Consider the following 162,017-nt stretch of genomic DNA (forward strand, 5'->3'; position numbering starts at 1 on the left):
TCGGGACAGGAGTTCTGCTGTGATTTCCTCGGTAAGCTCCTTTTTGGTTTTTCCTTCAGCATGAAGTTTCCCTAAATAGGGAAAGTTGATAAAACCGTCTTTGTCTATTAAATAGCCGGCAGCATTGGCTGTTAAACCAGTTGCTGTTGAGGAATATGCTCCTGATACATTAGAGGCGTTGAAAATCTCGGTGGCCATTGGGTTGAGGCTGGATACGGAAATGCTTAGCAAATCACTTTTTTGAAGAACTGGCTCCAATTCATCGACAGGGATATGGTAAACCCCAGACTCCAAATCATTGAAGTATGTGGCCTTCCTTGTGTTGACGCAAGAGCTGAGTAATGAAAAGATAATCAGAAAGTGAAATATAATTTTTAAATTTTTCATAAATAGAAAATGTTAAGGCAAGTACACAGCTTCGCCTGGTCAGTCCCAGGACTTTAAAATGAAAACATGACTGAACTAATTGACTCATTATAAATATGATAAGAAGAACATGTATTAGTTATTCTTTTCGGTGAACTGGTAATATGAATAGTTGAAATCAGTATTTATAAGGATGAATTTTGAGGGAGCATTTACTAGAGGTCAAGCTGCTTCTTTAATATAGGATGCAATGAATTTTTGGTGTGGGGGATAGAAGGATAACCATACGGTTAGTAGTATAATTTTTATATCCAAAGCCATGGTCCAGTTTTCGATATACCATAAGTCCGCTATTAACCTGTTTTCGATGTCTTCCAAGGCTTTGGTTTCACCTCTGAAACCACTGACTTGTGCTAATCCGGTAATTCCTGGCTTTACACTATGACGATCCATATAGTTGAGTGTTTTTTGCGAAAAATCACGGGTATGTTTAATCATATGAGGCCTAGGGCCAACTATTGACATGTCTCCCAAAAGCACATTTATAAATTGAGGTAGCTCGTCTAGGTTGGTTTTACGCATGAAAGCACCCATTCTTGTGACTCTGGGATCTCCCAGAGAAGCTTGCAAAGAATCGGCTTGCTCATTGATAACCATACTTCTAAATTTCCAGCAATAAAATGGCATGTTATTTTTACCAGTCCTTAGTTGTTTAAAAAAGACGGGACCTTTGGATTCGAGTTTGATCAATACTGCTATGATGGGAATAAGCCAACTTAAGAGGAGAAAGACCACCATTGTGGCAAAAACCACATCAAACAAATATTTGGCTCCAGCATTCAGTCTTTTCACTAATCTTCCTGAGTTTAATGTTCTGGTTTTCATGTTCTTAAAAAGTTTTAGGTCCCGATAATAATTATTGAAATTAAATTTATCGGAGTTTACTTTTTGTCAAATTCGGCCAAATCAAGAGGGGCGTCGTTAAGCGGGAGGATTTTACCGATGAATTTGGAGCAGCATTAGAAAACCGATGGACTTATATTTAAATACAAATAGAAAAAGTAGATCTCCCGATCCAGTTTTATATGATCAAACCCAACTTATTTAATTTCAAGTGAAGTGTCATCATTATTATTAATCAAAAAAATACAAAAATTGGGGAGTAATATAGGAAGCAATTGCCTGACTTTATTTTCAAGTTCAAACCAATCTTGGAAAGCACTGCCGAGGGTGGATTTTATTTGTATTTGGCGGTTCTGTTTATTGATGGAAGGCTATACTTTCCATGAAATTGCTATAGGCAGGTGGGTTTAGGCTGCCAAGTGGATAACAAGTTAAGACGGGTATATGGCTAACCTTTTAAGTCTGATAATTATTCGTTTTTCGGTTTTTGTCAATCCAAACATACACTACGAATCCGACAAAACTGATAGCCCCAATCCATATTAAGCCAGTCTGCAAACTTTCAGATTCTTCAAAGTAAGCAATGAGGAGTGTAAGGGGTAGGATTCCCAGCATGGTAGCTGCTATAAATTTCCAGAATCCCATCTTCATTATTCCAGCCACAAGGCTTATCGCGTCATTGGATAGAAATGGGGAAAAGCGAACTATTATCACAGCCCAAAAACCATAGTTTTTCAAGAATCCCTTCATTTTGTTTTTAGACTTATGCCCAAGTAGTTTTTCGACCACGGGATTACCTAATGCAGAACCTAAAACATAGGCTATTGACGAAGCGATGAATATACCAATAAGAATAATTCCCGAGCCAATTAACGGTCCATAAGCCAACACAGCTATAACCATTAGCAGAGGGGTTGGGACAACTAGAACCACCATTTGTGCTGTCATGGCTAAAATCAAAACAAGGGGGCCGGCCCATCCAAATTGGTCTACCCAGTCCGATATCTTTTTCTCATCGCCACTGCTAAGCACTTCGTAAGCTTCCGCGACGAAATTCTCCACAGCCGGAACAGTGAGATAAAGCAGAATTATACCGATTAACAAAATCAAAGACAGGTATATAGGCGATTTGGATTTGCTCCGATTTTCCTTTTCTACCATTTTTAAAAGTTAAATTAAAAACTTATTGATTCAATTTTTATGCTAAAAGCGGAGGAATTATTCATCTTTGCCCTATGCCTGGAAAAATAGAAAGAAAACAGTCTCTTCAGGAGGAGTTTGCGAATAGCATCACCCACGGCCTGGGTATACTTTTTAGCATAGTTGCTATTTCTCTTTTGATCACTTTTTCGGTGCTTAATGGCTCGGCAGTTCATGTTTTCGCTTGCAGTATGTTCGGGGCTTCCATTTTGCTTCTTTATACCTTTTCCACCCTTTACCATTCTGTACAGTCTCCCAGGGTAAAACCATTGCTGAGGACTTTTGACCATATCAGTATTTATTTCTTGATAGCGGGGACATACACTCCCTTTTTATTAATAAGTTTAGGAGGTGTGGCCGGTTGGGTTTACTTTGGAGTGATTTGGGGCCTGACAGTTCTGGGAGTGGTTTACAAGGCTTTTTTCACCCACAGGTTTGAAAAGCTATCGCTGATTCTCTATCTGAGCATGGGTTGGCTGGTTATTTTCTTTATTAAACCTTTGGTCTCTAACCTAAGCCTAACCGAATTGAGCCTTGTTGCAGCGGGAGGGATGGCTTACACTTCGGGAGTTATTTTTTATACGAACAAAACCCTCCGCTTTTCACATTCGATTTGGCATTTATTTGTACTTGCAGGGACTGTGCTGCATTTTATAGCCATTATGTTTTTGATAACTTGAAAAAATAGAAATATCAAAGAGCCTCAGACTTCGAAGATTTTCAAAGACTGAGGGTTATTGATGATAAATGATGAATGATGAATGGGTTAACGTTTGAATACCATCATTTTTATCCTTGTCATTTCGTGCATGGAGTAGGGGATGCCGCCCAGGCCTTCTCCTGATGCGTCCCTTCCCCCGAAAGGCATCCAATCCACGCGGAAGGCGGTATGGTCATTGACCATGACGGCAGTGGCGTTGAGCTTGTCCACGCATTCTAAGGCCTTATCTAGGTCTTTGGTGAATACTGCGGCCTGGAAGTGGTATTCCATGTCATTTGAAAGGCGGATAGCTTCCTGAAGATCGGTGTAGGGATAAATGCAGACTACCGGTCCAAAAACCTCCTCCTGGCTTAATTTTGCACCCTGGGGCGGGTCAAACATGACAGTGGGAGCATAGCAAGTATCAGATATCATTTGGCCACCGACCAGTATTTTTCCACCTTTACCTTCCGAATCTTTTACCCATTCATGGACGCGGTCTACCTCATCAGTGGAAATCAGGGGACCCACTTCAGTGTCTGGATCCAAGGGATCGCCCACCACCAATTCTGCGGCTAAATCAGCCAATCTATTGGATACCTTATCGGCAATTTCCTCATGGACAAATATCCGCTGAACGGATACACATACCTGGCCGGCATGGTAAAATCCACCCTTTGCCAGCAAGGGAAGTGCCTTATCAAGATCGGCATCCTTCTCTACTATAACAGGTGCCACTCCTCCGTGCTCCAGGGCAACCCTAGTACCGGGCGCAACTTTGGATTTGAGGTACCAGCCCACTTTTGCCGACCCGATGAAGGATAGGTAATTTACACGTTTATCCTTTACCATGAATTCCGCCACCTCGTTGTCGCAAATAATACTTTGGACCCACCCGGTTGGTAATCCAGCTTCTTTCAGAATATCCATAAATGCCAAGCAGGAGAGGGGGGTAGTTCCTGCAGGTTTGATGATCACCGGGCAACCAGCAGCAAATGCAGTAATAGTCTGGTGCACTATAAGATTTAGGGGATGGTTGAAAGCTGAAATGGAAAGGACAACTCCAATAGGTTCCCGAATGGTAAAGGCTAACCGGTCTACCGATGCCTCTGTCAACCCCATAGGCACTTGCTCTCCTTTGAGCTGCGAAATTTCCTCGCTGGCGATTTTGACGCCATTTATGGCCCGCAGCACTTCCACCTTGGAGTCTTTATAGGGTTTACCTCCTTCCTGTGCGGCAGTTTCGGTTAGTTCTTTTAGGCGGTCCTGCATGAGGGTAGCCACTTTTTCCAGAATTGTTTTTCTTTTATAGGCAGGGATCCACTTGTCGCGGGACAAAAATAAATCGTGGGCTATTTGAAGGGCTTTGTCAGCTTCCTCATTTCCCACCATGGGAATTTCTTTGATTAAAGTTTGATCGAAAGGGGCGTAAACTTTCAGCTTTTGGCTCATAGTTCTTTAGATTTTTCTTTGAGTTTGACATTTAAGATGGGGTGATTCAGGGAGTAATCTACCGGAAGGTCTATAATTTTCACCCCTTCAGTCGTTAGACATTCCTCAAGAACATCTCTAAATTCCTGATCACTGCTTGGGCGAAACCCTTTTGCTCCATAGCTCTCGGCATATTTGATGAAGTCAGGATTTTTGTAATCCAGCCCAAAATCGGCAAACCCCATATCCTCCTGTTTCCATTTGATCATTCCGTATGCCTCGTCATTGAGTATGATGGTGGTAAGGTTTAACCCAAGCCTGACTGCCGTCTCTATTTCCTGCGAATTCATCATAAATCCGCCATCCCCACATACCGCCACTACTTTCCGATCGGGGTACACCATTTTGACAGCCATAGCTGATGGTAGTCCGGCGCCCATGGATGCCAGGGCATTGTCCAAAAGAAGAGTATTAGGCTTGTGACAGGTATAATTACGGGCAAACCAGATTTTGTATATACCATTGTCCAAGGTAATCACATCTTCTGGTGCCAATTTGTTTCTTAGAATATGGATCAGTCGTTGGGGAAGCATAGGGAAGCGTTCATCATTCACATATTTACTCAAGTGCTCATCTACTTCCTTTTTGACTTTCTTAAAAAAAGAAAAATCCCAGCCTTTCTGTTTTTTTATCTCTTTAGTCAATTTACGGACGGCATTGGTAATATCTCCGACCACATTGAGTTGGGGGAAATAAACCGGGTCCACTTCGGCTGGGTCAAAATTGACATGAATCACTTTCTTACCCCCTTTTTTCATAAAGAATGGCGGCTTTTCGATTACATCATGGCCTACATTGATAATCAGGTCGGCATCCTCGATCCCAGCATGAAGAAAATCGTTACTGGATAAGGCAGCCGTTCCCAAGTATTGTTCATGTCTTTCGTCGATCACTCCTTTTCCCATTTGCGTGGTGAAAAAGTATATGCCCGTATAATCCACAAATTCCCTCAGCGCCTCGCAGGTGACCTTTCTGTTTGCCCCGGCTCCGATGAGCAATAAAGGTTTTTTGGCTGCTTGGATCATTTCTACGGCTTTTGCAATGGCTTGATCATCCGGTTTTGGTATGATGTGGCCCACCACTTCGAAAATATTCTCCTCACACTCTTCCTGGGCTATATCCTCGGGAAATTCCAAGTGGACGACACCGGGCTTTTCCTCAATTGCCAAGCGGAATGCCTCCCTGATGTTGGATGTGATGACATTGGAGTCAACGATCTGCTTGGTGTATTTGGTGACAGGCTTCATCATTTCGACCACATCAATGATCTGAAAACGGGCCTGCTTGCTTTTTTTGATGGGTTTTTGACCTGTGATCATTACTATGGGCATACCGCCAAGCTGGGCGTATGCGGCAGGTGTCATCAGGTTGGTGGCTCCAGGGCCGAGAGTGGACATGCATACTCCGGGCTTCCCTGTCAGCCGCCCGTAAGTGGCGGCCATAAACCCGGCCCCTTGTTCGTGGCGGGTTAGTATAAGTTTGATGCTGGAGTCTTTGAGGGATTCGAGAAAATCGAGATTTTCTTCCCCGGGGACGCTAAAAATATATTCTACGCCTTCGTTTTCTAGGGCTTTTACAAAGAGATCGGATGCTTTCATGGGAGGAGGGTTAGTTAAAAGTTTATTAATAGAAGACCGAAGACGGAATTCGAAAACGGGAGACGGAAGACCGAATTACGATTCAGGTATATAAGAGATTTATAGGGGGAAATGATTTGAAAAAGTGGGGAAATTTTGATCAAACCTGGATTTAATTTATTAAACCTTTCAGGTTTTATTAGCTAATCAACCCCACAGCCAGTTCTGCCCAAACTAGTAAAAAGGCTAGAAAGATAAGGCCACAGATGGTTAGACGCTGGGTGGTGTTTTGAATTTTTCTGAGGGTCCCCTCAATACCAAACCCTGTGATTGCCAACAAGGCCGCCGCAGCCACAAAGTCTGAAATAGTCCATACAACCTCCTCAGTAAATTGCATGGCAAAAAGTGGGATGGCTAAAATTATAATCGCAACCGCGAAAATAATCTTGATTCTAAGGTTATGCCTTTTCATAAAACAGAAAGTAAAACAACTATAAAAGTTACCACTTTTTAATCGATTTATTCAAGAATTTCAAACAATTATTTTTTACCGATCATAAAAATGATTTTGGTTTAATGACATATAATAAGTTATCTTCGACAAAAATTTATTAATATTTACTTATGAGTTCTATTCAGACTTTTCAAATTGTAGAATATAAAGATGCCTCAGAAGAAGTAAAAGCCATCTATGATGACACCATGGCCACTCTTGGGATCCCATTTGTATTGAATTGGTTTAAATGCCAGGGAAGCAATGCCACATTGCTTAGAGGGAATTGGGGTAAATTGAAGTCCACTTTATGTGAAGGAACAGTTCCCAACATCATCAAGCAATTGATAATTTACAGTGTGTCAGCTGAAAGAAAATGTGCTTACTGTGCTGAAGCTCATAAGATTTTTGCCAACATGATAGGCAAATCGCTTTACCCTAATGAAGATGTTTTGATTTCTGACAACCTCAGAAGTGATATAATTCCCCATAGCTACAAGGTGGCCGTATCGATTGTAAGCAATGCCGCCATCCACAACGGGCAAATCAACCAAGAGCATTTCGATATATTGGTAAATGCTGGCTACAACAGTAATGAAATCCAGGAGCTCTTTGCACAAGCTGATTTGGTAAACATGCTGAATACAATTGCCAATATTTCCGGAATCAAGGTGGATAATGAATTGGTAGAACTTAGCCAGTCATTTGCATGAAAATAGATGAGTTCATCTATTACAAAGTCCAGTTTGAGGCCATCAACCGCCTTTCAGTGCAGTTGGCAGCAATAAATGAGAAAATAAAAATTGTAGAGGTTTTAGGTCAACAGCTCAAGTATCTGTTCAATTTTTACAGTTTTGAATATTTGTTTATTCATGGCAATGAGTACAACTTATACTCAATTTCAAATCAAGAAAACAACTATACCACTGGGCCAATATCTGAAGATTTATTGGCCATGATGGGGGACGGAGTATATGAAGTCCCCAGCCTAAATTCAGTTTTAGATGAAAATGGAAACATTGTTGAGGAAAGAAAATGGTTATTCAACACCGGGTCCAATAAAAGCCTGATCACCCTTAAATCAGTAGAAACCAACCCATTTTCCATCAAATCCATCCCTCTAGTCAAGCTTGTCCATGAGCTGATCTCTGCCAAACTTTTAAATCTGGGTCTGTTAGCAGAGCTGGGAAAAAAGAATGGAGAAATCACCAAATTAAACAGGGAGCAGGAAGAGGTGATTCGGCAGAGGACCAGTTCCTTGAAACAGTCCAATCAAAAACTGAAAGAGCTGATTCAGTTTAACAGCCATGAGATTCGGGAGCCTCTTTCTCGCATACTAAGTTTGACAGTTGTGAAAGGCGATGTGGATTCAGGAACCTTTGATGAAGTATTTTGGCCGGAGCTGATGACGGCCGTCCGTGATTTGGACTACTCCTTAAAAGCCGTGCTGGAGAAGGTAGACGAGCAAGTATAAAGTAGCGTATGAAGAAAGTTTTCTTAGTGGATGATCAGCGGGTCATGAACCTCGTGCATCATAAATTTATCAATATGGTGGATCCTGAACTCAAAGTTGATTCATTTCTCAATGGTAGTGAGGCTTTGGAAGCCTTGGAAAAGGATTTGCCAGAACTGATATTTTTGGATTTGAACATGCCTGTGATGAATGGCTGGCAGTTTTTGGATGAGGTAAAAATGAGACAATTGGATTTGAATGTTGTGATTTTGACTTCTTCTAACAGTTTGCAGGATCAAGAAAAAAGTCTGGAATATCAGCAGGTAAAAAAGTTTGTTCAAAAACCCTTAGATAGGAGTGGATTTGAGGAAATATTGGAGGCTTTGTAAAGTTTAAAGGTTTAAGACTTACTTTTTCATGGTTTTTGCGGTAACATGGCTTTGAAGAAAATAAAGCCATTTTTATCATGAAGACTATAATACAGTTGACCCCCAGAATTTATAAACTTATCATGCTAATTTTCGCCTTAGGGAGTTTTAGCGCTGGGTTTTGGCTACTTTCCAGGGAGCGCGTTTCCGATCTCAAGGCCGTGGCGGGCACGGGTATGATAGTTACAGGTATACTCGTTGCTCTTATCCTATTGTTACTTTCCCGCCCCAATAATTTTTTGACACCAAAGATTCGTTTTGGCCGACAGGGGATACTGATTAAAAGAAACATGTTTTTTGCTAAAAACTATATACCATGGGATGAGGTGAAGGCGATCCACTTAAATGAATTTGAGCTTCAGATCATGGCCTCAGAGGAACAGAAAAACTTTCAAATCCAAATACCTAGGGACTTGTATGTGTGGGATGATCTTTACCGTGTTTTGAGTCTGACGGCCAACGGGAGAAAGGTACCCTTGAAAGTGGAGAAAGCAGGTTGAAACGAAGTACGAAGTGTGAAACCACAGAAACTCAGAGGACCAGAGAAAAAAATACTGCCCCGAAGGGCGCTGGGGGGCGCATATTTACAAAATCCAATACCACATCGTAAGAGTTACCGCCGAAATGAGGATGCCGAGGCTGACCATGAGGGAGGCGAGGCGCGGGTTGAGGTTATAGGAAATGGCTACGATGGAGGCGGTGATCATGGAGGGCATGGCGGCTTCCATGACCATGACCGGGTAGATCAAGCCATCGAAATCCAAAAGAGGCCCAATAATACCCATTACAGCCAGTGGGGCCACTAATAAGGAGAATGCAAGTCCCGCCCATAGCTTTTTCTCCTTTAATTCCTCAACATTCAAATTGACCTGCATTCCCACTGCCAAAAGAGCTACAGGACTCAGCGTCCAGCCTAGAAGCTGAAGAAACTCCTGTGCATGGCCAGTAAAGGTTATTTCCGCCAAACTCATGGAAAGTCCAATGAAGAAGAATATGAATGGGGGAAACATGAGGATCTTGCGTCCGATGTCTCTTTTTCTCAGTTGCCTGTCCCCATATATCCCTGCCACCACCACAGCCAAGCTGCTCACAATTAGGAAAGAGCCAGGTTGGTCAATCAAGAATGCTATTTTCAAACCCTCACTGCCATATAGGGCCTCAATAATGGGGAACCCCAAAAATGACGTGTTGGATAAGCCTGCGGTAATGATCAGACAACCGGTGGTTGATTTTTGCCAATGAAAACTTTTTCCCAGTATAGAAAACAAAGCCCAACTGATAAGAAACACCAACCAGGCTGAAAAAGCAGGTAGAATTAATTCTGCTTTCCATTCTATTCCCGGAAGGTAAAGCAGAGCCACAGCTGGCAGCACGATATAGATTATATACCCATTTAAATATTTAGGCGTCTTCTCCGGAAGAAAAGCTGCCCGTTTAAGCAGCATCCCTGTAGCCAAATATAAAAAGACAAGAAAAATCTGGGACACTTAAAAGGTTAATTTATGCTGTACGGCATCCCATAATTTTAACCTCATTTGCAAGGCTTTTTCAACTGCATCAGCGGCCTCAATCCAATTGGACTCCTCAACTCCGCAAAGTGCCGCAGTCATTTCTAAGGAAAGATTGCCATGGTGGTCGCCATCCACTTCTATATGTCTTTCTAGATAATATTTTAAAATTGAAACTTGATCGGGAAACCTTGCATGTATATCCCTGACGATTGAAATAAACATATCCGGAATAAGATCTTCCCTACCAAAAGTAAATACCGCAGCCTGTGTGTGGAGTGGGTGGTTTTGGATGATGTCAAACGTGAAATTAATAAACTCTTGAGTGGCCATGTTGACCTTTCCAGCCTCGTAAGCTGCGGTAAAATCAGGATTGGCCTGAAGTGAGGCGGCAAATTTTTCCATTGAAGCTGTATTCGCTCCACACTGCTGCATGGCTTCCAGGTACAATACGTAGTGGCTTTTCCGCTCCCCATGCTGGTCAATATCGGACTCTTCACCCAATACTATTTCATTTATCAGTTGGGTGGTGTTGGCATCAGCTTTTGGAAACCAAGGAATGGAAGTACAGGTTAAGTTGATTTGAAGTGACTTGAGCAGGGACATGAAGTCCCAAACTGCAAACACGTGGTGCTCCATAAAGACCTTTAAGTCCTCAAGATCAGTTATTTTGGCGTAAACAGGGTGATTGATGATTTGTTCCCTTAAGGGAGCTATTCTATTATTTATCAGATCAAAATGAGAATTCATAGCAATTAAATTTGTCTGCAAAGTTAATTTTTTAATTGTAAGTGAATGCTTAAATTCAGAGAGCAAAAGGAAATTTGATGAAAAAGAGCAAGGAAGAATTTACCCCACTGGCCCATCCGGATGAAAGGGCCTTTTTGGCTGGACCGCAAACCCGCTTCAAGGATTTTAAATTTGCCGTGAAGGTGATGCGGGAGTTTATTAAAGGATTTAGAACTCTCCACTTCGTAGGCCCCTGTATTACGGTTTTTGGATCTGCGAGGTTTGAGGAAAAAGACGAATATTACCAGCTAGGAGTGAAAGTCGGTAAAAGACTTAGCAAATTAGGCTTCACAGTGATGACAGGCGGTGGCCCGGGAATCATGGAGGCAGCTAACAGGGGTGCCAAAGAGTTTGGAGGCAGATCGGTAGGCTGCAACATTGTGCTTCCCCACGAACAACATCCAAATCCTTATCTAGATCGATACATGAATTTTAATTTCTTCTTTGTAAGGAAGGTTCTCTTATCAAAGTACAGCTACGGCTTTGTGGTGTTACCCGGCGGTTTTGGTACTCTTGATGAATTTTTTGAAGCCTTGACTTTGATTCAGACGCGAGTCATGAGGTCCTTCCCCGTAGTGCTAATGTGCAGTGATTTTCACAGGGAAATTTATGAGCATATCAAGTATATGGCTGATTATGGGACCATAGACAAAGAAGATTTAAAGCTGTTCTTGCTGACTGATAGTGTTGATGATATGGAGGATCATATTCATCATTATGCGGTAAAGGGATATAACCTCAAGCCTAGGTCGGCAACGAAGCCATTTGCTTGGTTAGGGGAAAGGTGAAAGGAAGTACGAAATACAAGGTTAGAATTACAAAGCAGATGTAAATGGGCCACAAAGGCCACCAAGTTTTCACGAAGTTTCACAAAGGCCACTTCGCGGAGAAAAATTTAAAAGTTTGAGAAAAAAGTGTCAAGTAAATTTAGGACGTGACAAAAGTAACCACAGAGCCTCAGAGAGCTCAGAGAAAATCTGTCAAGTAAAATTAGGATGTGACAAAATGGGCCACAAAGGCCACCAAGTTTTCACGAAGTTTCACACAGGCCACTTCGCGGAGAAAAATTTAAAAGTTTGAGAAATAAGCGTCAAGTAAATTTAGGACGTGACATAAGTAACCTCAGAGCCTCAGAGAGCTCAGAGAATACCTGTCAAGTAAAATTAGGACGTGACACAATTAACCACAGAGCCTCAGAGTGCTCAGAGAAATCCTGTCAATTTAAATTAGGATGTGACAACATGGGCCACAAAGGCCACCAAGTTTACACGAATATTAATAAAGTCCACTTCGCAGAGAAAAATTTAAAAGTTTGAGAAATAAGCGTCAAGTAAATTTAGGACGTGACAAAATGGGCCACAAAGGCCACCAAGTTTTCACGAAGTTTCATAAAGGCCACTTCGCAGAGAAAAATATAAAAGTTTGAGAAAAAAGTGTCAAGTAAATTTAGGACGTGACAAAAGTAACCACAGAGCCTCAGAGAGCTCAGAGAAAACCTGTCAAGTAAAATTAGGATGTGACAAAATGGGCCACAAAGGCCACCAAGTTTTCACGAAGTTTCATAAAGGCCACTTCGCAGAGAAAAATATAAAAGTTTGAGAAAAAAGTGTCAAGTAAATTTAGGACGTGACAAAAGTAACCACAGAGCCTCAGAGAGCTCAGAGAAAACCTGTCAAGTAAAATTAGGACGTGACAAAATGGGCCCCTAAGGACACCAAGTTTCCACGAAGTTTCACAACTTTTTCCGAGTAGCGAAGCGGATCGGGAAATGCCACTTTGTGGAGAAAATTTAAAAGCGTGAGAAAAAAGTGCCAAGTAAAATCAGGATATGACAAAAGGTCGTTTCAGCCACGTTTTCTAAAATGTCGAATGATGAATGATGAATGATGAAGTTTTTTATTCGCACAAAGGAGACCCCATCCGAAGAGCGAAGCTTTGAGGGAGGGCGACGAAAATAAAGGCAACGGATTACCACAGCTGGGCAAAATGACTGAAAGTCTACCACTGATGATAGGAGTACTTGGTACTTGGTACCTAGTACTTTGTACCAAAACATACATACGAGGTTATAAATGCGAGTATGATTTAAAAGTCAAGTTAAAAGTAAAAAGGAGACCATAAATAGATTCATTTTTTGCATATGGAATTTATAGATTATTACAAGGTATTGGAGCTGGAAAGAGGGGCTAGTGAGGGTGAAATCAAGAAAGCCTATAGGAGGCTAGCACGAAAATATCATCCCGACCTCAACCCCAATGACAAGATGGCAGAGGAAAAATTTAAGCAGGTAAATGAGGCCAATGAAGTTCTGAGTGACCCTGTAAAAAGAAAGAAATATGACCAGTATGGGAAGGACTGGCGTCATGCCGAAGAATTTGAACGGGCTGGAGGAGGAAGGCGCCAAGCTCAATCCTCACAGGATGGCAGAAGAGCCTATTCCGGACATTTCACCGAGGAGGACTTTTCTGATTTTTTCAGTTCCATGTTTGGAGGGGAGCAAAGATTCTACCAGCAAGGCCAAAAGAGCGGTGGTGTAAAGTATAAAGGACCAGATTATAAAGCGGAGCTGCACCTTAGACTCTCAGATGTGTATACTACACAAAAGCATACTTTGACAGTAAATGAAAAACAAATTAGGATTACCGTTCCTGCTGGTATAGCTGATGGGCAGACCATCAAGATCAGGGGTTACGGAGGGGAAGGAATGAACGGTGGACCAAAAGGCGATCTGTATATAACCTTTCATATTATTAATGACACCACCTTTCAGAGAGAAGGGGATGACCTGCATAGCAAAGTGCAGTTGGATCTGTATACCGCTGTGTTAGGCGGTGAGGTGGTCGTACCTACCTTTGATGGAAAGGTGAAAATCAAAATTAAAGCTGGTACTCAGTCGGGCAGCACCATCCGCCTAAAAGGCAAGGGCTTCCCTGTTTATAAGCAGGATGGTCAATTCGGGGACCTATATGTTAATATTAATGTAAAGCTACCGGAAAACTTGACTGCAAAGGAAAAGGAATTGTTTACCCAACTTCGAGATTTACAAAGCCATGGAAAATAGGAATTTAATTACGGTTTCTAGCTTTTGTACCTACCACGGATTGGAGATATCTTTTATCAGCAAAGTTCAGGAGGAAGGGCTGTTGGAAATCTCCTATATCGAGGGAGATACGTACCTTCCGGAGGACATTCTACACAAGCTGGAACAGATAGTTCGACTTTACAAGGAATTGAACATCAACCCTGAGGGTATTGGTGCCATTTTTCATTTGCTTGAAAAAATTGAACATCTTCAGGAAGAAAATGAAAAATTGAAAACCAGATTAAGGAAATATGAGATTTGAAAGGGGAAAATCTTATTCCCCAATGTCTTCATTCCAGAGCTCCGGTTTATCCTGAATAAATTTGGCCATCATGTCGATGGTTTCTTGATCTTGGATGACTTCCACTTCCACGCCGTTGTTTCTGAGATGGTCCTCCGCGCCAAGGAAGTTTTTGTTTTCGCCCACGATCACTTTAGGGATGCCGTAAAGTAAGATCGCACCCGTGCACATGGGGCAGGGGGATAGGGTGGTGTAAATGACGGAGTTTTGGTAGACGCTGGCTGGTTGCCTGCCGGCATTTTCCAAGGCATCCATTTCACCATGGAGCACACAGCTGCCGCTTTGCACCCGCTTGTTGTGACCACGGCCAATAATTTTCCCGCCGTGCACAAGGACGCTCCCTATTGGGATGCCACCTTCATGAAGTCCTTTTTTAGCCTCATCCAAGGCCGCTTTGTAAAAATGATCCATAGTCAAAGATAGGGAAAAATTAAGTAAGAAGTTAGAAGTAGAAAGTAGGGGTAAAATGTAACTGGGCCACAAAGGCCACCAAGTTTTCACGAAGTTTCACAAAGGCCACTTTGCGCGGCTGTGATTCTTGAGGCGCTTTCCATGGTTGCGACAGCGGGCAGGGGACAAGTTATCCGGTGGGCATTTTATCTCTGAGCCTCTGGTTCTCTGCGGTTTGTTTCAAATGTCATTAGAGGTAAGGGATTAAAGGAAGGGAATGCCCTGCGGTGTACTTAGTACATAGTACATCGTACTTAGTACAGCATATCACTTCCTCATCAATTTCTTCCTAGGCTTGGAGGAAATGTCCTTGATGTAGCCAATAACTACCATGGTGGCAAAGATGGGGTGGATTGCCATGAAAGACTTTTGGGTGGACGGGATATCATAGAATGCCAATAAAAAAAGCTGCATACATAAGGTAACTCCAATTCCAAAAAATCCTATGATAATTAAAGGGTTAATCTTACTCATTAAATAACAATATTAAGTGCTTTTATAAAGGTATGATGTAAATATAGCAAATTATTACAAGATTTTAATCTAAACGTTATAAATTATTTTTATTTTAATTAAATAATCATTATTTACGTTCAAATTATTATTTGTGTTTAAATGGTCTATAACAGCTGTTGAACGTTTCGATTTTGTATATAAACCGTCTAAAAACGCAAGACCAGCACTGAGGGTGCCGGTCTTGTAATCATTTCATTGACAGTGATTTACATTTCTTTTGTCTTGGTGTTGATTTCACGTACAATTTTGTCAAGTTCCTCTGCTGAATCCATGATATGCGTAAGCAATTCTTTATGGTCTTTATCAGTGGCTTTTTCCAAATCAATCAAATTTACCAAGCCCATCAGCCGAGCTATGGGGGCTCTTACTACATGGGATTGGATCCAGGCAATTTCCCTCATCTGCTGGTTTTGCTTTTCTATGGTTTTGATGTATTTTAATCTTTCCGTGATATCAGAAGATAGTACCAATATTGCATCTTGATCTTTAAATTTTATAAAATTGGTTTTGACTTCAACATGAATTATATCACCATTTTTTTTACGGTGCTTGGCCATTCCATGAAATGGCTTTTGGGTAAGCCTTGAGCTTTGGATAAGATTTTCCAGCTTGACTACTTCTTCCGCTGGTCGAATTTCTTTGATAGTCATGGACAAAAATTCCTCCCTCGAAAAACCATAGTGGCCAATGGTCGCCTGGTTAACGTCCAGGAATTTGAGACTTTCCAGATCAAAGACATACATCGGCTGGGGGCTCAGGTGAAAAAGGTGGCTGTAGCGGCTTTTTGACTCTTCCAAATCATGAAGTATCCTTTTCCGCTCTATGTTGTAAACCAGGCTCTTATAAAGAACAGAAGGGGACAAGTCATCCTTAATCAAATAATCCGAAACCCCCAAAGAAAGTGATCTTACACTGAATTCAAAATCAGAGTATCCTGAAAGAATTATGACAGGGCAGCCGGGTTCCAATGCGTTGAGGTCAAAAATAAGTTGCTCACCACTACCATCAGGAAGGGATAAATCCAACAGCACCACATCATAGGGGCAATCATCTGTTTGGCATAGGAAATATTCAGCCTCTTTAAAGCTTTTGGCCTGAATGGTTTCAGGATTGGCTATGTATTCCTGCAGGTAATCCTCAATCAATGCAAAATCGCCTGGGTTATCTTCTATTACCAGGACCTTGTATTTTTTGTGGTCTTTATACACAGTTTAACTGTTGGTTGGTAGTTGTACGATATTAATCCAAAAATCTTCTATTTTTCCCACAGCCTCTATGAAATCACTTACTTCAACTGGCTTGGTAATATAGCAATTAGCATAATTCTTATAGGCGCTGTCGATATCCACTTGTGAGGAAGAAGTCGTGAGCATAATGACAGGAATACTTTTTAAGTGTTCAGTTTGTTTGATATATTTTAAAACCTCGTGGCCGTTTTTTTTGGGAAGATTTACATCCAATAGAATCAAATCGGGACGGGAGGCTCTGACAAAGTCATTTCTTTTTTCCAGATAATCTATGGCTGACTCCCCATCCCGGATCACTTGGATGGTATTAAAAATCTTTCCTTCTTCAAAAGCCTCCAGAGTCAAAAGGATATCTCCTTCATTATCTTCTATTAATAGAATTTTTATGGGATTCATATGCTACAAGTTAAAAAATAATGTGATAATGAGCAATTATAACTGGATTCACCACGGGTTTATTTTAGAGTTATGATTTAGGGGCTTTTTTGGGAATCGTAAAGTAAAAAGTACTCCCGATACCTTCTTTTGAATCCACCCATATTTTCCCTTTCAGGTTTTCAATTATTTTTCTGGTGACTGCAAGCCCCATTCCGGTGCCGCTATACTCCTCGCGCTGGTGCAGTCTTTGGAAAATGACAAATACCTTTTCCCTGTATTCAGGATTGAAACCTATTCCATTGTCTTCAATAGAAAATTCAAAATGATCCGCCAACTCTTTCCATTGGATCTTTATTACAGGCCTATTGCCAGGTGCCTGGTATTTCAGGCCATTGTTGATCAGGTTATGGAAAACCTGCCTGATGGGTGCCTTTGGTATAGTAAGGGTGGGCAATGTATCCGCGAGGATCTTTGCGCTTGTTTCAGCAATCTGCTGTCTGTGGAGCGATCGGATTTCTTCCAGAATGCCATTCATATCTACCTTTTCGAACTTGTCTTCCATCCGGCCCACACGACTGTATTCCAATAGATCCAAGATAATCTGCCGCATCCTTTTGGCGCCATCCACTGCGAAATAAATGTATTTCCTTCCCTTATCGTCTAATTGCTCCTTGTATTTTTTCTCCAGCAAATTAAGGAAACTAGTAACCATTCTCAAGGGTTCCTGTAGATCATGGGAGGCCACATAGGCAAACTGCTCCAATTCGGCGTTTGATCGTGCAAGTTCCTTGGCGTGGGTTTCCAATTTGCGGTTAAGTTCCTTTAATCTGTTTTCATTCTTGATCCGTTCGCTAATATCGGCATGGATTCCATAAATGGCGACAAGCTTTCCATTATCATCATAAATCGGCCCTGCACTAAGGGAGTAATGGAGGATTTCGCCCGCTTGGTTTAACAGATCAACCTCTTCTTTGACAAACTCCCCGTCGAAAAGCTTTTCAAATATCGCTGCCCCCTTCTGTTTGTTTTCATACAGGTTTATTTCCCCAAAACCCTCAAGCTCCTTTGAGTTTAGCTGAAGGTTTTTCTCAAAGGTAGGATTGAGGTAAATGCTTTTTGGCTGGATATTAATAATACTGATGGCTTCCTGGCTGTTCTCGATTACTTTCTTAAACTTCAACAATTCCAGCTCAGCTAGCTTTTCTTTGGTAATATCCTTAAAATAGACAGTTAGCCCTTCCTCCGCTGGAAATACACTTACGCCAAACCAAGCTTGAAGGGGAGGGAAGTGCTCCTCAAATCTAATTGGCTTTTTGGTCCTTTTGACCTCTTCATAGGATTTGTAGAATGCCAACTCCAAGGCCTCAGGAAAATGATCCCAAAGCAAGGTGCCTATCACTTTTTCTTTATTCCTTCGAAGTAATTTTTCTGCTTCAGAATTCCAGAAGGTCACAATATAATCATCATTAAGGGCAAAAAAACCATCCTGAATACTTTCCAGGGTATCGGTCACTTGCTTTTTGGAGGCTTCCAGCTCGAGCTCATACTTCTTCCTCTCAGTCACATCTCTTGCGATGGCAAAAACATGCTCCTCACCCACCAGAGGCGTGGCAGTCCAACTAAGCCAAATGACCGTCTTATCTTTTTTGATATAGCGGTTTTCGAAATTGTAGATGGTTTCTCCGATGTCCAGGTTACCCAAAGCCGATTTGGTTTTTTCCACATCCTCGGGGTGGATGATGTCCAAAAAGTTAACATCTTGAATCTCTTCAAAATCGTAACCTAGCAACTTTGTAAAAGAAGCGTTGACCCTTTTGAAATAACCCTGAAGATTGGCAATACACAAAAGATCTGGAGAGAGGTCAAAGAATAGGTTCAAATCCAGTTCAGCCTTTTTGCGCTTAAAATCCAAGGCTAAAAGCTGAAGGCTGCTTTCCGATATCTTGGGATGGTTGTTAAGAGGGTCATTGCTTTCATGTCGGAATAAGCAGATAACCCCAATAATTTCCTTTTCAAATTTTATGGGATAACCAATGACACAGCTGAATTTGTTTTGTTGAATGAACTCGTGTCGAACAAATGAATTCTGTTTTTCCAGGTTACCTAACAAAACTACTTCTGCCGAACCATACACCATCCCCGGAAAGCCCTCATCGCGCTTGAAGGACATTTTGTACTTGGTAGGGGAGGTATTCAAGTCCCCTTTATAGGTGACCATGTTAAGTCTGGTATTATCCAGGTTGGCAATCCATATTTCGCCATAATCGAGTTCAGTAAACTCTAGCAGCTTGCCCAAAGAGTCATGGAATATTTGCTCCACAGATGCATTTTGGGCAAAGACTTGACTTAGGGAGAGCTTTAGTTTATCCTCTTTTTCTTTGATTTTATGGGCAGTGATATTCTGAATCGCTCCAACCAGTCGGATGGCCTTACCCTTCTCATCCCTGACAGCAATGGCTCTGTCCCTTACGTACAAAATCTCATCCTTGACATTGTAAAAACGGTATTCTGTAATCCAATTTTGGTCTTTGGAATGGTGGATAAAATTGTAAATGGATTCATTTAGCCAATGAAAATCTTTGGGGTGAACCTTACTTTGCCAGAAATCATGGCCTAGTTGAATTTGTTCTTCGGAAAACCCGAACATCTCACTAAAGCCGGCTGACCTGAAGATCGAGTTTTGTTCAATATCCCAATCCCACACAGCATCAGAGGTAGCTTTAGTTACTAGTTCATACCGCTGGTTACTTGTCCTTAGCTCCATTTCCGCTTTTTTACGGTCGGTAATATCAATACCTACACACTGGATTTCCGTTATATTGCCGCCATAATCCGATAGGGCCATGAATTCCCATATGGTGGTCATAGGATTTCCATCTGGTGTTCTCTTGTCAATTTCTACTCTAAATGCTTCATTGGAGAATGTAAGGCATTTTTCAATTGTCTCTTCCATTTTTTCCAAATGATAAGGCATAATAGAGTCCACGGCTTTTTTGCCTAGGATTTTTCCATCGGAATAAATCCAGGCAAAGGTTTCCTCATACTTTTCATTACAAAAGGTGTATTGGCCCTCCAGGTCCGTTCTGATCACAAAGCTGGTGTGTGATTCAATAATAGCCCGATAGCGGGATTCGCTTTCAATGAGGAGTTCTTTGGCCAAGCGATCTTTGGTGATGTCCTGCACAGTGCCCGAAAGCACCCAATCGCCATCGAGATTCGGCCGATAATAGCCAAATTCCTTAATCCATTTTACTGATCCATCCGGAAGGACTATGCTATGTTCAAATTCGTAACTGTCTTTGTTTGCAATGCAATTCTGAATGACTTTGTGGAAGGTCGTTCTTTCCTCCTCCGGAATCGGCGCCCAGTGGTGTTGTTCAGTAATGACAGTCCCAAGAGGAACCCCAAACATTTCATACACCTCATCTGACCAATCGATTTGTTGCTTTTCTAGATTATTCTGCCAATATCCTATTTTGGCCAGTTTTTGGGCGGCTACGAGTTTGTTTTCCCTATCATAAAGCCTGGACAAGGCTTCTTCTCGCTCTGTAACGTCCAAGGCAATGATCATTTTGGCGGGAAGGTCTTGATAGGTAAGAGCATAACCATAGATCTCCATCTTTGCCAGTTCACCGTTACATTTTTGGTGGGTAAAGATGCCGAATTTGTGTGTAGATTTTTCTCCCAGATTTTCCTGGTGGGCGATCATCATTTTGTCAATTTCTTCCGCAGGTCGGATATCCGCAAGGGTCATTCTCAAAAATTCCTCCTGGTCATACCCATAAAATTCTACCGTGGCATGGTTGACATCTAGGAAGCGTAAAGTTTCCAGATCATAGATCCATTGGGGTAGGGGGCTGGAGTTGAACAGCGTCCAATATTTTTCGGCTGTCTGTTGAAGTTCAATTTCAGCCTTGATTCTTTCAGTAATATCCCTGGAATTGGCCACAATTCCTTTGATGGTAGAATCTTCCAAAAGGTTGGTTATTTGGGTTTCCATCCAGCGCCATTGGCCGTGCTTGTTTTGAAACCTAAATGGAGGAAGGCTAATCCGTCTCTCCCTTTCCAGTCTGCCAAAATGCTCATATACATTATCCACATCTTCCGGATGGATGTAATCAAATGCGCTTTTGCCCAAAAGCTCCTCTGGGCTAATCTCAAGTATGGAGTAGGAGGTGGGGCTCACATAGGCGTAATTTCCTTCTTCATCCAAAATGGCGATCAAGTCGCTACCGTCTTGGACAAGTTTTCTGAACCTTTCTTCATTCTTTCTCAAGATGATTTCCGCCTCTATCTTTTCCCTTCCGTCTCTAGCAACGCAAAACATGAGCTGGTCTTCAGGGTCATAATGAGCTGACCAGATAATGGGGACAACCTTGCCGTCTTTTCGAAGGTATCGGTTTTGGAAGGCGGTGACATCCTGGCCTTGCATGATGGCCTGGGCTGCAGCAAGGGTAATGTCCCGATCATCAGGATGGACCAAGTCAATGTACAACCTCCCGGTAAGCTCTTCAGGTGAAAAGCCCCAAATTTTATGACTGGCCTGGCTCACTTCCTGGAAGTTGCCTTCCCGATCTATGGTGCAGATTACGTCCAGTGACCTGCTATAGACCTTTTCAAGCCGGTCCCTGGATTCTTTTAATTCAGTCTTGGCTTGTTCTGAGGCCGTAATATCTTTTGCAATGCCATAAACGCCCGTTATTTCCTCACCTTGATAAATGGGGAGGTTGGTGATATTAAGGCGCAGTTTTGTGTTTTTGAAAGAGGTGAAATCTATATTGTAATTGAGCTGTTCACCATTTTTGGCCCTTTGGAAATAGTCGGATACACGCTGTTTTTCCCCATCAGGAAGAAATACCAAAAAGTTTGAGTCTAAAAGTTTTGATAAACTTCCCTCCGCTATTGCCACAGCATTTTGATTGGCTTCAATAAATTTGCCGTTCAGATCAAAGGCAAAAACGGCGTCTGGGTGGTGTTGAAAAAGTGATTCGTATCGGTTTTCGCTTACCAATAAAGCTTTTTCGTTTTCTTTTTTATCTGTGATGTCCAGCACATGGGAAATGAAATGATAGGGTTTGCCATTACCTTTTCTGACCAAGGTCACACTGAGCCAAGCCCATATCACATGACCATCTTTATGAAGGTATCTTTTTTCGAGTTTATAGTGTTTGATTTTATCCTCAAGTAGCATTTGGACATGCTCAAGGTCATTTTTCAGATCATCCGGGTGGGTGAGGTCCTGAAAAGTCATTTCAAACAGTTCCTTTCTGCTGTAGCCCGTGATCTCGCATATTTTGGGGTTAACTTCTATCCACCTGCCGTCTAGATCAAGCATAGCAATACCTGCAGAACTGAAGTTGAATACCGATTCAAATTTAAGCTTAGTCTCTTCTAGTTGTGATTTCTCCGAATTGTTTTTAATTTGAAGCAATACATAATCCGTTACCTCCTTGACTTGATGGATAATACATTCTACCTCCCCCTGCTCATTTAAAATGGGTGTATTAATGGGTTCCCAATAGTGTTCCTCGATTTTGCCGGTTCGATGGTTAAAGACATCGTACTTTACGATCGGCATTTCATGGGCCTTTTTTTCCCGGATTATTTTGTTCAAACTGTTTTCCAGGTTTTTGGGTCCATTGTCGTCACCCAGACTCGGAAAGGCCTCAAAAATCCCCTTGCCAATCAAATCCTCTTTTTCCCTATTTGTGTCCCTGAGATAGGACTTATTCACATCTAGAATGGTGAAAATCGGTTTGTTTGCCTCCACAATCAGGTAGGAAGTGGGAGCACCATCAAAGATGCCTTGTAAAAGACTTTGATCCATATTGAAGATCGGGTGTAAGGTTAGGAAGAATTACAGTCTTACTAAGTTTGCAAAAAAGGGGCAGAATAAAAAATTCCCCATGATTTTGGTTCATGGGGAATTTTTTCTATTGAAGTACCTGGTCTTCTTTTTTGATCTCAGAATGGATACCAAAGACAGCGATTACCTTATCCTTCTCATCAAATATTGGGCCTGCGCTCAGGTGAAAGTCCTCATGTTCCCCACTCTGGGTTGTCAGGGTAATGATGCCATCATAATACTTTCCGTTCGTTAAAGTGTCAAATACCTCCTTGGCCTTCTTTGGATCGGTAAAATACTGGGCAGGCCTTTCTACCCCTTTGAATCTGTCATCTGGCTGTCCAAGTTTAGCCAGTAGTGCGGGGTTGCGGTAATGGGTATTCTGTTCAAAGTTTAGAATTCCGATGCCTTCCTTGGAGTTTTCAATCACATTTTTAAACTGCATCAGCTCGAGCTCAAGTTGCTTGCGTTCGTTGATGTTTTTAAAATAAACGGTGATACCATCCTCAGAAGGGTAAGCGGTAACTTCAAACCAGGTATTTACCGGAGGGAAAAATTCCTCAAAATTAAGAGATACTTTTTCCGTCATAACTTTGTTGTATTTGTCAAAGAAAGCCAATGATACTGCCTCCGGGAAAGAATCCCAAAGAACTTTACCCAGAACTTCTTCTCTTTTTACTCCTAAGAGCCTTTCTGCCTCCCGATTCCAGTAAGTAACCTTAAAACTCTTATCTAAGGCAAAAAACGCATCTTGTATGCTTTCCAGCGTTTTGGTTACTTCATCTTTGCTTGCTTTCAGTTTTTCTTCATAGTCTTTACGCTCCGTGATGTCCCGGCCTACGGAAATAAATACCCCTTCATCTACTAGGGAGGTAGATGTCCAGGCGATCCACCTATACTTTCCAGACTTGGTTCTAAGGCGGTTTTCATTCTTCATCACATGACCGGGCTCCTCCATTCTAGAAAAAACCTGTACAGTTTCCTCTTTATCCTCATCATGAACCCAGTCAACAAAGTAAGCGTTAAACATCTCTGATTCTGAGTATCCCAATGTCTGCTGGGCGGCTTTATTCACTTTTTTGAAGGCACCATCCATTCCCACTATAAAAAGCATATCACCTGAAATGTCAAAAAAGGCATTAAGGTCATTTTCTGATTTCTTACATACGTAATCGGTGGCCAATTGCTCACAGATACTGAGGCTGATCTGAGAAGTAGATCTGATGATGGTGTTTTTGTCTTGAGCATACAAGGCAAAAACCGCAATAGTTTCTCCATTGCAGCAAATCGGAAAGACTACCGCACTTTCAAGCTTATTGGCTATGGCGAAGTCCTTGCGGACAAACTCTTCACAATTCTGAAGATCGGTGAAAAACAGCTTTTCGCCGGTCTCCCAAGCTTTTCCGTGAATTCCCTCTCCTTTTGAGAAATTTAATGGAAAATCCCGAGGGGACTGAATCACATTTCCCCCAAAAGAGGAGAGAACTAACCCTTCTTTATCTGAAGGCTTGAACCACACTTCTCCATAGGTCAATTCAGTAAATTCCAGAATGATATCAAGGGATTTACGAAGACCTTTGCCGGGACTGTTTTCTTTTCTAAAGACAGCGCCGAGATCAATCCTAAGTTTGTCTTCTTTTTCCAAAAATTTCTCTTGTGTGATATCCGACAGTGCCCCCACTATTCTTATGGCTTTGCCAGAATTGTCCCTTACGGCTATTGCCCTATCCTGCACATAGGCATAATCTCCATCTGCTTTTCTATACCGATATTCATCCTCCCAGTGTAATTCTTGGCTATCTATGAATCTCTTAATACTTTCAGCTATCCTTTCCCGGTCCTTGGGATGGTTAAGGTTATCCCAGGCCTTGACATCTTGGGGCAGGAGAGAGGGATTGTGGCCGAATATCTTGAGAAACCCACTTCCCCTAAAAACCTGTCCGGTCTCTATATTCCAATCCCAAACGGCGTCTGAAGTGGCTTGTGTGACAAGTTCGTAACGCTGGTTACTCTGATTAATAGCCGCTTCGTACTTTTTCCTTTCAGTAATATCCTTGGCCACACAAAACATGATTTTTTCGGCAAAATCAAAATGTACCGACCAAGCCGTGTCTACCAAATGTCCATCTTTATGGATATACCGATTTTCAAAATTAGTGAGGTCAACTCCTGAAAGGATTTCACTAGCTGCTACGGAGGTTTTTAATTGGTCCTCCCCATACACATAATCAGCGTATGGGGTGCCGCACAATTCTTCCGGCTTATAGCCCCAAACCTTCAAACTGGCTTCACTGACGTCAATAAAATTGCCTTCAGGGCTTATGGTACAGATGACATCAAGAGATTGGTTAAGTATCTTTTTTAACTTGGCTTCGTTGGCCTCCAAAGCATGTTGTGCATCTTTGGCTTTGGTGATGTCAGTCATTACCCCACGCAAAACGGTGGCCCGGCCTTTCCGTTTGATGATAGACACGTTGTTCCGTAACCATACTGTCCGGCCATCGGCAGCAATCATCCTTGATTCAAAAGTAAAATTCTTCCCCGTTTCCATACCTTCCAGGAAAGCCACCCAAAGGGCATTTCGGTCTTCTTGGAGCACGTGTTCAAACCAAAAATTCTCATGATTATACCACTCATCGGGTGAAAAGCCCAAGATTTCCTTTGTTTGTGGGCTGACGTAAAGCGTTTTCAGGTTTTCATCTGATTCCCACACCATTCCATCAATGGTAGAAATAAGCTGTTCATATTGATCTTTGGCTTTAAGCAGGGTGATTTCCGCATTCAGTTTATCGGTGATATCTTTAGCAATACCATATACACCAACAATCTTCCCGTGGGAGATGATCGGCATGTTGGTAATGTTAAGTGTCTTAAGTTCTCCTTTACTGGAAAGAAACCCAGTATTGTAGCTCAAAGACTTTCCCTCAGAGGCCTTTAGAAAATTATCAAAAACCCTCCTTTTATCATCTAAGGGGATAAAAGGCAAAAACAAGTTACCCAAAAGTTGATCCCAGGTCAGCTGGGTAAGTCTGCATGTGGCATCATTGGCACTGATGAATTTGCCGTCCAGGCTAAAGGCAAACACGGGGTCTGGGTTGTGGTGGAAGAGAGACTGGTATCTTTGCTCACTTTCCAGCAAGGCCAACTCTACCTCTTTTCGATCGGTAATGTCTATAAAATGGACCACATAATGCAATGGCCGATCTTTTTTATCTTTGATAAGGGTCACGCTGGCGTAAAACCAAACAGTTTTGCCATTGCGATGATAGAATCTAATCTCAGTGTTGAATACCGATTTTCTATCGATATTCAGTTGGCCCAAACCATATCCAAAACTGTCTATATCTGCGGGGTGGATAAATTTCTCATACTTTTGATTTAAGTATTCGTAGCGTCCGTAACCCAGATAATCGGTCATTTTGGGATTTACCTCCACCCAGACTCCGTCAAGATTTATTAAGGCAATAGCCACTGAGGAAAGTTCAAAAATATTCTTGAATTTAAAATCCATTTCTGCCGATAGGGCAGTTTGGAATTTTGGGGCCAGCAAATCTGAAATGGATTCTGTGATGTCATAGGTTTTTACCAAAATATACAGGACCTCACCATTCCTGTCCAATATTGGTTGACTGGTGATTTCCCAGTATTTCTCCTCCTTTTCTCCCGTGTAATGATTTTTGACATCATACTTTAAAACCGTAAGCTTAAAAGGCTCTTTCTTATGCAAAGAATGCCGAAGGGCTACCAGCATGTCTTCAGCTCCCTGTTCCTGATCTTCCATGGCAGGAAAAGCTTCAAACAGCGTTTTGCCCACGATCAATTCTTTTGGTGCAAGGGCAATTTTGAGGAAAGCTTCATTTGCATTCTTAATGGTGAATTCGGGTTCATCTATACCAAACACTATAGAGGGGGTGTCGGTATAATTGAATATTTGTTGAAAAATTGGATCCATAGTGGGTGCATTAAAACTTATGACCGAAAAAACTGAATATTGGGCGGAGATTCAATTTTAGGGCAATTTAGTTATTTTTATTCTATTAATTGCTTCTTACAATAGGTAAACTGTTTAAAAAATTCCAAAATGAAAAAATAAAATTTTGACAGTTAAACAGAAGTATGTTTTGGTTTTGACGTTAATGTGCTAGAAAATATGCATTAAGAAAAGGATAACAATTGTTATTATTGCTGTAATTCAATTCCCAGAATAAAATTCTTGAAGTTTAATTAAAATTAATTAAAAATTATTTGCATTAATAAATCAATAATATAAAATTTCATATAGGTGTCATTGGAATATACATGTCAAACAAGGTGTTTAGCTTGATAATATGTAATTTTATTGGGATTGTTAAATTTACATTAATTTACATTATTTAACCGTTTATAACCATATGAATTTTGTTTATAAAATTACTTTAAGGGTTCTTTCTTCGCATCCATTGACATTCTAGGTGATCACTCTAGCCACTGAAAACATCAATTTTTCTTCTACCCAGGGACTGGTAGTCCAAGAGAGGCGGAGTATTTGACCGGATTTGGTTTGGATCCGATTTTCAAATTGGTGTATAGATTTCCCTTTGATGGAATCCTGCATTTTAGCTAGAGATACCTCCAAATCGTCAGGGTGAATGGCCTCTTTAATCATGATGTTATTGACCTCATTTGCGGAGTAACCAAGGATGGTTTCTGCTGCTGAATTCATTTTTTTAACCTTACCATCGAAATCTGATATGATGAGAATGTCCTCGGAGAGGTCAAAGAACAGGTTGAGGGTATGCTCTGCATTTTTCCTTACGTAATCCCTAGCCATTTGGTCCAAAATATTTTGCTGTATTGGAGCCACTTTTTCGACCACACATTCCTTTCGCTTGGAAAAAAGTAACATGACTCCAAATACTTCCCCATTGAAAATTATGGGGTACCCCACGGCGCATTCCAGCCTATTGGCTTTGGCAAAGTCTTTCCTGATAAATAAGGGTGTGGATTGGATATTTTTAAAATACCCTATTTCCTTTTGATTGAAAATTTTTCCTGGTAAAGATCCGTTTTGTGCAGTATCCAAGATGTAATAAGAGGTTTCCTCTGCTATAGAGCCGGACCAGCCTACTAATTTCAGTTTGGTACTTCCAGGTGATTCAGGAAACCAGATCTCACCGTAGTCTAGTTCTGTATAAGCTAAAATCTCTTCCAAAGAACGTTTTAGGGATTTCCGCGGGGAATCTTTTTCAGAAAAGATATCAGCCAGTGTCAGTCTTAATTTATCTATATCCTCATGAGTGCTCTGCTGGGTAATGTCTTCCATAGCACCCACCAACCTGATGGCTTCCTGGTTTTGGTTTCGGATGGCCATGGCTTTATCAAGAATCATCACATATTCTCCATCAGCACGTTGAAACCTATACCTGCATTCCCAATGTATTTCCTTGCTACTTATGAATCTAGCGATACTCTGCAAGGCTTCTTTGCGGTCATTTGGATGTACTTTACTTTCCCATTCTGACATGTTGGAAAAGGGTTGGTCTTCGAAACCAAAAATCTTGTAAAAACCATCGCCAAACAAAATGGTTTCCTTCTCCAAGTTCCAATCATAGATGGCATCCGAGGTTGCGGAAATTACCAATTCGTAACGTTTGTTACTCTCCGCCAATTCTGCTTCCACATTTTTTCTTCCGGTAATATCCTGAACTGTTCCTTCAAAAATGGCAAGATTACCTTTGCTATCTTTCACTGCTTTCCCCAGAGATTGCACCCATTTGGTTCTAAATTGCGAAAGCTGGATTCTATACTCAATATCAAGTGGTTCTCCACTTTCCATTGACTTACCCACCTGCTCCCTGACATAATTTAAGTCTGCTGGATGCACTGTAGAAAAGAAGTATTCCAGATCAACTGACATATCTGGGTTAATTTCCCAAATCTCATAAACTCCTTCACTCCAATAAAGCCTTTCTTCATTCACCCGGACTTCCCAATAGCCCATGTGAGCCATTTTTTGGGCTGTCAGTAACTGTTGCTGGTGTTGTTGGATCTGCTTAAGGGCATTTTCACGTTCGGTTACATCTACAGACACGATCATTACCCCTTTTTTATCCCTAAAATGAAAATCATAGCCAGAAATTTCCACTTTTATAGGAGTGCCGTCTTTTTTGAGATGGGTGTGTACTCCATAGTTGTGCACCCCATTACTGGGGTCATATTTTTTTAAGGATTTTTTGAGCTTAGGAATATTCTCTTTCGGCCTGATGTCCTTGATGGTCATAGACAGAAATTCTTCTCTTGTGTAGCCGTATTTATTGATAGCCGTCTGGTTTACATCCAAAAACTTGAGTGATGCTTCATCAAAAATCCATTGGGGAAGGGGGCTGGAGTGGAAGAGAAGTCTATATTTTTCTTCCGAAATCCTCAGCGCACTTTCGGCTTCAATTTTATGTGTAATGTCCCTCGAATTAAAAACCAATCCCTCAACAGCTGGATCATCCAACAGGTTTGTTACGATGGTATCCACCCAAATAAAGGTGCCATCCTTCTTTTTAAACCGGTGCGGGGGCATGGTAAGCTGCTTTTGGATGTGAATATTTTGGAGGGCTTCAATTAAAATATGCTCGTCCTCTGGGTGTATCAGAGTTTCGCTGGCTTTTCCGGTTAATTCCTCCGAGGTGTAGCCGGTCACTCCATAAATGTTATCACTAACATACACAAAAACACCTTCTGAATTGGCAATACCCACCACATCCACCCCGTTTTGCACTAAAGCGCGGTACCGGCGTTCATTCAGTTGCATGGTTATTTCGGCAGCTTTTCTATTGGTAATGTCACTGGCTACAGAGTATATCAATTTGGTTTCAGGATCGTAATGGGCTGACCAGATCATAGGGACTTCATGGCCATTTTTGTGTATATACCTATTCTCATGAGAGCGGATATCCTTGCCAGTCAAGATTTCTCCCATGGCATTTACGGTGCCATCATAATCATCTGGATGCACGAAATTATAAAAAGAAACTCCTGTCAACTCTTCTTTGGTATACCCCCAAACGCGTTCACAGGCATCGCTGAGGTCTACGAAATGTCCATCTTCATTAATGGTGCAAATCACATCCAAGGATCTTTCCATGATCTTGGAAAGTTTGGCCTGTTGGATTTCAAGTTCTTGTGCAGTGATTTTGGAAGCGGTGATATCGCTCATTACACCTCTCAAAACCGTGGCCCGCCCGGGGCGTTTGATTACGGTAACCTGGTTTCGGATCCAAACGATCTGTTGAAGGGATCCTACCATACGGTATTCCATGGTAAAATTGCCGCCTTGGTCCATACCTTCGAGAAAGCTTTTCCAAAACTTTTGATGGTCTTCGGCATGAATTTTTTCCATCCAAAAATTATCATTGGCATACCATTTTTTAGGCTTATAGCCGAGGATTTTTTCGGATTGGGGAGAAATAAATGCCGTTTTAAGGTTTTCATTTGCCTCCCATACTATACCATCAATAGTGGAGATGAGCTGCTCGTACTGATCCCTGGATTTTTGGATGGCCTGGTCTGCCTTTACCTTTTCGGTTACGTCTTTGGCAATACCAAAGACACCAATGATTTTACCACCTGTTTTAATAGGCATATTGGTTACTGAAAGGGTACGCTCCGTCCCCTTGGCTGATATCAGTCCTGTCTCATAGGTGATGGCCGTACCCATGGATGCTTGGAGGAAATTCTCATATACCCTTCTTTTGTCTTCAAAGGGGATAAGAGGGAGAAAATATGAGCCAATAAGGGCTTCCATGGTAGACTCACTGAGTTTCAAAGTAGCTTCATTGGCCGATGCAAAGCGCCCATCCATGTCAAAAGCGAAAACGGCATCGGGATTCTGCAAAAACAGGGATTGATATCGTTGCTCACTCTCCTGCAGGGCGATTTCAATTTCTTTTTTTTCTGTGATATCTAGCAGATGGGCCACATAATGATAGGGACTGCGATCCTTCTTCCTCACCAGATTCATGCTCAGGAAGGTCCAAACGATGCCCCCCTGCTTGCTATAAAACCTTATTTCACCTTTGAAGCTTTCCGGTAGATTTTTCAGTCCGAGCTCAAGGGTGTCCAAGTCAGCTGGATGAGTCATTTGCTTGAAGTTTTTCTTCAATAATTCCCAGCGGCTAAACCCTAATATTTCACAGGTTTTAGGATTGACCTCCTTCCAGTTGTATTCTAAATCCACCAAAGCGATGCCTTCGGAGGCAAGATCAAATATATTTTTGAATTTTAAATCTACCTCATCTAGCAAAGAAACACCAGGGTTGGGATTGACCATGGTTTTAACATGGTCGGTTACATTTTCAATTTTGGCTAATATTCTGGTTACGGTATTATTCTCACCAAAAAGCGGTATATAATGACTTTCCCAGAAAGTTTCGATTATCTCACCAGATGTGGAGTCTTGGATGTCATATCTAAAAACTGGGAGTTTGACCTCTTTGCCGGTTTCCACCACTTTCTTCAAAGAGGCATAAAGTTCCTTGGAACCTCCCCCGGCATTGCGGTCTTCGCCAAGATCGGGAAATGCCTTAAAAACACTTTTCCCAATAATGTCTTCACTTTTGGCTTGTACCGCCGCAAGATAGGCTGGGTTGGCATCAAGAAGGGTAAATTGGGGGGCGTCAGCTAAACAAATGGCCGCAGGTGAGGAAATATGCTGAAAGATCTGCGAGTAAGTTTTATCCATAGCTCTAAGGCCTTGATGTAGTTAGGTTATAAGGGTTTAATTCAGGCAAAATACAGAAAAATCTCCAAATTATCCCGATTTGCCATAAAACAAAAGCCTGGACAATAGCCCAGGCTTTTGATGAGATAATATTTTAATTTCAAACCAGAGGCTAATAACTGCTTTAAAGTTGAAATCTACCAAAGATTAAACCATTAATTATTGTTAACATCCACTACAGCAAAATCTTCGGGATTTCCCTGGTAGGCCTTCCTGAATTTTTCCAATTCCACTTCCATTTTTTTCTTTTCCGTATAATCTTTAAAATAAATGGAAAGTCCGGATTCGGCAGGGTAGGCCGTCACTTCAAACCACTTATCAGAAGGAGGATAATAATCTATGACTGTTACCACCTTTCTATCCTGCAAGGCCTCTTTATATTTGGGGTAAAACTGACGCTTTGTAGCTTCAGGAAACACCTCCCACAGATTTCTACCTTCCACATTTTCCCTGCCTATACCCAATAATCTTTCAGCCTCCTTGTTCCAATAGGTGACTGTCCAGTCTTCTTCTATGGCAAAAAAGGCATCTTGAATACTTTCTAAAATCTTATTCACCCGGCTATTGGCCTTCTCAATTTCTTCATCTTTAAGGATTTTGTCGGTAACATTTTTAAAATATACCGATACCCCCTCTTCTGAAGGATAGGCAGTGATGTCAAACCAGCCTTCTAATGGTTCGAAATATTCCATGAAAGTAATTGGCTCTTGAGTGTCCATCACCTTTTTATAATTGGTGTAAAATTTCAGTTCTGGACTTTCGGCTTCGGGAAACTCCTTCCAAAGGGATTGTCCTATGACATCTTCTTTCTTTCTTTGCAGAAGCCTTTCTGCTTCATCATTAAAATAGGTGACCTTGAAATTTCGGTCCAAAGCATAAAACCCATCCTTTATACTGTCCAGAATATTGAATATTCGCTCGGAACTTTCCCGCAGCTCCTGTTCCTTCAATTTATTTTCTGTGATATCCCGAGCTACACAAAATAGGACATTTTCTTGGACGTAAGGACTCACCGTCCATGCCATCCACACCTCATGTCCATTCTTATGTATATACCTATTTTCAAAGTGGGCTAAGGATTGATTTTTCCGCGTCTCTTCAATGAAATTCTTGGTCCTATCTACGTCCTCTTGATGAATAAGGGTCTCGAATGGAATACTCAATAACTCCTGAGGGGTATATCCAAGAATGGATTGAATAGCATTATTTACTTTTTTAACATATCCGTCATAACCTGTAATAGCCAAAATATCCTTGGACAAATCAAAAAAGAGGTTAAGCTCATTTTCAACCGTTTTACGCCGGAAGTCGCTTGCTATTTGTTCCAGGGTGGCCGAGCTTATATAATTAAGGTTATTCAGGTCTGTTATCTTTTCTTTAGAGTACAGGATGACCATGGCAAGGCTTTGGCCAACTGAATTTAAAGGGAATGCAACAGCAGTTTCGAGCTTGTTGAGCTTGGCAAATTCCTTCCTATAATATACATCGTTATTCGAAAGTTCATTTAGAAGGGAAACTTGGTCTTGATTCCAGACTGCCCCCTGCATTCCTTGGTCCAAATCCATTAGGGTAGGATATCGATTAGGGTCTACCTTTAATTTACCTTTATGAGTAAGTAAAGTCAATTGGTTTTGGCCAGCGATTGCAGGTACCCATACTTCACCATAGATCATTTCGGTATACCGAAGAAGTGAATCCAAACAACCTGCCATGGAAAGTTGTGGGGAATCGTTTAGGGCAAATGACCTTCCTAACTCAAACTTCAACTGTTTTTCTTTTTCCTGTTGCTCATTTAAGGTAATATCATGGATGGTGCCCACCAAACGCAAAGGGATTCCTTCTTCACTTCTGACAACAATTGCATAGAGATTTACATAGTACTTAACCCCTTGGGCATTTATAAGCCGGCAGTTATGCTCCCAAGTTTGAGCAGTGCCTTCCAGGAATTCATCCAAACTGGAGTCTAGGTCATTTTTGTCGTTTGGGTGAATGAACTTGATCCATTCTTTTCGGGATTGTCCGAGCTCATTGATATCATACCCAAACATTTTTTCAAAGCCTTGTCCATAATAAATGTCTCCATTGACCATGTCCCAGTCGAAAATAGCCTCAGATGTAGCTTGGGTCAGCAATTCATACCGTTGGTTGCTTTCCTCCAACTTGGCCTGAACGAGTTTTCTTTCGGTAATATCCTGGACGGTCCCTTCAAAATAAACTTGTTTACCCTGTTCATCCAGCACCATTTTACCCAATTCATGGATCCATTTTATACGGCCATCTTTGAGTTGAATCCTGAATTCAATATCCAGTTCAGACCCCGTTTCCAATGAATGGGTAAAAGAATTCTGGATAATATGGACATCCTGTGGGTAAATTGTCGTGTAAAACCAATCCACATTCGACACATTTTCCGCTTCTTGCTCCCAGATTTTATAGGTTTCTTCGCTCCAATACAGGGAGTTGTCCTTTAAATCAATTTGCCAATATCCCATCTTAGCCATTTCCTGGGCCTTGATAAGTTTGGCTTTTTGGTTTTTGATTTCATCCAGGGCTTTTTCTCTTTCGGTTACATCCACAGCCACAGTCATTACACTACTGTTTCCATGGAAGTCCATTTCATAGCCTGAGATTTCCATTTTCACCAAGGTGCCATCCTTCTTTTGATGCGTGAATATTCCAAAATCCTTGAACTGCTTGCCTTTCATTTTTTCCAATGAGGCCTGGAGTTTTGGCAAATCGCTCTTTGGTCTGATGTCTTTGATAGTCAATGTAGTGAATTCCTCATAGGAATATCCGTAAAAATCAACTGCCTTTTGGTTAACATCCAAAATCTCCAAAGATTCACTATCATATACAAATTGAGGGACCGGACTCAACTGAAATAAAAGCTTGTGCCTTTCCTCAGATTTTTTCAGTTCCTGATCGGCCTCGATTTTGAAAGAAATATCTCGGCTATTGAATACCAACCCATTGATAGCGGGGTCAGAAAGATGGTTGGTAATCACGCTATCTATCCATATAAAGGATCCATCTTTACACCTAAACCTATGGGGGGGCAAAGCTACTTTATTGGTATTGGCCAATTCCTCCTCCTTATTGGATATCTTCTCCAAATCATCAGGATGGACAAATTCAAATCCATTTTTACCCACTATTTCTTCGCTTTTAAATCCGGTGATGGATTCAGTATTGGGGCTGACATATTTAAATACCCCTTCTTCATCCATGATACCAACGATATCGGCGCCATTTTGTACTAGGTTTTTGAAGCGCTGCTCACTTTGCTGCAATTGATATTCTACGGCTTTCTTTTCCGATATATCCCTGGCCACACAATACATCAGCCCAGTCTGGCGATCAAAACTTGCAGACCATATATTATTGACCAAGTGGCCATTTTTATGGTGGTAGCGGTTTTCAAATGTCTTGATATTTTTCCCGTTTACAATTGCCTCGGCTTCATGGTAGGTTTTGGGAAGATCTTCTTCCAATATGAATTCATAGATTTTTCTGCCTTTCATTTCTTCCGGCTTATAACCCCACATCTGCTCTGCAGCTGGGTTTAAATCCACGAAAGTACCCTCGGCATCAATTGTGCAAATTACATCCACTGCACTATCCATGATCTTGGACAGCTTGGCTTCGTTGGCCTGTAGGGCGATGATGGCTTCTCTTGCTTCAGAAATATCGGACAATACACCCCTGAGCAGGGTGCGTTTGCGCTGCCGGATTACGGCTACATTAGTCCTCAGCCACACGGTGTTGCCATCCGCATTGATCATTCTGAACTCAAAACTGAAGTTGGACCCTTTTTCCATACCGACTAGAAACTCTTTCCAAATCCGCATTTTATCCTCCGGATGGAGGTGGTCCATTAAAAAGTTTTCATTGGCGTACCAGTCATTTGGATCATATCCGAGAATGTGGCTGGTTTGGGGGCTTACAAAATGAAATTTCAGGTTATCATCTGACTCCCACACAATCCCATCCACGGTGGAGATCAATTGTTCGTATTGATCCTTGGAAGCCAGAAGTTGCTTTTCTGCCAATACTTTGTCTGTGATGTCTTTTGCAATACCATGGACCCCTACAATCTTATCTTGTGAAATAATGGGCATATTGGTCACCTGGATAAATTTTTCCTTACCAGTTGAGGTCATGACCCCACAAGAATAAGTGATAGAATCACCTGCTGAAGCTTTTAAAAAATTTTCATAAACCCTTCTTTTATCATCAAATTGAATAAAAGGTAAAAACAGCGAACCTATTAACTCCTCGGCTGTTTTTTCCACCAGCTTATAGGTACTTACATTGGCACTTATAAATCTTCCTTCTAGGTCAAAAGAATAAACTGCATCGGGATTATGAGTCACTAAGGACTGATGCCTTTGTTCGCTTTCTTGGAGAGCAAGTTCTATTTGTTTTTTCTCTGTGATATCTAAGAAATGAGCTACGAAATAATTGGGTTCACCATTGGGTTTTCTCACTATGGTCAGACTGGACACTACCCAAATCACCTTGCCATTGCGGTGATAGTATCTTTTTTCGGTTTCGAAAGAATCTTTCTTCCCTTCAACCAAATCATCGAGTAATTCTAGGCAATGGTCGAGATCCCCAGGGTGGGTCATTTTTTGAAAGTTCATTTTCAAGAGTTCCCAACGGCTATACCCGAACATTTTAGGAATCTTGGGATTGACTTCCATCCAGTGGCCCTCTAAATCCAACAGGGCAATGCCTGCTGAAGAAAAATCAAAAATATTCTTAAATTTAAAATCAATTTCCTCAAACAGGGAAGTTGATTTTTTACCCATACCGATATTCCCGCCTCCCATAAGAGTGCGCAGGTGAGGAGTAATATCATTTATTTGGATCAGTAAGCTCTCTACCTTTCCAGAAGAATCAAGCATAGGAGAGGAACTCAGCTCCCAATATTTTTCCTCGCGCTTTCCAGTCTGCTGGTTGATGACATCATATTTGATGACTGGCATCTTAAAAACATCCTTGGTGGCGATGGTCTCCTTTAAAGCCGCAAGCAGGTCACTTTGCCCATGATTTTCGCCTTCCCCCAAATCCGGAAAAGCCTCAAAGACGCCTTTTCCGACTATCTTCTCGAAACTTGACTTCACAACTTCAGTATAGGCCTTATTTACATCCAAGATGGTGAAGGTGGGAGCATCCACATCGAAGATTGCCGAAGGAACCACTGAATCTTTAAACACTTTCCGGTAAGCTTGTAACATTTATGTATAAGTCTTTAGAATGATGTTTATACTATTTCGCAAATAGGTCTAACTGGGAATTGGCGCAATTTAAGGATAAATGTTGAAATTAAGTGCTTTAAAATCCAGTAAAAGTATAATTTATCGTGTATAAACAGTGCAGTACAATCCGATCCATGTGTTAAACGAGATGCTGAAAGTTGTTTATTTTTGTTCAATCAATACTACACAAAAAAGCTGTCCTGCTGGTAATAGTTGCTTGGATTGCCCTTAAAATTTACAGGGGGTAATAATTTTTTCTTTTGAGTTTGGTTTCCAGCATCCTATCGGATGATCCATTAACTTGGTCGCGACGTGTATTGTTTACCCAAAAATCCCGACATTGAGCAAATCAATCCCCATAAAAGAGATACAAACTGGAAGAATACAGATATGAACATTTTAATCCTCAAGAAAAAATAAAAGTTTTTAAATCGAAAGAAGATTTCGTTTTGTGACATCCTTACTTTTCAAAAAAGGTTTTTAATCCTAAAAGCGAAAAGAAATGCAAATCAATATAGAGGAAAGTAAATGTTATATAAATACAAAATTACCCAATGAGTATTAAAATATTACTAATTAAAATAGCTATTTTTATTTTGGCATTATTATTACATAGATGTGATCAGGATATGATTTGAAGCAAATAAAAAATATATAGATCTTAAGCCCTCGGGTTACTCTTCCACTCCTCAAGAGTCGGAACCCGAGGCACAAAACATGAATTACCTCACACTAACCAACTAACTACCACGACAAGCTGCTTTTCCTAAAGGCAGCTTGTTTCTTTTTGGTTTATGGGTTGTGTGCCTGCGGCACAGGTTAAAGTTTAAGATTGCCATTACCTCAATTAGCCTACACTTTTTTCAAAAGCTCTTTGCCTATAATCCCTTGTACTCGTCTGAACAGATGTTTTTAATTTCTCCTTTGTGTTCTTCTTTTTCCATTGTGCCCTTCGTGCCCCATTTTTATTCTCCCAATTCTTATTTCCAACCTAAAATTCGCTAAATTTAATCGGTAAAAAGTGTTTTTAAGAAATAACTAATGAAAAAGCTATTAAGCATTCTTTGTGTCTGCCTCAGCGTGCCTGTTTTTGGGCAAATGAAAGCTGATGATGTGCAGACCTTCACCCTGGACAATGGGATGAAGTTTTTGGTGATTGAGGATGGTTCCATCCCCAATGCCAACATGTATTTATTCTATAAGGTAGGATCCCGAAATGAACACCCGGGGATTACAGGCCTCAGTCATTTCTTTGAGCACATGATGTTCAATGGAGCGGAGAAATATGGGCCAAAGGAATTTGACAGGGTGATGGAATACAATGGTGGGGCAAACAATGCCTACACCACCCAGGATGTGACTGTGTACACCAACTGGTTTCCAAACTCAGCCTTGGAGGTGATTTTTGACCTGGAGGCCGACAGGATCGGAAGTCTTTCGATTGATTCCGCCATGGTGGAAAGCGAAAGAGGAGTGGTGCTTTCGGAAAGAAGTACCGGCTTGGAAAACTCTCCATGGCGTGTGCTTGGAGAAGCGGTGAACAGTACCGCATTTCTAGAACATTCTTACAATTGGTCCGTGATAGGCTATGAATCTGATATCAAAAACTGGAAGAAGGAAGATTTGGAGGAGTATTTCAATACCTATTACGACCCCAGCAACTGTGTAATTGTAATTTCAGGCGATGTCAAATTTGACGAGGTAAAGCAGTTAGCCGAATCCTATATGGCTCCTATCCCCTCTACCCGCCAACCGAAACCCGTACACCTGGTAGAGCCTCCCCAAACCGGCGAGAGACGCATAACGGTACAAAAAGAAGTAAGCAGTCCTTATATGATTGTGGGTTATCATACCCCCAATACCCAACATGGGGATTATTATGCCTTGGATATCCTTTCCTCCATTTTATCGAGAGGCAAAACTTCCAGACTCTACAGTGCACTCGTGGACCAAAAGCAATTGGCTACAGGGGTCTTCACCAACTTCGGGGAAAGCTTTGATCCTAATTTGTTTTCGGTATACGCTGTTGCCGCCAGGGAAGTGGATGAGGCGGATCTAGAAAAAGCTATTTATGAGGAAATCGAAAAAGTGAAGGCTGAGGGCATCAAAGAGGATGAACTTCAAAAAATCAAAAACCAGAAGCTGATGGACTTTTATTCCCAGATAGAAACGATTAACGGAAAGTCCAATAATATTGGGACGTATGAGCTGTTTTTTGGAGATTATCGGAAAATGTTTGACGCTCCTGAAGAATACGAGAAGGTGACCATGGATGACATTCAGAGAGTGGCCAATGAGTACTTCAAAAAATCCAACAGAACTGTAGGTGTATTAAAAGCTAATGTTGAGGAATAATTTTATGAGAAAGTTTATAGATAGATTGATTATCCTTGTGCTGGCCTATTTTATAGTTATCCCATTCTCTATGGGTCAAACAGCAGGATTTCAGCTTCCCGAATACGAGAAATTCACTTTGAACAATGGGCTGACGGTTTATATGATGCAGCAGGCAGAGGTGCCGACCATTAGTTTTTCTGCTTTAATTCCTGCCGGAGCCATTCAGGATGGTGAAAACTCGGGAATCTCATTCCTAACGGCAGCTGCCTTGCAGTTCGGTACTGAAAATTACAGCAAATCAGAAATAGAGGAGGCCTTGGATTTCATAGGTGCAAATCTTAATTCCTCATCCACGAAAGAATATGCCCAGGTGTCAGCCCGGTTTGCCAGCAAGGATACGGAGACGGTTTTGCCGATAATCAAGGAGGTGATCACAGCCCCAAAATTTGATGCCGAAGAAGTGGAAAAGGAAAGAAAAAGGATGATTTCTAACTTGGAGCGTGACAGGGAAAGCCCTCGCTCGGTGATTAGTTCCTATTGGGAAAAGTTCCTTTTTGCCGACCATGCTTATGGCAACCCAGCCCGAGGCACTGTTTCTACGGTTGAGTCATTTACCGCTTCAGATTTAGAGTCATTTTACCAGCAACATTATGCCCCAGACAACTCAGCAATAGCTCTGGTTGGAGATTTTGATTTGGCAGAAATGAAAACCAAAATCGAAGAGATGTTTTCTTCATGGGAAAAAACAAGCGGCAACAACTCAGCAAACCTTAACGAACCTGAACTCGCCTTGGATTCCAGCCGCGTGATGCTAGTTAATAAAGGTGATGCCAGGGAGACCACTTTTCTCATAGGTGGGAAAGGCGTGAAAAGAGACAATCCTGACTATGTGGCCATTCAGGTGGTCAACACAGTTTTGGGAGGCAGGTTTACTTCTTGGCTCAATGATGAGTTGCGCGTGAATACCGGCTTGACTTATGGGGCCAATAGCCGGTTTACTCCCATGAAGTATGCTGGGACATTTGCCATTTCGACCTTCACAGCCACTGAAAATACAGAGGAAACTATCGATCGAGCCCTGCAGGTGTATGAAAGAATGCACAGCGAGGGCATCGATGAGGAAACGTTGACTTCTGCCAAAAACTATGTAAAGGGCCAATTTCCGCCAAATTATGAAACCTCCCGCCAATTGGCCGGGCTGTTGACCCAGATGTTTTGGTATGGCTTTGATGAGAATTATATCAATACTTTCCAAGCCAACGTGGAAGAACTGGATACCCAAAAAGCCCAACAGATCATTGAGCAGTATTTCCCAAAAGAGAATCTTCAGTTTCTGCTCATTGGCAAAAGTGAGGATATCAAGAGTATCGCGCAGAAATATGGTGAGGTAGTGGAAAAGGAAATAACCGAGGATGGTTTTTGAGTTTGATTAACAACAGAGAAAGAGAGTAGAGGAGTTTTTTTAAACCGCAAAGTTTTTGAAGGGGCGCGAAAGATAATAAAATCTCTATGCGATTCTTTGGGAGCTTTGCGGTTATTTTTTTCTTCAGGTATTTTAAAACTAAATGTATTTGGATACTTATTATTTAATTCTTAGTTTCAATTTTCTAAAAACTTTAAGATATGAAAAAGCTATTGTATCCACTTTTGGGTCTTGTTGTGGCCTGTTCTGGGCATTCGGAAGATTCTAAAGATAATAACCAAGAGGTTAATTTGGTATTGAAAGACTCCCTTCAGATTGATCATTTGGGAGAGTTGGTTTTGATGGATATTGATCCTGATAACGACAAAATCTTATTTTTTGATTTTAAGACTAGAGATTTTATTATTTCTGACAAGCAGGGGAATAAGCTGAATACTTTCAATAAAACCGGCGATGGACCTGATAGTTTTGGAAATTTCCCAAACACACCCGGTAAATTCAATGAAAGGGGGAATTTTCAGTTGCTCTCTTATAATGGCATATTTGAGTACGACACTGATGGAAACCTTGTGAATAAAAACACCTTTGAACAGCCGATCAGTTATATGGGAAGAAGTACGGCTGAATGGGAATTTTATCAAGTAGCGGAAGATAGCATATTATCTGTAGGGCTTCAAGCTTGGAGCGAACACCCCAGAAACACACCGGAATATTATGACAATTTTAAACTTCTCAACTGGTTGGATGTAAAATCCATGACCAACACCCATTTTATGAGTTTGGAGGAGAACAGTCTTTTCAGGAATGGCAAAGGCCATGAGCTGCCAGATATGATCCCTGCTATGCACTATGAGGATGGGAAAATCTATATGGTAGTCGGTAAGGATGCCAGGCTAAATGTCTACGAAGCCAATCCACCGTATGCATTAATAAAATCCGCCGAGTTGGACTTGGAAGGTTTCCAGCAAGACCCTGGTGTTTCTTTTGGTGAATTAGACCCAAATGCGATCAAAGTCAATATGGAGACTGGAAGAATCAATAGCTTAAAAAAATACGGAGACTATCTGCTGCTCAGTTATTTGCCAGGTTTTAATGACGTAGATGCAGAGAGATTTCGCTCTGAAACAGACCCGAACAAGCAAGTTGCATTGTATGAGGAGTTGAAATCAAAGTACCCTGCCAGACTTAACATTATGAATACGGAATTGGAAACTCTAAAAAACATGGAGATGCCTGCCAATCTGAATAATAGGCAATTCATTGTAAGAAATGACCAACTCTGGTTTATGGGTGAGCCAAATGCAGAGGAAGAGGAGGATTTTTTTAGAGTGTATAGAGTTGAGGTTGAGTGAAATTAACCGCAAAGGTCGCTAAGTTGCGCAAAGTGAGTGTTTTTTTAAAAAAAACTCCATTAGTTCTTTGTGCAACTTTGAGGACTTTGCGGTTAATAAACATCACTCCAGCCTTTGCTGTTCTTCGGAGCTGCCGGAGCGGGAGCGGACGTTGAAGTTTTCTCCACGGTTAAATTTATATCGTAGCGTGAAGCGGATAGCCTGGTTGCTATTATACTGCTGTACCGAAGTGTCAATTTGATCGAACAACACATTCACCCTGAACACTTGGGTACGGAATACGTCAGTTGCATTCACCGTTAAGCTGATTTTATCATCTTTGAATGATTTAGTCACCCCGGCATCTACCCAACCCACGCCTCTGATTTTGGCTTGGCCTTCAAGAAAAGGTGAAAGGTACAAGCCCATGATTTCCATTTTGAAACCTTTTGGCAAGGTGATGTTATGCTGGGTTCTTACCATGCCAGACCACTGTTCCATATCCAGCATTTCATCCCCCAAAGGTGATTGGAACCGGTTGTAATACACCTGAAGCATATTGCTTGTGCTCCACCATTCGGTTAGCTCAAAGGGAAGGGTGAACCTCAAACTGAAATTATCCGCTCTATCCAAGTTCTGTACCTGAAATACCGACTCTCTGGTCTCCTCGTTTTGGGACATGATCTGATTGAAAGAGTTGGTGATCCGGCCATAGGCCAAAGTAATTTGATAGGCGTTCTTGATATTGTGGCTCATTTCAAAGTTTTGCGCATATTGGGGTTGAAGATTCGGATTTCCCCTTTCGGTGGTCAAAGGATCCACATAGAACACAAAAGGATTCAGAAGACGGTAATTGGGTCTGGTAATTCTTCTATTGTAGTTGTAAACAATATTATAATTCTCACTGACATTTTGCTTCAAGAATGCACTGGGGAACAAATCGAAATACCTTTGTTCATTTACTTGGTTTAAGGTTACCGAATTGCCCGTAATGTCGGAATGCTCCCCACGCAAGCCCGCTTGGTATTCGAACTTGTCGCTGAATTTGCCTTTATAATTAACATACCCCGCCAGCACATTTTCATTATATATAAACATGTTGCTGTTGGGATCAGGTCGCAGCAGTTCACCAGTCACTCCCCGTTGGATATCAAGGTTGTTATCTGATCTTACCCAGCTACCTTTAATCCCAGTTTCTATAACATTGCCGTTTTTAAAAGGTTTTGTAAAGTCAACTTTGGCTGTATATATGGTATAGAGCATATCGTTGTCCGTCCGGATCCTGTCAGATTCTTGATTCACCCGCTCATTGAGCCAGTAGGAATTATCCAAAAAGCCCAAGCTTCCTGTTTCCATTCTCGTGATATCGATGTCGGAGGTTATTTTGGTACCCAGGGTATCGAGATTTCCTATATAATGGAGGTTGGTGAAAATCCGCTGGCTGTTGGTTTCATTGTTATTGACGGCTTCGAGGAAATTCAGGTCAGCAGTATTGGGATTGCTGATATTGGTAAGGGAAAGGCCACGGTCAGGCCCATCTGAACCTGAAGCCTGAATGCTCATCCCTACAGAATGCTTATCGTTGATTTGGTAATCAGCCCCGCCGTTGAAAAACAGGTTACGACGACGGATATTGATGTTGGCCTCTTGGTCAAAATTGGAAAGCCCACCCTCGACTTGGAATCTTCTATAAATGTCCAAATCAATGATTCTTGCCCACTCATTGTAATTCAAGCTGGCATTGGTCGTCCATTTGCCAGATCTCACATTCACGGTGGCTCCAGTGAATGGGGTATTCAAGCCGTTATACTGGTGGCCTACCTGCACACTACCATTGACACCATTCATGGTGTTCTTTTTCAACCTAATATTAATAACCCCTCCGGATCCCTCTGCATCATATCGGGAGCTTGGGCTATTGATTACCTCTATGCTCTTGATGTTATCAGCCGGCATGGAGCGGAGAAAGTTGGCCAGGTCAGCCGCACTCATGTAGGTTTGGCGGTCATCGATCAGCACTATGACGCCAGAACGTCCGTTGAGGTTAATGTTTCCATCGCTGTCTACGTACACTCCAGGAGAGCGGCCTATTACATCCAAGGCTGTGCTACCTTCGGCCATCACCGTTCCTTCCACATTTACGATTGTTTTATCAGCTTGAATAATCACCTCCGGTCTCGAGGACCTAACGGTCACCTCACCCAGATCAGCGGTTTCTTCTTGTAGGACTATTTTGCCAAAATCTCTGGATTCATCATTTTCCACTTCAAATGGATCCGAAAGGAAAGGCTGAAAACCAATTGAGGTGACCTTTAATTGAAAGGTTCCTTTTTGGGAGGTGGAAAAGTCAAACTTTCCGTTGTCTTCCGAAACGGTACCAGTTATCAATTTTTCGGACTCCACTTCGACTAAAGCCACGTTGGCAAAAGGGAGAGCTACTCCCTGAGAATCCATGACCTGACCGGAGATTTGGGTTTTTATCTTGGCTTCCCCTAGGATGGGGTTGATGAAAAACACCATGTAGAATATAAAAATAGTAGAGGCTTTCATAACAAATAAGATTAAGGTGGACACCCAAACTAATCGAAAACATGTGCCGAATGAAAAAAACCCTTATTGCATGCGACAGGGGCATCATACGAAAAAATCTCTGTACGCTTGCGAACACTATAAGTGGAAATGTCGGACACTTTTTGAATGCCATTTATCCTGCTAAAGAACCGAGCTTCATGTTTTGGTGAGGGTTATAAAAGGAGGGGAGAGTAGGAGAGGGGAAAAGTGGTAAATTAGAAATCTATGTAGAAATAAATTGGGCACAAAGTCGCACAAAGGTAAAAAGGAGGGACACAAAGTTTCTTCGCGGAGCAATTTCATAAGCTTTAAACTTTAAACCGTAAACTATAAAAAAATGGGTCACAAAGTCCCACGAAGTAAAAAGAAGGGCACAAAGTTTCTTCACGGAGCACTTTCAAATCATAAGCCTTAAACTTTAAACCATAAACAATAAAGAAATAGGTCACAAAGGTCACAAGGAGGCGCACAAAGTTAAAAAGAAGGGCACATAGCTCCTTCGCGGAAGGAAATGGAATACGTAATAAATTAATTTAAGAATATATGAAACGCTTTTTAATATTATTAGCCGCCATGGTCACTCTTGAAGGTTATTCCCAAACGGGGGTGTTGCCTGAGGTGGGAGATTCGGTGCGGACGGTGACGATTTCAAGGCCAGTGCAGAAGCAGTGGCGGGGAGAGTTTGAGTTTGAGAAAATGGGGGTAACGGTAAGCAATGATTTTCCTATGGGAAGTCTGAATGGGTTGTTTCAGGAAAATGACAGCACCCTGGTGGCCCTGATCACTGCTGAAAATACCCCAATCAATGAAAGTCCCTGGTATGCTTTTCAGATTTGGGCAGAGGAAGAAAAGGAGATTTATTTAAGGTTAACCTATCAAGCTGGTAGCAAGCACCGATATTATCCCAAAATAAGCTATGATGGGGTTTCCTGGGCCCCGTTGGACTCAGCCAACTTTATGGTGCCTGATAGCCTGAAAAACTTCAATTTCCGCAACAGGCCAGAGGCGGCCACTTTGAAACTTGCCGTCTCCCCTGATACCTTATGGGTAGCAGGACAGGAGATCCATGATTCCAAAAGGGTCCATTCATGGGCTGAGCAGATAAGTTCCAAGCCTTTTGTGAGTATGGAAAAGATTGGAGAAAGCCTTGAAAAGCGGGAAATAAATGCTTTAACTATTGGAAATCCTGACAAGGATAAAATGGTGATGGTAATTGCCCGCCAACATCCTCCCGAGGTGACAGGTCAATTGGCCATGCAGTCATTTGTCGAAACCTTGGTAGGGGATAGTGATTTGGCAGAGCAGTTTAGGGAAAAGTTTACCGTGTTGGTAGTACCCATGGTCAATCCCGATGGAGTGGACAATGGCCACTGGCGCCATAATATGCATGGGGTGGATTTAAACAGGGATTGGGCAGACTATTACCAACCGGAAACCAGAGCCGTAAGGGATTTCATGCATAAAAAGGCAGAGGAGAACAATGGGACTTTCTATTTTGGCATTGATTTCCATTCCACATGGGATGATATATATTATACAGTAGGAGAGGATTACCAGAGCGGAAATATTCCTGGTATGGTAGGGGAGTGGTTGGAAAACATTCAATCGGCTATTCCCGGGTATGAGCCCAACATTGCACCCAACAACAAAATGGAACCCACGCTGGTGTCAAGAAATTATTTTTATATGACTTTTGGAGCTGAATCACTCGTGTATGAAATAGGAGACAACACTCCAAGGGATTTCCTGGATGAGAAAAGCAAAGTTGCCGCTGAGGAAATGATGAAATTGTTGATTAATAAAGTGAAATAGAAAGGTCTTAGCATACTTTTATAAAAAAATTAATTAAGTTTAAGTAATCAATTAAAAAACTTATGAATGGATTGAAGTTTTTTCTAGTCATGTCCTGCATTTGCCTGGTGGGATTTATTGGGTTGCCTTTAGAAAGAAAGCAGGCGAAGTTAAGTGAGCACAGTATCATTCCAAAACCATTAGAGGTAGTGGATAGGGAAGGTTCATTTGCCTTTAAAGATGGAATGGGCTACCAAATTGATGGTGACACAGATGATTTGGAGTATGGCATTGAGTTTTTCACAAAATTTGTAAAAAAATCAACCGGGATAGAATTAGTCCAGAAGGATAATGCGGAAATAAACATAGCCATCGATGGATCAAAAGAGCCGGAAAGTTATTCCATCGAAATTACTCCAGCTGGGATCGTCATCAGTGCAGGAGCTGGCCAGGGAGCGTTTTATGCATTTCAGACTATAAGACAGCTCATGCCAGCAGAAGCTGAAAAGGGAAAAACAGCAGATATAGCCATTCCGGCAGGAAAAATCACCGACAAACCTGAGTATGGCTACAGGGGGGTGATGCTGGATGTATCTAGGCACTTTTTCCTTGTGGAAGATGTCAAAAGCCTAATCGATCAAGTTGCCAAATACAAGGTCAATAAATTGCATTTGCACCTTTCCGATGACCAGGGCTGGAGAATTGAAATCAAATCATGGCCAAACCTAACCAATATCGGTGGAAGTACCCAAGTGGGAGGGGGCAAAGGGGGATTTTATACCCAAGAAGATTATAAAGACATCATAGCCTATGCAGCCTCCAGATATATTACCGTAATCCCTGAAATAGATATGCCGGGTCATACTAATGCGGTTCTGGCTTCATATGGCCAGTTTAATCCAGGGATAGAACTTCCTGAAGAAAACAGGCTCGCTGTTGACAGGAAAGTTCTGGGAGTAGATGGAGAGGATGAAAGTGCCACCGATTTGTACACGGGCATTAAAGTTGGTTTCAGTACCTTAGACACTAAAAAGGAGATCACTTACCAATTTATCGAGGATGTGATCCGTGAAATCGCCGAAATTACCCCTGGCCCATATTTCCATATTGGGGGAGACGAATCGTTGGTGACGGAACTCGAAGATTATAAACCCTTTATCGAAAGAGCCCAAGCCATAGTGACCAAATATGGCAAGACAAGTATAGGTTGGGATGAAATAGCCCACGCCAAATTGGAAGAAAACTCTATAGCACAGTTTTGGGCTAAGGAAAAAAACATTAAGCTGGCGGCTGATCAGGGAAACAAGGTCATCATGTCCCCATCCAAGCATATTTATTTGGACATGAAGTATGATTCCACCACCCGAATCGGCCACACTTGGGCAGGCCTCATCGAGATAGACCAGGCCTACAATTGGGAACCTACCGAACTGGTAGAGGGAGTAGGCAAAGAGCTAATATTAGGAGTGGAAGCGCCCCTTTGGACGGAAAGTGTGGAAAACCGCCAAGATATTGAGTTCATGGTATTCCCTCGCATTACCGCCCTTGCTGAAATAGGTTGGACGCCCCAGGGGCACAGAAGCTTTGAAGATTACAAGCAAAGGCTAAAGAAGCACACCGCTAGATGGGATAAGATGGGTATGAATTATTATAGGTCGCCTAAGCTCGATTAGAAATGCATAAACAAAAAGGGGGTGTCCATATTGGGCGCCCCCTTTTTGTTTATCAAATCCGACCGTTTATCAATTTTCTAGCTTTGACATTTGGCCTTAACTTTTAAAGGACTAAATTTAAAGGTTTAACATCAAGATAACTTACTGATAAAGAATATAGCTGGTAGCTAAAGTAATTTATGATTCAATCAACGCTGGACAAGGGTATGTGGGAAGAGCTTCGCAAAGGGAAGCAGAGGGCGTTGAAAGACATCTATGAAAAATACTTTGAAGATCTTTACCATTATGGATGCTGTATGTGCCATGATTCCAGCCTAGTGGAAGATGGGATTCAAGATGTGTTCATTGACTTATTCCATTACAGGAGTAAAATTTCTTCCCCTTCTAACCCCAAAGCTTATCTAATTTCGTGTCTACGCAGAAAATTACTTTCAAACCTTAAGAAGAGCAGGCTTTTTAGTCTGAAGCCGGATGCTACCGATTTTTTGATTGAGGAAAGTTTGGAGAAGAACCTAATTTCCCAAGAAACCGATCAGCGGATCTTACTGAAGCTAAAAATGGCTTTGAAAAAGCTTACCCCGAGACAAAAGGAAATCATTTTTTTGAAGTTTGTCAAAGACATGGATTATGAAGCCATTTCCGAAATTCTGGACATGTCCCCGGCTTCTTGTAGAACCCTGATGTATAGAACTGCAAAATGCCTAAAGGAAGAATTGAACGACCTTCAAATTCTTCAAAATCCCTCATTACAAAAAAGTACATTTACCCAAGTTCTACGTACTTTCCTTCCGGTTTTATTCTAAGGAAAAAAATTTTTTTGAAATTAATCTTATAATCTTGTCTATACCTCCAGCTATTGCATCTCTTTATAAACAAGAGTAAAACAATAGAGGATGCGGGAAAAGATTCCAAATGATGGTTCTGGGAATGCCGAAAGGTTTTTAAAGAAATTCCAAAGAGAATTTAAGGTAATATTTAGTCAGAAGAAAATTTCAACTGAGCGGAAGGATCGTCTTTGGCAGAATATTGACCAAGAAATAAATCAACCGTTTATTTCTAAGAGCAACTACCTACCACTGGGTTTAGCAGCTTCACTCAGTTTCCTCCTTGTCTTTTTTACATATCAGTTTCTAATTAGCCAATCTGATCAGATGGAGGCTCTGGCAGCAAGGGCTGATATGAGTTCTGTGACTGAAACCCAATTGATTTTGTCGGAAGATGAAACTTTACTTTTAGAAAATGATGATTCCGATATCGATTATTCAAAGAAAGGAGAAATCAATATTGATCGGAAAGCAAAAGCGGCTGCCTCCAGTGAGTACAATACATTAATTGTGCCCTATGGCAAGAAAAGCCGCCTTACTTTGGAAGACGGCACCAAAGTTTGGGTTAACTCAGGCTCCAAACTTATATATCCTGTTTCCTTCAATGATAAAGAAAGAAAGCTGTTTGTGGAAGGGGAGGCGTTTTTTGAAGTAGCCAAGGACGAAAAAAGACCTTTTACGGTGCAAAGCAAAAATATGGATTTGCGTGTGTTGGGTACTGCTTTCAATATTTCCTCTTATCCAGATGAGTCTACAGTTTCTGCAGTTTTGGTCAGTGGCAGTGTAGAAATCCATACAGACAAAAAGGCCATTTTCAAAGGAAAAGGACATATGCTTAAACCTAACGACAGGGCGGTTTTTGGTCCTGCTACCGGAGAAGTAAAGATTAAGCCGGTAGACACAGAATACTATGTAGCTTGGAAAGACGGCTATATCAAATTACGAAATACCAATCTTAAAACCATCAGCAAAAGATTGGAGAAATTTTACAATGTCAAAATAGAACTTGTAGACCCTTCCATTAACGAAGAAACCTTCACAGGGAAACTCGATTTAAAGCAAGATTTAGAGGAGGTTCTAGATATCCTTACTGCCACAACATCATTAAAATATTCAAAAAATGAAAGGAGGTACTTATTGATGAAATGATCATTTCCTTTAAAAAAAAAAGCATACGGAATGTGCGCCAACACATCCCGTATACCGCCTGAGTGGTACTACCAATACCCCTTGAGGCACATTAACTTATGTAAACCAAAAGTCAATACAAAAGTATGAAAAAAATCTATTCTAAACCCTACCCGATTGGGGTGGGGGCTAAAGTCTTTTTATGTATGAAACTGACTTTCATTTTCCTTTTCGTAGGCATTTTTGGAGTAGCCGCCGAAAGCTATTCCCAAAACAACCGTGTTAGCCTACAACTTAAAGACGGTTCCCTATTTGATTTGTTCGGTAAAATAGAGGAAAACAGTGACTTTTTGGTCCTGTACAAGGATGAGGTAATCCGTAAAAACCAAGGTAAGAAAATCAACGTATCTGCCGAAGACCGAGAAATTGAATCTATTCTCCAGGATGTGTTGAAGGAAACTTCTCTAGGCTACAAAATTTCAGGCCGCCAAATAGCTATTTTGGAAAAGGAGGAAACTTCAGTCTCCCCAGCTAAACAACCCAAAAGCCAAACAATTAAGCAAAACCAGACCATTAGCGGGGTAATCACAGATGAAAATGGAGAACCATTACCTGGGGTTTCCATTATGGTGAGAAGGACTACAACGGGTACCACTACAGATATGGACGGGGAGTTTTCCCTAGACGTGCCAGAAGATGCCACGCTTGTAATCAGATTTATGGGTTATAGAACTGAAGAAGTAAGGGTGGGCAACCAAACTGAGTTCAATATTTCCATGACTCCCGATGTCTCTGACCTTTCGGAAGTGGTAATCACCGGTTATGGAGTGCAGGAAAAAAGAGCTATTACCGGTTCCATGGTTCAAGTGAGCGGAGCAGAGATTGAAAACATGCCCGTGCAGTCATTTGACAAAGCGCTGCAAGGTAGAGCTGCTGGGGTCTTGGTACAGTCCTCATCTGGTGTACCAGGTGGTCAAGTGAATATCAATATCCGTGGCCAGGGTTCAATCACTGCTGGAAACCAGCCTTTGTACATTGTAGATGGTGTTCAAATCAATGCTGAAAGCGTAAACACTAACCGAACGGAAAACAATCCTTTATCATTTCTAAATCCCAATGACATTGAGTCAATGGAGATCTTAAAGGATGCAGCAGCAGCTTCTATTTATGGGGCCCAGGCAGCAAATGGTGTGGTGCTGATTACAACCAAAAAAGGTACAGCAGGCAAAACCAGGTTCACCCTTAACTACTACAAAGGTGTAACTGAGCCCATGCCAAAGGTAGATATGATGAACTCTCAGCAATATCTGAACTCTAGGATGGAGGCTATTGGAAATAGATTCCCCGACAGATCCCCAGAAACCGTTCGAAGAGGGGTACTTACTGAATCTCGACTTTCTCCTGATCTTACAGATGCCCAGATTGCTGGCTTGCCTACATATGATTGGCAGGACATCGGCTTTAAAACCGGGATTGTAGATAACATTGAATTGTCAGCCTCCGGAGGAAATGACAAGACAAATTTCATCATGTCTGGATCCTATAACAATCATGAAGGAAATGTTGTAGGGATTGATTTTGAAAGAGCGACGGCTCGTATGGGTATCACACATAGGGCTAATGATCGGCTTACCTTAGACATGAATATGAATTTGAGTTCAATTGTGCAAAATGGTAACGATGGTGTAGGTACCACAGGTTTGTTTGCCGCGCCTCAATTTGCCTCTCCGATGATTATTCCAACTGAGCCTTTTTATTTGGAAGACGGTTCGTGGAATGCACCTCTAGGTGGACTTCCAGGTACTTTAAGATACAATCCTGTTCAGACGGCTTTATATAATACGGCTAGATCAGAAAGTAAATCTGCTATCGGTAATTTCAGCCTGAGCTACGATATCTTGGATAACTTGACCTTCAAGTCATTCTACGGTATTGACTTTAGATTGGTGTCTTCAGAGTTTTATATCGATCCTAGAACTGAAGGCGGTTACGGAAGACAAGGATTTCTGCAAATCGAAAACATGCAGAATACAAATTTTATCACCAACCAGACTTTAAACTATAATACCTCATTTGATGGCGGACATTCCTTGACAGTCCTTTTGGGTGCTGAATACAGAAGTGACATCAGAGAAAGAGAAGGAGCAACTGCCGAGGGGTTCCCAACTCATCAGTTTAGAAAAATGTCATCTGCGTCTACTCCTTTGACCGCATTTGGTACTTGGACAGGTTTCAGAAGATTTGGTGTGTTTACACAGGCGAACTATGATTATCAGAAGAAATTCTTCTTGAGTGGTACAATGAGATACGATGGGTCTTCAAGGTTTGGTACCAACAACAAATTTGGTTTCTTCCCTGCAGTATCGGCAGGATGGGACATGTCCCAAGAAGGGTTTTTGCAGGATAACACTTGGCTAGATCAATTGAAAGTAAGGGCTGGTTATGGTGAAACCGGTAATGATCAAGTAGGAAACTTTGCAGCTAGAGGCCTGTATGGTGGTGCTGGTAACTATGGTGGCAACCCTGGTATCCAACCAAGTGGAGTTGCCAATGTCGATCTTGGCTGGGAACGAAATGTTTCATCCAACATTGGTATTGACTACTCATTTTTTGAAAGAAGGCTGTATGGTGCAGTAGATTTGTTCCACAGAACAAGTTCCAACCTTCTCTTAGACCAACCCCTTCCGTGGATTGGAGGATATGGAAATATCAGCTCCAACATTGGCGAGGTGGTCAACAGAGGTATTGAAATCGAAGTTGCCTCGGACATTGTGAGACGCCAAAATTTCCTATGGAAATCTGCCTTCAACATCACCTTCTTGGACAACAAAGTGACCCAGTTAGTGGATGATCAGCAGGTTCTTCCCGGCAACCAGTCTATACGTGTGGGCCATCCTTTGAGGACAAATTTTGAAGCTCAATATGCAGGTGTCAATTCAGCGACCGGTCGTCCGATGTGGTACGACGCAGAGGGTAACATCACGTATAACCCACTCAACCCTGGCGATTATGCGGTATTTGGCAATGAGCTATCGGATTATTTTGGAGGATGGAGTAATAACTTCACCTACAAAGGATTCAATCTTGACATATTCTTTACCTATGACATGGGAAGAGAATTCTATAATCAGGCTAATGTAGGTTGGTATAGAAACGGATTTAACATCCGAAATTCCCTGACAAGGGTATATGAAGAAAGATGGCAGGAACCTGGCCAGATCACTCCTCACCCAAGACCCATGGAAGGTGGTGCTGAAGTAAACGGGGATAGCTATATCAGAAGATCGAGCAGATTCTTGGAAGATGCTTCTTTTATCAGATTAAAGCAAGTGACCTTGGGTTACGATATCAGCCCGCAGTTTCTTAGCCGATTTGGGTTGACCAATGCGCGCGTATATGCCCAAGCTATGAACCTCTTGACGTGGACCGAATGGACAGGATATGATCCTGAGTTTTATTCTGACGGCAGCACATTTACCAACAATCAAGGTGTAGTGCCTCAAACCCGTAGTTATACTTTTGGTGTACAGTTAGGATTTTAAAATAAGAAAGGATGAGAAAAATAATTTATATAGTTAGTTCAGCATTGCTTCTTTTTTCAACCTCCTGTGAGGAGATAATAGAAGTTAATCCAAAGCAATCCATTGATGCCACAGAGGCTTTGACCAGCCCTGAGGCGATAGAGGCAGCAACTAATTCAGTTTATTCAAGACTGAGGTTAGTTAGTCAATACGGAAGGGATATGGTTGCAATTCCAGAGGTTTTGTCAGACAATTCCATTCCAGCCGGTACAGGTATACGTCTTGTAGGTCAGGCCAACAACCAGGCAGGTGCGCATTTGTCCAATTGGCAATCGGCATATTATGCGATTAATGAAGCCAACCTGATTTTACGGGCATTGAATGAAGTAGACGTAAATGTGGAGTTCAGAAATCGAATAGAAGGTCAAATGAGGTTTTTGATTGGCCTTTATTATCATGATTTGATGAGAGCATATGCCTATGACCCAACAGCAATTATCGAAGCCTCCAATAGAGGAGGAGTGCCCTTGATGACACAAGGTGTAAGGGGAACTGATGAGATAGAGTTAGCTGCAAGAGCATCCATAGAAGAGGTTTACAGTTATATTTACACCAATCTGGAGTCTGCTCAGACTTTACTTCAAGAAACTTCGAATGCACGAGCGCCACATTATGCGACAGTGGGAGCTGCTTCGGCCTTGTTTACCCGAGTTGCCTTGTATAATGGCGATTATGAAAGAGTGATCCAGGAAGCTGAAAATGCCCTATCATCTGGGGTAGGTACATTCCAGTCCAATGAAAACTATATCAGTGCCTGGAGGCAGGAGGTTCATCCAGAGTCCATGTTTGAAGTTGTATTTATGACCAATGAGAATATTGGACAAAATGAGTCATTGAGAGCAACATTCACTACCAGATTCAATGAGACTACCAATACGGCTACATCACAAGGTTTGGCCGTACTCAGTGATGACCTGCTGGCTCAGTATGATGAAGGAGATGTTAGAAGAGAGCTTGTTTGGATGGGCTTGGGTGACAACAGCGACAAGTATGAAATCACCAAGTTTTTCAGCAGGGGCGGCATCAACAACCTGGATAATGTTCCCGTGATCAGAGTTTCAGAAGTTTACCTAAATAGGGCTGAGGCATATGCCATGTTGGGAATGTCAGCTGAAGCAAATGCGGATCTCAATGTAATTCGTGAGCGTGCGGGTTTGGATGAAGTTGAATTAGTTGGAGACGAGCTTTTGGAGGAAATTTTAAGACAAAGAAGGGTAGAGCTCGCATTTGAAGGCCACCGCTCTTTTGATTTAAAACGACTGGGAAGAGATATAGTAAAAGAGTCTGGTGTCATACCATTTGACGATTTCAGAACCTTGGCCAGAATACCTATCCGTGAGGTTGATATCAATCCTAATTTAGAACAGAATCCAGGTTATTAATCCAAAAACTATGATGAAGAAATATATATATCTGATGTTGATGGGCATAATGGCTCTTACAACATCATGTTTTGAAAATTATGAAGAGCGCTATTTGTTTACCGATCAAAGAATTGAGTTTCAGGAAGCAGTAGTTAGAAACAATGCCCCGGGAAGGGATTATCCCTTACTTCCTACCCAGGCCTTAGGTGAGGCAGGCTACCAGGTAAATATGTTTGGTGAGCAGCTGCCTCAACCGGTAAACCTTGAGTTTCGGGTGGATGCTGAAGCTTCCAATGCTATAGAAGGCGTTCATTACACTTTACCAAATGACAACTTCTTTGAAATTGAGGCTAACAGCAGTTTTGGGGAGGTTTTGGTAGAGAGACTTGAGTTTGATGAAGAGGAAGATCAGATTGTCCTCGTACTGGAATTGGTAGGTAACGAGCAGGTTGAAGCCAGTTACAACCATAAGAGAATAGGTGTTGTATTGAATTAAGATTCAATTGACAATTCAGCCCCTGGCTGTTTTTAATGGTCAGGGGTATTTTTATGCATGAATTCTTCCTTAAGGAACGTTGCTGAAACCCTCTAAAACCTAACCACCAATAATTGAAATGAAACAAATATTAGCTTTGACTTATTGCTTCTTAATTTCTGCGCTCTCTATGGGGCAATCCCAATTGCCAGAAAAGGAATTCTATACAGAAAAGAAGCAAAACGCTATTCAAAAGCGAGCCAATCAAATGGAAAGGCTTAACAGTCTTTTGATCCTAAAAAATGATAGCCTGGTTTTTGAAAACTATTACAATGAATTTGAAAAAACCGGATTCAGTAATGTAAAATCCGGTTCAAAAAGCATATTAAATCTACTGATTGGATTAGCTATTGAGAATGGCTATATAAAATCCATAGACCAGCCAATCAAGGATTTTCTCCCCCACCTTTTCCACGATGATCTTGACTCAAGGAAGGAAGAAATTACCATACGGCATCTCATGTTGATGCAAAGTGGTTTGGAACCAACGAGTTTGAGCAATTATGCACCATGGGTGGCAAGTGATGATTGGCTTCAGTTTGCTTTAGACCAAGAGTTGGAGGCGGATCCTGGAACTCTTTATGGCTATAGCACGGGTGATACGCATTTGCTGTCGGCGGCCTTGTCCCATGCTGTTGGGGTACCTTCTGATGAATTTGCCTTAAAGTATCTTTATGAACCTATGGGAATAACTCCAGGAAAATGGTCAAAGGACCCCCAGGGCTATAATGAAGGCGGAAATAACATTCATCTGCGGCCTAGAGATTTTGCCAAGATCGGGGTACTGGTCAAAAACAAGGGAGTTTTTAATGGGAAGCAGATTATTTCAGAGGAATGGATAGAAGAAAGTATTTCTTTCCAAACTGAACCACAAGGAATCTCACGGCCTTTCGAAATATTGGGATATGGTTATCTTTGGTGGTTGATTGAAGCGGCTGGTTACCCGACTTATTGCGCCATAGGATTTGGAGGCCAATACATGATGACTATTCCAGATCTGGATATGATCATTGTGCTGACCTCCCGGCCAAAAGGAAGCGCGCCTTCCTCGCATTTTGCGTCCATTGCCGATTTAATTGAAAACTATATCATAAAATACAGTCAACCCACATGATAAGTACAAAACAGATTAATACCCTCTTATTAGGAATAGCCGCGGGTCTGTCCCTTCAAAGCTGTCAGCAGCAGGAGGCAGGTCATGCTCAGGCAGAGTTATTGCCCATAGAAAGAGCGATCATTGAAGATCAGGACAGCTTCTTTCATGTTGACTTTGAGAATTACCCGCATAAGGACAGAAAGTTGCCCATTGGAGTATTCGACTCCGGTACTGGTGGTCTTACCATTTTGAACTCACTGCTGGATTTTGATGAACATGATAACATGAGTCGTAAATCCGGTTCGGATCAGGTACCGGATTTTTCCAGTGAGAAGTTCATTTATCTGGCCGATCAAGCCAATATGCCTTATGGTAATTATTATGCTGAAAACAAGTCGGATCTGCTGATTGAGCACATTATCAAAGATGCCCAATTTTTACTTTCAGATAAGTATTACCCATCCCAGAACGCCTCAGAATACAGAAGGGATAAGCAGCCTGTAAAGGCTATGGTAATTGCCTGCAATACAGCAACGGCTTACGGAAAGGAAAACATTGAGGCCTTTATCGATAAATCCGGGGTTCCCTTAAAAGTAATCGGCGTGATTGATGCCGGAGCCAAGGGCGCCTTGAGCCATTTTGAGCAAGATGAAGATGGGGCTATTGCCGTATTTGCCACAGTAGGCACCATTGCCTCCAAAGGATATGAAAACACTATTTTGAAAAAAATGGAGGAAATGGGTTTTACTGGTGACATCCAAGTTTATAATCAGGGAGGCCATGGAATTGCCGAGGCAGTAGACGAGGAGCCTGATTACATCAACCGTGACCTGGAAAGCCCTCGAGAGGATTACAGAGGTCCATCCTTAGATCATGAGGATTTCAAAATTGACCAGACGCTTATGGACGTCTACAACTTTGATTTTGACCATAATAAGATGTTATGTGATGCCCAAAGCGGTGGGGACTGTGAAGTTCTTCAAATCAACAGTTCTGATAATTATGTCCGGTATCACCTAGTTTCCATGATGGAAAAAATCAGAAAGGCAGAAAACCCCAAACCACTTAAAGTAGTGATGTTGGGCTGTACGCACTATCCCTATTTGACCCAGGAAATCGAGGAAGTGCTTGAAGAATTGCGAAATTATCAGCAAAACGGAGAGTATGTTTATAGAGATCACATGGCCGATAATATTGCCATAGTTGATCCGGCTATCAATGTCGCTGAGGAATTATATGCATTTCTGAACGAGCAGGACCTTTTCAATTTGGATGGGGACATGCAAGAAAGCGAGTTTTACATCAGTGTGCCCAATACAGACAATCCAAACGTCAAAGTGGATGATAAAGGAAGATTCCCGTATGACTTCAAATATGGAAGGACAGCCGGGGAGGTTCAGGAATATGTGAAAAGAGTACCATTTAGTAATTCCAACATACCAAGCGAAACATTGGGAAGGCTGGAAAAATCAGTGCCCACAACCTATCAAATAATCACTGAGTTCAATAAAAATAGCGATAAAACTTCCGAGTTGGCTAAAGAGGAAAGGATCCAATGAGAAAGATTTTAAAGACATTTATGGCAGTTTCTGCCCTTGTTATCTCAGGAGAGGTGATAGGACAGGATCTAGATATATTAATAAAAGGTGCCAAAGTCTATGATGGCACCAATAGCCCTGGGAAAGTTAAAGATGTGGGGGTCAGGGACGGTCAGATCGTATTTGTTGGAAAGGCAAAAGCTGGTTTTGCCGCTTCAAGAGAGATAGAAGCCGAAGGGATGATTTTGGCTCCTGGCTTTATTGATCCCCATACCCATGTGGAAGGGGACCTCAGCCACCCGGATCGCAGGAGCAATTTGGCCTACCTCATGCAGGGAGTCACTACGGTGATAGGAGGCAACGATGGCAGTGGACCATTTCCAATCGGAGAAAAGCTAGACGAATGGGAAAAAAACGGTATAGGGACCAATGCGGGCCTCTTTGTAGGACACGGCACCGTCCGACGGTTGGTATTGGGCAATAAGGATGTGGCTCCAGATGAAAATCAATTGGAGGAAATGAAATCTCTGGTAGCAAAGGGTATGGAGGAAGGAGCCTTGGGACTTTCCACGGGTCTTTTTTACAGTCCGGGTAGCTTCGCAGAAAAAAGTGAAGTGGTGGCACTTGCAAAAGTAGCCCACCAACATGGGGGAATCTATGATACCCATATGCGTGATGAAAGCAGCTATTCTATTGGTCTCCTAAGCTCTGTTGAGGAGACCTTGGAAATAGGACGAGAATCCGGGATTCCCATCCACTTTTCCCATCTCAAAGCTCTTGGAGCCGATGTATGGGGAATGAGTGATGAAGTAATCAGAAAGATCGAAGAGGCCCAGGACGCTGGCATGGAGGTGACTGCTAATCAATATCCCTATGAAGCCAGCAGAACCAGCCTGATTGCGGCGGTGGTCCCACGATGGGCCGAAGACGGGGGATATGAGGCCCTGTTAGAAAGGCTCCAGGACCCCAATCTACTCGATACTCTTTCGGAAGGAATGACGGAAAACATCAGAAGAAGGGGAGGTCCCTCCTCTCTTATTTTAAGTGATTCAAAAATGCCTGAAATAGACGGCAAATCCTTGGAGAAAATGGCTGCAGAGTGGCAAATGGAACCTTGGGAAGCAGTCTTCAAAATCCTAAAAGAATCATCTGCGGTTCGTGTTGTTTCATTTAACATGCAAGAGGAAGATATTGTAAACTTTATGAGGCAGCCTTGGATGATGACGGGGTCAGATGGTGTGGTGGCACATCCGCGCAAGTATGGCTCCTTTACCAAAAAACTTGTGGAATACACCTTGGAAAAAAATGTTATCCCATTGGAGTTTGCTATTCACAGCTCGTCCGGTTTGACGGCAGAGACCTTGGGAATAAAAGATAGGGGATTTGTCAAGGAAGGCTATTATGCCGATTTGATACTTTTCAGGTTAGATGAACTGGAAAACAATGCGGATTACGACAACCCAAGTGCCTTGTCAGGCGGAATGCAATACGTTATGGTTAATGGAAAATTGGCCATTGATGAAGGGGAATACACGGGTGAACTAGCCGGGAAGGCCATAAAAAAATAATTTAAATGCGGGTTCTCTACCCGCTTTTTTTATGTCCTATTTGTTAAAAGAGCTTAATAACTCCTTGTTAATAGTTTCTATCCAAAAAACTTAAAAACTGACATATATCATTTTTAATATCAGTAGGTTAGGGTTAAATTTACGAAAGAATTAAAGCCTACAACCATGACCACATTAAGCAAAAAAAATGGAGGATTTTGGCCCAAGATGGTCCAGGATTTCTTCGGTTCCGAGAACCCATTTACCTGGGAAGACAAGTTTTGGAATATCGATCAAAACATCGAAGTGCCTTCCACCAATGTGTTGGAAGATGAGCAGAACTTCAAGCTTGAAATCGCTGCGCCCGGATTTGAAAAGGGAGATTTCAAGATTGACATTGATGAAGGTGTACTGACGATCAGTGCGGAAAAAGAGCATTCCTCGGATGAGACTAATGATAAGTACAGAAAGAAAGAGTTTTCTTACTCCAGCATCAGCAGGTCATTCAGACTGCCTGAAACTGTAGAGCAGGAGAGAATTGATGCCAAATACGACAACGGGATTCTGAAGGTAAATCTGCCTAAAAAAGAACCTTCAGCACCTAAGAACACCAAAAGAATTGAAATTAGTTAGGTTATAATGACTGGGCGGCCGAGTTAGGTCGCCTTTTTTGCTTTCAGGACTCTATACAACTCAATAAGCTGCTCCTCAATTTCTTCCCTTTCCCGTTGATTTTTGTCCAATTGCTTCTTGAGGTTTTTGATTTGAAAGGTGGGTTTAATGGTCAGAATCCTGTAGAAAAAATTGGCAAATATGAGCCCCTGCCTCGCTTTCATAAGAATACCCCGCAATTTATAACCTCTTGCAATCTGGGTCAAGCGGGCAATTTTAATCAGCCGTATAGATCTTACAAATGCAATGAAGGGAAGCAAGATTATCACAACATCTATCCAGTTGCGCTTCACGTAATCAAGGCGCTCGTTAGACACTGAAAACATGAGGATAAATTCAAAAGCGAAAGCCATCCATATAAATGCCTGCACCATGTCTAAAAGAAATGTTAGATCGGTTTCCAAAAATGTGGATACCTCATCATAAAATTTCCACTCCACAATCAGCACAGGCAGAATAAGAAGAGCGATAAATATCATGGGCAGTGAGAATTTCCTTTTAAGTAGTTTGAGCAAACCCTCGTTGCTTTGGCTCCAACCGAAAAAGGGGACCCATACCAGTTCGATGTTTTGGATGTGCCTTGATACCATCCTTAAAGGCGGAAACGCCAGTGCAAAAATCCTGAAAATAAACTCCCCAGTTGCGATTTTCTGGTTATGTTTTCTAGCCAAAAATAATATCAACCCAAAGTCCAATAAATAAACAAACCAGATAGACCAGTATATAGCAGCAGTTTTAGCTTGAAAAACAGCTATGAAAAGATTTTCTTCATCATGCGAAATGGAGTTTAGAATGGCTGCTGAAATCATCAGCATCAATACACTGATATAGAAAAAATAAGGGGTTGCTTTTGTGTCATACCTCGAAAGGGGATTGTCCACAGGGCTTTCCATGTTTTTAAAAATCCGTAAATCCCGGCTAGTATGGCTTTCCAACAATATGGGGTATTCTTGAGAAAAGTTGCCTAAAGGGTCTAGTGCTTTCTCCCTATTAACCAAAGCCTCGAGTTGCTTGAGCAAATAGGGATTATCGCAATTTTGGATTTTCTCAATCAATTTACCTTTACTACCATTCTCCATCATATCTGCAAATATAAATATGTTGGTCTAAAAGTAATGGGAGAAGAGCTGGGTTAAGTTTTTTCACGACTCATGGCTTCCTTAATAAGCTGAAAAAACTCTACATGTATACAGTACCAGGGTCTGAATTTTTTAGTAAACCCTTTGGTGGATTTTTCATTGTGAAAGTGAAACCTCGTAATAAAATCCGATGAAAAGCCGGTGTAAAGCTTTTTTGAGGTAAAAGAGTAAAGCACGTAAACGGTATACATATTTGAAAAATTTAAGTTCAAAAAAGAAAGGGCTTTCTAGAAAGAAAGCCTTAGTAGCGAGGAGCAAAATCGAACTGCCGTCCGCCGCGGCGGATATAAATCCTGCGCTAAAAAGGCAAAATTTAAACAAAAAAGGCCTTCTGTTAAGAAAGCCTTAGTAGCGAGGAGCAGAATCGAACTGCCGACCTCAGGGTTATGAATCCTGCGCTCTAACCATCTGAGCTACCTCGCCATTAATTTTTATTTCAATATTAAACAATTCGATACGTGAATCGAACTGCCGTCCGCCGCAGCGGATATGAATCCTGCGCTCTAACTATCTGAGCTACCTAGACATTAAGTGAAATTTTTACTTAAAAGTAAATAAATTAATTATTTTTTAAGTAAATTATGTTTCTATCATTTAGAAACCTATTTTTAGACCGCCTGAGAGTTTGTTTGCTCTCAATTGGGACTGCAAATATGGAGGCTTTCCAATATAAATGCAAGTGCTAGTGCATAAAAATATGAGATTTTTATTCAATGATTAATGTTGTGATATGGTAAAGTATAAGTTTGTTTCTGACTATCAGGTGAATACTTCCAAAAAGGTTATTTTCCCTTATTTAAGCTCTGCTAGCGGACTTAATCAATGGTTTGCTGACAATGTCACCATCAACGAGGACAAGAGTTATATATTCACATATGATGGTGAAGAACACTACGCCAAAATGGTAGGCCTGAGATCTAATCACAGCGTGAAATTTGAATTTTTTGATCCTGCAATGCCCGATGAGGACGACAAAAGTTACCTGGAATTCCGATTGGATGAAAATGAATTGACCCAGACGCTATTTTTAAGGGTGGTGGACTATAGTAACGGTTATGACGAAGAGGAACAGGAATCCATTTGGGACAGCCTTATCCATAACCTGAAGGAGATAATAGGAGGATAATTTAACATCAATTATCTTTTTTGCCATAATATTGTGACCTTTGCAGCGTCATAATCAGGAAAGGAGCGCTCAAGCACTTCATGAAAAAACTAGATAAATTAATACTTGGGTCTTTCATCGGCCCTTTTCTCCTTACATTTATAGTAGTAGACTTTATCCTACTTACTGTGAATATGCTCAAATATTTTGATGAGATATTCGGAAAGGGATTGAGTTTTGGTATTTATATGGAGCTGATCAGCTACTTCGTGATCAGTATTAGTCCTATGGCCTTGCCGCTGGCGGTGTTGCTTTCTGCCCTGATGACATTTGGCAACTTGGGAGAGCATTTTGAATTGACTGCTATCAAAAGTAGTGGCATCTCCCTATTGAGGGCTCTTTTGCCTATTGGGATATTTGTGGTGATCCTTACGTTTTTTGCTTACCTGTCAAACAATTACCTAGTCCCCCGGGTAAACCTCAAAACTTTCAGTTTATTGTATGATATCCGCATGAAGTCTCCTGCATTGGACATTCAGGAGGGGGTTTTCTATAATGGCATTCCTAATTACAGTATTAAGGTAAATAGAAAGCTGGATGATGTCACCCTGAAAGATATCATCATTTACGACCATTCATCGGGCCAAGGCAACACAAGTATTACCATGGCGGATTCGGGAAGAATGGAACCTTTTTTCAATGACCGCTACATGAAGCTGACCCTTTTCCATGGCAACAGTTATCAGGAGAGTGGTAGCCATAGAGGGATTAAGGAAAAACCGGTGGATTTTAGCAGGACCAGCTTTAACCAGAATGAAATGGTTTTCAGTTTGGATGCCTTTAACCTTAATCGGACTACAGATGACCAATGGTCCAATAACCGGAGTATTAAGAACATCAGGGAAATCCGGTTTGATTTAGACTCTATGGGGCGGGATCTGAATTCTTTCCATTATTACAACTACATTAATACGGAGTCCAATTATTCCTATTTCACCAAAAACAGGAAGCTTACTGCCCCGCGTGATATTTTGGCCAAAAAGGAACGTGCGGATTCCATACGAAACGAACGCTGGAAGCAAAAGCTAATCGAAGAAGCTAAACAGGTCGATAGTGTCGCTTTGGCCGAAGGTGACTCCACTTCCCTCGAAGAGGTGGACCTCAATATCCCAATTGACCATGTTGAACTCTTTTACCAAGAACAGGATTTTGAGGAATTTGAAGATGACGAGGAATACTTGGAAGGTATGCCCGACTCTTTGGCAGCCGTTGATACATTGGAGGCAATCCGGAGAGGGGAGACTGCCGCAAATCAGCCAGATACCACTACAGCGGCAACTGCAGATACGGTGGCCCCTGAAACAGAGGAAGAAGTTGCTTCAGAAATTTTAGTTCAGCAGCCCGTTTGGCTTAGTTTTTCTGAAAAGAAGATTGCTGACTTGGATTCCCTCTTTGAAAATTCGAAAACCAATGTCAGAGGAGCGTCCATTGCCTTGAATTCGGCTAGAACGATGAAGAACCAGTTCAATATTCAAAAGACTAAAATCGATAATCTGGAGCGGGAATTCAGAAGATTTGAAATTGCTTGGTACCAAAAATATACGCAGGCATTTGCTTGTATAGTCATGTTTATGATAGGAGCTCCTTTAGGAGCAATTATTAAAAAGGGCGGATTGGGAATGCCGGTACTTTTCTCCATCATTTTCTTTATCATTTTCTATATGCTGACCATTACGGGGGAAAAATGGGCCAAGGAAGGGATTGTGGATCCTTTGATAGGTACTTGGTTTGCCAACCTTTGTCTTATACCTGTGGGTTTCTTTTTCTTGAAGCAGGCAAGAAAAGATGCCAGGTTATTTGAAGCTGAACTCTATCAGAAGCTATTTAGTAAGATAAAGGGGCTCTGGGGTCGTTTTGGGCGTAAAAGATCAAAATAAGTTTTTATTGTTAGAAATAAAACCGCTATCTTTGTAGCTGTTTTAAAAAATTATCATTATCTAATTAACTAAGCATGTATTTAACATCAGAGAAAAAAACAGAGTTGTTTAAAAATCATGGTAGGTTAAAATCTGATAAAGACACTGGTTCTCCTGAGTCTCAGATCGCTTTATTCACATTCAGAATCAAGCACTTAACTGACCACCTTAAAACCAACAAAAAAGATCACTCTTCAAGATTGGGTCTTTTGAAACTGGTAGGTAAGCGCAGAAGTCTTTTGAATTATCTTTACAAAAATGATATCGAAAGATACAGAGCTGTACTTGCAGACTTAGGATTACGTAAATAAAAAACATGACTGTAAGGTTCTTCCTAGGGAGAACCTTACTTTTTTGATTCTACTACCCCCAGCTATTAAACCTTACTTTTAAAACTATCTTAAGTTATTCTTAACAAAATTGTATGTTACCAAACGTCATTTCAAAGTCCATCAAGTTAGAGGACGGAAGAGAAATTATTATTGAAACTGGTGCCTTAGCCAAGCAAGCCGATGGGGCTGTGGTGGTAAGGATGGGAAATGCCATGCTATTAGCCACTGTTGTTTCTAAAAAAGAAGCTGCTGAAGGGGTTGATTTCCTACCCATGTCAGTGGATTACCAAGAGAAATTTGCCGCATCAGGTAAAATCCCAGGAGGTTTCCTAAAAAGAGAAGGGAGACTTTCCGACTATGAAATTCTAATCAGCCGTATCGTAGATAGAGCTATCCGCCCTATTTTCCCGGATGACTATCATGCTGACACCCAAATCGCCATCACTTTGATGTCAGGCGATGCAGATGTGCTTCCGGATGCACTTGCGGGCTTGGCGGCTTCTGCGGCTCTTGCCGTATCCGACATTCCTTTCAATGGCCCCATTTCAGAAGTAAGGGTTGCCAAAATTGATGGCAATCTTATCATCAACCCCACTCCAACCCAATTGCAGTCAGCTTCAATGGAGTTGATCGTTGCTGGTTCTATGGAGTACATCCTTATGGTGGAAGGTGAAGGCGACGAGATCTCAGAAGACGAGATGGTAGAAGCGCTTCAATTTGCCCATGAGGAGATCAAAAGACACTGCCAGGTTCAGAAAGAACTTGAAGCTGCAGTGGGTAAAGAAACCAAAAGGGAGTATTCTCACGAAAAAGAAGACCAGCCTTTATTTGATAAAATGAAGACTGAGCTCTACGATAAAATCTACGAAGTGGTAGGTCGCCAATTGGCTAACAAATCACAGAGAGGTGAATTGATCAAAGCCATCAAAACTGAGTTCGTTGAAACATTAGGTGAAGAGCATGAGTATGAGGCTAGCCTTATCGGCCCATATTTCAGCAAGATCCACAAGGAGGCGGCTCGAAACCTTACTTTGAATGAAAAGAAAAGACTTGACGGAAGACAGACTGACGAAATCCGTCCGATCTGGTCTGTAGTTGATTACTTGCCATCTGCCCACGGTTCGGCTGTTTTCACCAGAGGGGAAACCCAATCTGTAACCACATGTACCTTGGGAACCAAGATGGATGAGCAGATGATCGATGGAGCTACCATTTCGGGTTACAACAAATTCTTTTTACACTATAATTTCCCAGGATTCTCCACAGGTGAAGTAAAGCCAAACAGAGGACCGGGAAGAAGAGAAGTTGGACATGGTAACTTGGCCATGAGAGCTTTGAAAAAAGTATTGCCTCCTGAGGAAGAAAATCCTTATACTATCAGAATCGTTTCTGACATCTTGGAATCCAACGGTTCGTCATCCATGGCCACAGTTTGTGCTGGTTCCTTGGCCCTGATGGACGCAGGCATCAAGATCAAAGCTCCTGTGACGGGTATTGCTATGGGGATGATTTCCGATGCAAAAACCGGGAAATACAGCATCCTTTCTGATATCCTCGGTGATGAGGATCACTTGGGTGACATGGATTTCAAAGTAACCGGTACTGAAAAAGGTATCACGGCTTGCCAGATGGATCTGAAAGTGGAAGGCTTAGACTACAATGTTTTGAAAGAAGCTTTGTACCAAGCTAAAGAAGGTAGACTCCACATTTTGAGAGAGATCAGCAAGACTCTTGATGCCCCTAAAGCGGAACTTAAGCCGCACACACCAAGATCTTACAACATGATGATTCCTAAGGAATTGATCGGTGCAGTGATCGGGCCAGGTGGTAAAGTAATCCAAGAAATCCAAAAGGACACCGGTGCTACAATTGTAATAGAAGAAGTGGATAATGCAGGCAAAATCAATGTTTTCTCTAATAATGAGGATTCCATGAATGCTGCCATCAGCCGAATCAAAGGGATTGTTGCTCAGCCAGAGATAGGGGAGACCTATACGGGTAAAGTTAAAAATATTATGCCATTTGGGGCGTTTGTAGAATTCATGCCAGGCAAAGATGGCCTGTTGCATATTTCTGAAATCAAGTGGGAAAGACTGGAAAACATGGAAGGCGTGCTAGAGCCAGGTGAAGAGATCATGGTCAAATTGATTGACGTAGATAAGAAAACCGGCAAATTCAAGCTTTCCAGAAAGGCTCTATTACCTAAACCAGAAAAGCAGGAGAAAAAAGATTAAAATAATCTGAAACCATTTTAGTATTTTGAACTTATTTTCAATATACATCTGTTATTACACCAGTCTTTACAAAACAAACGAAATTGAATGAGGCAGCTTAAAATTAGCAAACAGATTACTAACCGAGAGAGTCAATCTCTTGATAAATATTTACAGGAAATAGGTAAGGTTGACCTTTTGACAGCCGATGAAGAGGTGATTCTTGCCAAAAGAATCCGTGAAGGCGACCAACTAGCTCTTGAAAAATTAACTAAGGCCAACCTAAGGTTTGTCGTTTCTGTAGCTAAGCAGTATCAAAATCAAGGTTTATCACTTGGGGATCTTATCAACGAAGGTAACCTAGGCCTGATCAAAGCTGCCCAAAGATTTGATGAAACTAGAGGTTTTAAATTCATCTCTTACGCCGTATGGTGGATCAGACAGTCCATTTTGCAAGCTCTTGCCGAGCAATCCAGGATTGTTAGACTTCCACTAAACAGGGTAGGGTCTTTGAACAAAATCAGCAAAACTTTCTCAGAACTTGAGCAAAAATTCGAAAGAGAGCCATCTCCTGAGGAGCTTGCCGAGGTATTGGAAGTCACTGCTGGTGAGGTAGTGGATACCATGAAGATTTCGGGTAGACACGTCTCAATGGACGCACCATTTGTACAAGGTGAAGAAAACAGCCTCTTGGATGTTTTGGAAAATGATGGTGAAGAGAAACCAGATGATGGCCTGATGAATGATTCCCTTCGCAAGGAGGTTCAGAGGGCATTGTCAACTTTGACACAGAGAGAAGCTGATGTAATTACTTTGTATTTTGGTCTGAATGGTGAACATGCCATGACTTTGGAAGAGATTGGAGAGAAATTCAATCTGACAAGGGAAAGAGTAAGACAGATCAAAGAAAAGGCAATCAGAAGATTACGTCATACCAGCCGAAGCAAGACTTTAAAACCTTACCTCGGTTAATACAATATCTTATTAGAAACAATGTAAAAAGGGGATTTTATCCCCTTTTTTTATGGTTTATATCGAAATAAACCGCAGTGCATTTTACCTTTGAATTAGCTATTTTTAACAAGAATAACCTTTGTTAAAAGAGATAAATTGTTAAAATTTGCCAACCTTAAATTTTATGAATCCATGAGCCAAGATATAGAAAGCATACAAGTTTTAATAGTTGGGTCAGGTCCTGCAGGATATACCGCAGCCATTTACGCTGCAAGAGCAGGTTTAAAGCCTGTTTTATATACTGGAGGCCAGCCTGGTGGACAGTTGACCATTACCACAGATGTTGAGAATTACCCGGGTTACCCTGAGGGGGTAATGGGCCCTCAAATGATGGAGGATTTTAGGAAGCAGGCAGAAAGATTCGGTACTGATGTGAGATACGGTCTGGTTACAGAAGTTGATTTTTCTCAAAGACCCCACAAAGTAATTGTAGACGATCAAAAAACCATTCATGCAGATACCGTTTTGATTTCAACCGGAGCCTCTGCGAAGTGGCTTGGGCTTGAAAGCGAAACCCGTCTTAATGGAAAAGGTGTTTCAGCCTGTGCGGTTTGTGATGGATTTTTCTTCAGAGGCCAAGATGTAGCTATCGTTGGGGCAGGTGATACAGCATGTGAAGAGGCTAGCTATCTTTCCAACATTTGTAATAAGGTTTACATGATCGTGAGGAGAGACGAGATGAGAGCTTCTCAAATCATGCAAAAGCGTGTCATGAACAACCCGAAAATCGAAATTCTCTGGAATACAGAAACGGAAGAAATCTTGGGTGACGAGGAAGTGACCGGTGCAAGATTGAGAAACAATCAAACCGGTGAAACCATTGAATTGAATGTAACTGGATTTTTTGTTGCCATAGGCCACCAGCCAAATACTGATATTTTCAAATCCTACATTGACATGGATGAATCCGGCTATATCATCACCCAGCCAGGAAGCACCAGAACCAATATTGAAGGAGTCTTCGCATGTGGAGACGCTCAGGATCATATCTACCGCCAAGCCGTAACTGCCGCTGGAACAGGTTGCATGGCTGCATTAGATGCAGAAAGATATTTGGCTGAAAAAGAGCTTGTATAGACGGCGAATGAGTTTCCAATTCCGAATTTTATTTATTGGATTGCTGTGCTTGATGAGCTATGCCTCCCAAGCGCAGCAATTTCCCCGTATATTCAAAAAAAACGCACCCAAAACCCAGCCCATTGAAGCCCCAGCCACCCGGAGCTTGGAAACCTTCGATGTCCAACAATACTTAAAAGACCTAAGAAAGGAAACCGATTCCCTTATTTATAAGGACTATGTAAACTTGAAAAGGCGATTGAGCCCCATTAGTGAGGATACTACAACATTAATATGGGCCCCAACCAATCAGTTGGTGAAGGTTTCTGAGCAAATCATGATTGACAGCATTTGGGTCACTGCTTTTGAGTATTACTCATCTTGGGATAGCCAAAAAATCAATATTTATAACTTTAACCCCAAAGACTTTAAAGACACGGTTCATATAAAGCTATACGATCAATTCTTCGGAAGTAATTGGCACGTGCCTTTGCAAGAAACTCGGATCACTTCAGACTTTGGTTTCAGAAGGATCAGATGGCATCACGGTACAGATTTAAAACTAAACACCGGTGATCCCATTCATAGTACCTTTGATGGAATTGTCCGTATCAAATCCTACGATAGGAATGGTTATGGTTATTATGTCGTGGTAAGGCATAAAAATGGTTTGGAGACACTCTATGGACATATGTCCAAGATACTGGTTGAAGTAGGGCAAGAAGTGATTGCAGGTGATGTGCTAGGTCTAGGAGGGAGTACGGGACGGAGCTCCGGACCGCACTTGCATTATGAAATACGGTACCAAGGACTATCCATCAACCCTACGGAAATTTTTGATTTTAATATCGGGCGAATCAAAGGTGATTCTTACACGATCACCGCTAACAGTTTTGATCATGTGATCAAAGCACAACAAGCAGTTTATCACAGAGTAAGAAGTGGGGAAAATCTGGGTCTAATTGCGAGAAGGTATGGAGTATCTGTCAACCAGATTGCGCGTCTGAATGGAATTTCTACCAGATCGATAATCAAAGTTGGACAACGATTGAAAATTAAATGATTACCTTTTTAAGCTTTAAAATATATGAAACTTGACATTTTGGCGATAGCCGCCCATCCTGATGATGCCGAACTTTCCTGCTCAGGAACCCTAGCTGCACATGTGGCCCAAGGTTTTAAGGTAGGTATATTGGATCTTACTCAAGGGGAAATGGGAACACGCGGCACGCCAGCCATAAGAATGGAGGAAAGTGCCGCAGCCGCTGAAGTTTTAGGGCTTAGCATGCGGGAAAACCTTAAATTTAGAGATGTGTTTTTCACAGATGACGAAAAACACCATTTGGAAATAGTAAAGATAATCAGGAAATACAAGCCTGAAATTGTATTGGCCAATGCGATTTCTGATAGGCATCCTGATCATGGAAAAGGAGCTCAGGTTGCTACAAAAGCCTGTTTTACCAGTGGCTTAAGGCGAGTGGTTACGGAACTAGAGGGGGAGGAGCAGGAACCTTGGAGACCTAAATATGTCTATCATTACATACAGAACAATTACATCAAGCCTGATTTTGTAATGGATATTTCTGGGTTTTGGGAGAAAAAGGTGGAAAGCATTCGCGCTTTTAAGTCCCAATTCCACGATCCTGACAGCAACGAACCCCAAAGCTTCATTTCTTCTCCGGAATTTTTGGATTTTATCGAAGCTAGAGCCAAAGAGTTTGGCCACAGTATCAATGTGAAGTATGGTGAGGGTTTTACCGTCGAACGAACCATAGGGACGGGTAACCTTTTCAATATAAAATAAAAACAGGCCTGAAATACCTTCAGGCCTGTTTTTATTATGGGGCCAATCTATTGATTTGCCAATTCCCAGTTTCGTCCAACTGGAATTCTAGCCTATCATGGAGCCTACTTGGTCTCCCCTGCCAAAATTCGATTACATTGGGAATTAGTCGGTAACCACCCCAATGGTCAGGTCTATCAATAATCTTATCCTTATAAGATTGCTCAACTTCAGTAAGACGTTTCTGTAAAAACTCTTTATTCGGAATTACCTTACTTTGGGGGGAGGTAATGGCCCCAATCTGGCTGCCCACAGGTCGGGAGGAAAAGTACTCATCCGATTCAGCTGCCGCGATTTTCTCCAGCTTCCCTTCGATCCGCACTTGCCTTTCGAGTTCAGGCCAGAAAAAGGTCAAGGCAGCAAAGGGGTTTTTGGCTATTTGTTGGCCTTTTCTACTTTCATAATTTGTAAAAAAGACAAATCCGTGATCCACTCCCTTTAAAAGTACCACCCTGGCAGAGGGTTTGTTGCTATCATTGACCGTGGCCAAGTTCATGGCATTTGCCTCTACGGCCTTTACTTCTAAAGCTTCCTCAAACCACTTTTTGAATTGATCAATTGGATTGTGGTTAACATGGTCCACATCCAGAGTCTTGAGGGAATATTCATTCCTAAGTGCAGCTATATTCATGGTTATGATGTTGGTAATTGGGTGCTGATATAAAATTAATATACTTATTGCATTTAAAAAATTTTGATATAAATTGACAGAATAATATAAACGTTATTTTTCATGGGATTAACTTCTAATAAAAGTCCAGTGGCGGGTGATCTGCTGATCTCCGAACCTTTTTTGCAAGACGAAAATTTTGTAAGATCAGTCATTCTGCTCTGTGAGCACAATGAGAAAGGCTCTTTTGGCCTTGTCTTAAATAAACTTTCCATAGTCCGCTTAGGGGACCTCATTCAAGACCTGAGTAGTTATGACACTTCTGTATACGTGGGAGGACCCGTTGAGCAAAACACCCTGCATTTTATCTACCATGGCGACCAGCTTATCACCGGCAGCATTCCTTTGGCTCCAGATATTTGGTGGAGTGGAAATTTCACAGAATTGGTGGATAAATTGAAAACCAGCGATTTGGATGTAGACAAGTTTAGATTCTTTTTGGGATACAGTGGTTGGTCCGAAGGCCAGCTGCAGGAAGAAATTGACTTAAAAACTTGGATTGTATGTCCCTCTGAGCTTTCTCAGCATATTTTTAATTCGGATCCGGATGAGCTTTGGAAAATAATTCTAAAGAACATGGGGGGCGAATATCAACTTCTGGCAAATTATCCGATAGACCCAAGATTGAATTAGCCAAAATTTCTTACTTTTGTTTATAGCTTTTCAAAAGTTTTATATTACCCCAGTATTTATGGACAACGATAAAGAAATGTCAAAGCAAGATCAGGTGACCCCGGAAGTTAATGAAACTCAAGAGGGTATTCAAGCAGCCCAAAATCAGGAGCATGATTCAGATGAAAATCCACATGAGGAAGAAGACCATCATGTCGATTATTCCAACCATTCGAAAAAAGAGCTGATTTCAGCTCTAAAAGAAATATTGGCAGCGGATCAGCTAATTAAAAAGGATGGGGAAGTTAATGAAATTAAAGCTCATTTTGATGAATTTTATCAACTGGAGAAAAAAGAGGCTGCAGCCAAATTCGAGCAGGAGGGAGGTAATCCTGATGACTTTCAATATAGAAATACTGATGAAGATAAAGATTTTTTCAAATATTACAACGAATTCCGTGAGCGCAAGGCTAACCAGATCAAAGAGTTAGAAAAGAACAAGGAAAAAAATCTTCACGCCAAAAATGAAATCCTGCAAAAGCTTCGTGAATTGGTGGATGGGGAAGAGACCACCCACAGCATAAGCACGATAAAGGAAATTCAGGAAGAATGGAAGAAAATCGGGCCTGTCCCAGCTTCCCAAAATAAAAACCTTTGGGCATCTTATAATGCCTTGATGGATAGGTTTTATGATAATAGAAGCATTTATTTTGAGCTTAAAGAGCTTGATCGTAAAAAAAACCTGGAACATAAGCTGGAAATCTGTCAGCGTGCGGAGCATTTAGGACAGTCTGAAGACTTAAAAGAAGCCATCAAGGTTTTGAATGATCTCCATGATGAATTTAAGCACGTTGGTCCGGTGCCGAGAGAGGAACAGGAGCAAGTATGGCAAAGATTCAAGTCAGCCTCAGATGCCATTTACGCTAGAAGGAAAAACTATTATGAAGACCAAGTTGAAGTTTTCAAAGCCAATCAAGTTAAAAAAGAGGCTTTGATCGAAAAACTTGATCAGTATAAAGACTTCAAAGCTGACCGTATTAAAGACTGGAATAATAAAACCAAGGAAATCTTGGATATCCAGAAACAATGGGAGGCAGTGGGGCCTGTACCCCGTGAAAGCGGAAAAGAAATCAACAAGAAGTTTTGGGGACTGTTCAAACAGTTTTTCCATAACAAAAACCTGTTTTTCAAAGAACTTGACGAAATAAGGCTTCAAAACAAGGCCAAGGCTGAAGAGCTAATTGCTAAAGCTACTTCTTTTTCTGATAGTACCGACTGGCAGGCGGCCGGCAAGGAACTGATTCAGCTGCAGCAGGACTGGAAAAAGATTGGACCAACTCCTGAAAAAGTGAGGGATGATCTTTACAAGCGCTTTAAGAAAGCCTGTGACACTTTCTTTGATAAAAGAAGACAAGCCAATAAGGAGCTTAACAAGGAGTTTGATCAAAACCTTAATGAAAAGGAGCAGCTTTGCGAAAAGATCAAATCCACGGCTTCAACTGGAGAAAACCTTTCCCAGGAAGAGCTTGAGGGCTTTATTGCCGAATACAACAGCATTGGTTTTGTACCAAGAAAAAACATAAAAGACATCGCTGCCAAGTTCAACGAGGCATTAGATCAATATGTAAATAAACTGGGGGTGGAAAGCGGTGATAAAGAAGAATTCCTCTTCAGGCTTAACCTCACCAAACTACAGGCAGACCCACACGGAAATAGGGAGTTGAACAAAAAAGAGCATGGTATCAGAAAACAGATTGCCGATCTGGAAAACAATATTACCCTTTGGAAAAACAACTTGGAATTTTTTGCTGCATCACGCACTGCTGATAAATTGAAAGATCAGTTTGACGAAAAAATCGTGAAAGCAGAGAAAGAAATTGACAGGTTGAAGAAAAAACTTTCCATTCTGAGAGAATTTTAAGAAGTTCACATTTAGGGAGATAGTTGCATCTCCCTAAATTTTCTTCCAAATTATTTGAATAAACTGTGCCTTAGACCTATATTTGCACTCGCAATAAGGGAAAAGCCCCTTATCAAAAACATCAAAGCCTCCTTAGCTCAGCTGGTAGAGCAACTGACTTGTAATCAGTAGGTCGATGGTTCGATCCCGACAGGAGGCTCACTTTTAGCCTCTTTAGCTCAGCTGGGAGAGCAACTGACTTGTATTCAGTAGGTCGTTGGTTCGATCCCGACAGGAGGCTCACTTTTAGCCTCTTTAGCTCAGCTGGTAGAGCAACTGACTTGTAATCAGTAGGTCGTTGGTTCGATCCCGACAGGAGGCTCAATTTTAGCCTCTTTAGCTCAGCTGGTAGAGCAACTGACTTGTAATCAGTAGGTCGTTGGTTCGATCCCGACAGGAGGCTCAATTATAGCCTCTTTAGCTCAGCTGGGAGAGCAACTGACTTGTAATCAGTAGGTCGTTGGTTCGATCCCGACAGGAGGCTCAATTATAGCCTCTTTAGCTCAGCTGGTAGAGCAACTGACTTGTAATCAGTAGGTCGCTGGTTCGATCCCGGCAAGGGGCTCAAAATTGTAAAAGCAGTCTTTTAAAGACTGCTTTTTTGGTTTTAAAAAACCTGGAAAAGGCCTCTCCATTTATATAATATTCTTTTAAAATTTGGCTTTATTGATTTAGATTTAGGGTCAATTAGTTTTTGAACCCATGATAAACTGTATGCGGACTTCCGTGCTGGCAATTCTGCTCTGCTTGATCTTTCTGCCCAAATCCTATTCTCAACATCGCAACAGGACCTCCTCTGAAATTTACCATGAGCTGTTAAAGCTTAAGGAAACCAAAAGAGTCCTGTATGTGGCTGCCCACCCCGATGATGAAAACACACGTTTGATTTCTTATTTGGCCAATGAAAAACATGCCCAGATAGCATACCTATCCCTTACGAGGGGTGATGGCGGTCAAAACCTCATCGGCAAGGAGTTGGGCTTGGAATTGGGGATGATAAGGACCCAAGAGCTCCTTCAGGCTCGAAAAGTAGATGGCGGCAGGCAGTTTTTCACCAGAGCCATTGACTTTGGTTTCAGCAAAAATCCGGATGAGACTTTCAACAACTGGGATAAAGAAACTATTTTGAGTGACGTGGTGTGGGTAATCAGAAATTACAAGCCTGATATCATTATCACTAGATTCAATACCGAACCGGGAGGGACACATGGGCATCACACCAGTTCAGCAATTCTCGCTGGCGAAGCGTTTAAGATCGCAGGCGATAGCACCAAATTCCCCGAGCAACTTTTACATACTTCCGCTTGGCAGCCAAAAAGGATTTTTTGGAATGCTTATAACTGGGGCGGCGAATACGAACCGGATGGGGACAAAAAATACCACACATTTCCTGTAGGCGATTATAACTCCGTACTTGGGCGTACTTATTCCCAAATTGCTGCAGCTAGCCGTACGATGCACAAGTCCCAAGGTTTTGGGGCCACAGCCCAAATTGGAGCTGGAACAGATTATATACAGCTTGTTGATGGACCTAAATTCACGAATGATCCTTTCGAAACAGTAAAGAACCGATGGGAGGGGATACCCAATGGGCAAATAATGGAATCGAAAATTTCTGAAGCAATTGACGCTTTTGACTTTGTTAATCTAGGAGCCAATTTGGAAAACCTTTTGGAGATTAGAAGAAGTTTAAATCTTGAAACAGGAAATGAGGATTGGTTAATCGAAAAGAGAAAGGCAATAGATGAAATTATTTTTGATATTTTGGGCTTAACTGCAGAATTCAATGCCGATGAAGAGTTATCATTTCCTGGAAAAGAAATAAAATCGACCCTCGTATTTAACTCCCCATCCAATACAGACATCAGGTTGCAGTCGTATACAATCCTAGATAAGAAACTTGAACTTGAAGAGTCAGTAGAAAAAAACAAACCATTCAAAAAAGACATTAAAATCACCCTACCCCTGGAATATCCAGTTAGCCAGCCGTATTGGTTGGAGGAGGAAATTCTGGACAATGTTTTTTCAATAAGCAATCAAAAAAGTATAGGGCAAGCCTTCAATAAACCTAGTCTATCCGGCTTATTGGCTTTTGAACTCCAAGGGCAGCATTTCCAATACGAATTGCCATTGATGTATAAGTTTAATGACCAGGTCGATGGCGAAACCAAACAGCCGTTCACCATCACTCCTGAAGTGGTAGTTCACGTGGGGGCTAAAAATGTGTTTCTAAAAAAGGGAAAAGAAACCCAAGTGGAAGTAGAGATAGGTTTTTTTGAGGATGTCATAAGCGGAAAGCTTACTTTGGACGGATTAAATCCAGGTCAATACAAGATTCTTCACAATAGAACCGATGAAGTCAAAAAGAAGAAGTTTTTTTCAATAGCAATTGGTGAATTGCCCACGGGTACTGAAAAACTTGATGTAGTGGCCAAATACACCTTGGAAGATGGGAGAGAGTTTGATCAAGATATTATCCGCATTAAATATAAGCATATCCCCAACCTCACCTATTTCCCCAAGAGCAGGTTTAATATCTTGAATCTGAACCTTCAATTAAGTGATCAGCATATTGGCTATATTCCAGGTGCAGGAGATGATATCCCAGAGGTCTTGCAGCAGATGGGTTACCAGGTTACCCTGCTTGACAATGGCAGCCTGACCTCCAATAATCTTAAGCAATATTCCACTATCATCACCGGAATCAGAGCTTTCAATGTCAATGAAAACCTGGCCAACAATATGGACCAGCTGCTTTCCTATGTGAAGGACGGTGGCAATATGATCGTACAATATAATACCAGCTCACCTCTGCTAACCAACCAATTGGGACCTTATCCTATAAAGTTATCCAGGGATCGAGTTTCGGTGGAAGAAGCGCCGGTTAAATTCGATGGTGACAGTAGGATTCTTACTTATCCTCATCGGATTTCGGAGAGTGATTTTGAAAATTGGGTTCAGGAAAGGGGCCTATATTTTGCCGGAGAGTGGGATTCTAAATACCAGACACCATTTACCATGAATGATCCGGGTGAAAGTCCCAAAAAAGGTTCCTTGCTTTATACTGACCATGGAAATGGCACTTTTGCTTATTCCGGAATCAGTTGGTTCCGTTTGCTTCCTGCCGGTGTGCCGGGTGCGATTAAATTATTTGTGAATCTAATCGAGCAAACCCAGGATGGACAAGATTGATTGGCGTAAATATTACATTGGATTGGTGGTGGTGCTCGGGGTTTTGATCATGTTGTTATACTGGATGACCCAATATTACTCATGAGCAATATTGATTGGATAATTTTATTTGGGACCCTGATTTCCATCGTTTCTTACGGAGTATATAAGACCTATGGGGCCAAAGACATGGAAAGCTACCTCAAGGGAAACAGTGATATGAATTGGTGGACAATTGGCTTATCCATTATGGCCACCCAAGCTTCTGCTATCACCTTTTTAAGTACTCCAGGCCAGGCATTTGAAGATGGAATGCGTTTTATACAGTTCTATTTTGGGCTTCCGGTGGCCATGATCATTCTCTCTGTCACCTTCATTCCGCTGTATTACCGACTCAAAGTGTATACTGCGTATGAGTTTTTGGAGAATAGATTCAATTTAAAAACTAGGACTCTGGCAGCACTTTTATTCCTGATTCAAAGGGGATTAGCTGCTGGAATTACCATTTATGCACCATCTATCATTCTTTCGACTCTCCTTGGCTGGAATCTGACTTGGACAAATATCCTGATAGGGGTATTAGTAATTATCTATACGGTCTCAGGCGGGACCAAAGCCGTTTCCATCACTCAAAAGCAACAAATGGCTGTGATGATGGGAGGAATGATATTGGCCGGTGGCTTTGTAATCTATTTGCTTCCCATCAAATTTACCGAAGCCCTCCATGTAGCCGGAAAAATGGAGAAATTAAACATTGTCAACTTTGAATTTGACCTTTCAGACAGGTATAATTTCTGGTCGGGACTGACTGGGGCCCTGTTTCTGTTTCTTTCCTATTTTGGTACAGACCAAAGCCAAGTTCAGCGGTACCTTACAGGGAAATCCTTGGCTGAAAGCAGGATGGGGTTGATCATGAATGGTTTTCTCAAGGTCCCTATGCAATTTATCATCCTTTTTATAGGCGTGATGGTTTTCGTGTTTTACCAATTCTACCAACCTCCCATATTTTTCAATAAAGTCCAAACAGAGAATATCATTGGCAGTCCTTATCAGGAAGATTTCTTACTACTTCAGGATGCATATGACCAGAAGTTTGTTGAAAAAAATCAGGATATCATGGCTATGTTGGAGGCTGTGAAAGCCAAGGATGAAAACAGTATTCGCACTTATCAGCAGTCCATACAGCAATCTTCCTTGGAACAGGAAGAAATCAGAACGGAGGTAAAATCATTGATCCTTAAAAACAATCCCGCTGCTGAAACCAGGGATACCGATTATGTTTTCATGCGTTTTGTAATGGATTATCTGCCAACAGGAGTGATAGGATTGCTATTTGCCGTGATTTTTAGTGCGGCCATGTCCTCTACAGCCTCGGAGCTAAATGCATTGGGCTCAACTACCACGGTGGATGTTTATAAGCGGTCCATCAAGCAGGAAGAAAGCTCTGTTCATTATATGCTTTCCTCAAAATGGTTTACCGCCATTTGGGGTGTATTTGCCATCATATTTGCGACCTATGCCTCCCTGTTTGAAAACCTTATTCAAGCTGTCAACCTTTTGGGCTCCCTGTTTTATGGTACCATTCTAGGGATATTTTTGGTGGGCTTTTATATGAAGTGGGTGAAAGGAAACGCAGTGTTTATTGCCGCCTTGCTTTCCGAAGCCTGTATCCTGATCATTCATTGGCACAACGGCGGAGAGTTATTCGGGGTTGCAATTGATATTGGCTTCCTCTGGTACAATGCTATTGGTTGTCTATTGGTGATGGGGCTTTCCGCATTACTTCAGCCGATAATTGGCCAAACAACACCAAAATAACAGTAAAAAATAAAGGCTGAGGAATTTTCCTCAGCCTTATCATTTTCTACCTGATTGACCTTAACAGCCTCTCATTGAGCGTTACATAATCATCATTTTTGGCTTCCTTGGCCATTTCCAGAGATTTTCTAGCGCTTATTCTGGCTTCCTCCTTTTTACCAAGATCATTCTCAATTTTGGCTTTCAAATGTAGCGTCCAGTATTTTGGATCATTATCAACGGACTTGCTAATCCATTCTAAAGCCTGATTCAAGTCTTTCTTATTGGTGTAATAATAGTTGGCAGCCTGATAATATAAGCCGGGATTTTGAGGATCCTGGTCGATTACCATCTCTTGGATTTGCTTCATCACTATTGGATCCACCTCGGTCTCGATGCGGAATTTAACCGAAGTTCTTTCCCATTTCATAGCTACTGAGGCGCCGGTATCGGTCATGTCCACGAAGTTAATCTCCATGGTTTCATACTTGTTGGCAGTTTTCGAAGGTCTTACCCTAAACCTGAACACATCATCGGCCTGATCATAACCGATGGAGCCCCAAAGCTTGGTGTTTTTGGAGAAAATGATGGTCCAATCCTCTTTTTCAGGAATAGAATAAATGGCATAGCTGCCTTTCTCAAGGTCTCTACCTTCCACTTTCACATCTGTGGAAAAGGTGATTATAGTAGCTGCATTTGCCCCGGTTCTCCAAACTTTTCCGTAGGGCACCAGTTCACCAAAAATCTTTCTACCCTTCATACTAGGTCGGCTATACTCAATTTTCACATCGGTCAAACCGATTTTTTGACTCAATGTAGCTTCCGGGCTCGCCTGAGGCATTTGGATTTGTTGGCCATTTACAGAAGCATATCCCATCATACTCAACAGGATAACAAACAGAGCTAATTTTCTCTTCATAAAATTTTATTATTAATTTTAAATATGACTTATATTATGGTAATATTATTGCTTATAATTCAATTAATTCTTAATTTAAGCTAGTTTTTATTGCGTCATGAACCTAACCGTATTGCCTAAAGAATTCTTTTTGGAAAATGAGGTTACTCAGATTTCCAAAGAGCTGCTTGGCAAAATAATGGTCTCCCAAATTGGCGAATCCATCACAGCGGGCAGAATCGTAGAAACGGAAGCCTATGACGGGAATAAAGATAAAGCTTGTCATGCATATCTCAATCGAAATACGAAAAGAACTGAAGTAATGTTTAAGGAAGGAGGGCGCAGTTATGTGTACCTCTGCTATGGGATCCATCATCTGTTTAACATTGTCACGCATATTGAAAATCAGGCCAATGCAGTCTTGATTAGAGCTCTGGAGCCGCTAAAAGGCATTGAGGAAATGAAGATTCGCCGCGGCATGGAAAATATAAAAACGCTTTGCAATGGACCGGGAAAGCTTGCTATGGCGATGGGCATCCATAAACAATACAACGATACCGTCCTTTATAATAAAGAGTCCCCGATTTGGATAGGCAAGCTGGAAAGCGAACCGAAATTTGAAATTGTGGAAACCACTAGGATAGGAGTAGATTATGCCGAAGAAGATGCGGCATTACCCTGGAGGTATTACATAAAAGATAACCTGTTTATCAGCAAAAAATGAACATAGCTATTATAGCGCCAGGACGTGATGTTACCGTTTGGAAAGAAACGATAGAAAAAGAAGCCAAAGGGGTGAATATTCAGGTATACCCTGAAATCAGTTCACCCGAAAATGTGGATATGGTGATGCTATGGCAGCATCCTAAGGGGATTTTGAAGAAATTCACCAACTTAAAGTTCATCAGCTCGATGGGGGCAGGGGTGGACCATATTCTCAACGACCCGTATCTGCCAGAAGGAATTCCTGTGGCAAGGATTAAGGATGAAAAACTGACCTTCTCCATGACCAATTATGTGGTTATGGGGGTGCTGAATTTCCACCGAAGGTTGAGCCACTTTCAGGAAAACCAAAAAAAGAAACGATGGGATATGAAAAACCCTGAAATCGATGTAAAAGTTGGCGTGATGGGAGTGGGAGCTTTGGGTGGAGATGTTTTGGATAAATTATCCTACATGGGTTTTGATGTATATGGATATGGAAACAGTCCAAAAGAAGATTTTCCTTTTACGTATTTCCATGGAAAGGAAGGTTTAAAGTCATTTCTGGATAAAGTAAACGTGATAGCCTGTCTCTTGCCCCTGACAGAGCAGACTGAGGGATTCTTAAATAGCGACTTCTTTGAGGATTGCCAAAAGGGTACCTATTTGATTAACGTGGCGCGTGGAAAACATCTGGTGGAAGAGGATCTCATAAAAGCCTTGAAAAAAGGGCATATATCGGGTACTTTGCTGGATGTTTATAGCAAGGAACCCCTTCCCAAAGACCATCCATTTTGGGATAATGAGAAAATTACCATGACACCCCATATTGCCAGTGTGACCAACCCACTGGCAGCCGCACCGAAGATTGCGGAAAATTGCAGGAGGTGGATGGAGGGGAAACCTTTGAGGAATGTAGTGAACCAAGAAAAAGGCTATTAAAACGAAAGAGCATTTATGAGTACTTTTAAAATATTGTGTCCGACTGATTTTTCAGAATGCTCACTCAATGCGATTGAGTATGCGGCCAAACTGGGTGAAAAATACCAAGCAGAATTGATATTGTTTCATGTTCCAAATACAGATGATTATCAAAAGCTATTGTCTAGGGATCCGAAAATGTATGATTTGCTCAATTTTGCTGAGAAGAAAATAGAGAGCCTAGTCAAGGAGGTAGAAAAAGAGAGCATTCCGAAAGGACTGGCCGCCGTGACCAGTGAAATTAAGGAAGGCAAAACGAGTTCGACCATTCTAGAATATGCAGATGAGCACAAGGTAGACATGATCATCATGGGCACCGAGGGAATCAACGATTTCAAATCCAATTATATAGGCACCCGCACTTCAAAAGTAGTCGCAAAATCCGACCATGACGTATTTGTTGTCCCAAGGAAAGTTTTCTTCAAAAAGCCTCGCAAGTTTGTGTATGCTACCGACTATATGGAGGAAGATAAGATTGCCATCCAAAAAGTCGTAGAATTGGCCAGTTTTTATGACAGCGAAATAGACATTGTCCATGTAGGCACCAAGAAGAAGCAGATAGACAAGGCGCTTCATCAGACGATGATGGCCGAACTGGAGCCATTTATCCGCTATGAAAAGGTCAATTACGTATTAAAAAGCTATAGGGATGAGCCAGGCCTGGGACTTGAAAATTACTTAATCACAGCGAAAGGGGATGTATTGGTCACCTTAAGCAAAAAAAAGAGCTGGTTTGACCAACTCTTTACTGATAACCTGTCCAAAAAGATGTCTTATTTTATTAATAAGCCTTTATGGGTCATAAAATCTGTTTAATCCTTTTTCCTAAATAAGAAATCGAAAAACTCTTTGCGGGTCTTGCCATCGGTGAATACATCTTTGACAGTAGAGAGGTAGTTTTTCAGCGACAATTTTGAATCCTGATCGTTTTCCTGATCACCAATGGTGGGAAGATCTTCAGGATTTTTTTGTGGAATTTCAGTTTCTTTGGGCTTATAGCCCACCAATTCATCTGCTTTATGGAAGCTTTTCTTGGCTCTCTGCTGATAGCCGAGCTTTTCTTCTACCAAGCCTTTGTTGTTATAAGAAACGGCATCTTCCGGATCCATTTCTATAGCTTTTTCATAATCTGCGATTGAACCTTCCAAATCACCAATTCTATCCTTGAAATAAGCTCGGCTGGAATATCTGTAGGGGTTTTGTGGATCAAGGTTTAAGGCCTTATTGAACGCCTCCAAGGCCTCCTCGTTTCTTTTCATCAAGTGAAGCACCACTGCCTTGTCACTGATAAAATCGGTATTGTGCGGCTCCATGCCGGAAATTGTCTCGAAATCGCTCAACGCATTTTCCAATTGACCCAACCTGGATAAAATCCGGCCTCTAAACAGCATGTATTCAGTATTCTTGGGATCTTCATCCACCAGCTCATTGAAATGAACCAATGCTTCCTCAAACTTACCTATTTTATAAAGTCCTACTGCTATCTCTAGTTTTTTCACAATTTTTGGTTTGGTTTGATAAGAATACAAATTTAACAGTAATTAAGTTTAATTGGCAGTTATAGGTCTTTATTATCCCTTTTTAAAAGGCTAATAATTTATATATTTGAACCAAATTCCAACTTATGCCCGCAAAACCAGAAGAAGTCCTCAAGAACTTAAAGGCAGGAAAATATGCCCCTGTTTACTTTTTGCAAGGTGAGGAACCTTATTTCATTGACCAAATCGTAAACCACATTGAAAAGCATGCAATCCCTGAACATGAGAAGGGATTCAACCAGGTGATGATGTATGGCAAGGATGCCAACATGAGCGTGGTAATCACTAATGCCAAACGCTTTCCTATGATGGCTGAGAGGCAGCTGGTGATTGTAAAAGAAGCCCAGTCCATATCGGATTTGGGCAAGGAAGCTGGCGACAGCTTGCTCTTATCCTACCTTCAAAATCCCCTTCCTAGCACCATACTGGTTTTTTCCCATAAGTACAAAACCCTTGATGGAAGAAAACCTCTGGCCAAGGAATTGGATAAAAAAGCCATTTTGGTAAAGTCAGACAAGGTTCCTGAGTACAAATTGGCTCCTTGGGTAAATGATTATTTTAAGAGCAAAGGTTTTTCCATTGATGTGAAGGCCGCCCAGATTTTGGCAGAATCTATTGGCAATAACCTGGAGGTGTTGACCAACGAAGTGGATAAGATGCTTATCAACTTTTCGGAGCCAGTGGAGATCAACAGCCAGCATATCCAGCAGTTTATCGGGATCAATAAGGAATACAACAACTTTGAGCTGACCAAGGCCTTGAGCTATAGGGATGTGATTAAGGCCAACAAAATCATTACCTATTTTGCGCAGAATACGAAGAACAATCCCTTAATTCCGATCATCGCTCTATTGTACCTACATTACTCCAGGATTTTATTGGTGCACGGCAACAAGGATAAACCGGATTCAGCGTTAGCATCCATGTTGAAGGTGAATCCCTATTTTGTGAAAGAATACATCCTGGCGGCCAAAAACTACCCCTTAGGCAAGGTTATTGATAATATGGGCTATTTGAAAGAGGCAGATTTAAGGTCCAAAGGCGTGGATTCCGCTGGACTGGATGATGCACAAATTCTCAAGGAGCTGGTGTTTAAACTCACCCATTAAGATTAATATTTTCCGTTTTGATATAAGAATGAAGAAGTCTTCCTTATTACTCATTGCGTGTGGTCTTTATTTGCAGACCAACGCGCAGTCCACGTTATACCAGACCAGCACACTCAAACAGTTTGACGATGCCTACGAGCTTTTTCACAAAGAGCATCTCACTGCCGCAAAATTTAGCTTTGACCACCTGAGAAACCGGGTGCTTTCCGAAAACAGGGAGGCAGCCTCGGAGTATTTTCATGCCGTATCGGCACTCCAAATTGAAAATCCAGACGGGCCTAGCAGATTGATGGAGTTCACGGAAACCAACCCCGACCATCCAAAGGCCAATGAGGCACTGTGGGTGCTGGGAAACTTCCATTTTGAAAAAAGAGATTATAGGGCAGCTATTGCCAGTTTTCAAAAAGTCAATGAAATAGCCCTCAGAGATGAGGATGGAGAGCAGGTTCCCTTCAAATTGGGATATGCCTTTTTCCAGCTTAATGACTATAGAAATGCGCAAACCTATTTCGATAGGGTAAAAAGATCCCGCACCAATATGGTTCCTGATGCCTATTATTACTCAGGCTATATCGCCATGGAACAGGGGAATTTTGATAAGGCCATAGCCGATTTTAAGGAGGCAGACAAAAGCAGGACTTATTCCGATAAGGTCCCTTACATGCTTTCGGCCATGTATTACCGTCAGGGATATTACAATGAACTGATCCAGTATGCCGAACCAATTATCAATAGCAGAAACAACTTGGACCGCAAGGAAGAAATCTACTTGCTAATGGCTGAGTCTTATTTCGAACGTCGGGATTTTCCCAACGCGGCTAGATATTACGATGCATTTGTAGCCGCAAAAAGAAGACCTCTGTCGAGAGATCAAAAATACAAGGCCGGCGTTGCCCAGTTTGAAACCAAAAATTATCAGCAAGCCACTAACTATTTTAAAGAGGTGGCTTTGGAAAACGATAAATTGGGTCAGGTGAGTAGCTATTACTTGGGACATTCCTATTTGAAGCTCAACAATCCACAATTTGCTGTTAATAGCTTTAGCGCAGCCTACAAAAGCAACCATGACAGCCGAATTACAGAGGAGGCATTGTATAACTATGCAAAGGTAAGCCTTGAAAGAGGGGTTTTTCAGGATGCCATTATGGCTCTGGATAGTTATTTGGAATCGTATCCTTCTGGAACCCATGTGCAGGAAGTAGGCGAAATGCTTTCTGACGCCTTGGTAAATACAAACAATTACCTCAAGGCCATTGAGCATATAGAGCGCTTGCCACGCAAGTCAGACCGGATCAAGGCTGCTTACCAAAAGGTGTCTTTTTATCAAGGTATCACTTATTTCAATGACTCCAAGTTTAGGCAAGCCATCAGCTATTTTGACAAAAGCCAAACTTATCCGCTTGACAGGGATATAGTAAATCAGTCCAATTTCTGGAAAGGGGAGGCCTATTCTGGTCTAGAGGATTTGCCGGCAGCCATCCGCGCATACGAAGCGGTGATCAATTCCAACGCCAGAGGAAGAGAGCCTATTTTGGTGAGCACTCATTATGGCTTGGGCTATGCCTACTTTAACAATGAAAACTATAGCCGCGCTGAAGAGCAATTCAAACAGTTTACCGAAAAAGTCAACCCAAATGTTGAAAGGGAAAACTATGAGGATGCCATGATGCGCCTTGGGGATACCCAGTATGTGCAGAAGAAATTTGGTCAAGCCGAAGCTACCTTTAACCGAGCAATCAACGAGGGAAACAGAAATAGCGATTACGCCTATTTCCGAAATGGTGTAGTTTTGAATTTCCAAAACAGAAATTCCGATGCCATCCGCTCCCTGAGTCAGGTAACTGAAAATTTTCCAAATAGCCGATATCTGGAGGATGCCATCTTCCAAAAGGCTCAAATCAACATGGAAGAAACCCGCTACAGTGAAGCGGTGGATGGGTTTACAAGATTGATAAACTCTAGGCCCAATAGTCCGTTTGTACCGTTCGCACTTGAGGGTAGGGCAGTGGCCAATTATTCCCTAAAGCGATATGACCAGACGATAAATGATTACAAAAGAATCCTGGATAATTTCCCGCATTCCTCCAATGCCAATGCGGCACTTGTGGGTCTGCAGGAGACCTTGTCTCTTCAGGGCAGGTCTGGAGAATTTTCCAGCTATCTAGCCAATTACAGAAATGCCAACCCAGGCAATGAAAGTCTCCAAGGGGTTGAATTTGAGTCGGCTAAAAACCTGTTCTTTAACCAGGCCTACAAAGAGTCTATTAAAGCCTTCCAGGATTACTTGCGAAACTACCCCCAAAGCGGTCAACAGCAGGAAGCCAACTACTTCATTGGCGATGCATATTACCGAATGGGAGACAAGAATAAAGCTTTAGAGTATTTCTATAACCTTCAAAAAGGTCAAGAATCTTCCCAAACGATGCGTGCAACTATCAAAATTGGGGAAATCGAGTATGAAGCGGAAAACTATAAAAAAGCAATTCCATATTTGAGAACCTCCTCCAAAAATGCCAGAAACAAGATAGAGGAGTTTGAGGCAAATAGGAGGCTGATGCAATCTTACTATCAATTGGAAAAATATGATTCAGCTATCCATTTCTCTGACAAAGTAATTGAATTGGGCAATGTGACTGCTGATGCGGAGAGCCAGGCCATGCTGTTGAAAGCGAAAGCATACAAGAAGCAGAAAAAGGATTCTCAGGCGGAAGAAGTGCTTACCAATCTGGTAAAGGCTTCCCCAAGTGAGCAGGGCGCTGAAGCCTTGTATCTTTTGGCCAAAAGCCATCACGACAGTGGGCGATTCAACAAGTCCAACGAGACCATATTTGATCTTTCTGGACCTTATGGGGCCTACGATTACTGGTATGGCAGAAGCTTCCTTCTTTTGGCTGAAAACTACATCCAGCTAGGTGAAACCTTCCAGGCCAAAGCTACTTTGGAATCAATTGTGGAAAGGTCCAGCAATGAAAAAGTGAAAGAAGAAGCCAAAAAGAAGCTGGAAAGCATTTAAACCCATTCCTTGAAGTTATATTTTGAAAACAATGAATAAGCCATTTATATTCTTTACTTTATGCATGGGTTTATTTGCCCAAACGGCACTTGGACAGGATACAAGAGGAGAGGTGAAGGACCAGGAATTTGTCATCCGCAAGGATAGGGTGTTGACCCTGCCTACTATGCCGAGAAACTTCCAGCGTACCCCAAACCTGCCATCTGCACAGGGGGTAGGCAACCTCAGGTATGATGTCCATAATTTCTTTCTGACGCTGCCTCCAGTGGAAACCAACATTCAGGCATATCAGAAAAGATTTGAAAGTCAGAAGCCTGAACTTTTCAACAGCTATACAAAATTGGGTTTTGGAAATTACCTTTCGCCGTTAGCGGAAATCCTCCTTAACAGCAAGGAAAGTGATTACATGAACTTTGGGGCTTTTATTAAGCATCAGGGTTTTTATCAAGGACCTGTAGACGGGGAAAATTCGGCCGAAGATCACACTACCGTAAGACTTGACGGTAGCTATTACCTCGAAACAGCAGAAGTCTATGGCCATGTGGGCTACAATAGAGATAAATATCATTTCTATGGTTACACGCCCGGCTTGGAAGTTATTGCCCAAGACATTGCACAAGTTATGCATACAGCCTACGGTGATGTTGGGATTCGGAACATAGACCAGCAACAGGCCTTTAATTATGATGCGGCATTTTCATCCAGAATTTTCAGAGATTCGTATTTGGCTAGGGAGGCGGAGATCGGCCTGAAGGCAAATCTGGGTTTCAGAGCTAATGAAAACCTCAGAGCTTATGTAAATACGGATGCTTATTTTACTACTCCTCAAGATCAGTTTTATGATAATATAAACAGAAATTTCCTGAGAGTAACGCCAAAAGTAACTTATATAAAAGAAGGGTTGAAGGTCAAAGCAGGTGCAAACTTGGTGGTGGAAAATGATGTAGTTTCCAATAAGAATTCTGATTTCCACATTTTCCCGACCGTGTATGCCAGCTATAAATTCACGGAGGAAATTGGGATTTTTGCAGGTTTGGAAGGGGATGTGATCAGAAACACCTACTATGACTTTGTTATGGAAAACCCGTTTCTAGGTCCTAGCCAAGGCTTGCTAAACACCATTCAGAACTTCCAATTGAGCGCAGGGGTCAATGGAGACATCTATGATGAAGTTACTTACACAGTGGGTGCAAAATACGGCAGGTTTAACAACATGCATTTCTATGGAAACAACAGCAACGACAGCACACGCTTTGAACTGATGTACGATGACCAAACGGATGTATTGAACATCAATGCGGGCATGGGATGGCATTTTGAGGATTGGTACCAACTGGAGGCCACAGCGGATTATTACCAATACAACCTGAATGAATTGACAGGGGCTTGGCATAGACCGGAGTGGGAGCTCAAAATCAACAACAACATTACCCCGAACGAGAAATTGCTTATCAACGCCTCAGCATTGGCAATGGGAGGGATCAGGGTAATCAATCTGGAATCAGGCCGTCAGGATAAATTGGGGCCTTTATTTGACTTGAGTGCAAGAGTGGATTATGCCTTCACCAAGCAATTCTCTGCTTTTGCTATGGGAAATAATTTGCTGAACCAAAATTACCAGCGTTTCTGGAACTACAGGGTGCGAGGCATTCAGGGAATTGGGGGAATCACGTTCAAGTTTTAGTCTAAATCCGGCCGTTCATAAATATTGTGGGCAATATTGGCTAATTAAAGCTTTTGTCTTAGCTTAGTAGATTAATTGTCACCATATAATTTTTAAGAATGGCTGAAAAAGATAACCAAAATACCCCGTCAAACGAGGATGCAGACAAGGATTTTGGGCTTCCTAAAGTGAAAATTACACCTTTGCAACCTTCGGAGAGCAAGGAGGAAAAACCTTCAGAAACGCCAATAGCTCCAGTTAGTAAACCGGAGCCAAAACAACCCGAAGCGGAGCAGCCTAAAAAGCAGGAACCGGAAAAGAAGAAGCAAGAATCTACCCCTGTGGCGGCGGCTCCAAAAGTTGAAGCGAAAAAGCCAGAAAAAGATAAGGACCAAACAACCACCTTTTCCTCTGTTTCCAAAAAAGAGGAGAAAAAGAAAGATGGCAAAAAAGGTTGGGTTTGGGCAGCTTTGATTCTGTTGTTTTTGGGATTTGCCGCTGTGTTATTTTGGTATGTGTATTTGAATGAGGAACCTGCACCGGCTCCTCAGGTGACTGAACAGCCGGCACCTACTCCGCCTCCGGTAGTAGAAGAGGAGGAGCCAGTAGTGGAAGAGGAGCCTGAAACATTTACCTTGACCCAAATAAAATCCAGAGCGGAGGCGCCACGTTATTTCTTAGTAGTTGGCAGCTTTATTGATGAGGACATGGCGCTGGATTATTCGGAGCGCTTAATTGAAAAAGGAATAAATACGTACATAGTTTATCCATATGGACAGATAGCCTATTATAGATTAGCCGTAGGGGAGTTTGAAAACGTCGCCTTGGCATTGGAAGAACTCGAGCGAGTTCAAGCAGATTATCAAGAAAATTTATGGGTATTGAAATATTAACATGATCTTATTACAAACTATCTCCACTGACAACCAAGTGGTTGCAGACACCTTAACCAACTTAGATTCCGCGAGTTCAAACATTGGCCTATTAGATCTAATGATCAAAGGAGGCTATATGATGATTCCCCTCTATTTGTTGTTTATTCTTGCCGTTTTCATTTTTGTGGAAAGGGTAATTACCATCCGCAAAGCCGCCAAAACGCCAAAAGGCTTGGTGGACCAGGTGAAAATGATGGTACAGGGTGGCGACATCCAGCGTGCTAAAATGGTTTGCCATGGTGAAAACACCCCGGTAGCCAACATGATCGCAAAAGGCCTGGACAGAATCGGCAGCCCTCTGAAAAACATTGAAGTGGCTATCGAGAATGTCGGCAAAATCGAAATTTACAAGCTGGAAAAGAACTTAGGCCTTTTGGCAACAGTTTCAGGTGCGGCACCGATGATCGGTTTCTTGGGTACGGTGGCAGGTATGATCCGTGCCTTCATCGGAGTGGCCCAAGAAGAGGGCATGGTATCACCAAAGCTTCTTTCTACCGGTATTTATGAAGCCATGATCACTACGGCCACTGGTCTTGTAGTGGGTATCGTAGCCTATTTGGGTTATAACTACCTTGTCGGACAGGTATCCAAACTGATCCACAGCATGGAGTACACCACAGTGGAATTTATTGACCTTTTGCAGGAAAAATAAGCTATGGCATTACAATCCAAAAATAAGATCGAAGCAGCATTTTCCATGTCCTCCATGACGGACATTATATTTCTGTTGCTGATCTTTTTTATGTTGACCTCGTCATTCATCACCCCATCTGGACTTCCGGTCAATCTGCCAAGCAGTGAGACCTCTGATATTGTGATGCAAGAGGTGACGGTCACCGTAACGAAAGACCTGAGATTTTCAGTCAATGACAGAACAGTTAATCGAGATGAAATTAAAAATGAATTAACTGCGTTGTTAAAGGATCACAAAGGAACAGTGGTGTTGCATATTGACAAGGAGGTTCCTGTAGAATATCTCGTTGAAATCGGGGGCATTGCGGCCACCTTGGAGGCAAATGTGTCCATCGCCACTAAACCATATAAATAATCATTTACAATGGCTTACTGGGATTTAAGTAAAGATGAAGCTGACAGCAATAAAAAGGCGTTGATAATTACCATTATCCTTAACGTATTATTGCTTGTGGCTATCTATTTCATAGTGGTTTGGCGACCACAAGTGCCCCCTATACCCCAATTCGGACTCGAACTAAGTTTGGGCTTTACCGATATGGGAAGCGGAACCACTCAGACTACCGCCCCCCCTTCCGAAAGTGAAGTGGTGCGACAGGAGGCTCCGGCCCCTGGTGAGGTCACTCAGCAGCCAACCCAGCCAGCAACTCCAGCTCCCCAGCCTGAAACCAAAACGGCTAAGCCAGCACCTAGCCAATCCCAAACTACCTTTGAAACGCAGTCCAAAGTAGCCAGCCCGTTGAAGGGTGGTGAAAAAACCACGGAGGCTAACAAAGAAAGTACGGCCAAAGCAAAGTCTGACCAGCCTGTCACTCAACCTCAGAAGGCTGAAGATGAAAAAACGGTAAAGCAAGCTGAAGAAACACCTAAAATTGACCAACGAGCCATATTCGGTGCCGGAGGGTCTACGGGTAGCAGTCAACAGCAGTCAGCGGGCAGCAACCAAGGCACCTCCAATCAACGCGGCGATGAAGGCAATCCTCAGGGAAGCGTGGACGGTAGGGCTTTGATGCAATCTGGAACCGGGAATGCGGGATCTGGGGCAGGCTACAACCTTGAACTTGCAGGTTGGGATTTTGCATCCAAACCTAATATCAAAGATCAGGTTTCCTCGAGAAACGGTAGAATTGTTTTCAGAATCACCATTGATGATAGCGGAAAAATAGTACAGGCAATACCGTTGGAATACAATGTATCCAATGATGTGCTAGCCTATTACAGAACAGTTGTCAATCAATTGACCTTTAAGCGCCAAAGTGGTAATCCTTCTGCAGAATATTCAACCGGAAAAATCACATTCGTCATCCAAGTAGACTAATACAGACTTCATGACTTACCAAGAAACATTGGACTATCTGTTCAATGCTCTGCCCATGTACCAAAGAATCGGTGCGGTGGCCTATAAAACGGATCTTACCAATACGATTGCGCTTTGCCAGCATTTGGGCGATCCGCAAACCAAATTTAAATCCATCCACGTGGCCGGTACCAACGGAAAGGGGAGTACTTCCCATTCTATTGCGGCGATATTACAAGAGGCCGGCTATAAAGTCGGCCTTTATACTTCTCCACACCTCAAATCCTTTACGGAAAGAATAAAAATAAATGGTGCTGAAATCCCCGAGGACGCTGTAGTGACATTTGTGGAAAAGCATAAAAACTTTCTTGAGGATTTGATGCCAAGCTTTTTTGAAATGACCGTAGGAATGGCCTTTGAGCATTTCGCCAAGGAAAAGGTGGATTATGCTGTAATTGAGGTAGGACTAGGGGGTAGACTGGACAGCACCAACGTCATTACTCCTGAAATCTGCGTGATTACCAATATTGGACTGGACCACACCCAATTCCTAGGGGATACCCTTCCCAAAATTGCCGCTGAAAAAGCTGGTATTATCAAAGAAAGAGTGCCAGTGGTAATTTCTGAATTGCAGCCAGCTACACTTAAAGTTTTTATTCAAAAGGCAGATGAAAAGCATGCGCCGATCTTCTTTGCTGAGGAATATTACAATGTGCAGTTTAAGGAAGTCGATGAGGAAGGAAAAGCCGTTTTTATAGCCAATGGAGCTCCAATTAAATTTGACCTTACGGGGAAATATCAGCAAAAAAACCTGGGTGGAATTTTGAAGGCCATAGATGTATTAAAGGAAAATGGGCTAAAGATTTCGGCAGAAAACATATCCAATGGTCTTCTTAAAACGGTTTCTTTGACAGGTTTAAAAGGAAGATGGCAAAAGATTAACAATCAACCACTAACGTATTGTGACACAGGCCACAATTCTGAAGGATTTGAATATATTCTCAAGCAAATTGAGGAGACACCTCATGAAAAGCTTTTCATGGTATTGGGCATGGTCAATGACAAGGACATCAGCAAAGTACTGTCAATGATGCCTAAAGATGCAGAATACATTTTTTGCCAGGCAAATATACCCAGAGCTCTTCCTGCTTCAGACCTTTACGAGGCCGCGAGTAAAATGGGCCTGAGAGGTGAAATCATCCCTGATGTCAACCAGGCAATTGCGGAAGTTTTGAAAAAGGCGGGGAAAAATGATTTTATTTTTGTCGGAGGGAGTACCTTTGTGGTTGCAGAAATTGAGAATTTATAACAATGGGAAGAAACAAGCTCCTAAGATTTAAAGAAAACGAGGAAAATTTTAATGTTGTTCAGGAAGGCAAACCTTCTTTTGAAACCATAAAAGGCAACTGGAAGGAAGTCCAGTTTAAAAACAATAACCCTATAGTAGTGGAGCTTGCCTGCGGAAGAGGGGAGTTTACCGTTGGTTTGGCAAGGGAAAACTCCGAGCAGAACTTCATCGGTGTGGACATCAAGGGCTCCAGAATATGGAAGGGCAGCAAAATCGCCATAGCTGAGGATTTGCAGAATGTGGCCTTTCTAAGGACTCAAATAGAGCAATTGGAGAAGTTTTTTGCCCCAAAAGAAATTCATGAACTTTGGATCACTTTCCCTGATCCTAGGCCAAGAGATGGAGATGAGAAAAAACGCCTCACTTCTCCCAGATTTTTGGAAATGTACAAGCCTATGCTAGATGAAGGTGGAATAGTCCACCTAAAAACAGATAACACTGGATTGTTTGAATACACCTTAGAATTATTGAACTTACGGGAGGACATCACCAATTTGGAGCATACTTTCGACTTCTATCAATCATCTTTTCAACACGAACATTTTGGTATCAAGACCAGATATGAAAAGATTTTCAGTGATAAAGGGGAAAAAATTAAATACTTGAGATTCTCTTTTAAATAAGATACCCCTCAGATGATAAAAAAGCTCCCACCTTCGATGTGGGAGCTTTTTTTTTGGATCAGTCTTCTACTTCAAGTGTTTCTAAAATATCAGCCAGCTCATCGAAATCCTTGATTCCTGGCTTGATTTCATCACCACCTTTCAGTGCAATTCCTTTGATCTGGGTTTCCTCCAAAAGCTCATTTACATTTTCAGCCGTAATATCAAAGCCGACCAGCACATCACACTTGCTGCTCAATTCATTGATTTTTGCCTTGACTGACTGGTCAAGCGAAAGGTCACCCTCCAGCAGAACTACAATTCCGCCATCTTTTAATGATTCAGCCATCATGATAACCTCATCCAGGCGTTCTATTTTTTCCAATTCCACCTTCCAAATCAACCCATAATTTGTATTCAAGAGCATTTGAAGGTGCGCTTCCTCCTCAATTTGAATAAAGGTAAATCCCTCATAGTCCTGTAGGGTAGTTAAGATGTTTTCGGGGTGTGAGTTTTTGAACTCCGCCACAAATTCAACTCCCGAAACCCAGTCGGAAAGCACTTTGAATTTTTGGGGAGATATATAATTGGAGTCATTCTGCTCCAATGCAAAGCCCATGACGTTCACATACATGCCAGCACAGTAGCGGGCGTCACTGAGGTTGTTTACGCTGCTGATTTTAACAAAGGTTCTTAATGCCATTATTCTTTTGTTTTTTCTCTAAAAATCAAAGATACATAGAATTTATTTTCTTCCTTTTGCCAAAGCACTTTCAAAAGAAAGATGTATTTTTGAATCAAACTGGTTTACAGCCCCATTCATGAAAGCCTCGTACATCGTCTTACTTTTTGTTGTGTTCTTCTCCTGTCAGGAATCCGAGGACCTGATCTTGGATAAAGGTTATGATTATCAGCCTCTTCAGGAAGGCTTCAGGTGGACCTACCAGCTTTCGGAAACCATTTGTTTTGGGGAAAATGACTGCGAATCAGCCAATTTCTTCATCAGGGATTCCGTAGCACAGCGGTACAAGGCTGAAAATAATCTGGATGTTTTTGTTATAGTGAGACGAAAATCCCCTGATCGCAGAGATTGGAAATTTGATAGCCAGTATACCATGCATATAGAGGAGGGGAAGTTGCTTAGAAGAAAAGATAATGAGTTCATTGTTCCATTGATATTTCCCCCGAATGAAAACCGCCAATGGAACGGAAACCTTTACAATGTAGCTTCCCGGGAAATATTCAAGATTTCTAGGGAGAAAAATTATAAGGTAGGCCAGCTTAACTTTTCCGAAGTGTTGAAGGTTTTACATGAGGAATTCGATGATTTAATTACCTTGCGGGATGTGCGGCATGAGATTTTTGCAAAGGGCATAGGATTGGTAGAGAGTTATTATGAAAGATTCAATTACTGTTCGCGAAATGATTGCCTAGGGGAACAAAGGATCGAATCGGGCCGTTTAACGCATATAAAGTTGCTTTCCTATGATCAATAAAAGAATAGCCTTTCTAGCACTTGGGTTTTCCCTGCTTAGTCTTACCCTTGAGGCCCAAGACAGATTTGCTATAAAGTATAAATACAAGCCCCAATCCGCATTTGAACTTGATTCTCCTCTGGATTTTTTGACAGAAGGAACTTTACAAAGAAGAGCAAGGGAAAAAGTTAGCTTGGACAGTTTAGATCTCCCCGTTTCGCCCGCTTATATCGAAACCATCACTCCATTAGTGGAGAAAGTTCATTACCATACCAAATGGTTAAACGCCTCTATTGTGGTAGCTTCCGAAGAGCAGGTTGAAGAGGTCAAAGCTTTGCCCTTTGTGGAAGACGTCGAGTTGGTTGGTCGTGGTTTTTATGATTATGGGCAGACTGCCAGAAAAGAGGCATTAAAAATCCCCATCAAAATCAGGCTGAAATCAAAAAGTGACAAGGCCTATATGTTCCAAAATGAGCTATTGGGAATCCCTGAAATGCATGAGGAAGGTTATACAGGCGAAGGGGTGACCATTGCCGTATTTGACGGAGGATTCCAAAATGCAGATAGAATCGATGCACTTCGGCACCTATTTGACAATGGCCGCATCACTGCCACACGTGATTTCGTTATCCCGGGCTCGGATGAGGTTTTTCGAACTGACACCCACGGCACCGGCTCATTGTCACTTATAGCTGCCTTTGATCCCAATTCATTAGTAGCTGGTGCCTATAATGCAAATTATATTTTGGCCATTACCGAAGATGTGAGCTCAGAATACCGAATAGAAGAATACAATTGGGTGAGGGCTGCAGAATATGCCGATAGTTTGGGAGTGGATATTATCAACAGTTCGTTGGGCTACAATTTATTCAATGAGTCTTCTATGAATTATTCGAAAGAAGACCTTGATGGGAAAACCGCTGTGATTACCAGGGGAGCAAACATTGCCGCTGAAAAGGGCATTCTAATCGTTTCCAGTGCCGGAAATGAAGGAAATGGTTCTTGGAAAACTATCACAGCTCCATCCGATGCCAATGGAATTCTTTCAGTGGGGGCGGTGACCAATAATTTACAAAAATCCAATTTCAGTAGCATCGGCCCTACTGCCGACGGAAGGACAAAGCCAGAGGTGACGGCACTGGGTAGCAGCGTGACTTTATGGAGAAACAATTCTTCTATTGGAACGGCTAGTGGCACCTCTTTTTCAGCCCCACAGGTAGCGGCACTAGCAGCCGGACTTTGGGAGGCCAAACCGGAATTATCCAAAGCAGAACTTTTAGAGCTTATATTAAGTACCTCTAGCCAAGCTGACGAACCAGACAATAATTTGGGTTATGGAATTCCAAATTTCACCAGAGCCTATTTTGGCGTAGTGACCGAAGTTGAAAAGGAAATTGAAGAAGCCAAATTAAATATTTTTCCTAATCCCACGGATGGAAACGAGCTCTTTATCAATTATGGACGCTTGAATGAATGTGAATTCAGCCTCTACGACCTCAATGGTAAACTTCTCTCCAGCGCAAATCTTAACAGAAATTCCTTTGAGCAACCCTATTCCATATCGGTAGGAGATCTGAGAGCAGGTATGTATATTATCCAAGTCCGAGAATCCAACAAGCCAGAGAGAATTAAATTTGTCAAAAAATAGTTTAATCAATTACATATAACCCCCAAGTAATGAGTGTATTAATTGCGCCATCAGTTTTGGCGTCTGATTTTGCCAACCTTCAAAGTGAGGTTGAAATGCTAAATGATTCCCAAGCCGATTATATCCATGTCGACATCATGGATGGAGTATTTGTTCCCAACATTTCTTTTGGTATCCCGGTCACCGAAGCCATTAAAAAGCACGCCAAAAAGCCTTTGGATGTGCATTTGATGATTGTTAATCCGGATCAATATTTAGAGGCATTTCAAAAGGCAGGAGCGGAAATAATATCCGTACACGTCGAGGCATGTAACCATTTGCACCGCACACTGCAGGCCATCAAAGATTTGGGTTGCAAAGCTGGTGTGGCAGTGAACCCTCATACCTCTGTTGATGTTTTAGAAGATGTGATTCAGGATCTTGACCTAGTTTGTATAATGTCAGTCAATCCAGGCTTTGGAGGGCAAAAGTTTATCGAAAACACCTACAAAAAGGTTAGAAAGCTTAAAGAAATGATAAACAGAGCAGGTTCTTCCACTTTGATTGAGATCGATGGGGGAGTCAACCAGGACAATGCATCAAAGTTATTTGAAGCTGGAGCGGATGTTCTTGTGGCTGGGAGTTTTGTTTTCAGCGCAAATGATCCAAAAGGAACAATTGCCAGGTTGAAAGAAATTAGATAAGTACAATAAAAAATGCGTTTATTTCCGTTTAAGAAGCTTTAACGATTGAAATGGCGTATTTTTTGAAATATTTCTTGTTATCTTAACTGGAATCAATTTAATTGAAACCTTGAATTACGAAAATTAACCTAAACTAAATAAATACGATGAAGCGATTATTTGTATTAGCTATTTTACTTGCTGGCTTGTTGAATGTAAATGCCTATGCGCAAACAGAAGCTGAAGCCAACTCTGATGAGATCACTGAAGAAGAGCTTGAAAAGTTTGCCGCCATGGAAGACTCTGTTATGGCTTTCTATGAAAGAAAGAACGAAGAGCTTGTAGATATGATCAAAAACAATGAGACTATCGAAGGTGCAGGAAGATACAATGAAATCAAGGCCGCTTGGGGTGATGATGAGAAAATGGAAGCTGCAAACGTAACTGACGAAGAAAAGGAAGCCTACCAGGAAATCCTTGATTTCATGGAAGAGCTTGCCAAGGAAGTTAGAGAGTTGAAAACCAACATCATCATGGACAAAGACCAGTTAGGTGCTGCAACTTACAACAAGATCAATAAAGCCATGAAGGAAGACCCAGAAGTAAAAGAAAAGGTCGACACTAAAATTGCTGAAAAGAAAGAAGAAAGAGAGGCCAGATCAGGTGAAGAGTCAGATGCAACTGACGCTGAGTAATACAAATTAGTAAAATATAGGAATAAAAAAGCCTTCTGTAACACGGGAGGCTTTTTTGTTTCCTTTATTGAGCATTAAGCTGTATTTTTAGAATTCAGAATTGTTGGAAAAGATGAGAGTAAGCTTAAAATTATCCGTATTAATTGTTTTCCTCGTAAGCTGCCTATCTTCGACAGTGCAAGCACAGGAGGACTATTTTGGCATTGATACCAAGGCCAAGAAACCTAAAAGTAACAGCAGTATAGGCAATGCGGCCCGGAATGTGATCAGCGCCATCAGTCTGGACGTTACTGGAGGGTATGGATACCATCTTCACAGTTTGAATTTCATTTCAACAGACTATACCGCTTACCCCATAACCTTTCAGGGTGAAGAGGCTGCTCCGGGGATTAGCTTCGGGGAGGAAGTCAATTTTAGGGGCTCCAATTTCGCCCTCCCTGTGAATGCAGGCGTCAAAATTGACCTTTTTGGAATTGCTACCATCGGCGGCGGCGTAGCCCGGGAGTGGGGGAGGATGAATGCCCCAACTTACAACGATTATGCATTCAATTACGCCACGCATGCCTATGTTTTTGATAAATTATACGGCACAGTAGGTATCATTATCTATGATGCGCGCAAGAGGGCGTCGTTTCTGAATTGGCGATACCGGAAATACTCCGGCAGCAATACTTATATGCAGGCCGAAAGAAAATTAAGGCTCCGGCAGCATTATCCTTGGAGATTTATTTTGGAGGGCGAAGCTGGGCAGATTATGATTAGGGAATCTTTTGATCCAAATTTGGTTGCAACCGATCCATTTTATGGAGTTGGTTTAAGAGTAGAGCGAGAACTTTCAGAATATGTAAAGGTATTTATTAAGCCCAATTTTGAAGTGAGGCGCATGGAATTACAAAATCCCACACTTGAGGAAAACCAACTTTTTATCCAACAGCTGATGACACTGAATGCGGGACTTTCCCTACGTATGCCAGGAACCAAGCGGTGCAAAGTGAGCGGCTGTGGGGTGAAAATGAAGCACATACACGACGGGGTGGAATACCGCGGAAGCTCAATCTTCAACATGCAGAATCGTAAGATCGGCCAATGGTAGGATGAAAACCTTATTTTTGGTTAAATCACGCTTATTTACAGTTTTAAAACCTTATTCTTTTTATTATCTTGCAAACTAATATTGAGAAATTTACTTATGGCTCAAGGAGAAAACGAGAACATTATACCCATTAATATAGAAGAGGAAATGCGCGGAGCGTACATCGATTATTCGATGTCAGTTATCGTTTCCAGAGCATTACCCGACGTTAGGGATGGTCTAAAACCTGTTCATAGAAGAATTCTTTACGGAATGCAGGAATTGGGAGTAACCCATAACAAACCTTATAAAAAATCAGCAAGAATAGTCGGAGAGGTACTCGGTAAATATCACCCACATGGTGATTCTGCCGTTTACGAAACCATGGTGAGGATGGCTCAACATTGGTCCTTGAGATACCCTTTGGTAGATCCACAAGGTAACTTTGGTTCAGTGGATGGGGATTCTCCTGCCGCCATGCGTTATACCGAAGCCAGGCTTAAGAGAATAGCTGAGGAGTTGCTGGTTGACATCAATAAAGAGACTGTTGATTTTCAGTTGAACTTTGATGACTCACTAAAAGAGCCCGTCGTTTTACCAGCTAAGATACCCAATCTTTTGCTTAACGGCGCCAGCGGTATTGCCGTAGGTATGGCCACCAATATGGCTCCCCATAACTTGGGTGAGGTAGTAGATGGTATCACAGCCTATATTGACAACCGTGACATCACCATACCGGAATTGATGGAATACATCGTGGCTCCGGATTTCCCTACAGGGGGTATCATCTACGGATACAACGGGGTGAAATCCGCATTTGAAACCGGTCGTGGCCGTGTGGTGATGCGAGGGAAAGCCACCGTGGAAACCAAGGATAACGGTAAGGAGATGATCGTAATTCACGAAATTCCTTATTTGATCAACAAGGCCAATATGATTGAAAAGACGGCCCAATTAATCAATGAGAAGAAACTCGAAGGGATATCTGCCATCCGTGACGAATCTGATCGCAGAGGTATGCGAATTGTCTATGAGCTGAAAAAAGATGCCATCGCGAATGTTATTTTAAATAACCTATATAAGCACACAGGTCTTCAGACCTCATTTAGTGTCAACAATGTGGCATTGGTCAAAGGCCGTCCACATACCCTTAATCTCAAAGACCTTATCGTCCACTATGTAAATCACCGACACGAAGTGGTGATCAGAAGGACAGAGTATGAATTAAGAGAAGCGGAAAAGAGAGCACACATCCTGCAAGGTTATTTGATTGCCTTGGATCATTTGGATGAGGTGATTTCCTTGATTAGAAATTCTAGAGATCCAGAAACTGCAAGAAACGGTTTGATGGAGAGGTTTGATCTTAGCGAAATTCAGGCTAGAGCTATTCTGGACATGAGATTGCAGAGGCTTACCGGAATGGAACGTGAGAAGATCCAGAATGAGTACGATGAGATCATGAAACTTATCGAAGAGCTAAAAGCGATTTTGGCGGATGAAGGTAAGCGAATGCAGATCATCAAGGATGAACTTCAGGAAATGAAGGATCGCTATGCTGACCCAAGAAGAACTGATATAGAGCATAATGCTGAGGATTTCTCTTACGAGGATATGATTCCAAATGAAGAGGTAATCATCACGGTTTCACACCAGGGCTATGTAAAAAGGACCCCTGTGACTGAATATCGTACTCAAAGTAGAGGAGGGGTCGGATCAAGGGGGGTAACCACCAAAGAGGATGATTTCACAGAATACTTATTTTCTGCATCCACACATAATTACCTTTTGATCTTTACGGATAAAGGAAAACTTTTCTGGTTGAAAACCTATGCAATTCCGGAAGGAAGCAAAACCTCGAAGGGCCGTCCTATCCAAAACTTGATCAATATTGAAAGCGATGACAAGATCCGTTCTATCATCCAGGTTACTGATCTGAATGATGAGGATTACATCAATAATAACTTCTTGGTGATGGTAACCAAAAACGGTATCATCAAAAAGACAACCTTGGAGCAATATTCCCGTCCTAGGACAAATGGAATCATAGCTTTGAACATCCGCGAAGATGATCAACTGTTAAATGTGGAAATGACCCATGGAGACGCCCACATTATCATAGCAGCCAAATCTGGAAGGGCAATCCACTTCCACGAGTCTACCGTGAGACCGATGGGAAGGACCGCAACAGGAGTAAAAGCCATCAGTCTAGCGGACGAAAATGACTATGTCGTTGGCATGGTTTGTGCTTTACGCGAAGATGCAACCCTTTTAGTTGTTTCTGAGAAAGGTTACGGAAAGCGCTCAGCACTAGAGGAATATAGAATCACAAACAGGGGCGGAAAAGGAGTAAAAGCCATGAATGTCACCGAAAAAACTGGAAGCCTGGTTGCCATTAAAGAAGTAGTTGATACAGATGATTTAATGATTATTAACAAGTCTGGAATCACAATCCGAACTCCAGTGGCTGATCTTCGGGTTATGGGTAGAGCTACCCAAGGCGTTAGGTTGATCAAGCTCAGCGAAACGGACGAGATTTCTTCAATTGAAAAGATTGAGCGAATTGAAGAAATAGTAGAGGAGTTAACTGAGAATGCCGAAAATCAGATTGAAGGCAATGACAGCCAGTCAGAGGGTGACGACAACAACACAGAAAAACCAAACAATATAGAATAAACATACGACAAATGAGAAAATTAATTCTATCGTTAGTATTAGTGGCATTTGCCACAGGAGCCTTCGCACAAAAGAAGGTGGTGCGTTCTGCAGAACGAAATTTTAAAAAAGGGCAATATGAAGAAGCTTTGACGGATATCGAAGCCGCTCTACAAAGTGAAGAAACCGGTGATGATCCTAACACCCACATGGTGAAAGGTAAAATCAAGACCATGATGTTTGAGCAAGACGAAAACAACAATCAAGAGACGGTTTCTACTGGAAGAAATGCTTACGATTCATTCGAAAAAGCCATGGAGCTTGATGGTAATGATAAGTCAAGCAAAATCGGCAAGGAGATCTATAAAGAAGTGCTACCAGGAATGCCTGAAAACCTTCAGGGCGAAGGTATCCTAAGATTGAAAGCTGCCTCTTTGGAAAAAGCTATCGAAAGATACGAGGAAGATGACATGGAGCTTGCCCATGAGTTTTTCTCTTTGGCAGCTGATATCGACCCAGCTGACACTTCCATGGTGTTTAACGCAGGTTATACTGCAAACATGATAGAGAAATATGAGCCAGCAAAAAAATACTTCACTCAATTGCTTGATGATGAAGAGTACAACAAGCTGAACGCTTATTATTTCTTAATCCAAATTGCCACTTCAGTAGACGAAGATCAGGAAGAAGCTTATAGATTGGTTTCTGAGGCTAGAGAAGAGTATCCTACTGACAAGGGTCTTCAAGAATTTGAGATCCAATTGTTGTTGCAACTTGACAAAATGGACGAAGCTATGGCTTCAATCGAGAAGGCGTTGGAAGAAGATCCAAATGATACAGCTATCCGTTTGAGATACGGTTATTTGAAAGAGCAGTCTGGGGACCTTGAAGGTGCTTTGGAAGAATATAAGAAAACGGTGGAATCAGACCCTGAATTCTTCGAAGGAAACTTCTACGCTGGAGCAATCTACTTGGATAAAGCTAGAACTATCATTGCTGATGTAAATAACCTTCCTGATGATGAGTGGGAAGCTAAATCTGATGATATGTTAAAAGAAGCGGACGGCTATTATGAAAGCTCAATCCCTTATTTCACGAAAGCTTCAGAATTGCAGCCTGAAAACACAGAGGTGTTGGAAATTCTTTTCCAGATCCACACAAGGTTGAAAAACACTGAGAAAGCTGAGGAATACGACCAGAAACTTCAGGAGCTTTTAGGTCCTGACTGGATGGAAGGATAATAAATAACTTAAAAGGCCACTTCACAGTGGCCTTTTTTATTTTAGTACTTTCAAAAGATCCTATATTTGTAGATCAAAGTTATTACGATGCAAAAAACACGTTTAAAGGTTGTATTAGGGCTTCTATTGGCAATTGTGTCATTTACGAAATTGTTTGGGCAAGAAAAAGACCCCCATGTTATTCTCATTAGTCTGGACGGTTTTCGATATGATTACATTGAGCGATTTAAACCCAAAAACTTAAGTGAATTCGTAAGTGGGGGAGTGGCTGCCGAATCGCTGGTTCCTTCTTTTCCCAGCAAGACTTTTCCCAATCACTATACTATTGCCACTGGTTTGAAACCTGAAAATCACGGGTTGGTTGACAATACTTTTTATGATCCCAAGCAAGATCAGATTTATTCCATTGGGAATAGGGAGGTTGTTCAGGATAAATATTGGTATGGGGGAACGCCACTTTGGGTATTGGCAGAAAAACAGGGTATCACTGCAGCAAGTTATTTCTTTGTGGGTAGTGAGGCTCCGGTGCAAGATATGCATCCGACTTTTTATTATCAATATGATGGTGAGGTGCCCAATTTGCAAAGGATCAGTAAAGTCTTTGAATGGTTGAATATGCCCGATGAGGAAAGGCCAAGGATGATCACTTTGTACTTCTCTGACATGGATGATGTCGGCCATATTTATGGGCCTAATAATGATGAAAAGCTACAGGAAAAGCTGAATACCTTAGACGCACAGCTTGGGGCATTATTCCAGGGTGTGAAAAGTTTTGGACTTAATGTTAACATTATCCTGGTTTCTGACCACGGCATGACCGATGTGACCAAGGATAGGCTTATACCGCTTGATGAGATTGTAAAAGACTTACCTGTTGAAGTTTACAATAATGGAGCATTGGCCCATGTCCACCTGAAAAATCCAAAGGATAAGAAGAAGGTGGGAAAAGCTTTAAATAAGAATAAGCAAAATTTCATCATTGCTGACATTGAAGACAAAGAGTACTACAAGAATATAAAAAAGTATAGAGATTTGTTGGGGGATTTCCTTATTCTGCCAGATCTGGGTTACTATTTGGCATTTCCTAGAGACATGATGCGCTACCAACAAAAAGCCTCTATGTTTGATACTGAGGTCTTTGGTGAACATGGTTACGCACCGACACATAAAGACATGCATGGAATATTTTATGCAAACGGTCCGGCTTTCAAAGAGGGAGTTAAAATTGAGTCGGTGGAGAATACGGATGTGTATCCATTGGTTGCCAAAATTCTAGGACTAGAGATAACTGAGGAGATAGATGGGAAGTTAGAAAACATACAAAACGCATTGAAATAAATCATGGGCCTCATCAATGGGGCCTATGTCGTAGAACCTTTATTTAACATAATATAAATTATATAACATATAGTAAACATTTGATTTAGGCGCTTGTTTCTATTCTTATGGAGAATTCTTTCAATTACCGGACAGTTGCCCAACTCATCACTCATATCCTTGGTGGACACGCCTACATCAAACTCGAGGAAGTATTGAATGACTTTCCATATGACCATATTCAAAAAAAGGTTGACAAGCTTCCTTACACGTTTTATGATCTATTCGAACATATGCGTCTTGCACAAAAAGATATACTGGATTATTGCTGCAGTGAAAATTACAAAGAGCTCAGCTGGCCTGAAGACTATTGGCCAAAAGAAAACGGCATAATCTCCAAGAAAGATTATGCCGCAAAAATTGACCAGTTTTTTGAAGACCGTTCAAGATTCAATAAATGGCTGAGCCATAACAGCAATAAACTGTTTTCACCTATACAGGGAAATCAAAATCACAATTTGCTCAGGGAAGCTTTGCTTTTAATAGAACACAACTCCTATCATACGGGCCAACTTGTAATTCTGAGCCGAATTTTAAAGATTTAAGGTTTTTAATCTTTTAAAACTCCTCTCCTTGCTTTTCAACTAAATATTTAGAACTAAACTCTTTCCATTTTAATCTCCAAGTCAGAAAACTCCTTTTGTTCTATAAATGGCTGGCTTCTAAGGCGTCTGCCTGTAGCACTATAAATTGCATTGGCTATTGCGCCACCTGTTGGCGGTAATGCAGGCTCTCCCAAACCAGTTGGATCAATGCCATTTTCCACATAATGTACGTCAATTTCAGGCACTTCCTTCATGCGGATTAGCCTGTATGTATCAAAATTCTTCTGCTTCGGACTTCCGTTTTCAAAGGTTAAATTGCCAAACATCGCATGTCCCATCCCATCCACTATTCCACCTCTTACTTGGTGGTTGGCACCGGTTGGGTTGACGACAATCCCGCAATCAGTGGCGGCTACGATCTTTTTCAATACAGGCTGGTTATTTTCCATCACTACATTGGCCACTTGCGCAACATAGGAACGATGGGAGAAATATACACTGAACCCTTGCTTGATGCTTGAATCTTTGCCCCAATTTGATTTCTCAGCTGCCAACTCAATGACTCCTTTCATCCGGTCAATATCATAATGGATTTCTCCTACCGGATTAGATTTGGCTCTTTCTAAAAGATCCAATCTGAATTTTACCGGATCCTTTTTGGCAACTTCTGCCACTTCATCAAGAAATGATTGCTCAGCATATGCCAAGAAATTGGTAATTGGTGCTCGCCACGCGTTTGTGGTGACATGGGATTTATGTTCTACAGATTCGATAAGAAGATTCTCCACAGCACCGGAAGGGAAATTATCCTGACGGGTAGTGTTTCCTGCATTAATACCTGCACCTCGCAATTTATATCCGATCATATTTCCAGCTCCATCCAATGCCGCCTCAAACTTATATCTTACAGCAGGCCTATATGCCCCTCCAGTCATGTCGTCTTCTCGACTCCAGGTCACCTTCACAGGCTTGTCCAATATTCTGGAAAGCTCAACAGCCTCTACCACAAAATCCGCTCTAAGCCTCCTTCCAAAACCTCCTCCTAACCTGGTGATCTCTACAGAAACATTTTCAGGATCGATTCCTAGAAGTTGGGCCGCTTCATTTCTAGCTCTTTCCGGTGTTTGGGTTGGGCCTACCAACTCAGCCTTATCTCCTTTCACATGGGCAAAGAAATTCATGGGCTCCATCGGAGAGTGCGAAAGAAATGGGCACTGATATTCACTGGTTACAATTTGAGCGGCTTGCTGGAATGCCCGTACCACATTTCCATCCTGACGCATTATATCGGCTCTATTTCCGTCCAACAATTCCCTGAAAATCCTGTCGTGGTTAGCAGTGCTTTCCTCCTCAGTTATAGGTTCATAATTTATCTTCAGGGCTTTTTTTGCTTTCATCAAGGGCCAGGTTGAGGATCCAACAACAGCCACACTCTCACCAACTTGGATTATATCCGTCACCCCCTTGATATTTCTTGCCTCAGCATCATCCACCGAAAGGATTTTCATTCCAAATGGGGGTCTTTGGATCATGGCATGAACCATTCCCTCCCTGTAAAAATCCAACCCAAATAAGGGCTGACCTGTAAACATGGCTTTGTTGTCCACATTTTTGACAGGGGTTCCGATCAGTTTAAAGTCTTTCGGATCCTTCAGTCTCACGTCCTCAGGAGCAGTCAACTTTGAGGCATCATTCACCAACTCACCATAGCTGATCTTACGGCCTGAGGCGTTGTGGATTACCTGACCATTTTCTGTTGTCAAGGAATCATAAGAAACATCCCAATTGTCCGCGGCGGCACTTACCAATAGGTATTTGGCAGTGGCTCCTGCCCTACGCAACCTCTCCCAAGAATGCGGCATGGCTCCGCTACCCCCGGTTACTTGCCGTTCAAAATTTTGAAGGTCTAAATTCGCTTGTATGACACGCACTCTTTCCCAATCAGCATCCAGTTCTTCTGCTACCACCATGGGAAAAGAAGTCTTGATATTTTGTCCCAATTCGGGATTTGGCGAATAAATCACCACATCACCATCAGGCGTGATGGATAAAAAAGCATTGAATTGCTGGGCGGAGGCCAAAACCTCTTCATTGCTGAGCACTTTCATCTTGGGGGAATCGCAACTGAACCATTGGAACCCGATAAATAGGCCACCACCTGCCGTTGCGGCCATTTTCAAAAAGTCTCTTCTGTTGGTTTTAAAACTTGCCATATCTATTATTTTTTAGCGGCCAAAGCCACAGCCTCCCTAATTTTGTGATAAGTACCGCACCTGCATAAGTTACGGTTCATTGCGTCTTCAATTTCCTCCATACTTGGCTGGGAATTGGTTTTCAGAAATGCCGCAGCTGTCATAATCTGGCCTGCTTGGCAATACCCGCACTGTGCTACATCCACTTCATTCCATGCCTGCTGCACAGGATGCTGCCCATCTTCGGAAAGCCCTTCGATGGTAGTGATTTCATCCGAACCCAAGTTTGACACGGGTGTGACGCATGCATTTCTGGCTTCTCCGTTAATATGGACAGTACAGGCACCGCATTGTGCTATCCCACAGGAATATTTGGTCCCGACTAAGCCGAGGTGATCCCGAAGAACCCACAACAAAGGTGTATCCTCATCAACATCAACCTGAAACTGCTTGCCGTTAACTTTTAGATTAAAATTGGCCATGATTATCTAATTTGTGAATGAACATTTAATTTAATCAAAATCCTTAAGTTGACTTCAATTCTGGTAAAGATTTTCATCTCCAATTACACCAAGTACTGCCCCCAGATTATTAACGGCAAATATTTTCCAAAACCTTTTGTGGAAAAAATGATTTATGCAGTAGTTATTACTTAAATTAGTACAAACTTTAACAACTGTCATTATGAAAAAATCAATTTTTATCAAATCCCTAAGTATGATTTTCGCTTTCTTGGTGGTGTCCCATTTTGCGATGGCTCAGGACCAAGAAAAAGCCAGTCCAGCCCGCACTGCCGAAGGCACCGTGGATGGAGCAAACATCCAAATTGGATATGGAAGCCCTGCTGTGAGAGACAGGAATATCTGGGGCGGGCTGGTACCATACGACCAAGTATGGCGCTCTGGTGCTAATGAAGCAACTACTTTTACGACTGATCAGGCGATCAAAGTCGAAGGAAAAGAATTGGCAGCTGGAAAATATGCGCTGTTTACCATTCCAGGACAAAATGAGTGGACTATTATTTTCAACAAAGAAGCCAGCCAATGGGGATCTACCAAATATCAGGAAAGCGAGGATGTGCTTCGTGTAAAAGTAACTCCAAAAGAATCCTCTGAAATGAATGAAAGGTTAACCTATGATATCACCGCGGATGGTTTTGTGCTAAAATGGGAAAAAGTAGAAGTCCCCGTCAAAATCACCAAAAACTAACAAATCCCAAGGCTGTCAGAAATGACAGCCTTTTTTCTTTTTGCTTATTCAGCTAAATTTGCATTTAAATTAATCCGCTTTCAATTGAGTTTCGACCCCTTTTCTTTGGACCTTCCCATCAAGGAGATCATTCCCGCTGTCAAAGAAATTTTGACAAATGAAAATACCCTAATCGTAAAAGCCCCTCCCGGTGCCGGTAAAAGCACTTTACTGCCTTTGGCTTTAATGAATGAACCTTGGCTTGAGGGTAAAAAGGTTTTGATTTTGGAACCTCGCCGTCTGGCGGCAAAATCGATTGCCATGCGGATGGCCGACCTTCAAGGGACCAAGATCGGAGAAGAGGTGGGCTATATGATCAGATTTGAAAACAGAACCAGCCCCCATACGAAAATCGATGTGTTAACTGAAGGTATTTTAACCCGGTTAATACAGCAAGACAATGCCTTGGAAAATGTTGGTTTGGTGATTTTTGATGAATTTCACGAAAGGAATATCCATGCCGATGTGGCCATGGCGCTTTGTCGGGAAGTCCAACAAGTTTTGAGGCCCGACCTGAGGATAATGATCATGTCGGCCACTATTGATCTTACCCAACTGGCCCATATGCTGTCCGCCAAGGAAATCGAAAGTAAAGGCCGCCAATATCCGGTAGATGTGAAATACTGGGGCGACACGGATGAGTGGTCAATTGTGGATACGGTCAATAATGTTATTCTCAAATCCATCGATGAATATGAGGGTGATATTTTGGTTTTTCTGCCTGGACAAGCACAGATCATGCAATGCCATGATTTTTTGCGAAGCACCCTCCCCCATTTTGCCATTCATCCATTGTTTGGAATGTTGCCCTTTCAAAAGCAACAGGCTGCTATTGTCCCAAACCCTCACAAACGCAAAATTGTCCTGGCCACTAGCATTGCCGAAACCAGTTTGACAATTGAAGGAATTAGCCTGGTAGTGGACAGCGGTTATGGAAAGACCTCAAAATTTGACCCCAGATCAGGTCTTTCCAGGCTGAAAACGATAAAGGTAACCCAGGATGCCGCTGACCAGAGGGCCGGACGCGCTGGTCGGCTTGGCCCGGGACACTGTATTAGACTTTGGAGCAAGGCAACTCAAGAGAGACTGGAAACTTTCCGTACACCAGAAATTCTGGAAGCAGATTTGGCTTCTCTCGTGCTGGATCTTTATGCCTGGGGAATTGAAGGGTACCAGCAGATGGTTTGGCTTACGCCTCCGCCTCAAGGTGCATTTCAGCAAGCAGTGGAGTTATTGGAAAGTTTGGAGGCCATCCTAAACGGAAAACTCACCGAACATGGCCTTCAAATGCAAAAGCTACCCTGCCATCCCCGGATTGCCCATATGTTGATCAAGTCCAAAAATATTGGGCAGCAGGCATTGGCTACGGATTTGGCAGCCGTCATAGAAGAAAAAGATCCGCTTGGCAAGGATGCGGGAACAGATATTAATCACCGGATCGAAAAATTGAGAAGACTTAGAAAGGAAAACAACGTTCATGGTCCTTTCAGAAAAGTGGACACAGTGGCACAGCACTACCGGAGAATGTTGGGCATCGAGGCTTCAAATGATGTCTATGACATTTTTGAAACGGGAATCCTACTAGCATACGCCTACCCAGACAGAATTGCTTGCGCCCGACCGGGCAACAATGCCCAATTTCAGCTTTCCAATGGGAGAATTGCCATGATGGGGCACAGAGACGACCTGGCCCACGAATCATGGCTTGCCGTGGCAAATATGGATGCCCGAGATGGGATAGGGAAAATATTCCTTGCGTCCCCCATCAACCCTAAAGACCTGATGCCCATGATTGAAGATAGAGAAATCATAGAGTGGGATTTCAAACAAGGAAAATTGGGAGCTGAGAAGGTGATGAGGATAGGCAATATTGTGCTAAAATCCCAGCCCCTAAAGCACGTGGACCCTGAGTTGGCTGAAAGAGCCATATTGAAGGCAATTAAAACTGATGGTGACAAATTGCTGAACTTCAGCGAATCAGTAGTTCAGCTGCAGAATAGGATTGAAAGTTTAAATGCATGGAACAGCGATGAGATTTTTCCCGCATTTACTACTGAAGAAATTTTGAATAGAGCCCCGGAATGGCTGCCCCCTTATATTTCCAACATTAGGCGTGAGGAGGATTTATTTAAACTTGACCTCAAAGAAATATTAATAAACGCTTTACCTTGGGAAAAGCAACAATTGCTTGAAAAACTGGCCCCTGAAAAAATCGAAGTGCCAAGCGGCTCATATATCAAACTTCACTACCAGCCAAATGGCGAAAAACCCATTTTGGCTGTCCGGCTACAGGAGCTTTTCGGTATGGTGGAGACCCCTCTGGTAAATGACGGAAGACAGGGGGTTTTGATCCATTTGCTATCTCCGGGGTTCAAACCAGTCCAAGTTACGGATGATTTGAGGAGTTTTTGGCAGAACACCTACTTTGAGGTGAAAAAAGAACTTAAACGCCGATATCCAAAACATTCCTGGCCGGAAGAACCCTTACATGCGGAGGCTGTTCGGGGAGTCAAAAGGAGAAACTAATATGCTTCCAAAGATTTATAAGCTACAATTAGCTAAAGTCAAGTTAAATTAAGACCTTTGTAGCTCAGTAGGAAATATACCCAATCAACAAATTTATCTCAAAAGGACAATACTTTTCCGTTTATCATGCTCGTTGTTTTACACCTTCGCTCAGAATAAATAAGTTCTTCCAAGATAAGATTTTTGGGGTATTTCAATTTTAGAACCCTAAAAAACACTTATGGGAAGATCGAACAACAGTTTCATCAAAAAATTAAAAGCAGATAAAAAGGCAAAAAAACGTAAAGAAAAGCTCGTTACCCGCCTAGAAAAGAAAGAACAGCCTAGCAGTGGAAAACTGGAGGATATGATTGCTTACGTGGATGAATTTGGGAATATTTCGGACACTCCGCCTGAGCCTCCTGTCGACGAGAAAGACAAAAAGAACAAAAAGAAAACTGAGGAATAGCCTAGAGCTCTTCCATCATCATCTTAAAATCGAATTGCAAATCTTCATGCAATTTGCCTATAGCCTTTTCAATAGATTTTATTTGATTGTCATACAGATTCTGTAAGACGGTTGAGCTCGAAAATCTAATTGAAGAGGTTTTCATTTTTTTACAGAAATAGATAAGTAGCTCCACTTCTGTTTCTTTTTTGCCGGAATACTTGATTTGTTTTTTGAGGTTCCTCAAAATCTTCCTCAACCCCTTTTTAGCATAGTAAACCCCTGGATTGAGAGAGGCAAACTCTTCATCCAGGTGCTTTTTGACCCCTTCTACATACTGATGTTCATTATCCGCCTCAAAAAGCAGATAACTCAACAGCTCCTTGTTGTCTTTTTTAAGCTTAGCTAACCTAATGACCAGGTTAAAAAGATCCTCCTCTGAGAGAAACTTCAATTCTTTTTTGATTTGGACTAATGAGGCTGTGGGTATCATTTTGAATTGGCAATAAATCGGATGTATAGGTTTTCAACTTTCTCCCTGGCCCAGGGAGTTTTTCTCAAAAAAGTAAGACTGCTTTTAATGCTTGGATTGTGGGTAAAGCACCTGATATTTATCCTTTGCCCTAAAGACTCCCATCCAAAATAATCCACTAGAGCTTTTAAAATCGTCTCAAGGGTTTTTCCATGAAGGGGGTTGTTCTGCTGAGTGCTATCATTCATCTCACAAAAGTAATATTATTCCGCCACTTTAATAGACCTTCATTTCCCTCGATTATCTCATTACATTACCATCAAAAATATTTAATCAACAATAAGAAGATATCAGGAATTTGTTTGCTAAATTTCATGTAGATTCAATATATTCCCTTAAAGTCTGGGGATCACACAAAACCGACTTTATGATGTATAGAGAACGCCAAGTTCTAGTATAATCCAAAAAGTAAACATCATGTCAAAAGAGAAAAGCATCAAGAAAGAAAGTGCTAAAAAAGAGCCAGCCAAAAGCCTAAAAGAAAAAAGGGTGGCAAAGAAAGCCAAGCAGGAAGAGAAAAAGAAATCAGCGTAAAAGGTAAAGAGGTGTTTAACAACACCTCTTTTTTATTAATCTTTGTTTTTGGGCGGTGGGGTGATCATAATATGAGCCCTGTGCGTTCCCGGATCCATGATCCATGGCATACCTGGAGCTTGAGGCTTCAAGGGGAGCCCAGTGCTTTCCACAGTGGCATATGGGATGTAGACCACATATCTGAAATTGGTGTTTTGAACGGCCCCCTTTTCAGGATCATAGTCCTCTTTATCAGCAGAGAGTACAAAAAGCGTTACTCCATCTTTTGGCATTTGAAGTTTCCCTTCCTTCACCTCCTTTTCCCTAGTCTCAAAAATCTCTTCGAAAGACTTCCCTTCTCTGGTTAATTCGCGTCCCCGCTCCATAAACGGTTCAAGCTCTTTGTGATAGCAGGAGGCACTAAACCCGTCCCTTTTAGGATCGCTTGCAATACAAACCATCTCATTGTTGCCTTCCCGAAGGACCGTCCACTCACCATTTGTATCATAGCCATAGACCTTGGCCCCTTCCCTAAACTCCTCTGGAGCGGCCAAAACAGCAGTTTTGATTTGTGATTCGGCAGATGGTATCTTTTGGGCAAAAAGACCTGTGGAAATTACCAGCAAGAGCGAAAATAGAAAAGTAGTTCTCATAAATTTTAAAGTTTAGCGTTAAAATTCACTTACTAAATCTACTCATCTTTCCGCTCAAAAACTAGCTGGAACCTATTCTTCCTCAAACATGCTCTTCATTTCTGAAAGCATTTCCTCAACTTCCGCTTTCTTTAACTCAAAAGCCTCATCCTGTTTGCTGTTATTGGTAAAATGATTCCAGTGTTTTTCAGCTTTTTTGATGACCCTAGGTGTAATATCAAATTCAGTATAATCAAGATAAGATTTTGCAATCGTAGAAGCTTTGAAATTCCCAAAAAGATAAATTCTGAGGATATCTACGAATTTTGAACTGATGTCAAACCCCTCTAATGCCTGTACAAATGCGCCGTTTTGATTCTTGTTATCCTTTTCGTGAATCGCTTCCAGCAAGGGGTCAAGGGCTTCTTGGTTATTTTCTATCTTCGAAAGGGATCTGGCAGCCAAAAATGCACATTCCTTATCCTCGCTTTTTATGAGAGTTATCAGCCTTTGAAGAACTTCCTCCCCTCCTATTTCGGCCAATTCATCTGCATATTTATAAGCCTCCTCTTCCTGAGGATTGCACATTTTTTCGAGTAAATATTCAATATTTTTTTCCATGCTGTAAATCCGAACTATTTTTACAAATATAAGCCTAAATATGCGATTGCCGTAAAGCTTGGTATGGAACAAAAATTAATTTCAGTTCAAGAAAGTGTTTCACTATTGGAAAGAATTCCAAAAACTACTCATGGAAAGGAGTTTAAGGATCTTCAATGGAGCTTTTTTGATAAAAACGAAACGGTTTTAAAGTTTAGGCCCCCCATTCAATTAGATTTGGACCATTGTGGAAATCTTAAAACTACAGACATTCAAAATTATGTTGTGCTACTAATCAGGTCAGGAATCGGCTCTGTAGGCTATTTTGAAAATGGAGAGAATATTGACCATAAGGTTTTCAGGTCCTATATGGTCAGGAAAAAACAGGGTAAAAGCCAGATCAAGCACCTCAAAACCAAAGGCAAAAGCAGAGCCGGCTCTCGGATTAGGTTAGCGGAAACCTTGGAGTTCTTTGAAGAAATAAACGAAAGGCTACAGGAATATTTTTCCCAATATTTTATCAATAAAATTGCTTTAAGCTGCTCCACCACGCTAATTCCATACCTTTTCAATGGCAAGACCCCTACCCCATTTGATAAAAGTGATCCAAGAATCATCACCGTGCCCCGGCATATACAAAACCCCACCTATGAAACTTTAATGAATACAAGCGACTTTCTTAAGAAGGGCGAACTGAGAATTGGGAAAGAAGGCATGAAACTCGTAAACGAATTACTGCCTAATTTACCAGACGGGCCCCTTGAAAATGAAGATGCCGGGGATGAAAACTGGTAATATTTGGTTTCAGACAAAACCTTGGCGAACTTTGCATCAAATTATAGAATCGTGCAGCAGAAAGTCCTCCTAATCACCCCTCCATTTACCCAGCTAAACACCCCATATCCGGCTACGGCTTATTTGAAGGGGTTTTTGAACACCATACATATCGACTCAGCTCAAGCCGATCTGGGTATTGAGGTAATACTGAGACTTTTTTCGAGAAGAGGACTAAAAGAATTATTTGCCCAAATCCCAGACCTAAAAATCAAGGATTTGAGCGCCAATTCGGCCAGAATCTATAAAATCAGAAAGGATTACATTGATACCATAGCTCCCGTAATCAGCTTCCTACAATTTAAAAACCCCACCTTGGCCTACAACATCTGTGATGAGGATTTTTTGCCCCAGGCATCCAGGTTTCATCAGTTGGAGGAATTGGATTGGGCATTTGGGACGATGGGGATCCAGGACAAAGCCAGGCATTTGGCTACTTTGTATCTGGAAGACTTAAGTGATTTTATTCAGGAAGCTGTGGATCCAAACTTTGGGTTTAGCAGGTATGCAGAAAGACTGGGCCGATCTGCAAGTACATTTGATCCGCTCTATGAGGCCTTGCAGCAGCAGCCATCATTCATTGACAGTTTGATATTTGAATTGCTAGAACCTAAATTAAAGGGTATCACAACAGTTTGTATTTCTGTCCCATTCCCAGGGAATCTTTTCGGGGCGCTTCGGGCTGGGCAGTATTTAAAGCAAAATTACCCTCACATTACAGTCACCATGGGAGGCGGCTATCCCAACACCGAATTAAGGTCATTGAAGGACGCAAGATTATTTGAGTTTGTCGATTATATCACCCTTGATGATGGGGAAAGGCCATTGGAAAACCTCCTACAGTTTTTAAAGGAAGAAATTTCCATAGAAAGTCTTAAAAGAACCTTTTATCAGAAAAACGGAAAAGTTTGCTATTCAATAGGAAAGGATTTGGATGTGCCATTCAGTAGAGTAGGCACTCCTGATTATACAGGCTTGCCTCTGCAGGACTACCTTTCGGTAATTGAAATTGTGAATCCCATGCACAGGCTGTGGTCAGACGGAAGGTGGAATAAACTGACGATGGCACATGGCTGCTATTGGAAAAAATGTTCCTTTTGCGATGTGTCGTTGAATTACATTCAACACTATGAACCTGTCACCGCACAGCTGATTTGTGATAGAGTAGAGGAATTGATAGATCAAACCGGTCAGACGGGATTCCATTTTGTTGACGAAGCCGCTCCTCCTGCTTTGATGCGGGAATTGGCAATAGAGATACTGCGAAGAAATTTAAAAATCACCTGGTGGACCAATATTCGATTTGAGCAACGATTTACTCTTGACCTTTGCAGACTTCTCAAGGCTTCTGGATGCATTGCTGTGTCAGGGGGCTTGGAAGTGGCCTCTGACAGATTGCTAAAACTGATGCAGAAAGGTGTAACTGTCGAACAAGTGGCCAAGGTGGCGCACAATTTTACGGAATCAGGCATCATGGTGCATGCCTATCTCATGTATGGATTCCCGACTCAAAACGACCAAGAAACCATAGACAGTCTTGAAATGGTGAGACAACTTTTTGAGCACAATGTTTTGCAGTCAGGTTTCTGGCATTTATTTGCCATGACAGCTCATAGCCCCATCGGTCTTAATCCTTCGAAATTCGGTGTGGAAAGGGTCGGTCCTGATTTTGGTGGATTTGCAGACAATGACTTGATCCATGAGGACCCCACTGGTGCAGAGCATGAATGGTACAGCGAGGGACTGAAAAAAGCCCTGTTCAATTATATGCACGGGTTGTGTTTTGAGTTTGATTTGCAAGAATGGTTTGATTTTGAAATACCAGAAACGACCGTTCCAAATGATTTTATATTTAACGCCATCAGTTCAAATTCAACAGAGAAAATTAGCTCCAATTCCAAGCTTATCTGGCTAGGAAATCAGCCCGAAATCAAATTAAGCGGTTCAAATAAGGGGACTTTAATCATTGAAAATAAGACGGCCACTCTTCAGATCCGATTTAAGAAAGAATTTGAAAGCCTATTAATCTGGCTTTTCGAAAAATTACAAGAACACAAAGCACTATCCTGGTCGGAATTCAATGAAAAGCTGGAATCAGGCCAATACCCTTCTTTAAATAAGTTGCAAAGCTCCAATGTATGGAGCGAATTGAGGCATATGGGGTTATTGTTTGTTTGAGGCACCTGCTTCTTCTACACCCAATAAATTCAAATCAGCAATCCTCTTTCTAACTGCCCGCATAAATTTGTCGCCGGGATCGGTTTTGACTGTGAGATAATTGGGATCGGTTTCCTTCCAGTAAGGATGTTCTTTGAACTTCTGGTATTCATGGTGGCCTATCACGTGGGTGATGGCATATTTGCTCTTCAAATAACGGATTATCTGTTCATTGGCCTTTTCTTGAGCTTTGGTCAATGGCATTTTATCACTTCCAATGTTTTCTATTCCTACTGCACAGTGGTTGAGTCCAATGGTGTGGCGGGCAAAATGGTTTTCGGGCATGAGCTTGAAAATTGTGCCGTCTCTATCCACCAGGTATTGACTGGAAACATTCAGGGCGCTGGCTCCCTGCAGCCCTTCTCTTGCAGAAGGCAGTACGGCAGGGTCAAATACATTAAAAGTCTTTTCGATACTGGGCACCACGGTCCAGTGCAGCACTACCATTTTTGGCTCAATCTCAATGGATTCAGTATCAATCCCATGACGATCGTTCAAATACCTCAAACTCAGTTTAACTCTTTCTTCATCAAAAGTTATATATTTATCAAAGGTCCTAAAAGTAGCTTTACTGGTACACGAAAAAGTGATCAGGAAAACAAGGATATAGAATTGGGTAGAAAGTATTTTATAATTCATTCCTCAAGATAAAAATGTTGCTCTGTTTCTAAAATTGTTATTCATATAAACGGCAAAAAAAAACCGGAAGAAGCTCCGGTTTTATGATCTATTAGTATAATTAATCCCACAAGTCCTCCAATTTATAGGGACTCCCTTCCATAGTCCAGAAGGTACCATCTACAAATCGATAAGGACCTTTAATTTTTGCGATCTTTTCAAGGTCTACCTGATCTAATTCAACCTTCAAGCTTTCAAAATTTTCCTTGATCCTACCCTCATTCACAGATTTTGGAATGACCACCGTGTCCCTTTCCATTGCCCATGCAATTAAAACTTGGGCCGGAGAAATGTTATGTTTTTTGGCTATGCTTTGTATCGTTTCATTTTCCATCAAATTAGGCTCATCATCCTTTTTCATGGCAGCTGTTCGGTCAGTGCTTCCGAGAGGAGAATAAGCGGTTACTTGAACCCCATTTTCATGGCAAAACTCAATCAAATCATTCTGCGGCAACAAAGGGTGAAGTTCAACCTGATTCATTTCCGGCATTACCTCACAGTTGTCCAAAATTTCCGTTAGGTTTTTGATGTTAAAATTGGAAACCCCAATATGTAAAGTTAATCCTTCATGAAAGGCTTCCTCCATTCCTTCCCAAGTTTCAAGTAAAGGAACTTCTTTTGGCGACAAGAAATCAGCTGGCTGGCTCACGTTAACCTCTTTTTGGGCCACAGGCCAGTGAATCAGGTACAAGTCCAAATAATCCAGCTTTAGGTCCTTTAAAGTTTTTTCCAATGCAGGGATCACCTGATCTTTCTTATGGGCATTGTTCCATAGTTTGGAGGTCACAAAAATTTCCTCCCTAGTTACAATTCCATCTTTAAAAGCCTTTTGCAGGGCTTTTCCAACTTCTTTTTCATTTTGATAGATTGGCGCGCAGTCGATATGCCTATAACCGCATTTAAGGGCATGAAGCACGGCATCATATACCTCGCCCGGTTTGCTTTTCCAAGTTCCTAGGCCTAATATGGGCATCTCATCCCCATTCTCAAATTTTACTGATTTCATTATCTAAAATATCTTAAAAACTAACATGAATTCCTCAACTTTTCCCCTATCAAAAGTGATACTACAATAATTGACGGGGGCAATTTATTTTCAGCCTATTTCTGTTTCTACCACTACTGGCTTCAATCCGCCATCCTGTTCCATATTATGCTTTAGAATGACAGATTCCGCTGCCCTTCTGCCGGAGCGCATGGCCGCATTTAAGGAAGGATTTAAAAGATAATCTCCTGCTAGGTGGACATTTTCTCCCAAGCGGCAATCTACCGCTAAGATGTCATGCTTAAGTTCGGGAATATCTGCGAGTGCTTCCTTGATTTCATAAGTATGAATGTGCTCAAAGTATTCCGATTTTATCCCGCTCAATACCTGCAGTTCTTTGGCAACTCTTTCCTCGAGGTTATCTATCCCATCGGTATCATTAACAATACTTACCGATAACAAAGCTTTTCCTGTGGTGGAATAAGCAGGACTCACATCGGTTAAGAACACTAGATTATTGATCAAGAAATTTTCCCCTGGCACCAATCCAATGGCCGGCTGGGCCAAAAATGACCTGGAAATGGCGAAATATATATTGGTGACCTTATGAAAGCTAAAAGCACCCTCTTTTTTAAAGTCTTTGAGATAAGTTGGAAGCGTAGTGCAGATTATTTCATCAGCAATAACTTCCTCTCCGTCGTCCAGTCGGATTATATTGCCATCTACCTCCTTAACTTTGGTATCAAACCTTACTGCAGTATTTTTCAGTTTTCCATATAGATGGTTGGGTATTTCTTGCATGCCCACTTCCGGAATCGCTACTTTACCTTTATGCATCATTTTGAATACAAATTCAAACATGCTGGAGGGGGTTTTCAGATCATTTTCTAAATAGATCCCTCTAAACAGTGGGTTCAAAAAGTTAGTCGTAATTTCAGGGGAAAAGCCTCTAGCCAAGAAATATTCACGCGTAGTTAGCGCGTTGGATTTAAATATCTCTTCTTCTGGTTTTTTCAGCAGACCTGCAGCAAGGGTAAAAAGCTTAATTTTATCTTTGGTGTTTCCGACTTTGGATAAAGCCATGGAAAAAATGCCAGCAGGGTTTAAAAAAGGGTCAGTAACGTGCAGACTCCCATCGGTCCTCAGGATTATCATATCTGGGTCAAAGTATTTGAGGTTTAACTCCGCATAATTCAAATATCTTTTTGCCTCCGGATAACCCGTCAAAAAGATTTGAAATCCACGGTCCAATAAGTACCCGTCCTTCAAATCCGTCCTTATCCTCCCCCCCACACTATCAGAAGCCTCCAAAATAACCGGGCGGTAACCAACAGCCTCAAGCTCATACGCAGCTACAAGACCGGCCATCCCCGCTCCTATGATGTAAACTTTTTTATCGTTCATTATTTTCTCTGATTTATTTATATTACTGACTTATTAAAAAATTGTTTGAGTCCCTCGTTTGCTGGGCTTAAAGTAAAACCACCTCTTCCCCAATAATCAAAGTATGAAAACTATAAACACCTTCTTGCTAGCTTTTTTCTTGTTTAATGGATTATCTGGCGTTTTAATAGCCCAGCAATATTTCCCAGAAAAAAACCGGTGGGAAACAAAAACTCCTGAGCAAGCCGGAATGAGTAAGGAACTACTACAAAAAGCTATCCAATTTGCGGAAGATCATGCCAGTAAAGCTGATAAAAATCTTAAAATGGCACACTACCAATCTGCTTTCGGCAGAGAGCCATTTGGGTTCCCTATCGGACCGATGAAAGAGCGAGGTGAAGCCAGTGGACTGATCATCAAAAACGGTTACCTCATTGCCGAATGGGGACAGCCCGAAAGGGTGGATTTGACTTTTAGCGTGGCCAAAAGTATGGTTTCAGCAACGGTAGGTTTGGCCTTTGACCAAGGTTTGATAGAAAGCGAGCATGATTTGGTCCACCCCTATATGGCCCCCATCATCCCTTATTCTCCGATTCATTTGCAACGGAACAAAGCTGACCATTTGGAGGAAGAAGATGTGATTGAGCTCTTTCAAACAGAGCATAACCAAAAAATCACATGGGATCACTTGCTGAGGCAGACTTCCGATTGGGAAGGTACCTTATGGGGAAAACCGGATTGGGCAGACCGACCTTCCAAAGATTCAGAAAACTGGCTAGATCGAGAAAGAGATGAACCCGGGTCTGTCTACAAATACAATGACACCAGAGTAAATGTTTTGGCTTTGGCAAGTATGAATATTTGGAGAAAAGCCCTCCCTGTGGTATTAAAAGACCATTTAATGGATAAAATTGGGGCTAGCCCCACCTGGCGCTGGACGGGGTATGAAAACAGCTTCGTCATATTGGATGGCCATATCGTTCAGGCAGTCAGCGGCGGATCCCATTGGGGAGGTGGCATGTTTATCAATGCTTTCGACCAGGCACGTTTTGGACTTTTAACCCTGAATAAAGGGGCTTGGAATGGAGAACAGGTGCTTTCCAAAGAATGGATTGAAAAATCATTGACCCCAACACCGGCCCAACCCACCTATGGATATATGAATTACTTTTTGAATACAGATAAACAATTGCTTCCTGATGCACCCGAAACGGCATTCTACCATTTAGGTGCAGGAGTTAACATGATTTATGTAGATAGGGAAAATGATCTAGTAGTTGTGGCCAGATGGCTAGAAAACTCCCAAATGAATGAATTTATCAAAAGAGTTTTAGAAAGTTTGAATTAATTTAGGCCAAAAAAATAAGGGAAGTTTAACTTCCCTTATAATTATTCGGTCTCAGAATTCACATTCTTTCTTGTCCTGAACTTTGAGTGTTGACTGGAAACAGTTTTGGGAGTACCCTTGGCCTCTGAACTATTGTTTTCAGCTTTTGGCTTTGGTTTACTTTCTCCATCTTTTCTTGGTGGCCTGCTTTGATTATTGCGCGGCTTAGAGAACTTCTTGTTACCACCTTTCTTTTTGTTGCCACTTGAGCGGCTGGTACCTTCTGACCTATCATCAACTTTTGGCGCCTCACCCAGATGCTCTGGAAGCACTTGTTGTTCGAGCTCAAGGCCTATCAATTTCTCAATATTGTTGAACTTATACCTGTCTTTTGGATTTACAAAAGTAATGGCCTCACCTTGGCTATCAGCCCTAGCAGTCCTACCTACGCGGTGCACATAGTCTTCAGGATCGGAAGGAGTATCATAATTGATCACCAATTCAATACCTACCACATCGATACCACGTGAAATAATATCCGTACCAATTAAAATCTTAATGGCTCGATTTTTAAAGGCAGACATGATCTTCTCTCTTTCTACCTGTTCCAGATCCGAGTGGAAGGCCTCAACCTCAAATTCTTTTTTCAAGACCTTGTAAAGTGATTTGACCTTATCTTTGGTAGATGCAAAAATGATCACCGCTTCATAAGCTTTTTGTGAAAGTATGTGTTTTACCAAACCCTCCTTTTGGTTGTCGTGTACGTGATAAACGCTTTGGGTAATCCCCTTGGCTGTCTTGCCCAAGGCAATACTGATTGAAATAGGGTCGGTGAGGATTTTGGAGGAAAACTGACGGATCTTGGCAGGCATAGTGGCTGAAAAGAGAACCGTTTGTCTATTCTTGGGCAAATAGGTGACTATCTTCAAAAGGTCTTCAGAAAAACCCATATCCATCATCCTATCGGCCTCGTCGAGGATGAGGTGCTGCAAGTTATTAAATTTGATTTTGCCACTAGCAAGCAGGGCGATCAATCTACCTGGGGTAGCAACCACAATTTCAGCACCGGTTTCCAGCGCCCTTTTCTGCTGTTCCCACACAATGCCATCTCCTCCTCCATACACGGCGATAGAACTGATTCCCAAAAAATAGGCAAAACCCTGAATCTGTTGGTCAATCTGAATGGCCAACTCTCTGGTGGGTGCTAAAATAAGCGTATTAATGTCGGAAGAACCGCTTTTTGCAATTTTGTGAAGGATGGGCAAAATAAATGCAGCTGTTTTACCGGTACCGGTTTGAGCTGTTGCGATTAAGTCTTTGCCATCCATTATGGCCGGTATGGCTTCTTGTTGTATTGGGGTAGGTTTGTCAAAACCCATTGCATCGAGACCTTCTTGCAAAGTATCTACGAAATTAAATTTATCAAAAGTCAAAATCTATAATTGTTAATGGTGAATAAGACATGAAAATTAGGATATATTTCCATATTTGTTGTCCTAACAAAAGATGAACAAAAATCATTCATTTCAATATCTTTAAAAAGAGTGATCCTCAGCCTAAATATATCAATTTAAACCAAGGATCAAGATTACTTGCTGCTATTACTTCATTATTTTTTCAAGTATCTTATACGTGATCAAGTAGGTTGGCCTCACTCCTTCTACGCCCAAAGCTCCAGAAGCAAGCGTGCTTCCTGTTTCAAGAGGATTGTCAGAAGCATAGTAAGCATATAACACCTTGACATTCTTCCGGATACTGTGTCTGATTTGACTGGCAGCTTGAATGGCTTTTTGATAATGGGCTCCCTCCATTTCAAGTCCTGCAGCTTTCCAGCTGGATTCCATAAAATAAGTAAGCACGTCCTTGTTTTGCAGTGAGGTCCCCAAAACAGTAATCATCGGCCCTTCATACACTCCAAGGCCATACCCTTGAAAATCTTTGACGGACAATTCATTTTTCAAGGGATAATTATCTGCTGTGCCTTCAAAAACATGGCTATCAGGTATCATGATATCTCCCTTGTTGCCTTTGAGGATGCCTGCTTTACCCATAATGGATACGGAAACCACATCAAGCGAGATCTTTTCTTCTCCCGACTCATAAGGTTTCAGCAATTCATCCATACACTCATAAGCCTGCTCTCCAAAGGCATAATCCATCACTACAAACACAGGCTTTTTCTTTTTGTCGGCTGGAATCTTGATCCCTGGAATGAGGGTATCCTTCTTCATTTTGGCTGTATCAAATACCTGTACGCCAATATTTGTTCCCGACAAATCCGGAAGGTCGTAAAAACCATGTGATTTGGCGTAAGCACTGATTTCCTTAAACTTGTTTGTTTTGGACATCACCGAAATATCCATGGCGCTGGTTTCCAATTCTTCGTAGGAATCTAGACCTAAGGCTTGATGCCCATACACCAGGTTGAGAACACTGTGGAGATTGGCTGAAATGATGTGAATCGGCCTGTCTATTAGCTTTTCCTCCAACAAGAAAGATTTGATCCTGTTGGCCCAAAGTTCCCCGTATACATGGTGCCCTACTCTTTCTCGCAAGGTGGCCGAAAAAGAAATCTCTCTATCGTTACTATTTACAGCTTCGTCAATTGAGAGTTTGCCCAAGTGGTAAATGATGGAAAAAAGGCTGTTGCTATTGGATGAATCATCAAACTTGCGGACAGCCTGTATGGTTTCCTCATATGTCCTGCCGGTAATATGGCTCAAATAAGAGCAGGCCGCTTCCCGGTCAAACTCATCTCCTCTTTTTTCCTTCTCTACTATCTCAGCCAGCTTTTGCCAATTAAGGTTCTCCTTTCCTTTGTGGTCTGTACTATTGTTTCTTATGATTTCTGCTTCAATATAAAGGAAGGTCAAGTGGGTAAGGATATCGTAAATATCACTTTTGCCCCTGGTCATCTCTACATACATCTGGCTTTTGTCCACCCGGTAGCAATTACGCTTCCTTTTTGGCGGCACCAAGGTTGGAAAATCGCTGTTTTCATACCCCTCACGGCTGATCAGTCTTACAAATCGGCATTCCTCTATTCCTTTGGGAAGCCTTTCCATGATGTATAAAAGTCCGTCAAGTTCAATTTTTTCCTTGTCGGTAATCAAACCATAAATCTCTGGACTCAACACTAAAAGTGAACTGATCAATGACTCCCCTGAAACTCCCATTGGCTTGTATGTTCCTCTGGTAAATAAATGCCGCATGGTGATATAAAGTCTCTCAATTGCAGCTCGGGATTCTTGTGCTCTAGTTCTTTTCATAGCAAATAATATAAGATTAAAATTCTACAAAGTTAAATAAAATACTTCAACCAAATTGTTAATAGTTTATTAAGAATACATAGAGAGCTTATTTACAACAACTTAAATTAACCAAATAAGCCTATAATGCGGGGCGTAACCAAAATACCAGCTTAAACGTTTAACTTTCAGTGATAAAAGTATTACTTTCACATATGAAAGGAAGTATTCCAAAATTCATCCCCTATGCCAAAGTTCAGTAATTTAATCATCACAGCAGGAATAGTGATCGTCACCGTGGCCGTTTCCTTGGGGTTTGTTTCCAACAATCCTGAAAATATCATCCTGGGAAATTGGGAAGAGGATTCTTGGACTTATGAAAAGACCAACGAACCATCCATGTTTTACTATGACCTTACCACAGTAAGAAAGCACGAAGCCGAAAACTGGGTTTTTGGAGAAAACAACACCATTACGTTTGTGAAAAACGGGGAAATCCTAGGCAAAGGCACTTGGATAATCAAAGGCCGTGGTCACATATTAAAGCTTACGCATGAAGATGGGCATATAGAAAGATATGACATTAAAGAGCTGAATGACAATGAGATGATATTAAATTTTGACATTGGCATGGAGTCACGAGGTATTGCGAAATTAACTTTTAAAAAATAATCAAACCCCAGAATGTTAAGAAACGATCAGAAAAAAAGATCAACAAAAGACAACCTTATGCTCGCTGGGTCTACCGCTACCGCAGCCGGTATGGTCAATGTGGCAAGCGTAGTCGCATTTTTCGCCTTTACCTCCAATGTGACCGGACATGTGGCAGTTCTTGCCGAAGAAATTGTAAAAGGGCATTGGCATCAGGTGTATATCGTAATGATATGGCTTCTGCTTTTCCTATTCGGAGCCTTTTTGGCAAATTATTTAATTTATTCTGTAGTGCGGAAAGGCACGTATGTGGCGCATTCCGTCCCTGTCATTTTAGAAATTGTGGTGCTACTTGGGGTAGCCTTTTATGGGCACCATTATTATTCAGAAACACTTAGGGAAACGGAATGGCTAGTGGGAGCCCTACTATTTTGTATGGGGCTTCAAAACAGTCTGGTTTCAACCATTACAGGTGGAGTAGTAAAGACCACACACGTAACAGGTCTTTTCACCGATTTGGGAGCCGAGCTTTCCCAATGGTTTCATCCCAAAACAGAAAGCACTAAGATTTTGAAAGACAGACTTACGCTAAGATTTACTATATTGTCTTTTTATCTATTCGGAGGATTAATCGGTGGTTGGTTCTTTTTAAGGTTTGATTTTATGGTGTTTTACCTGGTAGCTGCAGTCATGTTATTTGTAGCCTATTATGATATGACAATGATGGTGACCAAAAAAACCATCGAGAAGATCAAGCGGCCAGCACACGAAATCCAAGAACAGAATTAAGCTTCAATTAGCCTATGGAAATAGATATTCATTTACCCAAAAATGATAAGCTGTATCTTATCAATCCAGAAAAATCGGCTTTAGGTCAAAAAATCATCGTATCCAGCATAAGCATGATCAGGGATCTAGGGATTGAGGAGTTTACCTTCAAAAAACTGGCCACTAAAATCAAGTCAAATGAAGCTTCCGTTTACCGTTATTTCAATAACAAGCACAATCTACTGGTCTACCTCATATCAGTCTATTGGGAAGTGCTCAATATGAAAATCGAATTTTCCACAGAGTACATTCACACCCCAAAAGATAAACTGGACAAGGTCATCGACATTTTGGTAAATACAGAGTCAGCTTCCCCGTCGATAAGAAACATGGATATCAAAAGTTTGCATGACATCATGATTTCAGAATCTGCCAAAGCTTACTTGACCAAAAAGGTGGAATTTGAGGATAAAGAAGGGTATTTCAAAAGCTATGAAAGACTTGTGGATACCATCTCCAAAATCTTTATAGAGGTAAATAAGGAATATGAATTTCCTCGCGCATTGGCATGTAACCTTATAGAGACAACTTACGAGCAATTCTATTTCTCAAAGCATTTCCAAACCTTGACTGAGTTTCAAAATTCGGACAGCAAGCCAAAAGTAAAGCGCTTCCTGGAAACGCTTATGTTTTCTGTATTGACAAAAGGGACCCTAAACTAGGATCCCTTTTTTTATTTTAGCCTGTCGGCAAAAACCTTTTTAAATTTTTCAACTTTAGGCCTAATCACATATTGGCAATAAGCCTGACCGGCGTTGAGTTTGTAGTAATTTTGATGGTAATCTTCCGCCACATAGAAGTTGGAAAACGGCGTAATTTCTGTTACAATCGGTTTATCAAAAACCTTTTCTTCATTCAATTTTGACTTGAAATGTTCTGCTAATTCTCGCTGCTCATCAGTATGATAAAAGACTGCACTTCTATATTGGGGGCCCACATCGTTGCCTTGACGGTTTAAAGTAGTGGGGTCATGGGTTGACCAGAAAATCTCCAACACGTCACTGTAGGAAATCACTTTCGGATCAAAATAGAACTGAATCACTTCGGCGTGTCCGGAGGTTCCAGACGTGATGAGTTTATAGCTCGGATCGGATACATGCCCACCACTATAGCCGGACCTGACATCTTCCACCCCTTTGAGGTCTTGATAAATGGCCTCAATACACCAGAAACAACCACTACCTAATGTGGCCACTTCATATCCTTCAGGGACATTTACTTCTGTTTTGGGTAATTCATTCATTGGCTTGTTGGACTTATTGGATGCCTTTTGCCCACAGGCAGCAAAGGTCATCAGGAATGCGAAGGTTAATAATGTTAATCTTTCCATTGCTTTATCACAATTGGTTACTTAGGATTTTGGAACCCATATTCTAACTGGTCCAGCGGGCATTTGGTTTTTATCAACCTCATTTCCTTTTTGGGTTACCACAATTTTCCCCTCTTGATACAGTCGCATCATCTCTTCTTGAACATCAGGCATGAATGCCCGCCAATCTTCTGGATACATCCATCTAGCAATTTCTGATGGGCAAAAGGTCTTGTCACCTCTTTGCCGGCCCATGTCCATGATTGCAGTTTCCAACACGTTGGGTATTTTACCCTCCTCGGATAAAGTTTGTGTGACATAAAGTGTAGAGTCTGAAGCTGCTTCTTCCATTTTCAAAATAGTCTCAATTGATTACCCGGATTAAAAAGAGATAAATCGTATTCCGGCATTGACCTGCCATCCAAATACTTCTTGACACCCTGCTGGAAAATTCCTCTGATTACTTCTGCAATAGGCCCCTCTCCTTTGATTCTTCTACCCCAGTCGTTATCCCTCACACTGCCGCCATGCAAACTCTGAATCTGATGCAGGACCTTCTCCTTTCTGTCGGGAAATTCCCGTTCTAACCACTCGGTAAAGATTTCCTCCAACTGACCGTTTAACCTGACCACCGTATATCCGGCGCGTAATGCCCCGGCTTGGGAAGCCAACTTGAGAATGGGCAGAATGTCGTTATTATTTATCCCAGGTATTATCGGTGCAATCATTATTCCCACTGGGATACCGTGGTCGGTAAATTTCCCAATTAGGTTAATTTTCTTTTCAGCAGTGGCCGTTCGGGGTTCCAAAACCTGCTTCAATCCAGGGTCGAGATGGTTGATGCTAAAATAGACATGTACCAACTTTAGCTTTGCCAATTCGACCAAAATATCCATATCCCTTTCAACAAGGGAATTTTTAGTGATCAAGCTCACTGGGTGCTTATAATTCAAACAAGTCTGAAGAATCTGACGTGTTAATTTGAATTTCTTCTCAGCTGGCTGATAACAATCCGTATTGCCTGATAGCATGATCGGCGTGGGCTGATATCCTTTTTTCTTAAAGGTCTCTTTTAGCTTGTCGACAATATTATGCTTGACCACAATATTGGTTTCAAACCCCAATCCCGCATCAAATCCCCAATACGTATGACTATTGCGCGCATAACAGTATATACAGCCATGCTCGCAACCTTGGTATGGGTTGATGGAAAAAGAAAGTGGCAAATCCGGGCTATCGTTTTTGCTCAAAGGGTTTTTCACCGAATCGGAAAAATACTTGCTAACAGGCCTACCCTCATATTTGGGCATGTCCAGCCCTTCTACAAACTGAAAAACCTCTTTCCTTTTCAGAAACCTGTTTTCAGGCTGAATGTGGGAACCTCTACCTTTAAATTTATCCGAATCCATTCTGTACCTTTTATTCAATGAAACAAATCATCGTATATAGAAGGCAATCTGTTTGCGATTAGTTGCAAACCATAATAAATGCCGGGGGAAAGTTTTTAAGCGTCCAGCTGGCTTTTACCTTGCTGAAATGTTTTGCAAACTGGAATTTGAGCAGGTATGAGTAGCAGATTTGAATAAATGGGCCTTGGCCATTGAGCTTTTGAGAGCTTACGGAATAAATCTTTTCCCTTTCCTCTTTTGGGATTAAGCTGAAAGGTAAGGAAGAAAAAATCACATCCGGCTTGCTGCCGTTGATGTGATTATCAAAATTGGAGGCCGAATCGCAGATAATATGAATGTTGTTTTGCGGAAATTCCTTTTTCAGGGAGTCGCAAAATTTCTGACTAATCTCAAACACATAAAGATCAGCGTCCTTATCCATTTTCTCAACAATACCACGGGTAATGCTGCCATCTCCACCGCCAAGTTCGACGATGGTCTTTGCTCCTTTGAGCTCGGCGTAGGAGAGCATTTTACTGACTAGGGCCTTTGAGCTAAAAGTAATGGCCCCTGTTGTCTTAATATTGGAGAATAATTCTTTATGAAGAAGGCTTTTATCCATTGACTATGAAATTTTCAGATGATTGCAATGAATAAATTTAATAAATTTTCTTTACTTAATCAGCCTTTTAACTCGCAAAGCAAGCTCATTTAGGTTAAACGGTTTAGAAATGAAATCATTGGCTCCCACGTTAAATGTATCGACAACCGTTTTTTCTTCCTCACCCAATGCGGAAAAAACAATTACCGGAACCCCTGGGAAATTTTTCTTTACATAATAGGTGATTTCCATGCCCGATTTATAAGGCATCATCAAATCAGTAATTACCAAATCCGGTTTAAGTGTGTGAAGCTTTTCAATACCATCCTTTCCATCCTTGCTGATGTAAACCTGGTATCCTTCCTTTTTAAGCTTATTCTCGGTAATCTTCAATGTCAAGGGATCATCCTCAACAATAAGTATTCGCTTCATATTTTAAAAATTTACTTGTAACAAAAATAGACAAAAATTTGAAAATAAAAATCAAAATGCATTTTTATTAATGCAAGATTCAATTTATATAAAACAAAAAGTCTTTAATTTCAATTGAAATGAAAGACTTTTCACAGAATAAAATGTATATCAGTAATTCTTTCAGTAAACCGCTGAATCTGCAAGAATCCTGGTGATGTTAGAATATAACATTCTTCGGTCTTCGGTCTTCCGTCTAGCCAATCCAAGAATATATGCCTATCTGCCTTTCCTGCTAGCCTGACTGCCTTGCTAATAATCAGACATTTAAAATTTATAATGTACCATTAAGAACACCTCATATTCATTTTGCTGAAGCCCCGGCATCAGTTCCTGATAGTTGAAAGTAAACTGTGTTCCGGTAATTATCCGGTCATTCCATAACCTGAAATACCCTATCCCAGTCCTATAGCTATCCATGGCAACTCTGGACTCAAACTGGTTTAAAGTAGCCCTTTCATCAGGGGATGTACCATAGCCTACAATAAAATTCAGGTAGTCAAATCTACTGTCAAAATAATACCTAGAAGTTAGCTGGAAAGCGGGGAAGAATTGTGTCCCTTCATTTTGGATAAATGTTCTGCCATTAAGCCAGAAAGACCCAAAATATTTTCCAACGCCTACGATGCCAGACCTGAAGTTTCTGCCTGCCATTTCCACATACCTGGCACCAACTTCTGTTTCCCAGCCATTTCTGAAATTGTGATAATAGGAATACGCCGCGCGAACAGACGGAAACACAATGCTATTGCTATACGCTCCAGAGATATGGCTGTAGCCATTTTTTCCCATGAACACATAAGACTCCAATTCAAACTGGTAACCTGTAGTAATGCTTTCACCTGCAGACATTCTATCGGCATAATTCACTCTTCCAATCAAGCTACCCCAGTCCCTTTCGCGAACATATTGAGCACCCACCAGATGCCAAGGGCCAACATTTTCACGGTCAAATGTAGTTATACTATAATTGACTCCTACCCGGTCTGTCTTGTTCTTTGTCTCCAGAAAATAAAGTCGCTGACGAAAGTCCGGGTCATTTGGGAATTTCTCCAAAGAGCTGGCAAGAAATGCTTTTTCTTCCTTCTCCCTTTCCTGAAGCTGTAATGAGGCAATTTTCTTCCTGTAGAAGATTTTTTCACCAGGATGGATATCTATCGCCTTTTCTGCTACCCCTCCTGCTTGATCATAATTCCCAGACCTAAGTTCCGTATCAATTAGAAACTGAAAAGCCTCTATGTATGCTTCATTTTTTTCAACTACGTTGCTCAAATAATATCTGGCGCTGTCATAATTGTCTTTCATCAAGTAGGATCTACCCAAGAGCAAATGGAAATCCAGATAATCCGGCGCCACGGCTAACGCTTTTTGTGACTGCTTGATCACCAAATCATAGGAGCCTTTTTGAAAGTCCTCAAGGGATTTGTATAAAAGACTGTCTGTATTCAATTTCTGGGTCTGAGCTTCAGCCCCAAGCGTGCCCAAAAAGGCAATCAAAACGAATAATACTCTTTTCATAATGAATTAGGCTGCAGTAGCCACTTTTTCAACTTTCACAAATCCCTGTCTTTCCATGTCGCCCCACTTCTGCTCTTTAGCCCTAAAGAAATGATAATATCCTTTTAGAGTGGCAAAAATATTGATTGGGTGATAGACAAATGGCTCGATAAAGGCCATGGCGATTAAGATTGCCACCTCCCGAACATTTGCATAGTGGTTGTACAGGATTTCATCCCAAAGGATTGAAAACAAAGTTACAGTCAAATAAAAGAAATAGACAAATGTCGACAACAATAACAGGTGCTCATAATCAGTATTGAATATTAAGAAGCTCACCAAAAGGGTTATTATACCAATGGCCTCCAATATGGGTACAAGAAATTCAAACAACAGAAAGTGCGGGAAAATCAAAAATCCCATCCTTCCGAATTTCTTGTTGAAGAAAACATCCTTATGTAAATAAAGCGTTTGGATTAGCCCCCTGCCCCATCTTGACCTTTGACGTACCAAAACCTTGATCGTTGCAGGTACTTCTGTGAAACAAAGGGATTCAGGAATATATTGGATGATAAAGTCCTCCTTGATGCTATACATGTGCTTTCGCATACGGGTGATGAGCTCCATATCCTCTCCAAGCGACTTGTGCCAATAACCACCAGCCTTAATGGCTATCTCCTTGTCGAAAAGGCCTAATCCACCTGACACGAGTAGCAAGCTGTTGATCTTGCTCCAAGCCATTCTTCCCAAAAGGAATGCTCTGATATATTCCAACTCCTGAAATCTGGCTAGCCAGTTTTTGGGATAGTGGATTTTGTCCAAAAATCCTTCCCTCACCTCACAGGAATTGCTGGCACGGATGGCAGCCCCAGTGGCGATAACACGCCTTCTGTTCTCCATGAAAGGCTTGGCCAGTTTGACGATGGTATCCTTTCTGAGGATGCAATCCACGTCAGTACACAAGAAAAGTGGGTATTGAGCCGAATTGATCCCCGCATTTGAGGCATCTGCCTTGCTCTTCCCGTTTTCTTTATCAACCACCAAAAGTTTGCTATAAACTGGGTTGGTTGATTTATAATGCCCTTTTACAGGCTGGGTGTGGATCTTACTTTCATAAAAGAAATCAACCTTTACCAGCTCAAATTCCTTAATCAGCTTATCTAGGGTATCATCCGTACTCCCATCATTGATGATGATTACCTCAAATTTAGGATAATTAAGCGAAAGGAGTGACTGCACGTTGAATACAATATTGGCCCCCTCGTTATAGGCAGGCGCCACTACCGACACACCTAACACGTGGTTTGATTTGATAAGGATATCGTCTTTGATGTTGTGCTTTCTGTTACTGTAAATTTTAATGGCGACAAAAGACAACACAGATAGGGCGAAATAAAAGACTATATAGCTAAGAGCGTAAAAGCCTATAAAGACCTCATACCCCCTTAGAAAATCTGAAAATAGATGCTGTATCATTTGATGTAGGGATTTTCAACATGCAATTTAATTAAACCAAGCTCGGACTTGTCATCAAAATTCTGCTCATAGACTTCACTTCCCAGCTCTTTCAGTGTGATCATCGTTTCTATTTTCACTTCTCTGCTATGGTTCTGTTCCAGCAGTTTTTCCAGGAAAAAGTTAGTCAAATAAGACCCTATAGTTCTTAAAGTCCTTAATATTTCAATTTGATTGTCTTCAGTCTCCGATACGAATTTTTCAAGTAACTTCTCCTCTGCTGTCACTAGAAATAGCTTTCCACAGGCCCCTATAGCCTCATTTCTGATTTTTGAAGAGTGATGATCAAGAAGTTCAATCACTGTAGGCCCTGCTTCCGCATGGTTAAAATAAGTAACCATCTTCAAGGTCAGGGAAACCAAAGACTCATTATCGGATTTTAACCAAAGTATGATGTTTTTCGGCACCTTTATCTTACTCGTCTTGATGGTATCCAAAATCTTCAATTCTTCGATTTTGTCGATTTGGCCATTATAATTGTTGAAAATCGCCAAGGGATCTTTTTCATCCAAACTGATATAGGCTATGATGGCCACGTTTCGGAGGAAGTCATTGGAACTATCGGTGTATGCCTTGATCAAAGGCAATCCCTCAGCATATCCAAGTTCCTGAAAATGGAAGATCCCCTTTGTTTTCACATACCAGCTGGAATCATTTATCAGCCGCTCCGTATAGCTCAACAACTCCAGTTTCAAGTAAATAGTGATAAACATATCCGCCATCTCCCCTTTGAAGTTTTTCTTTAAGTCTACGATGTTTTTGATCAATAGCTCCTTGCACCAATTGCGGTCAAATGGGATCTTGGTTTTAAATTTTTGTAGCTTCTTGTCCAAGAGTTCGTCAGTCAAGTCATCCTCAAGCAGCAAACTGGATAAGAAATCATCTATTTTTCTCTGGTAAACCTTCTTGCGGGCCTTCGCCATTTCCACGGACCTGCGGTGCGAAATCAGCACCATGATCAAGGAAATAGTGGTTCCGAAAAATATAATTATAAAGTATAAAGCAATGCTATAGATTTTTCTTTCTGCCTCAAAATACAAAAGCTTTTTGAGAAAGGATTTTTCTGTATCTGCTGATAACTTATTATCCAGCGCCTGAATTATGCTCTCGTCTGAACTTTCAGCTACCTGTACTTCCGGAATTTCAGTTTGCACAAAATTCCCTTTGATATAATCATTAACTGCAACCAAATCAGCCCTATCCCCACTCAGATAAAATGAAACCCAAGAATCCGGAAATCCAATTTTGGTCAAGCTATCCCTTGCCTCCAAGGCTTCATGATAATCCACAAATTCGCCAAATAGCAGTAAATGCTTGCCTTCATATTCCTCTGAAGAAAATCCAGGTACAGAAACGGGTCTCCTGTGACTTCCCACTTGCACTTTATACCTTAATTCAGGCAAATAACCCGCGCTCTTAATCCACTCTAGGCCTTCTTTTAAGGCCAATTTGGATTGGGCAAGGTGAGATTGCACCGCCGAATCTATCTCTTTATAGGTCGCTTTTTCTTCATTGAGGTAAAAGCTAACCCAGGCATCAGGAAAATAATCTGAAAGGGAATCCCTTTTCTCAGAGGCCTCTGGCAATGACTCAAATTCACCCAAAGTCCACAGATAACCCTCCTCGTTTTCCTCCAGCTCAAAAACATCATGGAATCTGGGTGCAGAAAAACTTCCCACCTGGACTTTGTAGGTCAAGCCTTTAAGGGACTCCCCCATTTCTAGAAAGTCTAAGGTATTTTCTGGATCGGAATCTTGGCCTTGGGAATAAGACACTTTAGGGATCGCACACACTAAAACGCTAAAAGCGAAAGACACAATTTCAACCTTATATGCCATATAAGTTGATTGAAGAAAAGAAAGCTTGCTCAACTGATTACATCAATTATTAATTAATCTTTTGACCCTAATAGCTAATTCGTTAGGGTTAAAGGGTTTGGGAACAAAATCTGAGGCCCCCAGATTAAAGGCTTCCAATACTGTATTTTCTTCCTCTCCCAAGGAACTCAACACGATAATTGGACAATCTGGCTTGTGTTTTTGTGCGTAGTTGATGATATCAATGCCGTTTTTGAAAGGCATCATCACATCGGTAATAATTAGGTCAGGAGAACATTTATGTATGGCTTCTATCCCCGCATCCCCGTCCTCAGCCACTGTGATATTGTACCCGTCTTTCTTTAGTCGGAACCTTACCATAGTTGAAATCAGCGCATCGTCTTCAATCAGTAAAATGTTCTTCATATTGGCGTTTTCTGGGAGTAAATATATGCAATTCTCGAATAAATAAAATACAATTAAAAAAAAATGAGACATTTTTTAAACTTTAAAATAGTACCTCAACCCACTGATTTATATAGGCCTTATTTTGCCGTTCCTCAAAATCCTCGGCAGTTGGCACAAAATCTCTCCCAGATTCCTGAATACTTTTAGTAGTTTACGGAATATAAACAACAACTAACCAATCAACATGAGTAACATTTACAAACTGCGCCTTATCCTAGGCTTGTTGGTTTTGGTAGGGTTTCTCCAGGTTTCACCGGTCAAGGCACAAAGCGATGCCAGCGGTGAGAAAAGGGTTACAGGTACCTTTGCCATTACCAACGCGACGGTTTTCACCTCACCTGGGCAATCCCAGCAAAACACCACCATAATTATCAAAAATGGCCTCATAGATGCCATCGGACCCAATGTGTCCATACCCTCAAATGCACACCGCATTGCTGGGGATTCCCTGTATGTTTATCCGGGATTTATTGACGGCGGCTCCAGCGCTGGAGTTTCCCGTCCAAAAGACGTAGAAAAACCTTCCAATTTCAACGCCTCCTCCCCCCCTGATGAAGTTGCCGGAATCACCCCCTACAGAAATGTGCTGGATTATTTTGATGCCAACAGCAACCAAATCAACGATTGGAGAAAAGCTGGTTTTACCATGGGCCAATTGATTCCTGAAGGAGGAATGCTCCCGGGAAAAACTGCAATCGTGGTGTATGGCCACAAATCATCAAGCAATATCTATAAAGAAAATGCAGCCCTGGTAGCTACTTTTAAAGGCTCCAGAGGCATGTACCCAGCTACAATCCTTGGGGTGATGGCCAAGTTCAGAGATCTTTATAAAAATTCGGAATACACCAGCCAACATGCTAACCTTTTTGCCAGCAACCCTGGCATCAGAAGACCAGAGAAAAATAAGACTTTGGAAGCTTTCTACGGCTCCCACGATGGCTCCACACCGATTGTTTTTGCAGTGGAAGATGACTTGACCACCAGAAGAGCCATCCGACTGCAGGAAGAGTTGGGCTTTAAATTGATCCTAAACGGCGTATCAGGCGCCTACCCAATAATTCCACAAATCAAAAACAGCCAGGCCGCTGTCCTTTTGACTTTGGACTTGCCGGAAGACAAATCATCCAAAATGGAGGATAGCGAAAGCGATGAAGAACGAAAAGCAAGGATTGAAAGAGTTAAGGAAGCCTACCAGGCAAGGTTGGCCGAAGCCGCCAAGTTTCACGAAGCAGGAATTCCGTTTGGGTTCACCTCTCAAGGTGCCAAAGTTGGGGATGTCAGAAAAAACATCAGGCTCATGATTGAAAATGGCCTTTCTGAGGAAGCTGCACTTGCGGCGCTGACCATCAATGCTGCTAAAATCCTTGGCATTGACAATTATGCCGGTACCCTTGAAAAAGGAAAACTGGCTAATATGGTCATTGCTACCGACAGTATTTTCAAAGAAGATAGCCAAATTAAACATGTCTTTGCCGATGGGCACATGTTCGATTACGAAACTACCGAAAAGAAGAAATCCAATGGTAATGGCGAACCGGCAGACCTTGAAGGAAGATGGGAATATAGCGCCCAATCTCCGCAGGGTGATTCCCAGGGTCTTTTGGTATTCAGAAAAGACGGTGAGGACTACAGAGGAGAAATCACCTTGGACAATCCTGCCGGTAGCGGACAGATCACCTCGGAGTTGAAAAACATCTCAGTGGATGGCAGCAGCCTTCGCTTTGAATTTAACATTGACGCAGGGGGTAACAATATTACATTTAATGTTTCTGGGGACATTTCAGGAAATGAATTTGACGGAAACCTTGTGGTAGCTGATTTTGGAAGCTTCCCCATGAGAGCCACCAAACAACCTGAGACAAAATAATTGATACTGATGAAAAAGATTATATATGCAATAGCTGCCCTCATGTGCTGGAATACTGTGAATGCGCAGACAGACAAAGGGTCGGTTTTAATCAAAAACGCCACGGTACTCACAGTAACCAACGGTACCTTGGAAGATACAGACATCTTGGTAGAAAACGGCGTGATCCGAAGAATTGGTCAGGGCCTTTCTGCCGGAAACAACGTGACCACAGTGGATGCCTCCGGCAAATATGTGATGCCCGGAATAATTGATGCCCACTCTCATATTGCCTTGGACGTGGTCAATGAGGCCACCAGTCCGATTACTTCAGAGGTTTGGATGGGTGATGTGGTGGATCCCTATGATGTGGGAATCTACAGAGCCTTGGCCGGTGGAACTACGATTTCTCACGCCATGCACGGATCGGCCAATGCCATAGGCGGCCAAAACGTGACGCTAAAGCACAGATTTGGCACACACGATCCTGAGGATCTTTTCATGAAAGAAGCCCCTAGAACCATCAAATTCGCATTGGGCGAAAACCCAACCAGGGTTCATGGTCGTGGCAATAACATCCAACCAAGAACCAGAATGGGTGTGGAAGCGGTGATCAGAAATGGTTTCAACGAAGCGCTTCAGTATAAGAAAAGATGGGAAGACTATGAGCAAGCAAGCAAGCAACGGAACAGCAAGGCCATAGCTCCCACATATGATTCAAGACTACAGACCTTGGTTGATATCTTAGATGGCGACATCATCATCCATTGCCACTCCTACCGCGCTGATGAAATCTATATGTTGATCCAGGTATGTAAGGAATTTGGGATCAAAAACATAGTTTTCTCGCATGTAAACGAAGGCTTCAAAGTAGCCCCTGAATTAGCTGAATACACCATGGGAGCCTCAGTTTTTGCAGACTGGTGGGCCTATAAGTTTGAGGTGTATTACTCCACTGCTTTCAACGCGGCAATCTTGAATGAAAACGGTGTGCTGACTTCCATCAACTCTGACAGTGGAGAATTGATCCGTCACCTGTACCATGAAGCTGCCAAAACCCAAAGATATGGTGGGCTAACCGACGATGAGGCCCTAGCCTTGATCACCATCAACCCAGCCAAGCAGTTGGGGATTGGGGACATGGTTGGCTCAATCGAAGAGGGCAAGCAGGGAGACTTGGTTATTTTCGACAACCACCCACTTTCTGTTTATGCCATTCCACAAATGACTTTTGTGGACGGTGTCAAATATTTTGATTTAAATGAGGATAAAGATGATCAAAGGTTGAAGGTTAACCCTACCGAATTGGTAGAACCAATCTTCCTGAAGGAACACGATCACAAATGCATGCATGATCTGGACTTCCTTTTCACAGAAGCTGAGCAGTTGTTCAACTTTCACAACCATTAATAATCATCTGACTTTAAAATAATTATCTTCAACATGAGAAAAATTAATTTAATCATAGCAAGCTTCCTTTTCTGCCTCTTGCCCTTTATGGCAAGTGCCCAGATTGACGGGGAAGTGATCAAGCCAAGGTCAGGTAAATTTCTGCTGACCAATGCTACCATCGTCACCGTTACGAACGGCACAATGGAGAATGCCAGCCTTTTAATAGAAAACGGTAAAATCCAGGGGATCGGCACAGACCTTTCTGCAGCTGATGCCGAGGAAATCGACTGTACGGGACACTATATATATCCAGGCATGTTTGATTCAGGGACTAAGCTCGGAATGGTAGAAATAAACTCCGTACAAGAAACAGTTGACCATACCGAACTGGGCTCCGTAACGCCAAATATGCAGGCTTTGACTACCATCAACCCAAATGCTGTAGCCATACCAGTCACTAGAGTAAGTGGGGTCACCACCACCCTAGCAGTGCCAGGTGGCGGCATCTTTTCCGGTACAGCTGCACTCATCAACCTGAATGGCTATACGCCTGACCAAATGTATGCTGGTTTCAAGGGGATCGTGATGAACTATCCTTCTTCAGCTAGAAGAAGCACTTGGGACAGAAGAAGCGATGAGGATATTAAAAAAGATGCCGAAAAGGCTCTTAAAAATATCAATGAAGTATGGCAAAGAGCTACCATGTACAGCGAAATTAACGCTGCGGAAGGTGACTTGGAGTACTATCCTGAAATGGAGCACTTGGCTAAAGCTGTAACCGGCGAGCTTCCCCTATTGATTGAAGTAAATGCGGCCAACGATATTTTGGAGGCCTTGAAGTGGTTGGAAGATAAGGAAGATGTAAACGTAGTATTAACGGGTGTGGCTGAAGGCTGGAGAGTTGCCGATAAAATTGCTGAGGCAGGTTATCCGGTAATCACAGGACCTATGCTTTCTATTCCTACAAGAGGTTCAGACAGGTTTGACGTTTCCTACACCAACCCGGGCAAAATGCTCAAAGCTGGGGTAAAGGTCGCCATCAGGACCAATGATACTGAAAATGTGAGAAACCTTCCATTCAATGCCGGCTTTGCAGCAGCCTACGGAATGGGCAAAGAGGAGGCTTTGAAGGCTGTAACCATCGTCCCTGCTGAGATTTTTGGTGTCGATGACAATTTGGGGTCAATTGAGGAAGGCAAATCCGCTACGCTTTTTGTTTCGGACGGTGATCCTTTTGAAACCAAAACCCAAATCAAGCATGTATTTATTGAGGGCTATAGAGTGCCGATGAGCAATCGACACATCCAGCTTTACCAAGAATTCTTGGAAAGAGATCCTGGTTTGGAAAAGCATTCAAAATAATAGTAAATTAAGCCCTTGGATGTGAGTCCAAGGGTTTTTTTAATGGATAGCCCACAATATTCTCTAATATATCAAAACAAGAATATGCATTTCAAATTGAATAAAATACAATTCATTCCAATTTTAACCTATTTCGCTTTAACTTTAACCTTTTCCTCCTGTGGTGAAAGCCAGCAGGAAAATCCGGAAGAAATTATTGCAGAAACAAGGAAAGAATATGCCCCTGATAAGCGGGTGGCCCTTTTTGACGTGTCTTATGAAGACGGGATATTAGTTGGTGAAACTAATTTGCCCCAAGCACTAGAGGATCTAAAAAACAGATTGGATGAACGAGGGATAAATTACCTTGACCAAGTTGAAATCCTACCCAATATGGAAGGTGATAAAAACTTCGGCTTGGTGACCATTTCCGTTGCCAATATCCGAAGCGCCCCTAAGCATAGTGCTGAGTTGGCCACACAGGCTACTATGGGAACGCCTGTCAACGTTTTGAAAAAAGAAGATGGCTGGTACCTCATCCAGACCCCTGATCAGTACATTTCTTGGGTTGATGCTGCCGGAATTGAGATAATGACCCAAAAGGAAATGGAAAACTGGAACGAGGCTTCAAAAATTGTCTTCACCTCTCTGGTGGGTTATGTGTTTTCGGATGAATCCCGAGCAAGCATGGTCTCTGATTTGACAGCGGGGAATGTGTTGGAGCTGCTACAGGAAAGAGGAAATGCCTATGAAGTAAAGCTCCCTGATGGAAGAATAGGCTTCGTGGACAAGTCCATGTCTGAGCCACTACACACTTGGCTAGCAAGCCGTGAGACGAGCCATGAAAACCTAATTTCCACAGCCAAAAACATGATGGGGGTTCCTTACCTGTGGGGAGGCACTTCCATCAAAGGCGTGGATTGCAGTGGTTTTACCAAAACCATCTTTTTCCTCAACGGCCAGGTAATCCCACGCGATGCCAGCCAACAAATCCATGAAGGAGAAGAAGTAGACCGAGAAAAGGACTGGGAAAACCTTCAAGTGGGCGACCTGCTTTTCTTTGGCAAGCCTGCTACTGACACCACCCCCGAGCGTGTGATTCATGTGGGTATGTGGATCGGAAACAATGAATTTATTCACTCAAGAGGCCGAGTAAGAATCAGTTCCTTTGACCCAGAAAGTGAGCATTACGATGAATATGAATTAAACAGATATCTGAGAACAAAAAGAGTTTTGGGTAAAGAGAGCCAGAATATCCTCGCGGTAGAAAAATTCATACAATAAAATAAATCACTTTAACCCAACACACTTAACTTATTGATTAACATATATGAAAAAACTTTTAATCAATTGCCTCCTACTGTCAGTAACCGGTATCCTTCACGCCCAAGATTATGATGGATTTTACCAAAGTCAGGTAAATGACCAGAAGAAAGTGGAAGCAGAGTTCTTGAAAACTGTTGATTTTAATAGTTTCAAGCAACACCTCAAGACCTTGACCAAAGAGCCTCATGTGGCCGGTAGCCCCGCAAATGAAAGGGTTAAAGATTACATGATGGAAACCATGCAAAAAGCTGGATGGGACGTGGAAGTATATCCTTACGATGTCTATATGTCCAAGGATCCGGGTGAATCAGTGGTGGAATTGGTTTTGCCCATCCGGAAACCATTGAACCAGCAAGAGTATATTTTGGAGGAGGACCCCTTTTCGGCTGATCCAAATCTTCTCAAAGGTTGGAATGCCTATTCGGGTTCGGGAGATGTCACCGCCGAAGTAGTTTATGCAAATTACGGTACCAAAGCAGATTTTGAGCTGCTAAAAGAAATGGGAATTGATATCGAAGGCAAGATTGTATTGGCCCGGTATGGGGGCAATTTCCGTGGATACAAAGCCAAATTTGCCCAAGAATATGGTGCTGCCGGATTATTGATATTCACAGACCCAAAGGATAGCGGCTTCACCAGGGGGCTGGTTTACCCAGAGGGGCTATTTTATAACGAAAGCGCCATTCAGAGAGGGTCACTTCTTACGGAAGACTTCACCGGGGACCCCTTGACACCATTTGATCCGGCATTGCCGCTGGATGGTGACACGGATGTCAAACGCTTGGATCCGGAAGAAACCAACCTGCACAAAATCCCTGTGACCCCAATACCTTATGGTTCGGCAAGGGAAATTCTAGAGCACATGAAAGGCAAGCCTGTACCTCCTTCCTGGCAGGGAGGACTACCATATACTTATAGACTGGAAGGCGGCGAAAACCTGAAAGTGAGAGTTAAAGTGGACCAACCCCGAGATTTTGTTCGTGTCCACAACGTAGTAGGGACTTTAAAAGGGTCAGAAAGACCTGACGAATGGATTATTCTGGGTTGCCACTATGATGCTTGGGGTCATGGAGCCACAGATCCAAACAGTGGAACTGCCATGCTTTTGAGTCTTTCAGAAACCCTTGGGCAAATGGAAAACAAGCCTAAAAGATCCATTTTAATCGGCCATTGGGATGCAGAGGAACATGGGGTAATTGGTTCTACGGAATGGGTGGAACAGATGAAAGAGGAATTGGAAGCCAAAGCGGTTGCTTATATCAATTTGGATGCGGCTGTCTCTGGTAGAAACTTTGGAGCAGCCTCTTCTCCTACCCTAAAAAAACTCATCATCGAATCCTCCAAGGAAATCACTTTCCCTGATTCAGCCAAAACCGTATTCGAAATTTGGGCTGGTGATAAAGAGGAGCCCTCAATTGGTAATTTAGGTGGTGGTTCGGATCACATAGCTTTTTATATGCATGTTGGGGTGCCTTCCCTAAATGGCGGCACCGGTGGCCCTACACTTTACCATACCAATTACGACACTTTTCATTTCTATGAGAAATTCGTAGACCCTACCTTCAAAATGGGCGCAGCAGTTGAGCAATTGATGGGATTGATTTCCTTGAGGCTGGCCAATGCTGAAGTAATCCCGTATGATGTGGCAAGGTACGGCAAGGATTTAAAGCTACATTTTGAGAATGCCGAAAACCAAGTGAAAGGGTATAAATCGGACTTTGCAGGTTTCACAAAAACCCAGATGGCACTTGAGAAACTGCTGGACCTGGGTCAAAAATATGAAGCTGCCTTGAAAAGTAAAATGGAAAGCGGCGACCTTTCCCCGGAAGTAAAAGATGATCTTAACACCAAACTTTTAGGCTTGGAAAAGAGCTTTATCGATCCAAAAGGCATGTATTTTGGCTCTTGGTATAGGTCACTTTATGCATCTACAGATCCATTCAGCGGTTATGCTTCCTGGATGCTGCCGGGCATAATGTATGAAATCGAACAAAAGGAAACTGAGCGGTTGGCAGAGTGGGATGAGCGGTACTCAGCTGCCATTTCTGATCTAAATGCCAAAATTGAAGAGCTAAATAATATTTTATAATGAAAATGGCCGGATAAGCTCCGGCCATTTTTTTACTCCTTACTTCCTTTGTATAATTCATATTTTAAAAGTCTACAGTCCAAGGTGCCGTTGTAGAACTCCATCCTTCTTTTGGCTTTCAAGCCAATTTTTTTGGCCAGGTCAAGGTTACCGGTAAAAATATAACCTGTATACCCTGCCCCTTTTTGCTTCATATAATCCCCTATTCTCTTATAGGTTTCCTCCAACTCAGTTTCTTCGCCCAGCCTTTCGCCATACTCAGGGTTTATGAAAATAATGCCCTTTTCAGTTTCGGGAAGCTCCACATCAGCAAAATCACCCTTTTCGAAAATGATATGGTCTTTCACCCCAGCTACCTTGGCATTTTCCAAGGCCCCATTGATGGCAATCTCACTTATATCATTGGCAATGATGGTAACAGCTATATTGTCATTTACTTTTGACTTAAGGTCAGCTTTCATTTGATCAAAAACTGCCTCATCATAACCTTTTATATACTGAAATGCATATTGGTCTCTATAAAGCCCTGGATATCTGTTTGTGGCCACCATGGCTGCCTCAATAGCAACCGTTCCCGAGCCACACATTGGATTTACCAGCACGCCTTCCCCATTCCAATCGGCAGCCATCAGCGTAGCCGAGACAAGCGCCTCCAGCATCGGTGCCTTGCCAGGTATCTTGCGGTAACCATGTTTAGCAATGGTATCACCTGACGTGTTAATATACAGTATGGCTTGCTTGTCTTTCCAATACATCTGAAAAACAGCTCCAAGATATTCTGAACCGGAGTCAGGCCTAGAACCGGTGTTTTCTCTAAACCTGTCGACAATGGCATCTTTTATCCGCACATTTACAAAAAGCGGATTATCGACACTTTCATTTTCAACATGGCTGGAAACTGAAAAATAAGTATCATTCGCTATGTAATTCTCCCAAGGAAGGGCCTTCACCCTTCTATAAATATCATCTGCATGTTGCAGATAAAAAGACTTGATTTCAAACAGTACATGGCTGGCGGTTCTCAAATGAAGGTTCAAATAGATACACTCATTCAATGATGCATAAAGCTCTATGCTAGTCCTGTTCACTTTTTTGGGCTTGAAGCCAAGTTCTACAAGTTCTTTTTCCAGATAAGGAGCAAACCTGTCTTTGCAGGTAATGACTACTTTTCCCTTTTGTCCAAAATCATTCATAACCACAAAAGTAGACAAAATTGATGAAGGGAATGCCTTAGCATTTAGCAAACAATTTTAAAGCGACAGGATTTTATTAGAAACCTAACCTATAAAATCATGAAATTTGACAGAAATACCGCCAAACAAATCTGCAACGATTCTGAGCTGGATCTATTTGATGACAGCCTTGGGAGGAAATTGGAAGCCCACAGCGCTGCGGAACTAAACCAAAAAATCAAAAGGGCGCGAGAGTTTAGGAACAAATATCAGGATCTTTTCCGTAGGCAGTCTTTGGAAATGCTCGACAGCACTGGAAACAAGCAGGGCAACTCCCTTTCAGCAAACAGCCGGACAGAGCAGAAAATAGACCTGATGAGCGAAATTCTGGAGCGCTTTGAGAAGCAATTACAGACCATACAAGAAAATTGAGTTTTTCTATTCTATCTTTGTGAACCCAAAACGGCAAAGAAGCTGTTAATTGTGAAACCTCATGGGCCTTGAACCCATGAAAAATTTCAAGAATGAATACAAAGAAAAGAGTAGTCATAGGCCTCTCGGGAGGTGTCGACAGCAGTGTTGCGGCAAGTTTATTGTTAGATCAAGGGTATGAGGTCATCGGAATGTTCATGAAAAACTGGCATGACGAAACCGTGACCATTTCCAATGAATGCCCATGGATGGAAGATAGCACTGATGCCATGTTGGTCGCTGAAAAGCTTGGGATCCCCTTCCAGGCCATCGATTTATCGGAAGAGTACAAGGAAAGGATCGTGGATTACATGTTTGCCGAATATGAAGCAGGCCGTACGCCCAATCCCGACATCCTATGCAACCGAGAAATCAAGTTTGATATTTTCCTCAAAGCAGCACAAAAGCTGAAAGCTGACTTTGTGGCCACGGGCCATTATTGCCAGAAAGATTCCATAGAAATGGACGGCAAAGAAATTCACCGCCTCATTGCCGGGGCAGACAATAACAAGGACCAAAGTTATTTTCTTTGCCAACTAGATCAGGCCCAATTAGCCAAAGCCCTATTTCCAATCGGGCATCTTCAAAAATCGGAAGTAAGGGCAATCGCCAAGGAAAAAGATTTAATCACTGCGGATAAGAAAGACAGCCAAGGTCTTTGCTTTATAGGAAAGGTGAAATTACCAGATTTCCTCCAGCAGCAACTCAAACCCAAAAAGGGTGAGATCAAGGTGGTTTCGGATGAACTTCCCATTTATCAAAACCAAAACATTCCAGAGGGCCTTCCTGAAACTTGGTCGGAGGAAACACTAGACGCAATTTGCCTTCCGATTCATTATAATCCTGATCAAGGAAAGAAGATTGGCGAGCACAATGGTGCACATTACTTCACCGTGGGTCAAAGAAAAGGGTTAAATGTGGGTGGGACCGGCAAGCCGCTCTTTGTTATCCACACGGATACCAAGGACAATATCATTTACACCGGATTAGGTGAAGACCACCCCGGTTTGATGAGAAAAGGTCTTTTTGTCAAAACTGAGGATATCCACTGGGTTAGGGAAGACCTGAAGCTAGAAGTTGGTCAATCGGCCAAATACCTTTCCAGGATCCGCTATCGGCAGCCACTTTCCGCTGCCACACTGATCATGAAAGAAAAAGGTCTTTACGTGATTTTTGACCAGCATCAAAAGGGAATTGCCTCAGGACAATTTGTCGCCTGGTATAAAGATGAGGAGACAATTGGCTCAGGAACAATATTTTAAAGTAAAAAACCATGCTCGAGATCCTTTTTCAGGACGAACACTATATCATCATAAATAAACCCGCTGGCATGCTTGTGCATCGAACCAAGCTGGCCAAACATGACGTAGCCGAATTTGCGATGCAGCTGCTGCGCGATCAGTTGGGCCAGTGGGTTTATCCCCTTCACAGGATCGACAGGCCTACTTCTGGGGTTCTCATTTTTGCAAAATCTTCGGAAGCAGCAAGTGCTTTTGAAACACAATTTTCAGAAAAGAAAATCAAAAAGTACTATCTGGTCCTGGTGAGAGGTTTTTTCACTGAAGAAAAAGTTTATTTAGATTACCCTTTGAAGAAAGAAGAGAGCCAGGAAATGCAGGAGGCCCAAACTACGTTTTGGAAAATGGCCCATTTTGAAGTGCCCCTTCCCTCCTCCCCAAAACATCCTACAAGCCGATATTCCCTTGTCAAAGCCTTTCCCCATACCGGGCGAACCCATCAGATCAGAAGGCACTTGGGACACCTTAGAAACTATATAGTTGGGGACACTTCCCATGGAGACAATAAGCAGAACAAGTTTTTCAGAAGCCAATTCGATCTCCATAAGCTTATGCTCCATGCCTGGCAGGTTGAATTTTCTCATCCTTTTACAGAGGAACTCATAAAGGCGGAAGCTCCCTTGCCAGAATATTTTGCCGATATTTTGGAAAAATTAAGAAATCCCGAGCTGCTTGAATTGCCTTGTGATTGATAGAAAACCTGCCCAATCGACATTTTTACTTATATTTAGGGTTATTACTAAAAACTGTAAAATGAAGAAAAGATACCTTTTTACCTTAAGCTTTTTACTTTCCTGCTCCATAGCCATGGCCCAGGAGCACAAAGAGAAAATCGAAAAATCCGTTGAGAGAAAGGAGGCAATCTCCCATTTCAGATACCTTGCTTCTGACGAGATGAAAGGCCGGGACCCTATGCGTCCTGAAATTGATCTGGCAGCCCGTTATATTGCCGAGCAGTTTTGGCGCTATGGGGCTCAGGAAGTTGAAGGAGCAGACGGCTTTTACCAGTTTGTGCCTTTCCGCGTTTCTGGCCCTCCCAGCAAAGGTGAGCTGAAAATTGGAGACCAAACCTACGAACAGGGTACAGATATTTTGGTTCTTGACGGCTCCGACCTTAGCGGTTCCTATTCATTGATTGCCGCTGGACACGGTTTGGAAGATGATTACAGCAACTTGGATGTAGATGGAAAAATCGTAGTCGTAAAAGTTGGTGCACCAGACCAAATGAGCCCTTCAGAATTGATGGCGTTGGGCAGAAAAAAGAAAGCTTTGGCCAAAGAACACGGAGCGGCTGGATTGATCGAAATGTTCAATGCACCCACTGCCCCTTGGGGAATGCTGACCAATTACCTGAACCGAACCCAAATGACCGTGGATGAATCGCAGGATGAAGCATCATTGCCTTACATTTGGTTAAAAGATTTAAGTGGAGAACACTATGCATCGGTAAATCAAGGAAATAAGTCAGAAGCCGAAATCACTATTGAAGGAAAAATTAACCGCAAAATCCAAGGCAGAAACGTGGTGGCTGTCATCGAGGGTACCGACCCTGAGCTGAAGAATGAGTACATCATGCTTTCCGCCCACTACGACCATATCGGCGTGGGCCAGCCCAATGCCGAAGGTGACTCTATCTATAATGGTGCTCGGGACAATGCCGTGGGCACAGTGGCAGTGATCAATGCTGCAAAATATTTTGCAGAGAACCCTCCGAAAAGGTCCGTATTGCTTTGTGCCTGGACAGCTGAGGAAAAAGGCTTGTTGGGTAGTGCCTATTTTGCGGACAACCCACTGGTTCCGTTGGATAACATTGTTTTTAACATGAACATTGACAATGGCGGTTATAACGATACCAGTTTAATTACGGTCATTGGATTGGGAAGAACTACCGCCGACCCTTTGATTGAGGATGCAGTGAGAGCATTTGACCTTAAACCTACTCCCGACCCTTCTCCGGAGCAAGGCCTATACGACAGGTCTGATAATGTTAATTTTGCCAGAAAAGGGATCCCCTCGCCTACTTACAGCTTAGGCTTCACGGCATTTGATGATGAAATTGGAAAATATTACCACCAACAAGCCGATAGAGTAGAAAATTTTGACCTGGATTATGCCATGCTTTATTGGAAAAGTTACTTGCTTTCCGCTCAAAAAGTGGCTGATATGGATGAAAGACCATTTTGGTTGCCTGGCGACAAATATGAAGAAGCCGGAAGAGAATTATATGGCATGGAAGCGGTAAATGAAGGAAATTAAGCATAACCTCCATCCCGAAAACATCCATAGGTTTGGGTACGATTTCGAAATGCTGATAAAGGCCGATCCAAGATTCAAGGCATTTGTGAAACCCAATCCATACGGAAACCTTTCCATTGAATTTGCAGACCCAAAGGCAGTCCTGGCCCTCAACCGGTCCCTGCTTTTGGCACACTATCAAATAAAGGGATGGCGTTTACCCCCTGATCACCTCTGCCCTCCTATCCCAGGGAGGGCAGATTATTTGCATTATGTCAGTGATTTGTTTCCGGATAAAGCAAACTTAAAAGGTTTGGATATCGGAACAGGGGCAAGCGGAATTTATGCTTTATTGGGAGCTAGTCTCTTTAATTGGGATTTTATTGCTTCCGACATTGACAAAAAGTCCCTACTAAACGTGGCCAGAATTCTTTCCCACAATCCTCAATTGCAGGACAAAATAGAATTAAGGCACCAAGAAAATTCCAGGTTTATTTTTAGGAATGTGCTCGAAATGGATGAAAGGATGGATTTTACCATTTGCAATCCCCCATTTCATACATCTGCAAAAGAAGCCGCCCAAGGAACTCAGCGGAAAAACAGAAACCTTAAGCTAAATACCAAAACCTTAAACTTTGGCGGCAAAAACAATGAGCTATGGTATCCCGGGGGAGAATTGAAATTCGTTTCATTGATGATCCGTGAAAGTGAGGGTTTTCAAAAAAACTGCACGTGGTTTACTTCCCTGATATCCAAAAAGGAAAATCTGCCTCATCTATTAAAAGTGATTGAGGAAATGGGAGCATCTCCTAAAATTGTAGACATGTCCCAGGGGCAAAAGAAAAGTAGAATGCTTGCCTGGAGTTATGGTAAATTGTAAAGGGATGACTTTTGTCATCCCTTTTTCTATTAATTCGTAATGCTCAACCTGCCCGAACTCACACTTCCTGAGATAGTTTGGTTTGAATTGTTATTCAGGTTTAATCTTTTACCCTTTTTCACATTCCCCACCGTTAGACTACCGCTGCCAGCCGTGAAATCAAAATTGTAGTCATTCAAATTGCTGCTTGTAGTGATATCTACCCTGCCAGAACTGGATTTCAAATAGGTATTTGGTCCAAGGCCAACGTTGCTGCCGGAAATCTTTCCTGAAGACACAATTAGCTTTCCTGCTTCATTGACATCAGTCAGATCGATGGATCCGCTGCTGGTGGACACATTCACCACACCGTTTATCTCTTTAAGGGTGATTCTGCCACTCGAGCCCTTGAAATCCACATTTCCATCAACACCTTCAAGTTCCACCCGGCCGGAAGAAACAGATCCTTCTACGTCCCCTCCTATCATTTTGCCCTTTATTTGACCCGAAGAGGAGGTCAGTTTTAATTTATCCACCATGATATCACTCAATTCCATTCTGCCTGAACTTACCCTCACTTCTGCGGTATTGTGCTGGATTCCACTTAGAAACACCCGTCCGGAACTGGATCTAATATTGACCTTCATCCGCTCAGGGCCTGTTAGGCTGATAAACCCTTTGGTATTCATATTTCCTCTAGTTTCCTTTCGCTCCAATTCCACCTTCAATTTCCTACCTGAAACCGTGTAAATGATATCGTGACTATTCTCCCTGTTTGATTCCAAAAAGGCATTCAAAAACACATTTTTATCATTGGACCTACCCTCATAAGATACTTCCAGGAATCCCCCTATCACCTCAATTTCCTCTATATCATGAAAAGTCTTCTCAATATCCACAATAGTGTTCATCTGCGAAAACCCGCACGATGGGAAGAGAAACAAGGCAAATATGCCGTATAGGCAAACTTTAAACAATTGGCTCATTGGTAGAGGGATTTTCAGGGTTATTCATATGGGACATCATGGAAAGGGTTTCATGGGCCACTTTCACATTGTATTCGTAAGCCAAGCTTTTATAATTGACCAAATCGACGAGGGTACCGATAAAACATAGACCTGCAGTCAGCAAGTAAAGAATGCCAAGTCCAATTTGCCCGAGGACAAATCGGTGCAGACCGGCAAAACCCACAAAACCCACCAGCGATAAAATCAATACCATCTGGGCGTCTTTTCGTCGTGCACGATAAACTTGCGCAAACATGTGCGCCTGCTCTTCATTCATGTTTTTCAGGATCCCTTGGATATATCCAAGCTCCATACCTTCCAGCTCGGGTAGGTGTCTCAATACATTAGCCATAGTAATGATAATTTTTGAAGTTTTTAATCAGTTTTACGATCCTAAGCAAAATCACCACGAAGGCGAATCCGGCTAAAGGATGCATGCTGAATGAGGCAAGCCAATCACCGTGCATCAACAGATTCATTGCTCTTCCCAAGCCACATCCGGGACACCAACTGGCTCCCAGCTGATCAAGCGGACACAATGAAAAGTGAGCTGCTCCTGCTGGTTCTAAGTACCAGATCACTATCAAAGCAGTAATCCAAAATAACAGTTCTAGCGGAAACTTTTGAACGATATGTTGAAGGTATTGCTTCATTCTGTACAGAAAAGTACGAAAAGAATGCCATTAGAAAAAATAGCCCAATAGGATAAATAAAGGCATTTTTGGTAAATCTTACTGCACGGTTAGAATACATAAAAATGTCCGTTTTTGAACATTTTATTGTAAAGCGGGCAAATTAAGCTGTACTCTATGGCCAAAGGTCTCCACAGCCTGCTGCTGGAATTCAAATGTCAATTTTTGATGGCTGCTGGTAGAAAATGGGCGGGTGAAACTGATATTCAAAAGTGCAAGGGTCAAATTATCCGGAATGGGTCCTCTTGGGATATTCAATGAATCGGCAACCTCCTCCCCTACGAAAAAACGCACAAGATACTTTGACAGGGGTGCAAATGGCTGCCTTCCCTTTTCATAATATGAAAGCAAGTTATCCATTAGCAACTGTCCCTCAGGTGAAAATTTGAGGTGCCGTTTTCGAATAGTCTTTTCCAAAATACCTGCTTCATGTAAGGTCTCAGGCCAAAACTCAACATCCAAGCCAAGATAATATCCAATGGCCTTCCAGTAATGAAGAAGGGATTCCGACATATCCCTGCTGAGAGGCTTTCCCATTTTCCTGAAGCCCCTAAAAACCATGAGGCTAAAAGCTAAATTTGTACCCAACATATCTTCTTGATTGACTGGCTTCCCCCACTCAGGATTCCAACCCCGGTCATGTTTTTGAATATAAAACCTGGAAATCGCGTGAATAAGTCGCACCTTGGCTAAGGTTAACAGGGAGGATCGATTCTTCAGGAAACTTCCAGGCTTGAAAGCGTCCAAAACAAACCAAGCGGTTTCCATCAATCGCTCACCGGGATTGTTCAGAATGCGTTTGGATCGCGCCAACACCTTGGCCCCATCGGCAAACGCATAACAATAAGGCAAACTATATAACCCCAACAGCGCCATATACTTATTGCCTTCCTTTGCAAAAAAGGTTTGAGAGGTCTGAAGCTTAAAAGGGTCTAGCGTAAAATTATCATGTTGGTAAAAATCAAGAAATGCTTTCAGATTTGCAGGAAAATCCACGGGCAATTGAGCGGGAATTTCTTTCCATTCGTTAATAGTTTCTGAAAGTCCGGGGGTTTCAAGTAATGACAAAACTGCTTGGTCGGCCAAAGGATCCTGACGCTGCCGGAGTTCATCAAGGGCCCCTGGGGCATATAATTTAAATTTCTCCACTTAAATTTAACCCCTATTTACTAATTTAGGTTTTCATAAATTAATTGATAATTGATGTATAGATTATTTGCACTCACGCTGGGACTTGTCCTGGCCGCCAATTCAAATTTAATTGCCCAAGGCTCCACAGATATTATTGCTTTAGAAACCACCTATTTGCCTGTGCTGGGAACCTTCAAAATTGACGCTGGGTCTGCCAAGAAAATCACGGACAGAAAAGGGTATGACAACCAGCCCGGCTTCATCAATGATAAACAAATGGTATTTTCAAGCCAGGATGATACAGGTTTCCATGATATCATTCTTTACAATTTTGAAACAGAGAAATTCACCAATATTACCCGCACAGATAGCAAAAGCGAGTTCTCGCCTTCCCTTACAGATTGTGGCCAATATATTTCAGCGGTTACGGTAGAAGAAGACAGCACGCAGAGACTATGGCTCTACCCCATCAACATGGGTGAACCCGAGGTGCTTTACGATGACATTGCCCCGGTGGGGTACTATGACTGGTACGACAATAAAGCAGCCATGTTTATCGTAGGACAACCGCACAAATTGATATATCCCTATAGCCGCGATGAGGTAATCACCATAGCTGAAAATATTGGCCGCTCCATCCGGAAAAGACCCAAAACAGATCAAATTACCTATATCAATAAGGCAAATAGCGTGGTTGTGGATGGTAAGCCTGTCTTAGAGATCATGTCCTATGATCTCGAAAAAAGAAGGAAGGAAGTTATTGGTCTCACGCATACCAGTTCAGAGGATTTCATCTGGGTGGATAAAAATCAAATTCTGATGGCTGAAAACAACAAACTTTATATTAAAAACATCAGGAAAAACAGCGATTGGAAGGAATTGGGTACTGTTGAAGTGCCGGGTTACGCAAACATTTCCCGAATGGCCATCAGCCCCAAAAGCAACAAACTCTTGTTGGTGATGGATAGGCAAGAGAGATAGAAAAACGTATATTTGCAGCTTTATTTATAAAAGCACGAAGAGACACTATGAATAATTTTATTGAAGAATTGAAGTGGAGAGGCATGTTGCAGGACATGACCCCTGAAATCGAAGAGCACCTGGCCAAAGGAATGGCCACGGCTTACCTTGGATTTGACCCCACAGCCGATTCTTTGCATATTGGGCACCTGGTAGGTGTCATGGTTTTGCTTCATTTCCAACGGGCCGGCCACAAGCCCTTAGCCCTTGTGGGTGGAGCCACAGGTATGATTGGGGATCCTTCCTTTAAATCTGCCGAAAGAAACCTGTTGGACTCGGAGACTTTGGAAAGAAACATTGATGGCTTGAAAAAGCAGCTTTCCAAATTTTTGGACTTCAACGCCCAAAGTGAAAACAATGCCGAATTAGTCAACAATTACGACTGGATGTCCAAATTCTCCTTTTTGGAATTCATCAGAGACATCGGCAAGCACATCACGGTCAATTACATGATGTCCAAGGACAGTGTGAAAAGACGACTTGAGGAAGGAAATGGCCTTTCCTTCACTGAATTTTCCTATCAACTTATCCAAGGCTATGATTTTCTCCATTTATACAAGGAGAAAAACTGCACCGTCCAGCTTGGGGGTTCCGACCAATGGGGAAATATCCTAACAGGAACCGAACTCATCAGAAGAGTGGAAGGAGGAAGTGCACATGCCATGACGGTACCTTTGATCACCAAGGCTGACGGTTCAAAATTCGGCAAGACCGAAGGTGGCAGTGTATGGCTTGACCCGGAGAAAACCTCCCCTTACGCATTCTACCAGTTTTGGCTAAATGTATCCGATGAGGATGCCTCAAAATACATCCGAATTTTCACTACGCTGGATCAAGAGACTATAGAAAGGCTTGAAAAAGAGCATCAAGAAGCTCCACATTTAAGAATTCTTCAAAAAGAAATTGCAAAAGCGGTGACGATCATGGTTCACAGCGAGCAGGATTATGAAATGGCCCTGAAGGCTTCCAGCATTCTTTTTGGAAAATCTTCAACAGAGGACTTGGCCTCGCTTGATGAAAGAACCTTCTTACAAGTGTTTGACGGGGTTCCTCAGCAGCAATTGTCAAAAGACGACTACCAGCAATCACAAAACGTGCTTGACCTCCTAGGCGACAAAGTTCAAGGATTGGTATTTTCCTCCAAAGGTGAAGCCCGAAAGATGATCCAAGGCGGTGGAGTAAGCATCAACAAGCAGAAACTCGCAGATCCTAATCAGGGATTAGCGTTTACACTTTTGCAGGACAAGTATATGCTGGTTCAGAAAGGAAAGAAGAATTATTACATTATTGAGATTGTCTAAATAATTTAAGGGGAAATGCTTTCAATTTCCCCTTAATTCCAACAAATAATTAAATTAGATTCAAAAAATCTAAACTATATTTAAGCCGCTAATTTTATCATTTATGGGTGTTTACGAAAGAAAACAGAAGGAAAAGGACATACTCAGTGCAGCTATCAAACTTTTTACGGCCAAAGGCTACCATGCCACCAAGATGGACGATGTAGCCAAGCAGGCCAAAATGAGTAAGGGCTTGATTTACTTTTATTACAAAAATAAGGAGGACCTTTATATGGCGGTGACTAAAAAGGCCTATGAGGAGCTAACGGATGTCTTTTCCAAAATTTTGGCAAAAGGTAAAGCCAAAAAAGGCATTGAGATCATTGATGAATTGGTAGAAACCTATTTTGTCTTCATAAGAGAAAACACCATGTACCATGATGCGGTCGTAAATTTCATGAGCATCATGAATCTTTATAACCACACGGCCACCAAAGATAAAATTGATCCGTTGATCATGGAAAGCCCCAATTTTCTGAAACTTTTGGATCTGCAACATGAGCCGGCCAAAATAGGGATTCAGATGATCTCCCAAGGCGTAAGGGATGGCAGCTTGAGGCCGGACCTGCAGCCGGAAATAACATTTTATACCATTTGGTCCATGCTTATTGGATTTGAAAAACTCAATGGACCTGCTGATATGGAAAGGAATGATATAAAAATCACCAGCGAAACCTGGAAGCATGGCTTCCTAAGGTTGCTACATGTTATGCTACGTGGTTCTCTAGCCGCTCCGAAAACTGCAGCAGTCCAAGGAAGTTTATTTTAACCTTAAATTGGTAAAAAATTAAATAAACAAGGAGCGATTAACATTTCAGGCATTTTTATTGTTATTTACTTATCTCGATATTTAAATTTTGTGTAACTAAATAGCAAGAATATGACTCTATTGTATGGGGCACTTATAATTCTCGGTGTAGCCTTGGTACTTTTTCTGATATTCAAAAAAGTATTCACCAAAAAAAGAATGTCTGGTGAGGAAGTCCTCAAAAAGGAGGTCCATCACTTTGATCATAAAACCGGAGATGAAAAAATAGAAGGTAAGGACGAAAGCAAGCCTCACCGTGAAGAGGCTGATCACAACAAGAAAATAAAATAACTAAAGGCGATCTTACCGATCGCCTTTCTCTTTTTCTTAACCTTTAATTCTTGAACCTACCCCTGTTTTTAGGTTTTTCCTCTTTATCCTGTGAAACCTCTTGGTCTCGGTCCTCAGCATTTTTGATTATCTTCCCACTTTTCCAGTCCACTTCCATCAGTTCTACCCTCACTGCTTCTTTGAGAGGTTTGATATTTCCTCCGATCTTTTCGGCAATGTAAAATGTAATCTGTGCCCCAAATAGGAAGATAACCACCGAATAGTAAATCCATATGAGCACAAAAACCAATGAACCGGCGGTCCCATACGCACTGCCCACATCGGAATTGGCCATATAGAAACCAAGCAAGTATTTCCCTAAGGCAAACAGCAACATGGTAACAAATGCGCCTAGCCATACATCACGCCACCTCACGCGGGCATCGGGAAGAATTTTATACATAAGTCCAAAAATCACCACAAGTATGCCTTGGGCAAACAGGAAATTGACAGCCGAAGCCAGCCAGAGTGTGCCCTCATTGATCAAGCCCGCCAAATACCTGAAGAAAATCACAATCAGCGCATCAATAACCAGCGATACAATAAGAACAAATCCAATCGAGGCCACCATGGAAAAACTCAGGGCCCGATTGATCAGAAATTTAAGGATGCCCCTCTCAGGTTTGGGGCGGATATGCCAAATGTGGTTGATACTATTCTGAAGACTCACAAAAACAGTGGTGGCACTAAATATCAAAACAGCAATCCCGACTACTCTGGCCCAAATGCTCGTTTCATCCACTGCTGCGTTTTGCATGATGTTATCAAAGGTCTCCGCACTGTCGCTACCCAGCGTGTCACTCACCTGGTTGAGCATTTCCTCTCGGACTTCCCCTTCACTGTAAAATGCAGCGGCGATGGTAAGCACGATGATCAAAAGTCCCGGCATACTAAAAATCGTGTAGAAGGCCGTGCTGGCTGCAAAGGTCATGGAGTCATTTTTGGTAAAATCCTTGACGCTCTCCTTAATAATTTCTACTGCGGTTAAGTTCTTAAGCTTTTTGATTCCTTTCTTGATCATAAAAAAATAGGTCTACCTTATTATCATATAAAGTAGACCTATCTCAAAATGTTTACAAAAACTCCTATCTGATGCCTTTTTCAGGGTATTTTCCGGTTACAGTTCTTCCAAAAGCCATCATTTCCTGGATCTGCTCGTCAATCATTCCATTTGGCTGAATCAATGGGCCAATTCCAGCCTCTTTTTTCTTGTAATCCAAAAAGCCCACGACCACCGGTACCTCTGCCCCAAGAGCTATATGGTAAAAGCCGGTTTTCCACCTTGGCGCATAACTTCTGGTACCCTCCGGGGTCACCATGATCACCAATTCATCCCGCTCCTTGAGCATGTTGATCATCGCTTCGGTGTAGGTCTGCTTCCGTTTGCCGGTAACCTTTTTCCTGTCTATGGCAATCCCGCCCAAGGCTTTGATTAACCAGCCCAGGGGTCCTACCATGATTTCTTTCTTGATGGTGAACCTTACCGGCACATCCATAAGATAAAAGGCTGCCCTGGCATACAACAGGTCCCAGTTGGACGTATGGGGAATGGCAATCAATACGGCTTTCTTCAGCCCTTCAGGCCAGCCTCCGACCACCTTCCAACCGGTGATCCAGAAAACAAACTTTGCTAATAATTTCATCATAATCTTACTGTGCGGATACTAGATTTAATAGAGAGGGCGTATTTTCAATATATTCCAAGCCCCCTTCATATCCGGCCGTAAAAATATCCTTTGCACGCTTAATATCAAAAGCACCGAACCTGGCCATTTCGGTAGGTTCTATAAAATAATCACATTTTTCCTTCCTGCTATAGGAATTGAAGTTCATGGACATGATGACCGTTCGCTCAATCAGGGTTTTGATGTTCTTGATATTAGGCTGTTCAGGAAGGTGGTTACAGTTCACGCCGATAATCACATCACACACACCATCAAGAGGTTCCACCGGCAGGTTATTCAATACCCCCCCATCCACATAGTACTCCCCATCAATCAAGATGGGATCAAACATCCCCGGAATGCAGGAGCTGGCCATGATCGCTCTAATTATTTCCCCTTCAGAAAAATAAACGGCTTTTCCCCTACAAATATCCGTAGCAGCAATGGTCAAAGGTATTTTGAGTTTGGAAAAATCATTGTGCTCCAGGTATTGGGAAAACAGCTTTTCCAATATTTCCATTTTTAGAATACCCACCAAACTTACTGCAGGCCTCAAAAATTTGAAATATTTGGTTTGCACGATGATGTCAAAAATGGCGTCGGGCGTATATCCCTCACAGTACATGCTGCCCACTATGGCACCGGCACTGGTTCCCGAAACCCGGTTGGGGAATATCCCCTTCTCATTCAGCGCCTTGAGCACACCCAGGTGGGACACGCCACGTGCGCCACCACCTGAAAGCGCTATTCCTATTTTCTTCCTAGATTTCACTAAGCTTAAGCGTTTTGTCAAGTCTTACTCCTTTCTCTGTCATTTTCACGGTGCAACACTCGTTTTCGGAATCATGTTCCAAGAAAATCACATACTGCTCAGCAGCAGCCTCTTCCAAAAATTGCTGCTTTTCATCCAAAGTCAACAAAGGTCTGGTATCATACCCCATCACATACGGCAAAGGGATGTGTCCCACAGAGGGTAGGAGATCAGCGGCAAATACAACCGTGTGGCCTTTATAGGAAAGCTTGGGGATCATCTGCTTATCGGTATGTCCGTCGGCAAAGAAATATTCAAACCCATCAAACAACTTTTTCTCTTCCATATCGGTAAAATGCAGTTGCCCACTTTCCTGCATGGGAAGGATGTTTTCTTTCAGAAAACTGGCCTTCTCCCTGGCATTCGGCACAGTAGCCCATTGCCAATGGTCCTCATTGCTCCAGTATTTGGCATTTTTGAAAACCATCTCGGGCATATCCGCATTGCCGTTTTTGTACTGCACCCCTCCCCCACAATGATCGAAATGCAGGTGGGTCAAAAAGTTGTCTGTGATATCATCAGCAGAAAAACCAGCATTCTTTAAAGAACCGTGAAGGCTGGCATCACCGTGAAGGTAATAATGGCTAAAGAACTTGGCGTCCTGCTTGTTCCCAATACCGTTGTCAATCAAAACCAGCCTATCGCCATCTTCTACCAATAGACATCGCATGGCCCAGGTGCAGAGGTTTTTATCGTCTGCAGGGTTGGATCTTTCCCACAAAACCTTGGGCACCACTCCAAACATTGCCCCGCCATCCAGCTTGAAAAAACCGGTGTCAATCACATGTAGATTCATAGTATTTGCATAAAAAAACCTCTGTGATTTGAAGACAGAGGTTTGATTGAAAGATTATTTCAATTATTCATTCACCACACCCATTGAGCAGAATTTGTTGATTCTGGTTTCAATGCGTTTGTCTGGCTTCATCTTATCCAATTCCGCCAAGGCTTTAAGAATGGTTTCCTTCAATGTTTTTGACATGGTTTTCATGTCTTTGTGTGCCCCGCCAAGCGGTTCTTCAATGATGCCGTCGATCAGTTTGTTCGAAAGCATGTCATTGGCTGTAAGCTTGAGGGCTTCGGCCGCCTGCTCCTTGTAATCCCAGCTTCTCCAAAGTATGGAGGAACAGGATTCCGGTGAAATCACCGAATACCAGGTATTTTCCAACATGAAGACCTTATCACCGATGGCGATACCCAAGGCCCCGCCTGACGCTCCTTCGCCTATAATAATACAGATTACCGGCACAGTGAGCTTAAACATCTCCTTTAGGTTTTTGGCAATGGCTTCACCCTGACCTCTTTCTTCGGCCTCCAGACCTGGGAAAGCACCCGGAGTATCGATTAGCGTAACGATAGGTTTTCCAAACTTCTCAGCCATCTTCATCAATCTCAAGGCTTTGCGGTAACCCTCAGGGTTGGCCATTCCAAAGTTTCTTTCCTGACGCTGCTTGGTGTTTCGGCCTTTCTGCTGTCCGATAAACATCACCGAACGGCCATCAATGTCACCAAGTCCACCGATCATCGCCTTGTCATCCTTTACACTACGATCACCGTGGATTTCGATAAAATCCTGCGTGATCTCATAGATGTAATCCAGTGCATAAGGCCTTTCGGCATGTCGGGACAACTGAACCCGCTGCCATCTGGTGAGGTTCTGGAAAGTTTCTTTTTTCAAAGCCTTTATTTTTTCTTCCAAAGACTGTATATCTGCTGATAAATCAATGCTCTTTCCTTGGGCCAAGTCCTTCATTTCCTGAAGCTTTTGCTCTAGGTCGGCAATTGGTTTTTCAAATTCTAATACCATAGTAAAAGTTTTTAACTGCTTACAAAGATAAAAATTAATTTTAAGAATAATATTCTGTTTGCAACTCAGTTTCCATTTGCCTTATAACCAGGGATGAAACATTTGTATTTAACTATCAAACTACCCTAAAATTAATATAACTGAAATCTATCTTATTAAAACCTGATAATGCGCTCGCTGTTTCGATGGTTTAGGAGTTTATTTCCCGGTGAGTGCTGCGCACTTCGGGAAGGTTTAGGAGTTTAGTGATGAAGGTTCACCCCACCCCCCTAAACCTTAAACTATAATCTATAAACCATAAACAGCTTGCAGCAATCTAACCTCCTAAACCTCCCGATCCGCGAAGCGGTTATCGGGAAATAACCTTCTAAACCACGATTCAAATTCATAAAACGTTTTCTTCAAACAAGCGCTCAAAAGTGGTTTCCAAATCATCAGTCAAACCAGTGTGGGGTCTGGAGGTTTGGATGATGGAGCTCCTAACGGCTGTCATCCAGCGAAAACGGGATGCCAGGTCATATTTGGATATCGGCCCTCCATCTGGCGAACCCACACAGATTTTTTCAAAAGAATTCAGGTGATCCATCAACAGTTCAAGGTCTGCCGACGGATCCAAAGCCTTAAGTTTTTCCTGATTTAGGGCAATTTTGCATTTTAGAAAATTGCTTTTCCAAGCGCACAGCAATATCCCCACATTGATAAACTCCTCCCGTTCTACCCGCGGCACCACTCGGATGACGGCATACTCATACAAGTGCTTTTCTGGCATTTTTTGCTTCATTAACAAAGGTTTGGGAATAGTTTAATCTAGTGGTGAGAAAAGACGCATACACCGATCTCATTTCCATTGGATCTTCAGACTCACCAGTAGCCAACAACCACGCATCCGGAATGGTGGCCACAATTTTATGAATTGCTTCAGTTGTCAATAAAGCGCTAAATGCTTGGTCAACCTCCTCCAAATCGGCAGCAGCGGGTAGGAGCACATGATCTTTGATCAAAGGAAATGGACTCTTTGCCTGCTTCTCCCAGTTAGCCCAGGAATGATGGAAGAGAAACGAAGCCCCATGGTCGATAAGCCAAAGCTCCCTATTCCACACCAGCATATTGGTATTTCTAAAGGAGCGGTCCACATTTGTTATAAAGGCATCCAGCCAGACGATCTTTGAGGCAAGTTCTGCATCTATATTCATAGCCACTGGATCATAATTGACCGCCCCGGAAAGAAAATGAAGCGCCAGATTCAGCCCTTGGCTTCCTTTGAGCAGATCCTGGATTTCCTCGTCCCCCTCAGAACGTCCAAAAGCCTCATCAAGTTGGGCAAAAACTATTTCAGGAATTCTGAACCCAAGTACCCGGGCAATCTCCCCTCCCACCAACTCTGCAATCAGGGCTTTCTCTCTTTGACCCGCCCCCCTAAACTTGATGACATATTTAAACCCATCATCAGCATCCGCCAAGGCTGGCAAAGATCCCCCTTCCCGCAAGGGCAAAATATACCGTTCTACATTAACGGTCCGAATATCCAGCTTTGAAACCATTTCGTTTTTTATCAGAAGACCAAAGATAGGAATTTCAATTGGTTTAGGGGTTTATTTCCCGGTGAGTGCTGCGCTTCGGGAAGGTTTAGGAGTTTATAGATGAAGGTTAACTTTCGGTGCCCTAAACCAGAAAGTTTGAACCATCAGCCAATCCGCAGAGGGCTTCGCCAAATTCAACCAAGATGCAACCTATTTATCTGCCTGAATAACTATTTAAAGCTCTCTCTTAAAATTTTTAAATAAAAATATTCTACTGATTATGAGCCATATGAAACAATGTAAAGATTTTGTTCTTGTCAAATTTTGCAATAAAAGGAAGAACTCCTACCTTTGCATCACTTCAAACGAGAAGTATTTACGGAGTGGTAGTTCAGCTGGTTAGAATGCCTGCCTGTCACGCAGGAGGTCGCGGGTTCGAGTCCCGTCCATTCCGCATAAAAATATTGTCAATTTGAAACACATTGGAGTGGTACTTCAGCTGGTTAGAATCCTTGTCCCGAGCAACGCTCGGGAAGGTCGCTGGTTCGGATTTAAATTCTGAAAAAAATGGAGTGGTAGTTCAGCTGGTTAGAATGCCTGCCTGTCACGCAGGAGGTCGCGGGTTCGAGTCCCGTCCATTCCGCAAAAACATATTCAAATTGACAACACTGGAGTGGTAGTTCAGCTGGTTAGAATGCTTGTCCCGAGCAATGCTCGGGAAGATCGCTGGTTCGGATTTAAATTCTGGAAAAAATGGAGTGGTAGTTCAGCTGGTTAGAATGCCTGCCT

The 162,017-nt window shown here is 42.0% G+C and carries 133 protein-coding genes and 9 tRNA genes (1 of these 142 only partly in view); 86 read left to right on the forward strand and 56 right to left on the reverse strand.

All coding sequences use genetic code 11. The annotated features are described in order from the left end of the window. The 3 genes from KI659_RS10890 to KI659_RS10900 all read right to left on the reverse strand — a co-directional run. On the reverse strand, positions 1–387 hold the 5' portion of the coding sequence (locus tag KI659_RS10890; RefSeq protein ID WP_213945377.1) for a polysaccharide biosynthesis/export family protein. It extends 396 nt beyond the left edge of the window; the window shows 387 of its 783 coding nt (coding positions 1–387); the start codon lies at positions 385–387; its stop codon lies beyond the left edge, outside the window. Between the two features lie 201 nt (positions 388–588). After that, positions 589–1,251, reverse strand: a complete 663-nt coding sequence (locus KI659_RS10895) for a sugar transferase (protein WP_213945378.1) — start codon at positions 1,249–1,251, stop codon at positions 589–591. A 474-nt stretch (positions 1,252–1,725) separates the two neighbouring features. Next, on the reverse strand, positions 1,726–2,430 hold the full coding sequence (locus KI659_RS10900; protein WP_213945379.1) for a TVP38/TMEM64 family protein: 705 nt from the start codon (positions 2,428–2,430) through the stop codon (positions 1,726–1,728). A 74-nt stretch (positions 2,431–2,504) separates the two neighbouring features. Here KI659_RS10900 and trhA point away from each other — a divergent pair, with 74 nt between their 5' ends. Continuing rightward, positions 2,505–3,149, forward strand: a complete 645-nt coding sequence (gene trhA, locus KI659_RS10905) for a PAQR family membrane homeostasis protein TrhA (RefSeq protein WP_246535369.1) — start codon at positions 2,505–2,507, stop codon at positions 3,147–3,149. A gap of 86 nt (positions 3,150–3,235) precedes the next feature. On the opposite strand, the gene KI659_RS10910 is transcribed toward trhA, so the two are convergent. The 3 genes from KI659_RS10910 to KI659_RS10920 all read right to left on the reverse strand — a co-directional run bounded on the left by KI659_RS10910 (position 3,236) and on the right by KI659_RS10920 (position 6,709). Continuing rightward, positions 3,236–4,621: an aldehyde dehydrogenase family protein gene (locus KI659_RS10910; protein WP_213945380.1), complete on the reverse strand. Its 1,386-nt coding sequence runs from the start codon at positions 4,619–4,621 to the stop codon at positions 3,236–3,238. Continuing rightward, on the reverse strand, positions 4,618–6,258 hold the full coding sequence (locus tag KI659_RS10915; protein WP_213945381.1) for an acetolactate synthase large subunit: 1,641 nt from the start codon (positions 6,256–6,258) through the stop codon (positions 4,618–4,620). Before KI659_RS10915 ends, KI659_RS10910 begins: the two co-directional genes overlap by 4 nt. A gap of 178 nt (positions 6,259–6,436) precedes the next feature. Beyond that, positions 6,437–6,709 carry a hypothetical protein gene (locus KI659_RS10920; RefSeq protein ID WP_213945382.1) on the reverse strand — a complete coding sequence of 91 codons (273 nt, stop codon included), beginning with the start codon at positions 6,707–6,709 and terminating at the stop codon, positions 6,437–6,439. A gap of 152 nt (positions 6,710–6,861) precedes the next feature. Here KI659_RS10920 and KI659_RS10925 point away from each other — a divergent pair, with 152 nt between their 5' ends. The 4 genes from KI659_RS10925 (at position 6,862) to KI659_RS10940 (ending at position 9,111) form a co-directional block, all read left to right on the forward strand. Then, the gene (locus tag KI659_RS10925) at positions 6,862–7,443 is read left to right on the forward strand and encodes a carboxymuconolactone decarboxylase family protein (protein WP_213945383.1); all 582 of its coding nucleotides are present in this window, start codon (positions 6,862–6,864) and stop codon (positions 7,441–7,443) included. Beyond that, positions 7,440–8,204 (forward strand): hypothetical protein, encoded by a 765-nt coding sequence (locus tag KI659_RS10930; protein WP_213945384.1) that lies wholly within the window; start codon positions 7,440–7,442, stop codon positions 8,202–8,204. The genes KI659_RS10925 and KI659_RS10930 overlap by 4 nt, the downstream gene beginning before the upstream one ends. An 8-nt stretch (positions 8,205–8,212) precedes the next feature. Next, a complete protein-coding gene (locus tag KI659_RS10935) occupies positions 8,213–8,572 on the forward strand; it encodes a response regulator (RefSeq protein WP_213945385.1) in 360 nt (119 codons plus the stop codon). A gap of 77 nt (positions 8,573–8,649) precedes the next feature. Further along, positions 8,650–9,111, forward strand: coding sequence for a hypothetical protein (locus KI659_RS10940; protein WP_213945386.1), 462 nt, complete (start codon positions 8,650–8,652; stop codon positions 9,109–9,111). Positions 9,112–9,195: 84 nt separating this feature from the next. Here KI659_RS10940 and KI659_RS10945 read toward each other — a convergent pair whose 3' ends face one another. Both KI659_RS10945 and KI659_RS10950 read right to left on the reverse strand, forming a co-directional pair. Further along, positions 9,196–10,098 (reverse strand): AEC family transporter, encoded by a 903-nt coding sequence (locus KI659_RS10945; RefSeq protein ID WP_213945387.1) that lies wholly within the window; start codon positions 10,096–10,098, stop codon positions 9,196–9,198. After that, complete coding sequence (locus KI659_RS10950; RefSeq protein ID WP_213945388.1) at positions 10,099–10,869, reverse strand: DUF3050 domain-containing protein; 771 nt, start codon at positions 10,867–10,869, stop codon at positions 10,099–10,101. A gap of 74 nt (positions 10,870–10,943) precedes the next feature. Here KI659_RS10950 and KI659_RS10955 point away from each other — a divergent pair, with 74 nt between their 5' ends. The 3 genes from KI659_RS10955 to KI659_RS10965 all read left to right on the forward strand — a co-directional run bounded on the left by KI659_RS10955 (position 10,944) and on the right by KI659_RS10965 (position 14,252). Continuing rightward, positions 10,944–11,696 carry an LOG family protein gene (locus KI659_RS10955; protein WP_213945389.1) on the forward strand — a complete coding sequence of 251 codons (753 nt, stop codon included), beginning with the start codon at positions 10,944–10,946 and terminating at the stop codon, positions 11,694–11,696. A 1,352-nt stretch (positions 11,697–13,048) separates the two neighbouring features. Continuing rightward, positions 13,049–13,969 (forward strand): DnaJ C-terminal domain-containing protein, encoded by a 921-nt coding sequence (locus KI659_RS10960; RefSeq protein ID WP_213945390.1) that lies wholly within the window; start codon positions 13,049–13,051, stop codon positions 13,967–13,969. Then, a complete protein-coding gene (locus KI659_RS10965; protein ID WP_213945391.1) occupies positions 13,959–14,252 on the forward strand; it encodes a chaperone modulator CbpM in 294 nt (97 codons plus the stop codon). Before KI659_RS10960 ends, KI659_RS10965 begins: the two co-directional genes overlap by 11 nt. Before the next feature lie 12 nt (positions 14,253–14,264). Here the strand turns inward: KI659_RS10965 and KI659_RS10970 are convergent, their stop codons facing one another. The 8 genes from KI659_RS10970 to KI659_RS11005 form a co-directional block, all read right to left on the reverse strand. Continuing rightward, positions 14,265–14,702: a nucleoside deaminase gene (locus tag KI659_RS10970; RefSeq protein WP_213945392.1), complete on the reverse strand. Its 438-nt coding sequence runs from the start codon at positions 14,700–14,702 to the stop codon at positions 14,265–14,267. Between the two features lie 306 nt (positions 14,703–15,008). Next, a complete protein-coding gene (locus KI659_RS10975) occupies positions 15,009–15,155 on the reverse strand; it encodes a hypothetical protein (protein ID WP_213945393.1) in 147 nt (48 codons plus the stop codon). 308 nt (positions 15,156–15,463) lie between these two features. Then, positions 15,464–16,465, reverse strand: coding sequence for a response regulator (locus tag KI659_RS10980; protein WP_317195966.1), 1,002 nt, complete (start codon positions 16,463–16,465; stop codon positions 15,464–15,466). A gap of 3 nt (positions 16,466–16,468) precedes the next feature. Then, positions 16,469–16,900 carry a response regulator gene (locus KI659_RS10985; protein ID WP_213945394.1) on the reverse strand — a complete coding sequence of 144 codons (432 nt, stop codon included), beginning with the start codon at positions 16,898–16,900 and terminating at the stop codon, positions 16,469–16,471. Positions 16,901–16,970: 70 nt separating this feature from the next. Further along, positions 16,971–22,709: a PAS domain S-box protein gene (locus KI659_RS10990; protein WP_213945395.1), complete on the reverse strand. Its 5,739-nt coding sequence runs from the start codon at positions 22,707–22,709 to the stop codon at positions 16,971–16,973. A gap of 106 nt (positions 22,710–22,815) precedes the next feature. Then, positions 22,816–26,679, reverse strand: a complete 3,864-nt coding sequence (locus KI659_RS10995) for a PAS domain S-box protein (protein WP_213945396.1) — start codon at positions 26,677–26,679, stop codon at positions 22,816–22,818. 495 nt (positions 26,680–27,174) lie between these two features. After that, entirely contained in the window at positions 27,175–31,437 is a 4,263-nt protein-coding gene (locus tag KI659_RS11000; protein WP_213945397.1) for a PAS domain S-box protein, read from the reverse strand. A 194-nt stretch (positions 31,438–31,631) separates the two neighbouring features. Then, entirely contained in the window at positions 31,632–36,716 is a 5,085-nt protein-coding gene (locus KI659_RS11005) for a PAS domain S-box protein (protein ID WP_213945398.1), read from the reverse strand. A gap of 1,062 nt (positions 36,717–37,778) precedes the next feature. Here KI659_RS11005 and KI659_RS11010 point away from each other — a divergent pair. The 3 genes from KI659_RS11010 (at position 37,779) to KI659_RS11020 (ending at position 41,849) form a co-directional block, all read left to right on the forward strand. Beyond that, on the forward strand, positions 37,779–39,092 hold the full coding sequence (locus KI659_RS11010) for a M16 family metallopeptidase (protein ID WP_213945399.1): 1,314 nt from the start codon (positions 37,779–37,781) through the stop codon (positions 39,090–39,092). A 4-nt stretch (positions 39,093–39,096) separates the two neighbouring features. Next, the gene (locus KI659_RS11015; RefSeq protein ID WP_213945400.1) at positions 39,097–40,497 is read left to right on the forward strand and encodes a M16 family metallopeptidase; all 1,401 of its coding nucleotides are present in this window, start codon (positions 39,097–39,099) and stop codon (positions 40,495–40,497) included. 200 nt (positions 40,498–40,697) lie between these two features. Beyond that, positions 40,698–41,849: a hypothetical protein gene (locus tag KI659_RS11020; RefSeq protein WP_213945401.1), complete on the forward strand. Its 1,152-nt coding sequence runs from the start codon at positions 40,698–40,700 to the stop codon at positions 41,847–41,849. A 102-nt stretch (positions 41,850–41,951) separates the two neighbouring features. Here KI659_RS11020 and KI659_RS11025 read toward each other — a convergent pair whose 3' ends face one another. Beyond that, on the reverse strand, positions 41,952–44,378 hold the full coding sequence (locus tag KI659_RS11025; protein WP_213945402.1) for an outer membrane beta-barrel protein: 2,427 nt from the start codon (positions 44,376–44,378) through the stop codon (positions 41,952–41,954). Between the two features lie 564 nt (positions 44,379–44,942). On the opposite strand from KI659_RS11025, the gene KI659_RS11030 reads away from it, so the two are divergent. The 11 genes from KI659_RS11030 (at position 44,943) to KI659_RS11080 (ending at position 60,109) form a co-directional block, all read left to right on the forward strand. Further along, the gene (locus tag KI659_RS11030) at positions 44,943–46,211 is read left to right on the forward strand and encodes a M14 family metallopeptidase (protein ID WP_213945403.1); all 1,269 of its coding nucleotides are present in this window, start codon (positions 44,943–44,945) and stop codon (positions 46,209–46,211) included. A 62-nt stretch (positions 46,212–46,273) separates the two neighbouring features. Continuing rightward, the gene (locus tag KI659_RS11035) at positions 46,274–47,863 is read left to right on the forward strand and encodes a beta-N-acetylhexosaminidase (RefSeq protein WP_246535370.1); all 1,590 of its coding nucleotides are present in this window, start codon (positions 46,274–46,276) and stop codon (positions 47,861–47,863) included. A 179-nt stretch (positions 47,864–48,042) separates the two neighbouring features. Then, positions 48,043–48,666 carry an RNA polymerase sigma factor gene (locus KI659_RS11040; protein ID WP_213945404.1) on the forward strand — a complete coding sequence of 208 codons (624 nt, stop codon included), beginning with the start codon at positions 48,043–48,045 and terminating at the stop codon, positions 48,664–48,666. Between the two features lie 90 nt (positions 48,667–48,756). After that, positions 48,757–49,836, forward strand: coding sequence for a FecR family protein (locus KI659_RS11045; RefSeq protein ID WP_213945405.1), 1,080 nt, complete (start codon positions 48,757–48,759; stop codon positions 49,834–49,836). A gap of 185 nt (positions 49,837–50,021) precedes the next feature. Further along, complete coding sequence (locus KI659_RS11050; protein ID WP_213945406.1) at positions 50,022–53,357, forward strand: TonB-dependent receptor; 3,336 nt, start codon at positions 50,022–50,024, stop codon at positions 53,355–53,357. A gap of 11 nt (positions 53,358–53,368) precedes the next feature. After that, positions 53,369–54,778, forward strand: a complete 1,410-nt coding sequence (locus KI659_RS11055) for a RagB/SusD family nutrient uptake outer membrane protein (RefSeq protein WP_213945407.1) — start codon at positions 53,369–53,371, stop codon at positions 54,776–54,778. 10 nt (positions 54,779–54,788) lie between these two features. Beyond that, positions 54,789–55,256 (forward strand): DUF4843 domain-containing protein, encoded by a 468-nt coding sequence (locus KI659_RS11060; protein WP_213945408.1) that lies wholly within the window; start codon positions 54,789–54,791, stop codon positions 55,254–55,256. 118 nt (positions 55,257–55,374) lie between these two features. Next, positions 55,375–56,409 (forward strand): serine hydrolase domain-containing protein, encoded by a 1,035-nt coding sequence (locus tag KI659_RS11065; RefSeq protein WP_213945409.1) that lies wholly within the window; start codon positions 55,375–55,377, stop codon positions 56,407–56,409. Continuing rightward, on the forward strand, positions 56,406–57,950 hold the full coding sequence (locus tag KI659_RS11070; protein ID WP_213945410.1) for a glutamate racemase: 1,545 nt from the start codon (positions 56,406–56,408) through the stop codon (positions 57,948–57,950). The genes KI659_RS11065 and KI659_RS11070 overlap by 4 nt, the downstream gene beginning before the upstream one ends. After that, positions 57,947–59,497 carry an N-acyl-D-amino-acid deacylase family protein gene (locus tag KI659_RS11075; protein ID WP_213945411.1) on the forward strand — a complete coding sequence of 517 codons (1,551 nt, stop codon included), beginning with the start codon at positions 57,947–57,949 and terminating at the stop codon, positions 59,495–59,497. The genes KI659_RS11070 and KI659_RS11075 overlap by 4 nt, the downstream gene beginning before the upstream one ends. Before the next feature lie 165 nt (positions 59,498–59,662). Next, positions 59,663–60,109, forward strand: a complete 447-nt coding sequence (locus tag KI659_RS11080) for an Hsp20/alpha crystallin family protein (protein ID WP_246535371.1) — start codon at positions 59,663–59,665, stop codon at positions 60,107–60,109. A gap of 23 nt (positions 60,110–60,132) precedes the next feature. Here the strand turns inward: KI659_RS11080 and KI659_RS11085 are convergent, their stop codons facing one another. From KI659_RS11085 to KI659_RS11095, 3 genes are all read right to left on the reverse strand, one after another. Beyond that, positions 60,133–61,230 (reverse strand): hypothetical protein, encoded by a 1,098-nt coding sequence (locus KI659_RS11085; RefSeq protein ID WP_213945412.1) that lies wholly within the window; start codon positions 61,228–61,230, stop codon positions 60,133–60,135. 50 nt (positions 61,231–61,280) lie between these two features. Then, positions 61,281–61,478 (reverse strand): GIY-YIG nuclease family protein, encoded by a 198-nt coding sequence (locus KI659_RS11090; protein WP_213945413.1) that lies wholly within the window; start codon positions 61,476–61,478, stop codon positions 61,281–61,283. A 158-nt stretch (positions 61,479–61,636) separates the two neighbouring features. Then, positions 61,637–61,710, reverse strand: a tRNA-Met gene (locus tag KI659_RS11095). A 307-nt stretch (positions 61,711–62,017) separates the two neighbouring features. On the opposite strand from KI659_RS11095, the gene KI659_RS11100 reads away from it, so the two are divergent. The 8 genes from KI659_RS11100 to bshB1 all read left to right on the forward strand — a co-directional run bounded on the left by KI659_RS11100 (position 62,018) and on the right by bshB1 (position 70,787). After that, complete coding sequence (locus tag KI659_RS11100) at positions 62,018–62,413, forward strand: START-like domain-containing protein (protein WP_213945414.1); 396 nt, start codon at positions 62,018–62,020, stop codon at positions 62,411–62,413. A gap of 80 nt (positions 62,414–62,493) precedes the next feature. Beyond that, complete coding sequence (locus KI659_RS11105; protein ID WP_213945415.1) at positions 62,494–64,329, forward strand: LptF/LptG family permease; 1,836 nt, start codon at positions 62,494–62,496, stop codon at positions 64,327–64,329. Between the two features lie 74 nt (positions 64,330–64,403). Continuing rightward, positions 64,404–64,679 carry a 30S ribosomal protein S15 gene (rpsO, locus tag KI659_RS11110; protein ID WP_213945416.1) on the forward strand — a complete coding sequence of 92 codons (276 nt, stop codon included), beginning with the start codon at positions 64,404–64,406 and terminating at the stop codon, positions 64,677–64,679. 113 nt (positions 64,680–64,792) lie between these two features. Then, entirely contained in the window at positions 64,793–66,934 is a 2,142-nt protein-coding gene (gene pnp, locus KI659_RS11115; RefSeq protein ID WP_213945417.1) for a polyribonucleotide nucleotidyltransferase, read from the forward strand. Positions 66,935–67,021: 87 nt separating this feature from the next. Beyond that, positions 67,022–67,885, forward strand: a complete 864-nt coding sequence (locus KI659_RS11120; RefSeq protein WP_143960983.1) for a sigma-70 family RNA polymerase sigma factor — start codon at positions 67,022–67,024, stop codon at positions 67,883–67,885. Between the two features lie 174 nt (positions 67,886–68,059). Next, entirely contained in the window at positions 68,060–69,004 is a 945-nt protein-coding gene (gene trxB / locus KI659_RS11125) for a thioredoxin-disulfide reductase (protein WP_213945418.1), read from the forward strand. Positions 69,005–69,011: 7 nt separating this feature from the next. Continuing rightward, positions 69,012–70,046, forward strand: a complete 1,035-nt coding sequence (locus KI659_RS11130; RefSeq protein WP_213945419.1) for a peptidoglycan DD-metalloendopeptidase family protein — start codon at positions 69,012–69,014, stop codon at positions 70,044–70,046. Between the two features lie 24 nt (positions 70,047–70,070). Further along, positions 70,071–70,787, forward strand: coding sequence for a bacillithiol biosynthesis deacetylase BshB1 (gene bshB1 / locus KI659_RS11135; protein ID WP_213945420.1), 717 nt, complete (start codon positions 70,071–70,073; stop codon positions 70,785–70,787). Between the two features lie 34 nt (positions 70,788–70,821). On the opposite strand, the gene pdxH is transcribed toward bshB1, so the two are convergent. Next, complete coding sequence (gene pdxH, locus KI659_RS11140) at positions 70,822–71,457, reverse strand: pyridoxamine 5'-phosphate oxidase (RefSeq protein ID WP_213945421.1); 636 nt, start codon at positions 71,455–71,457, stop codon at positions 70,822–70,824. A 102-nt stretch (positions 71,458–71,559) separates the two neighbouring features. Between pdxH and KI659_RS11145 the strand changes: the two genes are divergently transcribed. The 10 genes from KI659_RS11145 to KI659_RS11190 all read left to right on the forward strand — a co-directional run bounded on the left by KI659_RS11145 (position 71,560) and on the right by KI659_RS11190 (position 79,057). Further along, positions 71,560–72,129 (forward strand): YqgE/AlgH family protein, encoded by a 570-nt coding sequence (locus tag KI659_RS11145; RefSeq protein ID WP_213945422.1) that lies wholly within the window; start codon positions 71,560–71,562, stop codon positions 72,127–72,129. A gap of 58 nt (positions 72,130–72,187) precedes the next feature. Then, positions 72,188–74,029, forward strand: coding sequence for a DUF349 domain-containing protein (locus tag KI659_RS11150; RefSeq protein WP_213945423.1), 1,842 nt, complete (start codon positions 72,188–72,190; stop codon positions 74,027–74,029). 126 nt (positions 74,030–74,155) lie between these two features. Beyond that, a tRNA-Thr gene (locus KI659_RS11155) sits at positions 74,156–74,228 on the forward strand. An 8-nt stretch (positions 74,229–74,236) separates the two neighbouring features. Then, positions 74,237–74,309, forward strand: a tRNA-Thr gene (locus KI659_RS11160). Between the two features lie 8 nt (positions 74,310–74,317). Next, positions 74,318–74,390, forward strand: a tRNA-Thr gene (locus KI659_RS11165). A gap of 8 nt (positions 74,391–74,398) precedes the next feature. Continuing rightward, positions 74,399–74,471, forward strand: a tRNA-Thr gene (locus KI659_RS11170). Positions 74,472–74,479: 8 nt separating this feature from the next. Then, positions 74,480–74,552 (forward strand) — tRNA-Thr (locus KI659_RS11175). Positions 74,553–74,560: 8 nt separating this feature from the next. After that, positions 74,561–74,633: transfer RNA gene (locus KI659_RS11180), tRNA-Thr, on the forward strand. Between the two features lie 149 nt (positions 74,634–74,782). Continuing rightward, positions 74,783–77,260: a PIG-L family deacetylase gene (locus KI659_RS11185; protein ID WP_213945424.1), complete on the forward strand. Its 2,478-nt coding sequence runs from the start codon at positions 74,783–74,785 to the stop codon at positions 77,258–77,260. Between the two features lie 81 nt (positions 77,261–77,341). Continuing rightward, on the forward strand, positions 77,342–79,057 hold the full coding sequence (locus KI659_RS11190) for a sodium:solute symporter (RefSeq protein WP_213945425.1): 1,716 nt from the start codon (positions 77,342–77,344) through the stop codon (positions 79,055–79,057). Between the two features lie 46 nt (positions 79,058–79,103). On the opposite strand, the gene KI659_RS11195 is transcribed toward KI659_RS11190, so the two are convergent. Then, the gene (locus tag KI659_RS11195; RefSeq protein WP_213945426.1) at positions 79,104–79,955 is read right to left on the reverse strand and encodes a DUF2911 domain-containing protein; all 852 of its coding nucleotides are present in this window, start codon (positions 79,953–79,955) and stop codon (positions 79,104–79,106) included. 97 nt (positions 79,956–80,052) lie between these two features. Between KI659_RS11195 and KI659_RS11200 the strand changes: the two genes are divergently transcribed. The 3 genes from KI659_RS11200 to KI659_RS11210 are packed head-to-tail and all read left to right on the forward strand — an operon-like array spanning position 80,053 to position 82,433. Continuing rightward, positions 80,053–80,658 carry a DNA-3-methyladenine glycosylase gene (locus KI659_RS11200; RefSeq protein WP_213945427.1) on the forward strand — a complete coding sequence of 202 codons (606 nt, stop codon included), beginning with the start codon at positions 80,053–80,055 and terminating at the stop codon, positions 80,656–80,658. Then, positions 80,655–81,578, forward strand: coding sequence for a 2-hydroxyacid dehydrogenase (locus KI659_RS11205; protein WP_213945428.1), 924 nt, complete (start codon positions 80,655–80,657; stop codon positions 81,576–81,578). The genes KI659_RS11200 and KI659_RS11205 overlap by 4 nt, the downstream gene beginning before the upstream one ends. Positions 81,579–81,593: 15 nt before the next feature. Beyond that, on the forward strand, positions 81,594–82,433 hold the full coding sequence (locus tag KI659_RS11210; protein ID WP_213945429.1) for a universal stress protein: 840 nt from the start codon (positions 81,594–81,596) through the stop codon (positions 82,431–82,433). Here KI659_RS11210 and KI659_RS11215 read toward each other — a convergent pair. Then, entirely contained in the window at positions 82,430–83,116 is a 687-nt protein-coding gene (locus KI659_RS11215) for a tetratricopeptide repeat protein (protein ID WP_213945430.1), read from the reverse strand. The two genes, KI659_RS11210 and KI659_RS11215, sit on opposite strands and share 4 nt — an antisense overlap. 125 nt (positions 83,117–83,241) lie before the next feature. Here KI659_RS11215 and holA point away from each other — a divergent pair, with 125 nt between their 5' ends. The 9 genes from holA (at position 83,242) to trmB (ending at position 93,836) form a co-directional block, all read left to right on the forward strand. Then, a complete protein-coding gene (gene holA, locus KI659_RS11220; protein WP_213945431.1) occupies positions 83,242–84,264 on the forward strand; it encodes a DNA polymerase III subunit delta in 1,023 nt (340 codons plus the stop codon). Between the two features lie 28 nt (positions 84,265–84,292). Then, positions 84,293–87,277: a tetratricopeptide repeat protein gene (locus tag KI659_RS11225; protein WP_213945432.1), complete on the forward strand. Its 2,985-nt coding sequence runs from the start codon at positions 84,293–84,295 to the stop codon at positions 87,275–87,277. A gap of 31 nt (positions 87,278–87,308) precedes the next feature. After that, positions 87,309–88,961 (forward strand): TonB-dependent receptor, encoded by a 1,653-nt coding sequence (locus tag KI659_RS11230; protein ID WP_213945433.1) that lies wholly within the window; start codon positions 87,309–87,311, stop codon positions 88,959–88,961. 98 nt (positions 88,962–89,059) lie between these two features. Then, complete coding sequence (locus KI659_RS11235; RefSeq protein WP_213945434.1) at positions 89,060–89,833, forward strand: SPOR domain-containing protein; 774 nt, start codon at positions 89,060–89,062, stop codon at positions 89,831–89,833. A gap of 1 nt (position 89,834) precedes the next feature. Next, positions 89,835–90,527, forward strand: coding sequence for a MotA/TolQ/ExbB proton channel family protein (locus KI659_RS11240; RefSeq protein WP_213945435.1), 693 nt, complete (start codon positions 89,835–89,837; stop codon positions 90,525–90,527). A 3-nt stretch (positions 90,528–90,530) separates the two neighbouring features. Next, positions 90,531–90,923: an ExbD/TolR family protein gene (locus KI659_RS11245; protein WP_213945436.1), complete on the forward strand. Its 393-nt coding sequence runs from the start codon at positions 90,531–90,533 to the stop codon at positions 90,921–90,923. Between the two features lie 9 nt (positions 90,924–90,932). After that, positions 90,933–91,886, forward strand: a complete 954-nt coding sequence (locus tag KI659_RS11250) for an energy transducer TonB (RefSeq protein ID WP_213945437.1) — start codon at positions 90,933–90,935, stop codon at positions 91,884–91,886. 10 nt (positions 91,887–91,896) lie between these two features. Further along, positions 91,897–93,174: a bifunctional folylpolyglutamate synthase/dihydrofolate synthase gene (locus KI659_RS11255; protein WP_213945438.1), complete on the forward strand. Its 1,278-nt coding sequence runs from the start codon at positions 91,897–91,899 to the stop codon at positions 93,172–93,174. 2 nt (positions 93,175–93,176) lie between these two features. After that, positions 93,177–93,836: a tRNA (guanosine(46)-N7)-methyltransferase TrmB gene (trmB, locus tag KI659_RS11260; protein WP_213945439.1), complete on the forward strand. Its 660-nt coding sequence runs from the start codon at positions 93,177–93,179 to the stop codon at positions 93,834–93,836. 58 nt (positions 93,837–93,894) lie between these two features. Here the strand turns inward: trmB and KI659_RS11265 are convergent, their stop codons facing one another. Continuing rightward, positions 93,895–94,518, reverse strand: a complete 624-nt coding sequence (locus KI659_RS11265; protein ID WP_213945440.1) for a phosphoribosylanthranilate isomerase — start codon at positions 94,516–94,518, stop codon at positions 93,895–93,897. A gap of 118 nt (positions 94,519–94,636) precedes the next feature. Between KI659_RS11265 and KI659_RS11270 the strand changes: the two genes are divergently transcribed. From KI659_RS11270 to KI659_RS11310, 9 genes are all read left to right on the forward strand, one after another. Next, on the forward strand, positions 94,637–95,311 hold the full coding sequence (locus tag KI659_RS11270; protein WP_213945441.1) for a hypothetical protein: 675 nt from the start codon (positions 94,637–94,639) through the stop codon (positions 95,309–95,311). Beyond that, entirely contained in the window at positions 95,301–96,938 is a 1,638-nt protein-coding gene (locus KI659_RS11275; protein WP_213945442.1) for a S8 family serine peptidase, read from the forward strand. Before KI659_RS11270 ends, KI659_RS11275 begins: the two co-directional genes overlap by 11 nt. 29 nt (positions 96,939–96,967) lie before the next feature. Beyond that, entirely contained in the window at positions 96,968–97,621 is a 654-nt protein-coding gene (gene rpe / locus KI659_RS11280) for a ribulose-phosphate 3-epimerase (RefSeq protein ID WP_213945443.1), read from the forward strand. Between the two features lie 146 nt (positions 97,622–97,767). Then, the gene (locus KI659_RS11285; RefSeq protein ID WP_213945444.1) at positions 97,768–98,295 is read left to right on the forward strand and encodes a hypothetical protein; all 528 of its coding nucleotides are present in this window, start codon (positions 97,768–97,770) and stop codon (positions 98,293–98,295) included. Positions 98,296–98,407: 112 nt separating this feature from the next. Next, positions 98,408–99,388: a hypothetical protein gene (locus tag KI659_RS11290; protein WP_246535373.1), complete on the forward strand. Its 981-nt coding sequence runs from the start codon at positions 98,408–98,410 to the stop codon at positions 99,386–99,388. Between the two features lie 96 nt (positions 99,389–99,484). Beyond that, a complete protein-coding gene (gene gyrA, locus KI659_RS11295; protein ID WP_213945445.1) occupies positions 99,485–102,040 on the forward strand; it encodes a DNA gyrase subunit A in 2,556 nt (851 codons plus the stop codon). A gap of 11 nt (positions 102,041–102,051) precedes the next feature. Continuing rightward, positions 102,052–103,260, forward strand: coding sequence for a tetratricopeptide repeat protein (locus KI659_RS11300; RefSeq protein WP_213945446.1), 1,209 nt, complete (start codon positions 102,052–102,054; stop codon positions 103,258–103,260). 87 nt (positions 103,261–103,347) lie between these two features. Further along, positions 103,348–104,598 (forward strand): alkaline phosphatase family protein, encoded by a 1,251-nt coding sequence (locus tag KI659_RS11305; RefSeq protein WP_213945447.1) that lies wholly within the window; start codon positions 103,348–103,350, stop codon positions 104,596–104,598. 107 nt (positions 104,599–104,705) lie between these two features. Continuing rightward, positions 104,706–105,182 (forward strand): hypothetical protein, encoded by a 477-nt coding sequence (locus KI659_RS11310; protein ID WP_213945448.1) that lies wholly within the window; start codon positions 104,706–104,708, stop codon positions 105,180–105,182. Positions 105,183–105,235: 53 nt separating this feature from the next. On the opposite strand, the gene KI659_RS11315 is transcribed toward KI659_RS11310, so the two are convergent. Then, complete coding sequence (locus tag KI659_RS11315; RefSeq protein ID WP_213945449.1) at positions 105,236–107,395, reverse strand: xanthine dehydrogenase family protein molybdopterin-binding subunit; 2,160 nt, start codon at positions 107,393–107,395, stop codon at positions 105,236–105,238. Between the two features lie 5 nt (positions 107,396–107,400). After that, entirely contained in the window at positions 107,401–107,856 is a 456-nt protein-coding gene (locus tag KI659_RS11320; protein ID WP_213945450.1) for a (2Fe-2S)-binding protein, read from the reverse strand. Positions 107,857–108,058: 202 nt separating this feature from the next. Between KI659_RS11320 and KI659_RS11325 the strand changes: the two genes are divergently transcribed. From KI659_RS11325 to KI659_RS11335, 3 genes are all read left to right on the forward strand, one after another. After that, positions 108,059–108,583 carry a DUF2911 domain-containing protein gene (locus tag KI659_RS11325; protein WP_213945451.1) on the forward strand — a complete coding sequence of 175 codons (525 nt, stop codon included), beginning with the start codon at positions 108,059–108,061 and terminating at the stop codon, positions 108,581–108,583. 84 nt (positions 108,584–108,667) lie between these two features. Then, positions 108,668–111,148, forward strand: a complete 2,481-nt coding sequence (gene hrpB, locus KI659_RS11330; RefSeq protein ID WP_246535374.1) for an ATP-dependent helicase HrpB — start codon at positions 108,668–108,670, stop codon at positions 111,146–111,148. Positions 111,149–111,368: 220 nt separating this feature from the next. Then, entirely contained in the window at positions 111,369–111,596 is a 228-nt protein-coding gene (locus tag KI659_RS11335; protein WP_213945453.1) for a cold-shock protein, read from the forward strand. Between the two features lies 1 nt (position 111,597). On the opposite strand, the gene KI659_RS11340 is transcribed toward KI659_RS11335, so the two are convergent. The 4 genes from KI659_RS11340 to KI659_RS11355 all read right to left on the reverse strand — a co-directional run bounded on the left by KI659_RS11340 (position 111,598) and on the right by KI659_RS11355 (position 113,873). Further along, a complete protein-coding gene (locus KI659_RS11340) occupies positions 111,598–112,029 on the reverse strand; it encodes a hypothetical protein (protein WP_246535375.1) in 432 nt (143 codons plus the stop codon). A gap of 35 nt (positions 112,030–112,064) precedes the next feature. Then, positions 112,065–112,295, reverse strand: a complete 231-nt coding sequence (locus KI659_RS11345) for a VF530 family protein (RefSeq protein ID WP_213945454.1) — start codon at positions 112,293–112,295, stop codon at positions 112,065–112,067. A gap of 381 nt (positions 112,296–112,676) precedes the next feature. Further along, positions 112,677–113,273 (reverse strand): hypothetical protein, encoded by a 597-nt coding sequence (locus tag KI659_RS11350; RefSeq protein WP_213945455.1) that lies wholly within the window; start codon positions 113,271–113,273, stop codon positions 112,677–112,679. 72 nt (positions 113,274–113,345) lie between these two features. Continuing rightward, positions 113,346–113,873 carry a HEAT repeat domain-containing protein gene (locus tag KI659_RS11355; RefSeq protein WP_213945456.1) on the reverse strand — a complete coding sequence of 176 codons (528 nt, stop codon included), beginning with the start codon at positions 113,871–113,873 and terminating at the stop codon, positions 113,346–113,348. A gap of 63 nt (positions 113,874–113,936) precedes the next feature. On the opposite strand from KI659_RS11355, the gene KI659_RS11360 reads away from it, so the two are divergent. After that, entirely contained in the window at positions 113,937–114,647 is a 711-nt protein-coding gene (locus KI659_RS11360; protein ID WP_213945457.1) for a hypothetical protein, read from the forward strand. Between the two features lie 51 nt (positions 114,648–114,698). Continuing rightward, a complete protein-coding gene (locus KI659_RS11365) occupies positions 114,699–116,864 on the forward strand; it encodes a B12-binding domain-containing radical SAM protein (RefSeq protein ID WP_213945515.1) in 2,166 nt (721 codons plus the stop codon). Here KI659_RS11365 and KI659_RS11370 read toward each other — a convergent pair. From KI659_RS11370 to KI659_RS11380, 3 genes are all read right to left on the reverse strand, one after another. Next, positions 116,850–117,542 carry an N-acetylmuramoyl-L-alanine amidase gene (locus KI659_RS11370; protein ID WP_213945458.1) on the reverse strand — a complete coding sequence of 231 codons (693 nt, stop codon included), beginning with the start codon at positions 117,540–117,542 and terminating at the stop codon, positions 116,850–116,852. The genes KI659_RS11365 and KI659_RS11370 overlap by 15 nt on opposite strands. A 100-nt stretch (positions 117,543–117,642) precedes the next feature. Further along, positions 117,643–118,587, reverse strand: a complete 945-nt coding sequence (locus KI659_RS11375) for an aldo/keto reductase (RefSeq protein ID WP_213945459.1) — start codon at positions 118,585–118,587, stop codon at positions 117,643–117,645. 90 nt (positions 118,588–118,677) lie between these two features. After that, the gene (locus tag KI659_RS11380) at positions 118,678–119,970 is read right to left on the reverse strand and encodes a protoporphyrinogen/coproporphyrinogen oxidase (protein ID WP_213945460.1); all 1,293 of its coding nucleotides are present in this window, start codon (positions 119,968–119,970) and stop codon (positions 118,678–118,680) included. Between the two features lie 103 nt (positions 119,971–120,073). Between KI659_RS11380 and KI659_RS11385 the strand changes: the two genes are divergently transcribed. Beyond that, the gene (locus KI659_RS11385; RefSeq protein WP_213945461.1) at positions 120,074–121,297 is read left to right on the forward strand and encodes a serine hydrolase domain-containing protein; all 1,224 of its coding nucleotides are present in this window, start codon (positions 120,074–120,076) and stop codon (positions 121,295–121,297) included. A 41-nt stretch (positions 121,298–121,338) separates the two neighbouring features. On the opposite strand, the gene KI659_RS11390 is transcribed toward KI659_RS11385, so the two are convergent. Beyond that, positions 121,339–122,709, reverse strand: coding sequence for a DEAD/DEAH box helicase (locus KI659_RS11390; protein WP_213945462.1), 1,371 nt, complete (start codon positions 122,707–122,709; stop codon positions 121,339–121,341). Positions 122,710–122,877: 168 nt separating this feature from the next. Beyond that, positions 122,878–124,545 (reverse strand): DUF6909 family protein, encoded by a 1,668-nt coding sequence (locus tag KI659_RS11395; protein ID WP_213945463.1) that lies wholly within the window; start codon positions 124,543–124,545, stop codon positions 122,878–122,880. A 225-nt stretch (positions 124,546–124,770) separates the two neighbouring features. Here KI659_RS11395 and KI659_RS11400 point away from each other — a divergent pair, with 225 nt between their 5' ends. The 3 genes from KI659_RS11400 to KI659_RS11410 are packed head-to-tail and all read left to right on the forward strand — an operon-like array spanning position 124,771 to position 126,665. Next, positions 124,771–125,196, forward strand: a complete 426-nt coding sequence (locus KI659_RS11400) for a lipocalin family protein (protein WP_213945464.1) — start codon at positions 124,771–124,773, stop codon at positions 125,194–125,196. 12 nt (positions 125,197–125,208) lie between these two features. Continuing rightward, positions 125,209–125,964: a YoaK family protein gene (locus tag KI659_RS11405; RefSeq protein ID WP_213945465.1), complete on the forward strand. Its 756-nt coding sequence runs from the start codon at positions 125,209–125,211 to the stop codon at positions 125,962–125,964. A gap of 14 nt (positions 125,965–125,978) precedes the next feature. Then, positions 125,979–126,665, forward strand: a complete 687-nt coding sequence (locus KI659_RS11410; protein WP_213945466.1) for a TetR/AcrR family transcriptional regulator — start codon at positions 125,979–125,981, stop codon at positions 126,663–126,665. An 11-nt stretch (positions 126,666–126,676) separates the two neighbouring features. Here KI659_RS11410 and msrA read toward each other — a convergent pair whose 3' ends face one another. From msrA to KI659_RS11455, 9 genes are all read right to left on the reverse strand, one after another. Next, positions 126,677–127,333: a peptide-methionine (S)-S-oxide reductase MsrA gene (gene msrA / locus KI659_RS11415; protein WP_317194910.1), complete on the reverse strand. Its 657-nt coding sequence runs from the start codon at positions 127,331–127,333 to the stop codon at positions 126,677–126,679. A 21-nt stretch (positions 127,334–127,354) separates the two neighbouring features. Continuing rightward, on the reverse strand, positions 127,355–127,663 hold the full coding sequence (locus tag KI659_RS11420; protein WP_213945517.1) for a DUF3253 domain-containing protein: 309 nt from the start codon (positions 127,661–127,663) through the stop codon (positions 127,355–127,357). A 2-nt stretch (positions 127,664–127,665) separates the two neighbouring features. Then, positions 127,666–128,721, reverse strand: coding sequence for a PA0069 family radical SAM protein (locus KI659_RS11425; RefSeq protein WP_213945467.1), 1,056 nt, complete (start codon positions 128,719–128,721; stop codon positions 127,666–127,668). A 58-nt stretch (positions 128,722–128,779) separates the two neighbouring features. Next, on the reverse strand, positions 128,780–129,322 hold the full coding sequence (locus tag KI659_RS11430; RefSeq protein WP_213945468.1) for a class I SAM-dependent methyltransferase: 543 nt from the start codon (positions 129,320–129,322) through the stop codon (positions 128,780–128,782). 51 nt (positions 129,323–129,373) lie between these two features. Then, complete coding sequence (locus KI659_RS11435) at positions 129,374–129,733, reverse strand: response regulator transcription factor (protein ID WP_213945469.1); 360 nt, start codon at positions 129,731–129,733, stop codon at positions 129,374–129,376. 306 nt (positions 129,734–130,039) lie between these two features. Further along, positions 130,040–131,290: a YaiO family outer membrane beta-barrel protein gene (locus KI659_RS11440; RefSeq protein WP_213945470.1), complete on the reverse strand. Its 1,251-nt coding sequence runs from the start codon at positions 131,288–131,290 to the stop codon at positions 130,040–130,042. A 6-nt stretch (positions 131,291–131,296) separates the two neighbouring features. Then, the gene (locus tag KI659_RS11445; protein ID WP_213945471.1) at positions 131,297–132,745 is read right to left on the reverse strand and encodes a glycosyltransferase family 2 protein; all 1,449 of its coding nucleotides are present in this window, start codon (positions 132,743–132,745) and stop codon (positions 131,297–131,299) included. After that, the gene (locus KI659_RS11450) at positions 132,742–134,622 is read right to left on the reverse strand and encodes a HEAT repeat domain-containing protein (protein WP_213945472.1); all 1,881 of its coding nucleotides are present in this window, start codon (positions 134,620–134,622) and stop codon (positions 132,742–132,744) included. Before KI659_RS11450 ends, KI659_RS11445 begins: the two co-directional genes overlap by 4 nt. A 42-nt stretch (positions 134,623–134,664) precedes the next feature. Beyond that, on the reverse strand, positions 134,665–135,027 hold the full coding sequence (locus tag KI659_RS11455) for a response regulator transcription factor (RefSeq protein ID WP_213945473.1): 363 nt from the start codon (positions 135,025–135,027) through the stop codon (positions 134,665–134,667). A 226-nt stretch (positions 135,028–135,253) separates the two neighbouring features. Here KI659_RS11455 and KI659_RS11460 point away from each other — a divergent pair, with 226 nt between their 5' ends. From KI659_RS11460 to KI659_RS11480, 5 genes are all read left to right on the forward strand, one after another. After that, positions 135,254–136,936, forward strand: a complete 1,683-nt coding sequence (locus KI659_RS11460) for an amidohydrolase family protein (RefSeq protein WP_213945474.1) — start codon at positions 135,254–135,256, stop codon at positions 136,934–136,936. Positions 136,937–136,945: 9 nt separating this feature from the next. Further along, complete coding sequence (locus KI659_RS11465) at positions 136,946–138,325, forward strand: amidohydrolase family protein (RefSeq protein ID WP_213945475.1); 1,380 nt, start codon at positions 136,946–136,948, stop codon at positions 138,323–138,325. A gap of 33 nt (positions 138,326–138,358) precedes the next feature. Continuing rightward, the gene (locus tag KI659_RS11470; RefSeq protein ID WP_213945476.1) at positions 138,359–139,669 is read left to right on the forward strand and encodes an amidohydrolase family protein; all 1,311 of its coding nucleotides are present in this window, start codon (positions 138,359–138,361) and stop codon (positions 139,667–139,669) included. Between the two features lie 84 nt (positions 139,670–139,753). Next, positions 139,754–140,932, forward strand: coding sequence for a C40 family peptidase (locus KI659_RS11475; RefSeq protein ID WP_213945477.1), 1,179 nt, complete (start codon positions 139,754–139,756; stop codon positions 140,930–140,932). Between the two features lie 46 nt (positions 140,933–140,978). Beyond that, a complete protein-coding gene (locus KI659_RS11480; protein WP_213945478.1) occupies positions 140,979–143,063 on the forward strand; it encodes a M28 family peptidase in 2,085 nt (694 codons plus the stop codon). Between the two features lie 32 nt (positions 143,064–143,095). Here KI659_RS11480 and KI659_RS11485 read toward each other — a convergent pair whose 3' ends face one another. After that, a complete protein-coding gene (locus tag KI659_RS11485; protein WP_213945479.1) occupies positions 143,096–144,256 on the reverse strand; it encodes a THUMP domain-containing class I SAM-dependent RNA methyltransferase in 1,161 nt (386 codons plus the stop codon). Between the two features lie 99 nt (positions 144,257–144,355). Between KI659_RS11485 and KI659_RS11490 the strand changes: the two genes are divergently transcribed. The 5 genes from KI659_RS11490 to rlmF all read left to right on the forward strand — a co-directional run bounded on the left by KI659_RS11490 (position 144,356) and on the right by rlmF (position 149,119). After that, on the forward strand, positions 144,356–144,667 hold the full coding sequence (locus KI659_RS11490) for a hypothetical protein (RefSeq protein ID WP_213945480.1): 312 nt from the start codon (positions 144,356–144,358) through the stop codon (positions 144,665–144,667). 92 nt (positions 144,668–144,759) lie between these two features. After that, positions 144,760–145,968 carry a tRNA 2-thiouridine(34) synthase MnmA gene (mnmA, locus tag KI659_RS11495; RefSeq protein ID WP_213945481.1) on the forward strand — a complete coding sequence of 403 codons (1,209 nt, stop codon included), beginning with the start codon at positions 144,760–144,762 and terminating at the stop codon, positions 145,966–145,968. Positions 145,969–145,979: 11 nt separating this feature from the next. Further along, on the forward strand, positions 145,980–146,696 hold the full coding sequence (locus KI659_RS11500; protein ID WP_213945482.1) for a pseudouridine synthase: 717 nt from the start codon (positions 145,980–145,982) through the stop codon (positions 146,694–146,696). A gap of 61 nt (positions 146,697–146,757) precedes the next feature. Next, the gene (locus tag KI659_RS11505) at positions 146,758–148,260 is read left to right on the forward strand and encodes a M28 family peptidase (protein ID WP_213945483.1); all 1,503 of its coding nucleotides are present in this window, start codon (positions 146,758–146,760) and stop codon (positions 148,258–148,260) included. Continuing rightward, positions 148,247–149,119, forward strand: coding sequence for a 23S rRNA (adenine(1618)-N(6))-methyltransferase RlmF (gene rlmF / locus KI659_RS11510; protein WP_213945484.1), 873 nt, complete (start codon positions 148,247–148,249; stop codon positions 149,117–149,119). The genes KI659_RS11505 and rlmF overlap by 14 nt, the downstream gene beginning before the upstream one ends. 29 nt (positions 149,120–149,148) lie before the next feature. On the opposite strand, the gene KI659_RS11515 is transcribed toward rlmF, so the two are convergent. The 4 genes from KI659_RS11515 to KI659_RS18615 form a co-directional block, all read right to left on the reverse strand. Further along, a complete protein-coding gene (locus tag KI659_RS11515) occupies positions 149,149–150,084 on the reverse strand; it encodes a DUF4097 family beta strand repeat-containing protein (protein WP_213945485.1) in 936 nt (311 codons plus the stop codon). Further along, positions 150,068–150,457, reverse strand: a complete 390-nt coding sequence (locus KI659_RS11520; protein WP_213945486.1) for a TM2 domain-containing protein — start codon at positions 150,455–150,457, stop codon at positions 150,068–150,070. Before KI659_RS11520 ends, KI659_RS11515 begins: the two co-directional genes overlap by 17 nt. Next, positions 150,450–150,758: a DUF2752 domain-containing protein gene (locus tag KI659_RS18725; RefSeq protein WP_213945487.1), complete on the reverse strand. Its 309-nt coding sequence runs from the start codon at positions 150,756–150,758 to the stop codon at positions 150,450–150,452. The genes KI659_RS11520 and KI659_RS18725 overlap by 8 nt, the downstream gene beginning before the upstream one ends. Before the next feature lie 123 nt (positions 150,759–150,881). Continuing rightward, positions 150,882–151,946: an oxygenase MpaB family protein gene (locus tag KI659_RS18615; RefSeq protein ID WP_213945488.1), complete on the reverse strand. Its 1,065-nt coding sequence runs from the start codon at positions 151,944–151,946 to the stop codon at positions 150,882–150,884. Between the two features lie 54 nt (positions 151,947–152,000). Between KI659_RS18615 and KI659_RS11535 the strand changes: the two genes are divergently transcribed. From KI659_RS11535 to KI659_RS11550, 4 genes are all read left to right on the forward strand, one after another. Further along, complete coding sequence (locus KI659_RS11535; RefSeq protein WP_213945489.1) at positions 152,001–152,909, forward strand: TolB family protein; 909 nt, start codon at positions 152,001–152,003, stop codon at positions 152,907–152,909. Positions 152,910–152,956: 47 nt separating this feature from the next. Then, entirely contained in the window at positions 152,957–154,249 is a 1,293-nt protein-coding gene (gene tyrS, locus KI659_RS11540; RefSeq protein WP_213945490.1) for a tyrosine--tRNA ligase, read from the forward strand. A gap of 103 nt (positions 154,250–154,352) precedes the next feature. Continuing rightward, complete coding sequence (locus tag KI659_RS11545; RefSeq protein WP_213945491.1) at positions 154,353–155,057, forward strand: TetR/AcrR family transcriptional regulator; 705 nt, start codon at positions 154,353–154,355, stop codon at positions 155,055–155,057. Positions 155,058–155,168: 111 nt separating this feature from the next. After that, positions 155,169–155,387, forward strand: coding sequence for a hypothetical protein (locus tag KI659_RS11550; protein WP_213945492.1), 219 nt, complete (start codon positions 155,169–155,171; stop codon positions 155,385–155,387). Between the two features lie 43 nt (positions 155,388–155,430). On the opposite strand, the gene KI659_RS11555 is transcribed toward KI659_RS11550, so the two are convergent. The 7 genes from KI659_RS11555 to KI659_RS11585 all read right to left on the reverse strand — a co-directional run bounded on the left by KI659_RS11555 (position 155,431) and on the right by KI659_RS11585 (position 161,249). Further along, on the reverse strand, positions 155,431–156,447 hold the full coding sequence (locus KI659_RS11555; protein ID WP_213945493.1) for a YihY/virulence factor BrkB family protein: 1,017 nt from the start codon (positions 156,445–156,447) through the stop codon (positions 155,431–155,433). Between the two features lie 64 nt (positions 156,448–156,511). Then, positions 156,512–157,072: a 1-acyl-sn-glycerol-3-phosphate acyltransferase gene (locus KI659_RS11560; protein WP_213945494.1), complete on the reverse strand. Its 561-nt coding sequence runs from the start codon at positions 157,070–157,072 to the stop codon at positions 156,512–156,514. A 4-nt stretch (positions 157,073–157,076) separates the two neighbouring features. Further along, positions 157,077–157,862 (reverse strand): patatin-like phospholipase family protein, encoded by a 786-nt coding sequence (locus tag KI659_RS11565; protein WP_213945495.1) that lies wholly within the window; start codon positions 157,860–157,862, stop codon positions 157,077–157,079. Beyond that, entirely contained in the window at positions 157,852–158,697 is an 846-nt protein-coding gene (locus tag KI659_RS11570) for an MBL fold metallo-hydrolase (protein ID WP_213945496.1), read from the reverse strand. Before KI659_RS11570 ends, KI659_RS11565 begins: the two co-directional genes overlap by 11 nt. A gap of 63 nt (positions 158,698–158,760) precedes the next feature. Continuing rightward, positions 158,761–159,708 (reverse strand): acetyl-CoA carboxylase carboxyltransferase subunit alpha, encoded by a 948-nt coding sequence (locus KI659_RS11575; protein ID WP_213945497.1) that lies wholly within the window; start codon positions 159,706–159,708, stop codon positions 158,761–158,763. Between the two features lie 385 nt (positions 159,709–160,093). Further along, complete coding sequence (locus KI659_RS11580) at positions 160,094–160,489, reverse strand: DUF3037 domain-containing protein (protein WP_317194908.1); 396 nt, start codon at positions 160,487–160,489, stop codon at positions 160,094–160,096. Further along, positions 160,455–161,249, reverse strand: a complete 795-nt coding sequence (locus tag KI659_RS11585; protein ID WP_213945498.1) for a HipA family kinase — start codon at positions 161,247–161,249, stop codon at positions 160,455–160,457. The genes KI659_RS11580 and KI659_RS11585 overlap by 35 nt, the downstream gene beginning before the upstream one ends. Positions 161,250–161,608: 359 nt before the next feature. Between KI659_RS11585 and KI659_RS11590 the strand changes: the two genes are divergently transcribed. Together KI659_RS11590 and KI659_RS11595 are read left to right on the forward strand one after the other, a co-directional pair. Further along, positions 161,609–161,682 (forward strand) — tRNA-Asp (locus KI659_RS11590). A 115-nt stretch (positions 161,683–161,797) separates the two neighbouring features. Next, positions 161,798–161,871: transfer RNA gene (locus KI659_RS11595), tRNA-Asp, on the forward strand. Positions 161,872–162,017 lie beyond the last annotated feature (146 nt).

It is taken from the genome of Litoribacter ruber, assembly GCF_018449405.1.
GTDB classification, from domain to species: Bacteria; Bacteroidota; Bacteroidia; order Cytophagales; family Cyclobacteriaceae; genus Litoribacter; species Litoribacter ruber.

Coding starts and splice junctions, on each gene's coding strand:
- KI659_RS10895 (WP_213945378.1), bottom strand. CDS start 1,251: ATGAAAACCAGAACATTAAACTCAGGAAGATTAGTGAAAAGACTGAAT.
- KI659_RS10900 (WP_213945379.1), bottom strand. CDS start 2,430: ATGGTAGAAAAGGAAAATCGGAGCAAATCCAAATCGCCTATATACCTG.
- trhA (WP_246535369.1), top strand. CDS start 2,505: ATGCCTGGAAAAATAGAAAGAAAACAGTCTCTTCAGGAGGAGTTTGCG.
- KI659_RS10910 (WP_213945380.1), bottom strand. CDS start 4,621: ATGAGCCAAAAGCTGAAAGTTTACGCCCCTTTCGATCAAACTTTAATC.
- KI659_RS10915 (WP_213945381.1), bottom strand. CDS start 6,258: ATGAAAGCATCCGATCTCTTTGTAAAAGCCCTAGAAAACGAAGGCGTA.
- KI659_RS10920 (WP_213945382.1), bottom strand. CDS start 6,709: ATGAAAAGGCATAACCTTAGAATCAAGATTATTTTCGCGGTTGCGATT.
- KI659_RS10925 (WP_213945383.1), top strand. CDS start 6,862: ATGAGTTCTATTCAGACTTTTCAAATTGTAGAATATAAAGATGCCTCA.
- KI659_RS10930 (WP_213945384.1), top strand. CDS start 7,440: ATGAAAATAGATGAGTTCATCTATTACAAAGTCCAGTTTGAGGCCATC.
- KI659_RS10935 (WP_213945385.1), top strand. CDS start 8,213: ATGAAGAAAGTTTTCTTAGTGGATGATCAGCGGGTCATGAACCTCGTG.
- KI659_RS10940 (WP_213945386.1), top strand. CDS start 8,650: ATGAAGACTATAATACAGTTGACCCCCAGAATTTATAAACTTATCATG.
- KI659_RS10950 (WP_213945388.1), bottom strand. CDS start 10,869: ATGAATTCTCATTTTGATCTGATAAATAATAGAATAGCTCCCTTAAGG.
- KI659_RS10960 (WP_213945390.1), top strand. CDS start 13,049: ATGGAATTTATAGATTATTACAAGGTATTGGAGCTGGAAAGAGGGGCT.
- KI659_RS10965 (WP_213945391.1), top strand. CDS start 13,959: ATGGAAAATAGGAATTTAATTACGGTTTCTAGCTTTTGTACCTACCAC.
- KI659_RS10970 (WP_213945392.1), bottom strand. CDS start 14,702: ATGGATCATTTTTACAAAGCGGCCTTGGATGAGGCTAAAAAAGGACTT.
- KI659_RS10975 (WP_213945393.1), bottom strand. CDS start 15,155: ATGCAGCTTTTTTTATTGGCATTCTATGATATCCCGTCCACCCAAAAG.
- KI659_RS10985 (WP_213945394.1), bottom strand. CDS start 16,900: ATGAATCCCATAAAAATTCTATTAATAGAAGATAATGAAGGAGATATC.
- KI659_RS10990 (WP_213945395.1), bottom strand. CDS start 22,709: ATGGATCAAAGTCTTTTACAAGGCATCTTTGATGGTGCTCCCACTTCC.
- KI659_RS10995 (WP_213945396.1), bottom strand. CDS start 26,679: ATGGATCCAATTTTTCAACAAATATTCAATTATACCGACACCCCCTCT.
- KI659_RS11000 (WP_213945397.1), bottom strand. CDS start 31,437: ATGGATAAAACTTACTCGCAGATCTTTCAGCATATTTCCTCACCTGCG.
- KI659_RS11005 (WP_213945398.1), bottom strand. CDS start 36,716: ATGTTACAAGCTTACCGGAAAGTGTTTAAAGATTCAGTGGTTCCTTCG.
- KI659_RS11010 (WP_213945399.1), top strand. CDS start 37,779: ATGAAAAAGCTATTAAGCATTCTTTGTGTCTGCCTCAGCGTGCCTGTT.
- KI659_RS11015 (WP_213945400.1), top strand. CDS start 39,097: ATGAGAAAGTTTATAGATAGATTGATTATCCTTGTGCTGGCCTATTTT.
- KI659_RS11020 (WP_213945401.1), top strand. CDS start 40,698: ATGAAAAAGCTATTGTATCCACTTTTGGGTCTTGTTGTGGCCTGTTCT.
- KI659_RS11025 (WP_213945402.1), bottom strand. CDS start 44,378: ATGAAAGCCTCTACTATTTTTATATTCTACATGGTGTTTTTCATCAAC.
- KI659_RS11030 (WP_213945403.1), top strand. CDS start 44,943: ATGAAACGCTTTTTAATATTATTAGCCGCCATGGTCACTCTTGAAGGT.
- KI659_RS11035 (WP_246535370.1), top strand. CDS start 46,274: ATGAATGGATTGAAGTTTTTTCTAGTCATGTCCTGCATTTGCCTGGTG.
- KI659_RS11040 (WP_213945404.1), top strand. CDS start 48,043: ATGATTCAATCAACGCTGGACAAGGGTATGTGGGAAGAGCTTCGCAAA.
- KI659_RS11045 (WP_213945405.1), top strand. CDS start 48,757: ATGCGGGAAAAGATTCCAAATGATGGTTCTGGGAATGCCGAAAGGTTT.
- KI659_RS11050 (WP_213945406.1), top strand. CDS start 50,022: ATGAAACTGACTTTCATTTTCCTTTTCGTAGGCATTTTTGGAGTAGCC.
- KI659_RS11055 (WP_213945407.1), top strand. CDS start 53,369: ATGAGAAAAATAATTTATATAGTTAGTTCAGCATTGCTTCTTTTTTCA.
- KI659_RS11060 (WP_213945408.1), top strand. CDS start 54,789: ATGATGAAGAAATATATATATCTGATGTTGATGGGCATAATGGCTCTT.
- KI659_RS11065 (WP_213945409.1), top strand. CDS start 55,375: ATGAAACAAATATTAGCTTTGACTTATTGCTTCTTAATTTCTGCGCTC.
- KI659_RS11070 (WP_213945410.1), top strand. CDS start 56,406: ATGATAAGTACAAAACAGATTAATACCCTCTTATTAGGAATAGCCGCG.
- KI659_RS11075 (WP_213945411.1), top strand. CDS start 57,947: ATGAGAAAGATTTTAAAGACATTTATGGCAGTTTCTGCCCTTGTTATC.
- KI659_RS11080 (WP_246535371.1), top strand. CDS start 59,663: ATGACCACATTAAGCAAAAAAAATGGAGGATTTTGGCCCAAGATGGTC.
- KI659_RS11085 (WP_213945412.1), bottom strand. CDS start 61,230: ATGATGGAGAATGGTAGTAAAGGTAAATTGATTGAGAAAATCCAAAAT.
- KI659_RS11090 (WP_213945413.1), bottom strand. CDS start 61,478: ATGTATACCGTTTACGTGCTTTACTCTTTTACCTCAAAAAAGCTTTAC.
- KI659_RS11100 (WP_213945414.1), top strand. CDS start 62,018: ATGGTAAAGTATAAGTTTGTTTCTGACTATCAGGTGAATACTTCCAAA.
- KI659_RS11105 (WP_213945415.1), top strand. CDS start 62,494: ATGAAAAAACTAGATAAATTAATACTTGGGTCTTTCATCGGCCCTTTT.
- rpsO (WP_213945416.1), top strand. CDS start 64,404: ATGTATTTAACATCAGAGAAAAAAACAGAGTTGTTTAAAAATCATGGT.
- pnp (WP_213945417.1), top strand. CDS start 64,793: ATGTTACCAAACGTCATTTCAAAGTCCATCAAGTTAGAGGACGGAAGA.
- KI659_RS11120 (WP_143960983.1), top strand. CDS start 67,022: ATGAGGCAGCTTAAAATTAGCAAACAGATTACTAACCGAGAGAGTCAA.
- trxB (WP_213945418.1), top strand. CDS start 68,060: ATGAGCCAAGATATAGAAAGCATACAAGTTTTAATAGTTGGGTCAGGT.
- KI659_RS11130 (WP_213945419.1), top strand. CDS start 69,012: ATGAGTTTCCAATTCCGAATTTTATTTATTGGATTGCTGTGCTTGATG.
- bshB1 (WP_213945420.1), top strand. CDS start 70,071: ATGAAACTTGACATTTTGGCGATAGCCGCCCATCCTGATGATGCCGAA.
- pdxH (WP_213945421.1), bottom strand. CDS start 71,457: ATGAATATAGCTGCACTTAGGAATGAATATTCCCTCAAGACTCTGGAT.
- KI659_RS11145 (WP_213945422.1), top strand. CDS start 71,560: ATGGGATTAACTTCTAATAAAAGTCCAGTGGCGGGTGATCTGCTGATC.
- KI659_RS11150 (WP_213945423.1), top strand. CDS start 72,188: ATGGACAACGATAAAGAAATGTCAAAGCAAGATCAGGTGACCCCGGAA.
- KI659_RS11185 (WP_213945424.1), top strand. CDS start 74,783: ATGCGGACTTCCGTGCTGGCAATTCTGCTCTGCTTGATCTTTCTGCCC.
- KI659_RS11190 (WP_213945425.1), top strand. CDS start 77,342: ATGAGCAATATTGATTGGATAATTTTATTTGGGACCCTGATTTCCATC.
- KI659_RS11195 (WP_213945426.1), bottom strand. CDS start 79,955: ATGAAGAGAAAATTAGCTCTGTTTGTTATCCTGTTGAGTATGATGGGA.
- KI659_RS11200 (WP_213945427.1), top strand. CDS start 80,053: ATGAACCTAACCGTATTGCCTAAAGAATTCTTTTTGGAAAATGAGGTT.
- KI659_RS11205 (WP_213945428.1), top strand. CDS start 80,655: ATGAACATAGCTATTATAGCGCCAGGACGTGATGTTACCGTTTGGAAA.
- KI659_RS11210 (WP_213945429.1), top strand. CDS start 81,594: ATGAGTACTTTTAAAATATTGTGTCCGACTGATTTTTCAGAATGCTCA.
- holA (WP_213945431.1), top strand. CDS start 83,242: ATGCCCGCAAAACCAGAAGAAGTCCTCAAGAACTTAAAGGCAGGAAAA.
- KI659_RS11225 (WP_213945432.1), top strand. CDS start 84,293: ATGAAGAAGTCTTCCTTATTACTCATTGCGTGTGGTCTTTATTTGCAG.
- KI659_RS11230 (WP_213945433.1), top strand. CDS start 87,309: ATGAATAAGCCATTTATATTCTTTACTTTATGCATGGGTTTATTTGCC.
- KI659_RS11235 (WP_213945434.1), top strand. CDS start 89,060: ATGGCTGAAAAAGATAACCAAAATACCCCGTCAAACGAGGATGCAGAC.
- KI659_RS11240 (WP_213945435.1), top strand. CDS start 89,835: ATGATCTTATTACAAACTATCTCCACTGACAACCAAGTGGTTGCAGAC.
- KI659_RS11245 (WP_213945436.1), top strand. CDS start 90,531: ATGGCATTACAATCCAAAAATAAGATCGAAGCAGCATTTTCCATGTCC.
- KI659_RS11250 (WP_213945437.1), top strand. CDS start 90,933: ATGGCTTACTGGGATTTAAGTAAAGATGAAGCTGACAGCAATAAAAAG.
- KI659_RS11255 (WP_213945438.1), top strand. CDS start 91,897: ATGACTTACCAAGAAACATTGGACTATCTGTTCAATGCTCTGCCCATG.
- trmB (WP_213945439.1), top strand. CDS start 93,177: ATGGGAAGAAACAAGCTCCTAAGATTTAAAGAAAACGAGGAAAATTTT.
- KI659_RS11265 (WP_213945440.1), bottom strand. CDS start 94,518: ATGGCATTAAGAACCTTTGTTAAAATCAGCAGCGTAAACAACCTCAGT.
- KI659_RS11270 (WP_213945441.1), top strand. CDS start 94,637: ATGAAAGCCTCGTACATCGTCTTACTTTTTGTTGTGTTCTTCTCCTGT.
- KI659_RS11275 (WP_213945442.1), top strand. CDS start 95,301: ATGATCAATAAAAGAATAGCCTTTCTAGCACTTGGGTTTTCCCTGCTT.
- rpe (WP_213945443.1), top strand. CDS start 96,968: ATGAGTGTATTAATTGCGCCATCAGTTTTGGCGTCTGATTTTGCCAAC.
- KI659_RS11285 (WP_213945444.1), top strand. CDS start 97,768: ATGAAGCGATTATTTGTATTAGCTATTTTACTTGCTGGCTTGTTGAAT.
- KI659_RS11290 (WP_246535373.1), top strand. CDS start 98,408: ATGAGAGTAAGCTTAAAATTATCCGTATTAATTGTTTTCCTCGTAAGC.
- gyrA (WP_213945445.1), top strand. CDS start 99,485: ATGGCTCAAGGAGAAAACGAGAACATTATACCCATTAATATAGAAGAG.
- KI659_RS11300 (WP_213945446.1), top strand. CDS start 102,052: ATGAGAAAATTAATTCTATCGTTAGTATTAGTGGCATTTGCCACAGGA.
- KI659_RS11305 (WP_213945447.1), top strand. CDS start 103,348: ATGCAAAAAACACGTTTAAAGGTTGTATTAGGGCTTCTATTGGCAATT.
- KI659_RS11310 (WP_213945448.1), top strand. CDS start 104,706: ATGGAGAATTCTTTCAATTACCGGACAGTTGCCCAACTCATCACTCAT.
- KI659_RS11315 (WP_213945449.1), bottom strand. CDS start 107,395: ATGGCAAGTTTTAAAACCAACAGAAGAGACTTTTTGAAAATGGCCGCA.
- KI659_RS11320 (WP_213945450.1), bottom strand. CDS start 107,856: ATGGCCAATTTTAATCTAAAAGTTAACGGCAAGCAGTTTCAGGTTGAT.
- KI659_RS11325 (WP_213945451.1), top strand. CDS start 108,059: ATGAAAAAATCAATTTTTATCAAATCCCTAAGTATGATTTTCGCTTTC.
- KI659_RS11335 (WP_213945453.1), top strand. CDS start 111,369: ATGGGAAGATCGAACAACAGTTTCATCAAAAAATTAAAAGCAGATAAA.
- KI659_RS11345 (WP_213945454.1), bottom strand. CDS start 112,295: ATGAATGATAGCACTCAGCAGAACAACCCCCTTCATGGAAAAACCCTT.
- KI659_RS11350 (WP_213945455.1), bottom strand. CDS start 113,273: ATGAGAACTACTTTTCTATTTTCGCTCTTGCTGGTAATTTCCACAGGT.
- KI659_RS11355 (WP_213945456.1), bottom strand. CDS start 113,873: ATGGAAAAAAATATTGAATATTTACTCGAAAAAATGTGCAATCCTCAG.
- KI659_RS11360 (WP_213945457.1), top strand. CDS start 113,937: ATGGAACAAAAATTAATTTCAGTTCAAGAAAGTGTTTCACTATTGGAA.
- KI659_RS11370 (WP_213945458.1), bottom strand. CDS start 117,542: ATGAATTATAAAATACTTTCTACCCAATTCTATATCCTTGTTTTCCTG.
- KI659_RS11375 (WP_213945459.1), bottom strand. CDS start 118,587: ATGAAATCAGTAAAATTTGAGAATGGGGATGAGATGCCCATATTAGGC.
- KI659_RS11380 (WP_213945460.1), bottom strand. CDS start 119,970: ATGAACGATAAAAAAGTTTACATCATAGGAGCGGGGATGGCCGGTCTT.
- KI659_RS11385 (WP_213945461.1), top strand. CDS start 120,074: ATGAAAACTATAAACACCTTCTTGCTAGCTTTTTTCTTGTTTAATGGA.
- KI659_RS11395 (WP_213945463.1), bottom strand. CDS start 124,545: ATGAAAAGAACTAGAGCACAAGAATCCCGAGCTGCAATTGAGAGACTT.
- KI659_RS11400 (WP_213945464.1), top strand. CDS start 124,771: ATGCCAAAGTTCAGTAATTTAATCATCACAGCAGGAATAGTGATCGTC.
- KI659_RS11405 (WP_213945465.1), top strand. CDS start 125,209: ATGTTAAGAAACGATCAGAAAAAAAGATCAACAAAAGACAACCTTATG.
- KI659_RS11410 (WP_213945466.1), top strand. CDS start 125,979: ATGGAAATAGATATTCATTTACCCAAAAATGATAAGCTGTATCTTATC.
- msrA (WP_317194910.1), bottom strand. CDS start 127,333: ATGGAAAGATTAACATTATTAACCTTCGCATTCCTGATGACCTTTGCT.
- KI659_RS11420 (WP_213945517.1), bottom strand. CDS start 127,663: ATGGAAGAAGCAGCTTCAGACTCTACACTTTATGTCACACAAACTTTA.
- KI659_RS11425 (WP_213945467.1), bottom strand. CDS start 128,721: ATGGATTCGGATAAATTTAAAGGTAGAGGTTCCCACATTCAGCCTGAA.
- KI659_RS11430 (WP_213945468.1), bottom strand. CDS start 129,322: ATGGATAAAAGCCTTCTTCATAAAGAATTATTCTCCAATATTAAGACA.
- KI659_RS11435 (WP_213945469.1), bottom strand. CDS start 129,733: ATGAAGCGAATACTTATTGTTGAGGATGATCCCTTGACATTGAAGATT.
- KI659_RS11440 (WP_213945470.1), bottom strand. CDS start 131,290: ATGAAAAGAGTATTATTCGTTTTGATTGCCTTTTTGGGCACGCTTGGG.
- KI659_RS11445 (WP_213945471.1), bottom strand. CDS start 132,745: ATGATACAGCATCTATTTTCAGATTTTCTAAGGGGGTATGAGGTCTTT.
- KI659_RS11450 (WP_213945472.1), bottom strand. CDS start 134,622: ATGGCATATAAGGTTGAAATTGTGTCTTTCGCTTTTAGCGTTTTAGTG.
- KI659_RS11455 (WP_213945473.1), bottom strand. CDS start 135,027: ATGAAGAACATTTTACTGATTGAAGACGATGCGCTGATTTCAACTATG.
- KI659_RS11460 (WP_213945474.1), top strand. CDS start 135,254: ATGAGTAACATTTACAAACTGCGCCTTATCCTAGGCTTGTTGGTTTTG.
- KI659_RS11465 (WP_213945475.1), top strand. CDS start 136,946: ATGAAAAAGATTATATATGCAATAGCTGCCCTCATGTGCTGGAATACT.
- KI659_RS11470 (WP_213945476.1), top strand. CDS start 138,359: ATGAGAAAAATTAATTTAATCATAGCAAGCTTCCTTTTCTGCCTCTTG.
- KI659_RS11475 (WP_213945477.1), top strand. CDS start 139,754: ATGCATTTCAAATTGAATAAAATACAATTCATTCCAATTTTAACCTAT.
- KI659_RS11480 (WP_213945478.1), top strand. CDS start 140,979: ATGAAAAAACTTTTAATCAATTGCCTCCTACTGTCAGTAACCGGTATC.
- KI659_RS11485 (WP_213945479.1), bottom strand. CDS start 144,256: ATGAATGATTTTGGACAAAAGGGAAAAGTAGTCATTACCTGCAAAGAC.
- KI659_RS11490 (WP_213945480.1), top strand. CDS start 144,356: ATGAAATTTGACAGAAATACCGCCAAACAAATCTGCAACGATTCTGAG.
- mnmA (WP_213945481.1), top strand. CDS start 144,760: ATGAATACAAAGAAAAGAGTAGTCATAGGCCTCTCGGGAGGTGTCGAC.
- KI659_RS11500 (WP_213945482.1), top strand. CDS start 145,980: ATGCTCGAGATCCTTTTTCAGGACGAACACTATATCATCATAAATAAA.
- KI659_RS11505 (WP_213945483.1), top strand. CDS start 146,758: ATGAAGAAAAGATACCTTTTTACCTTAAGCTTTTTACTTTCCTGCTCC.
- rlmF (WP_213945484.1), top strand. CDS start 148,247: ATGAAGGAAATTAAGCATAACCTCCATCCCGAAAACATCCATAGGTTT.
- KI659_RS11515 (WP_213945485.1), bottom strand. CDS start 150,084: ATGAGCCAATTGTTTAAAGTTTGCCTATACGGCATATTTGCCTTGTTT.
- KI659_RS11520 (WP_213945486.1), bottom strand. CDS start 150,457: ATGGCTAATGTATTGAGACACCTACCCGAGCTGGAAGGTATGGAGCTT.
- KI659_RS18725 (WP_213945487.1), bottom strand. CDS start 150,758: ATGAAGCAATACCTTCAACATATCGTTCAAAAGTTTCCGCTAGAACTG.
- KI659_RS11535 (WP_213945489.1), top strand. CDS start 152,001: ATGTATAGATTATTTGCACTCACGCTGGGACTTGTCCTGGCCGCCAAT.
- tyrS (WP_213945490.1), top strand. CDS start 152,957: ATGAATAATTTTATTGAAGAATTGAAGTGGAGAGGCATGTTGCAGGAC.
- KI659_RS11545 (WP_213945491.1), top strand. CDS start 154,353: ATGGGTGTTTACGAAAGAAAACAGAAGGAAAAGGACATACTCAGTGCA.
- KI659_RS11550 (WP_213945492.1), top strand. CDS start 155,169: ATGACTCTATTGTATGGGGCACTTATAATTCTCGGTGTAGCCTTGGTA.
- KI659_RS11555 (WP_213945493.1), bottom strand. CDS start 156,447: ATGATCAAGAAAGGAATCAAAAAGCTTAAGAACTTAACCGCAGTAGAA.
- KI659_RS11560 (WP_213945494.1), bottom strand. CDS start 157,072: ATGATGAAATTATTAGCAAAGTTTGTTTTCTGGATCACCGGTTGGAAG.
- KI659_RS11570 (WP_213945496.1), bottom strand. CDS start 158,697: ATGAATCTACATGTGATTGACACCGGTTTTTTCAAGCTGGATGGCGGG.
- KI659_RS11575 (WP_213945497.1), bottom strand. CDS start 159,708: ATGGTATTAGAATTTGAAAAACCAATTGCCGACCTAGAGCAAAAGCTT.
- KI659_RS11580 (WP_317194908.1), bottom strand. CDS start 160,489: ATGAAGCAAAAAATGCCAGAAAAGCACTTGTATGAGTATGCCGTCATC.
- KI659_RS11585 (WP_213945498.1), bottom strand. CDS start 161,249: ATGGTTTCAAAGCTGGATATTCGGACCGTTAATGTAGAACGGTATATT.